This is a genomic window from Pseudomonas versuta (genome assembly GCF_001294575.1).
Taxonomy (GTDB): domain Bacteria; phylum Pseudomonadota; class Gammaproteobacteria; order Pseudomonadales; family Pseudomonadaceae; genus Aquipseudomonas; species Aquipseudomonas versuta.
In genome coordinates, this window is the sequence record NZ_CP012676.1 from 4420001 (window position 1) to 4650686 (window position 230686).

General features: G+C 57.7%; 206 protein-coding genes, 4 rRNA genes and 3 pseudogenes (2 of these 213 cut by a window edge). 94 read left to right on the top strand and 119 right to left on the bottom strand.

The window, feature by feature from the left end:
- From AOC04_RS19775 to AOC04_RS19800, 6 genes are all read right to left on the bottom strand, one after another.
- A 16S ribosomal RNA gene (locus AOC04_RS19775) occupies positions 1-380 on the bottom strand; it reaches 1157 nt to the left of the window's first position.
- Positions 381-858: 478 nt separating this feature from the next.
- Positions 859-974 (bottom strand): 5S ribosomal RNA (gene rrf, locus AOC04_RS19780).
- Between the two features lie 154 nt (positions 975-1128).
- Positions 1129-4022 (bottom strand): 23S ribosomal RNA (locus AOC04_RS19785).
- A gap of 311 nt (positions 4023-4333) precedes the next feature.
- Positions 4334-5870: ribosomal RNA gene (locus tag AOC04_RS19790) — 16S ribosomal RNA — on the bottom strand.
- Together the 16S, 23S and 5S rRNA genes form the textbook arrangement of a ribosomal RNA operon.
- Before the next feature lie 553 nt (positions 5871-6423).
- Positions 6424-7644, bottom strand: a complete 1221-nt coding sequence (locus AOC04_RS19795) for a CaiB/BaiF CoA transferase family protein (RefSeq protein WP_060696274.1) — start codon at positions 7642-7644, stop codon at positions 6424-6426.
- 14 nt (positions 7645-7658) lie between these two features.
- The gene (locus AOC04_RS19800; RefSeq protein WP_060696275.1) at positions 7659-8840 is read right to left on the bottom strand and encodes an acyl-CoA dehydrogenase; all 1182 of its coding nucleotides are present in this window, start codon (positions 8838-8840) and stop codon (positions 7659-7661) included.
- Between the two features lie 157 nt (positions 8841-8997).
- Between AOC04_RS19800 and AOC04_RS19805 the strand changes: the two genes are divergently transcribed.
- From AOC04_RS19805 to AOC04_RS19880, 16 genes are all read left to right on the top strand, one after another.
- Complete coding sequence (locus AOC04_RS19805) at positions 8998-9894, top strand: LysR family transcriptional regulator (protein ID WP_060696276.1); 897 nt, start codon at positions 8998-9000, stop codon at positions 9892-9894.
- A 435-nt stretch (positions 9895-10329) separates the two neighbouring features.
- Positions 10330-11451: a Re/Si-specific NAD(P)(+) transhydrogenase subunit alpha gene (locus AOC04_RS19810; protein WP_060696277.1), complete on the top strand. Its 1122-nt coding sequence runs from the start codon at positions 10330-10332 to the stop codon at positions 11449-11451.
- Positions 11452-11462: 11 nt separating this feature from the next.
- Entirely contained in the window at positions 11463-11786 is a 324-nt protein-coding gene (locus tag AOC04_RS19815) for an NAD(P) transhydrogenase subunit alpha part 2 (protein WP_003438157.1), read from the top strand.
- Positions 11783-13219 carry an NAD(P)(+) transhydrogenase (Re/Si-specific) subunit beta gene (locus AOC04_RS19820; RefSeq protein WP_060696278.1) on the top strand — a complete coding sequence of 479 codons (1437 nt, stop codon included), beginning with the start codon at positions 11783-11785 and terminating at the stop codon, positions 13217-13219. Before AOC04_RS19815 ends, AOC04_RS19820 begins: the two co-directional genes overlap by 4 nt.
- A 180-nt stretch (positions 13220-13399) precedes the next feature.
- Positions 13400-14890: an acetyl-CoA hydrolase/transferase family protein gene (locus AOC04_RS19825; protein ID WP_060696279.1), complete on the top strand. Its 1491-nt coding sequence runs from the start codon at positions 13400-13402 to the stop codon at positions 14888-14890.
- A 318-nt stretch (positions 14891-15208) separates the two neighbouring features.
- Positions 15209-15424 (top strand): DUF1127 domain-containing protein, encoded by a 216-nt coding sequence (locus tag AOC04_RS19830; RefSeq protein WP_060696280.1) that lies wholly within the window; start codon positions 15209-15211, stop codon positions 15422-15424.
- A gap of 301 nt (positions 15425-15725) precedes the next feature.
- Entirely contained in the window at positions 15726-16043 is a 318-nt protein-coding gene (locus tag AOC04_RS19835) for a DUF2388 domain-containing protein (protein WP_060696281.1), read from the top strand.
- A 190-nt stretch (positions 16044-16233) separates the two neighbouring features.
- Positions 16234-16527, top strand: a complete 294-nt coding sequence (locus AOC04_RS23645; protein ID WP_073509866.1) for a DUF2388 domain-containing protein — start codon at positions 16234-16236, stop codon at positions 16525-16527.
- Between the two features lie 26 nt (positions 16528-16553).
- A complete protein-coding gene (locus AOC04_RS19845; protein WP_060696283.1) occupies positions 16554-16874 on the top strand; it encodes a DUF2388 domain-containing protein in 321 nt (106 codons plus the stop codon).
- On the top strand, positions 16871-18829 hold the full coding sequence (locus AOC04_RS19850; protein WP_060696284.1) for a DUF7844 domain-containing protein: 1959 nt from the start codon (positions 16871-16873) through the stop codon (positions 18827-18829). Before AOC04_RS19845 ends, AOC04_RS19850 begins: the two co-directional genes overlap by 4 nt.
- Before the next feature lie 417 nt (positions 18830-19246).
- Positions 19247-20476 (top strand): hypothetical protein, encoded by a 1230-nt coding sequence (locus tag AOC04_RS19855; protein ID WP_125878551.1) that lies wholly within the window; start codon positions 19247-19249, stop codon positions 20474-20476.
- Positions 20464-21939, top strand: a complete 1476-nt coding sequence (locus AOC04_RS19860; protein WP_060696286.1) for a hypothetical protein — start codon at positions 20464-20466, stop codon at positions 21937-21939. Before AOC04_RS19855 ends, AOC04_RS19860 begins: the two co-directional genes overlap by 13 nt.
- A 30-nt stretch (positions 21940-21969) precedes the next feature.
- Positions 21970-22383, top strand: a complete 414-nt coding sequence (locus tag AOC04_RS19865) for a hypothetical protein (protein ID WP_060696287.1) — start codon at positions 21970-21972, stop codon at positions 22381-22383.
- A gap of 107 nt (positions 22384-22490) precedes the next feature.
- Positions 22491-26144, top strand: coding sequence for a tubulin-like doman-containing protein (locus AOC04_RS19870; protein ID WP_060696288.1), 3654 nt, complete (start codon positions 22491-22493; stop codon positions 26142-26144).
- A gap of 322 nt (positions 26145-26466) precedes the next feature.
- A complete protein-coding gene (locus tag AOC04_RS19875; protein ID WP_060696289.1) occupies positions 26467-27048 on the top strand; it encodes an HlyD family secretion protein in 582 nt (193 codons plus the stop codon).
- Between the two features lie 43 nt (positions 27049-27091).
- Positions 27092-27805 carry a hypothetical protein gene (locus tag AOC04_RS19880; protein ID WP_060696290.1) on the top strand — a complete coding sequence of 238 codons (714 nt, stop codon included), beginning with the start codon at positions 27092-27094 and terminating at the stop codon, positions 27803-27805.
- 51 nt (positions 27806-27856) lie between these two features.
- Here AOC04_RS19880 and AOC04_RS19885 read toward each other — a convergent pair whose 3' ends face one another.
- The 7 genes from AOC04_RS19885 to AOC04_RS19915 all read right to left on the bottom strand — a co-directional run bounded on the left by AOC04_RS19885 (position 27857) and on the right by AOC04_RS19915 (position 37390).
- Positions 27857-28735, bottom strand: a complete 879-nt coding sequence (locus AOC04_RS19885; protein ID WP_060696291.1) for a response regulator — start codon at positions 28733-28735, stop codon at positions 27857-27859.
- A 164-nt stretch (positions 28736-28899) separates the two neighbouring features.
- Positions 28900-29661, bottom strand: coding sequence for a phosphate signaling complex protein PhoU (gene phoU, locus AOC04_RS19890; protein WP_060696292.1), 762 nt, complete (start codon positions 29659-29661; stop codon positions 28900-28902).
- A gap of 87 nt (positions 29662-29748) precedes the next feature.
- Entirely contained in the window at positions 29749-30582 is an 834-nt protein-coding gene (gene pstB / locus AOC04_RS19895) for a phosphate ABC transporter ATP-binding protein PstB (protein ID WP_060696293.1), read from the bottom strand.
- A 180-nt stretch (positions 30583-30762) separates the two neighbouring features.
- Complete coding sequence (gene pstA, locus AOC04_RS19900) at positions 30763-32433, bottom strand: phosphate ABC transporter permease PstA (protein ID WP_060696294.1); 1671 nt, start codon at positions 32431-32433, stop codon at positions 30763-30765.
- 15 nt (positions 32434-32448) lie between these two features.
- On the bottom strand, positions 32449-34482 hold the full coding sequence (locus AOC04_RS19905) for an ABC transporter permease subunit (RefSeq protein WP_171970624.1): 2034 nt from the start codon (positions 34480-34482) through the stop codon (positions 32449-32451).
- Positions 34483-34947: 465 nt separating this feature from the next.
- A complete protein-coding gene (locus AOC04_RS19910) occupies positions 34948-35934 on the bottom strand; it encodes a phosphate ABC transporter substrate-binding protein PstS (RefSeq protein WP_060696296.1) in 987 nt (328 codons plus the stop codon).
- A gap of 166 nt (positions 35935-36100) precedes the next feature.
- On the bottom strand, positions 36101-37390 hold the full coding sequence (locus AOC04_RS19915; RefSeq protein WP_060696297.1) for an MFS transporter: 1290 nt from the start codon (positions 37388-37390) through the stop codon (positions 36101-36103).
- A gap of 376 nt (positions 37391-37766) precedes the next feature.
- On the opposite strand from AOC04_RS19915, the gene AOC04_RS19920 reads away from it, so the two are divergent.
- Complete coding sequence (locus AOC04_RS19920; protein ID WP_003438129.1) at positions 37767-38168, top strand: acyl-CoA thioesterase; 402 nt, start codon at positions 37767-37769, stop codon at positions 38166-38168.
- Positions 38169-38226: 58 nt separating this feature from the next.
- The gene (locus AOC04_RS19925) at positions 38227-39126 is read left to right on the top strand and encodes a D-hexose-6-phosphate mutarotase (RefSeq protein ID WP_060696298.1); all 900 of its coding nucleotides are present in this window, start codon (positions 38227-38229) and stop codon (positions 39124-39126) included.
- 67 nt (positions 39127-39193) lie between these two features.
- On the opposite strand, the gene AOC04_RS19930 is transcribed toward AOC04_RS19925, so the two are convergent.
- The 5 genes from AOC04_RS19930 to AOC04_RS19950 form a co-directional block, all read right to left on the bottom strand.
- Complete coding sequence (locus AOC04_RS19930; protein ID WP_060696299.1) at positions 39194-39730, bottom strand: DUF3299 domain-containing protein; 537 nt, start codon at positions 39728-39730, stop codon at positions 39194-39196.
- Positions 39731-39813: 83 nt separating this feature from the next.
- Positions 39814-40062, bottom strand: coding sequence for a GlsB/YeaQ/YmgE family stress response membrane protein (locus AOC04_RS19935; protein WP_060696300.1), 249 nt, complete (start codon positions 40060-40062; stop codon positions 39814-39816).
- Between the two features lie 105 nt (positions 40063-40167).
- The gene (locus AOC04_RS19940; RefSeq protein ID WP_060696301.1) at positions 40168-41253 is read right to left on the bottom strand and encodes a 5-(carboxyamino)imidazole ribonucleotide synthase; all 1086 of its coding nucleotides are present in this window, start codon (positions 41251-41253) and stop codon (positions 40168-40170) included.
- Positions 41254-41264: 11 nt separating this feature from the next.
- Positions 41265-41756, bottom strand: coding sequence for a 5-(carboxyamino)imidazole ribonucleotide mutase (gene purE / locus AOC04_RS19945; RefSeq protein WP_003438120.1), 492 nt, complete (start codon positions 41754-41756; stop codon positions 41265-41267).
- A gap of 240 nt (positions 41757-41996) precedes the next feature.
- A complete protein-coding gene (locus AOC04_RS19950) occupies positions 41997-42914 on the bottom strand; it encodes a LysR substrate-binding domain-containing protein (RefSeq protein WP_060696302.1) in 918 nt (305 codons plus the stop codon).
- Between the two features lie 180 nt (positions 42915-43094).
- On the opposite strand from AOC04_RS19950, the gene aspA reads away from it, so the two are divergent.
- From aspA to AOC04_RS19965, 3 genes are all read left to right on the top strand, one after another.
- On the top strand, positions 43095-44519 hold the full coding sequence (gene aspA / locus AOC04_RS19955) for an aspartate ammonia-lyase (protein ID WP_003438118.1): 1425 nt from the start codon (positions 43095-43097) through the stop codon (positions 44517-44519).
- A 487-nt stretch (positions 44520-45006) separates the two neighbouring features.
- The gene (locus AOC04_RS19960; protein WP_060696303.1) at positions 45007-46428 is read left to right on the top strand and encodes an alanine/glycine:cation symporter family protein; all 1422 of its coding nucleotides are present in this window, start codon (positions 45007-45009) and stop codon (positions 46426-46428) included.
- A gap of 57 nt (positions 46429-46485) precedes the next feature.
- On the top strand, positions 46486-47490 hold the full coding sequence (locus tag AOC04_RS19965; protein ID WP_060696304.1) for an asparaginase: 1005 nt from the start codon (positions 46486-46488) through the stop codon (positions 47488-47490).
- A 69-nt stretch (positions 47491-47559) separates the two neighbouring features.
- Here the strand turns inward: AOC04_RS19965 and AOC04_RS19970 are convergent, their stop codons facing one another.
- Both AOC04_RS19970 and AOC04_RS24285 read right to left on the bottom strand, forming a co-directional pair.
- On the bottom strand, positions 47560-48396 hold the full coding sequence (locus tag AOC04_RS19970; protein WP_060691150.1) for an IS3 family transposase: 837 nt from the start codon (positions 48394-48396) through the stop codon (positions 47560-47562).
- The gene (locus AOC04_RS24285; protein WP_060691151.1) at positions 48393-48698 is read right to left on the bottom strand and encodes an IS3 family transposase; all 306 of its coding nucleotides are present in this window, start codon (positions 48696-48698) and stop codon (positions 48393-48395) included. Before AOC04_RS24285 ends, AOC04_RS19970 begins: the two co-directional genes overlap by 4 nt.
- 210 nt (positions 48699-48908) lie before the next feature.
- Here AOC04_RS24285 and AOC04_RS19980 point away from each other — a divergent pair, with 210 nt between their 5' ends.
- A complete protein-coding gene (locus AOC04_RS19980) occupies positions 48909-49901 on the top strand; it encodes an AraC family transcriptional regulator (RefSeq protein WP_060696305.1) in 993 nt (330 codons plus the stop codon).
- A gap of 216 nt (positions 49902-50117) precedes the next feature.
- Positions 50118-51149: a histone deacetylase family protein gene (locus AOC04_RS19985; RefSeq protein ID WP_060696306.1), complete on the top strand. Its 1032-nt coding sequence runs from the start codon at positions 50118-50120 to the stop codon at positions 51147-51149.
- A gap of 46 nt (positions 51150-51195) precedes the next feature.
- On the opposite strand, the gene pdxR is transcribed toward AOC04_RS19985, so the two are convergent.
- Positions 51196-52743, bottom strand: a complete 1548-nt coding sequence (gene pdxR, locus AOC04_RS19990) for a MocR-like pyridoxine biosynthesis transcription factor PdxR (RefSeq protein ID WP_060696307.1) — start codon at positions 52741-52743, stop codon at positions 51196-51198.
- Between the two features lie 89 nt (positions 52744-52832).
- Between pdxR and AOC04_RS19995 the strand changes: the two genes are divergently transcribed.
- The 3 genes from AOC04_RS19995 to AOC04_RS20005 are packed head-to-tail and all read left to right on the top strand — an operon-like array spanning position 52833 to position 54613.
- Positions 52833-53462 carry an FMN-binding negative transcriptional regulator gene (locus AOC04_RS19995; RefSeq protein ID WP_060696308.1) on the top strand — a complete coding sequence of 210 codons (630 nt, stop codon included), beginning with the start codon at positions 52833-52835 and terminating at the stop codon, positions 53460-53462.
- A 4-nt stretch (positions 53463-53466) separates the two neighbouring features.
- Positions 53467-53919, top strand: a complete 453-nt coding sequence (locus AOC04_RS20000) for a GNAT family N-acetyltransferase (RefSeq protein WP_060696309.1) — start codon at positions 53467-53469, stop codon at positions 53917-53919.
- 13 nt (positions 53920-53932) lie between these two features.
- Positions 53933-54613, top strand: coding sequence for a GNAT family N-acetyltransferase (locus AOC04_RS20005; protein ID WP_060696310.1), 681 nt, complete (start codon positions 53933-53935; stop codon positions 54611-54613).
- A 229-nt stretch (positions 54614-54842) separates the two neighbouring features.
- Here the strand turns inward: AOC04_RS20005 and oadA are convergent, their stop codons facing one another.
- Together oadA and AOC04_RS20015 are read right to left on the bottom strand one after the other, a co-directional pair.
- A complete protein-coding gene (oadA, locus tag AOC04_RS20010) occupies positions 54843-56651 on the bottom strand; it encodes a sodium-extruding oxaloacetate decarboxylase subunit alpha (protein WP_060696311.1) in 1809 nt (602 codons plus the stop codon).
- An 11-nt stretch (positions 56652-56662) separates the two neighbouring features.
- On the bottom strand, positions 56663-58078 hold the full coding sequence (locus AOC04_RS20015; protein WP_060696312.1) for an acetyl-CoA carboxylase biotin carboxylase subunit: 1416 nt from the start codon (positions 58076-58078) through the stop codon (positions 56663-56665).
- A gap of 190 nt (positions 58079-58268) precedes the next feature.
- Here AOC04_RS20015 and AOC04_RS20020 point away from each other — a divergent pair, with 190 nt between their 5' ends.
- On the top strand, positions 58269-59231 hold the full coding sequence (locus AOC04_RS20020) for a LysR family transcriptional regulator (RefSeq protein ID WP_060696313.1): 963 nt from the start codon (positions 58269-58271) through the stop codon (positions 59229-59231).
- Here the strand turns inward: AOC04_RS20020 and AOC04_RS23650 are convergent.
- The 3 genes from AOC04_RS23650 to AOC04_RS20030 all read right to left on the bottom strand — a co-directional run bounded on the left by AOC04_RS23650 (position 59173) and on the right by AOC04_RS20030 (position 62444).
- Complete coding sequence (locus AOC04_RS23650; protein ID WP_073509878.1) at positions 59173-59385, bottom strand: PA3496 family putative envelope integrity protein; 213 nt, start codon at positions 59383-59385, stop codon at positions 59173-59175. The two genes, AOC04_RS20020 and AOC04_RS23650, sit on opposite strands and share 59 nt — an antisense overlap.
- Positions 59386-59567: 182 nt before the next feature.
- Entirely contained in the window at positions 59568-60434 is an 867-nt protein-coding gene (gene hexR / locus AOC04_RS20025) for a transcriptional regulator HexR (RefSeq protein ID WP_060696314.1), read from the bottom strand.
- Between the two features lie 135 nt (positions 60435-60569).
- On the bottom strand, positions 60570-62444 hold the full coding sequence (locus AOC04_RS20030; RefSeq protein WP_073514888.1) for a putative bifunctional diguanylate cyclase/phosphodiesterase: 1875 nt from the start codon (positions 62442-62444) through the stop codon (positions 60570-60572).
- Between the two features lie 220 nt (positions 62445-62664).
- Here AOC04_RS20030 and uvrD point away from each other — a divergent pair, with 220 nt between their 5' ends.
- From uvrD to AOC04_RS20045, 3 genes are all read left to right on the top strand, one after another.
- Positions 62665-64848: a DNA helicase II gene (uvrD, locus tag AOC04_RS20035; RefSeq protein WP_060696315.1), complete on the top strand. Its 2184-nt coding sequence runs from the start codon at positions 62665-62667 to the stop codon at positions 64846-64848.
- Positions 64849-65065: 217 nt separating this feature from the next.
- Complete coding sequence (locus AOC04_RS20040; protein WP_060696316.1) at positions 65066-65920, top strand: Tim44 domain-containing protein; 855 nt, start codon at positions 65066-65068, stop codon at positions 65918-65920.
- Between the two features lie 134 nt (positions 65921-66054).
- A complete protein-coding gene (locus AOC04_RS20045) occupies positions 66055-66462 on the top strand; it encodes an SMI1/KNR4 family protein (RefSeq protein ID WP_060696317.1) in 408 nt (135 codons plus the stop codon).
- Between the two features lie 115 nt (positions 66463-66577).
- On the opposite strand, the gene AOC04_RS20050 is transcribed toward AOC04_RS20045, so the two are convergent.
- Positions 66578-68338 carry a cation:proton antiporter gene (locus tag AOC04_RS20050; protein ID WP_060696318.1) on the bottom strand — a complete coding sequence of 587 codons (1761 nt, stop codon included), beginning with the start codon at positions 68336-68338 and terminating at the stop codon, positions 66578-66580.
- A 287-nt stretch (positions 68339-68625) separates the two neighbouring features.
- Between AOC04_RS20050 and AOC04_RS20055 the strand changes: the two genes are divergently transcribed.
- The gene (locus tag AOC04_RS20055) at positions 68626-69111 is read left to right on the top strand and encodes an acyl-CoA thioesterase (protein WP_060696319.1); all 486 of its coding nucleotides are present in this window, start codon (positions 68626-68628) and stop codon (positions 69109-69111) included.
- Between the two features lie 60 nt (positions 69112-69171).
- On the opposite strand, the gene pdxY is transcribed toward AOC04_RS20055, so the two are convergent.
- Positions 69172-70044: a pyridoxal kinase PdxY gene (gene pdxY / locus AOC04_RS20060; protein WP_060696320.1), complete on the bottom strand. Its 873-nt coding sequence runs from the start codon at positions 70042-70044 to the stop codon at positions 69172-69174.
- A 113-nt stretch (positions 70045-70157) separates the two neighbouring features.
- Between pdxY and AOC04_RS20065 the strand changes: the two genes are divergently transcribed.
- Entirely contained in the window at positions 70158-70565 is a 408-nt protein-coding gene (locus AOC04_RS20065; RefSeq protein WP_060696321.1) for a DUF3301 domain-containing protein, read from the top strand.
- A 265-nt stretch (positions 70566-70830) separates the two neighbouring features.
- Here AOC04_RS20065 and AOC04_RS20070 read toward each other — a convergent pair whose 3' ends face one another.
- From AOC04_RS20070 to zigA, 3 genes are read right to left on the bottom strand one after another with little or no spacing between them, the layout of a single operon-like run.
- Positions 70831-71793 carry a CobW family GTP-binding protein gene (locus AOC04_RS20070; protein WP_060697000.1) on the bottom strand — a complete coding sequence of 321 codons (963 nt, stop codon included), beginning with the start codon at positions 71791-71793 and terminating at the stop codon, positions 70831-70833.
- Positions 71794-71833: 40 nt separating this feature from the next.
- Positions 71834-72484, bottom strand: coding sequence for a DUF1826 domain-containing protein (locus AOC04_RS20075; RefSeq protein WP_060696322.1), 651 nt, complete (start codon positions 72482-72484; stop codon positions 71834-71836).
- On the bottom strand, positions 72484-73692 hold the full coding sequence (zigA, locus tag AOC04_RS20080) for a zinc metallochaperone GTPase ZigA (RefSeq protein ID WP_060696323.1): 1209 nt from the start codon (positions 73690-73692) through the stop codon (positions 72484-72486). The genes AOC04_RS20075 and zigA overlap by 1 nt, the downstream gene beginning before the upstream one ends.
- 145 nt (positions 73693-73837) lie before the next feature.
- Between zigA and folE2 the strand changes: the two genes are divergently transcribed.
- Both folE2 and AOC04_RS20090 read left to right on the top strand, forming a co-directional pair.
- Positions 73838-74731, top strand: coding sequence for a GTP cyclohydrolase FolE2 (gene folE2 / locus AOC04_RS20085; RefSeq protein ID WP_060696324.1), 894 nt, complete (start codon positions 73838-73840; stop codon positions 74729-74731).
- Positions 74731-75291 carry a gamma carbonic anhydrase family protein gene (locus AOC04_RS20090; protein ID WP_060696325.1) on the top strand — a complete coding sequence of 187 codons (561 nt, stop codon included), beginning with the start codon at positions 74731-74733 and terminating at the stop codon, positions 75289-75291. Before folE2 ends, AOC04_RS20090 begins: the two co-directional genes overlap by 1 nt.
- Here the strand turns inward: AOC04_RS20090 and AOC04_RS20095 are convergent, their stop codons facing one another.
- Entirely contained in the window at positions 75292-75813 is a 522-nt protein-coding gene (locus AOC04_RS20095; protein WP_060696326.1) for a DUF3617 domain-containing protein, read from the bottom strand.
- A gap of 138 nt (positions 75814-75951) precedes the next feature.
- Here AOC04_RS20095 and cls point away from each other — a divergent pair, with 138 nt between their 5' ends.
- Positions 75952-77391, top strand: a complete 1440-nt coding sequence (gene cls / locus AOC04_RS20100) for a cardiolipin synthase (protein ID WP_060696327.1) — start codon at positions 75952-75954, stop codon at positions 77389-77391.
- A gap of 52 nt (positions 77392-77443) precedes the next feature.
- Here the strand turns inward: cls and cfaB are convergent, their stop codons facing one another.
- From cfaB to rpmH, 29 genes are all read right to left on the bottom strand, one after another.
- Positions 77444-78625, bottom strand: a complete 1182-nt coding sequence (gene cfaB / locus AOC04_RS20105) for a C17 cyclopropane fatty acid synthase CfaB (RefSeq protein WP_060696328.1) — start codon at positions 78623-78625, stop codon at positions 77444-77446.
- Between the two features lie 105 nt (positions 78626-78730).
- The gene (locus tag AOC04_RS20110; protein ID WP_060696329.1) at positions 78731-80644 is read right to left on the bottom strand and encodes a cation-translocating P-type ATPase; all 1914 of its coding nucleotides are present in this window, start codon (positions 80642-80644) and stop codon (positions 78731-78733) included.
- Entirely contained in the window at positions 80641-81699 is a 1059-nt protein-coding gene (gene hflK / locus AOC04_RS20115; protein ID WP_060696330.1) for a protease modulator HflK, read from the bottom strand. The genes AOC04_RS20110 and hflK (AOC04_RS20115) overlap by 4 nt, the downstream gene beginning before the upstream one ends.
- Positions 81696-82724: a protease modulator HflC gene (hflC, locus tag AOC04_RS20120; protein WP_060696331.1), complete on the bottom strand. Its 1029-nt coding sequence runs from the start codon at positions 82722-82724 to the stop codon at positions 81696-81698. Before hflC ends, hflK (AOC04_RS20115) begins: the two co-directional genes overlap by 4 nt.
- A gap of 11 nt (positions 82725-82735) precedes the next feature.
- Positions 82736-84673, bottom strand: a complete 1938-nt coding sequence (hflK, locus tag AOC04_RS20125; protein WP_060696332.1) for a protease modulator HflK — start codon at positions 84671-84673, stop codon at positions 82736-82738.
- Between the two features lie 104 nt (positions 84674-84777).
- A complete protein-coding gene (locus AOC04_RS20130; protein ID WP_060696333.1) occupies positions 84778-86112 on the bottom strand; it encodes a serine hydrolase domain-containing protein in 1335 nt (444 codons plus the stop codon).
- A gap of 168 nt (positions 86113-86280) precedes the next feature.
- Positions 86281-87195, bottom strand: coding sequence for a LysR substrate-binding domain-containing protein (locus AOC04_RS20135; RefSeq protein WP_060696334.1), 915 nt, complete (start codon positions 87193-87195; stop codon positions 86281-86283).
- 90 nt (positions 87196-87285) lie between these two features.
- Positions 87286-89121: a glutamine--fructose-6-phosphate transaminase (isomerizing) gene (gene glmS / locus AOC04_RS20140; RefSeq protein ID WP_060696335.1), complete on the bottom strand. Its 1836-nt coding sequence runs from the start codon at positions 89119-89121 to the stop codon at positions 87286-87288.
- A 9-nt stretch (positions 89122-89130) separates the two neighbouring features.
- Positions 89131-89898: a DeoR/GlpR family DNA-binding transcription regulator gene (locus AOC04_RS20145; protein ID WP_060696336.1), complete on the bottom strand. Its 768-nt coding sequence runs from the start codon at positions 89896-89898 to the stop codon at positions 89131-89133.
- Positions 89899-90164: 266 nt separating this feature from the next.
- Positions 90165-91532 carry a bifunctional UDP-N-acetylglucosamine diphosphorylase/glucosamine-1-phosphate N-acetyltransferase GlmU gene (gene glmU, locus AOC04_RS20150; RefSeq protein ID WP_060696337.1) on the bottom strand — a complete coding sequence of 456 codons (1368 nt, stop codon included), beginning with the start codon at positions 91530-91532 and terminating at the stop codon, positions 90165-90167.
- Between the two features lie 114 nt (positions 91533-91646).
- Positions 91647-92066, bottom strand: coding sequence for a F0F1 ATP synthase subunit epsilon (locus AOC04_RS20155; RefSeq protein ID WP_060696338.1), 420 nt, complete (start codon positions 92064-92066; stop codon positions 91647-91649).
- A 56-nt stretch (positions 92067-92122) separates the two neighbouring features.
- Positions 92123-93502, bottom strand: coding sequence for a F0F1 ATP synthase subunit beta (gene atpD / locus AOC04_RS20160; protein WP_003438005.1), 1380 nt, complete (start codon positions 93500-93502; stop codon positions 92123-92125).
- Positions 93503-93529: 27 nt separating this feature from the next.
- The gene (gene atpG, locus AOC04_RS20165; protein WP_003438003.1) at positions 93530-94390 is read right to left on the bottom strand and encodes a F0F1 ATP synthase subunit gamma; all 861 of its coding nucleotides are present in this window, start codon (positions 94388-94390) and stop codon (positions 93530-93532) included.
- Positions 94391-94440: 50 nt separating this feature from the next.
- The gene (gene atpA, locus AOC04_RS20170; RefSeq protein WP_003438001.1) at positions 94441-95985 is read right to left on the bottom strand and encodes a F0F1 ATP synthase subunit alpha; all 1545 of its coding nucleotides are present in this window, start codon (positions 95983-95985) and stop codon (positions 94441-94443) included.
- Between the two features lie 21 nt (positions 95986-96006).
- Positions 96007-96543: a F0F1 ATP synthase subunit delta gene (locus tag AOC04_RS20175; protein WP_060696339.1), complete on the bottom strand. Its 537-nt coding sequence runs from the start codon at positions 96541-96543 to the stop codon at positions 96007-96009.
- A gap of 12 nt (positions 96544-96555) precedes the next feature.
- Complete coding sequence (locus tag AOC04_RS20180; protein WP_060696340.1) at positions 96556-97026, bottom strand: F0F1 ATP synthase subunit B; 471 nt, start codon at positions 97024-97026, stop codon at positions 96556-96558.
- Between the two features lie 57 nt (positions 97027-97083).
- On the bottom strand, positions 97084-97341 hold the full coding sequence (gene atpE / locus AOC04_RS20185; RefSeq protein WP_002555987.1) for a F0F1 ATP synthase subunit C: 258 nt from the start codon (positions 97339-97341) through the stop codon (positions 97084-97086).
- 120 nt (positions 97342-97461) lie between these two features.
- Complete coding sequence (atpB, locus tag AOC04_RS20190) at positions 97462-98331, bottom strand: F0F1 ATP synthase subunit A (protein ID WP_060696341.1); 870 nt, start codon at positions 98329-98331, stop codon at positions 97462-97464.
- Positions 98332-98347: 16 nt separating this feature from the next.
- Entirely contained in the window at positions 98348-98755 is a 408-nt protein-coding gene (locus AOC04_RS20195; RefSeq protein ID WP_003437994.1) for a F0F1 ATP synthase subunit I, read from the bottom strand.
- Positions 98756-98902: 147 nt separating this feature from the next.
- Positions 98903-99775: a ParB/RepB/Spo0J family partition protein gene (locus tag AOC04_RS20200; RefSeq protein ID WP_060696342.1), complete on the bottom strand. Its 873-nt coding sequence runs from the start codon at positions 99773-99775 to the stop codon at positions 98903-98905.
- Between the two features lie 9 nt (positions 99776-99784).
- Complete coding sequence (locus AOC04_RS20205; RefSeq protein ID WP_003437990.1) at positions 99785-100576, bottom strand: ParA family protein; 792 nt, start codon at positions 100574-100576, stop codon at positions 99785-99787.
- 18 nt (positions 100577-100594) lie between these two features.
- On the bottom strand, positions 100595-101239 hold the full coding sequence (gene rsmG, locus AOC04_RS20210; protein ID WP_060696343.1) for a 16S rRNA (guanine(527)-N(7))-methyltransferase RsmG: 645 nt from the start codon (positions 101237-101239) through the stop codon (positions 100595-100597).
- Complete coding sequence (mnmG, locus tag AOC04_RS20215) at positions 101236-103128, bottom strand: tRNA uridine-5-carboxymethylaminomethyl(34) synthesis enzyme MnmG (RefSeq protein WP_060697001.1); 1893 nt, start codon at positions 103126-103128, stop codon at positions 101236-101238. Before mnmG ends, rsmG begins: the two co-directional genes overlap by 4 nt.
- Before the next feature lie 501 nt (positions 103129-103629).
- The gene (locus AOC04_RS20220) at positions 103630-105246 is read right to left on the bottom strand and encodes an ABC-F family ATP-binding cassette domain-containing protein (protein ID WP_060696344.1); all 1617 of its coding nucleotides are present in this window, start codon (positions 105244-105246) and stop codon (positions 103630-103632) included.
- A gap of 191 nt (positions 105247-105437) precedes the next feature.
- Positions 105438-106814 carry a tRNA uridine-5-carboxymethylaminomethyl(34) synthesis GTPase MnmE gene (gene mnmE / locus AOC04_RS20225; protein ID WP_060696345.1) on the bottom strand — a complete coding sequence of 459 codons (1377 nt, stop codon included), beginning with the start codon at positions 106812-106814 and terminating at the stop codon, positions 105438-105440.
- Between the two features lie 80 nt (positions 106815-106894).
- Complete coding sequence (gene yidC / locus AOC04_RS20230; RefSeq protein WP_060696346.1) at positions 106895-108580, bottom strand: membrane protein insertase YidC; 1686 nt, start codon at positions 108578-108580, stop codon at positions 106895-106897.
- Positions 108581-108582: 2 nt separating this feature from the next.
- On the bottom strand, positions 108583-108828 hold the full coding sequence (gene yidD / locus AOC04_RS20235; RefSeq protein ID WP_003437980.1) for a membrane protein insertion efficiency factor YidD: 246 nt from the start codon (positions 108826-108828) through the stop codon (positions 108583-108585).
- Positions 108821-109222 (bottom strand): ribonuclease P protein component, encoded by a 402-nt coding sequence (rnpA, locus tag AOC04_RS20240; RefSeq protein WP_029612709.1) that lies wholly within the window; start codon positions 109220-109222, stop codon positions 108821-108823. Before rnpA ends, yidD begins: the two co-directional genes overlap by 8 nt.
- 16 nt (positions 109223-109238) lie before the next feature.
- On the bottom strand, positions 109239-109373 hold the full coding sequence (rpmH, locus tag AOC04_RS20245; protein WP_003213577.1) for a 50S ribosomal protein L34: 135 nt from the start codon (positions 109371-109373) through the stop codon (positions 109239-109241).
- A gap of 563 nt (positions 109374-109936) precedes the next feature.
- On the opposite strand from rpmH, the gene dnaA reads away from it, so the two are divergent.
- The 6 genes from dnaA to AOC04_RS20275 all read left to right on the top strand — a co-directional run bounded on the left by dnaA (position 109937) and on the right by AOC04_RS20275 (position 119846).
- Positions 109937-111445, top strand: a complete 1509-nt coding sequence (gene dnaA, locus AOC04_RS20250; protein WP_060696347.1) for a chromosomal replication initiator protein DnaA — start codon at positions 109937-109939, stop codon at positions 111443-111445.
- Positions 111446-111483: 38 nt separating this feature from the next.
- Complete coding sequence (dnaN, locus tag AOC04_RS20255; RefSeq protein ID WP_060696348.1) at positions 111484-112587, top strand: DNA polymerase III subunit beta; 1104 nt, start codon at positions 111484-111486, stop codon at positions 112585-112587.
- A gap of 21 nt (positions 112588-112608) precedes the next feature.
- A complete protein-coding gene (gene recF / locus AOC04_RS20260) occupies positions 112609-113712 on the top strand; it encodes a DNA replication/repair protein RecF (RefSeq protein ID WP_060696349.1) in 1104 nt (367 codons plus the stop codon).
- A gap of 5 nt (positions 113713-113717) precedes the next feature.
- Positions 113718-116135, top strand: a complete 2418-nt coding sequence (gene gyrB / locus AOC04_RS20265) for a DNA topoisomerase (ATP-hydrolyzing) subunit B (protein ID WP_060696350.1) — start codon at positions 113718-113720, stop codon at positions 116133-116135.
- A 338-nt stretch (positions 116136-116473) separates the two neighbouring features.
- Positions 116474-118129: a GMC family oxidoreductase gene (locus AOC04_RS20270; RefSeq protein WP_060696351.1), complete on the top strand. Its 1656-nt coding sequence runs from the start codon at positions 116474-116476 to the stop codon at positions 118127-118129.
- A gap of 94 nt (positions 118130-118223) precedes the next feature.
- Positions 118224-119846 carry an MFS transporter gene (locus AOC04_RS20275; RefSeq protein WP_060696352.1) on the top strand — a complete coding sequence of 541 codons (1623 nt, stop codon included), beginning with the start codon at positions 118224-118226 and terminating at the stop codon, positions 119844-119846.
- Between the two features lie 217 nt (positions 119847-120063).
- Here the strand turns inward: AOC04_RS20275 and AOC04_RS20280 are convergent, their stop codons facing one another.
- The 4 genes from AOC04_RS20280 to glyQ all read right to left on the bottom strand — a co-directional run bounded on the left by AOC04_RS20280 (position 120064) and on the right by glyQ (position 124475).
- Positions 120064-120849 carry a lysophospholipid acyltransferase family protein gene (locus AOC04_RS20280; RefSeq protein WP_060696353.1) on the bottom strand — a complete coding sequence of 262 codons (786 nt, stop codon included), beginning with the start codon at positions 120847-120849 and terminating at the stop codon, positions 120064-120066.
- A gap of 76 nt (positions 120850-120925) precedes the next feature.
- Positions 120926-121465: a D-glycero-beta-D-manno-heptose 1,7-bisphosphate 7-phosphatase gene (gmhB, locus tag AOC04_RS20285; RefSeq protein WP_162232796.1), complete on the bottom strand. Its 540-nt coding sequence runs from the start codon at positions 121463-121465 to the stop codon at positions 120926-120928.
- Positions 121466-121470: 5 nt separating this feature from the next.
- Complete coding sequence (glyS, locus tag AOC04_RS20290; protein WP_060696355.1) at positions 121471-123525, bottom strand: glycine--tRNA ligase subunit beta; 2055 nt, start codon at positions 123523-123525, stop codon at positions 121471-121473.
- On the bottom strand, positions 123522-124475 hold the full coding sequence (gene glyQ, locus AOC04_RS20295) for a glycine--tRNA ligase subunit alpha (RefSeq protein WP_003437964.1): 954 nt from the start codon (positions 124473-124475) through the stop codon (positions 123522-123524). Before glyQ ends, glyS begins: the two co-directional genes overlap by 4 nt.
- An 81-nt stretch (positions 124476-124556) precedes the next feature.
- Here glyQ and AOC04_RS20300 point away from each other — a divergent pair, with 81 nt between their 5' ends.
- Both AOC04_RS20300 and AOC04_RS20305 read left to right on the top strand, forming a co-directional pair.
- Positions 124557-125114 carry a DNA-3-methyladenine glycosylase I gene (locus AOC04_RS20300; RefSeq protein WP_060696356.1) on the top strand — a complete coding sequence of 186 codons (558 nt, stop codon included), beginning with the start codon at positions 124557-124559 and terminating at the stop codon, positions 125112-125114.
- Positions 125115-125189: 75 nt separating this feature from the next.
- Positions 125190-126077 (top strand): lysophospholipid acyltransferase, encoded by an 888-nt coding sequence (locus AOC04_RS20305; protein ID WP_060696357.1) that lies wholly within the window; start codon positions 125190-125192, stop codon positions 126075-126077.
- A 126-nt stretch (positions 126078-126203) separates the two neighbouring features.
- Here AOC04_RS20305 and AOC04_RS20310 read toward each other — a convergent pair whose 3' ends face one another.
- The 5 genes from AOC04_RS20310 to def form a co-directional block, all read right to left on the bottom strand.
- A complete protein-coding gene (locus AOC04_RS20310) occupies positions 126204-126518 on the bottom strand; it encodes a tetratricopeptide repeat protein (RefSeq protein ID WP_060696358.1) in 315 nt (104 codons plus the stop codon).
- Positions 126519-126528: 10 nt separating this feature from the next.
- On the bottom strand, positions 126529-127905 hold the full coding sequence (trkA, locus tag AOC04_RS20315; protein WP_060696359.1) for a Trk system potassium transporter TrkA: 1377 nt from the start codon (positions 127903-127905) through the stop codon (positions 126529-126531).
- Positions 127906-127924: 19 nt separating this feature from the next.
- Positions 127925-129235, bottom strand: a complete 1311-nt coding sequence (gene rsmB, locus AOC04_RS20320) for a 16S rRNA (cytosine(967)-C(5))-methyltransferase RsmB (protein WP_060696360.1) — start codon at positions 129233-129235, stop codon at positions 127925-127927.
- Positions 129232-130191 carry a methionyl-tRNA formyltransferase gene (gene fmt, locus AOC04_RS20325; RefSeq protein WP_060696361.1) on the bottom strand — a complete coding sequence of 320 codons (960 nt, stop codon included), beginning with the start codon at positions 130189-130191 and terminating at the stop codon, positions 129232-129234. Before fmt ends, rsmB begins: the two co-directional genes overlap by 4 nt.
- 211 nt (positions 130192-130402) lie before the next feature.
- Positions 130403-130909 (bottom strand): peptide deformylase, encoded by a 507-nt coding sequence (def, locus tag AOC04_RS20330; RefSeq protein WP_060696362.1) that lies wholly within the window; start codon positions 130907-130909, stop codon positions 130403-130405.
- A gap of 396 nt (positions 130910-131305) precedes the next feature.
- Here def and dprA point away from each other — a divergent pair, with 396 nt between their 5' ends.
- Together dprA and tsaC are read left to right on the top strand one after the other, a co-directional pair.
- Positions 131306-132403, top strand: coding sequence for a DNA-processing protein DprA (gene dprA, locus AOC04_RS20335; protein ID WP_060696363.1), 1098 nt, complete (start codon positions 131306-131308; stop codon positions 132401-132403).
- 35 nt (positions 132404-132438) lie between these two features.
- A complete protein-coding gene (gene tsaC, locus AOC04_RS20340; RefSeq protein WP_060696364.1) occupies positions 132439-132996 on the top strand; it encodes an L-threonylcarbamoyladenylate synthase type 1 TsaC in 558 nt (185 codons plus the stop codon).
- Between the two features lie 96 nt (positions 132997-133092).
- Here tsaC and AOC04_RS20345 read toward each other — a convergent pair.
- Positions 133093-134069: pseudogene (locus tag AOC04_RS20345) on the bottom strand (NADPH:quinone reductase).
- A gap of 162 nt (positions 134070-134231) precedes the next feature.
- On the opposite strand from AOC04_RS20345, the gene hemF reads away from it, so the two are divergent.
- On the top strand, positions 134232-135158 hold the full coding sequence (gene hemF / locus AOC04_RS20350) for an oxygen-dependent coproporphyrinogen oxidase (RefSeq protein ID WP_060696365.1): 927 nt from the start codon (positions 134232-134234) through the stop codon (positions 135156-135158).
- The gene (gene aroE, locus AOC04_RS20355) at positions 135158-135979 is read left to right on the top strand and encodes a shikimate dehydrogenase (RefSeq protein WP_060696366.1); all 822 of its coding nucleotides are present in this window, start codon (positions 135158-135160) and stop codon (positions 135977-135979) included. Before hemF ends, aroE begins: the two co-directional genes overlap by 1 nt.
- An 83-nt stretch (positions 135980-136062) precedes the next feature.
- On the opposite strand, the gene AOC04_RS20360 is transcribed toward aroE, so the two are convergent.
- Together AOC04_RS20360 and betC are read right to left on the bottom strand one after the other, a co-directional pair.
- On the bottom strand, positions 136063-137631 hold the full coding sequence (locus AOC04_RS20360; protein ID WP_060696367.1) for a SulP family inorganic anion transporter: 1569 nt from the start codon (positions 137629-137631) through the stop codon (positions 136063-136065).
- A gap of 153 nt (positions 137632-137784) precedes the next feature.
- Positions 137785-139293, bottom strand: coding sequence for a choline-sulfatase (gene betC / locus AOC04_RS20365; RefSeq protein ID WP_060696368.1), 1509 nt, complete (start codon positions 139291-139293; stop codon positions 137785-137787).
- Between the two features lie 112 nt (positions 139294-139405).
- Here betC and AOC04_RS20370 point away from each other — a divergent pair, with 112 nt between their 5' ends.
- The 3 genes from AOC04_RS20370 to betT all read left to right on the top strand — a co-directional run bounded on the left by AOC04_RS20370 (position 139406) and on the right by betT (position 142992).
- Complete coding sequence (locus AOC04_RS20370) at positions 139406-140317, top strand: choline sulfate utilization transcriptional regulator (protein WP_060696369.1); 912 nt, start codon at positions 139406-139408, stop codon at positions 140315-140317.
- Between the two features lie 29 nt (positions 140318-140346).
- Complete coding sequence (locus tag AOC04_RS20375) at positions 140347-140673, top strand: DOPA 4,5-dioxygenase family protein (RefSeq protein ID WP_060696370.1); 327 nt, start codon at positions 140347-140349, stop codon at positions 140671-140673.
- A 360-nt stretch (positions 140674-141033) separates the two neighbouring features.
- Positions 141034-142992 (top strand): choline transporter BetT, encoded by a 1959-nt coding sequence (gene betT, locus AOC04_RS20380; RefSeq protein ID WP_237178969.1) that lies wholly within the window; start codon positions 141034-141036, stop codon positions 142990-142992.
- Between the two features lie 90 nt (positions 142993-143082).
- Here betT and AOC04_RS20385 read toward each other — a convergent pair whose 3' ends face one another.
- The 4 genes from AOC04_RS20385 to AOC04_RS20400 all read right to left on the bottom strand — a co-directional run bounded on the left by AOC04_RS20385 (position 143083) and on the right by AOC04_RS20400 (position 149255).
- Positions 143083-143823, bottom strand: coding sequence for an SDR family oxidoreductase (locus tag AOC04_RS20385; RefSeq protein WP_060696372.1), 741 nt, complete (start codon positions 143821-143823; stop codon positions 143083-143085).
- Between the two features lie 202 nt (positions 143824-144025).
- On the bottom strand, positions 144026-147088 hold the full coding sequence (locus tag AOC04_RS20390) for an efflux RND transporter permease subunit (protein ID WP_060696373.1): 3063 nt from the start codon (positions 147086-147088) through the stop codon (positions 144026-144028).
- Complete coding sequence (locus tag AOC04_RS20395) at positions 147085-148167, bottom strand: efflux RND transporter periplasmic adaptor subunit (protein ID WP_060696374.1); 1083 nt, start codon at positions 148165-148167, stop codon at positions 147085-147087. Before AOC04_RS20395 ends, AOC04_RS20390 begins: the two co-directional genes overlap by 4 nt.
- Positions 148164-149255 carry an efflux RND transporter periplasmic adaptor subunit gene (locus AOC04_RS20400; protein WP_060696375.1) on the bottom strand — a complete coding sequence of 364 codons (1092 nt, stop codon included), beginning with the start codon at positions 149253-149255 and terminating at the stop codon, positions 148164-148166. The genes AOC04_RS20395 and AOC04_RS20400 overlap by 4 nt, the downstream gene beginning before the upstream one ends.
- Positions 149256-149394: 139 nt before the next feature.
- Here AOC04_RS20400 and AOC04_RS20405 point away from each other — a divergent pair, with 139 nt between their 5' ends.
- Positions 149395-150558 (top strand): AAA family ATPase, encoded by a 1164-nt coding sequence (locus AOC04_RS20405; RefSeq protein ID WP_060696376.1) that lies wholly within the window; start codon positions 149395-149397, stop codon positions 150556-150558.
- 52 nt (positions 150559-150610) lie between these two features.
- On the opposite strand, the gene AOC04_RS20410 is transcribed toward AOC04_RS20405, so the two are convergent.
- From AOC04_RS20410 to AOC04_RS20425, 3 genes are all read right to left on the bottom strand, one after another.
- A complete protein-coding gene (locus AOC04_RS20410) occupies positions 150611-151393 on the bottom strand; it encodes a MetQ/NlpA family ABC transporter substrate-binding protein (protein ID WP_060696377.1) in 783 nt (260 codons plus the stop codon).
- Between the two features lie 589 nt (positions 151394-151982).
- Complete coding sequence (locus tag AOC04_RS20420; protein WP_060696379.1) at positions 151983-152876, bottom strand: sigma 54-interacting transcriptional regulator; 894 nt, start codon at positions 152874-152876, stop codon at positions 151983-151985.
- A 50-nt stretch (positions 152877-152926) separates the two neighbouring features.
- Positions 152927-153508: an alpha/beta hydrolase gene (locus AOC04_RS20425; RefSeq protein ID WP_060696380.1), complete on the bottom strand. Its 582-nt coding sequence runs from the start codon at positions 153506-153508 to the stop codon at positions 152927-152929.
- A gap of 154 nt (positions 153509-153662) precedes the next feature.
- Here AOC04_RS20425 and AOC04_RS20430 point away from each other — a divergent pair, with 154 nt between their 5' ends.
- Positions 153663-154142, top strand: coding sequence for an Mpo1 family 2-hydroxy fatty acid dioxygenase (locus AOC04_RS20430; protein WP_060696381.1), 480 nt, complete (start codon positions 153663-153665; stop codon positions 154140-154142).
- Between the two features lie 65 nt (positions 154143-154207).
- Here AOC04_RS20430 and AOC04_RS20435 read toward each other — a convergent pair whose 3' ends face one another.
- On the bottom strand, positions 154208-154855 hold the full coding sequence (locus tag AOC04_RS20435) for an HAD family hydrolase (protein ID WP_060696382.1): 648 nt from the start codon (positions 154853-154855) through the stop codon (positions 154208-154210).
- Positions 154856-154877: 22 nt separating this feature from the next.
- The gene (locus AOC04_RS20440) at positions 154878-155426 is read right to left on the bottom strand and encodes a gamma carbonic anhydrase family protein (protein ID WP_060696383.1); all 549 of its coding nucleotides are present in this window, start codon (positions 155424-155426) and stop codon (positions 154878-154880) included.
- Positions 155427-155527: 101 nt separating this feature from the next.
- Between AOC04_RS20440 and prlC the strand changes: the two genes are divergently transcribed.
- Both prlC and AOC04_RS20450 read left to right on the top strand, forming a co-directional pair.
- On the top strand, positions 155528-157579 hold the full coding sequence (gene prlC / locus AOC04_RS20445) for an oligopeptidase A (RefSeq protein WP_060696384.1): 2052 nt from the start codon (positions 155528-155530) through the stop codon (positions 157577-157579).
- Positions 157576-157857: a YheV family putative zinc ribbon protein gene (locus AOC04_RS20450; RefSeq protein WP_060696385.1), complete on the top strand. Its 282-nt coding sequence runs from the start codon at positions 157576-157578 to the stop codon at positions 157855-157857. Before prlC ends, AOC04_RS20450 begins: the two co-directional genes overlap by 4 nt.
- A 45-nt stretch (positions 157858-157902) precedes the next feature.
- On the opposite strand, the gene AOC04_RS20455 is transcribed toward AOC04_RS20450, so the two are convergent.
- The 5 genes from AOC04_RS20455 to oscA form a co-directional block, all read right to left on the bottom strand.
- A complete protein-coding gene (locus tag AOC04_RS20455) occupies positions 157903-158883 on the bottom strand; it encodes a sulfate/molybdate ABC transporter ATP-binding protein (RefSeq protein WP_060696386.1) in 981 nt (326 codons plus the stop codon).
- A 3-nt stretch (positions 158884-158886) separates the two neighbouring features.
- On the bottom strand, positions 158887-159759 hold the full coding sequence (gene cysW / locus AOC04_RS20460) for a sulfate ABC transporter permease subunit CysW (protein ID WP_060696387.1): 873 nt from the start codon (positions 159757-159759) through the stop codon (positions 158887-158889).
- A gap of 13 nt (positions 159760-159772) precedes the next feature.
- On the bottom strand, positions 159773-160591 hold the full coding sequence (cysT, locus tag AOC04_RS20465; protein WP_060696388.1) for a sulfate ABC transporter permease subunit CysT: 819 nt from the start codon (positions 160589-160591) through the stop codon (positions 159773-159775).
- A gap of 91 nt (positions 160592-160682) precedes the next feature.
- Positions 160683-161696: a sulfate ABC transporter substrate-binding protein gene (locus AOC04_RS20470; RefSeq protein WP_060696389.1), complete on the bottom strand. Its 1014-nt coding sequence runs from the start codon at positions 161694-161696 to the stop codon at positions 160683-160685.
- 68 nt (positions 161697-161764) lie between these two features.
- Complete coding sequence (gene oscA, locus AOC04_RS20475) at positions 161765-161947, bottom strand: sulfur starvation response protein OscA (protein WP_055104802.1); 183 nt, start codon at positions 161945-161947, stop codon at positions 161765-161767.
- Between the two features lie 341 nt (positions 161948-162288).
- Between oscA and AOC04_RS20480 the strand changes: the two genes are divergently transcribed.
- Complete coding sequence (locus tag AOC04_RS20480) at positions 162289-162558, top strand: TIGR02647 family protein (protein ID WP_060696390.1); 270 nt, start codon at positions 162289-162291, stop codon at positions 162556-162558.
- 179 nt (positions 162559-162737) lie between these two features.
- Positions 162738-164003, top strand: a pseudogene (locus tag AOC04_RS20485) (class I adenylate cyclase); the annotation flags it as partial.
- Between the two features lie 67 nt (positions 164004-164070).
- Here AOC04_RS20485 and rnk read toward each other — a convergent pair.
- From rnk to cyaY, 3 genes are all read right to left on the bottom strand, one after another.
- On the bottom strand, positions 164071-164484 hold the full coding sequence (gene rnk, locus AOC04_RS20490; RefSeq protein WP_060696391.1) for a nucleoside diphosphate kinase regulator: 414 nt from the start codon (positions 164482-164484) through the stop codon (positions 164071-164073).
- A 142-nt stretch (positions 164485-164626) separates the two neighbouring features.
- Positions 164627-164842 (bottom strand): DUF1289 domain-containing protein, encoded by a 216-nt coding sequence (locus tag AOC04_RS23655; protein ID WP_073514892.1) that lies wholly within the window; start codon positions 164840-164842, stop codon positions 164627-164629.
- A gap of 2 nt (positions 164843-164844) precedes the next feature.
- Positions 164845-165177: an iron donor protein CyaY gene (gene cyaY, locus AOC04_RS20495; protein ID WP_060696392.1), complete on the bottom strand. Its 333-nt coding sequence runs from the start codon at positions 165175-165177 to the stop codon at positions 164845-164847.
- A 203-nt stretch (positions 165178-165380) separates the two neighbouring features.
- On the opposite strand from cyaY, the gene lptM reads away from it, so the two are divergent.
- From lptM to AOC04_RS20520, 6 genes are read left to right on the top strand one after another with little or no spacing between them, the layout of a single operon-like run.
- The gene (gene lptM / locus AOC04_RS23660; RefSeq protein WP_073509938.1) at positions 165381-165536 is read left to right on the top strand and encodes an LPS translocon maturation chaperone LptM; all 156 of its coding nucleotides are present in this window, start codon (positions 165381-165383) and stop codon (positions 165534-165536) included.
- 9 nt (positions 165537-165545) lie between these two features.
- Positions 165546-166793, top strand: a complete 1248-nt coding sequence (gene lysA, locus AOC04_RS20500) for a diaminopimelate decarboxylase (RefSeq protein ID WP_060696393.1) — start codon at positions 165546-165548, stop codon at positions 166791-166793.
- Positions 166794-166797: 4 nt separating this feature from the next.
- On the top strand, positions 166798-167628 hold the full coding sequence (dapF, locus tag AOC04_RS20505; RefSeq protein WP_060696394.1) for a diaminopimelate epimerase: 831 nt from the start codon (positions 166798-166800) through the stop codon (positions 167626-167628).
- A gap of 13 nt (positions 167629-167641) precedes the next feature.
- Positions 167642-168358 (top strand): DUF484 family protein, encoded by a 717-nt coding sequence (locus tag AOC04_RS20510; RefSeq protein ID WP_060696395.1) that lies wholly within the window; start codon positions 167642-167644, stop codon positions 168356-168358.
- A gap of 2 nt (positions 168359-168360) precedes the next feature.
- Positions 168361-169257, top strand: a complete 897-nt coding sequence (gene xerC / locus AOC04_RS20515; protein WP_060696396.1) for a tyrosine recombinase XerC — start codon at positions 168361-168363, stop codon at positions 169255-169257.
- On the top strand, positions 169254-169943 hold the full coding sequence (locus tag AOC04_RS20520) for an HAD family hydrolase (protein WP_060696397.1): 690 nt from the start codon (positions 169254-169256) through the stop codon (positions 169941-169943). The genes xerC and AOC04_RS20520 overlap by 4 nt, the downstream gene beginning before the upstream one ends.
- Before the next feature lie 106 nt (positions 169944-170049).
- Here the strand turns inward: AOC04_RS20520 and sutA are convergent, their stop codons facing one another.
- From sutA to glnK, 3 genes are all read right to left on the bottom strand, one after another.
- Positions 170050-170376, bottom strand: coding sequence for a transcriptional regulator SutA (gene sutA / locus AOC04_RS20525; protein ID WP_060696398.1), 327 nt, complete (start codon positions 170374-170376; stop codon positions 170050-170052).
- A 505-nt stretch (positions 170377-170881) separates the two neighbouring features.
- Complete coding sequence (locus AOC04_RS20530) at positions 170882-172219, bottom strand: ammonium transporter (protein WP_060696399.1); 1338 nt, start codon at positions 172217-172219, stop codon at positions 170882-170884.
- Positions 172220-172253: 34 nt separating this feature from the next.
- Positions 172254-172592, bottom strand: a complete 339-nt coding sequence (gene glnK, locus AOC04_RS20535; protein WP_002555808.1) for a P-II family nitrogen regulator — start codon at positions 172590-172592, stop codon at positions 172254-172256.
- Between the two features lie 416 nt (positions 172593-173008).
- On the opposite strand from glnK, the gene AOC04_RS20540 reads away from it, so the two are divergent.
- From AOC04_RS20540 to AOC04_RS20550, 3 genes are all read left to right on the top strand, one after another.
- The gene (locus AOC04_RS20540; protein WP_060696400.1) at positions 173009-173269 is read left to right on the top strand and encodes an accessory factor UbiK family protein; all 261 of its coding nucleotides are present in this window, start codon (positions 173009-173011) and stop codon (positions 173267-173269) included.
- Between the two features lie 46 nt (positions 173270-173315).
- Positions 173316-173738, top strand: coding sequence for a bleomycin resistance protein (locus AOC04_RS20545; RefSeq protein ID WP_060696401.1), 423 nt, complete (start codon positions 173316-173318; stop codon positions 173736-173738).
- A gap of 146 nt (positions 173739-173884) precedes the next feature.
- Positions 173885-175378 (top strand): YifB family Mg chelatase-like AAA ATPase, encoded by a 1494-nt coding sequence (locus AOC04_RS20550; protein ID WP_060696402.1) that lies wholly within the window; start codon positions 173885-173887, stop codon positions 175376-175378.
- Positions 175379-175384: 6 nt separating this feature from the next.
- On the opposite strand, the gene AOC04_RS20555 is transcribed toward AOC04_RS20550, so the two are convergent.
- Entirely contained in the window at positions 175385-176305 is a 921-nt protein-coding gene (locus tag AOC04_RS20555; RefSeq protein ID WP_060696403.1) for a LysR substrate-binding domain-containing protein, read from the bottom strand.
- A 152-nt stretch (positions 176306-176457) separates the two neighbouring features.
- Between AOC04_RS20555 and AOC04_RS20560 the strand changes: the two genes are divergently transcribed.
- A complete protein-coding gene (locus AOC04_RS20560) occupies positions 176458-177855 on the top strand; it encodes a NorM family multidrug efflux MATE transporter (protein ID WP_060696404.1) in 1398 nt (465 codons plus the stop codon).
- A 70-nt stretch (positions 177856-177925) separates the two neighbouring features.
- Here AOC04_RS20560 and AOC04_RS20565 read toward each other — a convergent pair whose 3' ends face one another.
- Entirely contained in the window at positions 177926-179593 is a 1668-nt protein-coding gene (locus AOC04_RS20565; protein ID WP_060696405.1) for a putative bifunctional diguanylate cyclase/phosphodiesterase, read from the bottom strand.
- A 261-nt stretch (positions 179594-179854) separates the two neighbouring features.
- Between AOC04_RS20565 and rep the strand changes: the two genes are divergently transcribed.
- Together rep and AOC04_RS20575 are read left to right on the top strand one after the other, a co-directional pair.
- Positions 179855-181864 (top strand): DNA helicase Rep, encoded by a 2010-nt coding sequence (gene rep / locus AOC04_RS20570; RefSeq protein WP_060696406.1) that lies wholly within the window; start codon positions 179855-179857, stop codon positions 181862-181864.
- Between the two features lie 56 nt (positions 181865-181920).
- Entirely contained in the window at positions 181921-182493 is a 573-nt protein-coding gene (locus tag AOC04_RS20575) for a xanthine phosphoribosyltransferase (protein WP_060696407.1), read from the top strand.
- 82 nt (positions 182494-182575) lie between these two features.
- On the opposite strand, the gene AOC04_RS20580 is transcribed toward AOC04_RS20575, so the two are convergent.
- The 6 genes from AOC04_RS20580 to dadA all read right to left on the bottom strand — a co-directional run bounded on the left by AOC04_RS20580 (position 182576) and on the right by dadA (position 188731).
- Positions 182576-184513, bottom strand: a complete 1938-nt coding sequence (locus AOC04_RS20580; RefSeq protein WP_060696408.1) for an acetyl-CoA hydrolase/transferase C-terminal domain-containing protein — start codon at positions 184511-184513, stop codon at positions 182576-182578.
- A gap of 147 nt (positions 184514-184660) precedes the next feature.
- The gene (locus AOC04_RS20585) at positions 184661-185074 is read right to left on the bottom strand and encodes a c-type cytochrome (protein WP_060696409.1); all 414 of its coding nucleotides are present in this window, start codon (positions 185072-185074) and stop codon (positions 184661-184663) included.
- A 180-nt stretch (positions 185075-185254) separates the two neighbouring features.
- Positions 185255-185803 carry a cupin domain-containing protein gene (locus AOC04_RS20590; RefSeq protein WP_016782677.1) on the bottom strand — a complete coding sequence of 183 codons (549 nt, stop codon included), beginning with the start codon at positions 185801-185803 and terminating at the stop codon, positions 185255-185257.
- A gap of 127 nt (positions 185804-185930) precedes the next feature.
- On the bottom strand, positions 185931-187004 hold the full coding sequence (alr, locus tag AOC04_RS20595) for an alanine racemase (RefSeq protein ID WP_060696410.1): 1074 nt from the start codon (positions 187002-187004) through the stop codon (positions 185931-185933).
- Between the two features lie 100 nt (positions 187005-187104).
- Positions 187105-187458 carry a RidA family protein gene (locus AOC04_RS20600; protein WP_060696411.1) on the bottom strand — a complete coding sequence of 118 codons (354 nt, stop codon included), beginning with the start codon at positions 187456-187458 and terminating at the stop codon, positions 187105-187107.
- On the bottom strand, positions 187430-188731 hold the full coding sequence (dadA, locus tag AOC04_RS20605; protein WP_060696412.1) for a D-amino acid dehydrogenase: 1302 nt from the start codon (positions 188729-188731) through the stop codon (positions 187430-187432). The genes AOC04_RS20600 and dadA overlap by 29 nt, the downstream gene beginning before the upstream one ends.
- Before the next feature lie 156 nt (positions 188732-188887).
- Between dadA and AOC04_RS20610 the strand changes: the two genes are divergently transcribed.
- Positions 188888-189376, top strand: coding sequence for an Lrp/AsnC ligand binding domain-containing protein (locus AOC04_RS20610; protein ID WP_003437842.1), 489 nt, complete (start codon positions 188888-188890; stop codon positions 189374-189376).
- Between the two features lie 70 nt (positions 189377-189446).
- Here AOC04_RS20610 and AOC04_RS20615 read toward each other — a convergent pair whose 3' ends face one another.
- Entirely contained in the window at positions 189447-189800 is a 354-nt protein-coding gene (locus AOC04_RS20615) for a YkgJ family cysteine cluster protein (RefSeq protein WP_003437837.1), read from the bottom strand.
- A gap of 147 nt (positions 189801-189947) precedes the next feature.
- Between AOC04_RS20615 and AOC04_RS20620 the strand changes: the two genes are divergently transcribed.
- A complete protein-coding gene (locus AOC04_RS20620) occupies positions 189948-191249 on the top strand; it encodes an NAD(P)/FAD-dependent oxidoreductase (RefSeq protein WP_060696413.1) in 1302 nt (433 codons plus the stop codon).
- Between the two features lie 78 nt (positions 191250-191327).
- On the opposite strand, the gene AOC04_RS20625 is transcribed toward AOC04_RS20620, so the two are convergent.
- Complete coding sequence (locus AOC04_RS20625; protein WP_060696414.1) at positions 191328-191561, bottom strand: DUF1127 domain-containing protein; 234 nt, start codon at positions 191559-191561, stop codon at positions 191328-191330.
- Between the two features lie 169 nt (positions 191562-191730).
- Between AOC04_RS20625 and AOC04_RS20630 the strand changes: the two genes are divergently transcribed.
- Positions 191731-193167, top strand: a complete 1437-nt coding sequence (locus AOC04_RS20630) for an aminotransferase-like domain-containing protein (RefSeq protein ID WP_060696415.1) — start codon at positions 191731-191733, stop codon at positions 193165-193167.
- A 29-nt stretch (positions 193168-193196) separates the two neighbouring features.
- Positions 193197-194732 (top strand): phospholipase D-like domain-containing protein, encoded by a 1536-nt coding sequence (locus AOC04_RS20635; protein ID WP_060696416.1) that lies wholly within the window; start codon positions 193197-193199, stop codon positions 194730-194732.
- Between the two features lie 98 nt (positions 194733-194830).
- Here the strand turns inward: AOC04_RS20635 and AOC04_RS20640 are convergent, their stop codons facing one another.
- Together AOC04_RS20640 and AOC04_RS20645 are read right to left on the bottom strand one after the other, a co-directional pair.
- A complete protein-coding gene (locus AOC04_RS20640; protein WP_060696417.1) occupies positions 194831-195976 on the bottom strand; it encodes an MFS transporter in 1146 nt (381 codons plus the stop codon).
- 149 nt (positions 195977-196125) lie between these two features.
- The gene (locus tag AOC04_RS20645; protein WP_060696418.1) at positions 196126-197619 is read right to left on the bottom strand and encodes an aldehyde dehydrogenase; all 1494 of its coding nucleotides are present in this window, start codon (positions 197617-197619) and stop codon (positions 196126-196128) included.
- Positions 197620-197857: 238 nt separating this feature from the next.
- Between AOC04_RS20645 and AOC04_RS20650 the strand changes: the two genes are divergently transcribed.
- Positions 197858-198220, top strand: a complete 363-nt coding sequence (locus AOC04_RS20650) for a cupin domain-containing protein (RefSeq protein WP_060697003.1) — start codon at positions 197858-197860, stop codon at positions 198218-198220.
- Between the two features lie 171 nt (positions 198221-198391).
- Here AOC04_RS20650 and rpmG read toward each other — a convergent pair whose 3' ends face one another.
- On the bottom strand, positions 198392-198547 hold the full coding sequence (gene rpmG, locus AOC04_RS20655) for a 50S ribosomal protein L33 (RefSeq protein ID WP_003437824.1): 156 nt from the start codon (positions 198545-198547) through the stop codon (positions 198392-198394).
- An 11-nt stretch (positions 198548-198558) separates the two neighbouring features.
- Complete coding sequence (gene rpmB / locus AOC04_RS20660; protein WP_003437823.1) at positions 198559-198792, bottom strand: 50S ribosomal protein L28; 234 nt, start codon at positions 198790-198792, stop codon at positions 198559-198561.
- 512 nt (positions 198793-199304) lie between these two features.
- On the opposite strand from rpmB, the gene AOC04_RS20665 reads away from it, so the two are divergent.
- On the top strand, positions 199305-200891 hold the full coding sequence (locus AOC04_RS20665) for an ABC transporter substrate-binding protein (RefSeq protein ID WP_060696419.1): 1587 nt from the start codon (positions 199305-199307) through the stop codon (positions 200889-200891).
- A 3-nt stretch (positions 200892-200894) separates the two neighbouring features.
- Here AOC04_RS20665 and radC read toward each other — a convergent pair whose 3' ends face one another.
- Entirely contained in the window at positions 200895-201569 is a 675-nt protein-coding gene (radC, locus tag AOC04_RS20670) for a RadC family protein (protein ID WP_060696420.1), read from the bottom strand.
- A 122-nt stretch (positions 201570-201691) separates the two neighbouring features.
- Here radC and coaBC point away from each other — a divergent pair, with 122 nt between their 5' ends.
- From coaBC to argB, 4 genes and pseudogenes are all read left to right on the top strand, one after another.
- Positions 201692-202900, top strand: coding sequence for a bifunctional phosphopantothenoylcysteine decarboxylase/phosphopantothenate--cysteine ligase CoaBC (coaBC, locus tag AOC04_RS20675; RefSeq protein WP_003437818.1), 1209 nt, complete (start codon positions 201692-201694; stop codon positions 202898-202900).
- Positions 202901-202905: 5 nt separating this feature from the next.
- On the top strand, positions 202906-203361 hold the full coding sequence (gene dut, locus AOC04_RS20680; RefSeq protein ID WP_060696421.1) for a dUTP diphosphatase: 456 nt from the start codon (positions 202906-202908) through the stop codon (positions 203359-203361).
- Positions 203362-203682: 321 nt separating this feature from the next.
- A pseudogene (locus AOC04_RS20685) lies at positions 203683-205059 on the top strand (phosphomannomutase/phosphoglucomutase); the annotation flags it as partial.
- Between the two features lie 25 nt (positions 205060-205084).
- Positions 205085-205990, top strand: a complete 906-nt coding sequence (gene argB, locus AOC04_RS20690) for an acetylglutamate kinase (RefSeq protein WP_060696423.1) — start codon at positions 205085-205087, stop codon at positions 205988-205990.
- A 64-nt stretch (positions 205991-206054) separates the two neighbouring features.
- Here the strand turns inward: argB and pyrE are convergent, their stop codons facing one another.
- The gene (gene pyrE / locus AOC04_RS20695; protein ID WP_003437809.1) at positions 206055-206696 is read right to left on the bottom strand and encodes an orotate phosphoribosyltransferase; all 642 of its coding nucleotides are present in this window, start codon (positions 206694-206696) and stop codon (positions 206055-206057) included.
- A gap of 81 nt (positions 206697-206777) precedes the next feature.
- Between pyrE and AOC04_RS20700 the strand changes: the two genes are divergently transcribed.
- On the top strand, positions 206778-207557 hold the full coding sequence (locus AOC04_RS20700) for an exodeoxyribonuclease III (protein WP_003437806.1): 780 nt from the start codon (positions 206778-206780) through the stop codon (positions 207555-207557).
- A gap of 60 nt (positions 207558-207617) precedes the next feature.
- Here AOC04_RS20700 and AOC04_RS20705 read toward each other — a convergent pair whose 3' ends face one another.
- Together AOC04_RS20705 and rph are read right to left on the bottom strand one after the other, a co-directional pair.
- Positions 207618-207986, bottom strand: coding sequence for a DUF4870 domain-containing protein (locus AOC04_RS20705; protein WP_060696424.1), 369 nt, complete (start codon positions 207984-207986; stop codon positions 207618-207620).
- Between the two features lie 49 nt (positions 207987-208035).
- Positions 208036-208758, bottom strand: a complete 723-nt coding sequence (gene rph, locus AOC04_RS20710; protein ID WP_003437790.1) for a ribonuclease PH — start codon at positions 208756-208758, stop codon at positions 208036-208038.
- 223 nt (positions 208759-208981) lie between these two features.
- Between rph and AOC04_RS20715 the strand changes: the two genes are divergently transcribed.
- The 6 genes from AOC04_RS20715 to AOC04_RS20740 all read left to right on the top strand — a co-directional run bounded on the left by AOC04_RS20715 (position 208982) and on the right by AOC04_RS20740 (position 214293).
- A complete protein-coding gene (locus tag AOC04_RS20715; protein WP_060696425.1) occupies positions 208982-209845 on the top strand; it encodes a YicC/YloC family endoribonuclease in 864 nt (287 codons plus the stop codon).
- Between the two features lie 13 nt (positions 209846-209858).
- Positions 209859-210479, top strand: a complete 621-nt coding sequence (gene gmk, locus AOC04_RS20720; protein WP_060696426.1) for a guanylate kinase — start codon at positions 209859-209861, stop codon at positions 210477-210479.
- Positions 210480-210646: 167 nt separating this feature from the next.
- On the top strand, positions 210647-210910 hold the full coding sequence (gene rpoZ, locus AOC04_RS20725) for a DNA-directed RNA polymerase subunit omega (RefSeq protein ID WP_003437783.1): 264 nt from the start codon (positions 210647-210649) through the stop codon (positions 210908-210910).
- Positions 210911-210970: 60 nt separating this feature from the next.
- A complete protein-coding gene (spoT, locus tag AOC04_RS20730; protein ID WP_060696427.1) occupies positions 210971-213076 on the top strand; it encodes a bifunctional GTP diphosphokinase/guanosine-3',5'-bis pyrophosphate 3'-pyrophosphohydrolase in 2106 nt (701 codons plus the stop codon).
- Positions 213077-213100: 24 nt separating this feature from the next.
- Entirely contained in the window at positions 213101-213481 is a 381-nt protein-coding gene (locus AOC04_RS20735) for a RidA family protein (RefSeq protein WP_003437778.1), read from the top strand.
- 68 nt (positions 213482-213549) lie between these two features.
- Positions 213550-214293 carry a putative periplasmic lipoprotein gene (locus AOC04_RS20740; RefSeq protein WP_060696428.1) on the top strand — a complete coding sequence of 248 codons (744 nt, stop codon included), beginning with the start codon at positions 213550-213552 and terminating at the stop codon, positions 214291-214293.
- A 57-nt stretch (positions 214294-214350) separates the two neighbouring features.
- Here the strand turns inward: AOC04_RS20740 and AOC04_RS20745 are convergent, their stop codons facing one another.
- Positions 214351-215202: an SDR family oxidoreductase gene (locus AOC04_RS20745; RefSeq protein ID WP_060696429.1), complete on the bottom strand. Its 852-nt coding sequence runs from the start codon at positions 215200-215202 to the stop codon at positions 214351-214353.
- 187 nt (positions 215203-215389) lie between these two features.
- Between AOC04_RS20745 and exbB the strand changes: the two genes are divergently transcribed.
- From exbB to AOC04_RS20775, 6 genes are all read left to right on the top strand, one after another.
- Positions 215390-216367 (top strand): tonB-system energizer ExbB, encoded by a 978-nt coding sequence (gene exbB / locus AOC04_RS20750; RefSeq protein WP_060696430.1) that lies wholly within the window; start codon positions 215390-215392, stop codon positions 216365-216367.
- A gap of 6 nt (positions 216368-216373) precedes the next feature.
- Complete coding sequence (exbD, locus tag AOC04_RS20755; RefSeq protein WP_060696431.1) at positions 216374-216799, top strand: TonB system transport protein ExbD; 426 nt, start codon at positions 216374-216376, stop codon at positions 216797-216799.
- Complete coding sequence (locus AOC04_RS20760) at positions 216796-217542, top strand: TonB family protein (protein ID WP_060696432.1); 747 nt, start codon at positions 216796-216798, stop codon at positions 217540-217542. Before exbD ends, AOC04_RS20760 begins: the two co-directional genes overlap by 4 nt.
- Before the next feature lie 224 nt (positions 217543-217766).
- Positions 217767-218687 (top strand): hydrogen peroxide-inducible genes activator, encoded by a 921-nt coding sequence (locus AOC04_RS20765; RefSeq protein ID WP_003437762.1) that lies wholly within the window; start codon positions 217767-217769, stop codon positions 218685-218687.
- Positions 218688-218695: 8 nt separating this feature from the next.
- Entirely contained in the window at positions 218696-220771 is a 2076-nt protein-coding gene (gene recG, locus AOC04_RS20770) for an ATP-dependent DNA helicase RecG (protein ID WP_060697004.1), read from the top strand.
- 69 nt (positions 220772-220840) lie between these two features.
- Positions 220841-222250 carry an aminoacyl-tRNA deacylase and HDOD domain-containing protein gene (locus AOC04_RS20775; RefSeq protein WP_060696433.1) on the top strand — a complete coding sequence of 470 codons (1410 nt, stop codon included), beginning with the start codon at positions 220841-220843 and terminating at the stop codon, positions 222248-222250.
- Between the two features lie 88 nt (positions 222251-222338).
- Here AOC04_RS20775 and AOC04_RS20780 read toward each other — a convergent pair whose 3' ends face one another.
- The 4 genes from AOC04_RS20780 to AOC04_RS20795 form a co-directional block, all read right to left on the bottom strand.
- Complete coding sequence (locus tag AOC04_RS20780; protein ID WP_060696434.1) at positions 222339-222719, bottom strand: hypothetical protein; 381 nt, start codon at positions 222717-222719, stop codon at positions 222339-222341.
- A gap of 206 nt (positions 222720-222925) precedes the next feature.
- The gene (locus tag AOC04_RS20785; protein WP_019410306.1) at positions 222926-223201 is read right to left on the bottom strand and encodes an HU family DNA-binding protein; all 276 of its coding nucleotides are present in this window, start codon (positions 223199-223201) and stop codon (positions 222926-222928) included.
- A gap of 188 nt (positions 223202-223389) precedes the next feature.
- Entirely contained in the window at positions 223390-224538 is a 1149-nt protein-coding gene (locus tag AOC04_RS20790; protein ID WP_060696435.1) for an NAD(P)/FAD-dependent oxidoreductase, read from the bottom strand.
- A gap of 40 nt (positions 224539-224578) precedes the next feature.
- Positions 224579-224746, bottom strand: coding sequence for a rubredoxin (locus AOC04_RS20795; RefSeq protein ID WP_003437744.1), 168 nt, complete (start codon positions 224744-224746; stop codon positions 224579-224581).
- Positions 224747-224946: 200 nt separating this feature from the next.
- Between AOC04_RS20795 and AOC04_RS20800 the strand changes: the two genes are divergently transcribed.
- Together AOC04_RS20800 and ubiA are read left to right on the top strand one after the other, a co-directional pair.
- On the top strand, positions 224947-225510 hold the full coding sequence (locus tag AOC04_RS20800) for a chorismate--pyruvate lyase family protein (RefSeq protein WP_060696436.1): 564 nt from the start codon (positions 224947-224949) through the stop codon (positions 225508-225510).
- Entirely contained in the window at positions 225511-226401 is an 891-nt protein-coding gene (gene ubiA, locus AOC04_RS20805; protein ID WP_060696437.1) for a 4-hydroxybenzoate octaprenyltransferase, read from the top strand.
- Between the two features lie 75 nt (positions 226402-226476).
- Here the strand turns inward: ubiA and AOC04_RS20810 are convergent, their stop codons facing one another.
- Both AOC04_RS20810 and AOC04_RS20815 read right to left on the bottom strand, forming a co-directional pair.
- Positions 226477-228861: a penicillin acylase family protein gene (locus tag AOC04_RS20810; protein ID WP_060696438.1), complete on the bottom strand. Its 2385-nt coding sequence runs from the start codon at positions 228859-228861 to the stop codon at positions 226477-226479.
- Positions 228862-228897: 36 nt separating this feature from the next.
- Positions 228898-229482 carry a DUF6436 domain-containing protein gene (locus AOC04_RS20815; RefSeq protein WP_060696439.1) on the bottom strand — a complete coding sequence of 195 codons (585 nt, stop codon included), beginning with the start codon at positions 229480-229482 and terminating at the stop codon, positions 228898-228900.
- A gap of 108 nt (positions 229483-229590) precedes the next feature.
- Between AOC04_RS20815 and bipL the strand changes: the two genes are divergently transcribed.
- Positions 229591-230532: a phospholipase BipL gene (bipL, locus tag AOC04_RS20820; RefSeq protein ID WP_060696440.1), complete on the top strand. Its 942-nt coding sequence runs from the start codon at positions 229591-229593 to the stop codon at positions 230530-230532.
- 72 nt (positions 230533-230604) lie between these two features.
- Here the strand turns inward: bipL and AOC04_RS20825 are convergent, their stop codons facing one another.
- Positions 230605-230686: the end of a DUF2059 domain-containing protein gene (locus AOC04_RS20825; protein WP_060696441.1), read on the bottom strand. 671 nt of this gene lie beyond the right edge of the window; the window shows 82 of its 753 coding nt (coding positions 672-753); its start codon lies off the right edge, out of view; its stop codon occupies positions 230605-230607.

A 230686-nucleotide genomic window follows, 5' to 3' on the forward strand; every position in this document is an offset into this window, starting at 1 on the left:
GGCTTTCGCCCATTGTCCAATATTCCCCACTGCTGCCTCCCGTAGGAGTCTGGACCGTGTCTCAGTTCCAGTGTGACTGATCATCCTCTCAGACCAGTTACGGATCGTAGCCTTGGTGAGCCATTACCTCACCAACTAGCTAATCCGACCTAGGCTCATCTGATAGCGCAAGGCCCGAAGGTCCCCTGCTTTCTCCCGTAGGACGTATGCGGTATTAGCGTCCGTTTCCGAACGTTATCCCCCACTACCAGGCAGATTCCTAGGTATTACTCACCCGTCCGCCGCTCTCAAGAGGTGCAAGCACCTCTCTACCGCTCGACTTGCATGTGTTAGGCCTGCCGCCAGCGTTCAATCTGAGCCATGATCAAACTCTTCAGTTCAAACATCTTTGGGTTTTTAAGAAACCCTAAACTTGGCTCAGCAATCGTTGGTTACATCTTTGATTTCTCGCGGAGTAACTTGTGATGCTGATAATCTTGTTGACTATCAGTCTGACTCCACAAGCACCCACACGAATTGCTTGATTCAGTTGTTAAAGAGCGGTTGGTTAAGCTTTCGCTCAACCGAGGCGCGCATTCTACAGCAGCCTCTGTTGCTGTCAAGCGGTTATTTTAGGATGTTTTCAAAGTTTCCTTTGTAACATCAACCACTTGCGCTTTCGATCTCTCGTTAGCGGGAGGCGAATTCTACAGCGTTACACGCTGCTGTCAACACCTTAATTCCTGCTTCTTTCGATTGAGATAATCGACTCACTGACCAGGTAAACCTTGATCAGCGGCACAGACTTTATACAAAGCCTGTACTTATACAAAAACAAAATCCCCGTCTGCGTGAGCAGACAGGGATTTTGGAATTTAATCTTGACGATGACCTACTCTCACATGGGGAAACCCCACACTACCATCGGCGATGCATCGTTTCACTACTGAGTTCGGGATGGGATCAGGTGGTTCCAATGCTCTATGGTCGTCAAGAAATTCGGTAGCCAGCGCGTTTACCTTACGGTCAACGTTCCAGCGAATGGGCATGTAATAGATTTGTGTGTTACGCAAACTTTCGGTTTGTATCGTCTTCACACACCGCAACTTGCAGGCTTTGTATTCAAAGCGCAAATTGCTTGGGTGTTATATGGTCAAGCCTCACGGGCAATTAGTATTGGTTAGCTCAACGCCTCACAGCGCTTACACACCCAACCTATCAACGTCGTAGTCTTCGACGGCCCTTTAGGGAACTCAAGGTTCCAGTGAGATCTCATCTTGAGGCAAGTTTCCCGCTTAGATGCTTTCAGCGGTTATCTTTCCCGAACATAGCTACCCGGCAATGCCACTGGCGTGACAACCGGAACACCAGAGGTTCGTCCACTCCGGTCCTCTCGTACTAGGAGCAGCCCCTCTCAAATCTCAAACGTCCACGGCAGATAGGGACCGAACTGTCTCACGACGTTCTAAACCCAGCTCGCGTACCACTTTAAATGGCGAACAGCCATACCCTTGGGACCGGCTTCAGCCCCAGGATGTGATGAGCCGACATCGAGGTGCCAAACACCGCCGTCGATATGAACTCTTGGGCGGTATCAGCCTGTTATCCCCGGAGTACCTTTTATCCGTTGAGCGATGGCCCTTCCATACAGAACCACCGGATCACTAAGACCTACTTTCGTACCTGCTCGACGTGTCTGTCTCGCAGTCAAGCGCGCTTTTGCCTTTATACTCTACGACCGATTTCCGACCGGTCTGAGCGCACCTTCGTACTCCTCCGTTACTCTTTAGGAGGAGACCGCCCCAGTCAAACTACCCACCATACACTGTCCTCGATCCGGATAACGGACCTGAGTTAGAACCTCAAAGTTGCCAGGGTGGTATTTCAAGGTTGGCTCCATGCAGACTGGCGTCCACACTTCAAAGCCTCCCACCTATCCTACACAAGCAAATTCAAAGTCCAGTGCAAAGCTATAGTAAAGGTTCACGGGGTCTTTCCGTCTAGCCGCGGATACACTGCATCTTCACAGCGATTTCAATTTCACTGAGTCTCGGGTGGAGACAGCGCCGCCATCGTTACGCCATTCGTGCAGGTCGGAACTTACCCGACAAGGAATTTCGCTACCTTAGGACCGTTATAGTTACGGCCGCCGTTTACCGGGGCTTCGATCAAGAGCTTCGCGTTAGCTAACCCCATCAATTAACCTTCCGGCACCGGGCAGGCGTCACACCCTATACGTCCACTTTCGTGTTTGCAGAGTGCTGTGTTTTTAATAAACAGTCGCAGCGGCCTGGTATCTTCGACCGGCGTGGGCTTACGCAGTAAATGCTTCACCCTCACCGGCGCACCTTCTCCCGAAGTTACGGTGCCATTTTGCCTAGTTCCTTCACCCGAGTTCTCTCAAGCGCCTTGGTATTCTCTACCCAACCACCTGTGTCGGTTTGGGGTACGGTTCCTGGTTACCTGAAGCTTAGAAGCTTTTCTTGGAAGCATGGCATCAACCACTTCGTTAACTAAAAGTTAACTCGTCATCAGCTCTCGGCCTTAGAATCCCGGATTTACCTAAGATTCCAGCCTACCACCTTAAACTTGGACAACCAACGCCAAGCTGGCCTAGCCTTCTCCGTCCCTCCATCGCAATAACCAGAAGTACAGGAATATTAACCTGTTTTCCATCGACTACGCTTTTCAGCCTCGCCTTAGGGACCGACTAACCCTGCGTCGATTAACGTTGCGCAGGAAACCTTGGTCTTTCGGCGTGGGTGTTTTTCACACCCATTATCGTTACTCATGTCAGCATTCGCACTTCTGATACCTCCAGCAAGCTTCTCAACTCACCTTCACAGGCTTACAGAACGCTCCTCTACCGCATCATCCTAAGATGATACCCGTAGCTTCGGTGTATGGTTTGAGCCCCGTTAAATCTTCCGCGCAGGCCGACTCGACTAGTGAGCTATTACGCTTTCTTTAAAGGGTGGCTGCTTCTAAGCCAACCTCCTAGCTGTCTAAGCCTTCCCACATCGTTTCCCACTTAACCATAACTTTGGGACCTTAGCTGACGGTCTGGGTTGTTTCCCTTTTCACGACGGACGTTAGCACCCGCCGTGTGTCTCCCATGCTCGGCACTTGTAGGTATTCGGAGTTTGCATCGGTTTGGTAAGTCGGGATGACCCCCTAGCCGAAACAGTGCTCTACCCCCTACAGTGATACATGAGGCGCTACCTAAATAGCTTTCGAGGAGAACCAGCTATCTCCGAGCTTGATTAGCCTTTCACTCCGATCCACAGGTCATCCGCTAACTTTTCAACGGTAGTCGGTTCGGTCCTCCAGTTAGTGTTACCCAACCTTCAACCTGCCCATGGATAGATCGCCCGGTTTCGGGTCTATTCCCAGCGACTAGACGCCCTATTAAGACTCGCTTTCGCTACGCCTCCCCTATTCGGTTAAGCTTGCCACTGAAAATAAGTCGCTGACCCATTATACAAAAGGTACGCAGTCACCCAACAAAGTGGGCTCCCACTGCTTGTACGCATACGGTTTCAGGATCTATTTCACTCCCCTCTCCGGGGTTCTTTTCGCCTTTCCCTCACGGTACTAGTTCACTATCGGTCAGTCAGTAGTATTTAGCCTTGGAGGATGGTCCCCCCATATTCAGACAAAGTTTCTCGTGCTCCGTCCTACTCGATTTCACTGTAAAGATGTTTTCGCGTACAGGGCTATCACCCACTATGGCCGCACTTTCCAGAGCGTTCCGCTAACATCAATACAGCTTAAGGGCTGGTCCCCGTTCGCTCGCCACTACTAAGGGAATCTCGGTTGATTTCTTTTCCTCAGGGTACTTAGATGTTTCAGTTCCCCTGGTTCGCTTCTTAAGCCTATGTATTCAGCTTAAGATACCTAACTTATGTTAGGTGGGTTCCCCCATTCAGACATCTCCGGATCAAAGTCTGTTTGCCGACTCCCCGAAGCTTTTCGCAGGCTACCACGTCTTTCATCGCCTCTGACTGCCAAGGCATCCACCGTATGCGCTTCTTCACTTGACCATATAACCCCAAGCAATCTGGTTATACTATGAAGACGACATTCGCCGAAAATTCGCAATTACTCACAAATTTTACCTTAGCCTGAATAAACACCAGTGAAAGTGTTATTCAGTCTAACTTTCTATTACATACCCAAATTTTTAAAGAACGATCTAATCAAAAGATCAGAAATCAACATTCACCATCATCTGATGGAATGTTCATTTCTAAGCTTTACGATAGAGAAGCTACGTTTACCGTCGCTTCTACCGTCTTCTTCAATGAATCAAGCAATTCGTGTGGGAACTTATGAAGCAGCTGATGTCGTCGATTAAGGAGGTGATCCAGCCGCAGGTTCCCCTACGGCTACCTTGTTACGACTTCACCCCAGTCATGAATCACACCGTGGTAACCGTCCTCCCGAGGGTTAGACTAGCTACTTCTGGTGCAACCCACTCCCATGGTGTGACGGGCGGTGTGTACAAGGCCCGGGAACGTATTCACCGTGACATTCTGATTCACGATTACTAGCGATTCCGACTTCACGCAGTCGAGTTGCAGACTGCGATCCGGACTACGATCGGTTTTATGGGATTAGCTCCACCTCGCGGCTTGGCAACCCTTTGTACCGACCATTGTAGCACGTGTGTAGCCCAGGCCGTAAGGGCCATGATGACTTGACGTCATCCCCACCTTCCTCCGGTTTGTCACCGGCAGTCTCCTTAGAGTGCCCACCATTACGTGCTGGTAACTAAGGACAAGGGTTGCGCTCGTTACGGGACTTAACCCAACATCTCACGACACGAGCTGACGACAGCCATGCAGCACCTGTCTCAATGTTCCCGAAGGCACCAATCTATCTCTAGAAAGTTCATTGGATGTCAAGGCCTGGTAAGGTTCTTCGCGTTGCTTCGAATTAAACCACATGCTCCACCGCTTGTGCGGGCCCCCGTCAATTCATTTGAGTTTTAACCTTGCGGCCGTACTCCCCAGGCGGTCAACTTAATGCGTTAGCTGCGCCACTAAGAGTTCAAGACTCCCAACGGCTAGTTGACATCGTTTACGGCGTGGACTACCAGGGTATCTAATCCTGTTTGCTCCCCACGCTTTCGCACCTCAGTGTCAGTATCAGTCCAGGTGGTCGCCTTCGCCACTGGTGTTCCTTCCTATATCTACGCATTTCACCGCTACACAGGAAATTCCACCACCCTCTACCATACTCTAGCTTGCCAGTTTTGGATGCAGTTCCCAGGTTGAGCCCGGGGATTTCACATTCAACTTAACAAACCACCTACGCGCGCTTTACGCCCAGTAATTCCGATTAACGCTTGCACCCTCTGTATTACCGCGGCTGCTGGCACAGAGTTAGCCGGTGCTTATTCTGTCGGTAACGTCAAAGCACTAACGTATTAGGTTAATGCCCTTCCTCCCAACTTAAAGTGCTTTACAATCCGAAGACCTTCTTCACACACGCGGCATGGCTGGATCAGGCTTTCGCCCATTGTCCAATATTCCCCACTGCTGCCTCCCGTAGGAGTCTGGACCGTGTCTCAGTTCCAGTGTGACTGATCATCCTCTCAGACCAGTTACGGATCGTAGCCTTGGTGAGCCATTACCTCACCAACTAGCTAATCCGACCTAGGCTCATCTGATAGCGCAAGGCCCGAAGGTCCCCTGCTTTCTCCCGTAGGACGTATGCGGTATTAGCGTCCGTTTCCGAACGTTATCCCCCACTACCAGGCAGATTCCTAGGTATTACTCACCCGTCCGCCGCTCTCAAGAGGTGCAAGCACCTCTCTACCGCTCGACTTGCATGTGTTAGGCCTGCCGCCAGCGTTCAATCTGAGCCATGATCAAACTCTTCAGTTCAAACATCTTTGGGTTTTTAAGAAACCCTAAACTTGGCTCAGCAATCGTTGGTTACATCTTTGATTTCTCGCGGAGTAACTTGTGATGCTGATAATCTTGTTGACTATCAGTCTGACTCCACAAGCACCCACACGAATTGCTTGATTCAGTTGTTAAAGAGCGGTTGGTTAAGCTTTCGCTCAACCGAGGCGCGCATTCTACAGCAGCCTCTGTTGCTGTCAAGCGGTTATTTTAGGATGTTTTCAAAGTTTCCTTTGTAACATCAACCACTTGCGCTTTCGATCTCTCGTTAGCGGGAGGCGAATTCTACAGCGTTACACGCTGCTGTCAACACCTCATTTCCTGCTTCGATGACTTGAAGCTGACACTGCCGAAGAACCGTCCAACTCATTGAAAATCAAGGAGTTTTCCGTTTCGACTGCGCCGGAAGTGGGCGAATTATAGGCCGTTAGAATTTTGAGTCAAGGGCTAATTGAGTGACTCTATCAATTAGCCAAAAAACATACCCGAAACGTATATATAGAGGGGTGCTGACGCACCCCTCTATATATAGCTACAACACGCCCGCCTCACGCAGTGCTTCCACCGCCACACTATCGAGCCCCAGCACACGCTCCAGAATCTCTTGCGTATGCTCTCCCAACAAAGGAGGTGCATTGCGGTACTCCACCGGCGTCCCGGACAACCGGATCGGACTCGCTACCTGCGGCACAAGCCCCGCCAACGCATGCGGCAACTGCATCGCAAGCCCTCGCGCCTGGACCTGCGGGTCTGCAAACACCTGCGCCAAATCATTGATTGGCCCACACGGCACACCAACCGCCTCCAATTGCGACACCCACTCAGCCGTAGTCTTGAAGACTGTTGCCTGCCTTATAAGCGGCACCAATACTGCACGATTGGCCACCCGCTGCTTATTACTCACAAAGCGCGGATCATCACCCCACTCAGGCCGACCAGCCACTTCCGCAAATTTTCGAAACTGATTGTCGTTACCCACCGTAAGGATGAAGTCGCCATCAGCCGTAGGAAAATCCTGATAAGGCACGATATTCGGATGAGCATTCCCAAGGCGCTGCGGAGAGACGCCTGTAGTCAGATAATTCATCGCCTGATTCGCCAGACAAGCCACCTGCACATCCAGCAGCGCCATATCAATATGCTGCCCTGCGCCGCCCTCCTGACGATGAGCCAGTGCCGCAAGGATCGCCACAGTCGAGTAAAGACCCGTCAATATATCTGTCAGCGCCACACCGACTTTTACCGGTCCCGCCCCCTCATAACCCTCTGGCAGCCCAGTCAAACTCATCAGGCCACCCAAGCCCTGAATCATAAAGTCATAACCGGCCCGCCTGGCGTATGGCCCGGTCTGACCGAACCCGGTGATCGAGCAGTAGATCAACCGGGGATTCAAAGCCTTAAGCGACGCATAGTCCAGCCCGTAGGCCTCCAAACCACCAACCTTGAAGTTCTCTATCAGGATGTCGGACTTCGCAGCCAGCTCACGCACCAGCCGCTGACCTTCAGGCTTGGTGAAATCAATTGTGACCGACTGCTTGTTGCGGTTCGCCGACAGGTAGTAAGCAGCCTCCCCGGTGCTTTCTCCGTACGCATCCTTAAGGAAGGGCGGCCCCCACGCGCGCGTGTCATCACCATTGCCTGGGCGCTCGACCTTGATCACCTCGGCTCCCAGGTCAGCAAGTATCTGCCCCGCCCACGGCCCGGCGAGAACCCGCGATAAATCCAACACCCGCAAATGCGATAAAGCACCCATGAGCCGAGCTCCTGTTAATAGAACGCCTGAAGACCGGTCTGAGCACGCCCAAGAATCAAGGCATGTACGTCATGCGTCCCCTCATAGGTGTTCACTACTTCCAGGTTGACCAGGTGACGTGCCACCCCGAACTCATCAGAGATACCGTTGCCGCCCAACATGTCGCGCGCCATCCGGGCGATATCCAGCGACTTGCCGCACGAGTTGCGCTTCATGATCGATGTGATCTCGACCGCCGCAGTGCCTTCGTCCTTCATCCGCCCCAGACGCAGGCAACCTTGCAACGCCAACGTAATCTCGGTCTGCATGTCAGCCAGTTTTTTCTGAATCAACTGGGTCGCAGCCAAAGGCCGCCCAAACTGATGGCGATCCAGTGTGTACTGACGCGCGGTGTGCCAGCAGAACTCAGCGGCACCCAACGCCCCCCATGAAATGCCGTAACGCGCCGAGTTTAGGCACGTGAAAGGTCCCTTCAGACCGCGAACATCCGGAAAAATATTCTCTTGAGGCACGAACACGTTGTCCATGACGATTTCGCCCGTGATCGATGCACGCAAACCGACCTTGCCGTGAATCGCAGGCGTGCTCAGACCCTTCCAGCCTTTTTCCAGAACAAAGCCACGGATATCGCCCTCATCATCCTTGGCCCACACCACAAACACATCCGCGATCGGGCTGTTGGTGATCCACATCTTGCTGCCCGTCAGGCTGTAGCCGCCATCCACCGAGCGAGCACGAGTAATCATCGCACCCGGGTCGGAACCATGGTTCGGCTCTGTCAGACCAAAGCAGCCAATCCATTCGCCCGAAGCCAGCTTGGGCAGATACTTCTGCTTCTGCGCCTCAGTACCAAATTCATTGATCGGAACCATCACCAGAGACGACTGCACACTCATCATTGAGCGATAACCCGAGTCGACCCGCTCTACTTCACGTGCAATCAGACCGTAGCTGACATAGTTCAGCCCGCTGCCGCCGTACTGCTCAGGAATCATCGCCCCCAGCAACCCCGTTTCACCCATCTCACGAAAGATCGCCGGGTCGGTCTTCTCATTACGGAAAGCATCAAGCACACGCGGCGCCAGCTTGTCCTGGGCAAATTGCTCAGCGCTGTCGCGCACCATGCGCTCCTCTTCAGTGAGTTGCTGATCCAGCAACAGTGGATCAATCCAGTTGAAGCTTGCTTTACCCGCCATCAGAGAACCCTCGTGAAATAGATCAAATGTCGTGGCCCGATCCTAGGCCGCCCTAGATAGAAGGACAAACGAGGATTACGCACCCTGTTGTGATAATTTCTCACTCTGTAACTAATAAAAAAGCCGTTTTCGACCGTCTTTAGTGAGGAAGCCGTACATGCGCCGCAAAATCCCCAGCACCACAGCCCTGATCAGCTTTGAGGCAGCGGCGCGTCACGAAAGCTTCACCAAGGCCGCACAGGAACTATCCCTCACTCAAGGGGCCATTTGCCGACAGATCGCCAGCCTCGAAGACTTCATAGGCGTGGCGCTGTTCAGACGCTCCAGACGCGGGGTAAAACTGACCGAAGCGGGCCTTTCCTATAGTCGGAGGGTTGCAACCCAACTGGACGCAGTAGAACGGGACACGCTCTCCGTCATGGGCCAACAAGGGGCCAATACCATTGAACTGGCCATCGTACCGACCTTCGGCACCCAATGGCTGTTGCCCCGCCTGAAGGACTTCCAGCAACAACACCCGGACGTCACGGTCAACCTGACCAACCGCACACGCCCCTTTCTGTTCGCCGATACCGACTTTGATGCCGCCATCTACTTCGGAGATGCCGACTGGTCCGGCACATCGTCATTCCGCCTGATGGGCGAAAACCCGGTTCCGGTGTGCAGCCCGTCGTTACTGGGCACAGACCTGCAGCTGAGTGCACAAACCCTCGCAGAACTCCCACTGCTGCAGCAAACCACCCGCCCCTACGCCTGGCGACAGTGGTTTAACGCACAGGACATAAATGTGCCCCGCGACATGACCGGCGCACGCTACGAGCTGTTCTCGATGCTGGCCCAGGCCGCCATGCACGACATGGGGGTCGCCCTGATCCCGCCTTTTCTGATTCAACGCGAGTTGGCCGAAAAGCGCCTGGTGATTGCCAATGAGCGACCACTCTCCAGCACCAAGGCTTACTACCTGATGATCCCGGAGCGCAAAATTGAATCCGCCTCCCTGCAAGCCTTTCGCGACTGGCTGATCAAGCAGGCCGCTACTTACAGCCAGTCCTGACGCCACGCATCGTCCGGATAAATTATGTAGCGACACCTAAGAAAGCACTACATATATAAGCAAATGTCGCTATTTTGCATCCGTTACTTTTGTCTAACTGGACAATGCTGAAGGCAGTAACCACGCGGCCTGCAGGGTATTTCCGAAAGTTATGCACCGATAACCAAAAGAAATCTGAAAAATACTCAAAAAACACCTCAAATCATTACAAGCCATGTATTTAAAGGGCTGTAGCCGACCCTTGCGACATTCGGTCACTGCATGACTTGTAGTTAAAATCTCGTCACCCTCCAGAAGTTCTTGAAGGCCCAAAAAATCGACGGCAGAATGCCCCGCCCCACCTGCATTCAGGTGGGGTCGTGCTGATCGGCCGCCCCAGATGCACCATCCGTAGTGCGCTGGCTTTCTTATAAAAGATCACGCAGGAGATATGACGTGCACATTGGTGTTCCTCTCGAAACCCAAACGGGTGAAACGCGGGTTGCTGCAACCCCGGAAACCATCAAGAAGCTGATCGGCCAAGGCCATAAGGTGACTGTCCAAACTGGCGCGGGTGTTAATGCCAGCGTTATCGACAGTGCCTATGAAGCTGCAGGTGCGACTATTGGCAGCGCCACAGATGCATTCAGCGCCGAGCTGATTCTGAAAGTCGTCGCCCCCAGCGACAGTGAACTGGCCCTGATCAGTAGCGGCACCGTACTGATTGGCATGCTCAACCCGTTCAGCAATGAAACCATTGCCAAACTGGCCGAGCGCGGGATCACCGCTTTCTCCCTTGAAGCCGCCCCGCGTACATCCCGTGCGCAAAGTCTTGATGTGCTGTCATCCCAGGCCAACATTGCCGGTTATAAAGCCGTCCTGGTCGCTGCTCACCACTATCCGCGCTTTATGCCGATGCTCATGACTGCCGCAGGGACTGTGAAAGCCGCCCGCGTACTGATCCTGGGTGCCGGTGTTGCGGGTTTGCAGGCGATTGCTACCGCCAAGCGCCTGGGTGCCGTCATCGAAGCGTCGGATGTGCGCCCTGCCGTTAAAGAGCAGATCGAATCCCTGGGCGCCAAATTTGTTGACGTACCCTACGAAACCGACGAAGAACGCGAATGCGCCGTCGGCGTCGGCGGCTACGCCCGACCAATGCCTGCCAGCTGGATGCAGCGCCAGGCACTGGCCGTTCACGAACGCGCCAAGCAAGCCGACATTGTCATCACCACTGCATTGATTCCGGGCCGCAAGGCACCTGTGTTGCTGGGTGCAGAAACTGTCGCGCAGATGAAGCCCGGCTCGGTGGTTATCGATCTTGCCGCCGCCCAGGGTGGTAACTGCCCGCTGACGGTCGCCGATCAGGTCGTGGTCGAGCATGGTGTAACCATCGTCGGCTACACCAACCTGCCGGCCATGGTTGCTGCAGACGCCTCCGCGCTCTACGCGCGCAACCTGCTGGACTTCCTCAAGCTGGTCTTCACCCCTGAAGGACAGTTCCAGATCAACCTTGAAGACGACATCGTCGCCGCGTGCCTGATGTGCCGCGACGGTCAAGTTGTGCGCAAAAACGGCTGAGGATAAAAACAATGGAAGAGCTCATCTCCCCCGGTATCTACAACCTGATCATCTTCGTGCTGGCTATTTATGTCGGTTATCACGTGGTCTGGAACGTAACCCCGGCACTGCACACCCCGCTGATGGCCGTAACCAACGCCATCTCCGCCATTGTGATCGTGGGCGCCATGCTTGCCGCCGCGCTGACTGTCACGCCACTGGGTAAAACCATGGGCACCCTGGCGGTCGCACTGGCAGCCGTAAACGTATTCGGTGGATTTTTGGTCACCCGGCGCATGCTGGAAATGTTCAAGAAAAAAGCACCTAAAGCCAAAGAAGAGGTGCGCAAGCCATGAGCATGAACCTGGTTACTGTTCTTTATCTGGTTGCATCTATTTGTTTCATTCAGGCACTTAAAGGCCTGTCGCATCCAACCACTTCACGTCGCGGCAACTTCTTCGGCATGCTCGGCATGGGTCTGGCGGTCATTACCACCGTCGGCCTGATCTACAAATTGGGCGCAGAGATTGCGACCGCCGGCATCGGCTATGTGATTGTCGGCCTGCTGGTGGGCGGTACCGCTGGCTCGATCATGGCCAAGCGCGTCGAAATGACCAAAATGCCTGAACTGGTCGCCTTCATGCACAGCATGATCGGCCTCGCAGCCGTATTTATTGCCATCGCTGCCGTGGTAGAGCCGCAATCGCTGGGCATCGTCAAACATCTGGGAGACGCCATCCCTGCCGGTAACCGTCTGGAACTGTTCCTGGGCGCGGCCATTGGTGCAATCACCTTCTCCGGCTCGGTCATCGCCTTCGGCAAGCTCTCGGGCAAATACAAGTTCCGCCTGTTCCAGGGCGCACCGGTGCAGTTCAGCGGTCAACACAAACTGAACCTGGTACTGGGCCTGGCCACGCTGGCACTGGGTATCACCTTTATGCTGACCGGCAACCTCAATGCGTTTGCATTGATGCTGGCTCTGGCATTCGTGCTGGGCGTGCTGATCATCATCCCGATTGGCGGCGCCGACATGCCGGTCGTGGTCTCGATGCTTAACAGCTACTCCGGCTGGGCGGCTGCCGGCATCGGCTTCTCGCTGAACAACTCGATGCTGATCATTGCCGGCTCACTGGTAGGTTCGTCGGGTGCGATCCTGTCGTACATCATGTGCAAGGCGATGAACCGCTCGTTCTTCAACGTGATCCTTGGCGGCTTCGGTGGCGCAGTGGATACGGCAGGTCCGGCGGGCTCGAAAGAAGCGCGCCCGGTGAAGTCCGGTTCGGCTGACGACGCCACGTTCCTGCTGATGAATGCTGACACCGTGATCATCGTCCCGGGTTATGGCCTGGCCGTGGCACGGGCTCAGCATGCACTTAAAGAACTGACCGAGAAGCTGACCCATCGCGGCGTGACCGTGAAGTACGCCATTCACCCGGTAGCGGGTCGCATGCCCGGCCATATGAACGTACTGCTGGCCGAGGCAGAAGTGCCTTACGACCAGGTGTTCGAGATGGAAGACATCAACTCCGAGTTCGGCCAGGCCGATGTGGTGCTGGTACTGGGCGCCAACGACGTGGTCAACCCGGCAGCCAAGAACGATCCAAAATCGCCGATTGCAGGCATGCCGATCCTCGAAGCCTATAAAGCCAAAACCGTCATCGTCAACAAACGCTCCATGGCCAGCGGCTATGCCGGGCTGGATAACGAGTTGTTTTACCTGGATAAAACAATGATGGTCTTCGGCGACGCGAAGAAAGTTATTGAAGATATGGTTAAAGCGGTCGAGTAACATCCCCGCCACTGCAACACCGAGAACCCCGGCGCTGAATTGGCCGGGGTTTTTCTATTTATAAAGAACCCGACCAAAGGCTCTAAATCGGCCGCTGGCATTCGACCATGGTAGCGGGACGTAAGGCTCTGAAAATGAATAGACTGCGCCTCTTGCTTCCGTTGCCCGAGATAACAATCCATGTACCGTGAACGTATTCGCCTAAATTCCCTACACGATAAGGTCATGAGCGCCGCAGAAGCCGCCGCCCTTATCAAAGACGGCATGACCGTCGGCATGAGCGGTTTTACCCGTGCCGGCGAAGCCAAGGCCGTCCCGCAAGCATTGGCCGAACGCGCCAAGCTGTCGCCGTTGAAAATCACCCTGATGACCGGGGCCAGTCTGGGCAACGACCTCGACAAACAATTGACCGAAGCAGGCGTACTGGCCCGGCGCATGCCGTTCCAGGTCGACAGCACCCTGCGCAAGGCCATTAACGCCGGCGAAGTGATGTTCATCGACCAGCATTTGTCCGAGACCGTCGAGCAACTGCGCAACAAGCAACTGCCCCTGCCGGACATCGCCGTTATCGAGGCCGTCGCAATTACCGAGCAAGGCCATATTGTTCCAACGACCTCCGTCGGCAACTCCGCCAGCTTTGCGATTTTCGCCAAACAGGTGATCGTCGAAATCAACATGGCGCACAACCCGAATCTGGAAGGTCTGCACGACATCTATATTCCGACCTACCGCCCGACACGCACACCGATTCCGCTGGTGAAAGTCGACGACCGCATCGGCAGCACCGCGATCCCGATCCCGCCGGAAAAAATCGTCGCCATCGTGATCACCAACAAGCCGGACTCACCGTCCACGGTGTCCGAACCGGACAGCGAAACCGACGGTATCGCCTTCCACCTGATCAACTTCCTCAAGCAGGAAGTTGCAGAAGGCCGCATGTCCAACAACCTTGGTCCGCTGCAAGCAGGCATCGGCAACATCGCCAATGCAGTAATGTGCGGCCTGATCGACTCACCGTTCGAAAACCTGACCATGTACTCCGAAGTACTGCAGGACTCGACCTTCGACCTGATCGACGCCGGCAAGATGAGCTTTGCTTCTGGCAGCTCAATCACCCTGTCCAGCCGTCGCAATGCGGACGTGTTTGGCAACCTTGAGCGTTACAAGGACAAACTGGTACTGCGCCCGCAGGAAATCTCCAACCACCCGGAAATAGTCCGCCGCCTGGGCATCATCGGGATCAATACCGCGCTTGAGTTCGACATCTACGGCAACGTCAACTCCACCCACGTTTGCGGCACGCGGATGATGAACGGCATCGGCGGTTCGGGCGACTTCGCGCGCAACGCACACCTGGCAATCTTCGTTACCAAATCGATTGCCAAAGCCGGTGCGATCTCCAGCGTTGTGCCAATGGTCAGCCACGTCGACCATACCGAGCACGACGTCGACATCCTGGTCACCGAACAGGGTCTGGCTGACCTGCGCGGCCTGGCCCCGCGCGAGCGTGCTCGCGTCATCATCGACAACTGCGTACACCCCGACTTCCGTGAAGCGCTGAATGACTACTTCACCAAGGCCTGCGCAATTGGCGGCCACACGCCGCATATCCTGCGTGAAGCCCTGAGCTGGCATATCAACCTGGAAGAAACCGGGAAAATGCTGCCGTAACACCCGTTCTAGACAGCCGCTGACAAAAACACAGTTTTTTCAGCGGCTTTTTTATGCATGAATTTCATAAAACTGTACTACTGTACCGGTCAATTACCCCTCACTGCCGGCCTTGTCTGTGCCGAAAACGCCAATTTCGCACCACTACAGTGCAGACAGGTACAGTTGTGCTCTTTTCTGGCCGTACAGCCCCCATAAACAGTTAACTGGCCCATCGCAATACAGCTGAACTGTATCTACTGCATCTAGACATGGAAGAGGATCATTGGCATCAGTTAAACCACTAGCCAATGCCGCCACAAGCGGAAGGATGCCGTCATGGAACGTACACTCAGTTCCGATCTGTTCAGCGAAAGCAACACTGTAAACACCCAGGCTTCCATGCCTTTGCGCGTTCTTGCCAACCTGATGTTGTGGCAGCGCCGTATCTCCAGCCGCCATCAACTGGCTCGCCTGGACTCGCGTCTTCTGGCTGATGCCGGGATTAGCGAAGCACAGCGTTACGAAGAGCTGAGCAAGCCGTTCTGGCGCTAATGAGCGCTCGCTGGCCCTGACCACCGGTCCACTGCCAGCACCCAGAATTGAAAAACCAAAACCCGTCGCGGGTCACCGCTGACGGGTTTTGTCGTTTCCGGCACCTGGTTTAGAGCACGACGATGCCAACAGGTACAATTTAATAAAACCAAAATTAATACCAGTACAGTTGCTCTATTGCCTGACCCAGAGCACTTGGCTTGCTCAAATAAGTAAAACGACCTTTGCTCTGCACACGCCTGCGCCTACTATTCGAGCCATAAACGTCTATTTTAATAAGCTCATGTTCTGGAGTATCACCATGTCCACTTTTCGCCTGCTTAGCGCCACCGCCTTGCTGACCCTTGCTGCAAGCGCCAATGCCTCCAGCTTTATCGTCACCACAGATGCTCTGGTTAACGCCCTCAAAGCCACGTCCGACCTGACATCCGATGCCACCGGCTCATTCCGCGACAATAAAATCGTCCGTGCCGCCCGTGACGACGCTGCCAGCTTTGTTGCCAGCGAAGGAACCATTCGTGGCGTAAAACTCGAAAGCGCATTCGAAGCCATCCGCCAGCAAGCACCGCAGTTGCAAGCAACCGATGCCCAACTGGCTCAGGCCATCCTGACCATCTAAGCCAGCAGAAACCTTGTAGTCGCTGCCTCACGCTGCGATAGATTGCGCAGCGCGCCCTGCCTTGAATAAAGAACCAAGGCCCTGCGGTCCTTATCGCAGCCTTCGCCAGCGACTACAAACCCCGCCTCACGCTGGCTCTACCCCGGCCATTACGCTAGCCTTGGGCCTCATTCAAACAGCCTCGAGACCCATGCGTTTTTCCTCTTTAGCTCTGCTTGTACTCTGCTGGACACACACCGCCCATGCCTTTGACCTGACCACGCAGAATGTGGTGCTCAGTGGCTACGTCACCAGTAAAGTGACGTCCGCGCCTTTTGATCACAAACTTATACGTGCCGCCCAGGATGATGCTGGCGTCTTTATTGCCAGTGACGGCCAACTGCGAGGCGCGCAGCTGGAATCTGCCTTGCGCTATCTGCGCCACCATCAGCCAGAATTGAGTGTCAGTGACCTTGAACTGGCAGAGGCAATTCTCGTCCAATAAACACCCGTGTCTTCTGGAGATATTTCATGCGTAGCCCTTTAATTGTCGCCACCCTGGGTCTGTTGCTGCTCGCCGATGTGGCGCAGGCTCAGACCGTTGTACAGACCAGTAACATCATCGTCCGCGCTTTTGGCCGAACCATCGACTTCACGTCGGACACCACCACCTCAATCCGCGACTCCAAAGTTGTGCGCCAGGCACATGACGACGCAGCCACCTTCGTTGCCAGTCAGGGTGACATCCGCGGTGTGCAGCTTGAATCTGCCTTCAACACCCTGCGCGACCGTGTACCCGAAGCACGCAATGCCAGCGACCAGGTCCTTGCCGAAGCCATCCTCGCACTGTGAGCCGGCTAACGCGCTGGCTCGCCGTTTGTGGCCTGCTGCTTACCAGCAGCGCCCAGGCCGCCTTGCATCTGCAACTCAAGACCGAAGGCCTGAGCCCGGCCGAACAACAGGCTAGCCAGGCTCTGCTGGACGAAGCCATGCAGAGCTTGCCACCGCGTTTTATCGAGCAACTGGATCGGCAGATACTGGTGGGCTGGACCGATAACATGCCAAGCAACGCCTACGGCCAGGCGTCGCTGGTGTCAGAACTGGACCTCAATCGCAATCTGCTGACCGCGCTGACCGATGGCTCGGCAGCGACCCAGCAGACCAACCGCCCCCACGGCACCGTGCGCCGGGAAATGCTCGCGACCGTGTTGCACGAACTGACGCACATCTACGACCGCGCCCGCCTCTGGCCCGCCGCAGAGCGCAGCCTGATCCAGCGCTGCGCCCGGCAAAGCAGCAGCTCCGGGATCATTGGTCTGCCCGATCAATGCCGCGGCCAGACCGAACGCCGCTTTACCCTCAGTGATGACCCGCGACTGCTCGACCTGGCCGGCTGGCAGCAATATGTCGGGCGCCGTGGCGAACGCGAACAAGACAACCACCAGATCGTACGCAGCCCGGACCTTTACGAAGTCACCAACCCCAAAGAGTTCGTGGCGGTCAACATGGAGTACTTCCTCCTGGATCCGGCCTACGCCTGCCGTCGCCCGGCGCTCTATCGCTACTACAAGGAACATTTCGGCTGGGCCCCCACGGCCACGGACGAATGCCCCAAAGGCTTCGCCTTCCTCAATGCCGGCAACGACTTTGCCAAACAGCCCCTGGGCACCGTCGACCCGGAGCGGGTCTACGCCGTCGACTACCTGCTGGCCGAAGCCAACCAGGAGTGGGCCAGCCGCTGGGGCCACAGCATGCTGCGCCTGGTGATCTGCGCCCCCGGCCGCCCGCGCGGTCCCGACTGCCGGCTCGACCTGCAAGAACACCTGGTCCTGTCCTACCGGGCATTCGTCAATGACGTACAGCTTTCAAGCTGGGACGGCCTGACCGGCGCCTACCCGTCACGGCTGTTTGTATTGCCACTGGCCCAGGTCATCGACGAATACACCAAGACCGAACTGCGCAGCCTGGCCTCGGTGCCGCTCAAGTTGAGCCGCCCTGAAATCGAAGAAGTGGTTGAGCACGCAGCCGAGATGCACTGGAGCTACGACGGCAACTATTACTTCATTTCCAACAACTGCGCGGTGGAAACCCTGAAACTGCTGCGCAGCGGTAGCGACAATAGCCAGCTCAAGGGCCTGGACAGCATCGTGCCCAATGGCCTGCTTGAAGTGCTCAAGGCGCGCGGGCTGGCCGAGACCAGCGTGCTGGATGATCCGAAAGAGGCCCTGCGCCTGGGCTACCGGTTTGACTCCTACCGCGACCGCTATCAGGCGATGTTCGACGTGCTCAAAAGCCGTATGCCGATCAAACAGACCACAGTCGAAGACTGGCTGGCCCTGAACGCCGACGAACGCCGACCCTGGATCGAACAGGCTGATCTGCGCTCAAGTGCAGCACTGCTATTGCTTGAGCAAGCCAGCTTTCGTCGGCAACTGCTGCTGGCCCAGGACGAGGTCAAGCAAAAGTACCTGGGCGCGCGCGGGCTCAAGGATGGCGGCATGGATAAAGCCAATAAAACCCTGCAGGAAATTCTCGCCAGCAGCGGCTTCCTCAGCCGTCCGGCCGAGTTGCTCGGCAGCAGTGGTTATGGCCTGCCGCAAGCCAGGGAGTGGGAAATGCTCGAATCCGAAAGCAGCCAGCGCCAGCAGCAACTACTGCGCCTGACCACTGACCTGGACCAGGAAGTGCGCAAGCTGCTTGAACCTGCCCGGGCTGCAGAAATTGCGGCTACCGAAGCCAACGTCAAACAGATTGGCGAACACTTGCGGGCTATTCATAAAGCGTCGGGCGGGTTGCAACTGCCTTAAGCTGACCAACGTATGGTTGACAACCCATATCATTCTGCCACTATTCCGCGATACGGTTAGACCTGATAAAAACTGGCCACGCCTTCGTTCAAGAAACACCACCCCTTAGAGAAGTGCTAGTCGCCCTCCCGCCCATTGCAGGCACTCGCATGGACTAGTCGCAGGAAGCAACAGGAATATATGGAGATAGTTAATAACGACCGTACCTACGTGTGGCAGCTCGGTAATCAAGAGTGGCTGCAATCGTGCGACGGCACTTTCTCCCTCAACACTGTTGCTGGCAGAAAACCTGCTGCGGAACTTGTGGACCTGGATTTCCTCGTAGGAGCATCTCCAGTTCCCGATGGTGCACCAGGCAACTATTTGCCCCCTGCTTTCAGCGTCTGCCCAACCTCCGGAAAAACGCTGTCCAAGGTCGTGTACCAACCTGCCCGCCGCTGGCTGCCACCTTATGGCGATGGCAGTGGGTCTCGCGTCATCAATGAACGCAGCAAACTGAACGCCGCAGAAGACATAAGTTCGCGCTTGTACGCTCAGTTGCTCGACACGCGCCAGGGTGACTTGAATAGCCGTAAACAGATCATTGAGCTGCCGCGCAAAAATGGCCTGAATTTCCTGGTCGCCAACCTCGGCGGACATCGAGAAGCACTCTATGCGCTAAGCCGCGAAGGCAGCTTGTTTCTGTGGCAAAGAGGTTCAGGCAAATGGCTTGAACTGCTGCCCACAGGCGAGCCCATTGGCCGCTCACGTCTCGAAAATTGGGCCTGGTCGGTCAGCCTCCACCAAGAAGAAAACGCTCAGCACCTGCTGCTCTCTAGCGATAGCGGCGCCACGTTAGTTACTGTTGACCCCCTGACGCTGCGCTACCAGACCTTGCGCGACGACGGCGGGCCGCTGGGCGGGCCGGGTATGCTGGAAGGCTGTTCGTATTTGCCTCAGCTTAAAAGCGGGCACGTATTTATTGTCTATCCGGCCAGCCTCTACGGTTGGCATCGCTGCCCGGTTGGAGACGCCGACCTTGAGCGCATGACCCGGCTATCAGCGCCCATTCTCGATGCCGCCTCCCGCCGCCTGCTGTGGATTGGCGAACACGGCTACCTCAGCCTGACTCAAGGCAGCGAACTCAAAGCTCAATGGCATCGATGGCCCAACAATGCCACCGCCAAGCCCGAGCAAGGGCCACCGTTCCTGGACGGCAGAGGCCTGTGGCAGTTGATCTTCGAGACCGACGGCCAGCGTTATCTGCAATTGGATCCGGGCGCTACCGACCTGCCGATGCCCATCAAGGGCTATCGCCTGAGCACAGGTCATTTGAGCTTTAAATACAATATTCGGCTCGAGCTGCCTTGGGGCGAACATGACGAAAACATCGAGCCTACCACCCGTGACGTGGTGTACCCCTTTATCGAATTCACCACACAAAAGCGTTTGCTCTCTCTGCGGGTCAAACAGTCCAGCACGCTGGAAGCCTTTTTCGAGAACCGTCAGCCAATGGACGTCGATTATTGCTTCGAGCAAATCGGCGATCAGCAATTCTCGATCAGGGCGCGAGCCAGCGAACCCTGGAATGCCCAGTGGTTCTTTTTTGATAACGCAATGTGGCTGTATATCGATTCATGCGGAGCGCTTTACCGATGGAATGCTTGACCGTGCGGCTGCGCCAATGCCTGATGATCATCCTGACGCTCGCCAGCAGCATGGCCAGCGCAGAACCCCTTCGCCAAGTATTCCTGGTACAAAACTCTGGCTGGATGGAGCCTTTCTACAGCGACCCGGCTTCATCGTTCAAACCTCTGATCACGCAACTGGTGAGTACAGCCGCCGGCGGCTCGCAAGTGGTTATAGGCGGTTTCAACCAGGCTGATAACCAGCACCCCTCGCCCGAGTGGATCTACCGCGGCCCGGCCAACCACGCTTCGATGCCCACCTACATCAATGGCCTGAAGCTGGAACGCAAAGCCAGCGGTGCCTATGCAGACACCGACTTTAAAGAAGCTTTGCTGGCTTCAATCACCACCGCGCTGGAAGGTCGTGAAGGCATCATCTGGATCATCACCAACAACAAAAACAGTCCGAATAACAGCACCGAAACCCAGACTAAAAATCGCGAGTTTTACGATTTATTGCACAACGAAACCGCAATTACCCGGATAGCCGCCTTCCCGCAAAAAATGCAGGTCAAGGGGCCAAACTACGAAGCCAACGGGTTGATGATCTACGCCCTGGCTTACGGTCAAAAAGCCAGTGTTGCCCTGGAGCAGGTGCTTAACCAACCTGCGCTTGCCAGCCTGCTCAACGATGATCGTGTGCGGCTCAAGCCACTGACTCAAGCTGCCGTGCGCTTTATACCCACCGGCGTTCAAGACACCCAGGACGTGAGTGCCGAACTGGCCCCCGACCAACAAACAGTCATCCTCAATATCAACGTCGACAGTTCGCCAAAAACCGCCGTGCTGCTGGGCAATTTCGAAAATCAGTTCAACCCGTACCAGATCCATGACGCCAAGATCGACATGACTCTGGATATGCCGGGTGAAGCCCTGAACTCGAATATCTCACTGGACCGCCTCAAAGACCTTGAGCCCGGTGCCCGCTCCGATGAGCTAAAGATCAGCCTGCAACTGCCGCCCCTGCCTTCACAATGGTCGAGCGACGTGATTTTCTCCAGCGGCTATCAGCGCGCCGGCAGTATTAACATCACCCTCAGCGAGCAGCAGTTGCGCATATCTCAGACATTCATTGCGCGCATGAACGAGCTGTTCCCCGGCGACGCCCTGCCGGACGTGTTTATCCCGTCTGCAGAAGCTACGACCTCCGAAACACGGCTGCCGGTGGTACTGCAAATCAGCTATCCGCTCGGCCCGGTACTAATACTGCTCGGTCTGTTTGTTCTACTTTTGATCGGTGCCGTGCTGGCCGCCCTGCTGATTGCGGGCAAAAAAACCCTCACCGTCATCGTCGAAGGCGTGCCCCAGACCTATCCGCTAAAACCCTTTAGTAGCGCCAACGTGTATGACTCACAACAAAACAAGATCGCGACGCTCAAGCGCGGCCTATTTAGCGCACGCCTGGAAAACATCGAACCCGATACCGCCGTCCGCCTCAAGTAACCCCACACGCATAGCAAGGAAGTTTTAAACATGGCACAGACCAGCGCATTGCCAGCACCGATTGAAAGCGAGAGCCTTGCGCCGACGCCCGCTACCACGACCACCCTGGGCGCGCCACAAACGCTGGGCCTGGACTTGGGGGCGAAGAAAGTCGACAGCCGTGACGCCCTGATTGGGGTAGCCGTGCTGGTGGTACTGGCCATCTTGTTTTTCGTGATCAAAAACGCCTATGCCAACTGGCGCGTGCGTGAGCGTGTGGCGCCAAGCAGGGCCAATGCCTCAGGCTGGTTCCTGTTTTTGGGTCTGTTAATGATTGCCATCATGGCCGTTCTCGCCGTGCTCAACTCGGGACAGTTCCTTGCGCCGCTGTACATCGCACCATTGGGTGGTGTCGCCGCCATCTCCCTGGTGGCTTGGCTAATGACATTCTCGGCCAAACGCTAAACCTTCCCGCCAATGGCACTCCCCTCCCATTGGCCCTGCTGTATCTGATTGTGTGGATCAATACACCGAGATCATCGGTTAGCCCCAAAGGGCTCATGGAGTTTTAGATGGACAAGAGTGCACAACCTTCCGGCCCGGTAACCCCACTGGTCAGTGAAAAAATCCACCCCACCTTGTTTATCGCCCTGGGCGGCACCGGCATGAAGGTCAACATTCGCCTGCGCCGGCGCATCCTCAATGCCATCTGGGGAGGCAACAATCAGGTACAGCACATTTCGGATTTCCCGTTGGTGCAGTTCATCAACTTCGACCTCGATTCCGGCGAAGTGACGCAGGATGGCAAGTCAGTCAAAACTGATGTGCTCGCCGAACAAGTGGCGTTCACCTCCGAAGAAAAAATAATCGAGCCTTTGCACCTGAGCAAATACACGCACTCCATTGATGAGCTCAATCGGCATCGCGAAGTGGCGGAATGGTTCCCCCTGACCCCTGACAAAATCAAATCCCTGGGGATTGACCCGTCCAAGGGCGCAGGGCAGATCCGGGCCTTGTCCCGTCTGTATTTCTTCGACAAATACCCCACCATTCGCGACAAACTACGCGACAAAGTCGCACGTTTGCTCAACAACATCGGGACTCAGGCCGACAAGCTCAAAAAACTAGGACTGGAAATCGATCCAGGCAAGATTCGCATCGTCATCACCGGTTCAGCAGCCGGCGGCACAGGCTCCGGATCGTTCCTGGACATGGGTTATCTGGCCAAAGCGATCCTCAAAGAAAACAACATCTCAGGCAAGGTTGATCTGTTTTTCGTCTTGCCAGGCGGCTTCAATGCCTTCAACACAGAGCGTGTACAGGCAAACGGCTACGCGGCCCTGATGGAGCTTGAAACCTGCATGCGCGGCAATCCTCTGCTCAAGCACTGGGACGCCACCGATAACCTGTTTATCGACACCCGCCCTTACGATGATGTGTTCATCATCGACAATGGCAACGTTGCGCAAGCCCGCACCGAAAACCAGGAAGACATCTACGAGATGGTCTCCGATGTGTTGTTTACCGACTTCACCTCCCAAGACTTCGCCAACAAAAAGCGCTCAGTGGCGGTCAACCAGAACCAGTTCAAGATCCGCAGCTTTGACGTCAGCCTGCCTCAGGACTACGGCAGCGAGACCAAACTTCGCTTCCCTCGCGCGTACTCCTCAGTCGGTCAGGCGGTGCTCGACACCCAGATCGATGCGCGCCAGAACGTACGCCTCAACCAGCAAGTGCAACACATGCTCAAAGCGTTCTTTGGCGTGGCCAATGCCGAGGTCACCGGCAATCGTCCGACCGACAAAGAACGCGACGAGTTTCTCAAGGAACAACTGACCATCACGGCACGCACCTTCACTGACCTGCCCCAGTTTCTGTCCCGCGTTGAGTTGACCCAGGCCACGGGTGAGTTCACTCATTACCAGATTGCCGATGACCTGCTCCAAGTTGAAGGTGACAACAGTGTCATTGCGCAAATCGAGCAAAAAGTCGAAGTGCTGTTTGAGCGCCTGCAAAATGGCGGCGCCGACAAAGATCAATGGTTGACCCTGGTTCGCGAAATTCAACAGCAACTGGAACGCGACACTAAAGGCAGCTCCATCGACAGCGCAGAGCGCAACCATGAGGTGCGCATCAAAGAAAATCGACAGAAGCGTTTTGCCCAGTGGACGCGCGAAGACAACTTGCCGGAGAAGCTGTTCCGCCGCCTCGACGATGACGAACGTGGGGGATTGGATTACACCCTGGCGCTGGTCGAAATGATCAAAGATCGCCTCGAAAACGAAAGCAGCGGCATCATCCCCGCTCTGGAAAAAAACTCCGGCCGCTTCAAGGAGCTGTCTGAGAAGCTCGAATCATCAGAGCTGGCACGAGAATTCGAACGCCTGAAAGAAACCACAGGTAAAGGGCTGCTCGCGCGCCTTAGCGGTAAAGAGAAACAAGCCGATACCGTGATCAGCCAGGTCAAAGACACCCTGCGTGACAGCCTGTTGTTCTATGTGCGCTCGGTGGCCGCCCGCGAGGCGGCGCAACTGTTGCGTGACATCTCTGACTGGCTGGGTCGCAAGGAGTCGGTGGACAACAACGGCCGGCCGCTCTGGAATGGTTTTGTCGGCCGCCTGCAAGATGGACGCAACGCTGTCGATCACCTGCTCAAGGGCATCGACGCCAACATCGCCAAGATCAAGGCCAGCATTCACACTCAGCACGCCACATTGATCCCGCTGACACTGGTGAAGAACGACGACGAACAGTCAGTCGACAGCCAGCAAGTGCGCGAGTGGGCCAAAGATGCCTTTAAGGATTTTGGCGGTTCCAAAACCCTGTTTGGCAAGCTGCAGACCCTGGAAGGCCAGGAAGAACTGCTGCTCAAACTACGTAATAAAGCCGTGCAACAGTTGCCGAAGAACTCACCGGGCGTGGACCCGCTGACGACCGCATTGGCGGCGCTGACCCCCGATGAGCAACGAGAGAAATTCCGTCTGCTGCTGCAACGGGCCATGCCGTGGGTGCCACTGAACCTCAATGGTGATTTCGAGATCCACAAAGACCTTTACACCTGTCTGATTGGCGTGCAAAACGCCAGTGAGTTCAGCCGTACCTATGGCGCCCTGCTGGCTCAGTGTCTGCCGCAAGGCACAGGCATGACCGCCAGCCAAATCCAGTTTGTAGAGTCTGGTATGCCCGGCAAGCTGATTTGCTACACCGAATTAAGCGGCTTCCCGATCCCGGCATTGACCCAGCTGTCGACGTACCTGGCCAGCTATCGCAAAGAAAGCGCGATCATTCCGCTGCATGTACACAAGCGCATCAGCCAATTCGTGCAGCCCATCCAGTTCAACCAAGAGCAATACCGCCAGTTTGCCGAGGACTTCAAACTCTTCCTGCACGCCATTGCGTTGGGCATCCTGGAGCGTTTGAACAACGGCCTGTACGAATTCCTGATCGCCAAGGACAACTTCACCATTGGTGATGAGTTCTCCATCCGTCAAAGCGGCTTCAACAGCATTCATCGCACTGACATTACCGCTCAGGTCAAAGACAAATCGTTGCGCCTGGATAACGCGCAAGTGGCTGCACTGGTCGTCTTGTTTGAAGACTTGAGCACCAACGCCTACAAGGCGCAAAAACGCACTGACGAAAAAGGTGTGTCCCGCAATTTCGCAGCATTCCCGTCCAAAATCGCCGAGCTGTTGAAAAACGAGTACCTGGCTCGATTGAACCGTCAGGCGCCCGGTGATGCGAAAAAACTGGTCGAAACTGCCGAGCACCTCATGGGCCAATGGGGCCATCGCGTCGAAGGCTCGCTGGCAGACGTCTACCACGAAGAAGTAGATGTCAATCACGGCGAAAAACTCACGACGTGCAAAGAGTTCTTCAAAGAAGGCTGGCTTGAAAACCTGTTCAAACAAACCGACGCCGCCCCGGCAGCAGGCATTGCCCCGCCGCCGCCCGGCGCGGCAGGTAACGGCGCACCACCGCCTCCGGGCGCTGCACCGCAACACAGCTACCACCTGAGTGTCAGCGGCACCAATTACGGTCCCTATAACACCCAGCAATTGCAGCAGTACGTACAGTCCGGACAAATCACTCGCGACAGTCTGCTGTGGCGTGAAGGCATGGCTGCCTGGATGACGGCCGGGCAAATCCTGGAGCTGGCGCAGCTGTTCGCGCCAGCCGTGGGAGGCCCACCTCTGACTGCCCCGGCTCCGCCGCCGGCGCCTTGATCTAAACGAGAAGATTATGTCCGTGTCGTCAGCCTCTGCATTCCCCACCACATGCGCCAACAGCGCCTGCGGGCAGGGGCTCTGCGGCCCCGTGAAACACTGTCCGTTCTGCGGCGTCTCGCTTACGCAGGCGCCAGCGGCGGTAAAGCCACCACCGGCACCTGAGCCACCGGTGCAACCCATTGCGCCCACGGCTGAAGCGCCAATCGTACCGGCCCGTGTTCAGCGGCCTGCGGACCAGCCTGCCTCACCGCCTGAGCCACCCGCGGCGCCCCCGCCGTCAGCATCGCCTGCACCTGCTCCCCAAGCTAAAAAACCGGTCATGAAAATCCTTATCGGCGCGCTGGTTCTGGTGGGTGCTGGTTACATCGCAGTGAAGATAACGGCTGGCCCGGACCATCAACAGTTCGATGCCTATTTGCAAGCAGGTCAAACCTGCTTTGACACGCATAACTTTGCTTGCGCGCTGGACAACGCCGGGCTGGCCTTGAAACAGGATCGCAACGAGCCTCGGGCCTTGAGTCTTCTGCAGCGCGCTCAAGCTGCCCAGGAGCGCCAGCAACAAAAGCTGGAGGCAGAGCAAAAACAACAACAGCTTAAAATTCAGGCGGACGAAGCTGCCCGCCAAGACAATGCCCAACGCGAACAGGCTGCCCTCGATCGCCAACGTCAGGAAGCGGCTGACCGCCAGATACGTGAGCAACAGCTACAACAAGCCTCCAGGGCGGTAAATGCCTCCTTGCAACAAGCCCAGAATGCGCTCAATGCCGGGGAATACCAGTCTGCAATCGCCGTAGCCAAGGTCGTCCTGGGCATGGACTCGAACAACGCCCGGGCACGCAGCATCATTCGCCAGGCCGAACAACAACTTAAAGAAGCACTGAACCGAACCCGAATAGAATAATCAGGGTCCGTGAGCTCCCCCCTCTCTTACTTGGAAGTTACTGATGAAATTGCCCTCCCACTCTTTGGATAAACGCTTCTTGGCCTTAGGCCTGGCTTCGGTACTTGGCTTGCAAGGCTGCGCCAATATCGACTCAGCCAGCCTGAACCCGACTAGCTGGAGCGGGGGCGACTGGATGAAATGTGGCTTGGCGATTGCCGCCGGTGCGGCCGCAGGCGCTGCTGTCAGCGGGGGCAACGATAAGGGGGCAGGAATATTGATTGGTAGCGTGGCAGGCATGGCGGCGTGCTTTGCAATCAATGCCAAATCGGTACAAACCAAAACCGCCGAAGAAGTAGAAAAACAATATAAAACCGCGGGTAAAAAGCAGCCCGCCCAACCAGAACTTGTCAGCTACGAAACCAGCATTCAACCGGGCATGACCATCAAACGCGGCCAACCGATTACCGTGGTTTCAAACATCGTTGCGATCAGCGGTTCGGCGCAGCCGGTCAGTGAAATCAAAGAAGATATCCGCTTGTTTGCCCCCAACGAAACCAAGCCGCTGAAAGAAGGTAGCAAGGTCGCGAATACCAAAGGCGGAAGTGGCGGCTACGAAAACACCTTCACCATCACCCTTGATGAACGTGCACCGCAGGGCATTTACCGGATCGAAACATCGGTGGCCGTCAACGGCAAACCGGCCAACACCCGGATCAACAGCGTGCAACTGGTCATGATCGACCGCGAGACCTGGCAACTGGCCTATCTGGACTGATTCCCCCCCTGTAGGAGCGAGCTTGCTCCTACAGGATGTGCACGGTTCATCTTACGCACCCGGCACAAAGTGCTTCTGAGCGGTGCCGTGGGCGATCAGGCGCGAGAGGTAGTTCATCTTTTCGGCATCCTGATCGACAAAGCGGAATGTCAGTTGCAACCAGTCACTGTCTGGCCTGGGCTCGTAAGCCACGATGGCATGCAGATACCCGTTCAGACGCGCAACCTCGGCGTTCTCGCCCTGCTCCAGGTCCAGCACTGCGCTGGCCAATACCTGTGGCAGCACTTCACCCCGTCGCACCACCAGCAGCGCCTCCTTAAGGCTCAGCGCCTTGATCACGCACGCCTGTGTACCACTGGCCAGGCGCAGTTGCCCTTGACCCCGGCCTGTCGGGGTCTGAACCGCAGGCTTTGGTGCCGCCGCCACCGGACGCGCTACGGGAGCCGGCGAGACCACCTGAGCCTTGCCACCGGTCAATGCATTCAGCGAATCATTGCCCAGGGCGCTGCCCAATCGGGCAGGCGTACTGCTCATCGCGGCATCCAGCAAACCTGCCCTGGCAAAAGCCTTCTTCACCTTGGACAGCAATTGCTCGTTGGTAAAGGGCTTGCTGACGAAGTCTGACACCCCGGCCTGAATCGCCTGGATCACGTTCTCCTTGTCACCCCGGCTGGTGACCATGATGAACGGCAGTGTTCTCAGGGGGTCCTGTTCGCGGCACCAGGTCAGCAGCTCCAGACCGGACATCTCCGGCATTTCCCAGTCGCACAGCACCAGATCGAAAGTCTCGCGGGTCAACAAGGCCTGGGCTTTTCGGCCGTTGACGGCGTCTTCGATCCTGATGCCCGGAAAATAGTTACGCAGGCAGTTTTTAACCAGATCGCGAATAAACGACGCGTCATCCACCACCAGCACACGGGCCTTGCTCATCAGCTGCTCCTTTAAAATCCTGACAATCATGCGCGCAATAATGGCCATGCGCCACGATCGAGGGCTATCCCGGCGGCATTATCGTTGGCAAAGCGCCTGGAATATAAATGCCGAAAAGCAAAACGCCCGGCTCTTGGCCGGGCGTTTTTTTATCTCGGGCAATCTTATTTATCGTCAGGCGACTGCACAACATTAGCGTTATCAGCGCCGATGCCTTCAACTTCTTCGCGCATACGCTTGAGGCCCATGTGCCGCACGTCGGTGCCGCGCACCAGATAAATCACCAGCTCGGAGATATTGCGCGCGTGATCGCCAATACGCTCCAGCGAACGCAGGACCCAGATGATGCTCAGCACTCGCGAGATCGAACGCGGGTCTTCCATCATGTAAGTGGCCAACTCACGCAGTGCGGTCTTGTACTCGCGGTCGATGATTTTGTCGTACTGGGCGACCGACAGAGCAAGGTCGGCATCGAAGCGGGCAAACGCGTCCAGCGCATCGCGCACCATGTTGCGCACCTGATCGCCAATATGCCGCACCTCGACATAACCACGCGGTGCCTCGCCTTCTTCGCACAGCTGAATGGCACGGCGAGCGATCTTGGTCGCTTCGTCACCGATGCGTTCCAGGTCGATCACTGACTTGGAGATACTGATGATCAAGCGCAGATCAGATGCGGCCGGCTGACGACGGGCCAGAATGCGCAGGCATTCTTCGTCGATATTGCGCTCCATCTGATTGATCTGATCGTCAATCTCGCGCACCTGCTGCGCCAGGCCCGAGTCGGCTTCGATCAACGCCGTGACGGCATCATTGACCTGTTTCTCGACCAGGCCGCCCATCGCCAGCAAGTGACTGCGTACGTCTTCGAGTTCCGCATTGAACTGCGCGGAAATGTGATGGGTGAGGCCATCCTTTGAAATCATGTTTTGCTCCGCAGAAGCTGTGAGCCGCACGCTAGAAGCGGCTAGCCAAATGTGTCGTGTCGTCGAGCTGCCTTACCGCAGCGCAAACTAGCCATACCGGCCCGTGATGTAGTCTTCGGTCTGTTTCTTGGCCGGGTTGGTGAACAAGGTGTCGGTGTCACCGTACTCAACCATCTTGCCCATGTACATGAACGCGGTGTAGTCCGAAACCCGGGCGGCCTGCTGCATGTTGTGGGTCACGATCACGATGGTGAACTTGGACTTGAGCTCGTAGATCAGCTCTTCGACTTTGAGGGTCGAGATCGGGTCGAGTGCCGAGCACGGCTCATCGAGCAGCAGGACTTCAGGTTCCACTGCGATGGTACGGGCAATCACCAAACGCTGTTGCTGACCGCCGGACAAACCCAGCGCCGACTCGTGCAGACGGTCCTTGACCTCGTCCCACAGCGCCGCGCCCTTGAGCGCCCACTCAACCGCTTCGTCGAGTACGCGTTTTTTATTGATGCCCTGGATCCGCAGGCCGTAGACCACGTTTTCATAGATGGTCTTGGGGAACGGGTTGGGCTTCTGGAACACCATGCCGACGCGGCGACGCAGCTCGGCCACATCCTCGCCCTTGCGGTAAATGTTATTGCCGTACAGGTTGATCTCGCCTTCGACACGGCAACCGTCCACCAGATCGTTCATCCGGTTGAAGGTGCGCAGCAGCGTGGACTTGCCGCAGCCCGACGGGCCGATAAACGCCGTCACCCGTTGCTTGGGGATGTTCAGGCTGACGTCGAACAGCGCCTGTTTTTCACCGTAGTAAAGATTCAGGCCCGGCACTTCAATGGCGACGGCTTCGTCAGCCAGGTTCAGGCTCTGCTTGCTGCGACCCAGGGCTGACATGTTGATGCCGTGGGTAGGGGATTCATGCTGCATGGGTTGCTCCATACGCTAAAAATTCATTTCGCTTACCTCTGGCCGCTTATCAGGGCCAGAGGTTTACATGATTATTGTGGGAGCCGGCTTGCCGGCGATCCGGACAACGCGGTGTACATATGAACCGTCGCGATACCATCGCTGGCAAGCCAGCTCCCACATGACCCTTACGTGTATCAATCAGCTTTCCAGCGCCTTGTACTTCTCGCGCAGGTGGTTACGGATCCACACCGCCGACAGGTTAAGCGTTGCGATCACCAGTACCAGCAGCAGCGCGGTGGCGTACACCAGCGGGCGGGCGGCTTCGACGTTGGGGCTCTGGAAGCCCACGTCATAAATATGGAAGCCCAGGTGCATGATCTTCTGGTCAAGGTGCAGGTACGGGTAGTTGCCGTCCAGCGGCAGCGACGGCGCCAGCTTGACCACGCCCACCAGCATCAGCGGCGCCACTTCACCGGCCGCACGGGCCACGGCGAGGATCATGCCGGTCATCATGGCCGGGCTGGCCATCGGCAACACGATCTTCCACAAGGTTTCGGATTTGGTGGCACCCAGCGCCAGCGATCCTTCGCGAACGGTGCGTGGAATACGCGCCAGCCCTTCTTCAGTGGCCACGATCACCACCGGTACCGCCAGCAGTGCCAGGGTCAGCGAAGCCCACATCAGACCCGGCGTACCGAAGGTCGGCGCAGGCAATGCTTCAGCGAAGAACAACCGGTCAACCGAACCGCCCAGTACATACACAAAGAAACCCAGACCAAACACGCCGTACACAATGGCCGGGACCCCTGCCAGGTTGTTGACCGCGATGCGGATCACCCGGGTCAGGGTGTTTTGCTTGGCATATTCACGCAGATACACCGCCGCCAGCACACCGAACGGCGTCACGATCACGGCCATGATCAAGGTCATCATCACGGTGCCGAAAATCGCCGGGAAGATCCCGCCTTCGGTGTTGGCTTCACGCGGGTCCTGGCTGAGGAACTCCCATATGTTGCTGAAATACATCCCCAGCTTCTGCCAGCTGTTCATCGCGTTCGGCTGGTAAGCCTTTACTACCTTGCCGATGCTGATTTCCAGCTCTTTACCATTGGCGTCGCGGGCCGTGAGGCTGTCGCGGTTGAACTGGGCATGCAAGTCACCCAACCGCTCCTCGATGGCCTTGTAACGGGCGTTCAGCTCGGCACGTTCGGACTCCATGTCCGCTTGCGCTTGAGGCGTGAGCTTGCCGTCCAGTTCCAGCTTGCGACCATGCAGGCGGATACGCTCCAGCCCGTAGTTGATCGCGCCGATGTCTTTCTTTTCCAGCTGGCTGAGTTGCGCCGCCAGCTCGTTGATCCGCTTGACACGGCTTTGCAGCTCTGGCCAGGCCGCCGCACCTTCGGCGACCACCTTGCCGTTTTCCTTCACATTGACCAGGTAACCGTAAAAGTTGCCCCACTCGCGGCGCTCGATGGCCATCAACTCCGGCGGCTTACTCTGGTTGGTCAGCCACTCGCCGACCACCCATGTGAAGTCGTTGCCGTTCAGGTCACGGTTGCCGACCTTGATCAGCTCGCGCGTCATGAATTCAGGGCCTTGATCCGGCACTGGCAGACCGGCGCTTTTCAGCCGTTCGCGAGGCACTTCTTCCTTTTGCACCACTTCGCCGACCAGCACGTGATTGGCATCACCCGGCACGTTGTACTGCGCGTGCACCAGGTCCGCAGGCCAGAAATGACCCAGACCACGTACCGCGATGACCGACAGCAAGCCGATGGTCATGATGACCGCGATGGAAACCGCACCACCGCTGATCCAGACCCCGGGAGCGCCGCTCTTGAACCAACCTTTGAGGGAGTTCTGTTTCACAGACTTCTACCTTCCTTAAAGCGACGAATATTTCTTGCGCAGACGCTGACGAATCAGCTCGGCAACGGTGTTCATGACAAAGGTGAACAGCAGCAGCACCAGCGCCGAGAGGAACAGCACGCGGTAATGACTGCCACCCACTTCCGACTCCGGCATCTCCACCGCCACGTTTGCCGCCAATGTGCGCAAGCCTTCGAACAGGTTCATTTCCATGACCGGGGTGTTGCCGGTGGCCATCAACACAATCATGGTCTCGCCTACCGCACGGCCCATGCCGATCATCAGCGCCGAGAAGATCCCCGGGCTGGCAGTCAGGATGACGACGCGGGTCATGGTCTGCCACGGCGTGGCACCCAGCGCCAGCGAGCCCAGGGTCAGGCCGCGCGGCACGCTGAATACGGCGTCTTCGGCGATCGAGTAGATGTTGGGGATAACTGCGAAGCCCATCGCCAGACCCACCACCAGAGCGTTGCGCTGGTCGTAAGTGATGCCCAGGTCGTGGGAGATCCACAGGCGCATGTCACCGCCGAAGAACCAGGCTTCCATATACGGGCTCATGTACAGCGACAGCCAGCCCACAAACAGAATCACCGGGATCAGGATCATGCTTTCCCAGCCGTCCGGCACCCGCAGGCGGATCGACTCAGGCAAGCGGCTCCAGGTAAAGCCGGCCACCAGAATGCCGATTGGCATCAGCATCAGCAGGCTGAAAATCCCCGGCAAATGGCCCTCTACATAAGGCGCCAGGAACAGACCGGCGAAGAAACCCAGGATCACCGTGGGCATCGCTTCCATCAGCTCGATCACCGGCTTGACCTTGCGGCGCAGGCTCGGAGCCATGAAGTAAGCGGTGTAGATCGCAGCAGCTACAGCCAGCGGTGCGGCCAGTAACATGGCGTAGAACGCCGCCTTCAACGTACCGAAGGTCAATGGCGCAAGGCTCATCTTCGGTTCGAAGTCAGTGTTGGCAGCCGTCGATTGCCACACGTATTTAGGCTCGTCGTAGTTCTCGTACCAGACCTTGCTCCACAACGCGCTCCAGGACACTTCCGGGTGCGGGTTTTTCAGGGCCAGTGGCAGCAGCTTGCCGCCCTCTTCCACGATGATGCGGTTGGCACGTGGCGACAACGCCATGATACCGGGGCCTTCAGCAATTTTTTCGACCAGCAGAGTGCGATGCGCCGTGCTGTGGAACACGCCGATCTCACCGGCAGCGTCCAGGGCCAGGAAGCCTTTGCGACGTTGTTCAGCCGTGATCTCGACAATCGGCGAGGTGCCCATCTGGAAGCTGCGGATGTGCTTGAAGCGTTGCTCGCCATCCGGGTCGCGCGCCATGAACCATTGGCTCAGTCCACCTTTGGAGTCGCCGAAGATCATCGAGATGCCCCCCACCAACTGGGTACTGGCCGTGATCTCGGTCGTTGCATCGTCCGCTAGCTTGTAGCGCCCGTTAAGGCTCTTGTCGCGCAGACTGAATACATCGGCTTGCGCCCTGCCGTTGACCACATACAGCCACTGTTGACGCGGGTCGACGTACAGCGCCTTGACCTGCTCGGTCATTTGCGGGAGGTCGATGCGGGTCTCGGAATTCGTGACCTCGCCGGTCATCATGTTTTCTTCGCGGGCCATCGACAGCACGTTCAACTGCGCACCGCTCGAACCCGCCAGCACCAGCGTCGAATCGTTAACGCTGAGGTTCACGTGATCCAGCGCACGGCCTTGGGGGTCGAGCGTAATTGGCGTTTCGCCATACGGATATTCAATGGCCGGGGTGATGGTCTTTTTGTTGTCCGGGTAGGTGACTCTGTAGCTATGACGGAACACCAGTGCCTGACCGCTGGACAAGCCCAGTACCACCACCGGATTACCCGGCTGGTCTTCACCGATCGACGTCACTTGCGTGCCCGCAGGCAACGGCAAGTTAACCCTCGACAGCTCATCGCCGGTCTTCGCGCTGAAGAACAGCACCAGGCCCTTGTCGGATACACGCATGCCGACCTGATTCTGCTCCTCAACGGAGAGCATCAGCGGCTTGCCGGCATCCTGCATCCACACCGGCGTCAGTGCCTGCCTGGCGTTCAGGTCTGCACCCTGAAACAGCGGGAACACCACATAGCCGAGGAAGAAGAAAATCAGGGTGATTGCGCCGAGAACGGCAAGACCGCCGATAAATACATACCAGCGGGTCAGGTGATCTTTAAGCGCACGGATGCGGCGCTTGCGCTTGAGTTCGGGCGTATTGAAATCAATGCGCTTGGGAGCGGATGTCGTAGTCATTGGGGAATTGGCCAGATCATTCATGCGCACACCCTAGCGGTCCTGTATGACAGAAAGATGACAAAGCAGTGACGCAGAAAATCCGCCGCCCAATGGTGCTGGCAGCGGAGTGGAAATGAGGTGAATCAGGAACGCCTGTAGTCGCTGCCGCAGGCTGCGATGGCTGCGTAGCAGACCCGTTTTTGAAGGCCCTTCGGACCTTATCGCAGCCTTCGTCAGCGACTACAGAGCTCTTGTTTATGCGCCTTCTTTCAAGCCCAGGTCAGCCAATGCTTTGGCAGCGACTTTGGCCGGCAGCGGGATGTAGCCGTCTTTCACGACCACTTCCTGGCCTTGCTTGGACAGAACCAGCTTGATGAACTCGGCTTCCAGCGGGTTCAGCGGCTTGTTCGGCGCCTTGTTCACGTACACGTAGAGGAAACGCGACAGCGGGTATTTGCCGTTCAGTGCGTTTTCTTCGCTGTCTTCAATAAACTCGGTGCTGCCCTTTTTAGCCAGAGGCACGGTCTTCACGCTGGCGGTTTTGTAACCGATGCCCGAGTAACCCACGCCGTTCAAGGAGCTGCTGATGGACTGCACCACCGAGGCCGAGCCCGGTTGTTCGTTCACGTTTGGCTTGTAGTCGCCTTTGCACAGGGCTTCTTCTTTGAAGTAGCCATAAGTGCCGGATACCGAGTTACGACCAAACAGCTGAACCGGCTTGTTCGCCAGGTCGCCAGTCACACCCAGGTCGCCCCAGGTTTTTACGTCAGCTTTGGCGCCGCACAAACGGGTCGACGAGAAAATCGCGTCAACCTGTTCCATGGTCAGGTGCTTGATCGGGTTGTCCTTGTGAACAAATACCGCCAGGGCATCAACAGCGACCGGAATAGCGGTCGGCTTGTAGCCGAACTTCTGCTCGAAGGCAGCCAGTTCGTTGTCCTTCATCTTGCGGCTCATCGGGCCCAGGTTAGCGGTGCCTTCAGTGATCGCAGGCGGTGCGGTCGAAGAACCGGCAGCCTGAATCTGGATGTTCACGTTCGGGTATTCTTTTTTGTAAGCCTCAGCCCACAGGGTCATCAGGTTCGCCAGGGTATCGGAACCAACGCTGGACAGGTTCCCCGACACACCGGTGGTCTTCACGTAGGGCTGAATAGCCGGGTCAACACCAGCGGCAACCGCATTGGCAGTCGCAACGCCAGCGGCAACAAAAGTCAGGGCCGCCATCACACGCTTCAGTTTCATGCCTTACTCCTAGCAAACGGGGTTAGATGAATCGGGGGCCAGTATCTTCAGGCCATGTGACTACTCTATGAACCGATTGTGACAATTGGATGAAAGGCCATCATTGGTTACAAATGATGGCCTTTTAAGGAGAGGCTAAAGATGTGGGGCAACGAGGCCAACTCGATCAGCGGCCTTTCTTCCACAGGTAGGCGCCGACCAGCAGGCCCATGGTGCAGATGATTGCCACGTAGTACGCCGGGCCCATCGGGCTTTCTTTAAGCAGCAGGGTCACCGCCATCGGGGTCAGGCCACCGAAGATGGCGTAAGCCAGGTTGTAAGAAAACGACAGGCCGCTGAAACGCACCACCGCCGGAAAGGCTTTGACCATCACATAGGGCACAGCGCCGATGGTGCCTACAAACAAACCGCTCAAGGCGTACAGAGGGAACAACCAGTCCGGGTGCTGCAACAGGCTGTGGTAGAAGGTCCACGAGGTGATCAGCAATCCGGCGCATCCCAGTACGAATACTCTGCCCGCCCCAAAGCGGTCGGCCAGTGCGCCCGAAGCAATGCAGCCCAGGCTCAAAAACACGATGGCCAGGCTGTTGGCTTGCAACGAAGTCGTTGCAGAGAAGCCGTACACGGTTTGCAGAACGGTAGGCGTCATCAAAATGACCACGATGATCCCGGCAGACAGCAACCAGGTCAGCAGCATCGAAACCACAATCGCGCTGCGATGATCACGCAACACGGTCTTGAGCGGCACCTCTGCAGCCAATGCCTTGCGCAGTTGCAACTCGGCGAACACCGGGGTTTCGTGCAACCAGCGCCGCAGATACACCGAGAACAGTCCGAACACGCCCCCCATGAGGAAAGGAATCCGCCACGCGTAGTCGGCTACCTCAGCCGGGGTGTAGATCGTGTTGATCGCAGTGGCCATCAGCGAACCGAGCAAAATACCCGCCGTCAGGCCACAGGTCAGGGTGCCACAGGCGTAGCCCACATGGCGTGGCGGCACGTGCTCGGCCACAAACACCCAGGCGCCCGGCACCTCACCACCAATCGCCGCGCCCTGAATCACGCGCATCAGCAGCAACAGGATCGGCGCCCACATGCCGATCTGCGCATACGTGGGCAGCAAGCCCATGATCAGGGTCGGCACCGCCATCATGAAGATGCTCAGGGTGAACATCTTCTTGCGCCCCAGCAGGTCGCCGAAGTGCGCCATGACAATGCCACCCAGCGGCCGTGCCAGATAACCGGCAGCAAAGATGCCGAAGGTTTGCATCAGACGTAGCCACTCCGGCATGTCCGCCGGGAAAAACAGCTTGCCGACCACCGTGGCAAAAAATACAAAAATAATGAAATCGTAAAACTCCAGCGCACCGCCCAAGGCAGACAGCGACAAGGTTTTGTAGTCATTACGGGTTAACGGCCGCGATGGCGGTGCAGCACTGGAAGGCTCTGTGATCATGGGGTATTGCTTCTCTTATTAGGCTCGGCAAAATGCTGCAACGAAGCCGGCAGGGGCTGGGCAGGTTTTGAAAGATAACAAATTGTTTACAAAAGCACAGAGCTAGACGCACGCCGTGGTTAAAAAGCAGAAACCGGAGGTCGTCGGCCAAGCCCGTGATCGATATACTCGCTGGCCGCAAGAAACATTTTGAGACTTCTGAGGTTGCTGTGCGAAAACGTCCGCTGGGCATTCACTAGCCGATTTCGCAGAGTTTCCCTTGGCGCGGCTTATGAAGAACGTGACGAACGTAGTATGTTCGGGCTGAATCGTTTTTCTAAAGACGCTTATTCACCCGCAGTACACATGAAGAATCACGGGTCAGAGGCCCTCCGGCATGCTAGAGCTCGAACAGGAAGATCCAATCCCGCAAGGCGACCTGGCCTTGCAAATCACTGCCTTGCCACGTGAAACCAATGGTTTCGGCGATATTTTCGGCGGTTGGCTGGTTTCACAAATGGACCTGGCAGGCACCGCAATGGCCAGCAAGGTCGCCGGTGGCCGCGTGGCCACGGTTGCGATTGATCGCATGGCGTTTCTGGTGCCGGTGGCCGTCGGAGCCCAATTGTCGTTTTACACCCAGGCACTGGAAATCGGCCGTAGCTCGATCCAGATGATGGTTGAGGTGTGGAGCGATGACCCGCTGTCCAGCGAATGGCGCAAAGTGACCGAGGCTGTATTTGTGTTCGTTGCCATTGATGGCAGCGGCCGCACGCGCTCCGTTCCGCCGCGCCGTTAAACCTCGCCGCGCTTTGCCTGTCTACTGCTGCCCTAGCCACTGAAATAGAGAGCCTGCCATGCACCACATAGAGTCAGTCACCCTGGATGAACTGGAGTGCTGGCACTTCCAGCATGGTCAGGCCCAACTGTTGATCGCCAAACAGGGCGCGCAGGTACTCAGTTATCAGATTGGCGATGAGCCTCCGATCATCTGGCTCAACGAAAAAGCACAGTACAAAGCAGGCAAAGGCATCCGCACCGGTGTCCCCGTGTGCTGGCCGTGGTTTGGCAACTTTGAACGCAACCCGCAAAGCGTGAAGGCCATGCGTCAGTCTGACGAGCCGGCAACGGCCCATGGCCTGGTACGTACCCGAGAGTGGGAAGTGCTGGAGATCGATGATGCCGGCGAAGCCTTGCATATTGAGCTTGGCCTGCCCCATATCGAAGGCGGCCTGCCTGGCTGGCCGCATGATGTAGCACTAACCCTGAGCATTCGCCTGGACACGCAACTGCACATCAGCCTCACCAGCCATAACCGCAGTGACATTCCGGTGAGCATCAGCCAGGCGCTGCACAGTTACTTTGCCGTCAGCGACGTGCGCAAGGTGCATGTTGAAGGGCTGGATGCACTGACCTATATCGACACGCTGCAAGACTGGAAACGGATCCGCCAGAACGGCGATTTGACCTTCAGCGGCGAAACCGACCGCATCTACCTCGACGCCCCGCAACAGCTGAGCATTGTCGATCCCGATTGGCACCGCAGCCTCCATCTCACCAGCCGCGGTTCACGCACGGCAGTAATCTGGAACCCGTGGATCGAGCGGGCCAGACAGTTTGACGACATGGCTGATGATGGCTGGCAGCGCATGCTCTGCATCGAAACCGCCAACGTGATGGATGACGTCATTACCCTGGAGCCGGGAGCGAGTCATACGCTGGGTGTGAGCATTGCGAGCAAACGCCTGAAACCCTGAACCTGTAGGAGCGAGCTTTTAAACAGCTCGCGAGCAAGCTCGCTCCTACAGTTAAGTTGCGAACCCCTTACAAATCCGCTTCAACCACTACCCGCACCTTGCTCGCGTCCAGCGCATAGGCTGCATCCGCCAGGTCATTACTGACCGTCTCAACCTTCAGCGTACCCATCACCCATAACGGCGTGTAGATGTCGTCCAGCTTCAAGCCTTTGGGGTAACGCACCAGCACCAGCTGATTGGGCGGCGGTGGCGGTACATGGATGCAGGCGCCCGGGTATGGCACCAGGAAAAACAGGGTGCTGCGCCCCTTGGCATCGGTTTCCAATGGCACGGGATAACCGCCCAGACGGATGTTTTTACCGTTCATGGCATGCACTGTTTTGCTGGAATACATCACCGCCGGCAGGCCTTTGCTCTGCTTCAAACCACCCTTGGCGGTAAACGTACCATTGGCCTCGGGCGAGTCATGGTCGATTTCGGGCATTTGTTCGAGGGCTTTTTGATCCGACTTTGGCATCAGGTCGAGCCAGTCGGTTTCGGGCAGTTCTGCCGCATGTACCAGGCCACAGCCCAGCAAAAGAAAAGTCAGTAGAAAACGGCGCATGAAAGGCTCAATAAAAGAGGGATTAAAACGCCGGGTATTCTAGCCCTCTCTGCGTCTGGCGCAGAGAGAACCCAAGCGTCTTGTCAGCTCTTTTTCGACACCATGCCGTAAATCACCAGCAGGATAACCGCACCGACCACCGCACCAATAAAGCCGGCACCCTCACCTGCCTTATAGATACCCAGTGCCTGGCCGCCGTAAGTTGCTGCCAGCGAACCGCCGATACCCAACAGGATGGTCATGATCCAGCCCATGCTGTCGTCACCCGGTTTCAGGAAACGGGCCAGCAGGCCAACGATCAAGCCGATAAAAATGGTTCCGATGATGCCCATGGACGCTTCCTCTCTGTAGATGGCGTAGACCCAAGCCTAGTCAGCACTTTGGGATCACGCCATCAGAGAGTGGCGGGCACCGAATGGTTCCCGCCAATCAACGATTTACGCCTGATCGATCAACGCTTCAACGCGCTGAATTTGCGCTTTGAGCGTGGCCATGTCTGCACAGCGCAGATTGGCGTGACCCACCTTGCGGCCGACCTTGAAGGCCTTGCCGTAGTGATGCAAATGGCAGTCGGCAATCGCGATAACCTTCTCAACCGGCGGCACGCTGCCAATAAAGTTGAGCATTGCGCTCTCACCGACTTTGGCCGTCGAACCCAACGGCAAACCGGCAATGGCCCGCAAATGGTTTTCGAACTGGCTGCACTCGGCGCCTTCAGTGGTCCAGTGCCCGGAGTTGTGTACACGCGGGGCAATTTCGTTGGCCTTGAGGCCACCGTCGACTTCAAAGAACTCGAACGCCATCACGCCGACGTAATCGAGTTGCTTGAGCACGCGGCTGGAGTAGTCTTCAGCCAGCGCTTGCAACGGGTGATCGGTGCTGGCGACGGACAGCTTGAGAATGCCGCTGTCGTGAGTGTTGTGAACCAGCGGATAGAACCGGGTCTCGCCATCACGACCGCGTACAGCAATCAGCGACACTTCGCCAGTGAAGGGTACAAAGCCTTCCAGCAGGCAGGCGACACTGCCCAGTTCGGCAAACGTACCCTCGACATCGGCCGCAGTGCGCAGCACTTTCTGGCCCTTGCCGTCATAACCCAAGGTGCGGGTCTTGAGCACTGCCGGCAGACCGATACTGGCCACCGCGGCGTCCAGATCCGCCTGGGACTGGATGTCGGCAAAGTCCGGAGTCGGAATCCCCAGATCCTTGAACATGCTCTTTTCGAACCAGCGATCACGGGCGATGCGCAGCGCTTCGGCACTCGGATACACCGGTACGAATTGCGACAGGAATGCCACGGTCTCAGCCGGAACGCTTTCGAATTCAAACGTCACCAGGTCGACTTCATCGGCCAGTTGGCGCAAATGGTCCGGGTCGCTGTAGTCCGCACGCAGGTGTTCACCCAGTGCAGCTGCACAGGCATCAGGGGCCGGGTCGAGGAAAGCGAAGTTCATGCCCAGCGGAGTGCCCGCCAGAGCCAGCATGCGGCCCAGTTGGCCGCCACCGATTACACCGATTTTCATCGTCAAAAACCTCAGGCTTCGCGCGGGTCTGGATTGTCCAGAACGCTGTCTGTCTGCTCAGCACGGAATGCTTTCAATACGGTATGGAACTGCGGGTGCTTGGCGCCCAGGATGCTTGCCGACAATAGCGCCGCGTTGATCGCGCCCGCCTTGCCGATGGCCAGAGTGGCAACCGGAATGCCTGCAGGCATTTGCACGATCGACAGCAGCGAATCAACGCCCGACAGCATCGCCGACTGCACCGGCACACCGAGTACCGGCAAGTGGGTTTTGGCCGCACACATGCCAGGCAGGTGAGCTGCGCCACCGGCACCCGCGATGATGACCTCGATCCCGCGGCCTTCGGCCTCTTCGGCATACTGGAACAGCAAGTCCGGAGTGCGGTGGGCAGAGACCACTTTAACTTCGTAAGGAATGCCGAGTTTTTCCAGCATATCGGCGGTGTGGCTGAGGGTGGACCAATCGGACTTGGAGCCCATGATCACGCCTACCAGTGCACTCATCGTCGCGCCTCTTCTCTTGGGCGCCCGCAGGCGCGTCAAAAAACAACAAGCCACGTGGGGAAACCGACGTGGCTTGTTATAGGAATTAAGGCCGGTCAAGCCAGCCGAAGGCCGCGCAGTATACCCAAAAAGGTAAAGAAAACGCATATTCCCCGACCATATGTCTTTCACGTTGAAATCTGCTTCGACGCCCGGTTTTATTGACTTTAAGGTCAGACAATAAAACTCCTTGGGCACCGGCTAAATCGGCATTGGCGCGGGTGCCGTAGGGTTTTCCAGCTTGCGCCACAACAAGCGCACGTTGGCCTTGCGCACCAGGGCGCAGCGGTACAGGCGGATCTCCAGCGGCACGTGCCACTGCGGGCCACCGCAGATCACCAATTCACCACGCTCAAGCTCCGCCCGAACGCTTAACCGCGGCACCCAGGCTATGCCCAGCCCTTCAAGCGCCATGCTTTTAAGGCTGTCGGCCATGGCGGTCTCATAAATAGTGGTAAATCGCAGGCTGCGCTGGCGCAGCAACAAATTCACCGAACGCCCCAGAAATGCTCCGGCGCTGTAGGCCAGCAACGGCACACTGGCTTCGCCTTCCAGATCAAACAGCGGGTTGCCGTCGGCGTCGGCGGCACACACCGGCAGCATTTCGGTATTACCCAGGTGCAAGGACGGGAAAATCTCCGGATCCATCTGCAAAGCCGCATCGGGGTCGTAAAAAGCCAGCATCAAATCGCAGCCGCCCTCACGCAAAGCATGCACAGCGTCTCCGACGTTAGTCGCAACAAGGCGTGTGGCGATGTTCAACCCTTCGTTACGCAACTGGGCGATCCAGCGCGGGAAAAACCCCAGCGCCAGGGAGTGTGCGGCAGCCACCTGCATGACCTCGCCCTGCCCGCCTTCCAGGTGATGCAAGTGACGCAAGACTTCGCCGAGTTGTTCGACCACGGTGCGCGCCGTGACCAAAAACAGCTGACCGGCCGCGGTCAACTCCACCGGGGTGCGGGAACGATTCACCAAGGTCAGGCCCAGTGCCGCTTCAAGGCTGCGAATACGCCTGCTGAAGGCTGGCTGGGTCACAAAGCGACGCTCCGCCGCCTGGGAAAAACTGCGAGTGGCGGCCAGGGCACTAAAGTCCTCTAACCATTTACTTTCGAGATTCATCGAGTCCTCCCGGACGCGCACCAAATTGGGTCACACGTTCGACGCGGCCGTCGCGTCACGTCGTCATTATGCCGTTTATGCATAGGATAGTGTTTAAAGGCATTGGCCCAATTTTGTCTGCAAGCCTAGCATTCGCAGCGTTCCGGCTCAGACCGGGTCCTTATCGAGATGATTTCTATCATGTCCTCCGCTGCATCTTTCCGCACTGAAAAAGACCTGCTTGGCGTACTCGAAGTACCCGCTCAAGCGTATTACGGCATCCAGACCCTGCGAGCGGTGAACAACTTCCGTCTCTCCGGCGTTCCGATTTCGCACTACCCGAAGCTGGTCGTGGCCCTGGCCATGGTCAAGCAAGCCGCAGCTGACGCGAACCGCGAGCTGGGCCATCTGAGCGACGCCAAGCACGCTGCCATCAGCGAAGCCTGCGCCCGCCTGGTCCGCGGCGATTTCCACGACGAGTTCGTGGTGGACATGATTCAGGGCGGCGCTGGCACTTCAACCAACATGAATGCCAACGAAGTCATCGCCAACATCGCGCTGGAGGCCATGGGCCACCAGAAGGGCGAATACCAGTACCTGCACCCGAACAACGACGTGAACATGGCACAGTCGACCAACGACGCTTACCCGACGGCCATCCGTCTGGGCCTGCTGTTGGGTCACGATGCACTGCTGGCCAGCCTCGACAGCCTGATTCAGGCGTTCGCAGCCAAAGGCGTTGAGTTCAACCACGTATTGAAGATGGGCCGTACCCAGCTGCAAGACGCAGTACCCATGACCCTGGGTCAAGAGTTCCGCGCGTTTGCCACCACCCTGGGTGAAGACTTGGCCCGCCTGAAAACACTGGCGCCAGAGTTGCTGACCGAAGTGAACCTGGGCGGTACTGCGATTGGTACCGGCATTAACGCCGACCCGCGCTACCAGCACCTGGCCGTGACCCGTCTGGCAACCATCAGCGGCCAGCCGCTGGTGCCTGCTGCCGACTTGATCGAAGCCACTTCAGACATGGGCGCCTTCGTCCTGTTCTCCGGCATGCTCAAGCGTACCGCGGTCAAACTGTCGAAGATCTGCAACGACTTGCGCCTGCTGTCCAGCGGACCGCGTACCGGCATCAACGAAATCAACCTGCCGGCGCGTCAGCCGGGCAGCTCGATCATGCCAGGCAAGGTCAACCCGGTAATCCCGGAAGCCGTTAACCAGGTGGCCTTCCAGATCATCGGTAACGACCTGGCACTGACCATCGCGGCTGAAGGCGGCCAGCTGCAACTGAACGTGATGGAGCCGCTGATCGCGTTCAAGATCTTCGACTCGATCCGCCTGCTGCAACGCGCCATGGACATGCTGCGCGAGCATTGCATCGTCGGCATCACCGCCAACGAAGCTCGCTGCCGTGAACTGGTCGAACACTCGATTGGTCTAGTGACTGCGCTGAACCCTTACATCGGCTATGAAAACGCCACCCGCATCGCCCGTATCGCCCTTGAAAGCGGCCGCGGCGTGCTGGAACTGGTGCGCGAAGAAGGCTTGCTCGACGACGCCATGCTCGACGACATCCTGCGCCCGGAAAACATGATTGCTCCGCGTCTGGTGCCTCTCAAGGCCTGATGCCGTAACACGCTCAACGCTCACCAGGTCGAGGGACTAGACACCTCTCACCTTTTGAGGGCTTGCAGATACGTCTGCAGGCCCTTTTTTTTGCACACATTTTGTGGGAGCCGGCTTGCCGGCGATGGCATCACATCGCTGCACCTGATAACTGCGCAACCTGCATCGCCGGCAAGCCGGCTCCCACAAAGGACAAACAAAGAGGGCAAATACGACAGGATATGAGGCCTTTTCAGACGACTCGTACATGAAAAATCAATCACTTATGCAGACGCTTCCAAGACTCCTAGGTATAGTGCCGGCCCTCTTCCCGTGCGTGGGCCCTGCAACAGCGGCCACCGACAGTGCGGAAACAGCATCGTAAACCAAGCAGCAACATGGCCAGGGTCCCCTTGATCGCCTAGTTTTATGCCCTGTCTTGCCGGGCGTAATACGCGATCCCGATCCAGCCGTGTTGCCAACAGATAAAAACAGCGAGGAATAATCCATGCTTGAAGTCATCAATGACTTCCTCTCAGGGAAAGTGCTAATCGTGCTTATGGTCGGGCTCGGTGGTTACTTCACGATCCGCTCGCGTTTCGTTCAGTTTCGCTACTTCCTGCACATGTTTTCGGTCTTCAAAGACAGCCTGCGCAGCAGCGCCGGCGAACTCAGCTCGTTTCAGGCATTGATGCTGAGCCTGGCGGGCCGTGTGGGTGCAGGCAACATCGCCGGCGTCGGCATTGCCGTGACCCTCGGTGGTCCGGGTGCCGTGTTCTGGATGTGGGTGACCGCGCTGGTCGGCATGTCCAGCAGCCTGATCGAATGTTCGCTGGGCCAGTTGTACAAGCGTCGCGACGCGCAAGGCCAACTGCGCGGTGGCCCGTCCTTCTATATGAAGTACGGCCTGGGCAAAATCTGGATGGGCAAGCTGATGGCCGTCCTGCTGCTGATCACCTTCGGTTTTGCCTTCATGGGCCTGCAAGCCCACGCTGTGACTCACTCACTGCAAGATGCCTTCGGCTTTGAAGTCAATTACTCCGGCCTGGCCATCGCCATCCTGCTGGGGCTGGTGTTTATCGGCGGTATCAAACGTATCGCTTCGGTAGCCGACCTGCTGGTACCGGTCAAAACCCTGGCTTACATTGCCGTTACCCTCTATGTGATCGTGCTGCAATTCGATCACGTGCCGGCCATGCTCGGCCACATCGTCAAGAGCGCCTTCGGCCTCGACCCGGTGTTCGGCGGTCTGATCGGCAGTGCGATCGTGATGGGCGTCAAACGTGGCGTATTCGCCAACGAAGCCGGTCTGGGCAGCGCTCCGAACGTAGCCGCCGTGGCCGATGTTGACCACCCGATCGCCCAGGGCGTGGTTCAGGCATTCAGCGTATTCCTCGATACTTTCGTGATCTGCACCTGCACCGCGCTGCTGATCCTGCTGTCCGGTTTCTACACCCCGGGCTTTGAAGGGGACGGCATTGCCCTGACCCAGAACTCCCTGGCTGCCGTTGTCGGCGAATGGGGCCGCGTGTTCATCAGCGTGGCACTGGCGCTGTTCGTCTTCACCTCGATGCTCTACAACTACTATCTGGGTGAAAACAACCTGCGCTTCCTGGTCGGTGAGAGCCGCAAGGCGCTGATCGGTTATCGCGTGCTGGTACTGGTGCTGATTTTTTGGGGTTCGATCGAAAACCTGCAAACCGTCTTTGCCTTCGCCGACATCGCCATGACCATGCTGGCGTTCGTCAACCTGGTTGCTCTGGCGATGCTGTTCAAGATCTGCATGCGCGTGCTCAAGGACTACGACGACCAACGTCGCGCCGGGATCAAGACACCGGTGTTCGATTCCAGTAAATTCCCGGATCTGGATCTGGACCTCAAGGCCTGGCCGCCACGACCGGCCGCCACGAGCGAAGAAACAAAACGCTGACACTCACGCGGCGGTTCTTATCAGAACCGCCGCGTTTTTGCTTATGGAGACTCATAAATGACTGCAGCCACTCATCACATAGCCCAGCGCGTCATGGTGCTCTACACCGGCGGCACCATCGGCATGCAAGCCAGCGCCAACGGCCTGGCCCCGGCATCGGGCTTTGAAGCGCGCATGGCTGAACACCTTGCCAGCCAGCCACAGCTGCACGTACCGCAGTGGCGCTTTCGCGAAATGAGCCCGCTGATCGACAGCGCCAACATGACGCCCGCCTACTGGCTGCGCCTGCGCACCGCGATCATCGAAGCTGTCGAACAGGATGACTGCGATTCAGTATTGGTCCTGCATGGCACCGATACCCTGGCCTACAGCGCTGCGGCGATGTGCTTTCAACTGCTGGGGTTGCCGGCACCGGTATTGTTCACCGGTTCCATGTTGCCAGCGGGCGTGCCCGACAGCGATGCCTGGGAAAACGTCAGCGGTGCCTTGAGCGCACTGGGACGAGGTCAGCCCCATGGCGTGCAGCTGTACTTCCATGGCGCGCTCCTGGCACCGACACGCTGCGCCAAAGTGCGCAGCTTCGGGCGCAACCCGTTTGTCGCGCTCAAGCGTAATGGCGGCGCACCCAAGGCCAATACCTTGCCGGGTGAGCTGCTGTACCGCCATCCACGGCACGAGGCCAGTGTCGGCGTGCTGCCGCTGGTGCCGGGGATTGGCGCGGCGCAACTGGATGCCCTGCTCAATAGCGGGATTGAGGCCCTGATACTCGAATGCTTCGGCAGCGGTACCGGCCCCAGCGACAACCCGGCCTTCCTCTCCAGCCTGCAACGGGCACAGCAAAACGGCATCGTGGTGGTCGCCATTACCCAATGCCATGAAGGTGGTGTGGAACTGGACGTGTACGAAGCAGGCAGCCGCTTGCGTGAAGCCGGCGTGCTCTCGGGCGGCGGCATGACTCGAGAAGCCGCGTTCGGCAAGCTGCACGCATTGCTGGGAGCAGACCTGCCCCTGGCAGAAGTACGCCAGCTGGTTGAACTGGATGTGTGCGGCGAACTGGCATAAACAGCCCCCCTTCCATCTGTAGGAGCGAGCTTGAACTGGTCAAGCAATCCCGGACACCGTTTACGGTGCTTATGCCGCTTTTTGCTCCATAGCTATTGGCGACAGGTAGTTGTTGTAGCTGTGGAGCCTGGTGCGGTTGTAGTACATGAAGAAACGCACCATGTCCGTTTTTGCCTCCTCGATTAGGCTGTAGCCGTTGCGAGGTACCCACTCTGATTTCAGTGTGCCGAAAAAACGCTCTGTTGGAGCATTGTCCCAGCACTGTCCACGATGACTCATGCTTTGCAAAATGCCGTGGAGCACCAGTTCCTCTTGAAACTTGCGGCTGGTGTACTGACATCCCTGGTCTGAGTGAAACATCAGCCCAGGCAGACACGTTCGTACTGCTGTCGCCATGCGTAGCGCTTTGCTGACCAGGTTGGCGTCATTGACCAGAGAAAAAGCCCAACCAATGACCCTGCGAGCATACAAATCGATCACGATGGCCAAATGAATCCAGCGTTTGCCTACCATCAGACTGGTCACGTCGCCACACCAAACCTGATCGATTGCAGTCGGTTTGAAATTGCGTTTTAGCCGATTGGGCGCGACAAATGCTTCCACCCCTTTGGATCTGAAAGGGTGAGGCTGACGCTGTTTGCTGACAATATTGGCCTCCCTCATCAGCGCTCGGACAAGGCTTCTTCCAGCAGTTATTTTCTGAGACTTCAGGCCCTTGCTGATCATTCTGGAGCCCATGGCTTCGCGGCTTTGGCTGTGCAACTCAACCACTTTCGATTTGAGTTCTTCACGCCTGATCCGCGGCTTGGCTCGCCGTTGAATCCACTCATAAAAGCTGCTGCGCTTCACACCAAAAACACGACATACCACAGCCGTCGGAAATGACTCTCTTAGCTCTGCGATCATCGAAAACGATCGGGATCCGACATCAAGAGAGCGGTAGCCTTTTTTAGGATCTCGGCCTCCATCTCCATGCGCTTGATCTTGGCTTTCAGTTCCTGGATCTGGCGCTGATCTTCGGTGATGGCCTTGGTGCCTTTAACCGGTTGACCCTCGCGCTCCTTGCGAACCTGATCAACCCAGCGCCGTAAAGCGGTGGGTCCAATATCCAGTGATGCACAAACGTCCGGCACCGGACAGTTATCGTCGAGTACCATGCTGGCAGCATGCAGCTTGAACTCGCGGGTATAGACCTTTCTATCGTTCATGGAACCTCCAAGTTGGCGAAATCATATCGCCCTTAAGAGGTGTCCGGAATTATTAGGCCAGTTCAGCTTGCCTCGCGATCTTTTAAAAAATCAAAAGATCGCGAGGCAAGCTCGCTCCTACAGAGTCAGGGTACAGAGCTACATCGGGATCAATTTCACACCCCGGCACACAACTTGCTCACTTCCTGCACCCTCATGCAGGAAGCGAACATGCTGCACTCCCATCTCACCACCCTCAACGCTGTATCACTGGTGCTCAGTACCTTCGAGGCCGAAGGCCTGCCGTGCGAAGCATTGTTGGCAGGCAGCGGCATTCGGGCCGCCGATCTGAGCCGCGCCGACACACGTATTACCGCCAGCCAGGAAATGCAGGTGTGCGCCAACGCCGTGGCCTTGCGCCGTGAAATAGGCCTTGAACTGGGGCGACGCATGCACGTGTCGTCTTACGGCATGCTGGGCTATGCCCTGCTCACCAGTGCCACCTTAGGTGACGCTTTACGTCTGGCCCTGCGCTATCCGGCGCTGCTGGGAACACTTTTTGAGCTCAGCCTTAAGGTCGAGGGCGATCAGGTCTGGTTCTGCGCTGACCACTATCATGAAAATCCGCAGCTGGCCGTCTTCAATGCACAACTTTGCCTGGTGTCATTGACCGTTATTTGCCAGGACCTGCTGGGTCAGCCCTTACCGCTACTGGCCGCCCGCTTCGCCCACAGCAAGCCGGACTATCACGCCAGCTACGCCAGCACCTTCGACTGCACGCGCACATTCGAGGCTCAGGACAACGGCTTTGCCTTTGCCAGACACTGGCTTGACCACCCTCTGCCGCTGGCCGATGCCATCACTCACCAAGCAATGGCTGAGCGCTGCCGTAAACAAAACCTGGAGTTCACCGGGCGCCAGTCCTGGCTGACACGCATCCGCCAGTTGCTCGCCACCCAGCTGCATGCAGCACCGGGCCTCGAAGGCCTGGCAGAGCAAGTGAACTGCTCGCCACGCACGTTACGCCGGCACTTGCATGACGCTGGATGCAGCTATCAGGGGCTGCTCGACGAACTGCGTTTTGAGCGCGCCAAGCTGTTACTCCACGAAACCGAATGGCCGATTTATCAGATTGCCGAAACCCTGGGCTTTAGCGAAACCGCGAGTTTTCGCCACGCATTTGTACGCTGGAGCGGGGTCGCCCCCAGCCAGTTTCGCGCGTAAAAAAACCGTAGAAGCGAGCTTGCTCGCGAGCTCCTTATCGCAACATGGAAGAGCTCGCGAGCAAGCTCTCTCCTACAGGTTGTGTGGGGTCAGGGGGCAATTGCGGTCAGTGATTTGGGCCATATCTATCCTCTTTTGGCCGTTCCTGCCGTTCTCTGAAACTTGCGGTGCCGCAAAACTGTAGAACACCGCCCGAGCCTACGGAGAACAAGAACAATGCTGACCATCTACTCAGACGATCATCATCTGCATCATGGCCGCTGTGAATTGATAGACGGGCAATTGATGCCCTGCTTTGAAATGCCCTCCCGCGCCGACCATATTCTGCAGCGTGTTCAAGCCCGCGAGCTGGGGCCGGTGCAAGCCCCGCATGACTTCGGACGCGAGCCGATCCTGCGTGTGCACAGTGCGGCGTATCTGGATTTTTTCGAGGGTGCCTGGGCGCGTTGGGCCGAGCATGGCCGTGACGGCGATTTGATGCCCTACACCTGGCCTGCCCGCACCCTGCGTGCCGTGGTGCCTGTCAGCCTGCATGGCCAGCTCGGCTATTACAGTTTCGACGGCGGCGCCCCGATTACTGCGGGTACCTGGCGCGCAGCCTATAGCGCCGCCCAGGTTGCACTCACCGCACAAGCCGCCATCCAGAACGGTGCTCACGGCGCATTCGCCCTGTGCCGACCACCGGGACACCATGCCGCCAGCGACTTAATGGGCGGTTATTGCTACCTCAACAATGCTGCGATTGCCGCTCAGGCCTTCCTTGACCAGGGTCGTAAAAAGGTGGCGATCCTCGACGTGGACTATCACCACGGCAACGGCACGCAGTCGATTTTCTATGAGCGCAGCGACGTGTTGTTCACTTCAATCCACGGTCATCCCGAAGCCGAGTTTCCGTTCTTTCTGGGGTATGCAGACGAGCTGGGCGAAGGTGCAGGAAAAGGCTTCAACTTCAACTACCCGCTGGCGGCCGGTTCGGCATGGGATCGCTGGAGCGCGGCACTGGAACTGGCCTGCACCGAAATCGAAGGTTACGACGCCGATGTGCTGGTGGTTTCCTTGGGTGTGGACACGTTCAAGAACGACCCCATTTCCCAGTTCAAGCTCGAAAGCCCCGACTATCTGCGCATGGGCGAACGCATTGCACGCCTGGGCAAACCGACGCTGTTCGTGATGGAGGGCGGCTACGCGGTAGAAGAAATCGGGATTAATGCAGTCAATGTGCTTGAGGGTTTCGAAAGCGCCCGATGAGCCCCCGGACCTGTAGGAGCGAGCTTGCTCGCGAGCAAGCTCGCTCCTACATCCAGATCTTGCCCAGGCGGGCCAGCGCTGCCTTGATATCGGCCTCGGGTACCGCGGCAAAACCCAGCACCAGCCCCGCGCGTTTATCCACAGGCTCACTCGAGCCTTGCAACCAGTAACTACTCAAGCCGTTGATTTCCACCTCGGCCTCTTTGGCTTGAGCCAGCAGTTCCTGCTCGCGCTCAAGATTTATGACGGGCACGGCCATATGCAAGCCCGCGGCAATACCCGGCATCGGCCCCACCCCTGCGATTCCCTGAGGCCAGCCAGTCAGCAATGCATTACGCCGACTCAAGGCGGCACGACGCATGCGCCGGATATGTCGCTGAAAGTGCCCGGCAGCCATGAACTCCGCCATCACGGCCTGAGTACTGACTTCCGAATGCCGCATGTCCAGGGAGCGGCGCCGGGCAAATGGCTCAATCAAACCCTTGGGCAAGACCAGATACCCCAGACGCAAGGCCGGGAACACCACCTTGCCGAAGGTGCCGACATAGATCACCCGCCCCTGACGGTCCAGTGCCGCCAACGGCGCCAGCGGGGCCCCGCAATAACGGTACTCGCCGTCGTAATCGTCTTCGATGATCCAGCCCTGATTACGCTCGGCCCAGTCCAGCAGCTCAAGGCGCCGGGCCAGGCTCATGGTCACGCCTGTCGGGTACTGATGGGACGGCGTCACGTAGGCCAGCCGACAGTTGCTCATGTGCGCCAGTGCCGAGCAATCCATACCCTCCTGATCGACCGCGATGCCCTGCATTTTCGCCCCCGCAATCGCAAAGGCATGTGCCGCTGCGCGGTAGCCGGGATTCTCGACGGCCACACCGTCGCCAGGCTCGACCAGCAGCTGTGCACAAAGGCTAATTCCCTGCTGCGCGCCACTGGTGATCAAAATTTGCTCAGATGAGCACGATAAACCGCGGGAGGTGCGCAAATAGGCCGCTATCAACTCGCGCAGGCGCTCATCCCCTGCCGGATCGCCATAACACAGTTGCTGCAAGTCCGGCTTACGCCAAAAAGCCGCCTGTAGCTTGCTCCAGACCTCGAAAGGGAATAAGTCAAAAGCTGGCACCCCCACCCGAAATGCCCGTGGAACACCCCCCGGAGGAAGGTCAAGGGAGTGTTGGCCAACCCTCTCCAAAGCGGTGCTGTGGATAACTTTACTGGACGTAACCACAGGTAAATCACCCTGTTTTGTGGATAACCCTGGGGATAAGCCTGTTGAAAACCCTGTGGACAAGTTGGTGGACAACTTTTTTCGCGGGAGTGCTTTTTCCGGCAGTTGCGCAACATAAGTGCCATCACCGATCCGCCCCTCGATAAAGCCCTCGGCATACAGCTGGTCGTAAGCCCGTACCACGCTGTTTCGCGAAATACCAAGGGCCGCTGCCAGATCGCGACTCGCTGGCAACCGCGAGCCACTGCCCAGGCGGCCATCCAGTACTCGCTGGCGCAATGCCTCATAGAGCTGACGGCTCAGGCCTTTTTTTGGATCAAGCTCGATACCGGCAGGGTTGAAGGCGATGGACAGCGCTGAATCCGACATGAATTGGACCTACGAAATTGACCATTAATGGCTCTTACAACGAGCCATTAGCCTGCCTAGGATGCAGTCATTCGCCAAGGAAAATCTCTATGTACGTGCCCCGCGCCTTCGCAGAAAGTGATATCCGCACACTGCATCAACAGATGCAGGCCACGCCGTTGCCGGTGCTGGTCACCCATGGCAGCCAGGGCCTGCTCGCCAGCCATGTACCGCTGTTGCTAAACCCGGATGAAGGCCCCAACGGCACGCTGTATGGCCACCTTGCCCGCGCCAACCCCCATTGGCAGGCATTGGCAGAAGGTGCCGAGGCGCTGGTTATTTTTGCCGGAGAGCAGGCTTATATCAGCCCGTCCTTCTACCCCAGCAAAGCTGAGGACGGTAAATCCGTACCCACCTGGAACTACCTTGCCGTTCACGCCTACGGCCAGGCCGAGGTATTCGATGATGCCGAGCGCCTGCTGACGCTGGTCAGTCGCCTGAGCAGCAAGCACGAAGCCAGCCGACCCGAGCCGTGGGCCGTCAGCGACGCTCCCCGGGGTTACATCGACAGCATGCTCAAGGCGATTGTGGGTTTCAGCCTGCCAATCTCACGCCTTAACGGTAAACGCAAACTCAGCCAGAACCGCAGCACCGCCGACCAGCTCGGCGTGCGTAATGGACTGCTGGCCACCAACAACCCGCAAGACCACGCCCTCGCTCAATTAATCGCTAAGGAATAGCAACATGGCTCAGCCACTGCAGATCAAACCCGCCACCGCCGCCGATCACGATCAATGGCTGCCGCTCTGGCAGGCGTATTTGAGCTTTTATAAAACCGAACTGCCCGCCGAGGTCAGCCAGTCAACCTGGGAGCGCTTTCTCGACCCGGCCGAGCCGACCCATCTGGCGCTGGCCTGGAAGGACGACGAGGCGGTGGGCATGGTGCAGTTTATTTATCACCGCTCCAACTGGAGCATTGGTAACTCCTGCTACCTTCAAGACCTGTTTGTCAGCCCCCAGGTACGCGGCACCGGTGCCGGGCGCCGGTTGATCGAGCATGTTTACGCTGCGGCCAAAGACAATCAGTGCGCCAAAGTGTACTGGTTGACCCAAGAGACCAACGCGACCGCCATTCGGCTTTATGAGCGAATGGCCGAGCGTCCCGGCTTTATTCTATTTCGCAAAGCCTTGTCATAAAAAGGAACGCGCAATGCCTGAAGATCTACAACATTGGCAGCCAGCCAGAACGCCGGATACACGAACACTCGAAGGGCGCTTCATTCGTCTGGAAAAGCTCGACCCGGCGCGTCATGGCGATGAATTATGGCTAGCCTTACAAGGCCCCGAAGGTGATCCCAAGCTATGGGATTACTTGCCGTACGGACCTTTCAATGAACGCCCGGCATTTGATGCCTGGCTGCAGAACAACGCGGCAAGCCGCGATCCGCACTTCTATACCGTTGTCGACCAGATCAGTGGCCAGGCCCAGGGCACCATCAGCCTGATGTGCATAGTTGCCGAACACGGGCGCATAGAGATCGGCCACGTCACTTTCGGCGCTCCAATGCAGCGCTCGCCGAAAAGTACCGAAGCGGTCTACCTGCTGGCCAAGGAAGCCTTCGCGCTGGGCAATCGACGCCTGGAGTGGAAGTGCAACAATGACAACGCCAGATCAAAACGTACCGCAGTACGACTTGGGTACACATATGAAGGCGTTTTTCGCCAGCATATGGTGGTCAAAGGCAAGAATCGTGATACCACGTGGTACAGCATTATCGGTACGGAATGGCCAGTTATAGCCGCCGGCTTCGAAAAATGGCTGGCACTGGATAACCAACCCGAAAGCGGCCAGATCAAGTCTCTGGAAGAATGCAGGGCAGCAACTGTATAAATTTTGATCAGAACGCCCGACAAGGACTGCCGGGCTTTTTTGTGTCTGGAAGGGATTAAAACTTTGCGGGTTTTTGACCGGGTCATTTCTGCCCCCCTTTTTTTGGCGGTGAGCTGACAAACCTCGCGAGCAAGCTCGCTCCTACAGGGGGGGGGGACCTTAAATCCCGGGCAAAAAAAGGGGAGCACATGCTCCCCCGAGGTTTAAAGCGTTTGGATCAAAGGCAGTATCAGGCTTCGATTTCGATCAGGATTTCGCCCGGGTTAACGCGATCGCCTTTGATCACATGAATGAGGAGGATCTTGCCGGCGATGGCGGCCTGTACTTCGGTCTCCATTTTCATCGCTTCGGTAATCAGTACCGATTGGCCAGCCTTAACGGTGTCGCCCACCTTGACCAGAACATCGACAATGTTGCCCGGCATGGCAGTGCTGACGTGCCCCGGCTCGCTGGCCTGCTTGCGCTTGCTGGAGGCACTGCCGACGAACTGGTTGAGCGGCTCGAACACCACTTCTTCTGGCATGCCGTCGATGGACAGGTAGAAGTGGCGCTTGCCCTCAGCCTTGACGCCCACACCGGTGATGTCGACGCGGTAGCTCTCACCGTGCACGTCGATCACGAACTCGGTAGGTACACCTTCACCGCCGGCACTGCTCACGCCACCCGCCTCAGGGATCGGCAGCAGCACTTCCGGAGCCAGGGTGCCGGCTGCACGTTCTTCAAGGAACTTGCGACCGATATCCGGGAACATCGCATAGGTCAGTACGTCTTCTTCGGACTGGGCCAGCGCACCAATTTCGCCACGCAACTTGACCATTTCCGGCTTGAGCAGATCCGCAGGACGCACGTCGATCAACTCTTCGTTACCGATGGCCTGACGACGCAGTTGCTCGTTGACCACGCCCGGCGCCTTGCCGTAGCCGCCCTGCAGGTAGAGCTTCACTTCGTTGGTGATGGTTTTGTAGCGCTCGCCGGCCAGTACGTTGAAGAACGCCTGGGTGCCGACGATTTGCGAGGTCGGGGTAACCAGCGGCGGAAAGCCCAGGTCTTCACGAACACGCGGGATTTCGGCCAGCACTTCGCTCATGCGATTCAGGGCGCCCTGCTCTTTGAGCTGGTTGGCAAGGTTGGAGATCATCCCGCCCGGCACCTGATTGACTTGAACGCGAGTGTCGACCGCGGTGAATTCGCTTTCAAACTGGTGGTACTTCTTACGGACGGCGTAGAAGTACAGACCGATTTCCTGCAGCAGTGCCAGGTCGAGGCCGGTGTCGTATTCGCTGCCTTTAAGGGCGGCAACCATCGACTCGGTACCCGGATGGCTGGTGCCCCATGCGAAGCTGGAGATCGCGGTGTCGATGTGGCTGGCACCGTTTTCGATGGCCTTGAGCTGGCACATGGCGGCCAGACCCGCGGTGTCGTGGGAGTGGATAAAGATCGGCAGGCCAATTTCAGCCTTCAGTGCCTTGACCAGCTCGCCCGTGGCGTATGGCGTCAGCAGGCCGGCCATGTCCTTGATCGCCACCGAGTCGCAACCCATGGCTTCCATCTGCTTGGCCTGGGCCAAAAACGCTTCAGTGGTATGCACAGGGCTGGTGGTATAGGCGATGGTGCCCTGGGCATGCTTGCCGGCCGCCTTGACCGCCTCGATGGCCACACGCAGGTTACGCACGTCGTTCATGGCATCAAAGATGCGGAATACGTCGATGCCATTAACGGCCGCTTTAGCGACAAAGGCTTTGACCACATCGTCGCTGTAGTGGCGGTAGCCCAGCAGGTTCTGGCCCCGCAACAGCATTTGCAGACGAGTGTTGGGCAAGGCTGCGCGCAGCTGGCGCAGACGCTCCCACGGGTCTTCTTTAAGGAAGCGTACGCAGGCATCAAAGGTAGCGCCGCCCCAGACTTCCAGTGACCAGTAGCCGACTTTGTCGAGCTTGTCGCAAATCGGCAGCATGTCTTCAGTGCGCATGCGGGTGGCCAGCAGCGACTGGTGGGCATCACGCAGGATGGTGTCGGTTACAAAGATCTTATTGGACATGAAAATATTCCTCACAGGCCTGCGTGGGCGGCAATGGCGGCGGCGATGGCCAGGGCCAGCTCTTCGGGTTTGCGCTTGATCGAGTAGTTGGTCAGTTCAGGATGGCTTTCTACGAAGCTGGTGTTGAACTGGCCACTACGGAATTCCGGGTTACGCAGGATTTCCTGGTAGTACGCAGCGGTGGTTTTGACCCCTTGCAGACGCATGTCGTCGAGGGCGCGCAAACCACGGTCCATCGCTTCTTCCCAGGTCAGCGCCCATACCACCAGTTTCAGACACATGGAGTCGTAATACGGTGGAATGGTGTATCCGGTATAAATCGCCGTGTCAGTACGTACGCCAGGCCCGCCGGGTGCGTAGTAACGGGTGATCTTGCCGAAGCTGGGCAGGAAGTTGTTTTTCGGGTCTTCGGCATTGATCCGGAACTGCAGGGCAAAGCCGCGGTGCTGAATGTCTTCCTGCTTGATCGACAGTGCCAGGCCGGAGGCGATGCGAATTTGTTCGCGAACAATGTCGATGCCGGTGATTTCTTCGGTGATGGTGTGTTCCACCTGCACCCGGGTGTTCATTTCCATGAAGTACACCTCGCCCTCAGCGAGCAGGAACTCCACGGTACCGGCGTTCTCGTAACCCACCGCCTTGGCCGCGCGCACGGACAGGTCGCCGATGTAGGCACGCTGTTCCGGGGTCAGTTGAGGACTTGGGGCGATTTCGATCAGCTTCTGGTTGCGGCGCTGGATCGAGCAGTCGCGCTCGAACAGATGCACCACGTTGCCGAAACTGTCGCCAAGAATCTGCGCCTCGATGTGCTTGGGGTTAACGATGCATTTTTCGAGGAACACTTCAGCCGAGCCAAAGGCCTTGGTGGCTTCGGAGATAACCCGGGGGAAAGCCTGTTCTAGCTCTTCGCGGCTGTTGCAGCGACGAATCCCGCGACCGCCACCGCCGGACGTAGCTTTAAGCATCACCGGGTAACCGATGCGCTCGCCTTCGACCAATGCTTCGTGGATATCGGCAACGTTGCCTTCAGTGCCCGGGGTGACCGGTACGCCGGCCTTGATCATGCTACGGCGCGCTTCGGTCTTGTCGCCCATGCGGCGAATGACTTCGGCGGACGGACCGATAAACTTGATTCCGCGCTCGGCGCAAATATCAGCCAGCTCGGCGTTTTCTGACAGAAAACCGTAACCGGGATGCAAGGCATCGCAACCGGTTTCCACGGCCAGGTTCACCAGCTTGCGCGGGTTGAGATAGCCGGCCAGAGGGTCTTCGCCAATGCTGTGCGCTTCATCGGCGCGCTTGACGTGCAAGGCATGCCGGTCAGCTTCGGAATAGACCGCTACAGAGCGAATACCCATTTCGGCACAGGCACGCACGATGCGGACGGCGATTTCTCCGCGATTGGCGATCAGGATCTTTTTTATCACTTGGAGTTTTCCTAAAGCCTATGGAACAAACGACCTGCTAGACCAGGTCGGCACGTGTCCAAATGTGTCTGAACCGTTGTAGGGCCACACTAGACCCACGCAGAGATAAACAAAAATCAATATTTCTTGGGTCATGCATAAGCAAAGACTTATAGTCAGATCACTTGCCGCTCTGGATAACTCATAAAAAATGCGTAAGTCATTGATGCGTATAACTTTTCGACAACTTCAGGTATTTAACGAAGTCTGCGATTTACGCTCTTACAGCCGCGCTGCGGAAGAAATGTCTCTTACCCAGCCTGCTGTCAGCCTGCAAATTCGCCAGCTTGAAGAGCTTGTCGGGCAGCCATTATTCGATTACGTCGGTAAAAAGCTGTACATGACCGAAGCGGCTGAAGCGCTTCAGTTGGCCAGTCGGGATATTTTCGGGCGCCTCGAAAACCTCGATATGCAGCTCTCCGACATGCTGGGGTCACTGCAAGGGCAACTGAAACTGGCGGTCGAATCGAGTGCCAAATATTTCGTCCCGCACTTGTTTGCCGCATTCAAGCGCCAGCACCCGGAAGTCAATTTGCAGCTCACGGTAGTCAATCGCGCGCAGGCGGTGCGCAGGCTGTCGGACAACCGCGACGATTTGGTCATTATGTCGATGGTGCCGCAAGACATGGGCCTGGAGTTTCTGCCGTTTTTGAATAACCCGATTGTTGCCGTGGTCCCGGCGGGCCATCCGCTGTGTGCTCTAGGCCCGTTACGCTTGCAGGATCTGGAGCCCTACACGCTGCTGATGCGCGAGCAGGGGTCTGGTACGCGCATGGCCTGTGAAGAATATTTCAAGGAAAAGCGCGTTCACTTCAATCAGACGCTGGAAGTGGCATCGAACGAATCCCAGCGTGAATGCGCAGTGGCCGGGTTGGGCGTGGCGCTATTGACCCGCCACGCCGTCAGCCTGGAGCTGGCGACCGGCCTGCTGTGCGAGCTGCCGGTCGAAGAGTTGCCGTTGTATCGCAGTTGGTGCGTGGTGCAGGCCAAAGCCAAACGCCTGTCACCGGTAGCCCATGCATTTTTGAGCTTTATCCGCAGTGAGCGCCTGCAAATCAGCGCGCTGGTTGAGCGTTTCGACGGTCAATTGCCGCAGACGCCTGCCAATAATTGAGCGCATTAAGGTCGGGGTAATCGGCGGTTTCCATACTCAGCTGGCGTTGATTGGTCAGGTCTTCGATCGCACGACGGAAGGCCATGCGACGCTGGTCTTCTTGCTGACGGCGGGTTTTGACGGCGCTGTTGCGTTCTTCGTAAGGCTGAGCCATTTCGAGTCTCCCAAGGCGTGTACGGGAGCTTCACGATGGACTTTGTTTATGACGACTTGGCGAAAGCGCGATGACAGGGGGATGAAAGCTGAAAATAGACCTGCAGGAGCGAGCTTGCCTCACGATCTTGAAAGCTCAAAAGATCGCGAGGCAAGCTCGCTCCTACAAAGATTGTTCGACGCTTAGTCGTCGTTACTTTTCAACGATTTGGGCGACAGACGCAAACTGCGAAGGCTGCGTTTTACGCTTTTAAGGTGGTTGACCAGACTCGGGCCACGGGCCATGGCAACCCCCATCGCCAGCACGTCAATCACCACCAGGTGAGCAATACGCGACGTCAGCGGGGTATAGATTTCGGTGTCTTCGTGAACGTCGATCGCCAGGTTGATGGTCGAAAGCTCCGCCAGGGGCGTTTGGCTTGGACACAAAGTGATCAGGCTTGCACCACTTTCACGCACCAGATTGGCAGTGATCAGCAGGTCTTTGGAGCGGCCGGACTGAGAAATGCAAATCGCCACGTCTGTGGGCTTCAGGGTTGCGGCCGACATCGCCTGCATGTGCGGGTCAGAGTAGGCGGCAGCGGTCAGCAGCAGACGGAAAAACTTGTGCTGGGCATCTGCCGCTACAGCGCCGGACGCACCAAAACCATAGAACTCAACCCGCTGCGCTTGCGACATCGCCGTCACGGCTCGCTGCAGCGCCACCGGGTCGAGCTTTTCGCGCACGTCCATCAGGGTGTGCAGCGTGGTGTCGAAAATTTTCAGGCTGTAATCAGCAACCGAGTCGTCTTCATGAATCGCAAACTGACCAAAACTGGCACCGGCGGCCAGGCTTTGCGCCAGCTTGAGCTTCAGATCCTGAAACCCGGAACAGCCAATTGCGCGGCAAAAACGCACGATCGTAGGCTCGCTGATGCCGACGCTGTGAGCCAGGTCAGCCATGGAACTGTGCATTACAGCCGCAGGATCAAGCAGCACGTGATCGGCGACCTTGAGTTCCGATTTACGTAACAGGTGGCGTGACTGGGCGATATGTTGCAGCAGGTTCAAAGGGCAGGACTCGGTCTGTAAGCGGCGGACGCCGGGGATGTAGCAATCTTGTAGTTATACTACAAGAATTCGCTTTCTGCCCAACCAATACATCGCCCTGCTCCAGCACTTGCCGCCATGTAGCTCTTTTGCGCACTACAAAATGACTACACCGCTACGCAGTAAATCGCCTAATGCCGTGGCGTGTACCGGACGGCTGATCAAGTAACCCTGAACCTCGTCACATTGCCGGCTCTTGAGAAACGCAAGCTGCACCTCGTCTTCAACACCTTCAGCGACCACCTTGAGGTCCAGACTGTGGGCCATTGCAATAATCGCGACGGTAATGGCTTCGTCTTCGCTGCAACGCCCTACACCGCGAATAAAAACTTGATCGATCTTCACGTAATCCACCGCAAACCGCTTGAGATAACTGAGCGATGAATAGCCGGTGCCGAAGTCATCAATCGCCAGCTTCACCCCCAATTCGTGTAGCTGCTGGAAGGTCGTGATGACGTGCTCAACATTGTCGAGCAACTGGCTTTCAGTTAATTCAAGCTCCAGGCAATGCGGCGCCAGCCCGGTTTCTTCGAGCACCTGGCGCACCAGACTGACCAACTTGCCCTGACGCAACTGATGGCCCGACAGGTTGACCGAAACACGGATCGGCGCCAGCCCGGCATGCTGCCACTCGCAGGCCTGACGACAGGCTTCACGCAATACAAACTCGCCGATGGCACCAATCAGGCCGGTTTCTTCGGCCAGCGCGATAAAATCGCTGGGCGGCACACTGCCCAGCTGCGGATGATCCCAGCGCACCAGGGCTTCGGCTGCATGCAGGCGCCCCGTGCGCAGGCACAGCTTGGGTTGATAGAAAACATTGAGCTGGCCTTCGGCAATGGCTTTGCGTAGCTGGTTTTCAAGCTGCAAGCGCTCAAGGGTGCTGTGCTGGCGGCTGTGACTAAAAAACTGAAAAGTACCGCCGCCCACGTGCTTCGCCTGCTCCATGGCCTGACTAGCCTGGTTGACCAGGGTCGCGATATCCCGTGCGCTGTCGGGCAGCAGGCTGATCCCCATTGAGGCGCTAATTACCAGTTCATGGCCATCAATCATCAGCGGCCGGCCGAGTTTACTCAATAACCGGGTGGCGACCCGTGCCAGACTGGTCAGGCTGGCATAGGTATCGAACAGGACGGCAAACTCATCGCCCGACAGGCGTGCAATCGTGTCGGCCTCGGGCAAGGCCTTGGTGATGCGCTCGGCCACTTGCTGCAGCACCTGGTCTGCCAGTTCATGCCCCAGACTGTCATTGAGCAGCTTGAAGCGGTCGAGGTCGATGTGCAGCAGTGCCAGGTTGCGTGAACCCTGACGCACCCGCTGACTGGCTTCTTCAAGGCGTTCCTTGAACAAGAGGCGATTGGCCAGCCCGGTGAGCTCATCAAAATGGGTGAGGTGGCGCACCCGCATTTCAGAGATACGCCGTGCCGAAAGGTCGCTGATAAAGGCCACGATATGACTGACGCTTGCGGCCCGGTCGCGCACCACTTTGAGTTGCAGCCACTGCGGGTAAAGTTCGCCGTTTCTGCGGGTTTCAACCAGCTCCCCCTGCCAGCTGTCATGCTGGTTCAGTGAAGTCTGAATAACGGGGAAATGACGATGTGCATCTCGGCTACAGGCCAACTCATCGACCCTGCGCCCGACCAGTTCTTGTACCTCATACCCGCTGATCCGGCTAAAGGCCTGGTTGACCGCCAGCATTTTGTAAGCCGGGTCGAGAATCACGATGCCTTCACCGGCCGCTTCAAATACCGTCGCCGCCAAGCGCCGCTGTTCCACTTCACGAGCCAGCTCCATGTTGAGTTGTTTACTCAGGACGTTGGCTTGCTGCAGGTCCTCAATCAACCCCTGGTGATGCCGACGACGCATCTGTCGACTCTGATTTACTTTCCAGCCGAGCACACTCATCAGCGCCAGAAAAATACCGGAGCCTATGCCGATAGAACTACCCAGCGAGCTAAAACCCTGAATCATCGGCAAAATTCTTATAAGTGGTGGATGAGCCAAAAAGTTGACCGAGCATACACAAGCAACGTCAGCTACCAAATAGAGGAAAACAGTGGCGCGAATTGAGCCGTCCAGCGCGCTCACTCAAGGGGGGCTTTTTCAACACCGCAGGCAAAGCAATGCCCGGCGGTCAAACTGAACGGGATTGGGGTTTGCCCGGTTTGTCTGCGCCCCCTAGAATGGCCCGATGCGCGATGATCTCTCTCTCTTGTTAAATTCCCTCAACGATGCCCAACGTCAGGCCGTCACGGCCAGTGTCGGGCGTCAGTTGGTTCTGGCCGGCGCAGGTTCCGGCAAAACCCGTGTGCTGGTGCACCGTATCGCCTGGTTGATCCAGGTCGAAAACGCGTCCCCTCACTCCGTACTGTCGGTGACGTTCACCAACAAGGCCGCTGCCGAGATGCGTCACCGCATCGAACAGTTGATGGGTATTAACCCGGCCGGCATGTGGGTTGGCACCTTCCACGGCCTGGCTCACCGCCTGTTGCGTGCTCACTGGCAGGAGGCCGGGCTGAGCCAGACCTTCCAGATTCTCGACAGCGATGACCAGCAACGCTTGGTCAAGCGCGTGATTCGTGAACTGGGCCTTGATGAACAACGTTGGCCGGTGCGCCAGGCGCAATGGTTTATCAACGGCCAGAAGGACGAAGGCCTGCGCCCTAAACATATTCAGGCCAGCGGCGATTTGTTCCTGTCCACCATGCGCAATATTTACGAGGCCTATGAGGCCGCGTGCCAGCGCGCGGGAGTCATCGACTTTTCCGAGTTGCTGTTGCGGGCCCTCGATCTGTGGCGCGATAACCCGGGGCTGCTGGCGCATTACCAAAAGCGTTTCCGACACATTCTGGTGGACGAATTCCAGGATACCAACGCCGTTCAATACGCCTGGCTCAGACTGCTGGCCCAAGGCGGCGACAGCCTGATGGTAGTGGGCGATGACGACCAGTCTATTTACGGCTGGCGTGGCGCCAAGATTGAGAACATCTATCAGTACTCAACCGACTTCCCCGACGCTGAAACCATTCGTCTGGAACAAAACTATCGCTCCAGTGCCGGTATCCTCAAAGCGGCCAACGCCCTGATTGCCAACAACACCGGGCGTATGGGCAAAGAGCTGTGGACCGACGGCGGCGAAGGCGAAGCGATCAATTTGTACGCGGCCTTCAATGAGCACGACGAAGCACGCTATGTAGTCGAAACCATCGAAAGCGCTCTGAAAACCGGCCTGTCCCACAGCGATATCGCCATTTTGTACCGCTCCAACGCCCAATCGCGGGTGCTTGAAGAAGCCTTACTGCGCGAGCGTATTCCATACCGTATTTATGGCGGCCAGCGATTTTTCGAACGCGCCGAGATTAAAAACGCGATGGCTTACATGCGCCTGCTTGAAGGCCGTGGCAATGATGCAGCCCTGGAGCGGGTGATTAACGTTCCTGCTCGCGGTATTGGCGAAAAAACCGTCGAGGCCATTCGCGAGCATGCACGCCATAGCGATGTGTCGATGTGGGAAGCCATGCGCCAGCTCATCGCCAACAAAGCTCTGCCCGGACGCGCTTCTGGCGCCATCGCCGGTTTTATCGAGCTGATCGAAAGCCTTTCGACAAAAGTCATGGAGATGCCGCTGCATCTGATGACCCAGACCGTCATCGAGCAAAGCGGGCTGATTGCCTACCATCAGGCGGAAAAAGGCGAAAAAGGCCAGGCCCGGGTAGAGAACCTTGAGGAACTGGTAAGCGCAGCCCGCAACTTCGAAAACAATGACGAAGACGAGGAGCTGTCGCCATTGGCCGCGTTCCTGGGGCATGCATCGCTGGAAGCGGGCGACACCCAGGCCGAAGAGCACGAAGACGGCATTCAGCTGATGACGTTGCACAGTGCCAAAGGTCTGGAGTTCCCGTACGTCTTCCTGGTGGGCATGGAAGAAGGCCTGTTCCCGCACAAGATGAGCCTGGAAGAGCCGGGCCGTCTTGAAGAGGAGCGTCGTCTGGCTTACGTGGGCATTACCCGGGCCATGCATAACCTGGTAATGACCTACGCGGAAACCCGACGCCTCTACGGCGCCGAGACCTACAACAAGGTTTCGCGTTTCGTTCGTGAAGTGCCGAAGGGGCTGATTCAAGAGGTACGGTTATCCAACAGCGTCAGCCGTCCTTTTGGCGGCGGTCAAATGCAAAGCGCCAGCAGCCTGTTTGGAGGTTCGGAGATTCCGGAAACAGAATTCAAACTCGGCCAGCTGGTCAAACATGCGGTGTTCGGTGAAGGCGTCATCCTCAACTTCGAGGGCGCAGGCGCACAGGCGCGGGTGCAGGTGAACTTCTCCGAGGGCAGCAAGTGGCTGATGATGGGCTACGCCAAACTTGAAGCCGTCTGACAGACGTCCTACAGCTATTCAGGAATAAGGTAAGGTTAACCCTATGCTCTTGTGGGATCTGGCTACCAGCTCCCACAAGATATTTGCCATTTTCCTGCACTGATAAAATCCAAGCCTTACAGCCAAACAGGCAAAAGCCCGAAACACTTCACCGCTAGCCAGTCACACCTCACCTGTGCAACATGGCGCGCGTGTTATCCACAAATGGGAACCCCTTATGAAACGTTTTCTTAGCATCGCCATGGCGCTGTGCATCGGTTTGACGATGAGTCTCGACGCGAACGCCAAGCGCTTCGGTGGCGGCAAGAGCTTTGGTTCGGCCCCTAGCCATCAAGCGCGCCAGGCCGCTCCAGCCGCAGCCCCTGCTGCTGCCGGTGCTGCGGGCGCAGCTGCTAAAGCCGGTGGTGCTTCGCGCTGGCTCGGCCCTCTGGCAGGCCTCGCCGCAGGCGGTCTGCTGGCCTCCATGTTCATGGGCGGCGGCTTCCAGGGCATGCAGTTCTTCGACATCCTGATCATGGCGGTCATCGCCTTCCTGATCTTCCGGTTCATTGCCGCCCGTCGCCGCAAGCAACAGGCTGACATGATGGCCCCGGCTGGCCACGCGCCAATGCAACGCGAAGCGTTCGATGCCAAGCCTGCGGCTCCATCGATCTTCGGTGGCGGTTCGGCTGCACCTGCAGCACGCCCGGTAATCAACGCCCCGGCCTGGTTCAACGAACAGAACTTCCTTGAAGCTGCGCGCAACCATTTCCAATCCCTGCAACAGCATTGGGATGCCAACGAAATGGACAAGATTGCCGAGTTCGTAACACCGCAAATGCTCGAATTCCTCAAACGTGAACGCGCGGACCTGGGTGATGGCTTCCAGTCGACTTACATCGATAATCTGACCGTGCAACTGGACGGCCTGGATGATCGTGCAGACAAAACCATCGCGACCCTGACCTTCAGCGGCCTGTCGAAAACTTCGCGTTTTGATCAGGGCGAAGCCTTCAGCGAAAGCTGGAACATGGAACGTCAGCAAGGCGATAACCAGCCTTGGCTGGTTGCCGGTATCCGCCAGAACGGCTGATCCCACAGGCATCACAGGTTGTAACCAAAGCCCCGGACTTGTCCGGGGCTTTGCATTTCACGATTGCACTTATAACGAGCTACTGTATAAAGCGCGTCATATAAACCGCGCCATAGAGTATGAGGATTGAGGTCGTGGAAGAGATCATCGAAGAGCTACGTGAAAAAAATGAGCGGGTCCCGGTTCCGCTGGAACTGCCAGATGAAGACCAGCTGGTGGAAATCGAGGAACAACTGTTCATTGATATCCCGTTTGTGTTCAGAGAGTTTTTGCTGACCGTCAGTGACGTGGTGTATGGCAGCCTGGAGCCGGTCACCGTGACTGATCCGCAGTCCCATACCTACCTTCCTGAAGTGGCAGCAACCGCCTGGGATGCAGGTGTTGATCGCAGCCTGATCCCGATTTGTCAGGATGGCGACGACTACTACTGCGTGGAAGAAGACGGCACTGTAGTGCTGTGGTCCGGCGAAGAAGAACTGGTCACCGAAGAGACCTGGGAATCCGTCTGGCACTGGGCACGGGACGTTTGGCTGGAAAGCTGATACCTGTCCCCCTGGTTATTTGGCAGGAGCGAGCTTGCTCGCGAGGGCATGTGCACGGTTTTTCAGTGCTCCGCCAGCATCGCGAGACAAGCTCACTCCTGCAGAGCCGGATTATCTAGTGGCCGCTCTCCTTGTGATTGTCCAGGGTCTCCAGTAGCGCCACCTGCATGCGCGTATGAATCCGGATAAACCAGCGCCACAATACGGCCGCAACGCCCGCAGCCACCACCGCAATCACTATCAGCAGTTCATTGGTCGGCAGGATGCTCGCCGACAGCGCTGACAGCAGCAGAAAAATGACCAGCAACGACAAAATCGGGATCACTTCAGAAATCACCCGACGCACGCGCTGCGTATGTCGCCCCGCCATTTCGGGTTTGACCCCCATCTCAGCCAACAACATCGAGAGCGCTTTAAGCTTGCGATAGGCCGCGATCAAAAACGGCAGTGACAGCAACAAAGCCGCGCCCCAGATCATGCCTTTTTGCCAGCTCGGCTCCAGAATCCAGCCCTGAAAATAACGCCCGATTCGCGGCGCGAAAAATCCGCCTGTAAAAAAAATAGCGATGACCAATGCCAGGTTCACCCCCACCTGGAGCAATATTTTCCGGATCATGGCCGCCAGTAACGCGCCCTCTCCCTGCGGTTGAATACTGCGCAGCCATTCGCCATACAGTCCGAAAACCCGGGACAGCCGATTGGGCATGACCTGTGCCAGTTTGTGCGAGAGCGGATCTGCTGCCCGAATAAGGTAAGGCGTCATCAGTGTGGTGAGCACCGACACAGCGACCGCTACGGGGTACAAGAAGCTGCTGGTGACCTGCAATGTCATCCCCAGCGCCGCAATGATGAAAGAGAACTCCCCAATTTGCGAAAGCCCCATCCCGACCCGCAATGAGGTACGTCCGTCGTTACCTGCGATAAACGCACCCAGCCCACACGAAAGCATCTTGCCCAGCACCACAGCGATGGTAATCACCACGATCGGCAGTGCGTATTCCAAAAGGATGGCGGGGTCGAGCATCAGCCCGATGGCGACGAAAAAAATAGCGCTGAACAAATCACGTACCGGTTCAATCAAGCGCTCTATTTTTAGCAACTGACGAGATTCGGCCATGATTGCGCCAATCAAAAAGGCGCCGAGCACCATGCTGTATTCCAGCTTGACCACCAGCAGGCAAAAACCAAAACACAGCCCCAGCACGGTGATCAGCAACATCTCATTACTTTCGAACCTGGCGACATAGGCCAGCACACGCGGCACCAACAAAATACCGATCACCAGCGCCACGATCATGAATAACGACAGTTTGCCGACGGTCGAGAACACTTCTTCAGGGCTGACGCTGCCGCTGACGGCAATGCTGGACAGCAGCGCAATAATCCCGATGCCTAAAATATCCTCAACAATCAGCACGCCAAAAATCAGCTGCGCGAAGCGCTCGTTTTTCATCTTCAGGTCGTTAAGGGCTTTAACGATGATAGTGGTCGAGGAAATGGCCAGAATTGCGCCCAGAAACAGCGAGTCCATGGTGTTCCAGTCGAACCAGCGACCAATTTCGTAGCCGATCCAGATCATCAGCGTTATTTCCATAAACGCCGCAATGAAGGCCGTAGCCCCGACCTTGAACAGTTTGCGCAGGCTGAATTCCAGCCCCAGACAGAACATCAAAAAAATCACCCCGAGTTCAGCCAGGGTCTTGATCGTCTGCTCGTCGTGGATCAAGCCAAACGGCGGGGTGTGCGGACCGATAATAAAACCCGCAACGATGTAACCCAGCACTACCGGCTGCTTGAAACGGTGGAAAAGGATGGTCACCACGCCTGCAACCAGCATGATGACTGCCAAATCCTGGATGAAACTGATGGCATGCATGGCTTGACGCTCCCTGTTTAATTTTCACCAAGCAACAAGACGACAGACACAGCTAGTTACGCTGTGAGTGTCGTCCGTTTTAAATGTAGGAATTACCCGATTGACAGGCTTTTGCAGGTTAACACCGCGACTTCAAGCTGAAAGGCGGTGCAATATATGGAAACAGATAGACATAAGCGTGACGGCAGCCAAAACGGCAGCGTCCCGTTATTAACTGTTTCACAATTCGACAAGTATCCGCAGAGATACCCATTTCACTGCTGCAACACTACCGCGAGCCTGCTGCTATGGAACCCGGAAACGCCCAACTGTCGATGACGGTCCTGATGACCCCGGATATGGCCAATTTTTCTGGCAATGTCCACGGCGGAACCCTGCTCAAGTACCTCGATGAAGTCGCTTACGCCTGCGCCAGCCGCTATGCGGGTCGCTATGTAGTCACCTTGTCGGTGGATCAGGTTATTTTTCGTGAACCCATTCACGTCGGCGAGTTAGTCACCTTCCTCGCGTCGGTCAACTACACCGGCAACACCTCGATGGAAGTCGGGATTAAAGTGGTTACCGAAAATATCCGTGAGCGTTCTGTGCGCCACACCAACAGCTGTTTCTTCACCATGGTAGCTGTGGACGACGACCGCAAACCGGCAGCCGTACCGCCTTTGCAGCCAGTCAACAGCGAAGACAAACGCCGCTTTATCCAGGGCAAGCAACGTCGCCAGATCCGCCAGGAACTGGAACAGCGCTATAGAGAGTTGAAACACGAAGGGGTGTAACCCGTGACAGCACTCTGTGGGAGCTGGCTTGCCAGCTGCCACAGATGATCGATGAAGTGCCTACAGACTGATCGGTACAGCCTCAAACCGCACGCGCGGATGGGCTATGCGGTCCTGGGCCCGAATCAGCTGCAGCTCGTAGCTTGTACAGGCCTGGGTCTCGAGCAACACCTCGTGCACCGCCGCCGCCGTGAACTCAAACGCAGCCACCAGGCTGTCACCCAGCAACACTCGCGCCAGGAACAACCCGGACGTCAGGTCGCCAACCCCCACAGGCTGACGCGGGAAGGCCAACAGTGGACGGCGCAAGTGCCAACTGCCCTCAGCAGTCACCAGCAGCATCTCGAAACTCTCAGCCGGTTTGCCGGGATAAGACAAATGCTTGACCAGCACCGCTTTCGGGCCGCGCGCCAGCAGACTGCGGGCCATCGCCAGGCAGTCGAACAGTGATTGCGGCTGACGACCGCAAAAACTGTCCAGCTCCAACTGATTCGGACATAAAAAATCCGCCATCGCTGCAGCTTCTTCGAGCAGGAAATTACTGACTTCCTCAGGCACGATGCAGCCTTTTTCAGGGTGCCCCATTACCGGATCGCAGAGGTACAGCGCATTGGGGTTGACCGCCTTTATGCGCGCCACACCACTAAGAATCGCCCGCCCTTGCGCGGCACTGCCCAGGTAGCCGGACAAGACCGCATCGCAATTGCCCAACTCACCGATTGCGGCAATGCCGTCGACCAGCGCAGGAATTTGTTCGGGAGCCAACACTTCCCCGGCCCACTGACCATACTGTGTGTGATTGGAGAACTGCACCGTGTTCAAAGGCCATACGTTCACCCCGACACGCTGCATGGGAAACACAGCAGCGCTGTTGCCTGCATGGCCGAAAACCACGTGGGATTGGATGGCGAGTAAATGAGGTGTACGTTTCATGCCGGATTCCAGACTGCGGGTGGATTCAAGCCACGCAGTATGCGACTAAACGCAACCTGTACGACAGGCTGAAGACGCAGTTAAGCTGAACCTCATCTGCTGGAGCGCACGTAATGCTGACCCTTGGAAATATGTTTGTGCTGATGCTGCTGGCAACTGGCGCTGCCTGGCTGTGGCACAACCACGGCCTGCGCGAACGGGCACTGGAGCGGGTCAAACAGCACTGCAAAAAGCTTGATATCGACCTGCTGGATGAAAACGTCGCGCTTAAAAAAATCGGCCTGGTACCCGATGCCAACGGCCGCAAACGCCTGGCACGCGTCTATGACTTTGAATTCACGGTAACCGGTGAACAACGTCACACCGGGACCATCACGCAATTCGGTGCCCATAGCGCAAAAATCGAACTGCCACCCTACCCGTTCAAAACTGAGCCTGAAGCTGAACCTCGCGAGGTCAACAGCGCTCAGGTGATCGAACTCAGCCAATGGCGTCAGGAACACAGCAAAACCCGTCACTGACCCTTGATGGCTGACGAAGCACCCGCAGGAGTCGCCAAAAAACACTCCTGCCGTTAGCCACTCCCTTCAAGACATCGCAGGCAACAGGCCTGTGGATAACTTTCCAAAAACCAGCCTAAAACCCTCTGAATAGACACTTCTGGGGAATATAAGCCGGGGATAATTCATGTGCGAAGCGTGGATTGTAGGACAACTTTACCAGCACAAAATGTGCCCGAAATACCCTGTTTTCGGGCGTAACAAAAAAACAGACCTGCGCAAAACACTACTCAAGGCAGTTTTTTAGCCCGAAAAGCAATGAATTCAGATCCTGTTGCTGATCGAAAATCAGTTCAATGCGTGAATCCCTGCGCCATTCACTAGATTTCCAGGCTGCAACGCAGTTATCCACAGAATTGGTTGAGAACCAGCCCCCAGAACCATGAATAACCAGCTTTGCACGGCGCCAATTCAGGCTTTGCAGCCATAGTTGCAGCCGACTCAAGGAAAATTGCCGGGACGGATGCCAGCGCCACCCCACACTCCATCCTTCAGGCTGAAGCTGAGTCATTACAATCGGGGTTTCGGGGCTCGAAAATACCTGTCCAATATGACTAATATCTTTATAAATCAATGACTTATCCACAGCATGAGAATCTCTCATAGTGGCTACAGGCAGCGTATTTAAAGGGATCCGACCCTGCTCGACCCATAGGATCGGGCACTTTGGCAGGCCATATGCAATCCGCTCACGTTGCTCATTTGGCACACTATTAGATTTATTCATGACCACTAATCCAGCAATTTCCAGAGCCGTTTGCTGGGTTTCGGGCAGGGATTTTCCCTGAGCCAGCGCTTGTGCATCGAGCACCATGACACAGGGCTGCAACGCTAAAACACCAAGCCACGGAGCCTGGCTGAGTTGCTTCAGAATTTGTGCTGGATGCCCAAGACCAGAGGGTTCGATAAACAACCGGTCGGGCCGGGCCTTGCGTAAAAGACGACTCAGGCCTATTTGAAAAGGTGCGCCATTGACACAGCACACGCAGCCGCCAGCCACTTCGGCAATAGCGATAGCATCGTCTTCCTGGCTCATTAAAGCCGCATCAAGACCAATCTGACCAAACTCATTAACCAGCACCGCCCAGCGTTCGTGCGCAGGCTTTTGAGTCATCAGGTGCTGAATCAGACTGCTTTTGCCGGCGCCTAGCGGGCCGGCAATCACGTGGGTAGGAATGTTGTGCAACATCATCGCCAGCTTCTGTGTGGATCGAAGCAAACAATATGCCTCAGGCCAGCCAATCGAGGGTCAAAATCAGCCGTCGCTCCCCGGCAACCACTGCCGGTGAGCGATGGATCAGGCCAGTGCCGTCATTGCCCTGCCATTTTTCGCCTTTGAGCAAAGCCACTTCACCCGTATTTATTTGCTCAATCATCGAACCGTCCGCTGGCTCTGCAAGTGCCTGACCCAGATTCCGACGCGCCATCACGCCTTCCTTCAGCCACTGGCTACCTTTCCCCGCGTAGGTGGTAATAAGTCGTACAGGCACATGGTCTACATGAAACCGCGGACACATCGCCTTATCCAGGGCCCTGAGACGCAGCCCAATGCGTTTTGCGCCCAACAGACAGGCGTACGCACTGACCAGCCAGGAAATGTCAGCAATAAAGCTCTCGTAGCCCTCCAGATCGTTAAACCTGGAGGCAAGGCCTGTGAGGTTCGGCCGTGTTTTTTCATCGGCCATTTCAAGTATCAAGGCGTCGGCCAATGGCTCATTCAGCGAGAGCAATAAAGTGGAAAAATCGCCGATATGCACCGGTAACTGACGCTGCCAAATTGTCAGATTGACGTCATCTTCAAGAATTCTCGTCATGACATCCGGGGTCTGGCCCCGCACATCACTGACCAAAGGCTGGGCAATACGAGCGAGCGTTCTCATCACACCGCCACCTCTTCATGCCATTGGCCGAACGGGTCTTTCAGCTGCTTCCATTGCTCGACACCCAAAGACATTTCTTGATCATCAAGCAAACAGGCATCGAGTTCCGCGGTCAGCAGCGCAAAGTCGATGTGCTGGCCGATGAAGACCAGTTCCTGGCGGCAATCTGCGGTCTCCGGAAGCCATTTTTGCAGGATTTCAGCCTTGGTTTGCGCATCCTGTGGCCATTGGTCGCGCGGTACGAAACGCCACCAGCGTCCGGCAAATCCATAACGCATCAAGCCCCCTGCCTGCGACCAGCTGCCCGCCTCCTGAAATTTGCTGGCAAGCCAGAAAAAACCTTTTGAGCGCAGCAATTTACCGTTGGTCCAGGGACGATCAATGAAATTAAAGAATCGTTCAGGGTGAAAGGGTCGCCGCGCTCGATAGGCAGTCGACGCAATCCCGTATTCTTCAGTTTCCGGAACATGCTCACCGCGTAACTCTTCTAACCAGCCCGGGGCCTGGGCTGCCCGTTCAAAGTCGAAACGTCCGGTATCGAGAATTTTTTTCAGCGGCACTTCACCCATCACCATCGGAATGATTTCGGCCTGAGCATTCAGGCGCTCAAGAATGGCGATTAATTCCCGACGGGCGGTACTGCTGATGAGATCAATTTTGCTGATCAAGATAACGTCGGCGAACTCAATCTGCTCAATTAGCAGATCGGTTATTGAGCGCTCATCGTCTTCGCCCAGGGTCTCACCTCGGGAGGCAAGACTCTCTGCTTCCTGATAATCCTGTAAAAAATTCAGACCATCGACCACCGTAACCATGGTGTCCAGACGTGCGATATCGGCCAGGCTTTGACCTGAATCGTCTCGAAAAGTGAAGGTTTCGGCCACAGGTAACGGTTCTGAAATACCCGTCGATTCGATCAATAAATAATCAAACCGCCCTTCTTTGGCCAATTTACTGACTTCCTCAAGAAGGTCTTCGCGAAGCGTGCAACAGATACAGCCATTGCTCATTTCTACCAGTTTTTCTTCGGCACGATTGAGCGTCACATCACGCTGAACCTCGCCAGCATCAATGTTGATTTCACTCATGTCATTGACGATGACGGCCACACGCAAGTTGTCGCGGTTACGCAAAATATAATTTAGCAGGGTGCTTTTTCCTGCTCCGAGAAATCCGGATAGCACAGTCACCGGCAAACGTTCAGGCATAGGAGTTCCTCATCAGGGTTGGCAGGTCAAAGCGCCCGCTTGTTGGCAAGACCGATTCTGGCCGTCGATAATGATACATTATAACAACACAAATCATTAGAATTGTTATCTTGTAACAACACCCTTCCTCTCGACGGAATCCCCTATGAATGCCCTAAGCCTTCCAGACATCGCTTCACAAAACGCTCGACAAGCCCTCCCCCTGGAATGGGTCGGAATGTGCGGGGTTGCACTGCCCGTTCTCATTAAGGGGAAACAGCACGCTGCAACTGCCGATGCAGGGGTTAGCCTGGATGACGGCGAGGCTCGCGGAATCCACATGTCGCGCCTTTATCTAGCGCTAGAAGTTCTCGAGTCGCAGGAGCTGAACCCTCTACTTTTTAAAAAAATTCTGCAGCGATTTCTTGACAGTCACGACGATTTATCAATCTGTGCTTACCTGAAAATTCACAGCCAGGTACTGCTAAAACGACCGGCACTGGTCAGCCCTTTAAGTGGCTGGAAGAGTTACCCGGTCAGCATTGCTGCGTCTCTGAAAACCGGTATGTTCCACGTGGAACTAAAAATTGAGGTGACCTATTCATCCACATGCCCGTGCTCAGCGGCATTGGCACGTCAGTTAATCCAGCAACAATTCGCCAATGACTTTTCCAACAAGCCACTGCAACACACTGAAGTTTTAACCTGGCTAGGCAGTACACAGGGCATCGTTGCGACGCCCCATAGCCAAAGAAGTACCGCCTGCATCCAGGTTCATCTCAACACCGAGCTACAGAACTTTCCGATCGACATGATCATTAATGAAGCCGAACGGGCCTTGGGTACTGCGGTACAAACCGCGGTAAAACGAGCAGACGAACAAGCCTTCGCTCTGGCCAATGGACAAAACCTGATGTTTTGTGAAGATGCTGCTCGGCGTTTGAATGTCGCGCTTAAGACCGCTCCCGGGGTGAAAGGCTTCAAGCTGAAAGTGGTTCACGCCGAAAGTCTGCACAGCCATGACGCAGTCGCTGAAAGCCGCTGGAACTGGAGAGCCTGATGATCCGTAAAAATCCATCCGGCGATTTACCGCAAATAGCAGAGTCCGCATACGTCGACAGAACCGCCATCATCTGCGGCAAAGTGGTGATCGGCGAAAATGTATTTGTCGGACCCTATGCTGTTATCCGCGCCGATGAAGTCGACAAGGATGGCGGGATGCAACCCATCAGCATCGGCGCCAATTCCAATATTCAGGATGGTGTGGTCATTCACTCAAAGTCCGGAGCGGCCGTGACTATTGGTGAAAACACTTCGATAGCGCACCGTTCCATCGTCCACGGACCTTGCCGCGTTGGCGATCGAGTGTTCATCGGATTCAACAGTGTGCTGTTCAATTGTGAACTGGGTGACGGTTGTGTTGTGCGGCATAACTCGGTCGTCGATGGCCGCGACCTGCCGCAAAACTTCTACGTACCGTCCACCACACGTATCGGACCAAACACTGACCTGAGCCAGTTTTCACCCGTCAGTGTCAGTGAGTCGGAATTTTCAGAGGACGTAGCGCGCACCAACGTAGATCTGGTGCGCGGCTATAAAGCGCTGCAAAACGAGTTTTGATCAGGTGCGCGGTTTGACTGTTCCACAGTTTTGTCCGAGCCAGACCGCGCGCGTATCCATGCTGCCCTTTTGCTGAATGCCCGTCGCGTTGAAGGTGCCATTCACCTGGGTGGTGAATTCACGATCGCTGGAGAATGTTGCTATGCCCGCGCCCTGGGCTTTTGGGCAACTAAAGCGGAACTTCCATTTATTTCCACTACGCTCAGTAATCTGCTGATTACATCCTGACTTGGGATCAGTCAGCGGAATCTCATCCGATTTAACCTGATCGGGCGTGAGACAAACCCGAACGCCTTTGCCGCCCATCGTAAGCCCCTGGTTCTCGAGCTGGGCCTTTTGCTCCGGCGTCAGCATGTTCTGTAATTGACCTAACATTACCTGCAGGTCTGGCAGTTGCTGCCCGTCTACCTGCATATTGCTGGAGGTTAGTTCCCACAGACCCGGTTGCAGCATCTGGGCATGGGCCGCCACGGGGATCGACAAACCACAGGCCATAAATAGCCCAAGCAGACGAACATTCATCAAGTAACTCCTACGGAATTGTCCGCATTAGACGTCAAAAATTGAAGGGCGTTGCACGCGCAACTAAATAGGGACATTCATAACAGAACATGGTCTGTTAGTAGTTACAACGTTGGACATTGAGGAGCAAGGATACGCATGGATTATCTAGGCCCACACGTTTTTGGATACCTGATTTTATTGATCCACAGCCTGGGCTTGATTGCCGCAGTGCATGCAGTACTGACTGTCAGAACGGCGCAGGGCTCGATTGCCTGGGCCATGTCCCTATTCTTTATTCCTTACTTCACACTGATCCCGTATCTGATTTTTGGCCGCAGCACGTTCGACGATTACATTCGGGCCCGGCGTGAAGCCAATCAGGAAATGCGTGAAGCCATCTCCGATCTCAACTGGCGCCCCTGGGTTGAGGAAGCCCTTGCCGCACGCAGTTCCAAGGCCTACACCTCGTTGCGGGCCATGCCAAAACTGGGGCGCATGCCGTGCCTGGCGAACAACACCGTACGTTTGCTGATTAATGGCACCGCTACTTTCGATGCAATCTTCAAAGCCATTCGCGAGGCAAAACAGGTCGTACTGGTTCAGTTCTTTATCGTCCATGACGACGACATCGGCATGAAGCTGCACGCACTGCTGCTGGAAAAGGCCGCCCAAGGGGTTGCTGTCTATTTGCTCTATGACAGCATTGGTAGCCATTCCCTGCCCAAAAGCTACGGCGAAAGCCTGCGCGCTGGCGGCGTGCAAACCTATGCGTTCGCCACCCATGGCGGGTGGATCAGCCGCTTCCAGGTGAACTTCCGTAACCATCGTAAAGTCGTGGTGGTCGATGGCGTGAAAGGTTTCGTCGGCGGGCACAACGTAGGCGATGAATATCTGGGCGCCAAACCGCCTCTATCTCCGTGGCGCGATACCCATGTCGAAGTCAGCGGTCCTGTGGTGGCCTGTCTGCAGGAATCATTTGCCGAAGACTGGTTCTGGGCTGCACGCAAATTGCCGCCCTTGATCCTGCCGCCAAGTTATCCGGACGGTGGCGTACTGTGCCAGTTCCTGGCCAGCGGGCCGGCGGACCCCTACGAAACCTGTTCGCTGTTTTTCGTTGAGGCCATACACGCAGCCAATCAACGGGTGTGGATAACAACGCCCTACTTCGTGCCTGATGAAGCGGTGTTCTCGGCCTTGAGACTCGCGGTACTGCGCGGGGTCGATGTGCGTATCCTGATACCGTCACGCCCGGACCACAAAATTGTTTACGCAGCATCCAGCCTGTATGCCTTTGAAGCAGTGCGCGCAGGGGTACGGATCTTTCGTTACCAACCGGGTTTTGTGCATCAAAAGGTGGTGCTGGTGGACAACGAAATCAGCGCCATAGGCAGCGCCAATATGGACAACCGTTCGTTCCGCCTCAACTTTGAAGTCATGCTGTTAACGGTTGACCAGGCGTTCGCCAGTGAAGTGGAGCACATGTTGATTGATGACTTCGCCCTGGCCCGCGAAATTACCGAGGCCGACATCAAGGCTACCCACCGCCTGCAACAACTGGCCATGCGCGTTGCCCGACTGGTATCTCCGGTCCTGTAAAAAAGGCCGTGTCGCTTTGCGCGGCACGGCCTTTTCTAACTGCTGAAAAATCTTAGCTATAAATATCCGCACGAGTAGGTGGCAATTCAAGGGTGCCATCCGCATGGGGTTTAGTCGCCAGTATCTGGTCGATATTGATCCAGCCGTGGGCGAACGCGTAGGCACAGCCCGCTAGATAAAGGCGCCAAATGCGCAGGATTTGTTCAGGAACCATCTTTGCTGCGACGTCGAGATTGTCTTCCAGGCGCTGACTCCAATGCCCAAGCGTGCGCGCGTAATGCAGACGCAAACTTTCAACATCGACCACTTCCAGCCCGGCCTCACTAATCTCGGCAGTCATCATCGACAGATGCGGCAACTCACCGTTGGGAAATACATAGCGCTCGATAAAGTCTCCGGCGCCACGCCCAACAGGACGTCCATCCGTGTGTTTGGCGGTAATACCATGGTTCATCACCAGGCCACCTTCACGCACAGCGTTGGACAATATTTCGCAGTACTCTCGCAGGTTTGCATGCCCCACGTGTTCAAACATCCCCACACTGACGATTTTGTCGAACCGGCCATCCTGTGGCAGATCCCGATAATCCAGCAGCTGCAGGTCAACTTTGTCTTGCAGGCCTTCGGCGTTGACGCGTTCTCGCGCCAGCTTCAATTGCTCTTTGCTCAAGGTAATGCCAAAGACCTTGACCCCGAACTCGCGCGCTGCAAATCGCGCCAGGCCGCCCCAACCGCAACCTACATCAAGTAAGTACTCGCCGGGCTTTAGCCGCAACTTGCGGCACAGAAGCCGGAACTTGGCTTGCTGCGCTTCATCCAGGCTCTCTTCACCGGTTTCGAAATAGCCACAGGAATAGGCCATGTCGCGGTCAAGCCACAGCTGGTAGAAGTCGTTCGACAGATCGTAATGGTAGGAAATGGATGCAGCATCAGTGGCTTTATCGTGATGAATGCGAGATGGCGCAGTGTCTTCTTCCTCGACAAGTGCCTGACTCAATTCATCACATACGCGTATGACTTCGGTAATGGACCCCTCCAGTTCGAGGCGTCCTTCAACAAATGCGCTACCGAGTAGGTCAAGGCTGGGGTGGGTGAACTCAGCAACCAATGCTGGATCCTTGACCACAATCGTAACGCTGGGGGTTGGTCCAAAACTAAACTCGTGACCGTCCCAAAGCCTCAGGCGTAATGGAAGCTGCAGTTTCTGTAAGGCCGGTGGAAGTTGCGCGAGCATCTGTAGTCCTCCTTCATTTCAGACGTAAGATCATAGGGTAGTCCATCCTTGGAATCTGGCTGCCCCATGGCTTTAAAGGTAGATGCCAGAGCCCGGGCGTGCCCATTAATTGTGAGTGTCCGGCCCTATCAATGGTTCATGGAATCTCAACAAACGACCTGCATTACCCAGCACCAACAACGTACTGAGGTTATGCAACAGCGCTGCAATCATCGCCCCGGCCGCGCCCAGCCAGCCAAACGCAGCGGCGGCAACGATGGCCAGGGTCCAGCCCAGACCGATAACCACATTGACCTGCAAGGTATGACGGCATTCGCGGCTCAACCGCACGCATGTGCCCAAGCGCCGCAAATCGCTGCTAATCAGCACGATGTCAGATGAGGCCAGCGCGATGTCAGCACCGCCAGCACCCATTGCTACACCCACCACCCCCGCCTTGAGCGCCAATGAATCGTTGATACCGTCGCCCACCACCATCGGCCGAAAGCCTCTGTCGATTTCGCTCAACACCCGGGTCAGTTTGTCTTCAGGCAACGCCTGAGCCTGGACTTCACTGATGCCCACCGCGTGCGCCAGATGTTCAGCCACACTCTGACGGTCACCGGTCAGCAACACCTGTCGCCCAAGCCCCAACTCGCGCAATTCGCTCAAGGCTTGCCGGGCCTCTGGCTTGACGCTGTCTGCGAGTAACAACCACCCCAGGAACCGTCCGTCCAGCGACAAGCCGGCAATCGGCCCGTCGTGCTCGGGTATCGGGGTCGTGGGGATATCCAATTGGGTGAATAACTCGGGACGCCCCAACGCTGCCTCGCCCTGCTCCGTCTGGGCGACAACGCCCAACCCCTGACGCTCACGAACGTCCGTCAGGGCAAGCATCTGCTCGTGACCCACCAGCCCGGCCAGGGCACGGCTCACCGGATGACTGCTGGCCGCTCCCAGACTGGCGGCCAGTTGCAGGAGAGGCTGGTGCTCTGTGGATTCAGATTCAACGGCTTGCAAGCGCAAGGTGCCATACGTCAGGGTTCCGGTTTTATCCACAACCAGCGACGTGAGATCGGCCAGCTCTTCCAGAAATGCCGAGCTGCGGATCAGGATGCCGTGACGCGCCGCCACCGCAATCCCGGCAATTGCCGTTGCCGGTGCCGACAACACCAAAGCGCAGGGGCAGGCCGCGACCAACACGGCGAGCATCGCTTGCGCATCGTTGGTGATAAACCAGGTGACCGCGGCGATCATCAACACCAGCACCATGTAGCTGCCCGCATAGCGTTCCAGCAACTGGGTGATGGGCGGTTTGGCGCGTTCGGCGTTTTGCATCAGGGCAATCACTTTACCCAGCGTCGACTCATCGCCAGTGCGCGTGACCTCAACCCGCAGCAAACCATCCAGGTTGATCGCGCCACCAAAAATCGGCATGCCGACACTCACCTCCAGCGGGACTGATTCACCGGTAATCGAGGCCGTGTCGAGGCTGGCTTGACCTGACAGGACTACCCCATCGGCGGGTACCCGATCGCCGGCCCGAACTTCAACTTGATCGCCGCGGTTGAGTGTGGCGTTGTCGACTTCCAGCAAACTGCCGTCCGCCTGAAACAGACGCGCCTGGCTGCGGGTCAGTTGGCCCAATGCATGAATCGCTTCTTGCGAGCCGATCACGCTGCGTTCTTCGAGCACATGGCCAAAAATCATGATGATCGGCAACAGCGCCGCGGTCAGCAAATCGCCGGTGGCCCATGCACCGAGCATCGCCAGTGCAATCAGCTGATCGGTGATCCCGTGCAGACTCGGATAGCGCAGGCTGTACCACGCCGAGCGCATGACCGGCACCGCGACCAGCAGCGATGCAAACCCCAGCAGCAACTGGCTGGTGCCCACTTGCAGTGGCATGAACCAGCGCCAGACCAGGCCCAGGCCCAACAAACCCAGCGCCAGCATGGCCAGGGTGAGCTGGCGGGCGGCGCTGCGTTGTTCCGCGCTGGTCAGCATACCGACGGCGGGCTGTGTGGCAGAGGTACTCATTGTCCGGCTCCCTGAATAATCAGACGGGCATCATCTTTCGGGTCAACGCTGGTGACAGAACCCGCCTGCCCCAGAATTTTCGGCAAGCGTTCGCGATACAGGCGTAACAGCAAACCCGGATCACTCCCGGCCTGTTGCACCTTGGCCAGACTGGCAATAGCCGACGTGTCGGCCTGCGCCTTGGCCAAACGCTCACTGGCTTGAGCCTGGGCTTGCTCGACAGTGCGGTCGGCTTGTTGGGTCGCGGCCTGGGTGAGTTTCGCAGCATCGTTGTGTGCATTGGCCACGGCCTTTTCAGCTTGTTGGCTGGCCGTCAGGACTGCGTTAAATGCATTCACCGCGGGGCCCGGCAAACTGGATTGCACATCAACGCGCACCACTTCCAGCCCCAGCCCCTGCCCGGTTGCACTCAATGCCGCGAGCTGTTGATTGATGCCCTGGACCAGATCACCACGCAAACGCTCGCGTCTTTCTGCGGCCTGGCTGTCACTGCCGATCAGCTCGGGACGCGCTACCAGAATGGTGTCCAGATCTCGCGCCGCCGTAAGGGCGACCGCGCTGCGCGTCACCAATCGATCCAGCGCCGGCAAAACGTGTTCGCCCTGCAGCACGAACGCATAGGGTTGCGTGACGTTGTAAAACACCCGCACATCCAGTTGCACAACACCTGCGTCACCGGTCAATAAATAGCCGGAACCGGCCAGTGCATCATTAATCGGCGTGGCAAACGAGGCCACGCGATCGGCCTGCAGCGCCACATCCGAGCGCAGCAGATTTTCAATGCGGCGCTCGCTCACCCGATCAGCCGCAGGCACGATGACTACCTGCTCGAAAGGCCTTGGCCACGCCAGCAGTAACCCGGCATTTTGAATCCGGTCCAGCGCGCCCATGCGTAAGACCACCGCGCGGTTTTGCGGATCAATCTGGCGGATGTTGGAGGTACCCCACGCTATCGCCGCAAAAATGGTCACTGCGTACAGCCCTAAAAAAGCCAGGCGCCCGGCCTGCTGCCACGGGCTACTGACTCCTTTGATCTCATCAGGCATCTGGCTCATGGCGTGGATCCAGCCTTGGCATCCAGGGTTGGCGGGCCATCCACCAGCACCCGGAAGGGAGCGGCGTCGGTACGTAATATTATTTTCGTGCCCGGATTAACCATGGTTCCCAGGGTATCGAGCGAGCGCAGCAGGTTGTAGAGCTGCGGCGAGCTGGCGTAAGCCTGGCCATAAATCTGTGCAGCTTCGACCCGCGACTGCGCCTCGATGTCTGCAGCTTTGACGCTGGCATCCGCTTGCAGAATGCGTGCATCACGCTCGGCGGCGGAACGAATTTGCGCCGCTTCGCGTTTACCGACCGCAGTGCGTTCAGTGGCAATGGTTTCGCGTTCAGCGCGCATCCGGTCAACTGTGGCGGTAAGCGTGACCGAAGGCAGCGTCAGTCGCTCAACGCCCACCTGGAGCACACGAACCCCGTAGGTACTGAGCAATTGCTGTTCAATTTGCTGGCGCAACTGAGCTTCAAAATCAGCGATTTTGACGTTGCCGGCATCGGTATTTACCAGGCTTGAGAGATCAAAACTGGCGGCTGTGGTTTCCAGCGCCGAGCCTACAAACGTGCGGATTTGCCGCGCAGCTTCGTCCGGCTGATTCTGCACCGCACGCATAAAGCGCTGCACGTTCTCGGTGTCGGGTTGCACCTGCCAGGCCACATAGGCTTGCACAATAATGCGCAGGCCATCGCGGGTGCCGACGTCTTGCAAGCCGCTGGAGGTAGTGCGCAGACGCAAATCCACCGGCACGCTGATTTCAAACGGCGCCGGCCAGCGCCAGCCGAGCCCGGGTTCCAGCAGCACTCGCGCCGGGTTACCAAAGCGGGTAATAACGGTCGCCTCGCCGGAACGCACTTGCACCAGGCTCGCCGCAGCAATGGCAAACAGCACCAACAAGGTCGCCCAACCCATGCGCCGCCATGGGAACGGACCCGGCTCATGGGCGTCGCCATGATGGTGATGGCCGTGGTGTGAGCAGCCGTGATGATGGCCGCTGTGATCGTGTTGCTCGGGGGTATGTGACTGACTCAAAAGAGGGCTCCTTACTGAACAGCTTTACGCGGCGCGACGGGATCGGCCGGCAGCGTGAAAGAACGCAGATCGAGGGTCGGCGCGCTGCTGCCCCCAAGGCGATGGTCGAGGATCAGCAACTTGGCGTTGTTCATGCCCATGCTCAGCTGGCTCAAATACTGCTCAAGGACAAATGCATGTCCGGCACGGGCGTAGGCTTTTTGTTCTGCGCCAAAGCGCAGGTCGGCAGTCTGCGCGGCTCCGTTCACTTCCCGGGCGGTGGCATGGGCCTGATCCAGAGCTGCGCTGGCGAGCATTTGCGCCACGTTGCTTTGCTCGCTGGCCGCCCCGCGCTCGCGGGCAATCAGAGCCTGCGCGCTGATCTGCGCTGCCTGCACGGCGTGATAGGCGTTAGCGGCACCGGCCGGGGGGTGAATGGCTTCAACCACGGTGGCAAGAATTTCCACCCCGCTGTCCAGGCTATCCAGGTCCTTTTGCACGGCGTGTCCGATGTCATCGGCCAGCCCTGTACGTTGCTCGCCGAGCACGCCATCCAGGGTGCGCGAGGCAAAGTCATGCACCAGAATTCGACTGGCAGTACTGCGTATCAAGGTCGGCACATCGTTGCTGTGATAGGTCGCAGCAATCGCTGCCTGATCGCTCAAGCCGATGCGATAGACAAAGCGCACATCCATGTTGACGATCTGAAAGCCCTGCTTATCGCCGCTGTCGCTGGCGATGACCTGAGACTTGTCATTGATATGGGTGGCGTCCCACAAGCGGTTGGCCGTGATTGGCGGCGAACCGTCTGCGGGGGTCAGCACAGGCTCGGCACCCGATTCGGTACCGGTGGCCAGTTCATGCACCACCCCGTTTTCCACCGCCAGCACCCGGCCCAGCGGCCAGGGCAGACCGGCATGCAGGCCCGGCCCCAGTACTTCAACCGGCTTACCGAAACGTTCATAGATGCCGCGCCCCTGCAGGGGGATTTCATTAACGCCGCTGAGCACCCAGCCGACGGCAACCACCACAGCCAGCACCGGAAAGAATGCTTTGCGCATGTAGGTAAACGCCCAGATCTGGCGCAGATCGATGCCAAACCGGTTGTGCAATTCATGCTGCAAGGCCAGCAATGGCTGTGGCGGCCAGCGCAGCATGCCCGCAATGAAGCTTTGCGCAATCATGCGTGGTTCAAGCTTGTCGCGTCGTGGGCTGAACAATGCTGCAATTGCCCGCAACATCAGTTCAATCGACACCGCCGCAGGCAGCAGACCGATCAACGCCGCGAGTCGGGCCGGCCACAGGGCATCTGCACTGCTGAACACCAGACACAACGCACTGAGTAACAAAGTGATGATCGGCACACGCACCAGCGGCGCCAAAGACTGGGCTTCGGGCCATTGCGCGGCTTGTTGCTGTGCCAGGTAGCGTTCCAGCACCAACAGTGCAAATGCCAACAGCACCGCACAGCCCGCCGCGATGCTGCCCCAAGTCCCCAACGCAACACCCGGCAAGGCCAGGTTCCAGGTGTGTTGCACGCTCCACCATGCCAACCCGCCAACGCCTGCCAGCCACAGCGCGGGCGCGCCGATGCTGACTATCAAGCGATACGACTCGGTGCTCAGGCGCCGGCAAAAGCGCTCATACGCACTCAACTGTTCGTCGGGTTGAGCCTCAATTGCCACGGGTGGCGATGGGTTTAGCGCTGCATTGCGCCAACTGGCGACCCAGTACGCGGACTGCGCACCTGCCGCCAGTACCAGCAACGCTGCCGCATTGTTATTGAGCAATACCGGCCATATAGACTCGGAAGAGAACAGGCTGATAAAGAAGGCCAAGGCCCACGCCATCAGCGCTAAAGCCGCCAGTGCGACCCCTGATTGGAAAAGCTGGCGGGCCTGAGCACGAGCGCTTTGAAAACGCGACAAAGACTCAAGGCCGCCCTCCTCGGCATCTAAATCGACACGCATGGAAGCTCCATTATTTGAAATATCTAGTTACGATATAACAAAATAAGTGAAACTTCTGTCGGTGGAACGCGATCTTCATCTTTCTATAAAGACCGCGCGTACCTTCACTGCGGGTGTGCGATCAACTGCCTGGCCAGCGCCTCAAACGCGGGGATGGTGACCGGATCGTTCGCCGCATTGCTGGCAACCGGGTTGGAGGCATAGCGCACGATCACCATCTCGGCTTTGGGATCGATATAAATCCGCTGGCCGTAAACGCCACGCGCCATAAAGGCGCCGTCCTGGTTGTGCGTAACCCACCACATGTTGCGATAACTGCCGCCCTTGAGCAGGTCATAACCGCCCTTGGCAAAGGCGGCCTTGTCGCCACCAGCACGGATATCATCGACAACGGCTTTAGGCACAATCTGCTGGCCCAGGTACTGGCCATCATTGCGGATCATCTCGCCAAATCGCGCCAGATCACGCAGGCCGGTGTTCAACCCGCCACCCGCGAAAGGGGTCCCGATGGAGTCAACGGTGAAGTAGGCATCCTGTTCAGCACCTATACGCTGCCAGATTCTTTCAGACAGCAGTTGCGCAACATTACGCCCAGTAACCCGGGCAATCACCCAACCCAACACATCGGTATTCACGGTTTTATAAGCAAAGGCTTCGCCGTGTTCACCCAGTGGTTTGACGGTCAGCAAATACTCCATGTAAGTGCGCGGACCGGTGTAGTCCTTGGGTTTTGGCAACGGGCTGCCCGCTGCCGAGTGTTGCCAGACTTCGGCATTCGGGTCGGCATAGTCTTCGCTGTATTTGAGCCCGGTGGTCATGTCCAGCACCTGGCGCAAAGTGGCGTTGCCAAAGGCAGATGAGGCCAGTTCGGGGACATAGTCGGCGACTTTTTTATTGGCATCCAGAGTGCCCTCGGCCACCAGCATGGCGCCCATGGTCCCGACGACGGACTTGGTGACCGACATTGCACCGTGCTGGCCTTGCGGGTCGAGCACCCCGAAGTAACGCTCATAGACCACTTGCCCACGATGCAGTACCACGATGCCATCGGTGTAATTGGCGGCCAGGGATTGTTCCCAGGTCATCGACTGCTTGCTGCCCAGAGGTACAAAGGTCAGCTGGTCGATATCGCTTCGTAACGCACGCGCCAGCGGCACGGGCGCACCCAGTCCACGGGATACGTTGGTGGTAGGCATCAATTGGCGGAAGTTGGAAACACTCCAGCGCATGGCCGGAAACTTGAAATAACTGCCGTCGGCAAAACGCACAATGCGATCGGGCGGTGGGGGTGCGCCGACCATCCAGCCCATGGTCTTGGGGTCGCTGGCGGCAGCATCGGGGTAGGTCGTTTTATCGGCTGCACAGGCAACGGAAGCTGCCAGGCACGAGAGTAAAAAAACCGCACCGGTGCGGGCAGGTTTCAGAAGATGTTTAAACATACATACGCCTCAGTAAAGGAACGAGACTCGGGCCAACAACAAAATTGAATGTTCCTTTTCAATTCCTGGCCACGCATCACCTTGCGTCATACCGGCTACTTTTCATAGTTTGAATCTACTGCCATCGCTGGCCAACCAGCACCGCTGATCCCGTGCGCCGCGGGCGATTTATATTTTTATTTTCCCGATCAGCGCTTCCAGTTGATGAAAGTCGCTACGAATAGTTCTTTCTTTGCACCAGATCATATCCAGGGTGAACGTCGGAAAACCTGCAGGCGGTGTCAGGACTTTTATCTGTGACGGTATATGCAACGTCGGCAATATTTTTTTCGGAATCGCGATCAGTGACGGGACCGACAATAGAATGTGGGCCCCGGCGTGATAAGAAGTGGCACGGGTAAATATTTTTCTGCTGCGTGACTGCTTATGCAGCCAGTCATCCACCATGTTTTTTTCCGACAACCAAGGGGTTGGGAATACCTGCGGCGTTTCGCAAAATTCATCAATGTTCAGCGTCGTCTTCGGCTGGTGTTTTTGTACACTCGACAGACACACAAAAGAATCTTCACAGATGCTTCGATAGTCCAGAAGCGGATGTCGCCGGTGATACCCCGCACCGAATCCAAAACAAACATCAGTGTCGCCTGCCAGAACATCACTGATCGGTAAATCCTTACCCAACCGGCTCACGCTAAAGGACCAGTTAAGGCCGCACGAACGCACTAACTGCAAGAGCGCTGGCAGCATCAATATCTCGAAATACTCAGGGGCGGTGATGTTCCACTGACGGGTGGCGGTTGTCTGCGAAACGCCCTCCTTTGCGCACTGGTTGATGCACTGCACAATATTCTGCAGGTAAGGCTGCATGGCCAATACCCGTGCTGTGGGTTGCATAGAGCCTTCGCTGCTTTCAAACAACTTATCGTCAAAACAGCTGCGCAGTTTTTTCAGGCTGTAACTGATGCTCGACTGACTGACGTTGAGGATTTGCGAAACACGCTTGGCGCTACGGTTTTCAATCAACAACAAAACAATTGAAATATCCTGCATATCCAATTGTTTCAGTGCGTTGGTAAAAAGCATGTCGACTCCCTGACAGCGTTAACCACGGGCCAAAAACAACTCGACCCGCAATGCGGGTCGAGTGGGTGCTACGTATTGTCGCAGTGAAATTTATTCCACGGTGACCGATTTAGCCAGGTTACGCGGTTGATCCACGTCGGTGCCTTTGAGCACGGCGACATAGTAAGACAGCAATTGCAGCGGAATGGTGTAGAGGATCGGCGCCAGCACATCATGGATATGCGGCATGTTGATCACATGGGTACCTTCGCCGTTGCTCATGCCAGCTTGCTCATCCGCGAACACAATCAGTTCACCGCCACGGGCGCGAACTTCTTGCAGGTTGGACTTCAGTTTTTCCAGCAGTTCGTTGTTGGGCGCAACAGTGACCACTGGCATGTCGTTATCCACAAGCGCCAGGGGGCCGTGTTTCAACTCGCCAGCTGGATAAGCTTCAGCGTGGATGTACGAAATTTCTTTCAGCTTGAGTGCACCTTCCATCGCTACCGGGAACTGAGCGCCACGGCCAAGGAACAGGGTGTGATGCTTGTCGGCGAACAGTTCTGCGACTTTTTCAATGGTCGCGTCCATCGCCAGCGCTTCACCCAAACGCGCAGGCAAGCGGCGCAGTTCTTCAACCAATTGCGCTTCGACACCGGCTTCGAGGGTCCCGCGCACCTGGCCCAAGGACAAGGTCAGCAACAACAAACCAACCAGCTGGGTGGTGAAGGCTTTGGTCGATGCCACGCCAATTTCGCGGCCAGCCTGGGTCAGCAGGGTCAGGTCAGATTCACGTACCAGCGAGCTGATGCCTACGTTACAAATTGCCAGGCTGCCGAGGAAACCCAGTTCTTTGGCATTACGCAGCGCCGCCAGGGTGTCAGCGGTTTCGCCCGATTGCGAGATCGAAACAAACAGGGTGTCCGGCTGGACCACCACTTTGCGATAACGGAACTCGCTGGCCACTTCTACCTGGCATGGAATGCCGGCCAGACTTTCGAGCCAGTAACGGGCAACCATCCCCGCGTGATAGCTGGTACCGCAGGCAACGATCTGAACATTGCGCACTTTGGCGAACAGTTCAGCGGCCTGTGGACCGAATGCCTGAACCAGTACGTGGTCCTGACCCAGACGGTTTTCCAGGGTGCGTTGCACCACCGCTGGTTGCTCGTGAATTTCCTTGAGCATGTAGTGACGGTATTCACCTTTGTCCGCCGCTTCAGCACCATCACGGTACTGTACGGTTTCACGCTGCACGCTTTTACCGTTCACGTCCCAGATATGCACGCTGTCACGACGGATTTCGGCGATATCACCTTCTTCCAAGTACATGAAACGGTCAGTTACCTGACGCAAAGCCAACTGATCGGAAGCCAGGAAGTTCTCGCCCAGGCCCAAACCAATCACCAATGGGCTACCACTGCGTGCGGCAACCAGGCGATCCGGCTGTTTGGCACTGATAACGGCCAGACCGTAGGCACCGTGCAGCTCTTTAACCGTAGCTTTCAAGGCTTCGGTCAGGTCGCTTTGTTCTTTGAGTTTGTGATTGAGCAGGTGGACGATCACTTCGGTGTCGGTGTCTGAGGTGAAGACGTAACCCAAACCTTTAAGTTGTTCGCGCAAGGCCTCGTGGTTTTCGATGATGCCGTTGTGGACAACGGCAAGGTCGGAACCCGAAAAATGCGGGTGAGCGTTACGCTCGCTGGGTGCACCATGGGTGGCCCAACGGGTGTGGGCAATGCCCAGACGCCCTGCCAAGGGCTCACCGGCCAGGGCTTGTTCAAGCTCGGCCACTTTGCCGTTGCGACGCATGCGTTCCAGCGTGCCGTTGTTGGTAAAGACTGCAACACCGGCGCTGTCGTAGCCCCGGTATTCAAGACGTTTCAGGCCTTCAAGCAGAATGGCCGTGATATTGCGTTCAGCGACTGCGCCAACGATTCCACACATAAAATTCTCCTAGCTTAGGGCGGCGCATAACAGGGTTATGCCCCGGGCCTGAATCTGTTCGCGTGCCTCCATGGGCAAGCGATCATCTGTAATAAGGGTATGGACGCTGCTCCAAGGCAGCTCCAGGTTGGGTATCTTGCGGCCAATCTTGTCGGACTCGACCATCACAATCACTTCACGCGCGACCTCAGCCATGACCCGGCTCAAGCCCAACAACTCGTTAAAGGTTGTGGTTCCACGCAACAGGTCGATTCCATCAGCGCCAATAAACAATTGATCGAAATCGTATGAACGCAGCACCTGCTCAGCCACCTGGCCCTGAAAGGACTCGGAGTGAGGGTCCCAGGTACCACCGGTCATCAGCAACACAGGTTCATGTTCGAGTTCGCTCAGGGCTCTGGCGACGTGCAACGAGTTGGTCATTACTACCAGGCCAGGTTGCTGACCCAATTGTGGAATCATCGACGCCGTGGTGGTACCGCTGTCGATGATGATGCGTGCGTGTTCCCGAATCAGGCCAACTGCCGCACGGGCAATGGCTTGCTTATAAAGCGAAACAGGCTGGGCGGGATCACTCACCAACTCTTGCGGCATGGTGATGGCACCACCGTAACGACGCAGCAACAGACCGTTACTTTCGAGTGCAGCCAGATCCTTGCGAATCGTCACTTCGGAAGTTTCGAAGCGCTTGGCTAGCTCATCCACACTGACCTCACCTTGCTGCGTGAGCAAAGCCAGGATGTTGTGTCTGCGTTGAGGCGTATTGCGTTTCGACATGACGGCCTAAGTTTCGTTTCGAAAGATAACGAAAGCAATGAGACCCGATCCCGTAATCATCGTCAACAATTTTTTGCAGCTTGTGGGCAGTGAATAACTCACTGCGCTGGCGCAGGCCGGAGCGATTGACTGACATGGACGCCGATAAAAAAAGCCTTATCCACAGGCAGTGGATAAGGCTTTTGCTAACTTGCTGATTTTAAACAGTTATACGACAACTAGTTTTACCCACAAAACACCTGTTTTGGCTTGTGGATAACTTTAAATCAAGGCTTTGGCAGCTTTGCCGGACGCTTCCACCCATCGATATTGCGCTGGCGGGCCCGGCCAACAGCCAGTTGTTCAGCCGCGACGTTCTGATTAATGGTCGATCCGGCTGCCGTGGTTGCACCGTTCAAGATATCCACAGGTGCAACCAGCGAGTTGTTCGAACCAATAAATACGTCGGCTCCCAACACGGTCTTCCATTTGTTGGCGCCATCGTAATTGCAGGTGATGGTGCCCGCGCCAATGTTGGTGCGTGGGCCGACTTCGGCATCACCCAGGTAAGTCAGGTGACCGCACTTGGCATCTTCGCCGAGGTGGGCGTTTTTCAATTCTACAAAGTTACCCACATGGGCGCGGGCATCGAGCACGCTCCCCGGGCGCAAACGGGCAAAAGGACCGGCATCGCTACCCTCACCCATCACGGCACCGTCGATATGGCTGTTGGCCTTGACCACGACCCCTTTGCGCAGGGTGCTGTCTTTGATCACACAGTTGGGACCAATCACCACGTCATCTTCAATAACAACGCGACCTTCAAGAATCACGTTGATATCAATCATGACATCGCGCCCGACCGTGACTTCGCCACGCACATCAAAGCGCGCCGGATCACGCAGGGTCACACCCAACCCCATCAGGCGACGGGCTTCGCGTAGCTGGTAATGACGCTCAAGCTCCGCAAGTTGTTTACGGTCGTTGGCGCCCTGCACTTCCATCGGATCGTGGGCGTGTTCGGTGGCCACCACCAAACCATCAGTAACTGCCATCGCGATTACATCGGTCAGGTAGTACTCGCCCTGTGCATTGTTATTCGACAGCCGGCTCATCCAGTCAGCCAGACACGCGGTTGGCAATGCCAGGATGCCAGTGTTGCCTTCAGTGATAGCACGTTCAGCCTCGGTGGCGTCCTTGTGCTCGACGATGGCGCAGACCTTGCCTTCGGCGTCACGCACGATGCGGCCATAGCCGGTCGGGTCAGCCAGGTTAACGGTCAGCAGACCCAGTTGCTGCGAGCCAACCTGCGTAAGCAAACGTTCCAGGGTCGGGACTTCGATCAACGGTACATCACCGTACAGAATCAGCACGTTCTGCGCGGTCAGAAATGGCAGCGCCTGGGCTACGGCATGTCCTGTGCCCAGTTGCTTGTCCTGCAATACGAAGTTCAGATCATCAGCCGCCAGACGTTCGCGGACCAGTTCGGCACCGTGCCCGATAACAACGTGGATGCCTGTCGGCTTCAGTTGCCGGGCACTGTGGATAACATGCCCGAGCATTGAGTTGCCGGCTACGGGGTGAAGAACCTTGGGCAGGGCCGAACGCATGCGGGTGCCCTGACCCGCAGCGAGAATAACGATATCGAGAGACATGACTGGCTACCAATCCTGGGTGGTCAGCGGTTGCGACCAAAAGTAATTCGCGGAAAAAGAAAAAGGGTAGCCGAGGCTACCCTTTTTAATCAATCACACAATGAAGCAGGAGGCTTAGCCGCCGAACTTTTTGCGGATTTGCTGGACGGTGCGCAGCTGAGCTGCGGCCTCGGCCAGACGTGCAGCAGCAGATCCGTAATCGAAATCTGCGCCCTTCTCGTTCAGTGCCTTCTCGGCTGCCTTGACGGCTGCCTGAGCGGAGGCTTCATCCAGGTCGGCAGCACGTTGCACGGTGTCGGCAAGAACCTTGACCATGTTCGGCTGAACCTCGAGGTAACCACCAGAGATGTAAAACACCTCGGCTTCTCCACCCAGTTTGATCAGGCGGATCGGACCTGGCTTGAGTTCAGTGATCAGCGGAGCGTGACCCAGAGCGATACCAAGATCACCCAGGCTGCCGTGCGCAATCACCATCTCGACCTGACCGGAAAAGATTTCTCCTTCCGCACTGACGATATCGCAATGGACTGTCATCATATTAGCCATCTGATTGCCTCAACCTGATTAGCGCCCGTTACCGGGCGCCGGAATTACAGTTTCTTGGCTTTCTCGATCGCTTCTTCGATGCCGCCGACCATGTAGAACGCTTGTTCTGGCAGGTGGTCGTAGTCACCGTTGAGGATGCCTTTGAAGCCAGCAATGGTGTCTTTCAGGGAAACGTATTTACCCGAAGCGCCAGTGAAGACTTCTGCCACGAAGAACGGCTGAGACAAGAAACGCTGGATCTTACGAGCGCGGGATACCAACTGCTTGTCGACTTCCGACAGCTCGTCCATACCCAGGATCGCAATGATGTCCTTCAGTTCTTTGTAACGCTGCAACACGTACTGAACGCCGCGAGCGGTGTCGTAGTGTTCCTGGCCGATTACCATCGGGTCCAGCTGGCGCGAAGTCGAGTCGAGTGGATCGACCGCCGGGTAGATACCCAGGGATGCGATGTCACGGGACAGTACGACGGTGGCGTCCAAGTGGGCGAAGGTGGTCGCAGGCGACGGGTCAGTCAAGTCATCCGCAGGTACGTATACCGCCTGGATCGAAGTGATCGAACCGTTCTTGGTCGAAGTGATGCGCTCTTGCAGAGTACCCATCTCTTCAGCCAGAGTCGGCTGGTAACCTACTGCGGAAGGCATACGGCCCAGCAGTGCGGATACTTCAGTACCGGCCAAGGTGTAACGGTAGATGTTGTCAACGAACAACAGTACGTCGTTACCTTCGTCACGGAACTTCTCGGCCATGGTCAGGCCGGTCAGTGCTACGCGCAGACGGTTACCCGGCGGCTCGTTCATCTGACCGTAAACCAGTGCCACTTTGTCCAGAACGTTGGAGTCCTTCATCTCGTGGTAGAAGTCGTTACCCTCACGGGTACGTTCGCCCACACCAGCAAACACAGAGTAACCGCTGTGTTCCATGGCAATGTTACGGATCAGTTCCATCATGTTTACGGTTTTGCCTACACCGGCACCACCGAACAGACCAACCTTACCGCCTTTTGCAAACGGGCAGATCAGGTCGATAACCTTGATGCCGGTTTCCAGAAGGTCGTTGCCGCCGGCTTGATCAGCGAAGGACGGTGCAGGACGGTGAATGCCCCAGCGCTCTTCGGTATCAATCGGACCAGCTTCGTCGATCGGGTTGCCCAGAACGTCCATGATCCGGCCCAGAGTCGCTTTACCGACCGGTACGGAGATGGCTGCGCCAGTGTCGGTGACTTCCAGACCGCGCTTCAAGCCCTCGGTGGAACCCATCGCAATGGTACGAACCACGCCGTCGCCCAGCTGCTGCTGAACTTCCAGAGTGGTTCCGGCCGCGCTTTGTACTTTCAGCGCGTTGTAGATGCTCGGTACGTTTTCGCGTGGAAATTCCACGTCGATCACGGCGCCGATGATTTGAACGATACGTCCGCTACTCATAGCTGGATCCTCTGAATATTTGAACCGTTAAACCGCGGCAGCGCCGCCGACGATTTCCGAGATCTCTTGGGTGATCGCAGCCTGACGCGCCTTGTTGTAGATCAGCTGCAAATCGCTGATCAAATCACCGGCGTTATCAGTGGCGTTCTTCATCGCGATCATCCGCGCAGCTTGTTCAGCTGCACTGTTCTCGACCACCGCCTGGTACACCTGCGACTCCACGTAACGAACCATCAAGCCGTCTAGCAGCTCTTTGGCGTCCGGTTCGTAGAGATAGTCCCAGTGGTGCTTGAGTTCTTGATCCGGGGTCGCCACCAGTGGAATCAATTGCTCCACAGTCGGCTGTTGCGTCATGGTATTGATGAACTTGTTGGACACCACGGACAGGCGATCAATACGGCCTTCCAGGTAAGCATCCAGCATCACCTTAACGCTGCCGATCAAGTCATTGATCGACGGTTCTTCACCCAGATGGCTGATTGCAGCGACGACATTACCGCCGAAGTTACGGAAAAAAGCCGCACCTTTGCTGCCGACCACGCACAGATCAATCTCGACGCCGTTTTCACGGTTTACCGCCATGTCCTTGACCAAAGCCTTGAACAGGTTGGTATTCAAACCACCGCACAAACCACGGTCACTGCTCACAACCACATAACCTACACGCTTAACTTCGCGGTCGATCATGAAAGGGTGGCGGTATTCCGGGTTGGCGTTGGCCAAATGCCCAATAACCTGGCGGATGCGCTCCGCATAAGGACGGCTAGCAGCCATGCGCATTTGTGCCTTGCGCATTTTGCTGACCGCCACTTTTTCCATGGCGCTGGTAATCTTTTGCGTGCTTTTGATGCTCGCAATCTTACTGCGAATCTCTTTTGCGCCTGCCATGTAACACCTATCAGGTTAGCAAGCGGGAGCCTTGCGGCTCCCGCTGCGGCTTACCAGGTTTGGGTGGCCTTGAACTTCTCGATACCGGCTTTGATGCCAGAATCGATTTCGTCATTGAAGTCACCTTTAACGTTGATCTTCGCCATAAGCTCGGCGTGATCGCGGTTGAAGTAAGCAATCAGCGCTTGTTCAAAGCTACCGATCTTGGTGATTTCGACGTCAGTCAGGAACCCACGCTCAGCGGCATACAGCGACAGCGCCATGTCAGCGATCGACATAGGTGCGTATTGCTTCTGCTTCATCAGCTCGGTAACGCGCTGACCATGCTCAAGTTGCTTACGGGTCGCTTCGTCCAGGTCAGATGCGAACTGGGCGAATGCCGCCAGTTCACGGTACTGAGCCAGAGCGGTACGGATACCACCGGACAGCTTCTTGATGATCTTGGTCTGAGCGGCACCACCCACACGGGATACCGAAACACCGGCGTTCACTGCAGGACGGATCCCGGAGTTGAACATGGCCGATTCCAGGAAGATCTGACCGTCAGTGATGGAAATCACGTTGGTCGGAACGAACGCGGAAACGTCGCCAGCCTGAGTTTCGATGATCGGCAGTGCGGTCAGGGAACCGGTTTTGCCGGTCACTGCGCCGTTGGTGAACTTCTCTACGTACTCTTCGGATACGCGGGATGCGCGCTCCAGAAGACGGGAGTGGAGATAGAACACGTCGCCCGGGTAAGCTTCACGGCCTGGTGGACGGCGCAGCAGCAGGGAAATCTGGCGGTAAGCCACTGCTTGCTTGGACAGATCGTCATAAACGATCAGTGCGTCTTCACCGCGGTCGCGGAAGTATTCGCCCATGGTGCAACCGGAGTACGGTGCCAGGAACTGCAGCGCTGCGGATTCGGAAGCACTGGCAGCAACGACGATGGTGTTAGCCAACGCGCCGTTTTCTTCCAGCTTGCGAACCACGTTGGCGATAGTCGATTGTTTCTGACCGATCGCAACGTATACACAGAAAATGCCGCTGTTCTTCTGGTTGATGATCGCGTCGATCGCCAGAGCGGTTTTACCGATCTGACGGTCACCGATGATCAGCTCACGCTGGCCACGGCCGACAGGGATCATGGCATCGACAGCCTTGTAGCCAGTCTGTACAGGCTGGTCTACCGACTTACGCCAGATCACGCCTGGAGCAACTTTCTCGACTGCATCAGTCTCGGTGTTGTTCAGCGGACCTTTGCCATCAACTGGGTTACCCAGTGCGTCGACAACGCGACCCAGCAGTTCCTTACCAACCGGAACTTCCAGGATACGGCCAGTGCACTTGGCGCTCATGCCTTCAGCCAGAGTCGTGTATGCGCCCAATACAACAGCACCTACAGAGTCTTGCTCCAGGTTGAGGGCCATGCCGAAGACGCTGCCCGGAAACTCGATCATCTCGCCATACATTACGTCGGCCAGACCGTGAATCCGCACAATACCGTCAGATACGCTGACGATGGTGCCTTCGTTACGGGCTTGGGAGGTCACATCGAGTTTTTCGATGCGGCCCTTGATAATTTCACTTATTTCGGAAGGATTGAGTTGCTGCATTGCTCTGCTGCCCCTTCAAACTCAAGATTTCAATGCTTCGGCAAGGCTTGCGAGTTTTCCGCGAACCGAGCCATCGATAACCAGGTCGCCGGCGCGGATGATGACACCACCTATAAGGCTGGCATCCTCCGCAACTTGCAGGCGCACTTCCCGGTTGAGTCGTGCACTGAGAACCTTGGCGAGTTTGTCTTGCTGTTCTTGGTCCAATGTAAAAGCACTGGTCACTTCAACGTCTACCGACTTCTCTTGTTCGGCCTTGTACAGGTCAAACAGAGCGGCAATCTCCGGCAATAGCGGGAGACGGTCGTTTTCGGCAACGACGTGGATGAAGTTCTGCATTTTCACATCGAACTTGTCGCCGCACACGTCAATAAACGTGGCGGCCTTTTCTGCGCTCGTCAGTCGCGGGGCCTTGAGCACGCGCTGCATAGTGTCGTCTTGCGACACTGCTGCAGCCAGGCCGAGCATGGCTGACCAAGAGGCCAGTTGCTGGTGGGCCTGGGCGTGCTCGAAGGCTGCCTTAGCGTAAGGTCGGGCCAACGTGGTCAATTCTGCCATGATCGCCCTCGCTTAAATTTCAGCAGCCAGTTTATTAACCAGCTCCGCGTGCGCGTTTTGATCGATTGTGGCACCCAGGATCTTTTCAGCGCCTTCAACGGCCAGGCTACCCAATTGGGCACGCAGCGCGTCTTTGACACTGTTGATTTCCTGTTCGATCTCGGCCTGAGCCTGAGCCTTCACACGGTCAGCTTCAACGCGAGCCTGTTCACGGGCTTCGTCTACGATCTGAGTACCGCGTTTCTTGGCTTGCTCAATGATTTCAGCTGCTTGAGCCTTAGCTTCGCGCAGTTGTTGACCCGCTTTATCTTGGGCCAACTCCAGGTCGCGAGCTGCTCGGTTAGCAGCGTCCAGTCCAGCCGCAATCTTCTTCTGACGTTCTTGCAATGCCGCGATGACCGGAGGCCACACGAACTTCATGCAAAACAGTACAAAAATGAAGAACGCAACGGACTGGCCAATCAGGGTTGCATTAATGTTCACGCCAACACCTCGCTCGTTCGTTGTCCATCACTCTAATCAACTCGAAAATTCGAGTGATTAGCCAGCGAGTTGACCAACGAAGGGGTTCGCGAAGGTGAAGAACAGTGCAATACCAACACCGATCATGGTTACGGCGTCGAGCAGACCGGCAACGATGAACATTTTAACTTGCAGCATTGGAACCATTTCTGGCTGACGCGCTGCGCCTTCCAGGAACTTGCCGCCCAACAGGCCGAAACCAATTGCGGTACCCAGTGCGCCCAGGCCGATCAACAGTGCAACAGCGATAGCGGTTAGACCAACTACAGTTTCCATCTTTCCTCCCGACTTTTACGTCGTATGGTTTAGGTTTTTTAGATTAAAGCGGTAAAACAAAATCATTTTGCGACGCCCACATGCCGGAACAGGAGGGCGCCAGACTCGTCGAGACGGGTCTTAGTGGTTATCTTCGTGTGCCATCGACAAGTAAACGATGGTCAACATCATGAAGATGAACGCTTGCAAGGTGATGATCAGGATGTGGAATACAGCCCACGCCCATTGCAGCACCACGCCCAGACCGCTAAGCCAAAGCAGGCCGCTGCCGAACATTACGGCGATCAGGATAAATACCAGTTCGCCAGCATACATATTGCCGAACAGACGCAGTGCCAGCGAGATTGGCTTGGCAATCAGCGTCACGAATTCGAGCAGGAAGTTCACCGGAATCAGCAGCGCTTGAATAAAGATATTCTTGCTGCCAAAAGGGTGCAGGGTCAGCTCACCGACGAAGCCGCCGATGCCCTTGATTTTGATGCTGTAGAAGATGATCAGCGCGAATACCGACAGGGCCATGCCCATGGTTGCGTTCGGATCAGTCGTCGGTACGGCACGGAACGGGAAGTGCTCATCGCCCGTGATCAAAATCGCCAACTGAGGAATCCAGTCAACCGGGATCAGGTCGATGGCGTTCATCAGGAACACCCAGACGAAAATTGTCAGTGCCAGTGGAGCGATAACTGCACTACGACCGTGGAAACTGTCTTTCACGCTGCCATCAACGAACTCCACCAGTACTTCCACGAAGTTCTGCAGAGCGCCTGGCTGACCGGAAGTTGCCTTCTTGGCCGCCATGCGGAATACGAGGATGAAGATCAGACCGACAAACAGCGACCAGCCGAGAGTATCGACATGGAACGCCCAAAAGCCCATTGATTTAGCTTCTGCAACGGTGTGAGCAAAGCCCCAGCCACCATCAGGTAGCTGCCCGAAGGTCAGGTTCTGTAAGTGGTGCTGGATATAGCCCGAAGCGGTTGTTTCTGCCATGGTTGCCTCAAACGCCCTAAGGTCTCGAAAGTGTTGTTCTCATTAGCAGGGGAGCGAACCAGCTGACCAGTTGGGTCAGCACGAAGACACCGAAAACAGCTAACGGCGCCAATGGCTTCACACCTGCAAACGTCAGCGCGAACAGCACTGCCGTCAAAATTAATTTGCCTGCCTCACCGGCGTAAAACGACCGGACGATGGCTTGCGCTGCTCGAGCGCCGGAAAACCGGAAAGCTCTGTGAGCAAAATACACATTGGGTAGCAAAGCAATCAGGCCTCCGCAGAGTCCTGAATATCCGGCTACGACTCCATGCCATTGCCAGAGCCCCAGAGCAGCCAGCAATAAAACGACAAATTGAGCCAGTAAAACTGGAAATACCGCCAAGCGATGGAACGGCAAGCGGTTTGGCGTGCGGGTTTCCATCACAACTGCTCCTCAAAGGTCGGCTGCCAAAAGAAAAAACTTGGCATAATTTGTGCCGACAAAATGCGCGCAGAGTATAGGGGCGCTTAAGCCCCTATTCAACTGTCAGGTAGTGATTTCCGACTGCGCGCTACATAAGGAAATGTTTCAGCGGATGTGAGCAAGCACCCCTTGAAGCTCGTCAAGAGAGTTGTAACCAATTACTAACTGGCCCTTTCCCTTCTTTCCGTGGCGGATCTGCACCGCAGAGCCTAGGCGCTCGGCCAGACGCTGCTCGAGCCGGGTAATATCCGGATCAGCTTTGACCGGTTCAGCAGGCTCTTGCTTGCCGCTCAACCACTGGCGAACCAGAGCTTCGGTCTGACGCACTGTCAGGCCGCGTGCGACAACGTGTCGCGCCCCTTCAACCTGTTGATTTTCAGGCAAACCGAGCAATGCCCGAGCATGACCCATTTCAAGGTCGCCATGGGACAGCATGGTTTTGATCACTTCCGGCAATGAAATCAACCGTAACAAGTTAGCCACAGACACTCGGGACTTACCCACAGCATCGGCCACTTGTTGCTGAGTCAGCTGGAACTCTTGCTGCAAACGTTGCAAGGCCACAGCTTCCTCAATCGGATTGAGGTCTTCACGCTGGATGTTTTCGATCAATGCCATCGCGATGGCAGTTTCATCCGGCACATCTTTGACCATCGCCGGGATAGTGTCTTTACCCGCTTGCTGGCTTGCGCGCCAGCGGCGCTCACCGGCAATGATCTCAAAACGCCCGCCAGCGATCGGACGCACCACGATCGGCTGCATCACGCCCTGAGACTTGATCGAACTCGCCAGTTCTTCAAGTGCCTGGGGGTCCATGTCTCGACGAGGCTGGTATTTACCGCGCTGGATCAAGTCCAGAGGCAAATGTTGCAGTTCGCTTTGATCGACCTTGACCGCTTGCTCTTCCAGCGAGCTGACCGTAGGACCACTCAGGAGAGCATCCAGTCCGCGTCCGAGACCTCGTTTCTTGACGGCCATGGGATTTCCTTAAGTTGGCTGAGCAGTGCGGGAGGTACGACGTTGACGACGAACCAGCTCGCCCGCCAGGGCAAGGTAAGCAATCGCGCCACGGGAGTTTTTGTCATAGGCCAGAGCAGGCATGCCGTAGCTTGGCGCTTCTGCCAGACGAATATTGCGCGGAATCACGGTGTCATAAAGTTGCTCACCGAAGTGTTCCTTGAGCTGGGCCGAAACATCGTTCATCAGACTCAGACGCGGATCGTACATGGTCCGCAGCAAACCTTCGATTTTCAGGTTCGGGTTCAACAGCTCAGCGATACGCTTGATGTTATCCACAAGATCGCTCAAGCCTTCAAGTGCGAAATACTCGCACTGCATGGGGATAATTACCCCATCGGCAGCAACCAGGGCGTTCAAGGTCAGCATCGACAGCGACGGCGGGCAATCAATCAGGATGTAGTCGTAGCTCTCACGAACCGGCGCTAACGCAGTACGCAGACGGCTTTCTTTCATCTGCATTTCGAGCAGCACGACCTCTGCCGCAGTCAGATCGCGGTTAGCCGGCAACAGCTGGTAACCACCGTGCTCGGAGTAGTGCATGGCTTCGGCCAGATCACACTCACCGATCAACAGGTCGTAAACCGAATTCTCGAGACCATGTTTATCCACACCGCTACCCATGGTGGCGTTGCCCTGTGGATCGAGGTCGATCAGCAGCACGCGGCGCTTGGTCGCGACCAGCGATGCTGCGAGGTTGATACAGGTGGTGGTTTTACCCACACCACCCTTTTGGTTCGCTATTGCGAATACCTTAGCCATTCTTGCTTGCGTTCCCAATCATGCCGTGCGGCGCAGTATCAGCAGATGGCGTTGGCCTTGGCAACCCGGAACGGTCAAGGCGTGTTCGCCATCGAGACGAAAATCAGACGGCAATGCTACCAGCTCATCAGCCGGATGAACGCCCTTCATTGCCAACCAGCGCGTTTCGCTGTCACCCAGGTGACGCGTCCAGTTGCTGAAGTTTTCCATACTGCTGAAAGCCCTGGACACAATTCCAGTGAACGGCTGTGCAGGCTGGAAGTCTTCGACACGACTGTGGATAACTTGCAGGTTATCCAGCTTGAGCTCGAGTTTGACCTGAGTCAGGAAGCGGGTTTTCTTGCCGTTGCTGTCCAGGCAAGTCACTTGAGACCCGGGAAACAGGATTGCCAAGGGAATCCCCGGCATGCCGCCGCCACTACCAACGTCCAGCCAGCGGCCGTCTTCGATGAAAGGCATCACGCTCAGACTGTCGAGCAAATGGCGTGAAACCATTTCGTCCGGGTTACGCACAGCCGTAAGGTTGTAGGCCTTGTTCCATTTGATCAACAGGGCGAGATAAGCCAGCAACTGCTGGTGCTGGCTCTCGGTCAGAGTGACGCCCAGCTGGCGTGCACCTGTGGATAACTCTTCAGCGTGTTGTGCGGTAACCAGCGAACTCAAGCGTTTTGCTCCAACTTGCGGCCAGCGCCGCGTTTTTTCAGGTGAATCATCAACAGGGAAATCGCTGCGGGTGTCACACCGGGAATGCGCGAAGCCTGGCCCAGCGTCTCGGGACGCGTAGCACCCAGCTTGCTCTGGATCTCTTTCGACAGCCCGGAAATGTTCGTGTAATCGATATCCACAGGCAGCTTGGTGTTTTCACTGGCCCGCAGACGGGCAATCTCATCCTGCTGACGATCGATGTAACCGGCGTACTTGGTCTTGATTTCAACCTGCTCGGCGACCAGGGGATCGGTTGCGCCCTGCCCGGTCACTTCGATCAGGCCGACGTAGTCAATTTCAGGACGGGTCAGCAGGTTCAGCAAATTGTATTCATGGGTCAAAGGCGTACCAAACCGGGCTGCAATGGCATCACCCTGTTCAGTACCCGGGCGAACCCAGGTGCTTTTCAAGCGTTGTTCTTCCTGCTCGATGCTTTCGCGCTTGGTGCAAAACGCCGCCCAGCGAGCGTCATCAACCAGTCCAAGCTCGCGCCCTTTTTCGGTCAGACGCATATCGGCGTTGTCTTCGCGCAGGATCAGGCGGTATTCGGCACGGGAGGTAAACATCCGGTACGGTTCTTGAGTTCCCAATGTAATCAGGTCGTCAACCAGCACTCCGATGTAGGCCTCGTCGCGACGCGGGCACCAGCTGTCTTTGCCCTGTGCAAGCAATGCGGCGTTGGCACCAGCGAGCAAACCTTGCGCCCCGGCTTCTTCGTAACCTGTAGTGCCATTGATTTGTCCTGCAAAGAACAAACCGCCGATCACCTTGGTTTCGAGGCTGTATTTCAGGTCGCGCGGATCGAAATAGTCATATTCGATGGCATAGCCCGGACGCACGATGTGGGCGTTTTCCATGCCACGGATCGACTGCACGATCTGGATCTGTACATCGAACGGCAAGGAAGTGGAAATCCCGTTCGGATACAACTCGTGAGTCGTCAAACCTTCCGGTTCGATAAAGACCTGATGGCTTTCCTTGTCGGCAAAGCGATGGATCTTGTCTTCGATGGATGGGCAGTAGCGCGGACCAATGCCTTCAATCACACCCGAATACATGGGTGAGCGATCAAGGTTGGCCGCAATGATTTCGTGGGTGCGGGCGTTGGTATGGGTAATCCAGCAACTGACTTGTGCCGGATGCTGTTGTTTGCTCCCCATGAACGACATCACTGGAATCGGGGTATCACCCGGTTGTTCGGTCATTACCGAAAAATCTACCGAGCGGCCATCGATACGTGGAGGAGTGCCGGTTTTTAGGCGACCTACCCGTAGCGGCAGTTCACGCAGGCGCTGTGCCAGGGCAATCGAAGGTGGATCACCGGCCCGGCCGCCTGAATAGTTCTGCATTCCGATGTGGATAAGTCCACCGAGGAAAGTACCTGTGGTCAAAACCACGGCATCGGCCATGAAACGCAGGCCCATCTGGGTCACTACGCCACGTACCTGATCCTGTTCAACGATCAGGTCATCAGCCGCTTGTTGAAATATCCACAGGTTGGGCTGGTTTTCCAAAATTTCACGTACTGCAGCCTTGTAGAGGATGCGGTCAGCCTGTGCACGGGTTGCGCGCACTGCCGGGCCTTTGCGGCCATTGAGTACGCGGAACTGAATACCGCCTTTATCGGTGGCAATAGCCATCGCGCCGCCCAGGGCATCGATCTCTTTGACCAGATGGCTTTTACCAATCCCGCCAATTGCAGGATTGCAGCTCATTTGCCCGAGGGTTTCCACGTTGTGGGTCAACAGCAGGGTTTTTACGCCCATGCGTGCTGAAGCAAGTGCAGCCTCGGTTCCGGCGTGACCGCCGCCGATGACGATCACTGCAAAACGGGAAGGGAAATTCACCACGCACCTCGTGCCTGTTTCTAGGGGATTTTGGATAGACCGCAAAGTATAGGGACTTCGCCCTTCTTAAAGAACCCTTTGCACAAAATTTAACCAGCTGTGGATAAGGCAAGATAGATAAATAAATAGAGAAGAAATTTATAAAGCTTTGTTTTTATGTTTATTACTACTGAGCGACCTATCTGTGGATAGAATGCTACAGACCTTTAAAACCGTACTGTACAGAGATTCAAAAATCTGTGGCTAGGTGCCAATGAGGGGTTTGGATAAGTGCTTTAAGCTTGTGGATAAAGGTGTGCCTTATCCACAGGGGTAGTTATATCCAGTTTTAAGGCCTACTTACCCACTGAGCTAAGGGGTAGTTATCCACAGGGCTTATTCCGTTGATTCAGCAGTTTTGAACCAATAAACAGGCAGCCGAAAGGCGCTTGAATGACTATTTCAGCAAGCGGCCTGACGATCGGTAGGTATGAAAAGCGAAAAAGACTGAAATCAAAGACATCAGACAGAGGTGTTCAGCCAGCCTGAGGTCGAGGCCTCCAACCTGTGGGTAATTCCAATTGCGTGTAAAAAAGCTTCGTCGTGGGAAGTGACGATTAACGTCCCCCTGTACTGCTTCAGCATCGACTCAAGCGCCTCTATGGAAGGCAGGTCGAGATGATTGGCTGGTTCATCAAGCAATAAAAGCTGTGGGGGCTGTTGTGCATAAAACACGCAGGCCATCGCAGCCTTCAACCGTTCACCGCCGCTGAGTTGTGCACAAGGCTGGTTAACCCGTTCAGCGTTCAGGCCTAATTGCGCCAGCCGGGTGCGTAACTCACCGTCGGTAAGCTCCCGGTTCAGAGCACGCAACTGTTCAAGCACTGACACCCCTGGCTGTAAAAATGTCAGATGCTGGTCGAGATAAGCCGCCGGCACGCAGGTACGAGCCACGCCTGATATCACAGGAAGCTGACTGGCCAATACTTTGAGCAAGGTTGACTTGCCGCAACCGTTTGGCCCCACAAGTGCGATTCGCTGGCCACGCATCAGGGTGAGATTGACCAACCGCAGCTGCTTAGCACCTTGTGGCAAGCGAGCATCGACCAACTCTGCTATTTGCACCGGAGCGCTCAGGCTGGCCGCAGGTGGATACACAAAGACGGCTTGCTGTTGCTCCACCTGACGCGCAGCCAAGCGCACCTGCGTTGACAATGCCTGGCCTGCAGCGTCTTGCTGTAGTCGTAACTTGCCACTGCTGCTCTGGCTGCGTTCCTTTTGCCGACCCAGCAGGATCTTCGCCTGGTTGCTGCCACTGGCCTGTTGCTTGCCCCGGGCTTGCCTGCGCTCAAGGCGCTCCCTTTGCTCACGCAGGGCATGCTCTTCACGCTTGCGCTCAACCTTGGCCGATGTCAGTTGCTGCAGCGCAGACTGTTGTTGCTGGTCTTTGGCCTGTGCATAAAACGAAAAATTGCCGCCATAACTGGTCAGTCCCAGGGAGGACAGTTCAACGATGCGCTCCATATGCTCCAGCAATTCGCGGTCATGGCTGATCACCAGCAACCCGTTGGGCCACTGCTGCAGTTGTTCATGTAATACAAGGCGGTGCTGGCGGTCCAGGTGATTGGAGGGCTCGTCCAGTATCAGCAAATCGGCTGCGGACAAAAAAGCGCCCATCAAGGCAACGCGCATGGCTTCGCCACCACTGAGCGCCGAAGCGGGTGTTGAAGGGGTTAGATTCGCGAGGTCGTTTTGGGCCAGTTGGTCGAGCAATTGCTGACGGATATTCCACTGATCGCCTACACAGTCGAAGTCCGATTGCGTAGTACTGCCCTGCTCGATCCGCTCAAGCGCGCAAAGAATGGGTCGCACGCCTGCCAGGTCGGCAACTGTCAGGTCAGGCTCAAGACTGATTTGCTGCGCCAGGTAATACACGGATCTATTGCGCTGACAGCGACCTGAGGAAGGCAGTTTGTTCCCGGCGATCAGACGCGCCAGAACACTTTTGCCTGTCCCATTGCGCCCGATCAGGCCTGTGCGGCGCTGGTCGAGAAGCAAGTCAAGGTCAGAAAACAGCGGGCTACCGTCGGGTAGCTGATAAGAAACGCTTTCAAGCGTCACATAGGTAACGTGAGTCATATGCACTCCAAAGATGCCCAGAACTGCCCCTGCTGTGAGGGGAATAAGAACTGGCCGCAAGAATCGCGGCGGCATCAATGACGCATTGGACTAATACCTCTGTGGGAATGTGGTGGGTGAAACTATGCCGAAGACTGTAGGAGCGAGCTCTTAACTGCTCGTGAGCAAGCTCGATCCTACAGGAATCTGGGCTATTTGCCGATGCAGAAACTGGAGAATATCCGCCCCAGCAAGTCATCCGAGCTGAATGCCCCGGTAATCTCACCGAGCGAATGCTGAGCCTGACGCAAATCTTCCGCAAGCAATTCCCCGGCCCCCGCCAGGGTCAGCTGTGCCCTGCCGTGCTCAAGGGCATCACTTGCATGGCGTAACGCTTCCAGGTGACGACGGCGCGCGCTGAAGCTGCTCTCAGAGGTCTGCTCGTAGCCCATGCAGGCCTTGAGATGATCGCGCAGCAACTCAAGACCATCACCTGCATCCGTGGATCGTGCGCTCAAGCTGATGGTCACGTGGCCATCTGCACTGACCTCCAGGCGAATATCTTCTCCGGTGAGGTCTGCCTTGTTGCGGATCAAGGTCACTTTGGCCGGGTCCGGACGCTGCTCCAAAAACTCGGGCCATAAAGCAAACGGGTCATCGGCCTCAGGCGCAGTCGCATCCACAACCAGCAAAACCCGGTCAGCTTCGCCAATGGCCTTCAGCGCTCGTTGTACGCCGATTTTTTCGACCTGATCGTCGGTGTCGCGCAGACCTGCAGTGTCTACCACGTGCAACGGCATGCCATCGATGTGGATATGTTCACGCAATACGTCACGGGTGGTGCCGGCGATTTCGGTCACAATGGCGGCTTCGCGTCCGGCGAGCGCGTTGAGCAAGCTTGATTTTCCCGCATTGGGCCGGCCGGCAATTACCACGGTCATGCCATCACGCAGCAATGCGCCCTGACCTGCTTCACGCATCACGGTGGATAACTCTTCGCGAACCTTGTCCAGCATCCCCAGGACGTGGCCATCGGCCAGAAAGTCGATTTCCTCTTCCGGAAAATCGATGGCTGCTTCGACGTAGATACGCAAACCGATCAGTTGTTCGGTCAAGTTATGCACACGTTGCGAGAAAGCGCCCTGCAAAGAACGCAAAGCATTGCGCGCAGCCTGTGCAGAACTGGCTTCGATCAGGTCGGCAATGGCTTCGGCCTGGGCCAGATCGAGCTTGTCATTCAAAAATGCGCGCTCGCTGAACTCGCCCGGGCGTGCCAGGCGGCATCCCAGTTGAATACAGCGTTGCAGCAACATATCGAGAACGATGGGCCCGCCGTGACCTTGCAGTTCCAGTACGTCTTCGCCGGTAAAGGAGTTAGGCCCCGGGAAGTACAGGGCGATGCCTTCATCGAGCACCTCACGGTTTTCCCCGTAAAACGGGCCGTAGTGGGCGTAGCGCGGCTTCAATTCGCGCTCGCTGAATGCTTTGGCTGCGAGGCTTGCGAGCGGGCCGGAGATACGCACGATCCCCACACCACCTCGGCCTTGGGCTGTTGCCACAGCGGCAATGGTTTCAGCAGGAATACTCATAAAACTGGCCTCAAAACAAAAGTGATGGATAGCAAAACGCCCCACTAGGGGGCGTTTTGAGTGGTGCTCACCAGAGTAAGTTACTCGGCTGCTTTTTTGGTAGCAGCTTCAACCTTACGCGTGATGTACCACTGCTGAGCGATGGACAGGCAGTTGTTCACAACCCAGTACAGCACCAGACCAGCCGGGAACCACAGGAAGAAGAAGGTGAAGATGATTGGCATCAGCTTCATCACCTTGGCCTGCATCGGATCCGGAGGCGTCGGGTTCAGACGCTGCTGGATGAACATGGTTGCGCCCATGATGATCGGCAGAATAAAGAACGGGTCCTTGATGGAGAGGTCGGTAATCCAGAGCATGAACGGCGCCTGGCGCATTTCAACACTTTCCAGAAGCACCCAGTACAAGGACAGGAAGACCGGCATCTGCACCAGGATCGGCAAGCAGCCGCCCAGTGGATTGATCTTCTCTTTCTTGTACAGCTCCATCATGGCTTGCGACATTTTCTGGCGATCATCACCGAACTGCTCTTTCAGAGCGGCCAGTTTTGGTGCCACAGCGCGCATGCGAGCCATCGACTTGTAGCTGGCGGCCGACAGAGGGAAGAAGATCCCTTTGATCAGCATGGTCAGGAAAATGATTGACCAGCCCCAGTTACCTACCAGGCTGTGGATATGTTGCAGCAGCCAGAAGATAGGCTGGGCAATGAACCACAGGATGCCGTAGTCGACAGTCAGTTCCAGGCCTGGGGATAACTCTTTGAGTACACCCTGGCTTTTCGGACCGGCGTACAACGTAGCGCTGGTTTCAGCAGTTTTGCCCGGCTCAACGGTCAACGTTGGGCCAGTGAAACCGATGATGTAGTTGCCCTGGCTGTCTTTGCGGGTTTGAACAACGTTGGAATCGCCTTTCTGAGGGATCCACGCAGTTACAAAGTAGTGTTGCAGCCATGCAACCCAGCCACCTTGAACGGTTTCTTTCAGCTGGCCCTTGTCGATATCTTTCATCGACACTTTTTTGTACGGCTCAGAACTTGTCCACAGGGCGGCGCCCAGGTAAGTCGCAGTGCCGGTGGCGGTGCTGGAAGAAGGATCGGAGCTGTTGTCGCGTTTCAATTGCGCGAACAGGTTGCCGTTCCACGGCTTGGCGCTCTCGTTATCAATCAAATAGCTGACTTGAACATCGTACAGGCCACGCTTGAGCGTGAAGCGTTTGATGTAGTTGATCCCGTTTTCGCTGAATTTCAGGTCAACGACCAACTGATCCTGGCCTGGAGCCAGTTCATAAGTCTTTTTATCTGTGCTGAAAACCGGGCGACCAGCAGCGCGGGCATCCGGTCCATCAACACCAGTCAGGCCGCTTTGGGCCAAATAGGTGCGTTCGTTGCCGTTATCGAACAGCTGGAACGGAACATCCGGGTGGTCCTGGCGACGTGGATAAAGCGGCAGACGCAACTGGGCAATGTCGCCACCCTGCGGATCAATCGCAATGTCCAGAACATCCGTTTTTATGTGGATGAGGTCTTTGCTTGCAGCCACCGGTGTTTCAGCCACAGTGCTGGTTTCGCCATTGGCGGTTGGTACATCGGCACTATTGGAAGCGTTGTTACCTGAAGCCGTGTCGGGCAAAGCCGGCGCGGTTGTGCTGCTGGCGGCAACATTCTGAGTCGGCAGTGCAGCTTGACCGTAGTCCTGGTTCCATTTCAGGACCATAACGTAGGACACGACTGCTAGAGCGACGATCAGGATCGTGCGTTTAATATCCATGATTACTCGGCCATCGAAGAAGAACGGGAGGTAGGGATAGGTGGAACCGGGTCGTAACCACCGGGATTCCACGGGTGACAGCGACCTAAACGACGAAAGGTCAGCCAGCCGCCGCGAAGAACGCCATGATTTTCGATGGCTTCCAACGCGTAGCAGGAACAACTGGGGTAGAAACGGCAGTGGCTGGCCATCAAAGGACTAATGGCATAACGATAAAACTGGATCGGAACGAGCACCAGTTTACGCATCAGGACTGCCTACCCCTACAGTTTCGGTTTTAACTGCTGGAACTGGCGCGTTACGGGCCAGACGCTTCCAGAGTTTGCCGAAATGCTGAATCAATTCGGGGTTCTCTACGTCACCCAAACCTTTGCGCGCGACGATAACGATATCCCAACCAACCAGTAAATCCTGGTGGAGACGAAACGATTCACGCATCAAACGCTTAAGGCGATTGCGCTCAACGGAGAGCTTTACGCTCTTTTTACCGATCACTAACCCCAAACGGGGGTGATCGAGATCGTTGCTACGCGCAAGGAGCAGGAGATTTTTCCCCGGAACCTTGCCGGTGGGGGAGTCAAAGACTGCCTTGAAATGTCGGGGAGTGAGTAACCGCTTTTCCCGACTGAAGTCCTGACTCACCACCATTGTCTGATTATCAAACTGCCAGACGTGCACGGCCTTTGGCGCGGCGACGCGACAGGACTGCACGGCCGTTTTTGGTTGCCATGCGAGCACGGAAACCGTGAGTGCGGGCGCGTTTGATAGTGCTTGGTTGGAAAGTACGTTTCATGTCGTGCTACCTGGTTCGTCCACAACGGGCCGGAATGGCCCCCGTTTTAAGAGACCGGCGATTCTAGAGAAAGCAAGCCGATAGGTCAATTTCCAACCAACGTTTACTGCTAAATAGATGTTTGCCCTTTTGCACAGCCGTTTCATCAACCAACTATAAAAATAAAGAAACGAAGTATTTAAAGCTCTTTTATAAAGCTTATTAAACTTAGGGAAGCCATCTTCTGTGGATAACTCATTACAGCCCAGATAGATCAATGCTTTCAGAGGATGACAACACTGTCGAGAAGCCGTGCTCTGCCTGTGCTGCACCCTCGGATAAGCTGTGTACCAAAGGGCTATTTATCCACAGGCCAGTTATGCACAGAGCTTAGCCCCCACTTGTGCAACGAGCTTAGGCCCGCTTATCCACAGAGCTTATGCACATACCATTTGTCGCTTTGTTCACAGCAAAAAGACGAATCTCTCCTTATAGGCAGGCAACCTACATGTGGATAAGTGGACGAGTGCTCGCTACAATGGCGCCTGTTTTTGCCTCACCGGCTTTCAACTTAGGGGATATCCGTGTCAGTGGAACTTTGGCAGCAGTGCGTAGAACTTTTGCGCGATGAGCTGCCTGCCCAGCAATTCAACACCTGGATCCGTCCACTACAGGTCGAAGCCGAAGGCGACGAGTTGCGCGTGTATGCACCCAACCGCTTTGTTCTCGACTGGGTCAACGAGAAGTATCTGAGCCGTTTGCTCGAACTGTTGAATGAGCACAGCAATGGCATGGCGCCAGCGCTGTCCTTATTAATAGGCAGCAAGCGCAGTTCAGCACCTCGTGCTGCACCCAATGCGCCACTGGCGGCTTCGGCTTCGCAACAAGCCTCGGCCCCGGCAAGCGCACCGGCTGCTACTGCTCCTGTACAGGCGCCCAACCCCAAGCAGGCGGCTCAAGCAAGCGAAGAACCTTCGCGTGCCAGTTTCGACCCGATGGCAGGCGCGAGTTCACAACAGGCACCTGTACGAGCCGAGCAGCGTACGGTTCAGGTTGAAGGCGCGCTCAAGCACACCAGCTACCTGAACCGCACCTTTACCTTCGAAAACTTCGTAGAAGGCAAGTCCAACCAACTGGCCCGCGCTGCTGCGTGGCAGGTAGCGGATAATCCCAAGCACGGTTACAACCCGCTCTTCCTTTATGGCGGTGTTGGTCTGGGTAAGACTCACTTGATGCACGCGGTGGGTAACCACCTATTAAAGAAGAACCCGAATGCCAAGGTCGTGTACCTGCATTCCGAGCGTTTTGTAGCCGACATGGTCAAGGCCTTGCAGCTCAACGCAATCAACGAGTTCAAGCGCTTCTACCGTTCGGTAGACGCCTTGCTGATCGATGATATTCAGTTCTTCGCGCGCAAAGAGCGATCTCAGGAAGAGTTCTTCCACACCTTCAACGCCCTGCTTGAAGGCGGTCAGCAAGTCATCCTGACCAGTGACCGTTATCCGAAAGAAATTGAAGGTCTTGAAGAGCGTCTCAAATCACGCTTCGGCTGGGGCCTGACCGTTGCTGTCGAACCGCCGGAGCTTGAGACCCGGGTCGCGATCCTGATGAAGAAGGCTGATCAGGCCAAGGTCGATCTGCCTCACGATGCTGCGTTCTTCATTGCCCAGCGTATCCGCTCCAACGTGCGTGAGCTCGAAGGTGCGCTCAAGCGTGTCATCGCTCACTCGCACTTTATGGGACGTGACATCACCATCGAGCTGATTCGCGAATCCCTTAAAGACTTGCTGGCGCTACAGGACAAACTCGTCTCTGTGGATAACATCCAGCGCACAGTGGCCGAGTACTACAAGATCAAAATTTCGGACCTGCTGTCCAAGCGCCGTTCGCGCTCGGTGGCACGACCACGCCAGGTCGCCATGGCACTGTCCAAAGAACTGACCAACCACAGCCTGCCGGAAATCGGCGACGTGTTTGGTGGTCGCGACCACACCACGGTCTTGCACGCATGCCGCAAGATCAACGAACTCAAGGAATCCGACGCGGACATCCGCGAGGACTACAAGAACCTGCTGCGAACTCTGACAACCTGATGACACCAGCGCAGCTTATTAAGGCAAGGGACTAGACCATGCATTTCACCATTCAACGCGAAGCCCTGTTGAAACCCCTGCAACTGGTCGCAGGCGTTGTTGAACGCCGCCAGACCTTGCCGGTATTGTCCAACGTGCTGTTGGTTGTCGATGGCCAGCAACTGTCGCTGACCGGTACCGACCTTGAAGTCGAACTGGTAGGTCGGGTACAGCTTGAAGAGCCGGCTGAGCCAGGCGAAATCACCGTACCTGCGCGCAAGCTGATGGATATCTGCAAAAGCTTGCCTAACGATGCCCTGATCGACATCAAGCTTGACGATAACAAGCTGGTGGTCAAGGCCGGACGCAGCCGCTTTACCCTGTCCACCTTGCCTGCCAACGACTTCCCGACAGTGGAAGAAGGCCCGGGTTCGCTGACCTGCAACTTGCAGCAAAGCAAACTTCGCCGCCTGATCGAGCGCACCAGCTTCGCCATGGCCCAGCAGGACGTGCGTTACTACCTCAATGGCATGCTGCTGGAAGTATCGGCCGGAATCATCCGTGCCGTGGCTACTGACGGTCACCGTCTGGCCATGTGCTCGATGAAAGCCGATATCGGCCAGCCGGACCGCCACCAGGTCATCGTACCGCGCAAGGGTATTCTTGAACTGGCGCGTCTGCTGACTGAGCCAGAGGGTGAAGTCAGCATCGTTCTGGGTGCTCACCACATTCGTGCCACCACCGGCGAATTCACCTTCACTTCCAAACTGGTAGACGGCAAGTTCCCGGACTACGAGCGTGTTCTGCCTAAAGGCGGCGACAAGATCGTGATTGGTGATCGTCAGGCCTTGCGTGAAGCGTTCAGCCGTACTGCGATCCTGTCCAACGAGAAGTACCGTGGTATCCGTCTGCAACTGGCCAATGGCCAGCTTAAAATCCAGGCCAACAACCCGGAGCAGGAAGAAGCGGAAGAAGAAGTGGGTGTTGAATACAACGGCGGCTCGCTCGAAATCGGCTTTAACGTGAGCTATCTGCTGGACGTGCTGGGTGTGATGACCACTGAACAAGTGCGTCTGATCCTCTCCGACTCCAACAGCAGCGCGCTGGTGCAAGAGTCGGACAACGATGACTCTGCCTACGTTGTTATGCCGATGCGTCTGTAACTTATGCACAGCCCAAGCTAGATGTCCCTCAGTCGTGTCACAGTCACCGCGGTGCGTAACCTGCATCCGGTGACCTTCTCCCCTTCCCCCCGCATCAATATCCTGTACGGCGCCAACGGCAGCGGAAAAACCAGCGTGCTTGAAGCCATCCACTTGTTGGGGCTGGCGCGTTCGTTTCGAAGCGTGCGGCTCAACCCGGTGATTGCGCATGAGCAGCAGAGCTGTACAGTTTTTGGCCAGGTCGAACTGGCTGAGGGCGGACACAGTGCGCTGGGCATCTCGCGGGACCGGCAAGGGGAGTTCCAAATTCGGATCGACGGCCAGAATGCGCGCAGTGCCGCGCAGCTGGCTGAAATCCTGCCGTTGCAATTGATCAACCCGGATAGCTTCCGCTTGCTGGAAGGCGCCCCAAAGATCCGCAGGCAGTTCCTCGATTGGGGCGTGTTCCATGTGGAACCGCGCTTCATGTCGACCTGGCAGCGGCTACAGAAGGCCCTGCGGCAGCGGAACTCATGGCTGCGGCATGGTACACTCGACGCCGTTTCACAAGCGGCCTGGGACCGGGAGCTGTGCCTGGCCAGTGCCGAAATTGATGAATACCGCCGCGCCTATATCAAAGCCTTGAAACCAGTCTTTGAGCAGACCTTGAGCGAGTTGCTGCAACTCGAAGGGTTAACGCTGAGCTATTACCGTGGTTGGGACAAAGACCGTGAGCTGAGTAGCGTACTCGCCGCATCTGTCCACCGGGACCAGCAAATGGGTCATACCCAGGCCGGACCACAACGTGCTGACTTGCGCCTTAAGCTGGGCTCAAACAACGCGGCAGAGATCCTGTCGCGGGGGCAGCAGAAGTTAGTGGTCTGCGCATTGCGCATTGCTCAGGGGCACTTGGTTAGTCAGGCCCGACGCGGCCAATGTATTTATCTGGTGGATGATTTGCCGTCCGAGCTGGACGAGCAGCATCGCAACGCACTGTGTCGCTTGCTGGAAGACTTACGCTGCCAGGTGTTTATTACCTGTGTAGATCACGAATTATTGAGGGAAGGCTGGCAGACGGAAACGCCAGTTGCCCTGTTCCACGTGGAACAGGGCTGTATCACCCAGACCCACGACCATCGGGAGTGAAGGCATTGAGCGAAGAAAACACGTACGACTCAACGAGCATTAAAGTGCTGAAAGGCCTTGATGCCGTACGCAAACGTCCCGGTATGTACATTGGTGACACCGACGATGGCAGCGGTCTGCACCACATGGTGTTCGAAGTAGTCGACAACTCCATCGACGAAGCGCTGGCTGGCCATTGCGACGACATCACCATCACTATCCACCCGGATGAATCGATCACCGTGCGCGATAACGGCCGCGGCATTCCGGTGGACGTGCATAAAGAAGAAGGCGTTTCCGCAGCAGAGGTCATCATGACCGTGCTGCACGCTGGTGGTAAGTTCGATGACAACTCCTACAAAGTATCCGGCGGACTGCACGGTGTAGGTGTTTCTGTTGTGAACGCCCTTTCCGAGTTGCTGGTGCTGACGGTACGTCGCAGCGGCAAAATCTGGGAACAGACCTACGTTCACGGCGTTCCTCAAGCTCCGATGGCTATCGTCGGCGAGAGCGAAACCACCGGTACCCAGATCCATTTCAAACCGTCTGATCAAACCTTCAAGAATATCCACTTCAGCTGGGACATCCTGGCCAAGCGGATTCGTGAGCTGTCCTTCCTGAACTCCGGTGTCGGCATCGTCCTCAAGGATGAGCGCAGCGGTAAAGAAGAGCTGTTCAAATATGAAGGCGGTCTGCGTGCATTCGTTGACTACCTGAACACCAACAAGACCCCGGTCAACCAGGTGTTCCACTTCAATGTTCAACGTGAAGACGGCATCGGCGTAGAAATTGCCCTGCAGTGGAACGACAGCTTCAACGAGAACCTGTTGTGCTTCACCAACAACATTCCGCAGCGTGATGGCGGTACGCACCTGGTGGGCTTCCGCTCTGCTCTGACGCGTAACCTCAACACCTACATCGAAGCTGAAGGCCTGGCCAAAAAGCACAAAGTCGCCACCACCGGTGATGACGCACGTGAAGGCCTGACCGCGATCATCTCGGTGAAGGTGCCGGATCCGAAGTTCAGCTCCCAGACCAAAGACAAGCTGGTTTCTTCTGAAGTGAAGACCGCTGTTGAACAGGAAATGGGCCGCTTCTTCTCTGACTTCCTGCTGGAAAACCCGAACGAAGCCAAGTTGATTGTCGGCAAGATGATCGACGCGGCACGTGCTCGTGAAGCGGCGCGTAAAGCCCGTGAAATGACCCGCCGTAAAGGCGCGCTGGATATCGCAGGCTTGCCGGGCAAACTGGCCGACTGCCAGGAAAAAGACCCGGCGCTGTCCGAACTGTACCTCGTGGAAGGTGACTCTGCTGGCGGCTCCGCCAAGCAGGGACGTAACCGCCGTACCCAAGCGATCCTGCCGTTGAAGGGCAAGATCCTTAACGTTGAGAAAGCGCGCTTTGACAAGATGATCTCTTCGCAAGAAGTGGGCACCTTGATCACTGCTCTGGGTTGCGGCATTGGTCGCGACGAGTACAACATCGAAAAGCTGCGTTATCACAACATCATCATCATGACCGATGCTGACGTCGACGGTTCTCACATCCGCACCCTGCTGCTGACCTTCTTCTTCCGTCAGCTGCCTGAACTGATCGAACGTGGCTATATCTATATCGCTCAGCCGCCTTTGTACAAAGTGAAAAAGGGCAAGCAAGAGCAATACATCAAAGACGACGATGCCATGGAAGAGTACATGACACAGTCGGCTCTTGAAGACGCAAGCCTGCACTTGAACGAAGAGGCCCCGGGGATCTCCGGGGAGGCGCTGGAGCGTCTGGTACACGACTTCCGTATGGTAATGAAGACGCTCAAGCGTTTGTCGCGCCTGTACCCACAGGAGCTGACCGAACACTTCATCTACCTGCCGGCCGTTACCCTTGAGCAGTTGGGCGACCACGCTGCCATGCAAGAGTGGATGGCCAAATACGAAGCCCGCCTGCGTCTGGTAGAGAAGTCGGGTCTGGTCTACAAGGCCAGCCTGCGCGAAGACCGTGAACGTAATGTCTGGTTGCCGGAGATCGAACTGATCTCCCACGGCCACTCGACCTTCATCACCTTCAACCGTGACTTCTTCGGCAGCAACGATTACAAAACCGTTGTGACCCTGGGCGCTCAATTGAGCACCTTGCTGGACGAAGGTGCGTACATCCAGCGTGGCGAGCGCAAAAAAGCCGTGACCGAGTTCAAGGAAGCACTGGACTGGTTGATGGCTGAAAGCACCAAGCGTCACACCATCCAGCGCTACAAAGGTCTGGGTGAAATGAACCCGGATCAGCTCTGGGAAACCACGATGGACCCAAGCGTGCGCCGCATGCTGAAAGTCACCATCGAAGACGCGGTCGGCGCCGACCAGATCTTCAATACCTTGATGGGCGACGCCGTTGAACCGCGCCGTGAATTCATCGAGAGCAACGCACTGGCAGTGTCCAACCTGGACTTCTGATGGTGTAGTGAGCAGCACAAAAAAAGCCAACGCTTAGCGTTGGCTTTTTTTATGGGCAAAACATCCTGTGGCGCCAATAACAGTCCATGCTCAGTTACACACAATTGCAGCAAACATCCCCATTACCCGCTTCCTTACAAAGTTGTGCACCGGATGCTGATCCAGTAGCTGCGTTGCACCGATTTTTACAGGTCATGCAGTTGGGAGAGCGCAATACCCGTCCCGGCACTTTTGAGGGGACTGTGCAAAAACGCACAAGCCATGGGCGAAATCACGCGTTTCAAACTCGGCATTAATCAATACGATGGGGCAGGACAAGAACAATAAAAAGGTGATGCATGACATCAGCCAGCAAGGTGTACGACTTTATCGTTGTGGGCGCCGGACCTGCGGGTTCAGTGCTGGCGAATAGGCTGTCTGCCGACCCCCGTCACAGCGTGCTCCTGCTCGAAGCGGGTGGACAAGATAACTATCCATGGATCCACATCCCCGTGGGCTACCTCTATTGCATTGGTAACCCGCGTACCGACTGGTGCTTCAAAACAGAGGCTCAGGCCGGTTTGCAAGGCCGCAGCCTGAGTTATCCCCGGGGCAAGGTACTGGGGGGCAGTTCATCGATCAACGGCATGATCTATATGCGTGGCCAGGCCGGTGATTACGACAGCTGGGCCGAGCTGGGTAATCCGGGCTGGGCCTGGAAAGACGTATTGCCTCTGTTCAAACGCAGTGAAAAACACTTTGCCGGCAACTCGGATTTGCACGGTGCTGACGGAGAGTGGCGGGTCGAACAACAGCGTTATTCATGGCCGATTCTGGATGCGTTCCGTGAAGCGGCAGCCCAAAGCGGTATTGCCACGGTTGGCGATTTCAACAGCGGCGATAATCAGGGCTGTGGATACTTTCAGGTCAACCAGCGGGCCGGTGTGCGCTGGAATGCTTCCAAGGCTTTTTTACGTCCAGTGCTCAAACGCCCTAATTTGACGGTATTGACCGATGTGCAGGTCGACAAGGTACTGCTCGATAATGGCCGCGCCACCCAGGTCATCACCCGCAGGCAAGGAATCGAACAGGTCTTTGCCGCGCGCCGCGAGATTATCCTGTGTGCTGGCTCCATTGGCTCTCCAGGCATCTTGCAGCGCTCGGGCATCGGCCCTCGCCCGCTGCTGGACAGCCTGGGAATAACTGTGCAGCACGAGCTGCCCGGGGTGGGCGGTAACCTGCAAGATCACCTGCAACTGCGCCTGATCTTCAAACTAACCAAGGCACGCACCCTAAACCAGGTGGCCAATAGCCTCTGGGGCAAGCTCGGGATGGGCCTGCGATACGCTTACGACCGCAGTGGTCCATTGGCCATGGCGCCGAGCCAGTTGGGGGCTTTCGTCAAATCCGATCCGGCTCAACCTTCGGCCAACCTGCAATACCACGTGCAGCCGCTCTCCCTGGAGCGCTTTGGCGAGCCATTGCACACCTTCCCTGCTTTCACCGCCTCGGTCTGCAATCTGCGCCCCAAAAGCCGTGGCCGGGTCGATATTCGCTCGGCTAACCCGGACGACGCGCCGCTGATCGACCCCAACTATCTGAGCCACCCCGATGATTTAAAAGTCGCGGCAGATGCCATTCGCATGACCCGCAGCATCGTGGCCAGCCCTGCCCTGCAGGCTTTTTCACCAGAGGAATACCTCCCGGGCAAGGCGTTGCAAACTGAGCAAGAGCTGTATGAGGCTGCCGCGCGCATCGGTACCACGATCTTTCACCCGGTAGGCACCTGCCGTATGGGGCAGGACTCAGACGCTGTGGTCGATGCCCAATTGCGAGTACATGGGGTGTCTGGATTAAGGGTGGCAGATGCGTCGATCATGCCTCGTATCGTTTCAGGTAATACCTGCTCGCCAACCTTGATGATTGGTGAAAAGGCCGCGCAGTTGATTCTTGCAGGGCCTGTTCACACACGAGAAACAGAAAACAACCGCACACAAGCAGCACCGGTCGCCTGAATGCGATCGTGGTTTCGGACGCAGTCATCCGTAACCGACAGTGGACAACAACAATAATCACTGTGGCCCACCCATAGGGCCGAGGACATTGCACATGTCAGACTCAATTGCACAACAGGCTGTTTCTGCCAAGGGAACAACCGGCCGTGAAGAACGAAAGATCATTTTTGCGTCATCCCTCGGGACGGTTTTCGAGTGGTATGACTTTTTCTTGTATGGCGCTTTGGCGACCGTTCTCAGCAAGCAGTTCTTTGCCGGAGTCAACGACACCACCGCGTTCATCTTTGCCTTGATGGCCTTCGCCGCCGGTTTTTTGGTGAGACCATTCGGAGCACTGGTATTTGGCCGGTTGGGCGACATGATCGGGCGTAAATACACCTTCCTCATGACCATTATTCTGATGGGTTTATCAACCTTTGCCGTGGGGCTGCTACCCACTTACACCAGCATCGGGATTGCGGCGCCGATCATGCTCGTGCTGTTACGCATGCTCCAGGGGCTGGCGCTGGGCGGTGAATACGGTGGCGCGGCGACGTATGTGGCGGAGCACGCCGCGCCCGGCAAGCGCGGTTTCAACACCAGCTGGATTCAATCCACGGCCACGTTGGGGTTGTTGCTGTCGTTGGTGGTGGTACTGAGCTGCCGCTATCTGACCGGTGACCAGTTTGAAGTCTGGGGCTGGCGCTTGCCGTTCCTGCTGTCCATCGTGCTGCTGGGCATCTCGACCTGGATTCGCATGAGCATGCATGAGTCCCCGGCGTTCGTGAAAATGAAGGCCGAAGGCAAAACCAGTAAATCGCCGATCCGTGAGTCGTTCGGTAAGTGGGAAAACCTCAAGATCGTGCTGATTGCGCTGTTCGGTATCAACGCCGGCCAGGCCGTGACCTTCTATACAGCGCAGTTCTATGTCCTGTTCTTCCTGACCCAGATGCTCAAGATGGACCCGGCCCAGGCCAACATGTTGCTCATCATCAGTGTGGTGATTGGCGCTCCGTTCTTTATCTTCTTCGGCTGGCTCTCGGACCGTGTAGGCCGCAAGCCGATCCTTATGCTCGGGTTGTTGCTGGCTACGGTGCTGTACTTCCCGCTGTTCAAGGGCCTGAGCCACTATGCCAACCCGCAAATTGATGCCGCCAGCCGTCAGTCGCCAATTGTGGTAATGGCTGACCCTGCGACCTGTACCTTCCAGTTCGACCCTGTGGGCAAAGCGCGGTTCGACAGCCCGTGTGACAAGGTCAAGACCTTCCTGGTCAAGCAAGGCTTGCCTTACAGCTCGCAGGCCGCTGCGCCCGGCACTGATGTGCAGGTGTCGGTAGGTGACAAACAGATCAAAGGCTTTGATGAAGCGGCCATGCGCGGCGCTATCAGCGAAGCGGGTTACCCCGCCAAGGCTGACCCGAGTGCGGTCAACCAGCCGATGGTGGTGCTGATGATGGTCCTGCTGACACTCATCGCGACCATGACCTATGGCCCACTGGCTGCGGTGATGGTTGAACTGTTCCCGACCCGGATCCGCTACACCTCCATGTCCCTGCCGTATCACATTGGCAATGGCTGGTTCGGCGGGTTTTTGCCCACCGTATCCTTTGCGCTGGTGGTCTACACCGGGGATATCTTCTATGGGCTGTGGTACCCGGTCGTGATCACCGGGGTCAGCCTGGTGGTAGGCATGCTCTGCCTGAAGGAAACCCGAAACGTCGATATCGACAAGATATAAACGGCGATTACCTTGTAGGAGCAGCCGGTCGACGCTCGATTGCTCCTACACAGGACAGGTATTTTCCAGGCACAAAAAAACCGGCTAATCAGCCGGTTTTTTTAGTGCCTTGAAAAACTTATGCACGTTTTTCATCAAAAAGTCATACCTTGAAATAAGCATATAAATCATTAAGTTACGGCTGTTTTATGAAAGAAATACAAAACTTGTGCACAAGTTATCCACAATTTGACTGGTCTGCTGCGGCTTCAATCGGCACTGCCACAGGTGGCAGTGAACCCATTTCACGCTGAGTCTTCTCGTTCCAGGCCTGTACCCGGTCATTGAGCTCTGCAATCGCCCGTGGACCCGTGCCATTGGCGTACATCGGTTCGCCAATCACCAGCTCAATGGTGCCGGCTTTTTTCGCCCAGCCCGTCTTGGGCCAGTATTTGCCGGCATTGTGGGCAATCGGTAATACCGGCAAATCGGCGTTTACGGCCAGCGCGGTACCGCCTCGGGAAAACTTGCCCACCTGGCCGAATGGCACGCGGGTGCCTTCCGGAAAGATCAGCACCCAAATGTTGTCCTTGAGCAGCTCATCACCCTTCTTGGCGATGTGCTTGAGCGCAGCCTTGGGGTTGTCGCGGTCAATGGCGATCGGGCGCAGCATGGCCATGGCCCAGCCAAAGAACGGTACATACAGCAGCTCGCGCTTGAGTACCTGACTCAACGGCTGAAAGTAGGCCGAGAGAAAAAACGTTTCCCAGGTACTTTGATGGTTGGCCAGGATCACACAAGGTCGTTGCGGGATGTTTTCAGCACCCTTCACGTCCACGTGGATGTTAAGAAACACCCGGGTCAGCCACAGAGCACAGCGGCACCAGTACACGTTAATGAACCGGTAGCGCGCGCGGAACGGCAAGAACGGGGCGACAAAAAAGCTCAGTGAGCACCACAGCAGAGCGCTGGTGCCCAGCAGCAGGTAAAAGAAGAAGGTTCTGATGGCCTGCAGTATCGACATAGCGACTTTTACCATTGCGGATAAAGCACCGCTTAACCGGCCTGCACGCAAGTGCAGACGAATGTTTGAGGGGGCTTTATTTGTGGATAAGTTCTGCGGCAACTGCCGCCAGATCGTCAAATATTAGGGTATTGACCGGTAACTGTTTGGCCAAAGTAAGCAGGCCTTTTCCGGTCTTTACCAAAACTGGCTGAGAATCGACGGCTTGCGCGGCCTGCAAGTCACCCAAACTGTCGCCGACAAACCAACAATCGGCCAAATCAGCACCGTAATGCTCGGCAATGGTGTGCAACATGCCCGGTTTTGGCTTGCGGCAAGCGCAACCTTCGTCGGGGCCGTGAGGGCAATAAACAATGATGCCGACCTCACCACCCTGCTCGGCCACAAGCGCCCGTAAACGCTCATGCATGGCCTCCAGAGTAGCCACATCGTAGTAGCCGCGGGCAATGCCGGACTGGTTGGTCGCGACTGCGACGGTCCAGCCGGCCTTGCTCAACTGCGCAATGGCCTCGATCGCGCCAGGGAGCGGGATCCACTCCTCGACAGACTTGATGTAAGCGTCGGAGTCGTAATTGATCACTCCGTCCCGATCGAGAATCAGCAGTTTCAACAGCAAACCCCTTAGCCCAGCAGCGAAATATCGGCAACGCCGAGGAACAGACCGCGCAAGCGCGCCAGCAGTGCATAGCGGTTAGCCCGCACGCTCGGGTCTTCAGCGTTGACCATGACCGCTTCAAAGAACGCATCCACAGGCTCACGCAACGATGCCAGACGTGTCAGCGCTTCGTTGTATTGGCGAGCCGCAGCCATTGGCTGAACGGCTTCGTCTGCCTTCTGGATGGCCGAGAACAGCGAGAACTCATTGGCATTATCGAAATAACGGGCTTCGACATGGGTCGACACCGTGCCTTCGATTTTGCTCAGCAGGTTGGATACGCGCTTGTTCACTGCGGCGAGGGCGGCGGCTTCCGGCAATTGACGGAAGGCCTGAACGGCTTGCACCCGCTGATCGAAGTCCAGTGCCGAGGTCGGGTTCAACGCACGCACCGACAGGTACGTGGCGACATCCACACCTTCGTCTTCATAACGCGCACGCAGGCGGTCGAAGATGAATTCCAGCACTTGATCTGCCAGACCGGCCGGCTTGATCTTGGCGCCGAAGGCGCTGACAGCGAAGCTCACGGCTTCGGTCAGGTCGAGGTCGAGTTTCTTGTCGATCAGGATCCGCAAGATACCCAGCGCTGCGCGACGCAGTGCATACGGGTCTTTGCTGCCGGTAGGGAGCATGCCGATGCCGAAAATACCCACCAGGGTGTCTAGCTTGTCAGCGATGGCCACTGCCGCGCCGGTCAGGGTACCCGGCAACTCTGCGCCAGCACCGCGTGGCATGTACTGTTCGTTCAATGCCAGGGCGACATCTTGCGGCTCGCCATCGTTAAGGGCGTAGTAGTAACCGGCAATGCCTTGCATCTCCGGGAACTCGCCGACCATTTCAGTGGCCAGGTCGCACTTGGACAGCAGACCGGCACGGGCGGCACGCTGGGCATCGCCACCAATGCGTGGAGCAATGAACGCTGCCAGCTTGGAAACCCGTACAGCTTTGTCGTAAACGCTGCCCAGTTGCGCCTGGAACACCACGTTTTGCAGACGCAGGTTGAAGCTTTCCAGGGTCTGCTTCTTGTCTTGCTTGAAGAAAAACTCAGCGTCGGTCAGGCGTGGGCGAACCACTTTCTCGTTACCCGAGACGATCTGCTGTGGGTCTTTGCTCTCGATGTTGGCCACAGTAATGAAGCGTGGCAGCAACTTGCCATCAACGTCCAGCAGGCAGAAATACTTCTGGTTGTCCTGCATGGTGGTGATCAGGGCTTCTTGCGGTACATCCAGGAAGCGCTCTTCGAAAGAGCACACCAGCGGCACCGGCCATTCAACCAGCGCGGTCACTTCGTCAAGCAGGGCTGGCGGCACGATTGCAGTGCCTTCCTGCAGGGTTGCCAGCTCGGCCACACGCTTGGAAATCAGCTCGCGACGCTCGTTGAAGTCTGCCAGCACGTAGGCTTTGCGCAAGTCTTCGAGGTAGTTGGCCGGAGCGCTGATACGCACATTTTCCGGGTGGTGGAAGCGGTGACCACGGGAGTCGCGACCGGATTTCTGAGCCAGGATGGTGCAGTCGATGACTTCATCGCCCAGCAACATCACCAGCCATTGGGTCGGACGCACGAACTCGACCTTGCGGGCACCCCAACGCATGCGCTTGGGGATTGGCAGGTCGTTCAGCGAGTCTTCAACGATGGTCGGCAGCAGGCTGGCAGTCGGTTTGCCGACGATCACCTGGCTGAAACGCAGTTTTGGACCGCTCTGATCGATTTCGCTCAGCTCAACGCCACATTTCTTGGCAAAACCAAGGGCTGCCTGAGTCGGGTTGCCTTCAGCATCGAAGGCGGCCTGGCGTGGCGGGCCATCGATGTTGATGCTGCGATCCGGTTGCTGGGTTTCGAGCTGAGTCAGCAGCACGGCCAGACGACGGGGCGCGGCGTAAACTTTTTTCGCGCTGAATTTCAAACCTGCGGTTTGCAGGCCTTTTTCAATCCCGGCCAGAAATGCTTCGGCCAGGGTATTCAGGGCTTTTGGCGGCAGTTCTTCAGTGCCCAGTTCAACCAGAAAATCTTGAGCACTCATTGTGCAGCCTCCAACTTAGCCAACACTTCATCACGCAAATCAGGGGGTGCCATCGGGAAGCCCAGCTTGGCGCGAGCTTCGAGATACGCCTGAGCCACCGAGCGGGCCAGGGTCCGCACACGCAAGATGTACTGCTGACGTGCAGTCACCGAAATGGCCCGGCGCGCATCCAGCAGGTTGAACGTGTGGGATGCCTTGAGCACCATCTCGTAGCTTGGCAGCGGCAGCGGTTGATCGAGTTCGATCAGGCGTTTGGCTTCGCTTTCATAGAAATCGAACAGCTCGAACAGTTTGTCGACGTTGGCATGTTCGAAGTTGTAAGTCGATTGCTCGACTTCGTTCTGGTGGAATACGTCGCCGTAGGTCACCTTGCCGAACGGACCGTCAGTCCATACCAGGTCGTAGACCGAATCCACGCCCTGCAGGTACATCGCCAGACGCTCAAGGCCGTAGGTGATTTCGCCGGTTACCGGGTAGCACTCAATGCCGCCTACTTGCTGGAAGTAGGTGAACTGCGTGACTTCCATACCGTTGAGCCAGATTTCCCAGCCCAGACCCCAGGCGCCCAGTGTCGGCGATTCCCAGTTGTCTTCCACGAAACGGATGTCGTGCACCAGAGGATCCAGGCCGATGTGCTTCAGCGAGCCCAGGTACAGCTCCTGAAAGTTAGGCGGATTGGGCTTGAGAACTACCTGGAACTGGTAGTAATGCTGCAGACGGTTCGGGTTTTCGCCGTAGCGGCCGTCAGTCGGGCGACGACTGGGCTGCACATAAGCGGCGTTCCAGGTTTCCGGGCCCAGAGAGCGCAGAAACGTGGCGGTATGGAATGTGCCGGCGCCCACTTCCATATCGTAGGGCTGAAGCACCACACAACCTTGCTCGGCCCAGTATTGCTGGAGGGCGAGGATCAAGTCTTGGAAGGTACGCACTGCTGGCGTAGGCTGGCTCACAAATTCACCTGTTTCTTGGGCTGCGATTTAAAGAGCGGGAGTATACCCGATTCGGTCGCGCCTCCACCCCTTGGAGCCTATATGCCACGTTGTTTCTGGTGTCCAGAAGACCCGCTGTATGCGGCGTACCACGATCAAGAGTGGGGCGTGCCGTTGCGCGATGCGCATGGGCTGTTCGAGTTGTTATTGCTCGAAGGGTTCCAGGCCGGTTTGTCCTGGATCACTGTTCTGCGTAAACGCGAGCATTATCGCAAGGTCATGTTCGGCTTTGATGTGCAGCGACTGGCAGCCATGACTGACGCCGAAATCGAGACGTTGATGCTCGATCCGGGGATCATCCGCAACCGCCTGAAAATCACCGGGGCAAGGCGTAATGCCCGGGCCTGGCTGGCGCTGGATAACCCGGTCGAGTATTTGTGGTCGTTTGTGGGGGGCCAACCCAGGATCAACCACTTCACTGAACGCCATGAGTTTCCGGCCGTTACGCCGCAGGCAGAAGCCATGAGCAAAGGCTTGAAAAAAGCCGGCTTCACGTTCGTCGGACCGACCATTTGTTATGCCTTCATGCAGGCCAGTGGCATGGTTATGGATCACGCCACCCATTGCGACCGCTACGCTGAGCTGGCGAACGCCGGTTAGAATGCTGCCCAATACAGACCTGTAGGAGCGAGCAAGCTCGCTCCTACAGAAAACGTTTTTTAAAGAGAAAACCCTGTGGAAAAGTTTAAAGGCGCCTTGCTGGTCGGGGCTCTACGGTTATTCGCCATGCTCCCGTGGAGCGCGGTTCAACGTGTCGGTTCCGCCATCGGCTGGCTGATGTGGAAACTGCCCAATCGCTCGCGCGACGTGGTGCGCATCAATCTGGCCAAATGCTTCCCCGAGATGGACCCGATGGCCCGGGAGCAACTGGTGGGCCAAAGCCTCAAGGATATCGGTAAAAGCCTGACTGAGAGTGCCTGTGCATGGATATGGCCGGCCCAGCGCTCAATTGATCTGGTGCGTGAAGTCGAGGGTCTGGACGTGCTCAAGGAGGCCCTTGCCTCAGGTAAAGGCGTGGTCGGCATCACCAGTCACCTGGGCAACTGGGAAGTGCTCAACCACTTCTATTGCAGCCAGTGCAAACCGATCATTTTTTACCGTCCGCCCAAGCTCAAGGCGGTTGACGAACTGTTGCGCAAACAGCGCGTGCAGCTGGGCAACCGCGTGGCGGCGTCGACCAAAGAAGGCATTTTGAGTGTCATCAAGGAAGTGCGCAAAGGTGGCCAGGTAGGCATTCCGGCCGACCCGGAGCCAGCCGAGTCGGCGGGTATTTTTGTGCCGTTTCTGGGCACCATGGCCCTGACCAGCAAGTTCGTACCGAACATGCTGGCGGGTGGCAAGGCGGTGGGCGTATTCCTGCATGCATTGCGTCTGCCGGACGGTTCGGGCTTCAAGGTGATTCTGGAAGCGGCTCCCGAGGCCATGTACAGCACCGACACTGAAACGTCATGCGCGGCCATGAGCAAGGTAGTGGAAAAGTATGTGCGGGCTTATCCGAGCCAGTACATGTGGAGCATGAAACGCTTCAAAAAGCGTCCGCCAGGCGAGGCGCGCTGGTACTAGAAAGCCTTGTAGGAGCGAGCGAAACTTTGTAGTCGCTGCCGCAGGCTGCGATAAGGTCCGCAGGACCTTCAAAAAGCAGGGTCGCTGCGCAACCCATCGCAGCCTGCGGCAGCGACTACAGGCTTTTTAGCCAAGCTGTTTATCCAGCTTCTTCACAAACACGGTCATTTCTTTCTCGGCCTGTTTGTCACCATGGGCCCGGGCTGCCGCAAGCCCCTGTTCCCACGCCGTGCGCGCAGCATCGCGATCCCCCGCCGCCAGATGCGCCTTGCCCAGTAACTTCCAGGCTGCGGAATACTTGGGGTCGAACGCTACACAGCGCTGCAAATGCTCCGCAGCCCTGAGGTTATCCCCAAGGTCCAGATACCCCTTGCCCAGGCCGAAACGCAGCAGAGAGTTATCCACACCCTTGGCCAGCATTTTTTCCAGTGATTCGAGCATCTCTGACTCCTTAGAAAAAACTCAGGCCCACGTGGAACAGTTTCTCCACGTCGCGGATATGCTTTTTATCCACAAGGAACAAAATCACGTGGTCCCCGGCGTTGATCACAGTGGCGTCGTGGGCAATCAGCACTTCTTCGTCGCGAATGATCGCGCCAATGGTGGTGCCCGGCGGCAGATGGATTTCTCCTATCCGGCGACCGATCACTTTGCTCGACTTCGAATCGCCGTGGGCAATCGCTTCGATGGCTTCCGCCGCACCCCGGCGCAATGAGTGCACGCTGACAATGTCACCCCGACGCACGTGGGCCAGCAAGGTACCGATGGTCGCCAACTGCGGGCTGATGGCGATGTCGATTTCGCCCCCCTGGATCAAGTCCACATAGGCCGGGTTGTTGATGATGGTCATCACCTTCTTCGCGCCCAGGCGCTTGGCCAACAGCGAGGACATGATGTTGGCCTCGTCATCGTTGGTCAGGGCCAGGAACAGGTCGGCATCCGCGATGTTCTCTTCGAGCATCAAGTCGCGGTCCGAGGCACTGCCCTGCAGGACCACGGTGCTGTCCAGGTTGTCCGACAGATAGCGGCAGCGTGCCGGATTCATTTCGATGATCTTGACCTGATAACGGCTTTCAATGGCCTCGGCCAGGCGCTCGCCGATCTGCCCGCCACCGGCGATGACAATGCGTTTATAGCTTTCATCGAGGCGGCGCATTTCGCTCATCACTGCCCGAATGTTGGCCTTGGCGGCGATGAAAAACACTTCATCGTCAGCTTCAATCACCGTATCGCCACGCGGAGTAATGGGCCTGTCACGTCGGAAAATGGCTGCTACCCGCGTATCCACATTCGGCATGTGCTCGCGTAGCTGGCGCAACTGCTGACCGATCAGAGGGCCGCCGTAGTAAGCCTTGACGGCTACCAGCTGGGCTTTGCCTTCGGCAAAATCGATAACCTGCAAAGCGCCGGGGTGTTCGATCAGACGCTTGATGTAGTTGGTGACCACTTGCTCGGGGCTGATCAACACGTCCACCGGGATCGCATCGTTGTCGAACAGCTCGCCGCCGCGTGTCAGATAAGCTGCTTCACGCACGCGGGCTATTTTGGTCGGGGTGTGAAACAGGGTGTAGGCCACCTGGCACGCCACCATGTTGGTTTCGTCACTGTTGGTCACCGCCACCAGCATGTCAGCATCATCGGCACCGGCCTGACGTAGCACATTGGGCAGCGAGGCTCGGCCTTGCACAGTGCGAATGTCGAGACGATCGCCCAGGTCGCGCAGGCGGTCGCCGTCGGTGTCGACCACGGTAATGTCGTTGGCTTCGCTGGCCAGGTGCTCGGCCAGCGAGCCGCCGACCTGACCAGCGCCGAGGATGATGATTTTCATGCCGTCAGTCCCTTGTCGATTAGCCGCGGGCGGCTGCGATCTTGATCAATTTGGCGTAATAGAAGCCATCGTGTCCGCCTTCCTGGGCCAGTAACTGGCGCCCGTGGGGCTGCTTGATGCCGAACTGGCCGGCGATATCCAGCTCGCGGGCACCCGGTGTACGGGCGAGGAACGCCTCGATCACTTCGGTATTCTCGGTCGGCAACGTCGAGCAGGTGGCGTAGAGCAAGATGCCACCGACTTCCAGGGTTGGCCACATCGCGTCCAGCAATTCGCCTTGCAGCGTGGCGAGTGCGCCAATATCGTCCGGCTGGCGGGTCAGCTTGATGTCCGGGTGACGACGAATCACCCCGGTCGCCGAGCACGGCGCATCGAGCAGAATGCGCTGGAAAGGCTTGCCGTCCCACCACGTGGCGGTGTCACGGCCATCGGCTGCAATCAGTTCGGCGCTCAGGCCCAGGCGCTCAAGGTTTTCCCGTACCCGTACCAGGCGTTTGGCTTCCAGATCGACCGCCACCACGCCGGCCAGTTTCGGCTCGACCTCAAGAATGTGGCAGGTCTTGCCGCCCGGGGCGCAACAGGCATCGAGCACCCGTTGGCCCGGCGCCAGATCCAGCAGGTCGGCGGCCAGTTGCGCGGCTTCGTCCTGAACGCTGATCCAGCCTTCGGCAAAGCCCGGCAGATTGCGCACATCGCAGGGTTCAGCCAGCACGATGCCGTCCTGGCTGAATACGCAGGGCCGGGCTTCGATACCGGCCTCGACCAGCAGTTGCAGGTAGGCATCGCGGGTTTTATGGCGACGGTTGACCCGCAGAATCATCGGCGGATGAGCATTGTTGGCGGCGCAGATGGCTTCCCATTGTTCTGGCCAGAACGCTTTCAGGGATTTTTGCAGCCAGCGCGGGTGCGCGGTGCGCACTACCGGGTCGTGTTCCAGCTCGACCAGCAAGGCTTCGCTCTCGCGCTGTGCATTACGCAGCACCGCGTTGAGCAGGGCTTTGGCCCAGGGTTTTTTCAGCTTATCAGCGCAGCCCACGGTTTCGCCAATGGCGGCATGGGCCGGAATGCGGGTGTATAGCAGCTGATACAGACCCACCAGCAGCAACGCCTCGACATCAGCGTCGGCGGCCTTGAACGGTTTTTGCAGCAGTTTGTTGGCCAGCGCCGACAAACGTGGTTGCCAACGGGCGGTACCGAATGCCAGATCCTGGGTCAGGCCGCGATCACGTGCCTCAACCTTGTCCAGTTGCAGAGGCAACGAGCTGTTGAGCGATGCTTTGCCGTTCAGGACTGCAGTCAGTGCCTTGGCGGCGGCCAGGCGAGGATTCATTGCGCGTTTTCCGTTTGACCGAGGGTGATGCCGACGGCGAATTTCTCACGGCGACTGTTGAAAAAATCGCTGAAGTTCAGCGCTTTTCCGCCGGGCAATTGCAAACGTGTCAGACACAACGAGCCCTCCCCGCAACCGACAATCAGACCGTCTTTGCTGGCCGCAAGGATCTGCCCAGGGGCGCCTTGTGCGTCAGCAACAGTAGCGGCCAGCACTTTGAGTGCTTCGCCATTGAGGGTGCTGTGGCAAATTGGCCAGGGGTTGAAGGCACGAACCAGACGCTCAAGCTCAATTGCCGGGCGGTTCCAGTGGATGCGCGCTTCATCTTTATTCAGCTTGTGGGCGTAGGTGGCCAGGCTGTCGTCCTGCACTTCACCTTGTAGCGTGCCTGCCGCCAGGCCTGCGATCGCTTCAATTACCGCTGGCGGGCCGAGCTCGGCCAGACGGTCATGCAGGCTGCCACCGGTGTCTTCGCCGGTGATTGGAGTCACGGCCTTGAGCAGCATCGGGCCGGTATCCAGACCCGCCTCCATGCGCATCACGGTCACGCCGCTTTCGCTATCGCCCGCCTCGATGGCGCGTTGAATCGGCGCGGCGCCGCGCCAGCGTGGCAACAAGGAAGCATGGCTGTTGATGCAACCCAGACGAGGAATATCCAGCACCACTTGCGGCAGGATCAGGCCGTATGCAACCACCACCAGCAAGTCGGGCTTGAGTGCAGCGAGATCGGCTTGTGCCTCGGGAGCACGCAGTGTGGGCGGCTGCATGACGACGATATTGTGTTCCAGCGCCAGTTGCTTGACCGGGCTTGGCATCAGCTTCTGCCCGCGCCCGGCCGGGCGATCCGGCTGGGTGTAGACCGCGACGATCTCGTAAGGGCTGTCGAGCAGCGCCTTGAGGTGTTCCGCGGCGAATTCCGGGGTGCCGGCAAAGACGATGCGCAGTGGCTCAGTCATGAATTACTCACTTGGAATGGGGGGGCGGGAGTAATCCCGATAGATGCCTGTAGTCGCTGTCGAGGTACGAGGCTGCGATCAGGTTCGATGCAGCTCTCGTCAATCACTCAACCTCGGTATGCCAGGCACTTGGGAATAGCTGGCTTAACGGGCTCTGCCCGATCGCAGCCTTCGTGCCTCGGCAGCGACTTCAGAATTGAGATACGGACTATCAAGCGTTCTGGCGGTGCAGTTTTTCCAGCTTCTTCTTGATCCGGTCACGCTTGAGCGTAGACAGATAATCGACGAACAGCTTGCCATTGAGGTGGTCGCATTCGTGCTGGATACACACGGCCAACAGGCCTTCGGCGATCATTTCGAAAGGTTTGCCGTCACGGTCCAGCGCCTTGATTTTTACGCGCTGGGGACGGTCAACGTTTTCATAGTAGCCCGGTACCGAGAGGCAGCCTTCCTGATACTGGCCCATCTCATCGGTGAGCATTTCAATCTCGGGGTTGATCAACACCAGAGGTTCGCTGCGGTCTTCGCTCAGGTCCATGACGACGATGCGTTTATGCACGTTGACCTGAGTCGCGGCCAGGCCAATGCCCGGCGCCTCGTACATGGTTTCAAACATGTCATCGATCAACTGACGGACTTCGTCGTCCACAACCGCCACGGGTTTGGCGATGGTGCGCAGACGCGAGTCTGGGAATTCGAGGATGTTTAAAATAGCCATAAGTTTGATTGATGCACTGTGTGAAAGATTCAAAAACGGTTGTCAGGTGGTCCTGAGGACTTCGGGCAACCTGTGCAAAACGTCTCCTTCAGAGAGAGCCCGCTCGGGCTCTGGCGTTTCACGCGAACGCACATAATAAAGGGATTCAGCAACGGATGAAACGACTAGCTGCCGGGCTGCCCGTGACAAGTCAGGGTCGCGGGGTGTCGCAGTTTGAAACCTATGTCCGCAGCCTCGGCCAGGCACTTGGCTAAGATTGGGTTTGTACGCGTCATTTCAAGGACCAAGCAGCCGCTCAGTCCGGCCTTTTGCAGGATTCTCCCAACAACTTGTCAACAGACTTATCCACAGGTTGTGCCTTTCTTGAAAGCGCTGAAACAGATCAAGGATGATCCCATGCCGCTGTCTGAAATATCCCCTGCAGAACTGGAAGCCCGCCTGCGTCTGCATCTATTGCCCGAGGTCGGGCCCCGGCGTTATTACACCCTGCTCAGTGCGTTCGGTTCGGCCAGCTCGGCGCTTGCTGCTCCCGCCAGTGCATGGTGCGCACTGGGGCTGCCGGCAGCCTGCGCCCAGGCCAGGCGCAGCCCGCCAGTCCGTGAGGGTGCCAGCGCTGCATTGCGCTGGCTTGAGGGCTCCAGCCACCATGTGTTGCTACATGGCCAACCGGATTACCCGGCGTTATTGGCTGAGCTGGGCGATGCCCCGCCCTTGCTATTCGTGGCAGGAGACCCTTCCATTCTGGAAAAGCCGCAGTTGGCGATGGTCGGCAGCCGACGGGCCTCAAGGCCGGCTCTGGACACCGCCGCTGCCTTTTCCCGTTGCCTGGCCGGGGCCGGATTTGTGATAACCAGCGGGCTGGCAGTGGGTATCGATGGCGCGGCACATGAGGCGGCGCTGGGCATTGGCGGGCAGACCGTGGGTGTGCTTGGCACCGGTCTGCAAAAACTTTATCCACAGCGCCATCGCGCTCTGGCCGAGGCAATGATCGCCAGCGGCAGTGCAGTGGTTTCGGAGTTTCCTCTGGACGCCGGGCCGCAACCGGCCAACTTCCCGCGGCGCAACAGAATCATCAGCGGTTTGTCACTGGGCGTCCTGGTGGTCGAGGCCAGCGTTGCCAGCGGTTCGCTGATCACCGCCCGGCTGGCTGCCGAACAGGGGCGCGAGGTCTACGCGATACCGGGCTCCATTCACCATCCGGGCGCACGAGGGTGTCATCAACTGATTCGTGATGGCGCCACGCTGGTTGAAACCGTCGAGCACATTCTTGAAGGGCTGCGTGGCTGGCGCTCGATGCCTGTATCCACAGCAGGACTGTTTACGCCAAGTTGTCATCCGTTAGTGCAATTGTTGCAGGCAGCGCCTCATACCAGCGAAGCCCTGGTCAGCGCCAGCGGTTGGGACCTGCCCCGACTATTGGCCGCGCTGACCGAACTGGAGCTGGAGGGGCATGTGGTGCTGGAGGGGGGGCGTTGGTTTGCTCGCGCCAGCTAAGTACACTGCGCACAGCACATATACGGAGACATTCAATGATCAGCACCTGGCGCGTCCAGCAAGCGGCAAGAGCCATTCGCGCAGGCGCGGTGATTGCCTATCCAACCGAAGCTGTATGGGGTTTGGGGTGTGACCCGTGGGACGAAGAAGCGGTAGAGCGTTTGCTGGCGATCAAGTCGCGGCCTGTGGATAAAGGCCTGATTCTGGTGGCCGACAATATTCATCAGTTCGACTTTCTGTTCGAAGACTTCCCGCAGACATGGCTCGACCGCATGGCAAGTACCTGGCCGGGGCCCAATACCTGGCTGGTACCGCATCAAGGCTTGTTGCCGCAATGGATCACCGGTGTTCACGACACCGTGGCCCTGCGTGTGAGCGATCATCCGCAGGTGCGCGAATTGTGTTCGCTGGTGGGCCCGATTGTTTCGACATCGGCCAACCCGGCAGGATTGCCTGCAGCGCGCACGCGGCTGAAGGTTGAACAGTACTTTCGCGGGCAGATCGACTACGTACTGGGCGGCAATCTGGGCGGGCGGAAAAATCCGAGCCTGATCCGTGATTTGGCGACCGGCAAGGTAGTACGCCCGTCCTGATAAACCTTTACCTGTAGGAGCGAGCTTGCTCGCGAGCTCTGGGCGATTTCAAGGATAAGCTCGCGAGCAAGCTCGCTCCTACAGGAGTAGGGGGTATCAAGGCACCAGAATCGTTGATCCGGTCGTGCGGCGTGCCGACAACTCGGTCTGCGCCCTGGCCGCGTCACTCAGCGCAATACGCTGGCTAATGTCGATCCTGATTTTGCCGCTGCGGATCATCCCGAACAGCTCATCGGCCATCGCTTGCAGTTTTTCAGGGCTGTTGGCGTAGCTCGCCAGGGTTGGACGGGTCACGTAGAGCGAGCCCTTCTGCGACAAGATCCCCAGGTTCACCCCGGTCACCGCGCCCGACGCATTGCCAAAACTGACCATCAGGCCGCGTGGCGCCAAGCAATCGAGTGAGGTAAGCCAGGTGTCTTTGCCTACACCGTCGTATACCACGGGGCATTTTTTGCCGTCGGTCAGTTCCAGTACCCGGCTGGCCACGTCTTCATGGCTGTAGTCGATGGTTTCCCATGCGCCCAGTGCTTTGGCGTGAGCGGCCTTTTGCGCCGAGCTGACCGTGCCGATCAGCTTCACACCCAGGGCGTTTGCCCATTGGCAGGCAATTGAGCCAACGCCACCGGCGGCTGCGTGGAACAAAATGGTTTCACCGCCTTTGAGTTCGTACGTCTGGCGCAGCAAGTACTGGGTCGTCAGCCCTTTGAGCATTACCCCGAGGCTTGCTCAAACGAAATATCGTCGGGCAGCTTGACCACATTCGCGGCAGGCAATACGTGCAAGTCGCTGTACGCGCCCAACGGGCCGGTGCCGTATGCCACGCGATCGCCGACTTTAACGTTGCGCACTTCACTGCCGACCGCATCGACAATGCCTGCACCTTCATTGCCCAGCCCGGATGGCAGTTCAGGCAGCGGGTACAAGCCGCTTCTGTAGTAGGTATCAATGAAGTTCAGGCCGATGGCATGGTTGTGCACGCGCACTTGCTGCGGGCCCGGCTCGGCGGGCTGGTAGTCGACATACTCAAGTACTTCCGGTCCGCCGTGGTTCCGAAACTGGATACGCTTAGCCATCTGCACTGTCCTTGCTCAATTGACGAGGCCACTATCCAACGCTTAAGCGTGACCTTCGTCAACTGCGGTGAAGCAGGGTGCGGTGTTATGCTAGCGGCCCTTTGCCGCCGGCCCCGCTCTGAACGAAGTGCCGCGTCGCTTTGCCCGATTTAAGGTGATGTCATGACTACTCGCACCGAGGCTGTAAAAGCCTACCTGCTCGACCTTCAAGACCGCATTTGCAACGCACTGCAAACTGAAGACGGCGCCAGCCAGTTCGTCGAAGACGCCTGGGAGCGCCCGGCAGGCGGCGGTGGTCGCACCCGTGTGATAGAAAACGGCAACCTGATTGAAAAAGGCGGGGTTAACTTTTCCCACGTGTTCGGCAGCGGCTTGCCACCGTCTGCCAGCGCCCATCGCCCAGAGCTGGCAGGGCGAGGTTTTGAAGCGCTTGGCGTGTCGCTGGTGATCCATCCGCACAATCCGCATGTGCCGACCTCCCACGCCAACGTGCGCTTTTTTATTGCGGAAAAAGAAGGCGAAGAGCCGGTGTGGTGGTTTGGCGGCGGCTTCGACCTCACCCCTTACTACGCCGTAGAAGAAGACTGCGTGCACTGGCACCGGGTGGCGGAGCAAGCGTGCGCACCGTTTGGCGCAGACGTGTACCCGCGCTATAAAGCCTGGTGCGACACCTACTTTCACATCAAGCATCGCAACGAGCCCCGGGGTATCGGCGGCCTGTTTTTTGATGACCTGAACCAGTGGGATTTCGACACCTGCTTCGCCTTTATCCGTGCCATCGGCGACGCCTACATCGATGCCTACCTGCCGATTGTCCAGCGCCGTAAAGCCGACGAATACACCGCTAAACAGCGTGAATTTCAGGAATTTCGCCGTGGTCGCTACGTCGAGTTCAACCTGGTCTATGACCGTGGCACGCTGTTCGGCCTGCAATCAGGCGGCCGTACCGAGTCGATCCTGATGTCGCTGCCGCCGCAAGTGCGCTGGGGTTACGACTGGAAAGCCGAACCGGGCAGCGAAGAAGCACGCCTGACAGAGTACTTTCTGCAAGATCGTGACTGGCTGGCACTACCCGAGGAACGTATCTGATGGACCGTTATGTCGTTATCGGTAACCCGATCGCCCACAGCAAATCTCCGGTGTTGCACCGTCTGTTTGCCGAGCAGACTGCCCAGTCCATGCAGTACGACACCCTGCTGGCGCCGCTGGATGATTTTGCTGGCTGCGCTTCGGCGTTTTTCCAGCAGGGACGCGGTGCCAACGTCACAGTGCCCTTCAAGGAAGACGCCTATCGCCTGGCCAACAGCCTTACGCCGCGAGCGCAAAGGGCTGGCGCGGTAAACACCTTGAGCAAACTGGCTGACGGTACGTTGCTGGGTGACAACACTGACGGCGCGGGCCTGGTCCGTGATTTGACCGTAAATGCGGGTTTCAGCCTCAAGGGCAAACGCATTCTGGTGCTGGGTGCGGGCGGCGCAGTACGCGGTGCCCTGGAACCGTTACTGGCCGAGAAGCCGGCATCGGTCACCATTGCCAATCGCACGGTAGAAAAAGCCGAAGTACTGGCCGAACTGTTCAGCGATCTGGGGCCGGTGGCCGCCAGCGGTTTTGACTGGTTGCGCGAGCCTGTCGACCTGATCATCAACGCCACCTCGGCCAGTCTGGCCGGTGAGTTGCCGCCCATTGCCAGCAGCCTGATCGAGCCGGGCAAAACCCTGTGTTACGACATGATGTACGGCAAGCAGCAGACGCCGTTTTGCGCGTGGGCGGTCGAACACGGTGCGGGTCAGGTCATGGACGGTCTGGGGATGCTGGCCGAGCAGGCCGGCGAAGCGTTCTTCCTGTGGCGCGGCGTGCGCCCGGATACGGCGCCGGCACTGGCTGAACTGCGCCGGTTACTGGCGCTGTAACCGGCGCCCAATCCAGTAGGAGCGAGCTTGCTCGCGAGCTCTTGGCTGCTGGTTCAATAGCTCGCTCCTACAGGGGTACAGGTTTATCCCTCAAAAGAAATCGGGCAGTGGTCCGGCCCTTCGAGTTTTTTCAGTTCCTCCACCACCTGCGGCCTCGCCCGGCGCAAGGTCAGGCTGCGGCCCAGGCCGCGCAAGCGCCGCGCTTCCTGGTGGAGCATTTCCACCCCCGAGTAATCGATGAAGTTGATGTGCTGCGCATCGATCACCACCCGCGTGCCCTGGGTGCATTGCAGGCGCACTTGCAGGTAATGGCTGGCGCCGAAAAAAATCGAGCCGCCGACCCGCAAGATCTCCTCGTCGCCATCGCGCCACTGCTGAATGCGCGGACGTGAGGTGCGTTTGAGGTAGAAAAACAGTGAGGCCAGGACCCCGGCATAAATTGCCGTTTGCAGCTCCAGCAGCAGGGTTGCGACGCATGTCAGCGCCATCACCACGAACTCGGCACGACTGACCCGCCACAGCGCGCGAATGCCTCGCGTGTCTACCAGCCCCCAGCAGATCAGCAAAATGCTGCCGGCCATCGCCGGGATCGGAATGTGCGCGATCAGCCTGGAACCCGCTACCGCAAACAACGTCACCCACAGCGCCGAAAACACCCCGGCCAGTGGCGAACTGGCGCCGCCTTCATAGCTCAGGCCCGAGCGGGTGAAGGACCCTGACGACAGGTACCCCGAGAACAACGAGCCCACCACGTTGGACAAACCTTGTGCCCGGCTTTCCTGATTGGCGTCGAGCATTTGCTGCGAACGTGTCGCCAGCGAACGGGCGATCGACAAGCTGGTGACCAGCCCCAGCATGCCTACCGCCACGGCACTCGGCAGCAGGCGCAGAATCGTATCGACATCCAGGGGCAATGGGCTCAAAGGCGGTAGACGGCCGACGAACGATTGCACCAGTTCGACGTGACCAAACACCTGCGGCAGTAGCCAGACCGCCAGGCTGGCGATCACCAGCGTCAGCAGCAAGGTCGGCCAGCGTGGCACCCACAGCTTGAGCACGATGCCCAGCACCAGGGTGGCCAAACCCAGCCCCAGTGAAGCGGGATCAAATTGGCGAACATGGGCGATCAGGGTTAACAGGCTATCCAGGGCCGTGGCCTTGCTCGATAAATGCAGGCCCAGCACGTTTGGCAGCTGGCCCAGTGCAATCACGATGGCCGCACCCAGGGTGAAGCCCACCACCACTGAGTGCGAGACAAAATTGGCCAGCGCGCCAAATTTCAACATTCCCAGCAGCCACTGAAAAATCCCGGCCAGAAACGTCAGCAACAGAATCAGGCTGATGTAGTCCTGCGTGCCGGGTACCGCCAGCGGGCTGACGCTGGCATACAGCACAATGGAAATAGCCGCCGTCGGGCCGCAGATCAAATGCCACGATGAGCCCCACAGGCACGCGATGATCACCGGCACAATCGCGGCATAGAGCCCGTATTCCGGCGGCAGGCCTGCGATCAGTGCGTAGGCGATGGATTGCGGTAACGCGAGAATGGCCCCGCTCAGACCTACCAGTGCATCGCGGCTGACGCTGGCGCGGGTTTGCTTGGGCAGCCAGCTTAGAAATGGCAGCAGGTGGGTGTACTTTGGCCAGGCCATGGGGCTCTCGTCGGGTTAAACAGATTCTCTGCAGGAGCGAGCTTGCCTCGCGATGGTTGTTAACGATAACGCATTGTTTGATAACGAGGCGTCCTCAAGGCTATCGCGAGGCAAGCTCGCTCCTGCGGATCAAGGTTCGGATCGCGCGTCGTTTTAACCGCCGACCTGTGGATAACGCGCCTTGCGCTCAAGGTCATCGAGGTCGATGTGGTTGCGCATGTATTGCTGGCTGGCGTCGACCCAGGGCTGATGATCCCAGCTGGTCAGCTTGCCCGTGGCCAGCGACTGAGTCACCAGGCGACGGCGGCGCTGGCTGGCGAGCACTTGCCGGTGAATCGCCGGAATATCCCATTTGGCCCGGGCCTCGGCCAAAAAGTCGTTGAACAGTGACTGATGATCGGGGGACTGGCTCAGCTCTTCGCGTTCACGCGGGTCGTTGTGCAAATCAAACAGCAGGCACGGGTCGTCTTCGCTGTAGATAAATTTGTAGACGCCCCGGCGAATCATCATCAGCGGGCTGATCGTGCCTTCGGCCATGTACTCGCCAAACACTTCGTCATGCCCCCCTTCGCCCCGCAGGTGCGAGACCAGCGAGCGTCCGTCCAGGTCCAGCCCGGCCTCTAACGTGCCGCCCGCCAGCTCGACAAACGTCGGCAGCAGATCGGCAGTGGAGACCGCCGCGCCAACCCGGGCCGGTTCGAACTGCCCCGGTGCGTACACCAGCAACGGCACCCGGGCGGCCATGTCGAACCAGTGCATTTTGTACCAAAGCCCGCGCTCGCCCAGCATGTCGCCGTGATCGCCGGAAAACACGATAACAGTGTTATCGGCCAGCCCCGTGTCTTCAAGGGTTTGCAGCAGCTTGCCGATATTGTCGTCGATGTAGCTGCAGGCGCCGAAGTACGCACGGCGGGCGTCGCGAATCTTATCCACAGGCAGCGGTTTGTCCCACAGGTCATAAGCCTTGAGCAGACGTTGCGAATGCGGGTCTAGGCTGGCCTGGGGCGGGGTCTCGGGCAGCGGGATATCCTCGTCGCAGTACATGTCCCAATACGGTTTGGGGATGGTGTACGGGTCGTGCGGGTGGGTCATGGAGACTGTCAGGCAAAACGGCCGGTCACCGTCTTCGCGAATATGGTCGAACAAGTATTGTTGGGCCTTGAACACCACCTCTTCGTCGAAATCCAGTTGATTGGTGCGCACGCAGGGCCCGGCTTGCAGCACCGAGGCCATGTTGTGATACCAGGTGGGGCGAGCGTCGGGCTCATCCCAATTGACCGACCAGCCGTAGTCGGCGGGGTAAATATCACTGGTCAGGCGTTCTTCAAAGCCATGCAGCTGGTCGGGCCCGCAAAAGTGCATCTTGCCTGCCAGCGCGGTGCGATACCCCATGCGGCGCAGGTAGTGCGCATAAGTCGGCACATCACCGGGCAAATCAGCCGCATTGTCGTAGGCGCCGATCTTGCTCGGGAGCTGGCCGCTAACCAGGGTAAAGCGCGATGGCGCACACAGCGGGCTATTGCAGTACGCGGCGTCAAACACGACGCCCTGCGCTGCCAGGCGGCTCAGGTTCGGCAGTTTTATCGGGGACGGGCCGTAGATCGGCAACAGCGGGGCGGCCATTTGATCGGCCATGATGAACAGAATATTTTTACGTGACATGAGGGCGGCCTTTCATGATGAAAATTTATGCGAAAGTGCTGGCTGTCAGCATGATGACCTTGAAACACGTGGTAAAACCCATGCACCGCAATGACTAGGATAAGCACAGCTAATGTATAAAGCCTTGGGCGATATATCCCTGGACCTGTTGCGCACCTTTGAGGCAGCCGCCCGCCACCGCAGTTTCACCGCGGCGGCGCTGGAGCTGGGGACGACCCAGCCTGCCATCAGCCAGCAACTTAAACGGCTTGAGTCGCGCCTGGGGATACGCCTGTTTGACCGTATTTATCGCGGCATCGCACTGACCGAGGCCGGGCTTGGCCTGTTCTTGCAAGTACAAGCGGGTTTGCAGCAAATAGACGCCGGCTTGCAGGCGTTAAGCGCACAACCGGCCCGTGAAGTGCTGCAAGTTGCCACCGATTTTGCCTTTGCCGCCTATTGGTTGATGCCTCGCCTGCCGCGATTTCATGCGGCGTATCCGCAAATCGATGTAAGCCTGCTAACCCGTGAGCGCAGCCACGGTGCCCTGCAGGGCGATATCGATGTGGGGGTCCTGTTTGGTCAGGGGCGTTTCAGCCAGGGTGAATCCCAATGGCTATTCAACGAAGAAGTGTTCCCGGTGTGTAGCCCGCGCTTGCTGGCCGGGCAGACGTTGCCTTTATCGGCCCGGGCCCTGGGTGACTTTGCGTTGCTGCAGTTACGTGGCGAACATGCCCGCCAGTGGTTTGACTGGTACCGACTGTTTGACGCTCTCAAGCTAGGCCCGCCCCCGGCGCCCGGCCAGCTGCGATTCGACAACTACACCTTGCTGATCCAGGCCGCGATTGCCGGGCAAGGCATGGCCATAGGCTGGAAGCACCTTGTGGATAACTTGCTGGAGCAAGGGGTGCTGTGCCGGCCTTTTGCCGAATCGGCGCAATCGACCTGCGGCTATTACGCAGTCATGCCTCAGCGCAAACGCCGTAACCGACTGGCCCGGGTCTTCGTCGACTGGATGCTGGCCGAGCAGAATGCAGAGCAATAACCCTATTCATTTCCTGCAGGAGAATCTTTATGCAACGCATCAAGGGTTATCACGCCCACGTATATTTCGACGCTACGACCCTCGTGCAGGCGCGGGCTCTGTGCGAAGAGGCTGCGCAGCTGTTTGGCGTCACCATGGGCCGGGTTCACGAGCGCCCCGTCGGCCCGCACCCGGACTGGAGTTGCCAGCTGGCGTTCGGGCCCGAGCTGATCGGTGTAGTGCTGCCCTGGTTGGCATTGAACCGGCATGGCCTGGTGGTTTTTTTGCATCCCGATACCGGTCATGACTTGCTGGACCACACCGATCATGCGATCTGGATGGGGGCGATAAGGCCACTGAATCTGGCTGTTTTTTGATCAATTGCAAGGCTGTGAAAAAAAACTTCGGTTTTTTTTCACTCCGGCCAATACCTGCAATTCCTGATGACTGGCAAACCCCTGATAGCCCCACGCTATAACGGCTGAACGATGGTCATGGCCATGTGTCATACCTGTGCATGAGCTAACGTATGACACGTAAAGCCGAGGGTAGCGATTAGTTCTAAAAGGCCATCCATGTTTAACTTGAACGGTTATTCAAGTTAAACCGGTGGTCCGCTGCCCGCTCACAACAGGAGGCTTACCTTTGCCGAACGCGCTCTTTTTGCTCTCGTTTTACCTCTACAAGGTGCACATCCAATGAGTGCTCCAGTGACGTCAGAGACGTCTCAAATCCGCATGAACCCGCCGGTGTTTTACTTCGCTGCCGCGTTTATTCTGATCTTCGGTCTAGTAGTCATTGCCATGCCCCAGGCCGCCGGTGAATGGCTGCTGGCGGCGCAAAACTGGGCGGCCAATACGGTCGGCTGGTACTACATGCTCGCCATGACCCTGTACCTGATCTTTGTGGTCACCACCGCGCTGTCCGGCTACGGCAAGATCAAGCTCGGTGCCGATCATGACGAGCCCGAGTTCAGTTACCTGTCCTGGGCGGGCATGCTCTTCGCCGCCGGGATCAGCATCACGCTATTTTTCTTCTGTGTGTCCGAACCCCTGACCCATATGCTGGCTCCGCCCCAAGGCCCGGCCGGTGGTGAAGAGGCTGCGCGTCAGGCCATGCAGTTACTGTTTTTGCACTGGGGCCTGCATGGCTGGGGTGTTTTCGCCTTTGTCGGCATGGCGCTGGCGTACTTTGCCTATCGTCACAACCTGCCGCTGGCGCTGCGTTCGGCGCTGTACCCGCTGATCGGTAAACGTATCAACGGGCCCATCGGCTACGCCGTGGATGGCTTCGGCATTATCGCCACCGTGTTTGGCCTGGGGGCCGACATGGGGTTTGGGGTGTTGCACCTCAACAGTGGCCTCGACTACCTGTTTGGCTTGCCGCACACCCAGTGGGTGCAGGTAGGCTTGATCACCCTGATGATGGGGGCCGCGATTCTGGTGGCCATTGCCGGCGTCGACAAGGGTGTGCGGGTGATGTCCGACATCAACATGCTGCTGGCCTGTGCGCTGCTGCTGTTTGTATTGTTCGCCGGCCCTACCCAGCATTTGCTCAACACTCTGGTGCAGAACATCGGTGACTATCTGGGGGCTCTGCCGACCAAGAGTTTCGACGTATATGCCTATGACAAGCCGAGCGACTGGCTGGGCGGCTGGACTGTGTTCTATTGGGCCTGGTGGATCGCATGGTCGCCTTTTGTGGGCCTGTTCATTGCGCGTATTTCCCGTGGCCGCACCATCCGCGAGTTCGTGTTCGGCGTGCTGCTGATCCCGTTGGGCTTTACCCTGGCGTGGATGTCGATCTTCGGTAACAGCGCCATCGACCAGGTGCTCAATCACGGCATGGTTGCCCTTGGCCAGTCGGCCATCGACGATCCGTCGCGCACGCTGTACCTGCTGCTTGAGACTTACCCCTGGAGCAAAACCGTGATCGCCGTGACGGTGTTCATCAGTTTTGTGTTCTTCGTGACCTCGGCCGACTCCGGCACCGTGGTGCTCTCTACCCTGTCGGCGCGTGGCAACAACGCCGACGAAGACGGCCCGAAATGGCTGCGGGTGTTCTGGGGTGCGATGACGGCCCTGGTGACCAGCGCGCTGTTGTTCTCGGGCAGTATCGATGCGCTGAAGTCTGCGGTGGTGCTCACCTCGTTACCGTTCTCGCTGATTCTGCTGCTGATGATGTGGGGCCTGCACAAGGCGTTCTACCTCGAGTCGCAGAAGCAAATCGCGCAGATGCATTCCCTGGCGCCGGTGTCGCACGCGCGTCGTGGCGGCTGGCGTCAACGCCTGAGCCAGGCTGTGCACTTCCCGTCCCGTGACGAGGTGTACCGCTTTATGGACACCACCGTGCGCCCGGCGATTGAAGAAGTGAGTGCGGTGTTCCGGGAAAAAGGCCTTAACGTCGTGACCCAGCCGGACCCGGCCAATGACAACGTGAGCCTTGAAATCGGCCATGGTGAGGAACATCCATTCATCTACCAGGTGCAGATGCGTGGCTACTTCACACCGTCATTCGCCCGGGGTGGTTTTGGCAAGAAAGAGCAGCTGCGCAACCGCCGCTACTACCGTGCCGAAGTGCACCTGAGTGAAGGCAGCCAGGACTATGACCTGACCGGCTACACCAAGGAGCAAATCATCAACGACATCCTCGACCAGTACGAGCGCCATATGCAGTTCTTGCACCTGGTGCGCTGATTCGGGCAACGGTTTGATGCCATCGCGAACAAGCTCGCTCCTGCAGAGTTGCACAATCCCTGCAGGAGCGAGCTTGTTCGCAATGGGCCTTTAAACCAGGCCGCCATTGGCCCGCAGTACTTGCCCGTTTACCCACTCCGCCGCCGGACTCACCAGAAACGAGATGATTCTGGCGATGTCTTCGGGTTGCCCCAATCGTTCCAGGGGCGGCATTTTGGCGAAGCTCTGGATCTGCTCTTCAGTCTTGCCCTGCATGAACAATTGCGTCGCCACCGGCCCCGGTGCCACGGCGTTCACGGTGATTTGCCGACCCCGCAACTCTTTGGCAAACACTTGGGTCAGCGATTCAACTGCTGCCTTGCTGGCGATATAGATCGCATACCCCGGCAAATTCATGCCCACCGTGCTGCTGGAAAAATTGATGATGCGCCCGCCGCTGTTCAGCCGGGTGGCCGCTTCGCGCAGGGTGTTGAAGGTGCCCCGGGTGTTGATGTTGAAGGTCTGCTCGTACAGCTCATCGCTGTGTTGCGCCAGCGGCAATACCTTGAGCACGCCAGCGTTGTTGATCAGTACGTCGATTTTGCCCAGCTGTTCTTCAGCTTCATCGAACAGCCGCGCAACGTCCGCGGCACTGGCCACATCGGCCTGTACGGCAATCGCCTGATGCCCCGCTCTGTGCAGTTCATCAACCAGCGCTGAGGCTTCATCGGCACTGTTGGCGTAATTGATCACGACAGCAAATCCTTCGCCGGCCAGTTGTCTGGCAATCACGGCTCCGATGCCCCGGGATGCGCCCGTGATCAGGGCGACTTTTGGCAGAGAAGTACTCATGGCAACACTCCATATGGCTAGCTGCACATCTGTGTTTATGCAGATAAAGGGGGGTGAATTCGATACCGGTATTCGGAAATTCCCGACAATCCTCCAGGCCTCTTGTAGGAGCGAGCTTGCTCCTACAGGGGGCGTGCGATCCCCACATCAACAGGCGAAGCAGCCGATGCCTGTCCACAAGGGACATCGCCCTCAGAGGGCATCAGGCATGGGCTGGCGGCGCGTCCTTGCTTTCCTTGATCTTGTACCAGGCCACGTACAGCGCGGGCAGGAACAACAGCGTGAGCAAGGTGGCGGAGATGATGCCGCCGATCATGGCGTAGGCCATGGGGCCCCAGAACACATCACGTGCAATCGGAATCATGCCCAGGCTGGCCGCTGCCGCCGTCAGCAGAATCGGCCGTCGCCGGTGTTGAGTGGCTTGCATGACCGCGTGCCAGGGGTCGAAGCCATCGCGTTCGTACTGGTCGATCTGGGTCACCAGAATCACCGAGTTACGCACGATGATGCCCACCAGGGCGAGAATCCCCAGGATCGCCACAAAGCCCATTGGTGTGCCGGTCGGCACCAGCGCCAGCACCACACCGATCAGCCCCAGTGGCGCCACACTCACCACCAGGAACATCTTCTGCACGCTTTGCAGCTGGATCATCAGGAAGGTGGCCATCAAAAACAGCATCAACGGCACCACCTTGGCGATCGGGCCCTGGGCCTTGGCGCTCTGTTCCACCGTGCCGCCGGTTTGCAGGGTGTAGCCCTGCGGCAGGCTGTCAGCGAACTTGTCGACCTCGGGCTTGAGCTTGGCCACCAGATCGGTCGGCTGCATCGAACCGCGCACCGAGGCTTTGAGGGTCAGGGTGGGGATCCGGTCGCGGCTCCAGATCAGCGGTTGTTCCAGCTCGTAGCGCACAGTGGCAAAGGCCAGTAACGGAATCGAGGTGCCGCTGGGGGTGGTGATTTGCAGGTTCAGCAGGGTCTCCGGGCTGCCACGCTCGCTGCCGACGGCACGGCCGACGATGTTGATCAGGTAGATGTCGTCCTTGACCTGGCTGACGGCTGCACCGCTGACGATGCTGTTCATCACCTTGGCCACGTCTTCGGATGACAGCCCGAACTGGCGGGCCTTGTCCTGGGCGATGTCGATGCGCAGCACCTTGCCCGGTTCGTTCCAGTTGAAGATGGTTTCGCCGACGTTGGGGTTGGCATCCAGTACCGAGGCCAGATCCAGTGAGTATTTGCGCACCAGATCGATGTTTTTGCCACTGACCCTATATTGCAGCGGCTGGCCCACCGGCGGCCCCAGTTCCAGGGTGTGCACAAAGCTGCCGACCCCTACGTACTCTTCACGCAGACGTTTGTTGAGGCGTTCCATCAAGGCATCCCGGCTCTCAAGCCCGGTGCTGACGATCACCAGCTGGGCGTAGAACGGGTTTTGCAGTTGCTGGTCCAGCGGGAGGTAGAAACGAATTGCGCCTTCGCCGATGTACGAACTCCAGCGCACGATATCCGGGTCGCCCTTGAGCGACTCTTCAAAGCGTTGGGTGACCTTGAGGGTTTCCTGAATCGAAGCGTTTTGCGGCAGGTTCAGGTCCACCAGAATTTCGGGGCGGTCGGATGCCGGGAAGAACTGGTTCTGCACCAGCCCCATGCCGAAAATCGCCAGCACAAACATCAGCACGGTGACGCCGATGGTCATCCAGCGATGGCGCATGCACCACAGCAGGCCGTTATCGAAGGTCCGGGCCAGACGTCCGGGTTCCTCGGACTTGGGTTTGACCTTGGCGCTGAGGATATGCACCCCCAGCACCGGCGCAAACAGCACCGCCACCACCCACGACACCAGCATCGCCACGGCAATCACCGCGAACAGGGTGAAGGTGTATTCCCCTGCCGAGCTGTTGTTGAGGCCGATGGGCACGAAGCCTGCCACCGTCACCAGCGTACCGGTGAGCATCGGGAAGGCCGTGGAGTGGTAGGCAAAGGTCGCGGCCTGCTCCTTGGTCTCCCCCAGCTCGAGCCGCGTGATCATCATTTCCACCGTGATCATCGCGTCGTCCACCAGCAGGCCCAGGGCGATAATAAGCGCACCCAGGGATACCCGCTGCATGGCAATGCCGGTGAATTCCATGAACACAAAGACCAGCGCCAGCACCAGCGGGATCGAGATCGCCACCACCAGGCCCGCACGCAGCCCCAGGCTGAGGAAACTCACCGCCAGCACGATCACCACCGCCTCAAACAGCGCGCTGGTGAAACCCCCCACGGCCACCTCGACCACCTGTGCCTGGTCGGACACCATGTGTACGCCCACCCCCACCGGCAGTTCGGCCGTGAGGTCGTCGATGCGTTGCTGCAGCTGTTTGCCGAATTCTTGAATGTTGCCGCCGTCGATCATGGCAATCGCCAGGCCGATGGCAGGCTTGCCGTTGTAATGGAACATGGGCGCGGACGGGTCGACGTAACCGCGGCTGATTTCGGCGATATCGGCCAGCCGGTAGAAGCGGTCGTTGACCCGCAGGTTCACCGCTTCCAGGTCTTCGACACTGTGGAACTGCCCCGAAGTACGAACCGACATGCGCTCGGGCCCGGCCTCAATGACCCCGGCCGGGGTCACGGCGTTTTGCGCCTGCAGGCTTTCCAGCACGTGCTGTTGGTCGAGGCCCAGGGCCGCCAGTTTGCGGGTCGAAAAGTTCAGGTAGAAGGTTTCATCCTGCTCGCCGATGGTCATGACCTTGCCGCGGTTGGGCACATCGCGAATCCCGGTGCGGACCTGCTCCACGTAGTCGCGCAGCTGGCGCATGGTGAAGCCGTCGCCGGTAAAGGCGAAAATGGTGCCGTACACATCCCCGAACTCGTCGTCGAACCCGGGGCCTTGAATGCCCTGGGGGAAATCGCCGCGAATGTCGCCGATCTTTTTGCGCACCTCATACCAGATTTGGGGGATGGCATCGGCCTTGGTGGTGTCCTTGAGGAACACAAAGACCGTGGACTCGCCGGGTCGGGTATAGCTTTGCACGTAGTCCAGCGAGTCCAGCTCTTCGAGCTTTTTCTCGATGCGGTCAGTGATTTGCAGCCGGGTTTCATCGACGGTGGCGCCGGGCCACCGGGTCTGGATGACCATGGTTTTGATCGCGAAGGACGGATCTTCCGCGCGGCCCAGGTTCATGTACGAAAAGATCCCGGCGACCACCGCCATAAACATTAAATACCAGACAAATGACTGATGCTTCAGAGCCCACTCGGACAGGTTGAACTTCCCATTCATTGCGAGCTTTCCTTATCAAGTCTGACTTTTTGCCCGGAGGTGAGGCTGTTGACGCCGGCGCTGACCACGTAATCGCCGCCCTTCAACCCGCCGGCGAGTAACACCGTTTGCCCATCACGGCGCAGCACGTTGACGTCGTGCGGGCTTACGGTTTTGGCGTGCGGGTCGATGATCCAGACGCGGCTGTGGCCGTCGGTTTCCTGCAAGGCGGTGAGCGGTAATTCGAAGTGCTCGGCGATCGGGCTGCTGACGGTCACGCTGACAGAGCTGCCGAGGCGAAAGGCTGGCGGGGTCTGGTCCAGGGTCAGCCGGGTGCGCCGGGTACGGGTGGCACTGTCGGCCTGGGGCGCGATTTCGCGAATGTGGGCTGTGGTGTTGACGTTCGGGTCGAGCTGTCCGGCGACGAGAAACTCAATGCCTTTGGGTAGCGCCTCGGCCAGAGGCCCGGGCAGATCGATCACCGCCTCTTTGATTTCAGGACGCGCCAGGGTAACCACCTCCTCGCCGATGCTCACCACTTGCCCGGCCTCGGCCTTCCACTGGGTGATCACGGCGTCATGATCGGCACGCAGGTCGCAGTAGCTGAGCTGATCCCGGGCCTGATTCACCGCGGCCACGGCTTGTTGCATCGAGGCCGCGGTGGTTTTGAGGTTGGCCTGTGCCGTGTCCAGTTGCGCCTGGGCTCCGACGCCCCGGTTGAACAGTTCTTGCTGGCGACGGGCGGTGGCCTGGGCATTGATCAGTTGCGCCTGCACCTTGGCCAGATCGCCCTGGGCCGAGCGCAGCTGGTTTTGCTGATCGGTGGGGTCGAGGTTGGCCAGGATGTCTCCCTTCCTGACGACTGCGCCCACGTCGTAATAGCGGCGCACGATACGGCCCGGCACGCGAAAGCCAAGAGTGCTTTCGTAGCGGGCTTCGATGTTGCCGGCAAAGCGTCCCAACTGGTCTGCAAGCTGGGGCTGGACCACGATGTACAAGGCCGGGCGAACGGGCTCGGGCGGTTTTTTTTCAGAGCAGCCCAGCAACAGGGCGGCGGTCAACGGCAGGATCCCCAGCCGGTACAGGCTTGGCCGGTTCATAGTTGGGTCCCCTGAGCCGGGGTGGGTGCAACTTCAACCTTCATCCCGGGGTGCAGCAATTGTCCGCCTGCGACCACGACTTTCTCTCCATCTTTGAGGCCTTTGCTGACGATCACGCTGCCGGTCAGGTAGCGCCCGACCTGGACCCGTTGCAAGCGCACATTATTTTGCTCGTCGGCGATCCACACCGCGGGCTCGCTGACGTCCTTGGTCAGGGCTGACCAGGGCAGTTCGATGCTGGGGCTGGCAGGCGGGGTCAGGTTAACGCTGACAATCGAACCCAGATCCATGCCTTTTGGCAACGCATCCAGTTGCACCTTGATCTGCAGGGTGCCGCTTTGTGCCGACACGGTGGGGGTGATTTCGCGGATCTGGCCGTTAACCTTGATCGCCGGATTGCTCAGCAGCGTGACTTGCACGGTGGGGTCTTTGGGCGGCTCGATGAACAGAGACTCATACACGTTGAAGACCGCGTCGCGTGCACCGTCGCGGGCCAGGGTGAAAATCGGCATGGTGGCCTGCACCACTTGCCCGACTTCGGCCTGGCGCGCGGTAATGATCCCCGGTGCCTCGGCGTGCAGCTGGCTGTAGCTCAGTTGCTCGCGGGCGTTGGCCAACTGCGCCTGTGCGGCCGCCAGGGCACTTTGCGCGCTGAGCTGCGCGGCATTGGCAGAATCGTATTCACTTTGGCTGGTATAGCCTTTTGGCAGCAGCTTTTGCTGACGAACAAACGCGGCTCGGGTTTGCACCACCTGGGCCTGTTGTGCGTTGACGCTGGCCTGCGCCGTTTCAACCTGGATTTTCAGGTCTTTGGGGTCGAGGCTGGCCAGCACCTGACTGGGCAGAATGTGATCACCGACATCGACCTTGCGCTCGATGATCTTGCCGCCGACCCGGAATGAAAGCTGGGTTTCGACGCGGGCCTGGATATCACCGCTGAGCTGGATCGGCGGGGCAAACTCGCGGGTGCTGACCTGCTGTACATATACCCGTGGGGCCAGAGGCTCTTTGGGCCCCTCTTTGCCGCAAGCGGTCAGAAGTACCAAAAGGCTCAAGCCCAAAACAGCTTTGTTTCGTGGACCAGCCATGCAAGCTCCTTTGCGTGATGCTGTTTTACATCCGGATACGACAGACAGCGTAGAACAGGGTTCAGGGTCTGTGGGACTCTATGTGCCGCCTGCTTGCCCATTGTGGGAGCCGACTGCAGCCATTTCATCGAGGTCACCCATGCTCACCACCCTGGCGGTGGCCAACTACCGCTCCATCAACCATTTGGTGGTGCCCCTGGCCAGACTTAATCTGATTACCGGCCCCAATGGTAGTGGCAAATCGAATCTTTACCGGGCCTTGCGTTTATTGGCCGAAACCGCACGGGGCGGGGTGATCAATGCCGTAGCCCGTGAGGGTGGTCTGGAATCAACGTTCTGGGCCGGGCCAGAGGTGATTTCACCGAGTATGAAGCGAGGGGAGGTGGCTATCTCGCGCTGCGCGCGTCAGGAGGTCAAGCGCTTGCGCCTGGGATTTGCCGGAGAAGATTTCAGTTATTCCATAGCGCTGGGCCTGACAATACCTGAATTGTCGGCCTTTTCCCTCGACCCGCAGATCAAGCATGAAAGCATTTGGGTAGGGCCTTTTTACCGGCCCGCCAGTGAATTGGTCCAACGTAAAGGTCCGATGATTCGCGCCCGTGCTGGCCGCAGCTGGCAGATACTGGCGCAATATGCCCCGATGTACGACAGCTTGTTCGATCAGGTCGGCAGTTTGCATGCCTCGCCGGAAGTCTTGCAGCTGCGTGAGTCCATTCGTGGCTGGCGGTTTTATGATCACTTTCGCACCGACCCCGAGTCGCCGGTGCGCCAGCCCCAACTGGGCACCCGCACCCCGGTGCTGCATCACGACGGGCGTGACCTTGCTGCGGCATTGCAAACCATCATTGAGATCGGCGACCCCCAAGCGCTGCATTCGGCAATCAGCGATGCCTTTCCCGGTGCGCGGTTGAACATAAAATTTGTGCCCGGCGGGCGGTTTGCCATCGAGTTCTTCCAAGAGGGCCTGTTACGGCCGCTGTCGGCCGCCGAGCTGTCAGACGGAACCTTGCGCTACCTGCTGCTGATCGCCGCCCTGCTCACCCCGCGTCCGCCCACCATGATGGTGCTGAACGAGCCCGAGACCAGCCTGCACCCCGATCTGCTGCCGGCCCTGGCGCGATTGATCATTGGTGCTTCGCAACAGTCGCAAGTCTGGGTGGTGTCCCACGCCCGGCGACTGATCGCAGCGTTGCAGCAGGACCTGGAATGCAACTGCATCGTGCTGGAAAAAAACCTCGGCCAGACGGCGGTGGTTGGCCAGCGAATACTGGATCAGCCTGCCTGGTATTGGGCGGACAAATAAAAAACGCCGACGCTTTAAAAGCCGTCGGCGTTTTCAGTGGGGCGGGCGCTGGTTAGAACGCAGGGACTACCGCACCTTTGTATTTCTGTTCAATGAACGCTTTGACCTCAGGGCTGGTCAGGGCTTTGGCCAGCTTCTGGATGGCGTCGCTGTTCTTGTTGTCAGGACGGGCCACCAGGAAGTTCACGTACGGTGAATCGGAGCCTTCAATGACCAGTGCGTCGGTAGCCGGGTTCAGGCCCGCTTCCAGCGCGTAGTTGGTGTTGATCATGTCCAGGTCAACCTGGTCCAGCACCCGTGGCAGCAGCGCCGATTCAAGCTCTTTGAACTTGAAGTTGTGCGGGTTCTTGGCGATGTCTTTGGGGGTGGACACAGCATTGGTCGGGTCTTTGAGTTCGATCAGACCGGCCTTCTGCAGCAGGATCAACGCACGGCCACTGTTGCTGCCTTCGTTCGGGATGGCGATGGTTGCGCCGTCTTTGAGCTCGGACAGGTTTTTGATTTTTTTCGAGTAGCCGCCGAACGGTTCAACGTGAACACCGATTACGGTTACCAGATTGGTGCCTTTACCTTTGTTGAAGCTTTCAAGGTACGGCAGGGTCTGGAAGTAGTTGGCATCCAGGTGCTTCTCGGCGACCTGCACGTTCGGTTGCACATAATCGGTGAACACTTTGATTTCCAGATCCACGCCTTCTTTGGCCAGGGTCGGTTTGATCAGCTCAAGGATTTCGGCGTGGGGTACCGGGGTCGCGGCAACCACCAGTTTCTCGCCAGCCTGTGCCAGGCCTGCAGTCAAAGCAGCCGCCAATGCGGTAAACAACAGAACCTTTTTCATGCAATGCCCTTAAGTGTGGGACCGTTCGGATGACGGTTTTTATGTGAAGACGCAACGGACAATACCGAGTTTCTTTATTCCCGAACAATAATATTTATTCAGCTTCTTATGCTATTTAGTTCGCTTGAGCGTATTGTGGCAAACCTGTAATCGCTGACGAGCAGCGCGAGGCTGCGATCGGTGGTGCAGCCAGCGCAAAATCAGGTGTCGCGGTGCTTCAGGTAAACCGGGAGCGCGGGGTTTACGATCGCTTCGCAATCGATCGCAGCGCACATGTAGTCGCTGACGAGCAGCGCGAGGCTGTGATCGTTGGCGCAGCCAGCGCAAAATCAGGTGTCGCGGTGCTTCAGGTAAATCGGGAGCGCGGGGTTTACGATCGCTTCGCAATCGATCGCAGCCTCGCTGCGCTCCTCAGCGACTACTGATCGCGGCGCACCTGTAGTCGCTGACGAGCAGCGCGAGGCTGCGATCGGTGGCGCAGCCAGCGCAAAATCAGGTATCGCGGTGTGTCAGTTAAACCGGGAGCGCCGGATTTACGATCGCTTCGCAATCGATCGCAGCCTCGCTGCGCTCCTCAGCGACTGCGCAATCACAGTAACTGCTTGAGGGCTGTCAGCTCCTGGGCCGTTGCGCCTTTGATAAACCGCTCAATCTGGCTCAGCGTGTCGGGCAGGTTCAAATGCTCGGGCTGGATCTCTTCCCCGGTACTGACCAGCAGCGCAAAGTGGATCACGTTCTCCAGCTCCCGGGTGTTGCCCGGCCAGCTGTGGCGCTCCAGCACACGTTGCGCACTGTCGCTGATAAATGGCACGGGCAGGTTCAAACGCTGGCTGTATATGCCCAAAAAATATTCGGCCAGCGACAAGATATCCCCGGGCCGTTCGCGCAAGGCCGGCAAATCCAGGCGCCCTTCGCTGAGGTAGTGATACAGCCGTTCGTGGAACTTGCCGGCACTCACCGCCTGCGCCAGATCAATGCTGGTGGCCGCCACCAGCCGCACGTCGACCGGGCTCGGTTGGTGGGCGCCCACGCGAGTGACTTCGTGGGTTTCCAGGGCTGCCAGCAGCTTGACTTGAATGGCCAGCGGCAAGTCGCCGATTTCGTCCAGATACAACGTACCGCCATTGGCCGAGCCGAACCATCCGGCACGGCTGCTGGCCGAGCTGTTGTGCGCACCCGGGGCGTAACCGAACAACTCTGCGTCGGCATAGGTGGGGCTGATTGCCCCGCAGTTCACCGACACGAACAGCCCGGTGCGATCACTGGCGCGGTGGATGTGGCGGGCGAGCAACTCTTTGCCGCTGCCGGTTTCGCCACGAATCAGTACCGGCAACGCGCGCGGTGCCAGCTGTTCAAGGTCGTTGCGAAGCTGACGCGAGCGCGGATCAACGAATACCAGCGCTTTGGCGCGAATGCTCAGTGGGCTTTTTTCAGCGTCGGGAAAGGTCAGCAGCGGCTGACCAAAGGTTTCATGCAGGCTCATGGCTGGCTCCCGCCCGCCGCCGATGGGTGGGCGCGGGCGTTACAAAAAATTCATGCGCGGCGCAGGGCGCCTTGCTCGATGCGGGTTTGCAGGCGATACAAAAAGGCGAACCCCTGTTCCCAGCGCTGGTGACCGGATTTGACGTTGATATGCCCGGCTCCGCTGATGATCCCGATCTTGGCACCCCACTGGCGGGCGAACTCCATGGCCCGGGGCGCGCTGACTGCAGAATCGTTATCGGAGCTGACAATCTGGCTTGGAAACGGCAACGGCTGGTCTGGAATCGGTGCAAAGTTACGTAAGGCCGGGGCGCAAGCCGGGCGTTCGACATCGGCCGGGGCCACCATCAAGGCGCCTCGCACCTGGTTCAGCAAGCTGGACGGGGCGCGCTCGGCCCAGTGCGCAACCGTGATGCATCCCAGGCTATGGGCAATCAGAATCACCGGGGTGCTGTCGGCGGCAATTGCTTCGGCCAGGGCTGCGATCCAGTCTTCACGACGCGGTGTCAGCCAGTCGTCCTGCTCCACCCGGGTACTGTTCGGTAAGCTGTTTTGCCAGTGGGTTTGCCAATGATCGTCGGACGAACCTTGCCAGCCCGGCACTATCAAATAGCGTATCGATTCGTTGCCCATGGGTGTGCGTCTCCAGCGGTATGTGTGTTACCGAGTCAGTATAGGGACGGTTTTTAGATTCGCTAAGGAATAAGAAGCTATTTATTAATAACCAAAAAATCATTTCTGGCGGTGCGCTAAACTCAGCGCATCGTCCACTCCAAGAGCTGCCGCCATGAAAAGCCTGGTCGACCACCTAAGCCAATACGCCGCCTACCACCGTGACCCGCGCAATATCGTCAGCCATTTCATCGGTATCCCGTTGATCGTGATGGCTGTTGCGGTGTTGTTGTCGAGGCCGCAGTGGGCAGGCGTTTCGCCCGCCCTGCTGGTGATGCTGGCCAGCGCTGTGTTTTATCTGCGCCTTGAGCGGCGACTGGGGCTGTTGATGACACTGTTATTGGGCCTGGCCGTGTGGTTCGGGCACACCCTGGCGGCGCTGAGTACGGGGGCGTGGCTGGGCTGGGGAGTCGGCTTGTTTGTTGTCGGCTGGGCGATTCAGTTTGTCGGGCATTACTACGAAGGGCGCAAACCGGCGTTTATCGATGACGTGACCGGGCTGATCGTGGGGCCGCTGTTTGTGGTGGTGGAGCTGGCCTTTTTGCTGGGCTGGCGCGGGGATTTGCAGCGCGAGATCGAGGCGCGGCAGGTCTGATTTTGTGAGAGCCAGCTTGCTGGCGATGGCTGCATCGCTGGCAAGCCAGCTCCCACAGACTTTAGTCAGCCTTTGAACGCCTGATGTAGCTGTGCCAGCGTCTCAAAGTGGTATTTGGGCGCGAACGAGTTCAACTCTTCAAAACTGCCAAAGCCATAGCCCACGGCTGCCGCGTCCATCCCGTTGTCGCGGGCACCGATCAGGTCGTGCTTGCGGTCGCCGATCATCAGGGTCTGGGCCGGGTCCAGCCCTTGCTCCTGCATCAAATGGGCAATCAGCTCGACCTTGTTGGTGCGGGTGCCGTCCAGTTCGCTGCCGTAGATCACCTTGAAGTGTTTGGCGAAATCAAAATGCCGGGCGATTTCCCGCGCATAGACGTGGGGCTTGGACGTCGCGATAAACAGCTGGCGCCCCTGCCCTTGCAGCTCTTCCAGCAGCTGTGGCACGCCGTCGAAGATGTGATTTTCATACAGGCCGGTTACCGCAAAACGCTCGCGGTAGAAGCCCATTGCTTCCCACGCCTGCGCCTCGTCAAAGCCATAGGTGGCCATGAACTGTTGCAGCAAGGGCGGGCCGATAAAGTGTTCGAGGCTGGTCAGGTCGGGTTCATCAATCCCCATTTTGCTCAGGCCAAACTGGATCGAGCGGGTGATGCCCTCACGCGGGTCCGTCAGGGTGCCGTCGAGGTCGAACAAAACGTTTTGGTAGTGCATGCAGGGCTCCAAAATAGTGAGCTTAAACTGGCAGGTCGTAGCCTTCGGCCAAGTGCTGGTCTTTGAGTTTTACGTAGTTGCCGGCGCTGTAGGTGAAGAAGGCCTGCTCTTTTTCAGTCAGCGCGCGCACTTGTCTGACCGGGCTGCCGACATACAGAAAGCCGCTGGCAAGACGCTTGCCGGGGGGGACCAGACTGCCTGCGCCGACAATCACCTGGTCTTCAATGACGGCGCCGTCCATGACGATGCTGCCCATGCCGATCAAAATGCGGCTGCCCACGGTACAGCCATGCAGCATGACTTTGTGGGCGATGGTGACGTCATCGCCGATCAACAGCGGGAAACCGTCCGGATTAAAGGGCCCGGCGTGGGTGATGTGCAGCACGCAGCCGTCCTGCACGCTGGTGCGCGCGCCGATGCGGATGCGGTGCATGTCACCGCGGATGACGGTCAGCGGCCAGACAGAACTGTCGGCGCCAATCTCGACATCGCCGATCACTACCGCCGAACGATCGACAAAGGCGCGCTCGCCCAAAGTCGGTGTGTGCTGCTGGAACGGACGAATGGACACAAATAGCTTCCTTCTTTAGCAGTGATAGCGGGGCTGATTGCTGCGCCGTGCGGCGATTGTAATTAAGATGGCTCGATGTTTCCCCAGCTAAGGTGCTTAACGTGAGCGAGAACAACCCTCTTTTGCAGCCCTACGACCTGCCGCCGTTCTCGGCGATCCGTCCTGAGCACGTACAGCCGGCCATCGAGCAGATCCTCGCCGACAACCGCGCCGGCATTAAAAAAATCCTCGCCGACCAGGGGCAGAAGCCTACCTGGGCCGGCCTGGTATTGGCGATGGATGAGTTGAACGACAGGCTGGGCGCCGCCTGGAGCCCGGTCAGCCACCTGAATGCGGTGTGCAACAGTGCCGAGCTGCGCGAAGCCTACGAGGCCTGCTTGCCTGCATTGAGCGCCTATTCGACCGAGATGGGCCAGAACCGCGAGCTGTTCCAAGCCTTCGAAGCCCTGGCCCATAGCCCGCAAGTCGCCGATTTTGATCAGGCACAAAAAACCATTCTCGAGCACTCGCTGCGTGATTTCCGTCTGTCGGGCATTGATCTGCCGCCAGCCGAGCAAAAGCGCTACGCCGAAGTGCAGAGCAAGCTGTCGGAACTTGGCAGCAAGTTTTCCAACCAGCTGCTGGATGCGACCCAGGCCTGGACCAAACACATCACCGACGAAGCTGCACTGGCGGGCCTGACTGAGTCGGCCAAGGCGCAAATGGCGGCAGCCGCACAGGCCAAAGGCCTTGATGGCTGGCTGATCAGCCTGGAGTTCCCGAGCTACTTCCCGGTCATGACCTACGCCGAAGACCGCGCCCTGCGCGAAGAAGTTTACGCCGCGTACTGCACCCGCGCCTCGGACCAGGGCCCGAATGCCGGCAAGTTCGACAACGGTCCGGTGATGGAAGAAATCCTCGACCTGCGTCAGGAACTGGCCGGGCTCCTGGGTTTTGCCAGCTTTGCCGAACTGAGCCTGGCCACCAAAATGGCTGAAACCCCGGATCAGGTACTGACCTTCCTGCGCGACCTTGCCAAGCGCAGCAAACCTTTTGCTGCCCGCGATCTGGAGCAGCTGCAAGCCTACGCTGCCGAGCAGGGCTGCCCGGAGCTGAAAAGCTGGGACAGCGGGTTCTTTGGCGAGAAGTTGCGTGAGCAACGTTACAGCGTGTCCCAGGAAGCGCTGCGGGTTTACTTCCCGATCGACAAGGTACTGGGCGGCCTGTTTGCCATTGTGCAGAAGCTGTACGGCATCGAAATCGCTGAAATCAAGGGTTTTGACACCTGGCACCCGGACGTTCGCCTGTTCGAAATCAAGGAAAACGGCCAGCACATCGGGCGTTTCTTCTTTGACCTCTATGCCCGCGCCAACAAGCGTGGCGGCGCATGGATGGACGGCGCCCGTGATCGTCGCCGCACCGCTGCCGGCACCCTGCAAAACCCGGTAGCCAATCTGGTGTGCAACTTCACCCCGGCAGTTGCGGGCAAGCCTGCGCTGCTGACCCACGATGAAGTCACCACCCTGTTCCACGAGTTCGGCCACGGCCTGCACCACATGCTGACCGAGATCGAACATGCGGGCGTATCCGGCATCAACGGCGTGGCATGGGATGCGGTCGAGCTGCCGAGCCAGTTCATGGAGAACTGGTGCTGGGAGCCTGAAGGCCTGGCGCTGATTTCCGGTCACTACGAAACCGGTGAAGCCCTGCCCAAGGACCTGCTGGACAAGATGCTCGCGGCCAAGAACTTCCAGTCCGGGCTGATGATGGTTCGCCAGCTGGAATTCTCGCTGTTCGACTTCGAACTGCACGCCACCCACGGCGATGGCCGCAGCGTGGCGCAGGTGCTGGACGGCATCCGCGACGAGGTCTCGGTCATGCGTCCACCGGCCTACAACCGCTTCCCGAACAGCTTCGCGCATATCTTTGCCGGCGGTTACGCGGCGGGTTATTACAGCTACAAATGGGCTGAAGTGTTGTCGGCGGATGCGTTCTCGCGCTTTGAAGAAGAAGGCGTGTTCAACCCGCACACCGGCAAGGCTTTCCGTCAGGCCATTCTGGCCCGGGGCGGTTCGCTGGCACCGATGGAGTTGTTCAAGGACTTCCGTGGCCGTGAGCCTTCGATTGACGCGTTGCTGCGTCACAGCGGTCTGACCGAGGACGCGGCAGCATGAGTGATGCACCGGTGAACGTGACCAAAAAACGCTTTATCGCCGGGGCTGTCTGCCCGGCGTGCAGCGAGCCTGACAAGTTGATGATGTGGAACGAAGATGAAGTGCCGCACCGCGAATGCGTGGCCTGCGGTTACTCGGACACGTTGAATGAACAAGGCCTGTCGGTGCCCAAGGAATTGGGTACGCGGGTGAATGTTTCAGCCCTGAAAAAAGCCCCGGACCCCAAGGTTCAGGCGGTACAGTTTTTTCCGAATCCTAAGCTGAAAAAACCGCAATAAAAAACCCGCAGGAGCGAGCAAGCTCGCTCCTGCGGGTGTTGGTGGTTAGCCCTTCTGCCATACTTTGGGCTTGAAGAACAACGTCTGGCCACGGGCCAGATCGGTCAGGCTGTCGTGGTCCTTGACCACTTCAACTTCGATCAGCTCGCTTTGCCCCTCAACCTTCAACGTCACCCGGGTGGTCGCACCCAACGGGCGAATGTCGCGTACCTCGGCGCCATGATGGTCTTCGAGTTCGTGACGCGACAGCGACACTTCGTGCGGACGGAACAGCAGGTGCTGGTCTTCACCGATGTGCAGACGGTTGGAGTCGCCCAGGAAGTGGTAAACGAAGTCGCTGGCCGGGTTTTCGTAAACTTCGCCCGGTGAGCCGATCTGTTCGATCACGCCCTTGTTCATGACCACGATACGGTCGGCGACTTCCATCGCTTCTTCCTGGTCGTGGGTCACGAATACCGAAGTCAGGTTGATGTCTTCGTGCAGGCGCGCCAACCAGCGGCGCAGCTCTTTACGGACCTTGGCATCAAGCGCGCCGAACGGTTCGTCCAGCAACAGTACCTTGGGTTCCACCGCCAGGGCGCGGGCCAGGGCGATACGCTGGCGCTGACCGCCGGACAACTGCTCCGGGTAACGGTCGGACAACCAGTCCAGTTGCACCATGTTCAGCAGTTCGTGGACTTTTTCGGCGATGCGGGTTTCGCTCGGGCGTTCTTTTTTCGGCTTCATGCGCAGGCCGAAGGCGACGTTGTCGAACACCGTCATGTGGCGGAACAAGGCGTAATGCTGGAACACGAAACCGACGTTGCGATCGCGGACATCGTGGCCGGAGACATCTTCACCGTGGAACACGATGCTGCCTTCGTCCGGGGTTTCCAGGCCGGCGATGATGCGCAGCAAGGTGGTTTTGCCGCAGCCGGAAGGGCCGAGCAAGGCCACCAGTTCGCCGCTGTGGATGTCCAGATTGATGCTGTTCAGGGCCTTGAAGGCATTGAAGTTCTTGCTGACGTTACGGACTTCGATCGACATGGTTTATTCCTCCGCGGCGCTGGCGCGCAGGCGGTTAATACGGGATTCGCTCCACTGCTTGAGCAGCAGGATGAAGAGCGCCAGGATCAGCAACAGGGTGGCCACAGCGAAGGCGGCAACGTGGTTGTACTCGTTGTAGAGGATCTCGACGTGCAGCGGCAGGGTGTTGGTCACCCCGCGAATGTGCCCGGATACCACCGACACCGCGCCAAACTCGCCCATCGCCCGTGCAGTACACAGCACCACACCGTAGATCAGGCCCCATTTGATATTGGGCACGGTCACGTGCCAGAACATCTGCCAGCCATTGGCGCCCAGCAGGCGTGCGGCTTCTTCCTCTTGAGTGCCCTGCTCCTGCATCAGCGGGATCAGCTCACGGGCCACGAAGGGCACGGTGACGAAGATGGTCGCCAGCACGATACCGGGCAGCGCGAAGACGATCTGGATGTCGTGGTCTTGCAGCCATGGGCCGAAGAAGCCCTGGGCGCCGAACATCAGCACGTAGACCAGACCGGCGATGACCGGCGATACCGAGAACGGCAGGTCAATCAGGGTGACCAGAATGCTTTTGCCGCGGAAGCTGTATTTGCTCACGCACCAGGCCGCGCTGACGCCGAATACCACGTTCAGCGGTACCGAAATCACCACGGCAATGATGGTCAGCTTGAGGGCTGACAGGGCGTCGGGTTCGAGGATGGCGTCGAGGAACGTGCCGACTCCCATTTTCAAACCCTGGGACACCACGATCAGCAGTGGCAGCAACAGGAACAGGGTGAAAAACAGCCATCCGAAGCCGATCAGCAGGCGTCGCGACAGCGGGCTGCCACGGCGGGCGGCGTTGGCTACGGATGAGGCGCTCAGTGTTGAGTTGGACATGGTCAGGCCTCCTTCACGGTTTTTCGATGCGCCGCTGGATCAAGTTGATCACCAGCAGCAAAACGAAGGAAACCACCAGCATCATCACGCCAATGGCAGTGGCGCCGGTGTAGTCGTATTGGTCCAGCTTGACCATGATCAGCAACGGCAGGATTTCAGTTTTGAACGGCATGTTGCCGGCGATGAAAATCACCGAGCCGTACTCACCGACGCCGCGGGCGAAGGCCAGGGCGAAACCGGTCAACCAGGCGGGCAACAAGGCCGGCACCAGAATGTAGCGGAACACTTGCAGCGGCTTGGCGCCCAGGCAGGCGGCGGCTTCTTCGATTTCACGCGGGATGTCCGCCAGCACGGGCTGCACGGTGCGGACCACAAACGGCAGGGTGACGAAGGTCAGTGCCAGGGTGATACCCATCGGGGTGTAGGCGATTTTGAAGCCCAGGTCAGCGGCGAACTGGCCGATCCAGCCGTTGGGGGCATATAGCGCGGTCAGCGCAATGCCCGCCACTGCGGTCGGCAAGGCAAATGGCAGGTCGATCATGGCATCGATGATCTTGCGTCCGGGGAAGGTATAACGCACCAGCACCCAGGCCAGTACGGTACCGATCACGCCGTTGATAATGGCGGCAAAAAAGGCGGTTCCAAAGCTCAGCTGCAGTGCAGCCAGTACTCTTGGGGCAGTGATGATGGCCCAGAACTGGTCCCAGGTCAGTTGTGCGGCATGTACAAACATCGCCGCCAGAGGAATAAGCACGATGAGGCTGAGGTACACCAAGGTGTAACCCAGCGTCAGCCCGAAGCCGGGTATGACGGGGGAGATACGACGTGACATAAAAGTCCTTGGTTAACGCACGAAGCCCGCAACCAATTGCGGGCTTGATGTTCTAGCTTTCCAGCGAGGCTAAATGCCCCGCTCCCACAGGTTATTGCGCCTGGTAGATCTGGTCGAACACGCCACCGTCATTGAAAAATTTCGGCTGCGCAGTTTTCCAGCCGCCGAAGTCTTTGTCGATAGTCACAAGTTCCAGTTTCGGAAACTGCGCTGCGTATTTGGCCGCGACTTTTTCGTCACGGGGACGGTAGAAGTTCTTCGCGGCTATTTCTTGACCCGCCGGGCTGTACAGGTGCTCGAGGTACGCTTTGGCGATCTCGGCGTTGCCTTTTTTGTCTGCGTTTTTGTCGACTACGGCCACTGGCGGTTCGGCCAGAATCGACAATGACGGTACGACGATATCGAATTTGTCGGCGCCGCCGTCTTCTTTCAGGGCCAGGAAGGCTTCGTTTTCCCACGCCAACAGCACGTCACCCTGACCGTTGTTGACGAACGTGATGGTCGAGCCGCGTGCGCCGGTATCCAGAACCGGTACGTGCTTGAACAGTGTTTTGAGGTATTGCTTGGCTTTTTCCTCGTCGCCACCGTTGGCTTTAAGGCCATACGCGTAGGCAGCCAGGAAGTTCCAGCGTGCGCCGCCGCTGGTTTTAGGGTTTGGGGTAATCACTGAAACACCGTCTTTGGTCAGGTCGTTCCAGTCCTTGATCCCTTTAGGGTTGCCCTTGCGCACCAGAAACACGATGGTCGAGGTGTACGGGGTGCTGGCGTCCGGCAGGCGGGTTTGCCAGTTTTCCGGCAGCGAGCCCTTGTTGAGTTTGGCTATTTCGTCGATGTCACCGGCCAGGGCCAGGGTTACGACGTCAGCGCGCAGGCCGTCGATTACGCCACGTGCCTGTTTGCCCGAGCCACCGTGGGATTGTTGGATTTTGACGTTGTCGCCAGGATGTGCGGCTTTCCAGAAATTGGTGAATTCAGCGTTGTAATCCTGGTACAGCTCACGGGTCGGATCGTAGGAAACGTTGAGCAGTTCGTAATCTTTGGCTACAGCGGAGCCAGCAAAAATGGCACTGGCCAGCGCGGCCAAAGCGTAACGGCGTAGGGACATAGGTGAGGCTCCAAAGCTTACATTTTTAGTTTTTATAAACGCACTCAGGCGAGTGCGCGTCTAACGATTCAGTTGTTTTTCTGACCGGGGTTCTGCAAACGGAATTTCTCTTTACGTTCGATTTGAACCACTTGAGCGTTATGCACCGTGATTTCCACAGCACCAAAGCGCAGGTCTCGAAGCGCGCTCTGGATTTCCCGCAGAATGGTGGCTTCGTCCTGACCGTCAACGCTACGCAGAGATGCGCTCATGGTGTGCTCCTGAAAGATGGAATGGCTGGCGTGAGGGCAATAGTAGTGAGGCGGGGATATTCTTAAAAATACTATTTAAGAATGCTTATATAACTGAAAAGTCATTTCCCTCGGAATGCCCCAAATAATTGCAGGCGCGAGCAGGTGGGTTCTTGCAGAGACTGGATTTGCCCGGGCGCAAATGGCGACCCGGACTACACTCCCAGAGCCTCGCCTGCGCGTCGACGCGGGGCAGGTGCGACACGCTGCTTTATAAAGGTGGGAACTATCACTGGACAGCCAGCGAGAGTGCGATCACCTTAGAGCCGAAGTCGTCTTTTCCTGCATAGTCTGGAGTCCTTATGTCGTTTACCCCTGAGTTGGTTGCCGAACTGGAAGTCCTCGCACAATTTAGTCTGGACAGTTCCCAGGAGGGTTTGAAAGTCCATCAAACCGCGGATAAAACGCTGGTTGCCGCTGCCAAGCGTCTTCATGAAAAAGATCTGATTACTCAGCCTGATGGTGGCTACCTCACGAGCCTGGGACGTGATGCAGTTGAAAATGTGCAAACACTGTTGACGATTCTGACCACCAAGCCTTTTGTAGCCGTACCCATAGCAGAGCTTGCCTGACGCCACGCCGCGCCCTCGGGATCAGGAAAATTCATGATTCCGCGGGCACACTGCTAACCCGCGTAAAAAATCTGACGTCAATAAACGTATTCGCCTAAGCCTTTCTTCTGGCTGGCTGTAAACTCCCTTCTTGTGCTCCCCCTCCTCTTTCTCACCTGGCGAGCCGGTTCGAGTGTGAAATGACGCGCCATCCTGAAATGCATTACGCCGTCTATGAGGGAGTCGACCGACAGACTCTCAATCGATTGCATGGGCGATTCATGGCCGTCAATCAAGGACGGCTGGCACGTGCGATGGAGGGGCTGGCACCTCGTCAGCAGTCTTTATTAAGCCTGTTGCCACTGTTCTTTCACGTGAACCATCCCTTGATGCCCGGCTATGTGACGGATTGCACCCCCGCCGGAGTGTCAGGCTATGAGCCCGATGCATCCACGCTCGTCATTGCACGGCATCTGGTTGGCGATTTCTCTTTCAAGCCCTGTTCACAACAGCCACAGTCCATTCACGGGCTATTTTTGATGGGCAGCCTGGGCACACTGGCCCAAACCGATCAAAGCGATATGGATGTCTGGATTTGTCATGATCCGTATCTGGGCGAGCCTGCGTTGCAGGCATTGCGCATTAAATGCCGCCGCCTGGAGTTGTGGGCGGCGAGCCAGGGCAGCGAAGCGCACTTCTATTTGATCGACGCGCAACGATTTGTCCGGGGTGAACGTGATGTTCAGCTGTACCCGGGCAATAGCTGCACGACGCAGCACAATTTGTTGCTCGATGAGTTTTATCGCACCGCCATCTGGCTAGCAGGGCGCACGCCGTTGTGGTGGTGGGTGCCGGTCAATGAAGAAGCCCGGCACGACGAATTTGCCCGTACGTTGTTAAATAAAGGCTTGATAGGTGCCGGCGAGGTCATTGATCTGGGGCACCTGGCGCACATTCCGTCCGGCGAATTTCTGGGCGCGGGGCTATGGCAATTGTTCAAGGGTATTGATTCGCCCTACAAGTCGCTGCTCAAACTGTTGCTGATTGAGGTGTATGCCAGCGAGCACCCGCAAGTGCACTGCCTGAGCCTGGGGTTCAAGCAAGCGGTGTACGCCGACCAGTTGAATCTCGATGAGCTGGACCCTTATGTCGTGGTGTATCGGCGCATCGAACATTACCTGAAAGCCTGTGGTGACCTGCGCCGCCTGGAGCTGGTGCGGCGCAGTCTGTACCTGAAGGTTAATTGCAACCTTACTGGTAGCGCCGCTCAGCGGGGTGTGCCGTGGCAGCGCCAGTTGCTTGAGCGCCTGACTAAAGAGTGGGGCTGGGATGAGTGCCTGTTGGCGTCGCTCGACAATCGCTCGCAGTGGCAGGTCGAGCAGGCCTGCCATGAGCGTCTGGCGCTGGCTCGAGAACTGAGTGTCAGTTATCGGTTTCTGAGCCGCTTCGCCTGTATTGAGCAAGCAGCCGTGATGTAACGCAGCAGGGGTAGCGCCGCCAGGCCTAGCGCCACCCAACGTTGTATCAGGATGCTTAAGCGTTAAAGTCGGCAGGGGCTTTTGGCTGGTATTCCACTTCGAGCAGTTCGAGCTTGAGGGTTTTGCCACCCGGCGCCGGCCAGTTTATGTGCTGACCCACTTGTAGTCCCAGCAGAGCGCTGCCGACGGGGGCCAGAATCGAGATCTTGCCTTCATCAGCGTTGGCGTCCTTGGGGTAAACCAGGGTCAGTCGGTAGTCCTTGCCACTGCTTTCTTCGCGGCAATGGACACGCGAGTTCATGGTCACAACACCAGCAGGCACTTCTTCGTGGCCGACGATGGTTTCGGCGCGATCGAGTTCAGCTTGCAAAGCAGCTATGCCGGGAGTTGTTTCCGGCAGGCTGTCGATAAGTTGCTCAAGACGCTGAACGTCCAGGCGGGTGAGGATGAGTGGGGTTGGGGTGCTCATGACCTGGCAGACTCCTTTTTTCTGCACAAAAAAGCAAAACCCCGCCGGAAAATGGCGGGGTTTTGACGAACCTCGTTAGTGCGAGGCGAACCCCGACACTACCACAGCAAAATAAATACACAAGCCAGCGACAACTATGCGATCAGTGGCCTGGCATGCGACGTTGCCGGGCCTGTTCGCAAATTACCCTGCGCCGCTGGTCGTCTGCCGAGCGCCACTCGCGAATATCTTCAACGTGACGAAAGCAGCCCAGACAAACTTTGTGTTCATCCAGCCGGCAAGTGCTGATACATGGCGACGCCACTGCCGGACTGATATTGCTGTACAGGGGTTTGGCGGGTTTAGCAGCAGCGGTCACGATCAGATCTCATCAAATTCCAGTTCAACACCAGCGTGTTCCTTGGTCAGGTTTTCAACCATCTCGCTGAGCAATTCGTCGTTTTTATCGCATTTCCACATGCTGAGTTTTTCATCGTAATCGAAGTGAAAGCCGCCATCGGGAGCGGCGAGCCAGAGTTGAAGCAGGGGTGCCTGGCGGCTGAAAATCAGCGCTTTGCCATTCTCGAACTTGACCGTAAGAACCCCGGCCGAGTTCTCCAGATCAACATCCAGATCGCAGTTGTCGAAGATCTCTTCCAGATTTTCCTGGGTTGCATCGACCAGATCGTGAAAACGGGCTTCAGTCAAACTCATGGTGGAACCTCGTAGTGTCTAGTCATGCTCGGAACTCGCAAGATACGGGCGCTCCAGGCCGATTGCAAACCCTAAGACAGTGCCCGGCCAGCGACCACTGATTATCCGCACAGGCGCCTCTTCTCGAGCTGTCTGCTGCATAGGCAAGCTGGTAGGTGCTCGGTATACTCGGGCGCAATTAATGCTTTTCAAAGGATTTCGCCATGAAGCGCCTGATCTCTTCTATTGCTGCGCTCGTCGCGGTCGCCTGCCTTGTTTCTGCCTGTGGTCAAAAAGGTCCGCTGTATCTGCCCGATGACAGTCAAAACCCCGCCGACCAGGCGAAATCGTCGCAATCGCAAGCGCACAAGCACCAATAAGGGAACACCATGGACGCTTTTAACTATCGGGACGGCGAGCTGTTCGCCGAAGGTGTTGCGCTGACGGCCATTGCCGAGCGCTTTGGCACTCCGACCTACGTTTATTCCCGGGCGCACATCGAGGCGCAATACAACGCTTTTGCCGATGCACTGGACGGCATGCCGCACCTGGTGTGCTTCGCGGTCAAGGCCAACTCCAACCTGGGTGTGCTCAATGTCCTGGCGCGTCTGGGCGCCGGTTTCGACATCGTGTCCCGTGGTGAGCTTGAGCGTGTACTGGCCGCTGGCGGCTCGGCAGACAAGATCGTGTTTTCCGGTGTCGGCAAGACCCGCGACGACATGCGTCGCGCCCTGGAAGTGGGCGTTCACTGTTTCAACGTCGAATCCACCGACGAGCTGGAGCGCCTGCAAGTGGTGGCCGCCGAGCTGGGCGTTCGTGCGCCGATTTCGCTGCGGGTCAACCCGGACGTCGATGCGGGCACCCACCCGTATATCTCCACGGGCCTCAAGGAAAACAAGTTCGGCATCGCCATTGCCGATGCCGAAGATGTGTACATCCGTGCCGCCCAGTTGCCGAACCTCGAAGTGGTGGGTGTCGATTGCCATATCGGTTCGCAACTGACCACCCTCGAACCTTTCATCGATGCCCTCGACCGCCTGCTGGCGCTGGTTGATCGCCTGGGCGATTGCGGCATCTATCTGCGTCACATCGACCTCGGTGGTGGCCTGGGCGTGCGTTACCGCGATGAAGAGCCGCCGCTGGCCGGTGATTACATCAAGGCCGTGCGCGAGCGCATCGACGGTCGTGATCTGGCGCTGGTATTTGAGCCGGGCCGGTTCATTGTGGCCAACGCGGGCGTGCTCTTGACTCAGGTTGAGTACCTCAAGCACACCGAGCACAAAGACTTTGCCATCGTCGATGCGGCCATGAACGACCTGATTCGCCCGGCGCTGTACCAGGCCTGGATGGACGTGACAGCGGTTCGCCCGCGTGACACTCAGGCCCGTGCTTACGACATCGTGGGGCCGATCTGCGAAACCGGCGACTTCCTGGCCAAAGATCGCCAGCTGGCGTTGGCCGAGGGTGATTTGCTGGCGGTGCATTCAGCCGGCGCATATGGTTTTGTAATGAGCTCGAACTACAACACCCGTGGTCGCGCCGCCGAGATTCTGGTGGATGGTGATCAGGCGTTTGAAGTTCGCCGCCGCGAGACTGTAGCCGAGTTGTTTGCCGGCGAAAGCCTGCTGCCGGAGTAATCCCATGTTGCTGCGTTTTACTAAAATGCACGGCCTGGGCAATGACTTCATGGTTCTCGACCTGGTCAGCCAGCACGCGCATATTTTGCCCAAACATGCCAAGCAATGGGGTGACCGGCACACGGGGGTCGGTTTCGATCAACTGTTGCTGGTTGAAGCACCCAGCAATCCGGAGGTGGACTTCCGCTATCGGATCTTCAACGCCGACGGCTCCGAAGTTGAGCAGTGCGGCAACGGTGCGCGCTGCTTCGCGCGCTTTGTGCTCGACAAGCGTTTGACCACCAAGCGCCAGTTCAAGGTTGAAACCAAAGGCGGCATCATCGAACTGAATGTGCGCAGCGATGGGCAGATCAGTGTCGACATGGGCCCGCCGCGGCTGGTCCCGGAAGAGATTCCGTTCATTGCTGACGCCCAGGCGTTGAGCTACGAACTGGATGTCGACGGCCAGCGTGTTGACGTGGCAGCCGTCTCGATGGGCAACCCGCATGCGGTGCTGCGCGTCGACGATATCAATGCTGCACCGGTGCATGAACTGGGGCCAAAAATTGAACATCACCCGCGCTTTCCGGCGCGGGTCAATGTCGGCTTTTTGCACGTGATAGATCGCCAGCGCGGGCAACTGCGGGTCTGGGAGCGTGGTGCCGGGGAAACCCAGGCCTGCGGTACCGGTGCCTGTGCCGCGGCCGTAGCGGCGATCAGTCAGGGCTGGATGGACTCGCCGTTGATTCTGGATTTGCCCGGCGGACGCCTGTCCATCGAGTGGGCAGGACCAGGCCATTCGGTGATCATGACCGGCCCGGCGATGCGTGTTTACGAAGGACAAGTCCGTTTATGAGTGAGCGCAAACGATGACCGACAAGCCACAGACTTCAGATCTCGAACTGCCTGCTCAAACCCCGGAGGCGGCGACGGTTGCAGCCTATCTGCAAGCCCACCCGGACTTCTTCAGCCAGCGTGAGGAGTTGCTGCTCTCGCTGCGTATTCCTCACCAGCGCGGCGATACGATTTCGCTGGTAGAGCGTCAGTTGGAGCTGTTGCGTGGCCGTAATATCGAGATGCGTCATCGTTTGTCGCAGTTAATGGACGTCGCCCGCGACAATGACCGGCTGTTCGAAAAAACCCGTCGGCTGAACCTTGCGTTGATGGATGCCACCAGCCTTGAAGAGCTGGTGATTGCAGTCGAAGACAGCTTGCGTCAGGACTTTCAGGTGCCCTTCGTCAGCCTGGTGCTGTTTGGCGACAACCCCATGCCCGTTGGCCGTTGGGTCAGCAGCGCAGATGCTCAGCGTGCCCTGGGCGGCCTGCTGACTGAAGGCAAAGCTGTCAGTGGCAGCTTGCGCGAACACGAGCTGGACTTCTTGTTTGGCGAAGAACAGCGCAAACAGATTGGTTCGACCGCCCTGGTGGCGCTCAATCATCTGGGGTTGCATGGCGTGCTGGCTATCGCCAGCCGCGATCCGCAGCACTACAAAAGTTCGGTAGGCACGCTATTTCTGAGCTATATCGCTGAAGTATTGGGCCGGGTATTGCCGCGCTTTACCAACGCCCTGCGTTCGGTACGTTAGTCATGGAGCGACAACTGGATGCTTACTGCACTCACCTGCGCAGTGAGCGTCAGGTGTCGCCCCATACACTTGAAGCCTACCGCCGTGACCTGAACAAGGTGCTGGCGTTTTGCAGCAAAGAATCAATTGCCACCTGGACCGCGCTGGATATCCAGCGCCTGCGCCAGTTGGTGTCGCGCCTGCATCAGCAAGGCCAGTCTTCACGCAGCATTGCCCGCTTGTTGTCGGCCGTGCGCGGGCTGTATCACTATCTGAATCGCGAAGGCCTGTGCGATCACGACCCGGCCAATGGCCTGGCGCCACCTAAAGGTGAGCGTCGCCTGCCCAAAACCCTCGACACCGACCGCGCTCTGCAATTACTTGAGGGCGCGGTTGAAGAGGATTTTTTGGCACTGCGCGATCAGGCCATCCTGGAGCTTTTTTATTCGTCGGGGCTGCGCCTGTCAGAACTGACCGGGCTCAACCTGGATCAGCTCGACCTGGCAGACGGTCTGGTAGAAGTACTCGGCAAGGGCAGCAAGACCCGCGTGCTGCCGGTGGGCAAAAAGGCCCGTGAAGCGTTGCAGGCGTGGCTGGCGCTACGGGCGCTGGCCAACCCGGAGGATGATGCGGTGTTCGTCAGTCAGCGCGGCAGACGTCTTGGACCGCGTGCCATCCAGTTGCGGGTCAAGGCCGCCGGCGAGCGCGAATTGGGACAAAACCTGCATCCGCACATGTTGCGTCACTCATTTGCCAGCCATTTGCTGGAGTCCTCTCAGGACTTGCGCGCCGTGCAAGAGTTGCTCGGGCATGCCGACATCAAAACTACTCAAATCTATACCCATCTGGATTTTCAGCATCTGGCAACGGTCTATGACAGCGCCCATCCCCGGGCCAAACGCAGTAAGGGCAGTGAATGACGATTGAGTTGATTACCTTCGACCTCGACGACACCCTGTGGGATACCGCGCCGGTGATTGTGAGTGCTGAAACCGTGTTGCGCGAATGGCTGATTGCCAATGCACCAAAAGTGGGCGCGCTGGATGCTTCGGCATTTCAGGCGCTACGCCAGCAGGTGTTGACCGACGAGCCGCAATTGCGCCACCGGATCAGTGCACTGCGCCGGCGGGTGTTATTTCATGCCCTGCAGGGCGCCGGTTACATGAATGCTGCAACGCTGGCTGACGAGGCATTTGAGGTCTTCATCGACGCTCGGCATGCGCTGCAGCTCTTCCCGCAGGCAGAGCCGGCACTGATCGCACTGGCCCTGGATTACGACTTGGGCGTGGTGACCAATGGCAACGCCGATGTGCGGCGCATCGGCCTGGGGCATCACTTCAAGTTTGTGCTTTGCGCCGAAGATATCGGTATTGCCAAGCCGGATGCGCGCCTGTTCCACGAGGCATTGGTGCGTGGAGGCAATATCTCGCCTGCGGCGGCTGTGCATGTGGGCGATCACCCGGGTGATGATATTGCCGGAGCCCAGCAGGCGGGCATGCGCGCGATCTGGTTCAACCCGGGTGGCAAGCATTGGGAGGGCGGCAAGGCGCCGGATGCCGAGATCGGCTGCTTGAGCGAGTTGCCGGCCGTGTTGAAACACTTATAACCCTGCGTGTCGTAACTCTTTTTGTAGCCGCTGACGAGGCCCGGATGCCACCCACAAAAAAACCCGCAGCGACGGCGGGTTTTTTCTTCAAGTCGAGAACCAATCCTTAGATAGGACGGCTGCCGTACTTGTTGTCAGGCTTCTTGGGTGGGTCTGCCACCACGTTGGCCTCGACTTCCTGCACCTTGCCACCTTTGGACAAAAACTCTTCCATGGCGCGGGCCAGAGCATCACGCTCTTTGTTTTTGGCTTCTACACTCGGCAGGTCATCAACCGACACTGCAGCCTTGGATTTGCCTTTGGCTGCAGGAACCGGGACATCATCGCCACCATCGTCGTCTGCAACGTCTTCGGCTGCCGCTTCCAGGCCTTCCTCGGTTTCGTCCTCGTCACCTACTTCGAGGTCATCATTTTCCAGATCGTCGTCGCTCATGTTCTACCCCATGACTTACTTAAAGCAGATTAGTTATATAGACCAGATGCGACAAATGTCGACCGCCGCCGGTGAAAAAGTAGCCTTGGGTAAACCTCAGCTCACGCCTCGTCACTGATTAAAATGATGAGGACTTTACGAGCACAGCAACAATTGCGGCACTCGCCCAAATAAACACCTTGCCGTATGCCCGGTGCCAGTTGATCCGCGGTGTTGGCTGGATTAACCGGCAGCCCGGCCCTGGGGCCTTGAAAGCGTCTGGAGGTCATCCTCGCCTTCGTCTTGCCAGGACACAGTTTTGTGCCCTTCGGCGCGCATTCTAGCGCGATGGAAAAAAAAGCAAAGCAGCTAATAGTCGAGTTTTGATGTAAGTGATCATCCTACAAATAATTGCCGAACTGATCTCAGGACATGGGAGCAGAAAAAGTCACCCGGTTGCTGTGAGTCGCGCCACACTCCAGACAAAAAAATACCCGGCAAGCCGGGTATTTTTTCTAACCGCTGGTTACAGGTTGTAGCCCCGCTCGTTGTGCTGTGCCAGGTCCAGGCCAACAGCCTCTTCCTCATCAGCCACTCGCAGGCCCATCACGGCATCCAGCACTTTGAGAATGACGAAGGTCACAATCGCGGTGTAGATCACGGTAAAGGCAACGCCTTTGCACTGAATCCAGACTTGAGCGGCGATATCTGTCACGGTGCCGAAACCACCCAGTGCCGGAGCCGCGAACACACCGGTAAGAATGGCGCCGACGATGCCGCCGATACCGTGTACGCCGAACGCATCCAGCGAATCGTCATAGCCCAGTTTGCGCTTGAGGCTGGTGGCGCAGAAGAAACAGATCACGCCCGCAGACAAGCCAATCACGATCGAGCCCATCGGGCCAACGGTACCAGCAGCCGGGGTGATGGCAACCAGACCGGCTACCACGCCCGAGGCGATCCCCAGTGCGCTTGGCTTGCCATGGGTGACCCACTCGGCAAACATCCAGCCCAGCGCTGCTGCAGCGGTTGCAATCTGAGTGACCAGCATCGCCATGCCGGCGGTGCCGTTGGCGGCTGCTGCCGAGCCTGCGTTAAAGCCGAACCAGCCGATCCACAGCATCGCGGCGCCCACCAGGGTGTAACCCAGGTTGTGCGGAGCCATCGGGGTGCTAGGGTAGCCTTTGCGTTTGCCGAGCACGATGCACGCAACCAAGCCTGCAATACCGGCGTTGATATGCACCACGGTACCGCCTGCGAAATCGAGCACGCCCCAGTCCCACAGCAGGCCGCCGTTACCGCTCCACACCATGTGGGCAATGGGTGCATAGACCAGGGTGAACCACACGCCCATGAAAATCAGCATGGCCGAGAACTTCATGCGCTCAGCAAAGGCGCCGACGATCAGAGCCGGAGTGATGATGGCAAAGGTCATCTGGAAGGTGATGAACACCGCTTCCGGGAACAGTGCGGTCGATGACGTCAGGCTGGCCGGTGTCACGCCCGCCAGGAACGCTTTGGAAAACCCGCCGATGAACGAGTTGAAGTTAGTGACGCCCTGCTCCATGCCAGTGGTATCGAACGTGATGCTGTAGCCATAAATGACCCACAGAATGCTGATCAGACCGGTGATGGCGAAGCACTGCATCATGACTGAAAGAATATTTTTGGAGCGCACCATACCGCCGTAGAACAGCGCCAGGCCGGGGATGGTCATAAACAGCACCAAAGCCGTTGCAGTCAGCATCCAGGCGGTGTCGCCGGAATTGAGGACTGGAGCAGCTACTTCGTCTGCCGCCATGGCCAGGCCAGGCATTACGACGGACAGCAGGGCTCCGAGCCCTGCGATTTTACGCAGAGTCATAGTGTTTTCTCCTGGGGCGTTGGGGTATGGCGGCTTAGATTGCGTCGGTATCGGTTTCGCCGGTACGGATGCGAATAGCCTGTTCCAGATTGACCACAAAAATCTTGCCGTCACCGATCTTGCCGGTGTTGGCAGCCTTGGTTATCGCCTCGATAACCCGGTCAAGATCTTTGTCGTCGATGGCGACATCAATCTTCACCTTTGGCAGAAAATCGACCACATATTCCGCGCCGCGATACAGCTCGGTGTGACCTTTCTGCCGGCCGAAGCCTTTGACTTCAGTAACGGTAATGCCCTGCACGCCGATCTCAGACAGCGATTCGCGCACGTCGTCTAACTTGAACGGCTTGATAATGGCGGTGACTAGCTTCATGAAACTTCTCCCGAAATGGTGGACTTGCCCCAGGAAAACAAACCCGGCTCAAGTCTAAGCGCAGTGTCTGGCTTTGTAACGCATCGTCAGCCTTCTTCAGGTTGCTCAACGTGTATCAGTCGTCGGTGACGAAAGCTTCCCCTGAACCACCTGCCGCACTGCCTTAGTGATAGCTACTGCATCAGTGCCTGAGTCACAGGCAACTAAGCAGAAACCTTGCCATGTCTGGAAATGCCAGTAATTACAGGTGCTTATTGATAGCTGATGGCTTTTTGCCGGATGGAGTAGAGATTTTATGCACGTAAACGGTGCGTGCCCTGAGAGCGGGATGCCCGAAAGCGTGCGCAGGGCGTTGCAGAGGGAGCCCCGGCCCTGCGTGATACACTCGCCACCACCCGTTTTTCAGGACCTTACCCATGCTCGCGCCCAAAGACCTCCTCGATGCCCTGAGTGGCCAGGCTTCCCGTTTGTTCAGCGGCGAGACCGCGCTGCCGCGCACTGAAATCGAAAGCCAGTTCAAAGCCTTGCTGCAGAGTGGCTTCAGCAAGCTGGATCTGGTGAGCCGCGAGGAATTCGACAGTCAAATGGTCGTTCTGGCCCGTACCCGCGCCCGTCTCGAAAGCCTCGAAGCCAAAGTGGCCGAACTGGAAGCCAAATTGCTGCCGCCCACCGAGTAACGCTCAAAGGCGGTGCGTTTACCCTTATGCACAAGGACGTTTTTGCATGTTGGTGATGAATCGGCTGGTTCCCGAGATGATTGTCTCGGACCTTGCCTGCAGCTTGCGTTTTTACTGCGAGGTGCTTGGCTTTCGGATCGAGTATCAACGGCCTGAACATCACTTTGCGTTTTTGTCATTTCACGGCAGTCAGCTGATGCTGGAGCAGGACGACCTTGAAGAGTCGTCCTGGCGCGTCGGGCCACTGCAGGCGCCGTTTGGAAGAGGCATGAACCTGTCGATCAAATGCCCCGACGTCCAGGGGCTGGTCGCCCGTTTCGAAACCGCAGGGCACACATTGCGCAAACCCCTTGAAGAGCGCTGGTACCGCAGCAACGACGTGCTGTTCGGTGAGCGCAACTGTTTGCTGCTCGACCCCGACGGTTACCTGCTGCGCTTTGCCGAAGACCTGGGAACAAAAGCACTGTAACCGGGCGGATCGCTGAGCAATTCTCTAGCGCCTCGTGCCCCGTCAGCGGCTTCTGACTGCGCCAACACATCCGGTATCCATTCGCACCCTGACGCTAACGCCCTATTCCCGCAGGATGCGATTTTTGCGAGCTCAAGGAGTGAGTCATGTCGCTGGCCATCGTTTACAGCCGTGCTCAAACAGGCGTCGAGGCGCCGGCCGTCACGGTCGAAGCGCATCTGGCCAATGGATTGCCGGCCCTGACGCTGGTCGGGCTGCCCGAAACCGCGGTCAGGGAAAGCAAGGACCGGGTACGCAGCGCGATTCTTAATTCCGGGTTTGATTTCCCGGCGAGGCGTATCACGCTCAATCTGGCGCCCGCCGACCTGCCCAAGGACGGCGGGCGCTTTGACCTGGCCATTGCCCTGGGCATCCTGGCCGCCAGCGGGCAAATTCCCGCTGCGGTGCTGACGCACGTTGAGTGTCTGGGGGAGCTGGCCTTGTCGGGCGCCATCAGGTCGGTTCAGGGCGTGTTGCCTGCTGCCCTGGCAGCACGGGCGGCGGGCCGGGCGCTGGTGGTGCCACTGGCCAATGCAGAGGAAGCCTGTCTGGCCTCCGGGCTGACGGTAATCGCGGTCGAGCACTTGTTACAGGCAGTGGCACATTTCGCAGGTCGTACGGTGATTGAGCCTTATGCTGCCAGCGGCTTGTTGCGGGTAAACATGCCTTATCCGGACTTGAGCGATGTACAAGGCCAGCTCTCGGCTAAACGGGCGTTATTGATCGCCGCCGCAGGCAGCCACAATTTATTGTTCACCGGGCCGCCCGGCACCGGCAAAACCCTGCTGGCCAGTCGTCTCCCGGGTTTATTGCCGCCACTCAACGAGCAAGAGGCGCTGGAGGTGGCGGCCATCCAGTCGGTAGCCAGCCATGTGCCCTTGAGTTGTTGGCCGCAGCGCCCGTTTCGTCAGCCGCACCATTCGGCGTCTGGCCCGGCACTGGTGGGCGGTGGCTCTAAACCGCAGCCAGGGGAGATTACTCTGGCGCACCACGGGGTACTGTTTCTCGATGAGCTGCCCGAGTTCGACCGCAAAGTGCTGGAGGTGCTCAGAGAGCCGATGGAGTCGGGTTTTATCGTGATCGCCCGGGCCCGTGATCGAATGCGGTTTCCGGCGCGCTTCCAGCTGGTTGCCGCGATGAACCCCTGCCCCTGTGGATATCTGGGCGAGGCCACGGGCCATTGTCGCTGTACCCCGGAGCAAATTCAGCGGTACCGCAACAAACTCTCCGGCCCCTTGCTTGATCGCATCGACCTGCATCTGACAGTGGCCCGGGAAACCACCTCACTCAACCCCGCGCTTGCCTGTGGCGCCAGCACTGCCAGCGCCGCTGCTTCAGTGGCGGGTGCCCGTGAACGGCAGTTGCAACGCCAGGGGTGTGCCAATGCCTTTCTGGATCTTCCCGGTGTGCGTACTCAGTGCAGGTTGAGTGACGTGGATAGCACCTGGCTGGAGACCGCCTGTGAGCGCATGACCTTGTCCCTGCGGGCCGCCCACCGGTTGCTGAAAGTGGCGCGCACCCTGGCGGATCTGGAGCAAGCGCAATGCATAGAACGCAAGCACCTGGCAGAGGCGTTGCAGTATCGGCCGGTCAGTGGGTAGCGGGCTTCACACCATTCGCTTGACCACTGGCAGTTCCATGGCAGCCACTTCGTGTTGCAGAAAGTCGCTGAGGCGCTTCAACCGTTCGCCGCCGGGTCGGGTTTTTGGCCAGACCAGGTAGTAGTTTTCGCCACTGGCCACAGCGGTCCGAAAGGGCAGGCTTAAACGGTTTTGAGCGACGTCTTCGGCGACCATCAGCAGGTCGCCCATCGAGATGCCGTAGCCGCGGGCGGCGGCGATCATGCCCAGCTCCAGGGTGTCGAAGACTTGCCCGCCCTTGAGTGACACTTGCCCGCTCAGGCCCATGCAGTCGAGCCAGCGGCGCCAGTCGCGACGGTCGGGCGTCGGGTGCAGCAGTTCGGTGCCTGCCAGCCGCCTGGCATCCCATGGCTGGTCGTCCTGCAAATTGGGGGCGCCGACCGGAATCAGCATCTCCGGGAACAGCAGCGTGGCCTCCCAATCGGGTGGAAAGTGGCCATTGCCCAGAAGTACTGCGCAGTCGAACGGTTCCTGATTGAAGTCAACGTGATCGATGTCCATCCACGCACTGGTCAGTTGCACTTCGTTGCCCGGCTGCAACTGGCGAAAACGACTCAGTCGGGCCAGCAGCCAGCGCATGGTCAGGGTCGAGGGTGCCTTCATGCGCAAGATGTCATCTTCGGCCCGCAAGGTAATACAGGCCCGCTCCAGTGCACTGAAACCTTCGCGAACACCGGGCAACAGCAGGCGCGCGGATTCAGTGAGTTGCAGGTTGCGACCGCTGCGCTGGAACAAGCGGCAGGCAAAATGCTCTTCGAGGGTTTTGATATGCCGGCTCACCGCACTCTGGGTAATCGACAGCTCTTCGCCCGCCCGGGTGAACGAACTATGACGGGCTGCGGCTTCAAAGGCGCGCAAGGCATAAAGCGGAGGAAGACTACGAGACATGGGCGCATATTCCGGGGCTGGAGTGGAGCAAGTCCTGATATCAGGCAGCTGCATGAGTTTTAATCATGCCATTGATCGTTTTTATCCCTTTGCTTAAAACACTCAGCGCACCGAGAATCAAGCCTTTCAATGCACCTTAAGAAATCCAGACGATGATCAAAAAGCATCCTGCACGTATCGAACTCCGGGCCATCTTGCGGCTGGCAGGGCCGCTGATTGCCTCGCAGTTGGCTCACATGCTGATGGTGCTTACCGACACGCTGATGATGGCCCGCCTGAGCCCGGAGGCTCTGGCGGGCGGGAGCCTGGGGGCGGCGAGCTATTCCTTTGTGTCGATTTTCTGCATTGGCGTGATTGCCGCCGTGGGTACCTTGGTATCGATTCGCCAGGGGGGTGGCGACATTGAAGGCGCGACCCGCCTGACCCAGGCCGGATTGTGGCTGGCCTGGGCGCTGGCGCTGGGCGGCGCGTTGATGCTGTGGAATATCAAGCCGTTGCTGTTGCTGTTTGGGCAGACGCCGACCAACGTTGAAGCCGCCGGCCAGTTTTTGCTGCTGTTGCCGTTTGCCCTGCCGGGCTATATGACGTTTATGGCATTGCGCGGATTTACCAGCGCCATGGGGCGCGCGACGCCGGTAATGGTGATCAGCCTGATCGGCACCGTCGCCAATTTCCTGCTCAATTACGCGCTGATTACCGGCATGTTCGGCCTGCCCCGGTTGGGCCTGACGGGCATCGGTCTGGTTACTGCGATCGTGGCGACCTGCATGGCCGCGGGTCTGGCCTGGCATATCCATCGGCATCCGGCCTACGACGCGTATCCGATTCGCAATGGTCTGTCGCGGATTAATCTGACTTACCTGCGGGAACTGTGGCGCCTGGGCCTGCCGATTGGCGGGACCTACGCTGTGGAGGTCGGGTTGTTTGCCTTTGCAGCCCTGTGCATGGGCACCATGGGCAGCACTCAACTGGCAGCCCACCAGATTGCCCTGCAAATTGTGTCCGCAGCGTTCATGGTCCCGGCCGGGTTGTCTTATGCAATTACCATGCGTATCGGTCAGCACTATGGCGGTGGCGATTTGCTCCGGGCGCGCTTGGCGGGCCGGGTCGGGATTGGTTGCGGCGCGGTGATTATGCTCGGTTTTTCAGTGGTGTTCTGGTTCTGGCCGAGCCAGTTGATTGGTCTGTTTCTGGATTACAACGATCCGGCGTTCCGCCCGGTGTTCGAGCTGGCGATCAGCCTGCTGGCGGTCGCGGCATGGTTTGAGCTGTTCGATGGGGTGCAAACCATTGCGATGGGCGCTATCCGCGGGCTCAAGGATGCCAGGACCACCTTCCTTGTCGGCCTGTTTTGCTATTGGGCCATTGGTGCGCCGATGGCCTGGCTGCTGGCATTCACGTTTGGCTGGGGCCCGACTGGCGTGTGGTGGGGCCTGGCATTGGGCCTGGCTTGTTCGTCGGTAAGCCTGACGCTGGCGTTCGAGTGGAAGATGCGGCGCATGTTAAAGCGTGAGAGCAAGGTGTCGAAAATGGCCGAGATGGCATGTTGAACCTGTAGGAGCGAGCCTGCTCGCGAGCTCCTGGCTAGCGTGTTGAACAGCTCGCTCCTACAGGTGCCGGCTAGATAACCTGCGGCATCTTTTGCTGCTCGCCCAGGGTCAAAAATTCCACCAGATCTGCCAGCGGCAGCGGCCTGCTGATGAAGTAGCCCTGTACCTGATCACAGCCAAAATCGCGCAGTAATGACAGTTGCTCAGGGGTTTCGACGCCTTCGGCAACCACTTCCAGTTTCAGGTTGTGGGCCAGGTTGATCATCGCGTGGACCAGCTTGCGGTTCTCTTCACGGTCTTCCATACCGCCAACAAAGCTTTTGTCGATTTTCAGCAGCGCAATCGGCAGGCTGTTCAGGTGCACGAACGATGAGAACCCGGTGCCGAAGTCGTCCAGCGAGAAGCGTACCCCCAGCCTTCCCAGGGCATCCATGGTTTGTTTTACCAGGTCACTGCGGCGCATGACCGCCGTTTCGGTCAGTTCGAATTCCAGCCACTGGGCTTCAACCCCGCGCTCGGTGATCAGCCGACTGAGCGTCGACAGCAGCTGGCTGTCCTGGAACTGCCGGAACGACAGGTTGACCGCCATGTGCAGCGCCTGCAGGCCGCGTTCGCGCAGGGCCTGCATATCGCGCAGGGCCCGGGAAATCACCCAGTAACCCAGCGGCACGATCAGTCCGCTTTGCTCGGCCAATGGCACGAATTCGTTGGGTGCGAGCAAGCCGCGCTCGGTGTGGCGCCAGCGTACCAGTGCTTCGAGCCCGACAATGTTGCCCGTACCCAAATCCAGGCGCGGCTGGTAGTGCAGTTCCAGTTCGTCACGGCGCAAGGCCCGACGCAGCTCGCTTTCGAGGTCGGCCAGGCTGCGGGCATTACGATTGATGCGCTCGTCGAACACGTGGAAGGTGCAGCCCTGGGTGCTTTTGGCCTGCTGCATGGCGATGTGTGCGTGCCACATTAATGGATCGGCCCCGGCGTTGGCCCGCGCATGGGCAATGCCAAGGCTGCAACCGATCAGCAAGCTTTCACCGTCGATCCAGTAGGGCTCGCCCATGACTTCGGTGATACGTTCGGCGATCCATTCGGCCCGCTCGGGTGCGCGGCGGGTGTCGATCAGCAGGGCAAATTCATCGCTGCCCAACCTGGCGATCTGATCGCCGGCTTCGAGCTGGCTTTTGAGGCGTGCCACGACTTGCAGGATCAGACGGTCACCGGCCTGATGCCCGAGGGCATCGTTAGCGTGACGAAAATTGTCGAGGTCCAGGTGCCCGAGGGCAATGCCGCGCCCGTCACTTTCGGCCAGTCGCACTGCCAGCAGGGTCTGGAACCCCTGTCGGTTGGCGATGCCGGTTAGCGGGTCTTCTTCGGCCAGCCGCAACAAGGTGTGCTCAAGCACACCGCGTTCGCGCACATGGCGCAAACAGCGTCGCAGAACATCGGTGTTCAGGCTTGCACCGATCAACCAGTCGCTGACCCCTTGGGGCGCAACCTCTGGCTCGCTGTCCAGCAACAAAATGGTGGACAGGCGGCATCGACCCGGCGCGGGCTGCAGCGCCGGGGTGGTCAGCAGCAGCGCATTGCGGTCGTTTTCGAACAGGTAGCTGATCGACTCCCAGCCCGGCGCGCATATCAGTACGACCGTATTTCCCATGGGCGCCAGACACTCGCGTACTAGCGCAGCCCAAGAGGGCTCCTCGGCCAGTAACAGCAAACGCAAGGGTTCAACATGCTTGGACAAGCTAGCTCCCTAGACTCTGCATAAATTCAGGCGATGGGCATTATGACGTGCCATTGGCACATGGCAAATGATACCGGTTCTCAAATGCGCGAGGTCAGTACATACCAAACGGTAGACCAAAACACTTGGGTATCCTGCGGCAAAGTAACAAAAGCGGCAAATTTAGATAGAGTGCCACGTCACACTGTCGCACAGGGGCAGCAATATCTGCTCAGCCTGTTAAAATGCCTGCCCTTTTTGCACACGACCCCTATTTTCGTCATGTCCCGACTCAATCCCCGGCAGCAAGAAGCCGTGAGCTACGTCGGCGGCCCTCTTTTGGTGCTCGCCGGCGCAGGCTCCGGCAAAACCAGCGTGATTACCCGCAAAATCGCGCACCTGATTCAGAACTGCGGCATCCGTGCCCAGTACATCGTCGCCATGACTTTTACCAATAAAGCCGCGCGCGAGATGAAAGAGCGGGTCGGCACCTTGCTCAAGAAGGGCGAGGGCCGTGGCCTGACGGTGTGTACGTTCCATAATCTGGGGCTCAACATCATCCGCAAGGAGCATGCGCGGCTGGGCTACAAGCCGGGTTTCTCGATCTTTGACGAGGCCGATGTCAAAGCGTTGATGACCGACATCATGCAAAAGGAATACTCGGGCGACGACGGGGTCGACGAGATCAAGAACATGATCGGCTCGTGGAAAAACGATCTGATCCTGCCGCCCCAGGCGCTGGAAAACGCCCGCAACCCCAAGGAGCAGACGGCGGCCATTGTCTACACCCACTACCAGCGAACGCTTAAAGCCTACAACGCAGTGGACTTTGACGACCTGATTCTGCTGCCGGTAAAGCTCTTCGAAGAGCACGCCGACATTCGGGAAAAGTGGCAGAACAAAGTCCGCTACCTGCTGGTGGACGAATATCAGGACACCAACGCCAGCCAGTATTTGTTGGTGAAGTACCTGATCGGTACCCGTAATCAGTTCACTGTGGTGGGTGACGATGACCAGTCGATCTACGCCTGGCGCGGTGCCCGCCCGGAAAACCTGATGTTGCTCAAGGACGACTATCCGTCCCTGAAAGTGGTGATGCTGGAGCAAAACTATCGCTCCACCAGCCGCATTCTGCGCTGCGCCAACGTGCTGATCTCCAACAACCCCCATGCGTTCGAGAAGCAACTGTGGAGTGAGATGGGCCACGGCGACGAAGTCCGGGTCATCCGCTGCCGCAATGAAGACGCCGAAGCCGAGCGCGTGGCTGTTGAAATCCTGACCCTGCATTTGCGCACCGATCGGCCTTACAGTGACTTTGCGATCCTGTATCGCGGCAACTATCAGGCAAAACTGATCGAGCTGAAGCTGCAGCATCATCAGATCCCATACCGCTTGTCGGGCGGTAACAGCTTCTTCGGGCGTCAGGAAGTGAAAGACCTGATGGCCTACTTTCGCCTGATCGTGAACCCGGATGACGACAACGCCTTCCTGCGGGTGATCAACGTTCCACGTCGCGAAATCGGCTCGACCACCCTCGAAAAGCTGGGCAACTACGCCACCGAGCGCAAAATCTCGATGTATGCGGCCACCGACGAGATAGGTCTGGGTGAGCATCTGGATGCCCGTTTTACCGACCGTCTGGCGCGGTTCAAGCGCTTTATGGACCGTGTTCGCCAGCAATGTTCGGGAGAAGACCCGATTGCGGCGCTGCGCAGCATGATCATGGACATCGACTACGAGAACTGGCTGCGCACAAACAGCTCAAGCGATAAAGCCGCTGACTATCGTATGTCTAACGTCTGGTTCCTGGTCGAGGCGTTGAAAAACACCCTCGAGAAAGACGAAGACGGTGCCATGACTATCGAGGAAGCCATCGGCAAGCTGGTGTTGCGCGACATGCTCGAACGCCAGCAAGAAGAGGAAGACGGTGCCGAGGGCGTGCAAATGATGACGCTGCACGCCTCCAAAGGTCTGGAGTTCCCTTACGTGTTCATCATGGGCATGGAAGAAGAGATTCTGCCGCACCGCTCCAGCATCGAAGCCGACACCATTGAAGAAGAGCGCCGGCTGGCCTACGTGGGCATTACCCGTGCCCGTGAGACCCTGGCGTTTACCTTTGCGGCAAAGCGCAAGCAGTACGGCGAAATCATCGATTGTGCGCCTAGTCGCTTCCTTGATGAGTTGCCGCCGGACGACCTGGCCTGGGAAGGCAACGACGACACCCCCACCGAAGTCAAAGCGGTTCGCGGAAATACGGCATTGGCCGATATACGCGCCATGCTAAAACGCTAAAATCGACTATTTTTTACTCTACCTTCAGCGCATAAGCGCTATTTGAGGACGTTACGTTGGAAGCACTGCACAAGAAAATTCGCGAAGAAGGCATCGTGCTTTCCGATCAGGTTTTGAAGGTCGACGCCTTCTTGAACCATCAGATTGATCCGTACCTGATGAAGCAGATTGGCGATGAGTTCGCGCGTTTGTTCAAGGATGCGGGCATCACCAAGATCGTTACCATCGAAGCTTCGGGCATTGCCCCGGCGGTGATGACGGGCCTGAACCTGGGTGTGCCGGTGATCTTCGCACGCAAGCACCAGTCACTGACCCTGACGGAAAACCTGCTGTCGGCCACGGTGTATTCGTTCACCAAGCAAACCGAAAGCACCGTGGCGATTTCCCCGCGTCACTTGACCAGCAGCGACCGCGTACTGGTTATCGATGATTTCCTGGCCAACGGCAAAGCCTCGCAGGCGCTGATTTCGATCATCAAACAAGCGGGCGCAACTGTTGCCGGTCTGGGTATCGTGATCGAGAAGTCGTTCCAGGGCGGCCGTGCCGAACTGGATGCGCAAGGCTATCGCGTTGAGTCATTGGCACGGGTCAAATCCCTGGCTGACGGCAAAGTCACCTTTATCGACTGACACCGCCTCCCTGCAGGAGCGAGCTCTTCCAACGCAGCAACGAAGATCTCGCGAGCAAGCTCGCTGCTACAGGTGACAGGTATCAGTTGTTGGTCTTTGCGGTTGCCTGCAACCCCGCCAGCAGCAGACGTTGATACAGCTCTTCGCGCAGTCCCTCGGGCTTTTCAAGCCCCATGCGCGCGAGGTGTTCGGGGAAGGCTTGTGCAGAAGGTGCGTCCAGCGTGGCTTTGCCCAGTTCATAGATCTGCGTGAGTTTGAATTTGCTCTTGAGCCAGTTCAGTGCCCGCAGCAGGTCTTGCTCCTGGGCACTGAAATCGCTGCCCAGCGGGTACTCCGGGAATAAGTGCGGATGGCGCGCGGCAATCGCTTGCAAGCGCTCGGGGCTGTTGTCGGCAAATCGCGGGTCGAGGCAAAAGTCCTTGGGCAATTTGCCGACTTGCTGCGCCTGCTCGATCAGTTCGGCCTGGAAGCGCGAGTCGGTGATGCAAAGCATCGCCTCGATGACGTGGCGATCGGTCTTGCCGCGCAGATCAGCGATGCCATATTCAGTTATCACGATGTCGCGTAAATGGCGCGGTATGGTGCAGTGGCCGTATTCCCAGACGATGTTGGAACTCACGTCGCCACCCGATTCGCGCCAGCTGCGCAGGATGATCACCGAGCGTGCATCATGCAGCGCATGGCCCTGGGCAACAAAGTTGTACTGGCCGCCGACCCCGCTGAGCACTCGTCCGTCTTCCAGCTGATCGGCGACGGCAGAGCCGAGCAAGGTAGCGGTGAAGGCGCTGTTCACAAAGCGCGCATCGCGCCGCTGCAGACGCTTCAGGTCTTCATGACCATACAGCTCGTTAATGTAGCTGATGGCCGTCATGTTGAATTCAGAGCGTTTGCTTAGCGTCAGCTCCCGCAGGCGCTGGTAAAAGCTCGCCGGGCCCAGGATGAAGCCACCGTGAACGCTGATGCCATCGGTGTTCAGGCTTTCGTCGAGGGTGCCTGCATTGGCCTGCGTCTGACGCTCGACATCCGGGTACACCTTGCGCCGCACAATACCTGCGTCCGCCAACACCATCAGCCCGTGCACAAACATCTCGCTACAGCCATACAGACCCCGGGCGAACGGCTCGACTCCGCCTTCGCGTTCAATCAGCGAGCGCCATGGGGTTACATCGATATCGCCGAGCAAGGCCCGGTAGCCGTCGTTGTCGCCCTGACGCGCGAGCAATGCAGCGCTCAGCGCATCGCCCATCGAGCCAATGCCAATCTGTAGCGTGCCGCCATCACGGACCAGGGTGCTGGCGTGCAGGCCGATAAAATGGTCTTGCAGGCTCACCGGCATATTGGGGGTAGAAAACAGCGTGGTGCGCTCATCTTCGTCGATCAGCAGGTCAAAATCTTCGATATCTAGTACAGAGTCGCCTGGCATGTAGGGCAAGTCGCTGTGCACGTGGCCCAATATCAGAACGGTTTCGCCTGCAGCCCGGCGCCTGGCGATCATGGGCAGTAAATCGAGGGTGACATCCGGGTTGCAGCTCAGGCTCAGGCTCAGGCGACGGGCATCCTGCGGGTCGCGGGCGACCAGTTGCGCCACCAGATTCAAGCCATTGGCGTTGATATCGCGGGCGGCGTGGCTGTAGTTGCTACTGACGTAATCCTGTTGTGCCGCCGGGCTATTGAGCAGACTGCCCGGCTGCATAAAGAACTGCTCGACGTGAATGTTGCCCGGCAAAGTGTTGCGATGCAGGTCGGCCAGGTAATCGAGCTCGATATAGTCGCCAAACACCCGTTCAACAAAGGGTTCGAGAAAGCGGCGCTGCAACCCGTCGCCCAGTGGCGGACGGCCAAGGCTCAGTGCGGTGTAGATCGTCAGGCGCCGTTCGGGCAGCAGTTTGATCCGCTGATACAGTGCGTTGACGAAACGATTGGCCTTGCCCAGACCCAGCGGTAAACCGAGGTGAATATGCATCGGTAAACGTGCGAGCACATCATCGACTGCGCGCTCGATCGAACAGGACTGCACCATCTGACCCTCCTAGACCATCCGTGTATAGAGATGTGACAGAGAGTGACCGGTGTTGGTTGCAAAGAGCAAGGAGCGGCAAAGGGCTGGTGCTTTAAATGCCAGGCATAAAAAAGCCGCCCATCAGCGGCTTTTTTTCTGAAGATCGGCTTATTTCAAACCGGACATCTTCTCGATGGCGCCTTTCAATTCTTCGTCGGAACATGTCATGCACGTGCCTTTGGGCGGCATGGCATTGATCCCGGTAATGGCCTTGGCCAGGATGCCGTCAAGGCCGCCCTGGTGATCGGCACGTTCTTTCCAGGCTGCGGTGTCACCGATTTTCGGTGCACCCAACAAACCTGTGCCGTGGCACGCGTTGCAGTGCTTGGCGATGATGTCGTCGGGGCTCTGGGCTGCGCCACCACCAGTGGAAGCAACGACATCCATCCCTTTGCATTCTTGGCCCTGAACACAGACTTTGCCTACAGGCTCAAGACGTTTTGCGATGTCATCGTTGGTCGACGCTTGAGCGTTGACTGCCCAAAGGGCCAATACAGTTGCTGGTACGGCCAGCATTTTCATAATTAGGTTCACGCGTACACCCTCAATGGTGGCTATTCACGCCCACAACCACGGTTTCGCGGGCGGCAAAAGTATAACGGTTAGCCCGCCACTCTGAAACAACCCTAAAGTCAAAGGGGGATTAGAGGTGGCGAAATGCTGCTTCGGATGCCTCTGCCCGTAAGCAGGGCGCCTCTTTTCTTAGAAATTCGCCGGGGTGGCTGCGCTGATTAGTCGCGCTGCAACGTCGAACGGATTACGGAAACGGTGCGGCTTGGAGCTTTCGAAATAGTAGCTGTCCCCTGCTTCAAGCACGAAGGTCTCAAGACCTACGGTCAATTCCAGGCGCCCTTCAACCAGGATTCCGGTTTCTTCGCCTTCATGGGTCAGCATTTCGTCCCCGGTATCGGCGCCCGGTGGATAGATTTCGTTAAGGAAGGCGATGGCCCGGCTCGGATGCGCCTTGCCCACCAGTTTCATGGTCACGGCACCATCTGAGATGTCGATCAGTTCATTGGCTTTGTAGACAATTTGCGTCGGATTTTCCTGAAGAATCTCTTCGGAAAAGAATTCGACCATGGACATTGGAATGCCACTCAGCACTTTTCTCAGGGAGCTTATTGAAGGGCTCACACTGTTTTTTTCGATCATCGAAATAGTGCTGTTAGTGACGCCCGCACGCTTGGCGAGTTCACGCTGTGACAAGCCTTTAAGTTTGCGGATGGATTGCAGTCGTTCACCGACGTCCAATGCGGGAGCCTCCTAGGGGTCAGGTTCAGGTCGAGAAGCCGCCATCATGGCGATAGCGTTCAGTATTTACAACACTTCGGCTTCAAACCTTTACGCCCAATTGTCCCCGCATATTGGATACAACCCATCAGCTCCCGGAATAGAGGCGTGGTACTCGTTTCAGGTTGCAAAAAATCTGGTAAGGAATGGTCTCGGCTTTGGCCGCCACCTCGCTGGCCAGAATGTTTTTGCCCCACAACTCGACGGGCGAACCGAGGCCGGCTTGCGGCACATCGGTGAGGTCAATGCACAGCATGTCCATCGACACTCGCCCCAGTAACTGGGTGCGTACGCCGGCCACCAGGACCGGAGTGCCGGTGGGTGCCTGACGCGGGTAGCCATCGGCATAACCCATGGCCACTACGCCGATGCGCATCGGTCTGGTTGTGATGAACCTGGCGCCGTAGCCCACAGGTTCGCCTGCCGGCAACTCGCGTACGCAAATGACCTTGGACTCCAGGGTCATCACCGGCTGCAGGCGTGAGGCGTGGGGGTGGGCTTCTTCAAACGGGGTTGCCCCGTACAGCATGAGCCCCGGGCGTACCCAGTCGCTTGGGGTTGTCGGCCAGCCAAGGATCGACGGCGAGTTGCGCAGGCTGACCTCGGCAGACAAGTCCGCGCGGGCAGACTGGAACACGGCCAACTGCTCTTCACTGCGGATGCAGTCCAGTTCATCGGCGCGGGCGAAGTGGCTCATCAGCACGATTTTCGCCACTTTGCCGCTGGCTTGAAGGCGCTGGTAGGCCGCTTTGTAATCACTTGGGTGCAGACCGACGCGGTGCATGCCGCTGTCGAGTTTTAACCACACCTGAATCGGTTTGGCGAATGCGGTCTGCTCGATCGCGTCGAGTTGCCACAGCGAATGCACCACACACCAGAAGTCGTTCTCGACGATCAGCGGCAGTTCATCGGCTTCAAAAAAACCTTCAAGCAGCAGGACCGGGGCGCGAATACCGGCGGCCCGCAGTTCCAGTGCTTCTTCGATGCAGGCAACCGCAAAGCCATCGGCTTCAGCCTCCAGGGCCCGGGCGCAGCGAACGGCACCGTGGCCGTAGGCGTCGGCCTTGATCACGGCGAGGGCTTTGGCCCCCGTTACTTCACGGGCCAGTTGGTAGTTATGACGCAGGGCTTGAAGGTCGATCAGGGCACGGGCTGGACGCATGGCGGCGGGCTTCTAACGGCTGTTGAATAAAAAACCGGCGCCAACCTGTGGCTTGACCACACGCGGCACCGGAAGAGGGACTTTTATGACATCAAGGGTGTTATGGCAGGGCCGCGATAACGGACAGTTCCACCAGAATTTCCGGTTCGCACAGCTTGGCTTCGACCGTTGCGCGTGCAGGCTGTACGCCTTTAGGCAGCCACTCGTCCCAAGCACTGTTCATGCCGGCAAAGTCGGCGTCGATGTCTTTGAGATAGATGGTGACCGACAGGATGTGGCTTTTGTCGGTGCCGGCCAGGTCCAGCAGGTGCTCGATATTCTTCAGGGTTTCGCGAGTTTGTTGCTCAACCCCGGCGTTCATGTCATTGCCGACTTGCCCGGACAGGTAAACAGTACCGTTGTGAGCCACGATCTGGCTCATGCGTTCATTGGTGAGCTGGCGCTGGATTGCCATGTTTAGCAGTCTCCTGGTGGTTTCCGTAACGGGAAATATCAAGGCCTTCGGCGCTGATCTGTGGGGTCTTTTTGGCCATCACGTCAGCGAGGAAGCGACCGGAGCCGCAGGCCATGGTCCAGCCGAGTGTGCCATGACCGGTATTCAGGAACAGGTTTTTAAATGGCGTTGCGCCCACGATCGGCGTGCCGTCCGGGGTGGTCGGGCGCAGGCCGGTCCAGAAACTTGCCTGGCTCAAATCGCCGCCACGAGGATAAAGATCATTGACGATCATCTCCAGGGTTTCGCGTCGACGAGGATTGAGCGACAGGTCAAAACCGGCAATCTCGGCCATGCCGCCGACGCGGATACGGTTGTCGAAACGGGTGATGGCAACCTTGTAGGTCTCATCAAGAATGGTCGAGGTTGGCGCCATGGCCGGATCGGTGATCGGGATGGTCAGCGAGTAGCCTTTGAGCGGGTAAACCGGGGCCTTGATGCCCAGCGGTTTGAGCATTTGTGGTGAGTAGCTGCCCAGGGCCAGTACGTAGCGGTCGGCGGTTTCGAGCTTGCCGTCGATCATCACGCCATTGATGCGATCGCCCGCGTAGTCCAGGTGCTGTATATCCTGACCGAAGCGGAATTCAACACCCAGGTTTTTGGCCATTTCAGCCAGGCGGGTGGTGAACATCTGACAGTCACCAGTCTGGTCATTGGGCAGGCGCAGGGCGCCGGCCAGAATGTCAGTGACGCCGGCCAGTGCCGGCTCAACCCGGGCGATACCCGCGCGGTCGAGCAGCTCGTAAGGCACACCGGACTCCTTGAGTACGGCGATATCTTTGGCTGCGCCGTCCAGTTGAGCCTGGGTACGGAACAATTGAGTGGTACCGAGGTTGCGGGCCTCGTAGGCAATACCGGTTTCGGCGCGCAGTTCATCGAGGCAGTCGCGGCTGTACTCGGACAGGCGCACCATGCGCTCCTTGTTCACCGCGTAGCGGCTGGCGGTGCAGTTGCGCAGCATCTGCGCCATCCACAGGTACTGGTCGATATTGGTGGTGGCCTTGATCGCCAGGGGCGCGTGGCGCTCCAGCAACCATTTGATCGCCTTGAGCGGGACGCCCGGCGCGGCCCATGGCGAGGCATAGCCCGGGGAGACCTGGCCGGCGTTGGCAAAGCTGGTTTCCATCGCAACGGCTGGCTGACGGTCTACGACAACCACATCGAAACCGGCTCGGGCCAGATAATAGGCGCTGGCAGTACCAATAACGCCGCCACCCAATACCATAACTCGCATATTTATTTCCCTCATCGCGGCCAGCCGCAGACGTTTATTGTTCAAAGCGAAGATGAGCGCAGTATAAGAAGCATTTGCCAGTGGATTTCACTGTATAAAAAGCTATATTTGGCGACAATTCTCGGCCAAAACGCTTTTTACAAAGGAGAATCTCCTATGCGTACAAATCATCAGACAAAGCGTGAACTGGACAAGATCGATCGCAACATTTTGCGCATCCTGCAGGCCGATGGCCGGATCTCGTTTACCGAGCTTGGAGAGAAGGTAGGGCTGTCGACCACACCCTGTACCGAGCGGGTACGCAGGCTGGAACGCGAAGGGATCATCATGGGCTACAACGCCCGGCTCAACCCGCAGCATTTGCAGGGCAGTTTGCTGGTGTTTGTCGAAATCAGCCTCGACTACAAGTCAGGGGATACTTTTGAAGAATTCCGCCGTGCAGTGCTGAAACTGCCTCATGTACTGGAGTGCCATCTGGTCTCGGGGGACTTCGACTATCTGGTCAAGGCGCGGATCAGCGAGATGGCCTCTTACCGCAAACTGCTGGGCGATATCTTGCTCAAACTGCCCCACGTACGTGAGTCCAAGAGCTATATCGTGATGGAAGAAGTGAAAGAGAGCCTGAATTTGCCGATCCCGGATTGACCCCGTGACCTGTAGGAGCGAGCTTTTAACCGCTCGCGAGCAAGCTCGTTCCTACAGAGGCCGGGAGGTTCTAGACCAGCACCTGGCGCGTACTGGCGATGTATTCATGTACCAGCTTCTCGGCCGAGGGATGGATCATTTCCACAGGGCGGCGGCCATTGGGGCACGGCAAGGTCGGGGTAGTGCCGAACAGACGGCAGATCAGCGGGCGCTCTTCATACACGGTGCAGCCATTGGGGCCCAGGTGTACGCAGTTCAGCTCGTCCATGGCCGCCTCTTGCTCGGCCGCGGTCTTGCGCGGCAGGCGGGCCATTTCTTCAGATGAGGTGGTCACAGGCCCGCAGCAGTCATGGCAGCCCGGAACGCATTCGAACGAGGGGATTTGCTGCCTGAGAAAGCGAATTTTGTGACTGTTGCAGCTCATCTAAGGCTTACCGGATTTGAAAAGGCCACTGAGTCTGCCCGAAAAGCCTCAGTCTAGACAGGGCCGTCGGGCTGTTCTTGCCCCGCGGGAATGGCCGGGCTTATGCTCCGTCAAATTTTTCTAACATGAATAATCAGGATTAAGCACATGAGCGCCCCGGATCAGCGCAGCCAGCACACCGCTTCTTATTACGCCGCCAGCAGTCTGCCGCAGCCCGATCATCCGGTGCTGCAAGGTGAGCATGTGGCTGATGTGTGCGTGGTGGGCGGTGGTTTTTCCGGCCTGAACACAGCGCTGGAGCTGTTCGAGCGCGGCATGAGCGTGATTGTGCTCGAAGCGCACAAGATCGGCTGGGGCGCCAGCGGGCGCAATGGCGGGCAACTGATTCGCGGCGTCGGCCACGGGCTTGAGCAGTTTGAAGGGATCATCGGCAAAGACGGTGTGCGGCAAATGAAGTTGATGGGCCTTGAGGCGGTGGAAATCGTCCGCCAGCGGGTCGAGCGCTACAACATTGCCTGCGACCTGACCTGGGGTTATTGCGACCTGGCCAACAAGCCTCGCGACCTGGAAGGTTTTGCCGAAGAAGCCGAAGAATTGCGGGGCTTGGGATATCGCCACGAAACCCGTTTGCTGCAAGCCAATGAAGTGCGCAGTGTGGTCGGCTCGGACCGATATGTGGGCGGCCTGGTCGACATGGGCTCGGGTCATTTGCACCCGCTTAACCTGGCGCTGGGTGAAGCCGCTGCCGCGGCGCAATTGGGCGTGAAACTGTTCGAAAACAGCGCGGTAAGCCGGATCGATTACGGCCCTGAAGTGCGGGTGCATACGGCTCAGGGATCGGTGCGGGCCAAGAGTCTGGTGCTGGGCTGTAATGCCTATCTCAAGGATCTCAACCCGCAACTCAGTGGCAAAGTCCTGCCTGCGGGCAGTTACATCATTGCGACCGAGCCCTTGAGTGAAGCCCAGGCCCACGCTTTACTGCCGCAAAACATGGCGGTATGCGATCAGCGTGTGGCGCTGGATTACTACCGGCTTTCGGCGGACCGGCGTTTGCTGTTTGGTGGGGCCTGCCATTACTCAGGTCGCGACCCGCAGGACATTGGCGCTTACATGCGGCCGAAGATGCTCGACGTGTTCCCGCATCTGGCCGATGTAAAAATCGATTACCAGTGGGGCGGGATGATTGGCATAGGCGCCAACCGCTTGCCGCAGATCGGTCGTCTGCCGGACCAGCCCAACGTGTATTTCGCCCAGGCGTATTCGGGTCATGGGGTGAATGCCACACACCTGGCCGGCAAGCTGCTGGCCGAGGCTATTAGCGGCCAGCAAAGCCACGGTTTTGACCTGTTCGCCAAAGTCCCGCACATCACCTTTCCGGGCGGCAAGTACCTGCGTTCGCCGTTGCTGGCGCTGGGCATGTTGTGGCATCGGCTCAAAGAGCTGGGTTAACCCATCCCCCTGCAGGAACGAGCTTGCTCGCGAGCTGTTCGCAAAAGATCGCGAGCAAGCTCGCTCCTGCAGGTTCGGTCAAGAGCGCCAGAACGGTTTACAGCCTTCGCGCCGGGCCAGCTCCGGGCTCAAACCCACGTCCAGTAACTGCTGTGCATCCAGCCTGAGCAGGGCCCGGCGGGTACGTGAACGGTGAAAGAACAGGCCCCAGCGGCTTAATGCGGCAGGTGAGCTGGCGACCTGGAAAGATTCGTGCTCTGCCTGTAATTGCGGGCCGTGTAACGTCAGACGCACATCGCTCAAACCATTCATCAGGCAGCTCCTTTTGACTCAATTGCTATGAGTCAGCATGATGGGCTTGCGCTTAAAACCATGACAGATTCAGCAAACTGTTTTTATATGCATACAGATTCGCCTTTTTAGACGCTGAATCCCCGGTTTATGCCTCATCTGTACTGGTCACTCTTTCGAGAATCCTGCCATGACCCTTTATCTCAATCTTGCCGAGCTGCTCGGTACGCGCATCGAACAGGGCTTTTATCGCCCCGGTGACCGCTTGCCTTCGGTGCGGGCATTAAGCGCCGAACACGGTGTGAGCCTGAGCACGGTGCAGCAGGCGTACAGGTTGCTGGAGGATAACGGCCTGGCGTCGCCCCGCCCCAAGTCCGGGTACTTTGTGCCCATGGAGCGCGAATTGCCGGCCTTGCCGGGCATGGGCAAACCCGCCCAGCGGCCTGTGGAAATTTCCCAGTGGGAGCAGGTGCTGGAACTGGTGCGTTCGGTGCCGCAAAAGGATGTGATACAGCTGGGGCGCGGGATGCCGGACGTTACGACGCCGACCATCAAGCCGCTGTTGCGCAGCCTGGCACAAATCAGCCGCCGCCTGGACTTGCCCGGCCTGTATTACGACAACGTTTACGGCGTGCTGGCCCTGCGCGAGCAACTGGCGCGCCTGCTGCTCGATTCGGGCTGTCAGTTGAGCCCCGACGAGCTGGTGATCACCACCGGCTGCCATGAAGCCCTGTCGTGCAGCATTCGGGCGGTGTGCGAGCCGGGCGACATTGTGGCGGTCGACTCACCGAGTTTTCACGGCGCGATGCAAACCCTCAAGGGGCTGGGCATGAAGGCGCTGGAGATCCCCACCGACCCGCTGACCGGCATCAGTCTGGATGCGCTGGAGCTGGCGCTGGAGCAGTGGCCGATCAAGGCGATACAGATCACCCCCAGTTGCAACAATCCGCTGGGCTACATCATGCCCGAGGCGCGAAAACGGGCATTGGTGTCACTGGCACAGCGCTTTGATGTGGCCATTATCGAAGATGATGTCTATGGCGAGCTGGCCTACACCTACCCTCGCCCGCGCACGATCAAGTCGTTTGACGATGATGGTCGGGTTTTGTTGTGCAGCTCGTTTTCCAAGACGCTGGCACCCGGCCTGCGGGTCGGCTGGGTCGCGCCGGGGCGATATCTGGAGCGGGTGCTGCACATGAAGTACATCTCCACCGGCTCCACCGCGCCGCAGCCGCAACTGGCCGTTGCCGACTTTTTGAAAAACGGCCATTTCGAGCCGCATCTGCGCAGAATGCGCATGCAATATCAGCGTAACCGCGATTTGATGCTGGGTTGGATCAGCCGCTACTTTCCGCCCGGCACCCGCGCCAGCCGGCCCCAGGGCAGCTTTATGCTGTGGCTTGAACTGCCGGAGGGGTTTGATAGCTTGCGTCTCAATCGCGCGTTGCTTGAGCAGGGGGTGCAGATCGCGGTGGGCAGTATTTTTTCGGCTTCGGGCAAATACCGTAATTGCTTGCGCATGAACTACGCTGCCAAACCAACGCTGCAGGTTGAAGAGGCCGTGCGCAAGGTCGGTGAAGCAGCCAGCAAATTGTTGGCCAGTGCAGCCGCTCACGCGGTCAGTTGAACGGGGCGCCCACGTTGAAATCACTCTGCATGTTGTTTTTCGCGCTGTTGCTGGGAGGCTGTAGCACTTTGGACGCACCTCGAGAGCCGAGTCAGGCTACACCAGCCATTGAGTCATCCTTTGGCCGTTCGATCATGGCTCAGGCCGCGCCCTACCAGGGGCGCTCGGGGTTTCGTTTATTGCCCAACAGCGGCGAAGCGTTCCGGGCCCGGGCAGAGCTGATCCGCAATGCGCAAAGCAGCCTGGACCTGCAGTACTACATCGTTCACGACGGGCTGAGCACGCGGATGCTGGTCGATGAGTTGCTCAAGGCTGCCGATCGCGGGGTGCGGGTAAGAATCCTGCTCGACGACACGGCCAGCGATGGCCTGGACGATATTCTGGCCACCCTGGCAGCCCATCCCAATATTCAGATCCGCTTGTTCAACCCGCTGCAATTGGGGCGGGGTACGGGTGTGACCCGGGCGGTGGGACGGCTATTCAATCTTTCGCGCCAGCACCGGCGTATGCACAACAAGCTGTGGGTGGCCGATAACAGCGTGGCAATTGTCGGCGGGCGTAATTTGGGCGATGAGTATTTCGATGCCCAGCCGGACCTGAATTTCACTGACATCGACCTGCTCTGCGTGGGGCCGGTGGCGCAGCAGCTGGGGTACAGCTTCGATCAATACTGGAACAGCGCCCTGAGCCAGCCCATTGGTGATTTTGTCTCTGCGCGCCTGTCCAGGGGGGAGCTGGCCAGGGCGCGTCAAAAGCTCGAGGCGTCTCTCAAACTGGCGCAACAACGTAATAACACGCTGTACCAGCAACTGGCGTCGTATGAAACCAGCCCGCAGCTGGATACCTGGCGCAAAGAGCTGATCTGGGCCTGGGGTCAGGCATTGTGGGATGCCCCCAGTAAGGTGCTGGCCAAGGACGAACCGGATTCGCATTTGCTGTTGACCACCCAACTGGCGCCGGAGCTGGCTGGCGTGAACAAAGAGCTGATCCTGGTCTCAGCCTACTTTGTGCCGGGTGAAACCGGGTTGGTGTACCTCACGGGCCGCGCGGATGCCGGGGTCGATGTACGTTTATTGACCAACTCCCTGGAGGCCACGGACGTGCCGGCGGTGCACGGCGGCTATGCCCCGTATCGCAAGGCGTTGCTGGAGCACGGGGTCAAGCTCTTTGAGCTGCGCCGCCAGCCCGGCAGTAACCCGGGCAGCGGTCCGCACCTGTTCAAACACGGGATGAGCAGCGATTCGAGCCTGCACAGCAAGGCGATGATTTTTGACGGGCAAAAGTCGTTCATCGGCTCGTTCAATTTTGACCCGCGTTCCGGCTTGTGGAACACCGAGGTCGGGGTGCTGGTGGACAGCCCGCAACTGGCGGCCGAGGCTCGCAGGCTGGCGTTGCAAGGCATGTCCCCGGCACTGAGTTACGAGCCGAAACTGGACCAGGGCAAGATCGTCTGGGTGACCGAGGACAATGGCCGTTTGCATACTCTGAGCCACGAGCCGGGCAATTGGTGGCGCCGGTTAAATGCATGGTTCAGCAAAAGCGTGGGGCTGGAGAAGATGTTGTAGCCACCCTGCCCCTTTGCTCTTTAGGAGCGAGCTTGCCTCGCGATGATCAGGTTTGAGCGACTATCGCGAGGCAAGCTCGCTCCTGCAGTTTTATAGTTTTATGCGGCTGTTTGCTCTGCGCCAAAGGCGCCCTGACGCAACACGAGAATGACCAGCACCAACGCTCCGGCCGCCATAAACAGCGGCAGGGCATGCCCGCTGACCCACTGGCTGCCAGCGCCTGCGGCCAGCGGTCCGATGAGGCATCCAATGCCCCATAGCTGGGCTATATGGGCGTTGGCCCGTACCAGCGCGTCGTCGCGGTAGCGCTCGCCGATCAAAATCAACGACAAGGTGAACAGGCCGCCTGCGCTGGCGCCGAAAATCACCCACAGCGGCCAGATCAACAGGGTATTGAGCAAGAGCGGGACTGCCAGACTCGACAGCATCAGCAGCACCGCGCAACCGGTAAACAATGAGCGGCGCGACAGACGGTCGGCCAGCGCGCCAATTGGCAGTTGCAGCAGGGCATCGCCGACCACCACGGTGCTGACCATTGCCAGGGCGATGTCGGCGGTAAACCCCTGGCGCAGGCAATAGACGGGCAGCAGGGTCAGAATCATGGCCTCGAAGGCTGCAAAGAGCCCTACCGCCCAGGCAATGGCTGGCAAGCCCCGACAGAATCCCAGCAGATCCTTGAAAGTCACGCTGTACGCTTCGGTGACGGGGGCACCCTCGCGGCCCATCAGCAGCAAGGGCGCCAAGGTCAACAACGCCACGCCGATCCAGAATCCGTAGTCGCCTTCAGAGCCGACCAGGCCCAATAGCAGGGGCCCGGACAGTTGGCTCAAGGCATAGGCCGAGCCATACAGCGCCACCAGGCGGCCGCGCCATTGTTCGACCACCAGTTGGTTGATCCAGCTTTCACCGAGAATAAAAATGATCGTGAGCACCACACCGATCAGCAGTCGCAACGCCAGCCACACCGGGTAGCTGGGCAGTAACGCCAGCAGCCCGATGGACATCGCGCCACACCACAAACACAGACGCATCAGGGCTGGCGTGCCAAAGCGCGAGGCCAGTTTGCTGGCCAGGCTGGCACCTACCAGAACGCCGATTGCCGGCATGGCTGCCATCACGCCAATCGCGAACCCGCCATACCCCCAGCTTTCGAGCCGGAACGACACCAGCGGCATGCTCACACCCAGCGCCAGGCCGACGCTGAGTACCGATGCCAGTACAGCGAAGTAGGTCGCCCAACGCATCTGTGTGCTCCTGTGGATAACTAAAAATAAAGGTTTAAAGCAAATGTGGGAGCGGGCTGCCCGCGATCAAAGCACCAGAGTCCATCAAGCAGACCGGGGTGCAATTATCGCGGGCAAGCCCGCTCCCACAGAGTGTTGCGTGTGCGCTGTTACAGCTTGATCCAGGTGGACTTCAGCTCGGTGTATTTATCGAACGCGTGCAGCGACTTGTCACGGCCGTTACCCGACTGTTTGAAACCACCAAACGGCGCCGTCATGTCGCCGCCATCGTATTGGTTGACCCACACGCTGCCGGCGCGCAGGGCCTTGGCTGTCAGGTGAGCCTTGGAGATATCGGCGGTCCAGACCGCAGCCGCCAGGCCGTATGGCGTGTCGTTGGCAATCTGGATCGCCTCTGCGGCGGTGTCGAAGGAAATAACCGACAAGACCGGGCCAAAGATTTCTTCCTGGGCGATTTTCATCGCGTTGCTCACGCCGTCGAAAATAGTCGGTTCGACGTAGGTGCCGCCGGTTTCCTGCAGGATTCGATTACCACCGGCAACCAGTTTTGCGCCTTCGCTATGGCCGGACTCGATGTACGACAGCACGGTGTTCATTTGCTGAGTGTCGACCAGCGCGCCAACGGTAGTGGCCGGATCCAGCGGGTTGCCCGGCTTCCAGGCCTTGAGGGCTTCGATGACCAGTGGCAGGAACTTGTCCTTGATCGAGCGCTCGACCAGCAGGCGCGAACCTGCGGTACAGACTTCGCCCTGGTTGAAGGCGATGGCGCTGGCAGCGGATTCGGCAGCGGCTTGCAGGTCGGGAGCATCGGCGAAGACGATGTTCGGGCTCTTGCCGCCGGCTTCGAGCCAGATGCGTTTCATGTTGGATTCGCCGGAATAGATCATCAGCTGCTTGGCGATTTTGGTCGAGCCGGTAAATACCAGGGTGTCGACATCCATGTGCAAGGCCAGGGCTTTGCCGACAGTGTGACCGTAACCTGGCAGGACGTTCAGGACGCCAGCCGGAATGCCGGCTTCAACGGCCAGTGCAGCAATGCGGATGGCAGTCAGCGGCGATTTTTCGGACGGCTTGAGGATCACCGAGTTGCCGGTCGACAGCGCAGGGCCGAGCTTCCAGCAGGCCATCATCAACGGGAAGTTCCACGGCACGATGGCGGCGACTACGCCGACCGCTTCGCGGGTAACCAGGCCCAACTGGTCGTGCGGGGTGGCTGCAACCTCGTCGTAAATCTTGTCGATGGCTTCACCGCTCCAGCTCAGCGCACCGGCTGCACCGGGTACGTCGATGTGCAGTGAATCGCTGATCGGCTTGCCCATGTCCAGGGTTTCAAGCAGGGCCAGTTCTTCGGCGTTTTGCTTGAGCAGACCGGCAAAGCGGATCATGGCGGCTTTGCGCTTGGCCGGTGCCAGACGCGACCAGACGCCTGATTCAAAGGTCTTGCGTGCCACTTCTACGGCGCGTTGGGCGTCTGCTGCATCGCAGCTGGCAACTTTGCCCAGCAAGCGGCCGTCGACCGGGCTGAGACACTCGAACGTTTCATTGGAGACCGCGTCGGTGTATTCACCGTTGATGTAGGCGCGACCTTCGATTTTCAGCTGTTTGGCCCGTTGTTCCCAATCAGCACGCGTCAGGGTGGTCATTCGAGTGTCCTCCTCTTATTAAAAATAGAAGCGCTCAGGCTTTAGCATGGCGCGTCATGGATGCTGTCCGATCCACTAAAGTGATCGGTACGAGACTTGCGCCACCCTAAACCAGTGGCCCTGGAACTTTCAATATATTTGACACATGTGTCGCAAACGGCAAGGCTTGTTCGTTTTAATAAACATCGCCTTTTGCCTTTCTGACCACACACGCAGCAATTTCGGGGGTACAAAAAAAATGAGCATTGCCACTATTGTCGACTTCAGCACTGCCAAAACCCAGGCTGATCGCTTCAGCCCTGCACCGGAAAAAGTGCTCAAGGGGAACCCCGAGCAAGTTATCCACAACCATTACGACAGCCCTTGTGGGCAGATGAGCGCGGGGGTGTGGGAAGGCGCTGTGGGTCAGTGGACGGTCAATTACACCGAGCATGAATATTGCGAAATCCTGCAGGGCGTTTCAGTTCTGCGTGACAAGGAAGGTAATGCCAAGACTCTGCGGGCCGGTGACCGTTTTGTCATCCCTGCCGGCTTCAGTGGCACGTGGGAAGTGCTGGAGCCATGTCGCAAGGTGTACGTGGTGTTTGAGCAAAAGCCCTGAGCCGATAGTTGGCGGCCGGGCGATCGTGGCGCAGGCGGGGGGTGTGACCATGACGCTGGGTCAGATCGGGAAGTGGATGTGAGAGCGGTTTCACGTGCGACAGTCAGCACGCGGCAACAAAAAAGGCCCGTATCGTGAGATGCGGGCCTTTTTTGTAAGAAGTAAAACCAATTACTTGATTTTGGCTTCTTTGTAGATCACGTGCTTGCGAACCCGCGGATCGAATTTTTTGATTTCGATTTTGTCCGGAGTGGTGCGCTTGTTCTTATCTGTGGTGTAGAAATGGCCTGTACCAGCGCTCGACACCAAACGGATCAATTCACGCATGATTAGCTCCCTTAGATCTTGCCATCGCGGCGGATTTCGGCCAGCACGACAGTGATGCCACGCTTGTCGATGATGCGCATGCCTTTAGCAGATACGCGCAGACGAACAAAACGTTTCTCTTCTTCAACCCAGAAGCGGTGATGCTGCAGGTTCGGCAGGAAACGACGACGGGTTTTGTTATTTGCGTGGGAAATGTTATTCCCAGTCACCGGACCCTTACCGGTAACTTGACAGACTCTCGACATGCCTCAGCCCTCTAAAACCACATGCCCAACCCGGCATGGGTTGGCCGCTTAATCTCTCAGTCATGGCGCCAGGCGCCGCGTTTCTTTAAGGGTCTTACCGGCTACACCTACAAACGAAGGAACCGGGCCCCTAGAAAAGAGCGCTGCTTTATACCAGAAAGACTAAAGAGCAACAACACGAACTGTGGTTTGCTGTAATTAATTAAGCTGGCAGTCTAACGACAATTCACGCTAAAGCCCATGCCTGCTTGAGTTTTACCGCTCGTCGCGAGGTGAAAGGTTTCAGTGCGAATTTTGTGCTTTGACGCTGCTGTCGAAGGCCGCGATGAGGTCGGGCGGGTCTTGATATGGCCGAAAAAACGCCCGTTTCGTGCTCTGCAGGAGCCTTCGGCAGCCGCTACAGGGAACGGAGCGTATTAAAAAGTAGTCATTTGTCTATCAGGTCACTAGGGTGAGTCTTTTCCAGACTGCGCCTGCAGATGGGCCACATCGACTTGCAAAGGAAACAGATCATGCGTCTCGCTGCCGCCCCCTTATTGCTCACCTTTTGCCTGAGCCCGCTGGCTCAGGCGGCCACCTTGAGTGTTTGCACCGAGGCCAGTCCCGAAGGGTTCGATGTGGTGCAGTACAACTCGCTCACGACCACCAATGCCTCGGCAGACGTGCTGATGAATCGCCTGGTGGATTTTGATGTCCGGGCGGCCAGGTTGGTGCCCAGCCTGGCGCAAAGCTGGTCAGTGTCTCCTGACGGCCTTGTGTACGACTTCAAATTACGGCCAGGCGTCAAATTTCACAGCACGCCCTATTTCACCCCGAGCCGTGAATTGAATGCCGATGACGTGCGTTTCAGCTTCGAGCGCATGCTTGACCCGAACAATCCTTGGCACAAAGTGGCGCAAAGCGGTTTCCCCCATGCGCAGTCCTTGCAGTTGCCGGATCTGATCAAAAAAATCGAAACCCCTGACCCGTTGACCGTGCGCTTTACCCTCAGCCGTCCTGATTCAACGTTCCTGCCGGCGTTGAGCATGGGCTTTGCGTCGATCTATTCGGCCGAATATGCCGACAAACTGCTCAAGGCCGGTACGCCGCAGCTGATGAACAGTCAGCCGATCGGTACCGGGCCTTTTGTGTTCACGCGTTTTCAGAAAGATGCAGTGGTGCGTTACAAGGCCAACCCGGACTATTTCGCGGGCAAGCCGGCCATCGACGGGCTGATTTTTGCCATCACTCCGGACGCTAACGTGCGTCTGCAGAAATTACGCCGCAATGAATGCCAGATTGCGCTCTCCCCCAAGCCGCTGGATGTAGATGCCGCGACCAAGGACCCGGCACTGAGCGTTGCGCAAACCCCGGCCTTCATGACGGCCTTTGTGGCCATCAACAGTCAGCACCCGCCGCTGGACAAGCCCGAAGTGCGTCAGGCGATCAATCTGGCATTCGATAAAGACACTTACCTGAAGGCGGTGTTCGAGAACAGTGCGCAGACTGCCAATGGCATTTATCCACCCACGACCTGGGGTTACGCCAAGGATTTGCCGGGTTATGCCCATGATCCGCAAAAAGCCAAAGAGCTATTGGCCAAGGCTGGTCTCAAGGACGGCTTCAAAACCACCATCTGGACCCGCCCTACCGGTAGCGTGCTGAACCCGAATCCGAGCCTGGGGGCGCAGTTGCTGCAGGCGGACCTGGACAAGGTAGGCATCAAGGCGGACATCCGGGTGATCGAGTGGGGCGAATTGATACGCCGCGCCAAAGCAGGAGAGCATGACCTGCTGTTTATGGGCTGGGCCGGCGATAACGGTGACCCGGACAACTTCCTGACCCCGCAGTTTTCATGTGCGGCAGTTAAGTCAGGGACTAACTTTGCGCGCTATTGCGACAAGACTCTGGATAGCCTGATCAGCGAGGGCAAAACCCTCACCGATCAGGACAAGCGCAGTGCGCTGTATCAAAAGGCCCAGGCATTGATTCAGCAGCAAGCGCTCTGGCTGCCACTGGCACATCCAACTGCCTACGCGCTTACCCGTAAAGACGTACAGGGCTATCAGGTGAGTCCATTCGGGCGTCAGGACTTTTCGACGGTCAGCATCAAACCCTGAGGGCTACATCCAGCCATGTTCGACCATTGAGAGGGGCTCACCGTCTCCGACGATAAAGTGATCCAGCACTCGCACTTCGATCAAGTCCAGGGCCTCGGTCAGGCGTTTGGTCAGAGTGCGGTCGGCTTGGCTGGGCTCAGTGATGCCAGAGGGGTGGTTGTGGCAAAGAATGACCGCCGCAGCGTTATGGGCAAGGGCGCGTTTGACCACTTGGCGCGGATATACGCTGGCGCTGTCGATGGAGCCCCTGAACAGCACCTCAAAGGCCAGCATCCGGTGTTTGGAGTCCATAAACAGGCAACCGAACACTTCGTGGAGTTCGTGGCGCAGCAACGACTTGAGATAGTCCCGAACGGCCTGCGGGCTCTCCAGTGCCGAGTCGCGGCGCAGGCGTTCTGCCAGGTGGCGGCGACCCATTTCCAGCACCGCCTGCAACTGGCTGAACTTGGCTGGCCCCAGCCCCAGCTGACAACAGAACGCAGCGACATCTGCTTCCAGCAAGGCCCTCAGGCTGCCGAATTCAGCGAGTAAATGCCGCGCCAGGTCGACCGCGCTTTTGCCTGAAACGCCGGTTCGCAGGAAGATTGCCAGCAGTTCGGCGTCCGAAAGACTGGATGATCCGTGTTCTAAAAGTTTCTCGCGCGGTCGCTCTGCCGCCGGCCAATCTCTAATGCTCATAACACCTCCATGTAAGTGGGCGCCGCTGTTCCCTGGCAGGCGCTGTGTTATCTTAGCCCATCATTTTTGCGTGGCATTTGGCCATTTACCGCGCAGTCATCATCGAACTAAAAGGCAGGCCTATGCAGCGGCTGTATCGAAAACGCATTGTTTTGGGCGTCGGCGGCGGCATCGCGGCTTACAAGAGTGCAGAGCTGGTTCGTCGTCTGCTGGATCAAGGCGCCGAAGTGCGGGTTGTCATGACGCGCGGCGGTAGCGAGTTCATCACCCCGCTGACCATGCAGGCCCTGTCCGGGCACCCCGTTCATCTGGACTTGCTCGACCCGGCGGCTGAAGCCGCAATGGGCCATATCGAGCTGGCCAAGTGGGCCGATCTGGTATTGATCGCGCCAGCGACGGCGGACTTGATCGCCCGTCTTGCTCAAGGTCTGGCCAATGATCTGCTGACCACGCTGGTACTGGCCACTGACGCAACGGTCGCCATTGCGCCAGCGATGAATCAGGCCATGTGGCGTGACCCGGCCACCCAGGCCAACACCCGATTGCTTGAAACCCGCGGCCTGCGTGTGTTTGGCCCGGCCTCCGGGAGCCAGGCCTGTGGTGACGTGGGCTTTGGCCGCATGCTTGAAGCTGATGACCTGGTGCACTGCGCCGCCGAGTGTTTTCAGCGTCAGGTCTTGACCGGCAAGCATGTACTGATCACGGCGGGTCCGACTCAGGAAAACATCGATCCGGTGCGCTACATCACTAACCACAGCTCCGGGAAAATGGGCTTTGCCCTGGCAGAAGCCGCGGTTGAAGCCGGTGCCCGGGTGACCCTGATTACCGGTCCGGTGCACTTGCCGACCCCGGATCGGGTAAGCCGAATCGACGTGGTCAGTGCCCGCGACATGCTGGCGGCCTGTGAAGCAGCGATCCCCTGTGATGTATTTATTGCGTCTGCTGCGGTTGCGGATTACCGCCCTGAAGTCGTTGCCCCGCAGAAACTCAAGAAAGACCCTACCAAGGGTGACGGCCTGTTGCTGCAGATGGTGCGCAATCCAGACATTCTGGCCACCATCGCTTCGCGCCCTGACCGCCCTTTTAGTGTCGGCTTTGCCGCAGAGACCGAGCACTTGCTCGATTACGCCGCGCGCAAGCTCAAAGACAAAAACCTCGACCTGATTGTGGCCAACGATGTGGCTAACCCCAGCATCGGTTTCAACAGCGAAGAAAACGCGTGCAGCGTGATTGACCGTCAACTGCATGCCACTGTGTTTGCCCAGACCAGCAAGGGCAAGATTGCCCGCCAGCTGATCACTTTTATCGCCGAACGTCTGAACCAGGTTTAACTCGTATGCACGCTTTGCAAGCCAAAATCCTCGATCCACGCATTGGTAACGAATTCCCGCTGCCGCAGTACGCCACGCCTGGCTCCGCCGGCCTCGACCTGCGCGCCATGCTTAAACAGGACACCGTTCTTGAACCGGGCCAGACCCTGTTGATCCCGACCGGTCTGTCGGTCTACATCGGTGATCCGGGCTTGGCTGCCTTGATTCTGCCGCGCTCCGGGCTTGGTCATAAACACGGCATCGTGCTGGGTAATCTGGTAGGCCTGATCGACTCTGATTATCAGGGCGAACTGATGGTTTCGTGTTGGAACCGTGGCCAGACCGCCTTCAACATCACTATTGGTGAGCGGATTGCTCAACTGGTGCTGGTACCGGTGGTACAGGCTCACTTTGAGCTGGTCGAAGAATTCGACGAAAGCCAGCGTGGCGCTGGCGGCTTCGGTCATTCCGGCAGCCTCTGATCGTACTCAGGTCAGGCGCCCTGCCTGACCTGGCCCGTTAGCGTGGTAATTCAGGATGAAGCTCGCGCCAATGTCGTCACTCTTTTTATCGCCGAAATCGATGGCAGCCTTGTGCCATACGCCCCGTAATGCCAATTGGCCTCACGAACTCTCGCGTCAAAATGCCGTCCAAACCTGCAGCTTGCGCTCGACCGCACTCCGTATACCGGGGATTGCCTGCCGTAGGGCAAGGTCGAACTTCGTGTGTCTGACAGCTTCAGTACACACTCCGAATTCTCTGAAAATGGAGTACCCCTAGTAATGAGCAGTCCGGCATCGGTCGCACCGCAATTCCCTGACAGCATTTTTCGCGCCTATGACATTCGTGGTGTGGTGCCTGAAACGTTGACAGCTGAAACCGCCTACTGGATTGGCCGCGCCATTGGCGCTGAAAGCCTGGCCCAGGGCGAGCCCCATGTGTCTGTAGGTCGTGACGGGCGTTTGTCGGGTCCGGAACTGGTGGAGCGTTTGATTCAGGGTGTGGCTGACAGCGGTTGTCATGTCAGCGATGTAGGCCTGGTGCCGACGCCTGCCCTGTATTACGCGGCCAGCGTGCTGGCAGGCAAATCGGGGGTGATGCTCACGGGCAGCCATAACCCGTCCAACTACAACGGCTTCAAGATTGTGATCGCGGGCGACACTCTGGCCAATGAGCAAATTCAGGCGCTGCATACCCGTCTCAAGAGCAATGATCTGACCTGGGGTGAAGGCAGCATCACGCGGGTTGATATTCTGCCGCGCTACTTCGATGAAATTACCCGTGATATCAAGCTGGCCAGACGTCTCAAAGTGGTCGTTGATTGTGGTAACGGTGCGGCAGGCGTGATTGCTCCGCAATTGATCGAAGCGTTGAATTGCGAAGTGATCCCGTTGTTCTGCGACGTGGACGGTAACTTCCCCAACCACCACCCGGATCCGGGCAAGCCCGAGAATCTGGTGGATCTGATCGCCAAAGTTAAAGAAACCAATGCCGACCTCGGCCTGGCCTTTGATGGCGACGGCGACCGTGTCGGTGTCGTAACCAATACGGGCACCATGGTGTTCCCCGATCGTTTGCTGATGCTGTTCGCTCAGGATGTGCTGGAGCGTAACCCGGCTGCCGAGATCATTTTCGATGTGAAATGCAGCCGTCGTCTGGCGCCATGGATCGAGGAATGTGGCGGTCGGCCACTGATGTGGAAGACCGGTCATTCGTTAATCAAGAAGAAGATGAAGGAAACCAGTGCCTTGCTGGCTGGGGAAATGAGCGGGCATATCTTTTTCAAAGAGCGCTGGTTCGGTTTTGATGACGGTATTTACAGTGCTGCACGCCTGCTGGAGATCCTCAGCAAGCGCCAGGCGACAGCCGAAGAGCTGTTTGAGACCTTCCCGAACGATATTTCTACGCCAGAGATCAATATCGATGTGACGGATGAGAGCAAATTCAGCATCATTGACGCCCTGCACGATGCCCAATGGGGTGAAGCCGCCGAGCTGACGACCATTGATGGCGTGCGGGTCGACTATCCACACGGCTGGGGCCTGGTTCGCGCCTCCAACACCACTCCGGTGCTGGTGCTGCGATTCGAGGCAGAGACCGAGGCCGAACTGCAACGTATCAAGGATGTCTTTCACGCCCAATTGAAGCGTGTGGCGCCTGATCTCCAACTACCGTTTTGATCGATTTGTTCTACCGGAGCCCTGAATGACCCTCGAACGTGATGCCGCCTCCAACGTCGCCAAGGTTTTGTCCGAAGCGCTGCCCTACATTCGCCGTTACGTCGGCAAGACGCTGGTGATCAAGTACGGCGGCAACGCTATGGAAAATGATGAGCTGAAAACCGGTTTTGCCCGTGACATCGTGTTGATGAAGGCCGTGGGTATCAATCCGGTCGTGGTACATGGTGGCGGTCCGCAAATCGGTGATTTGCTCAAGCGCCTGTCCATCGAGAGTCATTTCATCGACGGTATGCGCGTCACCGACTCGCAAACCATGGATGTGGTTGAGATGGTGCTCGGCGGTCATGTGAACAAGGAGATCGTCAACCTGATCAACCGCCATGGCGGTAGTGCCATCGGCCTGACCGGCAAGGATGCGACGCTGATCCGGGCCAAGAAAATGGTGGTTACCCGTCAGACGCCAGAAATGACCAGCCCGGAAATCATCGATTTCGGGCATGTGGGTGAAGTGGTCGGGATCAACACGGACTTGCTGAACATGCTGACCAAGGGTGATTTCATCCCTGTGATCGCGCCGATTGGCGTGGGTGAAAACGGCGAGTCCTACAACATCAACGCGGATCTGGTGGCGGGTAAAGTTGCCGAAGCGCTGAAAGCTGAAAAGCTGATGTTGCTGACCAATATCGCGGGCCTGATGGACAAGCAGGGCAAGGTGTTGACCGGGCTGACCACGGCCCAGGTAGATGACCTGATTGCCGATGGCACCATCTACGGCGGCATGCTGCCCAAGATCCGTTGCGCGCTGGAAGCGGTGCAGGGCGGCGTGACCACGGCGCACATCGTCGACGGTCGTGTACCGAACGCGGTGCTGCTGGAAATCTTCACCGATACGGGTGTGGGTACGCTGATTACCAACAGCAAGCCGGCCTAAGCAGAACTGAAAAAGCCCCGCCCGGCGATTGCCGGGCGGGGCTTTTTTTTGCGCGGTGAGGGGGTTAGATCCCGTACTGCGCCCGGTAGGCCTCAACGGCCGGCAGGTATTGCTTGAGCGTTTCGTCTTCGGCCAGGTACTGCAGCACCTGGTTCAGCGAAACGATGCTGACTACCGGAATACCGAAGTCGCGCTCGACTTCCTGGATGGCCGACAGCTCGCCATTGCCACGTTCCTGGCGGTTCAGGGCGATCAGCACGCCTGCGGCTTTGGCGCCCTGGGCCTGGATGATTTGCATGACTTCACGGATGGCGGTGCCGGCGGTGATCACGTCGTCGATGATCAGGATATTGCCTTCAAGTGGCGAGCCCACCAGGCTGCCGCCTTCGCCGTGGGCCTTGGCTTCCTTGCGGTTGAAGCACCATGGCAGGTCGCGGTCGTGGTGTTCAGCCAGCGCCACTGCGGTAGTTGCCGCCAGCGGAATACCTTTGTAGGCCGGGCCAAACAGCACGTCGAAGGAGATACCGCTGTCAACGATGGCGGCGGCATAGAAGCGCCCCAGTTGAGCCAGTGCGGAACCGGTGTTGAACAGGCCGGCGTTGAAGAAGTAAGGACTGGTGCGCCCGGACTTCAGGGTGAACTCACCGAAGCGCAAAACGCCGCGATCGATGGCAAAACGGATGAAGTCGCGCTGATACGCTTGCATGTAAAGGCCCCAGATGCCACGGATTTAGCTAATTAGTTAGACGGCGTGTATCATACACGCACGTGATTTTTGGGGCCATTTATGCGGATCATCAGTGTGAACGTCAATGGTATTCAGACGGCAGTCGAGCGCGGTTTGCTCAGTTGGCTGCAAGCTCAGAATGCCGACGTTATCTGCCTGCAGGACACCCGCGCCTCCGCCTTTGAACTGGACGATCCAGCCTACCAGCTGGATGGCTATTTTCTTTATGCCTGCGAAGCTGAAGTCCCTGCCCAAGGTGGTGTGGCTTTGTATTCGCGGTTGCAACCGAAAGCAGTCATCACTGGGCTTGGCTTCGAGACGGCCGATCGCTACGGGCGCTACCTGCAAGCCGATTTCGATAAGGTCAGCATCGCGACCTTGCTGCTCCCTTCGGGGCAGAACGGCGATGAAGACTTGAATCAAAAATTCAAGCTAATGGACGACTTTGCACGCTATCTGGATAAACAGCGTCGCAAGCGTCGTGAGTACATCTACTGCGGCTCGCTGTATGTGGCGCAGCAGAAACTCGACATTAAAAACTGGCGTGACAGCCAGCAATCTCCTGGTTTCCTGGCGCCTGAGCGGGCCTGGATGGACGAGATTGTAGGCAACATGGGTTATGTCGATGCCCTGCGTGAAGTCAGTCGTGAAGGCGATCAGTACAGCTGGTGGCCAGATAACGAACAGGCCGAAATGCTTAATCTGGGCTGGCGTTTCGACTACCAGTTGTTGACGCCGGGCCTGCGCCGCTTCGTACGAAGCGCTCGCTTGCCGCGTCAACCACGCTTCTCGCAACATGCGCCATTGATCGTGGACTACGACTGGACACTGACTATCTAAGTGTTTTTTCGAAGCAACAAAAAAGCCGACATCGCTGTCGGCTTTTTTGTGGACGCCGGTTTACTTGATCGCACGCCAGGTGAACGGATAGCGGTATACCACTCCGTCATTGGCCTTGACGCCAGCAATGACGACCAGCACTACCGCGCCGATCAGCACCAGGCCGAGCAAGGCGAAACCTATCAGAACGAACATCAGCACGTAGCAAATGGCAGAAGCAATCGCCACAGTGATCTGAAAGTTAAGGGCTTCCTTGCCCTGGTCATCAATGAACGGATCGCTTTCGCGTTTTACCTGCCACAGGATTAGCGGGCCGATCAGGCTGCCAAACGGAAACCACATCCCGAGGAAGGCCGAGAAGTGACAAAACATGGCCCATTTACGAGCGTCACGGCTCGGCTCGGGTTTTGAAAGGTCTAGCTCGCTCATGGCGTTCTCCAGATGATCGGGGACGGCCTGGCTATAAAACCAGACGGTTTTAGTCGGCCAGTGCTGCTTGCTGCAGGGCGAAAATTTCGGTCATGCCCTTCTGTGCCAATGCGAGCATGGCATTCAGCTCTTCAGGCTGGAATGGCGCGCCTTCGGCAGTGCCCTGAACTTCGATGAAGCCGCCGGTGCTGGTCATAACGACGTTCAGGTCGGTTTCGGCTGCCGAATCTTCAGGATAGTCGAGGTCGAGCACTGGCTCGCCTTGATACATGCCAACCGAGACCGCCGCGATCATTTGCTTGAGTGGATCGCCGCCCTTCAGGCCGCCGCGTTTCTTGATCAGTTTCAGCGCGTCGACCAGTGCAACCATGGCGCCGGTGATCGAGGCTGTGCGAGTGCCGCCGTCGGCCTGGATCACGTCGCAGTCGACGTACAGGGTGATGTCGCCCAGCTTGGACATGTCCAGTGCGGCGCGCAGCGAACGGCCGATCAGGCGCTGGATTTCAAGTGTGCGACCGCCTTGCTTGCCACGGCTGGCTTCGCGCTGGTTGCGGTCGCCGGTGGCGCGGGGCAGCATGCCGTATTCTGCGGTCAGCCAGCCCTGGCCTTGGCCTTTAAGGAAGCGCGGCACGCCGTTCTCGACGCTGACGGTGCAGATGACTTTGGTGTCACCGAACTCGACCAGTACAGAACCCTCTGCGTGTTTGGTGTAGTTGCGGGTGATGCGGATCGGGCGGAGCTGATCGGCAACGCGACCACTTGGACGTTTCATGTGGGATACCTGTACGAGACGGAAAACTGCCGAGCATTATAAAGGCCATGGACCAACAGGACACGCCTAATAATTACTCGCCTGGCTCGTCGCTCCCGAGGGCGCGCCATGACACCGGGTACTTTTACGACAGACGTCATTTGGGGCCGCCAGCTGCACTGCGTTACAATCCGCCGCCTTAATAGCCTTCAGGCTTAATTCATTGAATCGCGAGGTACCGTCCATGGTGCATAGCATGACCGCCTTTGCCCGTGTCGAAAGTGCCGGCACTCAGGGCACCCTGAGCTGGGAGCTGCGCTCGGTCAATAGCCGTTACCTGGAGCCGCACCTGCGTCTGCCCGAGTCTTTCCGTGACCTCGAAGGTGCTGTGCGCGAAGCGCTGCGCCAGGGTATTTCACGCGGCAAGCTGGAATGCACTTTGCGTTTCACTGAAGAGTCCACGGGTAAACCGCTGCAGGTTGACCGTGAGCGCGCCGCGCAACTGGTGGCCGCTGCCGAGACCATCGCCAGCCTGATCAAGCAGCCGGCTGCGCTCGATCCGCTTAAAGTGTTGGCCTGGCCCGGTGTTCTGGTGGCTGATGCGAGCGATCCGCAAGCCCTGAACAGTCAGGCTCTGGAGCTGTTCAAACAAGCCCTGCAAGAGCTGAAAAGCGGCCGTGAGCGTGAGGGGGCCGAGCTGGCTCGCCTGATCAGTGAGCGATTGACCGCGATTGTGGGTGATGTCGAGACTTTGCGTGAACTCGTACCGCAGATGCTGGCCACTCAGCGGCAAAAGGTGCTCGATCGCTTTGCAGACATGAAAGCCGAGCTCGATCCGCAGCGCCTTGAGCAGGAAATGGTCATGCTGGCGCAAAAAAGCGATGTTGCCGAAGAGCTCGACCGTCTCAGCACCCACATTCTTGAGGTGCGTCGCGTGCTCAAGTCTGGTGGTGCCGCCGGTCGGCGCCTCGACTTCCTGATGCAAGAACTTAACCGTGAGGCCAATACCCTCGGTTCCAAGGCATTCGATCCGCGCAGCACACAAGCAGCGGTCAACCTCAAAGTGTTGATCGAGCAAATGCGCGAACAAGTACAGAATATTGAGTAAGGCTCTCCCTGACATGACCCATAGCACCGGCACCCTTTATATCGTTTCCGCCCCTTCGGGCGCAGGCAAGACCAGCTTGGTCAAGGCATTGATCGACCTCGAGCCGCAGATTCGCGTTTCGGTTTCGCACACCACCCGCGCCATGCGTCCGGGCGAGGTCAACGGGGTGAACTATCACTTCGTCGAGCGCGAAGAGTTCGTGAAAATGATCGAGCACGGTGATTTCCTGGAGCGCGCCGAGGTCTTCGGCAACCTTTATGGCACTTCACAGAGCCATTTGCAGCAAACGCTGGATGAAGGTCACGACCTGATTCTGGAAATCGACTGGCAAGGCGCCGAGCAAGTTCGCCAACTGATGCCGCAGGCGCGTTCGATCTTCATCCTGCCGCCGAGCCAGCAAGCGCTGCGTGAGCGTCTGGACAATCGCGGGCAGGACAGCGACGAAATCATTGACGGGCGCATGCGTGAAGCCGTGAGTGAAATGAGCCACTACGTCGACTATGACTACCTGATCATCAATGACGATTTTGCGCTGGCGCTTGAGGACTTGAAGGCGATTTTTCGCGCCAATCGCCTCCAGCAAAAACGTCAGCAGCAGCGTTTTGGCAAGTTATTGGCCGAATTGCTTGGTTAAAGAACTCTTCCCAAAACCCCTGTAAGGGCTTTACATTGGCGCTTACAGAGGATTTCGGGCAGTGCTTGAAAAATCAGCGCTTCCCTAATGGCTGGTGATTTTTTAAACTGTTGAGTCCGCTCGCCCATCCGGGCAGCGCGCATATTGCATTTGCTACGAGGAAGACCATGGCCCGCGTAACCGTTGAAGACTGTCTAGAACACGTGGATAACCGCTTTGAGCTGGTCATGCTCTCTACCAAGCGTGCCCGTCAACTGGCCACCGGCGGTAAAGAGCCTTTGGTTGAGTGGGAAAATGACAAGCCTACTGTTGTTGCCTTGCGTGAAATCGCTGCAGGCCTGATGAGCTACGAGTTTATCGCCAACGCTGAAATCGTCGAAGACGAACCGCTGTTCGCAGCGTTCGAGGACGAGTCCAACGAGGCGAACTAAGCCTATGCCCGGTCGACGTAGCACGGCGAAGGGTAAAAAGTTTTGGCAGGGGGTTCCCTCATGCCGAGCATAGACGCCCTCGCCGATCGCTTGTCGACTTACCTCAGTGCGGACCAGGTCAATCTGGTCCGACGAGCGTACTTCTACGCCGAACAAGCCCACGATGGCCAACGCCGACGTAGTGGCGAGCCTTATGTCACGCATCCGCTGGCAGTGGCCAATATTCTTGCCGACATGCATATGGACCATCAAAGTCTGATGGCAGCCATGCTGCATGACGTGATCGAAGACACCGGTATTGCCAAGGAAGCGCTTGTTGCGCAGTTCGGTGAAACCGTGGCCGAACTGGTCGATGGAGTCAGCAAGCTGACCCAGATGAACTTCGAGACCAAGGCCGAAGCCCAGGCTGAAAACTTCCAGAAGATGGCCATGGCCATGGCGCGGGATATCCGCGTGATTCTGGTCAAGCTGGCTGATCGTCTGCACAACATGCGAACCCTCGAAGTACTGTCCGGCGAAAAGCGCCGGCGGATTGCCAAGGAAACCCTGGAAATCTACGCACCCATTGCCAACCGGCTGGGTATGCACAGTATTCGTATCGAATTCGAAGATCTCGGTTTCAAGGCGATGTACCCGATGCGCTCTGCGCGCATCTATCAGGCGGTCAAGCGCGCCCGGGGCAATCGCAAGGAAATCGTCAACAAAATTGAAGAGTCGCTCAGCCACTGTTTAGCCGTAGACGGCATTCAGGGTGAAGTCAGCGGCCGTCAAAAGCACATTTACGGCATTTATAAAAAAATGCGCGGCAAGCGCCGGGCTTTCAACGAGATCATGGACGTTTATGCGTTCCGGATCATCGTTGACAAGGTCGACACCTGCTACCGGGTATTGGGTGCTGTACATAATTTGTACAAACCCCTGCCGGGTCGTTTTAAAGACTACATCGCCATTCCCAAAGCCAACGGCTATCAGTCGTTGCACACCACGCTGTTTGGCATGCATGGCGTACCGATCGAAATTCAGATCCGTACCCGTGAAATGGAAGAGATGGCCAACAACGGCATCGCCGCTCACTGGTTGTATAAGTCCAGTGGCGACGAACAGCATACGGGTACTCATGCCCGGGCGCGGCAATGGGTCAAGGGCGTGCTGGAGATGCAGCAGCGCGCAGGCAACTCCCTCGAATTTATCGAAAGCGTGAAGATCGACCTGTTTCCGGACGAGGTCTATGTGTTCACGCCTAAAGGCCGGATCATGGAGCTGCCCAAAGGCTCCACGGCAGTCGATTTCGCCTACGCGGTGCACACCGACGTCGGCAACAGCTGTATTGCCTGTCGCATCAACCGGCGTCTCGCTCCGCTGTCCGAGCCGCTGCAAAGTGGTTCCACGGTCGAGATTGTCAGCGCGCCAGGTGCCCGGCCAAACCCGGCGTGGCTGAATTTTGTCGTCACCGGCAAGGCCCGTACGCACATTCGTCATGCTCTCAAGTTGCAACGCCGTTCCGAGTCCGTGAATTTGGGCGAGCGCTTGCTGAACAAGGTGCTTAACGGTTTCAACAGTGCACTGGACAAGATTCCGGCCGATCGCGTGCAGGCAATGCTTCAGGAATACCGCCTGGAACAGGTTGAAGACTTGCTCGAAGACATTGGCCTGGGCAATCGCATGGCTTACGTGGTTGCCCGGCGCCTGATGGGTGAAGGTGAACAGCTGCCGAGCCCTGAAGGGCCGCTGGCGATTCGCGGCACCGAAGGTTTGGTACTCAGTTACGCCAAATGCTGTACGCCGATCCCGGGCGACCCGATTGTGGGCCATTTGTCTGCCGGTAAAGGTATGGTCGTGCACCTGGATAACTGCCGCAATATCAGCGAAATCCGGCATAACCCCGAAAAATGCGTCCAGCTTTCGTGGGCCAAGGACGTTACCGGCGAATTCAACGTCGAGTTGCGCGTCGAGCTGGAGCACCAGCGTGGCCTGATTGCATTGCTGGCCAGCAGCGTTAACGCCGCCGACGGCAACATCGAAAAAATCAGCATGGACGAACGCGATGGTCGTATCAGCGTGGTCCAACTGGTGGTCAGTGTGCACGACCGTGTGCATCTGGCCCGCGTAATCAAAAAACTGCGCGCCCTTAACGGGGTCATCCGCATTACTCGTATGCGTGCGTAGCCATCCAATTACAAGGAGTCACCCATGACCAAGACTGTTATCACCAGCGATAAGGCACCTGCTGCTATCGGTACTTATTCTCAGGCGATCAAAGCTGGCAATACTGTCTACATGTCCGGTCAGATCCCCCTGGACCCAAAAACCATGGAACTGGTTGAAGGCTTTGAAGCCCAGACCATTCAGGTATTCGAAAACCTGAAGTCGGTAGCTGAAGCGGCAGGCGGTTCGTTCAAGGACATCGTCAAGCTGAACATCTTCCTGACTGACCTGAGCCATTTCGCCAAGGTCAACGAAATCATGGGCAAATACTTCGAGCAGCCATACCCGGCTCGTGCTGCCATTGGTGTTGCCGCCCTGCCAAAGGGTTCGCAGGTTGAGATGGACGCTATTCTGGTAATTGAGTAACACCCCTCGGCGCAGCGCCTTCATGCTGCGCCAACCCCTCGCTTGCCCCGCTTTAAAAGGATTCCGCTATGCGCAAAGCGCTCGCATTCTCACTGCTCACCATTTTTCTGGGTGGCTGTGCCAGCGGCCCCGCCCATCGCGATATCAGTGGTGTCTGGATCAACCAGGCCGCAATAAATGAAGCCGCCAAAGGTGGCAATTTGCGTGAAGCCCTGCTTGCCAACGGTCCAAATCTTGAGTGGCAAATTGATGCCAGGCACGCCAAAGCCAATTACACCAATGGTTTTGAGTGGGTTGAAGGCAAGCTGATGCCGGAAAACGACGGCGTTTGGCAGGTCAATATCTATGGCAGCGTTGCCACAGACTTGAGCCTCAATGGCGACGAGCTGATTCAGGCCGCAGGAGAGTCCGATCCGCAACAGTCCTTCGTACGCTCATCCATAAACCTGGCAAGTGATGCGCCTTTGGGTACCAACTTCGAGCACGCGCTCAAGTCTGCCTACCTAGGCGGTCAGTGGCATGTGGTCAGCGGAAAAGGGCAAGGCAATCAAGTGATCTTCTTTGCAGACGGCCGGATTACCGGCTTGCCCGATGCCAACGCCTATGCCCTGTGCCTGGCGGGCGACTGTGCATCGATGAGCGGCGAGTACGACAGCCTCTGGCTGGAGCAGGATGAGTCCGGTGCGGCGCACATTTTTGTACGTAATGGCCGCCAGCTGGAAATCTTCCAGGCGCTGGATTCCGCCAAGCCTGACGAAATGCCCCAACTTTACCCGGGCAAGCGTGAATGGTTGCTGGAGAAGCAGCTTTAAGTGCAAGCCAGGCATCGCTTACCGCAGGAACGAGCAAGCTCGCTCCTGCGGTAGGTGTCAGTTCGCTAGCATCTCGCCGTAACCTTCGCGATAACTCGGGTAACGCGGTTCCCAGCCCAAAGCTTTGGCCCGTGCGTTGCTGCAACGCTTGCTGCCAGCCCGGCGAACGCTGGCTTCGGCGGCCCATTCGGTTATACCCAGGCGTTCACGCAACCAGTCCACGACTTCAGCCAGGGGTACCGGTGCGTTATCTACGCCGATATAGCAATCGTCCAGAGATTTGCCCTGCAGGTCGGCCTGGAGCAGGAAGGCTATAAGGCCGCCCGCGTCATCGGCGTGAATACGGTTGCCATACAACGGTGGATCTACAGCAACGCGGTAGCCCTTGCGTACTTGCCCCAGCATCCACTCGCGTCCTGGTCCGTAGATCCCTGTCAGGCGCACCACGCTTGCAGGAATGCCGCTGCGCAGTGCTACCTGCTCAGCCTCAAGCATGATTCGCCCCGAGTAACTCGAGGCTTGGGCGGGTGACGTCTCATCCACCCATTCACCGCCTTTTTGCCCATAGACCCCACTACTGGATATAAATATCAGGCGCTTTGGCTGCTGGTTGTGTTGCTTGAGCCAGTGGAGCGTGTGTTTGAGCCCGTCAACATAAGCCGCCTGATAGCCTGCTTCGTCGTGTTCTGTGGCAGCAGCGCTATACACCAGATAATCAATATTGCCCTTGGGCCATTGGTCTGGGCATTGCTCGCTGAACAGGTCGCCTGCTACACCAATGACACCAGCAGGCAGCCGGTCGGTGGAGCGCCGCAGCCCATAGACCTGCCAGTCATTGGCCAGTAATTGAGTCGCGAGACGACTTCCGACATCACCGCAACCGGCGATCAGAACCGAGGCTTTGGGCATCTCAAAACTCCTAATATAAAGTTACAAAATTGCATGTTCAGACCCGACCAAGGTCGTGACTTTTTAAAAAACAGATGCAATTGCTTTTGTTAACAAGAATTACTTGCAATAATAACCCATCATTTGCCCTGGGTCTCAAGACGCGTTGTAGGGCATAACCTTATTACTTTTCTCAGGTCCGGCTAGCATGACACGCAATCATCCCACCGCTTCGCCAACCCCGCTTTTGAGCCCCGCACGTGTATGGCGTGGGCTTGCGGCGCTGATGTTCAGCCTGTTGCTGGCGCCTGCTGCAGCGTTTGCCGACGAGCCTGCTGCGCCGGCCGTGCATTCTGCCACTGAGGTTGCAGCACCGGCACCTGTAGCTACGCCAGGGGCAACCGACCCGTCATTGGTCGAGGGTGCTGTTGCTCCGGCCGACGACGCTCCGCAAGTGCTTGAAGAAGACAACACTCTGGGCATGGCACACGACCTGTCGCCTTGGGGCATGTACAAAAACGCGGACATCATCGTCAAGATCGTAATGATCGGCCTGGCTATTGCCTCGATCATCACCTGGACCATCTGGATTGCCAAAGGCTTTGAAGTCCTGGGCGCCAAGCGTCGTCTGCGGGTTGAAATCGCCAATCTGAAAAAAGCCGGCACCCTCAAGGAAGCCAGCGAGTCTGCTACCAAAAAAGGCACCCTGGCACACCTGCTGGTGCAGGACGCACTTGAAGAAATGCGTCTGTCGGCCAATAGCCGTGAAAAAGAAGGCATCAAAGAGCGCGTCAGCTTCCGCCTCGAGCGTCTGGTTGCCGCGTGCGGCCGCAACATGAGCAGCGGCACCGGCATTCTCGCCACCATTGGTTCAACCGCGCCGTTCGTAGGTCTGTTCGGTACCGTATGGGGGATCATGAACAGCTTTATCGGTATCGCCAAAACCCAGACCACCAACCTGGCCGTTGTAGCGCCCGGTATTGCCGAGGCCCTGCTGGCCACTGCACTGGGTCTGGTTGCTGCGATCCCTGCGGTAGTGATTTACAACGTCTTCGCCCGCTCTATCACTGGCTACAAGGCGCAAGTGGCAGACGCATCTGCAGAAGTGTTGCTGTTGGTTAGCCGTGACCTCGATCACCTGCCGCCCGAGCGCAGCTCGCAACCGCATATGGTGAAAGTGGGGTAATCGGCCATGGGCCTGCATTTAAAAGAAGGCGATGACGATCTCGCCGAGAACCACGAAATCAACGTCACCCCTTTTATTGACGTGATGCTGGTACTGCTGATCATCTTCATGGTGGCAGCACCGCTGGCCACTGTAGATATCAAGGTTGACCTGCCCGCTTCGACCGCCAAACCGGCGCCGCGCCCTGAGAAGCCTGTGTTCCTCAGCGTCAAGGCTGACCAGCGCCTGTATCTGGGTGAAGAGCCGGTCACCGTTGAAGCCCTGGGCCCGACCCTGGATGCCAGGACTCACAACAAAAAAGACACGACGATCTTCTTCCAGGCCGATAAAGGTGTGGACTACGGTGACTTGATGAGCGTGATGGATGCACTGCGCGCAGCCGGTTACTTGAAGGTGGGTCTGGTCGGACTAGAGACGGCAGCCAAGAAATGACCATAGCGCGCCAAAAGATGACGCGTTACGCAATCAGCCTGGTCGCGGTGTTGGCCATCCATGCAGTGGCAGTCATTCTTGCCATGCAATGGTCCAGCCCGCGGAACGTCGAACTTCCTCCGCAGGCGATGATGGTTGATCTGGCTCCGATGCCAGCACCGCCACCGCCAGCACCGCCGAAAGTGGTGACACCACCACAACCGCCGGCCCCTGTGGAAGAGTTGCCGATACCCAAGCTGGCCGAAGCGCCCAAGCCGAAGATTGCTGTCCCCAAGCCGGTCAAGCCCAAGCAGAAGCCACAACCGCCCAAGCCTGTGGAAAAACCTGACCCGGTTAAAGAGAAGCCTTCAGAAGAGAAACCGAGCGACGCCACACCGACCAAGGCGCCGAGCGAGAAGTCTGCTGCCCCGGCCCCTGGCCCGTCGGCACAACAGCTGGCCGCCAAAGCCAGTTGGGAAGGTACTTTGCTGGCCCACCTGGGCAAGTACAAAAAGTACCCGGCTTCTGCACAGTCGCGCGGCAAAGAGGGTCTGAACCGTCTGCGCTTCGTGGTGGATGCTGAGGGCAAGGTACTGTCCTATGAGTTGGTAGGACGTTCAGGCAACGCGGATCTGGACCGGGCTACCCTGGAAATGATTCGTCGGGCCCAGCCATTGCCCAAGCCACCGCCTGAAATGCTGACCAATGGCACCATCGAGATCGTGGCACCCTTCGTTTATTCCATCGATAAACGTCGGCGATAAAACGTTGGCTCGGATAAAAGCCCTGCAGGTGCTGGTTTGCCATCGATAGCAGCAGTGCAGTCTCCCGCAATACAGGGGCGGCTGCATCGCTGCTAAACCCGCTCTCGCAGTATTAAACCTCCTTTGCCTTGATTAGCGACTGTAGCTCTGAGGGTAATGTCTGATAACGTGCGTCTATCGATTGCAGCCGCTATGCTTGGCCCGCAACCACAGGGACGCCCGCTATGACGCTTACAGAATTACGCTACATCGTTACGCTCGCCCAAGAACAACACTTCGGCCACGCGGCTGAACGTTGCCACGTCAGCCAGCCGACCTTGTCGGTGGGTGTGAAAAAACTGGAAGACGAACTCGGTGTGCTGATTTTTGAGCGCAGCAAAAGTGCCGTGCGCCTTACCCCGGTAGGTGAAGGCATCGTCGCCCAGGCGCAAAAGGTACTGGAGCAGGCCCAGGGCATTCGCGAACTGGCCCAGGCCGGCAAGAACCAGCTGACCGCCCCGCTCAAGGTCGGTGCCATTTACACCGTCGGCCCGTATCTGTTTCCGCACCTGATTCCGCAACTGCACCGGGTCGCCCCGCAAATGCCGTTGTACATCGAAGAAAACTTCACCCATGTGCTGCGCGACAAGCTGCGCAATGGCGAACTGGACGCGATCATCATCGCTCTGCCGTTCAACGAAGCCGATGTACTGACCCTGCCGCTCTACGACGAGCCGTTCTATGTGTTGATGCCGAGCGAGCATCCATGGACGCAAAAAGAAACCATCGACGCCAGCCTGCTCAACGACAAGAGCCTGCTGTTGCTGGGCGAAGGTCACTGCTTCCGCGACCAGGTGCTGGAAGCCTGCCCGACCCTGGCCAAAGGCAAGGACGGATCGCAACACACCACGGTTGAATCCAGCTCGCTGGAAACTATCCGTCACATGGTGGCTTCAGGTCTGGGCATTTCGATCCTGCCATTGTCGGCCGTCGACAGTCATCACTATGCCCCGGGCATATTGGCTGTGCGTCCGCTGACTCCGCCGGTACCTTTTCGTACAGTCGCCATCGCCTGGCGTGCCAGCTTTCCTCGGCCCAAGGCGATTGAAATCCTCGCCGACTCTATCCGTCTGTGCTCGGTGGCCAAGCCGCCTGCCGCGAAGTAAGCCTGCCGATGACCGAGTTGTCGAAAGTGTCGGTCACCGCGCTCAAGGGCGTTGGCGAGGCCATGGCCGAGAAACTGGCCAAGGTGGGTCTGGAAAACCTGCAGGATGTGCTCTTCCATTTGCCGCTGCGCTATCAGGACCGCACTCGCGTGGTGCCCATCGGCGCCCTGCGCCCTGGTCAGGATGCAGTGGTCGAAGGCCGGGTCATCGGCGCGGACGTGGTCATGGGCAAGCGCCGCAGTTTGCTGGTGCGGATCAATGACGGTACCGGGGGCCTGAGCCTGCGGTTCTATCATTTCAGCAATGCGCAAAAAGAGAGCCTCAAGCGTGGCACAGAAGTGCGCTGCTATGGTGAGGCACGTCCCGGCGCGTCGGGGCTGGAGATCTACCATCCCGAATACCGTGCAATCACCGGTGATGAGCCACCTCCCGTCGATACCACGCTGACACCGATTTACCCTACAACCGAAGGTCTGACCCAGCAGCGTCTGCGCCAGCTCAGCCAGCAAAGCCTTGCCCTGCTTGGCCCGCGCAGCTTGCCTGACTGGTTACCCCCGGAGTTGGCCAAAGAGCACCAGCTAGCGCCGCTGGACGCAGCCATTCGCTATTTGCATCAGCCACCGGCCGATGCTGATGTCGAGGAGCTCGCCTTGGGCCATCACTGGGCACAACACCGCCTGGCGTTTGAGGAACTGCTCACCCATCAGCTCTCGCAGCAGCGATTGCGCGAGAGCCTGCGCTCCCAGCAGGCGCCGGCCTTGCCCAAAGCGCAAAAGCTGCCGGCGCAGTTTCTGGCCAACCTGGGCTTCCCGCCAACCGGCGCCCAGGTCAGAGTCGGCAACGAAGTGGCCTACGACCTCAGTCAGCCTGAACCCATGTTGCGTCTGATTCAGGGCGACGTAGGGGCAGGCAAGACCGTGGTGGCGGCGATGGCCGCTTTGCAGGCGCTTGAGGCTGGCTATCAGGTGGCACTGATGGCACCGACGGAAATCCTTGCCGAGCAGCACTACATCAACTTCAAGCGTTGGCTGGAGCCGCTGGGGCTTGAAGTTGCGTGGCTGGCCGGCAAGCTCAAAGGCAAGGCCCGGGCCAGTGCGATGGAACAAATTGCCAATGGCGCACCGATGGTCGTCGGTACCCATGCCTTGTTTCAGGATCAGGTGCAGTTCAAGAACCTGGCCCTGGTCATCATCGATGAGCAACACCGTTTTGGCGTGCAGCAACGTCTGGCCCTGCGCAACAAGGGGGTTGGCGGGGTGATGTGCCCACACCAGTTGATCATGACAGCCACCCCGATTCCGCGGACCCTGGCCATGAGTGCTTACGCCGATCTTGACACCTCGATTCTCGATGAGCTGCCGCCCGGCCGAACGCCGGTCAATACCGTACTGGTGGTCGACACACGGCGTATCGAAGTGATCGAGCGGGTGCGTGCCGCCTGTGCCGAAGGCCGGCAGGCCTACTGGGTATGCACCCTGATTGAAGAATCCGAAGAGATGACCTGTCAGGCCGCCGAGACCACCTTTGAGGACCTCTCAAGCGCTTTGGGTGAGTTGCGGGTAGGTCTGATTCACGGCCGTATGAAGGCGGCAGAAAAAGCCGCGGTCATGGCGCAGTTCAAGGCCGGTGAGTTGCAACTGCTGGTCGCAACCACGGTGATCGAGGTCGGCGTCGACGTACCCAATGCCAGTCTGATGATTATCGAAAACCCGGAGCGCCTGGGCCTGTCCCAGCTCCACCAGTTGCGTGGCCGTGTGGGTCGGGGCAGCGCCGCGAGTCATTGCGTGCTGCTGTATCACCCGCCGCTGTCGCAAATCGGGCGTCAGCGCTTGGGCATCATGCGTGAGACCAATGATGGTTTTGTGATCGCCGAAAAAGACCTCGAGCTGCGCGGCCCCGGCGAAATGCTGGGCACCCGGCAAACCGGCCTGCTGCAATTCAAGGTCGCCGACCTGATGCGCGATGCCGACCTCCTGCCTGCTGTGCGCGATGCTGCCCTGACACTGATTGAGCGCTGGCCGGGCCACGTCAGTCCGCTTCTGGATCGCTGGCTACGCCACGGTCAGCAATATGGGCAGGTGTAAAAATTCGTTCAGTAATCAGATTTGCGGCCGATTAATAGACGCTTACCAAATTTGAGTTGCAGGAATCGAATGCAGATCTTCAATGAAGTCGCCAGCGCTCCAACCGTTTTGAGCACACCGCTTGCAGTCCGGCGGCTGCTTGAAGATTTGGCCGTTACCTGGCGCGAAGTCCACGACCATCCGGGGCTCAACCCGGGCTGCAAGGTGCAGGCGGTGTTGCTCGATGACTCGGTTGGCGCCCTGATGGTGCTGTTTGCGCAGAGCCACCTGCTCGATCTCAATCGTCTCGCTGACTTGGTCGGGCGTCGCATGACGGCAATCGCGCCTGATCGCCTGCAGCAGATACTCGGCAGGCACAACTTGAGCGTGTTGCCGGGCTTGCCTGCATTCACCAATTCACCTTGCCTGTACGAAGAGCAATTACTCCAGCAACCCCTGCTGTTGATCGGTGCGGGTGAGCCCGGTTTGTGGCTGGAGATTAGCCTGGAAGATTTCAGGCGCCTGCTGATCAACGCCAGCGGGGGCCGCTTTGGCGAGTCCCTGAGCGCTATCAGGCTTAACCTTGATCAAGCACAAGATGATGGCGAGGCGATCAACCGGGCAGTCCAGGCATTCACGGCGCGCCGTATCCAGCAACGGCTGGAAGGCACTATCGAGCTGCCGCCGCTGGCAGAAAGCGTGCGTAAAATCATGCGGTTGCGGGTCGATCCAAACGTCACCATCGATGAAATCACCAGTGTTGTCGAAACCGACCCGGCACTGGCGGCACAAGTCATGAGCTGGGCATCGTCGTCGTACTACGCTTCACAAAGCAAAATCCGCTCGGTTGAAGACGCTATTGTCCGGGTGCTGGGGGTTGATCTGGTGATTAACCTCGCCCTGAGTCTGGCGCTGGGCAAAAGCCTGAGCGTGCCCAAGGACTACCCGCACTCGAGTGCCCCTTACTGGCAGCAGTCGATCTACACCGCAGCGGTCATTGAGGGGTTGACCCGGGCCATGCCTCGGGCCGAGCGCCCGGAAGTCGGCCTCACCTACCTGGCCGGGCTGTTACACAACTTCGGGTATTTGCTGCTGGCTCATGTGTTCCCGCCGCACTTCTCGTTGATCTGCCGTCATCTTGAAGTCAATCCGCATGTCAGTCATAGCGTCATCGAACAGCATTTGCTGGGTATCAGCCGCGAGCAAATGGGAGCCTGGGTGCTGCGGTACTGGAGCATGCCGCCAGAGCTGGTGACGGCATTGCGTTTTCAGCACGATCCGCACTATAGCGGCGCCGATGCACAGTTCCCGAACCTGGTCTGTGTGGCACTGGGGTTGTTGCGTAGCCGGGCAATCGGCACCGGATCATGTGCGCCACTTCCAGACGCGGTGTTCGAACGTCTGGGGATCTCCCGCGAAAAGGCGGAAGACGTTGTCAGCAAAGTGCTGGAGGCGGAAGTGCTGCTTCGCGAAATGGCAGCGCAGTTTAGCCGGGCGTAGCCCGCCGTTACCTGTAGGAGCGAGCTTGCTCGCGAGCTCTTCTAAGCGTAAACAGCTCGCGAGCAAGCTCGCTCCTACAGTTGAAGTATCAGGCCGTGGGCTTTTTACGTGGCTTGAGGTACTTGGTCAGGCCCTGGAACCAGATCACCAGGGCCGGATTGCCTTTGATCTGAATCGATTTGTCCTGAATCCCGGTCATGAATGCCAGTTGCTTGTTTTTCGCTTGCAGCGTGGCAAAGCCGTAGGCTGCATCTTTGAAGGCGATCGAAAAGGCAGGCTCGGGGTACAGGCCCGAGTGGCTGGTGATGCGCTGATTTTTGACTTTGAAGTGACGGGCCACTTTGCCATCGAGGGTTTGCAGCTGGAAAACCAGGTCCTTGTCGACCAGTTGCTGCTGAAAAGCAGGGTTTTTACGGCTGGCTTTGCTCATCAAAAAGCCCAGCATCCAGAGCAGGAAACGAAATTTCATGTAGGCGGCCTCGGGAGAAATTAAATGGCCGGCGCAGTTTAACGATTTGAACGAAGAACGCCATATATGAGCATGGATTGGCGTAGATGGTGGGGGTTTTGCCGCTTATGGCCGCACGATTGTGTGGTCGGGTGTCAAGAACGGGCCGCTAGCCGAGCCAGCCTGCCCATTCTTAAGGCCGTTGCGAGCAGCGGCCCATTCCAGACTTATGGATTGACGCTGTCTTTCAAGAATTTGCCCGGCTTGAAGGCTACGGTGTTGCTGGCCTTGATTTTTACCGGCTCGCCGGTTTGCGGGTTCTGTCCGGTGCGAGCACCACGATGGCGCTGAATAAAGGTGCCGAAGCCGACCAGCGTTACGCTGTCTTTGCGATGCAGGGCATTGGTGATTTCTTCAAGCACTGCGTTTAGGACGCGGCTGGCTTGCTCTTTGGTGAGGTCAGCCTTTTCAGCGATAGCGTTGGCGAGATCTGGTTTACGCATGATGAAGCCTCTTTGACGGTTTTTTGTTGTTATGTCCGTGCTGCTCTCTCTGGAGCAGCGCCAAGGCGCCGCAGGCTCTACTCTGCGGCAGACCGATGTGAGGATGGCACGCGGCCAAGGCCGACGCCAGCCTCTGCGCCGGCTTTGTTGTCTCAAGGTGGTGGTATAAGCGACAGAGTGGGCTGCATTTACGCCAAAAGTGCAGGCAGCTCTTTGTTCAGCGCCAGTTTTTCGCGAACCGCCTCACCTGTCAGGGCATAACCGAGCAATTTGCCTTCACTGTCCCTGCACAATGCCTTGATATCGGCGCCTTGACCCTCCACGGTCCACACGCCTTCATGCCCACGCGGCACGGGGGACACTACAAGCGGGCAAACCGGGGTTTTGACGGTAATCGGCATCGCACCGTAGCTGACGGCCGTGGGGTTGCCTGCCAGGGTTTGCGCCAGGGCCCGGGCACAGCTCATCAGCGGCATGACATACAACAGGCTCAAGCCATCGACCTCGGCACAGTCGCCCAGGGCATAGATGTTGTCATGGGAGGTTTTGAGCTGGCGATTGACCTCGATTCCCCGATTGACCCGAATCCCCGCGGCAGCGGCCATATCGATGCGCGGGCGCAAACCAATGGCTGACACTACGACATCGCAGTCGATCACGCTGGCATCCGACAAATGCGCCTGGAGCCCATCTTCAGTGCGTTGCAGGCGGGTCAGTACCGGGCCCAGGTGCAAGCGCGCGCCCAGGCTCTCAAGGCCGGCCTTGACCGCTGCAGCGGCGGCGGGATGCAACAGGGTTGGCATGACCTGCTCGCAGGGTGCGACCAGATCAACTTCATAACCGCCTGCGATCAAGTCATTGGCAAACTCACAGCCGATCAGGCCTGCGCCCAGAATCAATACCCGGCGCTTGCCTGCGGCGGCGGCGCGAAAGCGGGCGTAGTCTTCAAGGTCGTTGATCGGGTAGATCGCGTCCTGGGCATCACCTTCTACCGGCACCTGCACCGTTTGCGCGCCCCACGCCAGAATCAGGTCGCGATAGGGAACGGCTTCTTCGCCGATCCACAGCTGCTTGTGACCCGGATCGATCCCGCTGATGCGGGTGTGGGTCCGTATCTGGGCGTTGAGCTGTTGCGCCATGGCGCCGGGCATCGCCATGCTCAGGCCGTCAGCTTCTTTATTCTTGCCAAAGCCGGTGGACAGCATCGGCTTGGAGTAGGAGCGGCCGTCATCAGCCGTGATCAGCAGCAGCGGGGTTTCGCTGTCCAGCTTGCGAAATTCCCGGGCCAGATTGTAGCCGGCCAGGCCGGTACCAACGATCACGACAGGTGCGTTCATTCCAATCTCCATGGGTGTGAGTCAGTTTTAAGGGGGTAGATCAGTTGATTTCGATCATCTCGAAATCCATCTTGCCAACGCCGCAGTCCGGGCACAGCCAGTCTTCAGGTACGTCTTGCCACAGCGTACCGGGGGCAATGCCGTCATCCGGCCAGCCGTCGGCTTCGTTATAAATCAGTCCACATACGATGCATTGCCACTTTTTCATGGGGTATTTCCTCAAGTTCAGGCTAATAGGAGGCCACAGGCTTTTTCAGATCAGCCAGGTCACTCGTCAATTCAGGGCGTTTTGTACTGATGCCTATCGATAGATGCAAGCACGATTACTGCCAAAAAATCCCCGGCCGCTCAATCAAAGATCCGCGTGATAAGCTCGCCGGCCTCAATGGCTGCCAATTATGACCCACTGTGCCGCACTTAACTTACCCGCTGATCTCCCCTGTCTGGCTTGAAAAAGACCAGCTTCCTGCATTGCCTGATGAACAAGTCCTCGACTGGCTGTTCGATCAAGGCTCCTTGACCCGTCGCCTGACTGCGCTTTCCCGTGGAGCCTTTAGCGTGCTGCCGCTTTTTGAGGGCTGGCAGGCCTTGCGCCCGGATGAGTGTGCGGCCCTGAGCCTGCCCGAAGGCAGCGAGGGCTGGGTGCGTGAAGTGTATTTGCACGGTCAGCAGCAGCCGTGGGTGTTTGCCCGCAGCGTGGCGGCTAAAAGCGCTCTGGAAGATGGTGCATTGAATATGGACGAGCTGGGCACCCGGTCACTGGGTGAACTGCTGTTTTGTGATCAGGCTTTTGAGCGCGGTGCTTTGCAAGTGTGCCACTACCCGCGTGCCTGGTTGCCTGCTGCCGATCAGGCAGATCTGCTGTGGGGCCGCCGTTCGCGCTTTGTACGCGGAGCATTGAGCGTGCTGGTGGCCGAGGTGTTTTTACCAAAACTGTGGGCCGCCCTGAGTGCCCGGCCGGAGAACAACTGAATGTACGTGCGCCTGCTCAAGTCACTCAATCGCCTGAACCCTCGCGCCTGGGACTTCATCCAGCTGACCCGCATGGACAAGCCCATCGGCATTTACCTGCTGCTTTGGCCCACGCTGTGGGCGCTGTGGGTTGCCGCCAAGGGCGTGCCTTCGCTGAGCAACCTGCTGATCTTTGTCTTCGGGGTAATCCTGACCCGTGCCGGCGGTTGTGTCATTAACGACTTTGCCGATCGCAAAGTTGATGGCCACGTCAAACGTACAGAACAGCGGCCATTGGTCAGTGGAAAAATCAGCAGCAAAGAGGCATTGGTGTTTTTTGCGCTGCTGATGGGGATCAGTTTCCTGCTGGTGCTGTGCACTAATGCGCCGACCATCTGGCTGTCATTCGGCGGCCTGGCGCTGGCTGCAAGCTACCCGTTCATGAAGCGCTACACCTACTACCCGCAAGTGGTACTGGGGGCGGCGTTCTCATGGGGCATGCCCATGGCATTCACCGCCGAGACCGGCAGCCTGCCTGCCGCTGCCTGGTTGCTGTACATCGCCAACCTGCTGTGGACCGTGGGCTACGACACCTACTACGCCATGACCGACCGCGAAGATGATTTGAAAATCGGAGTCAAATCCACCGCCATTCTGTTTGGCGATGCTGACCGCATGATCATCCTTACCCTGCAAGGCCTGGCGCTTGGCTGCCTGCTGCTGGCAGGTACGCACTTCGAACTGGGCGGCTGGTTCCACCTCGGCCTGCTAGTCGCGGCCGGGTGCTTCGTGTGGGAGTTCTGGTATACCCGCGACCGCGACCCGCAGCGCTGTTTCAAAGCCTTCCTGCACAACCACTGGGCCGGGTTGGCAATCTTTGTAGGCATCGTCCTGAATTACGCATTGGGATGAATAAACGGCCCCTGTAGGAGCGAGCTTGCTCGCGAGCTTTTCAATTCAACAGACAGCTCGCGAGCAAGCCCGCTCCTACGGTTGGTTGGGCACCAGGCGCAAGAGGCTGCGGGTATTGAGCTGGATTTCCGTCTCGTCGAGATGCGGGATGCTGTAGTCGCCTTCGATGTAGGACTGGGCCTGGTCGCTGTAGTGTCTGTCGAAGGGCACGCCGCTTTGGCCCACCGGGTTGATGGTCAGGCTGTGGGACGGATCGGCAAAGTCGATCAGGCGTCTGGTCGACGGACCGTAGGTCACTGCCCAGGGGGCGGGGCCGAGTTTGGCGCTGAGATTGTTTGGCACTTCATGGCTGCCGGGGGCCTCGAAGGGGCCGACGTTAAACAGCCAGTCCAGCGGTTTCTGTCGTCCCAGCGGGTGGTCGTGAGTCAGGGTATGCGCCTTGCCCCAGCGCCATTGCGCCGGGTCATCACCCAGGGTGGCTTTCAACTGCGCGATGCTGGTTTGCCAGGCGACTTTGACCGTGTCGGCCCGGGTCTCTTTTTGCGCCGTATTGCGGTTGTCCCACCACGGCGAGTCCGGGCTTGCAGCGAGGCGTGGCAAGGCGTCGTCGATCACCCGGGTGGTCAGCAAGGTGTCAAAAAAAGCATCGCCCAATTCATCATGCATCGCGGCGTCAGCCAGGCTGAACAGGAACTGGCTGAACAACGTGGCGGCCGTTGAATCCAGCGGGTAATCGCCCTGCCATTGCGCCAGTTGTTCTATCAGCTGGCGTTCGGCCGGATCGCTGACCACTTCACGCAACACCGGTAATAGCGGCTTGAGCACACGCTGGGCGTAGTCGGTGCGTGTACCCAGTTGCAGCGCCTGGCTGTTTTTCAGGTTCCACTTCACGCCGGGGTCACTGAGCTGGCGATTGAGCTGCTGGCCGCGATCCGCCAGGTTGTAGTAACCGGGTATCTCAATGCCGGCAGGCGACACCGGCTGGAAGTTGGCCGACACGATATAGCCCCGCGCCGGGTTCTCTTCCTGGGGGTTTGCGCTGAACGGGTAGAAACCGTCTTTGTCAGCCTGACGGGTACTGCCATCCAGAATAAAAGCCGGATTGACCCCGGCCGGGCGTTTGGGCAATTGCGCCGCGGCCCACCAGCCGATGTCGCCCTTGGCGTTTGCCCACACCAGATTCAGGCCCGGCGCGTGAATGTAGGTGGCGGCCGTGCGTGCCTTGCTCAACGTGTCGGCGCGGTTGAGTTGGTAAAAGCCTTCGAGGATCGGATCCCGGGTTTCCAGAAAGCCCCACCACATCGCGACCGGCGTGCTGCCGGCCGCAGACCCGAGTACATCGTTGATGATCGGGCCATGGGGTGACTGGCGCAGGGTGAGCGTCACCGGTGGCTGGCCTTTGACCGCTATTTGCTGTTCGCTGCTGCTCATGTCGACCCACTGACCGTGGTACCACACCTGATTCGGGTTGTCGGGATTGGTCTTCTCGGCAATCAGGTCCAGATCATCGTTCTGGAACATGGTCAGGCTCCAGCCAAAGTCGCGGTTGTTGCCCAGGAAGGCGAACGGTACCAGCGCCTGATGGTAGCCGTAGAGCTCAAAATCGGGTGCCGAGAGTTGCGCCTCGTACCACACCGATGGGGTCGAGAAGCGAATGTGCGGGTCGCCTGCCAGCAGCGGCTTGCCACTTTCGGTGCGCTTGCCCGACACGACCCAGGCATTGCTGCCCTCAAACTGTGGCAGGCCGGCCTGACTCAAGGCCTGATCGCTCAGTTGGGCGAGGGAGCCGAGGTTTTTCCAGTCGTTGTTCGAGAGTGCCGGGGCCAATACGCCCCGGGGCTGCCAGTCGAGATCGAAGACTTGCAGGTAGCCGCTGCCCAACTGGTCACGGACGTAGGTCAGCAATGGCTCTGTGCGAAAGGCGGCTGCAAAGCTGTAGGCCATGTAACCGGCGACGCTGATCGTGTCTTCAGCGGTGAATGGCCTCGGGGTGATGCCCAGCACGTCAAACTCCACCGGTCTGGCATGGGTGGCCTGGTACTGGTTGATCCCGTCCAGATAGGCTTGCAGCGCCAGCCAGGAAGGCGACTGATGATCCAGTTCGGCGACATAGCTGGCGGCACGTTCGCGAATGCGCAGGCTGCGGAACAACTTGTCGGTATCGACCAGTTTGGGCCCGAGTACCTCGGCCAGTTCCCCACGGGCCAGGCGGCGCATTATTTCCATCTGAAACAGACGGTCTTGCGCCTGCACATAGCCGAGGGCGCGGTACATGTCGGTCTGGTTGCCTGCGCGGATATGCGGCACCCCGCGCTCGTCATAACGCACCGTGACCGGGCCTTGCAGTGTGTTCAGCCCGACCTGCCCCTGGCGCATGGGCAACTTGCTTTGCACATACCAGATACCCCCGCCCGCGATGGCGGCAATAACGAGGGCGGTTACGGTCAGGCTGCGTTTCATGGTGCAACTCCTTGTAATTTTTCTGCACCGAAGCGCTTAGTGTGAAGCGCCAGCATCCTGCCATGGGCAATAGCAGCCAACGGCCATGGTGTGGGTGGCTTTTACCGGGCGGCCTTCGCTCAATGCCTGCAGGATGGGCTCGATAAAACTGTTGCTGGCATTACAAGTGGCGCCTTCACTGTAGGGGCCAAAGTAGGCCAGCTGGCCGCTGCGGTCCCAGATGGCCACAGCCGGGCTGGCGCTCAGGTGCTCGGCGCCTGGCAGGTTGGGCAATGGCTTTATCGCGCCAAGGGTGGCGGGCAACTGGCCGTGGGTGCCGGGCTTTTGCACGGAGTAGAACGCAACGCCCAGCGGTACATAATGCGCCAGCAGTTCGCGCAGGTGCTGCTGGTTGCCGACATTGCACGGGCAGGCCGGGTCCCAAAAATGCACCACGCGAATCGGTCCCGGGCCTGAAAGCTCGGCCGGCAGGCTCAGCACGTCCCCGGCGAACAGTGCGGTGCGGTCGCTGAAGGCGCGAATGTAGCGACCCTGAAACCAGTCGTAGGCCAGCCATAAACCCACGGCACATATCAGCGTCAGCAGGCAGGCAAGCAGGGTTTTTAAAGTGGGCACAGGCATGCAAATAGGTCCTCGAAGGCCGCGTAGCTTGCCATGCTTGAACTGACAGATGAATATTCCGGTCTATAAAGCCTGTTTTGCGCACATGCGCCCTGTCTGGAAACTCTTATGCCTGCCCCGTTTGCTCCCGATTCCTTGCGCGCCAGCTTGCAGCCTCTGCACGACGGCCAGCCATTGTCGCGGGAGGGGCTGGCGTACCAACATTTCTACGGGCTGGATTTCCCGCAGCGGGAAGTGCCGGTGCGCCGACAATTGGGGCGCTTCAGTGCCGGCGGCTACGACCTGGTCAGCCAGGTCTGGTGGCCAGAGTCCACCCCGGTGGCGACGCTCTTCGTCATCCATGGTTTTTACGATCACATGGGCTTGTATCGGCACGTCATTGAGTGGGGGTTGAATCGAGGTTTCGTGGTCATTGCCTGCGACTTGCCCGGGCACGGGCTTTCGAGTGGCGCGCGGGCCAGCATTGACGATTTCGCGCAGTACCAGGCGGTGCTGCAAGGGCTGTTTATCGAGGCCCAATCCCTGGCACTGCCGCAACCCTGGCACCTGTGCGGGCAAAGTACCGGAGGCGCGATTGTGCTTGATCATGCGCTGCGTCAGGGCGATCAAAGCCCGGCACAAGGACGGGTAATTCTGCTTGCGCCATTGATCAGGCCCAAGGACTGGCGTTGGTCGAAGTTCAGCTATTACCTGCTCAGGGGGTTCGTCAAAGGCATCGCCCGGCGTTTCAGCGAGAACTCCAACGATCCGCAATTCTTACCGTTCCTGCAGGCCGATCCGCTGCAGCCGGTGCGTCTGCCAACAGCATGGGTGGGTGCGCTGGCGCGCTGGATCCCGCGTATTGAGCGTGCAACACCCTGCTCGCGCCGGCCTCTGGTGATTCAGGGCGAAGCCGACAAGACGGTGGATTGGCAATACAACCTTGAGGTACTGAAGACTAAATTCGATCAGCCAAAGGTGTTGTTGCTGCCAGAAGCCCGGCACCATCTGGCGAATGAAACGGCCGAGATTCGCGAGCGCTATTTCGCGTTTCTGAATAAACATCTGTAGGAGCGAGCAGTTTTCTATCCGGTACACCGTATTTAAGAGCTCGCCAGCAAGCTCGCTCCTGCGGGGCGTTGGTTATTGCGCCAGGCTGGAGGTGCTTTGGCCTACTGCCAGCCCGGCGCGGATCGCCGCCAGTGCCGCCAGGTAATAGGCTTTG

Excerpts from the sequence above, each read along its gene's own strand:
- AOC04_RS20390 (WP_060696373.1), bottom strand. The coding sequence starts at position 147,088 with ATGAATGGGAAGTTCAACCTGTCCGAGTGGGCTCTGAAGCATCAGTCA.
- gmk (WP_060696426.1), top strand. The coding sequence starts at position 209,859 with ATGACCCATAGCACCGGCACCCTTTATATCGTTTCCGCCCCTTCGGGC.
- AOC04_RS20705 (WP_060696424.1), bottom strand. The coding sequence starts at position 207,986 with ATGAGCGAGCTAGACCTTTCAAAACCCGAGCCGAGCCGTGACGCTCGT.
- cls (WP_060696327.1), top strand. The coding sequence starts at position 75,952 with ATGGATTATCTAGGCCCACACGTTTTTGGATACCTGATTTTATTGATC.
- AOC04_RS19875 (WP_060696289.1), top strand. The coding sequence starts at position 26,467 with ATGAAAATCCTTATCGGCGCGCTGGTTCTGGTGGGTGCTGGTTACATC.
- rph (WP_003437790.1), bottom strand. The coding sequence starts at position 208,758 with ATGAAACGTCCAAGTGGTCGCGTTGCCGATCAGCTCCGCCCGATCCGC.
- pdxR (WP_060696307.1), bottom strand. The coding sequence starts at position 52,743 with ATGTCGGATTCAGCGCTGTCCATCGCCTTCAACCCTGCCGGTATCGAG.
- hflK (WP_060696332.1), bottom strand. The coding sequence starts at position 84,673 with ATGCGTGTCGATTTAGATGCCGAGGAGGGCGGCCTTGAGTCTTTGTCG.
- atpB (WP_060696341.1), bottom strand. The coding sequence starts at position 98,331 with ATGGCAGAAACAACCGCTTCGGGCTATATCCAGCACCACTTACAGAAC.
- AOC04_RS20815 (WP_060696439.1), bottom strand. The coding sequence starts at position 229,482 with ATGCCTGTGCCCACTTTAAAAACCCTGCTTGCCTGCCTGCTGACGCTG.
- fmt (WP_060696361.1), bottom strand. The coding sequence starts at position 130,191 with ATGACTGAGCCACTGCGCATCGTCTTTGCCGGCACCCCGGAATTCGCC.
- AOC04_RS20135 (WP_060696334.1), bottom strand. The coding sequence starts at position 87,195 with ATGCTTTTTACCAACGCACTGAAACAATTGGATATGCAGGATATTTCA.
- AOC04_RS20620 (WP_060696413.1), top strand. The coding sequence starts at position 189,948 with ATGAGCGCCCCGGATCAGCGCAGCCAGCACACCGCTTCTTATTACGCC.
- pyrE (WP_003437809.1), bottom strand. The coding sequence starts at position 206,696 with ATGCAAGCGTATCAGCGCGACTTCATCCGTTTTGCCATCGATCGCGGC.
- AOC04_RS23645 (WP_073509866.1), top strand. The coding sequence starts at position 16,234 with ATGCGTTTTTCCTCTTTAGCTCTGCTTGTACTCTGCTGGACACACACC.
- AOC04_RS20020 (WP_060696313.1), top strand. The coding sequence starts at position 58,269 with ATGCGTAAGTCATTGATGCGTATAACTTTTCGACAACTTCAGGTATTT.
- AOC04_RS20585 (WP_060696409.1), bottom strand. The coding sequence starts at position 185,074 with ATGAAAATGCTGGCCGTACCAGCAACTGTATTGGCCCTTTGGGCAGTC.
- AOC04_RS20470 (WP_060696389.1), bottom strand. The coding sequence starts at position 161,696 with ATGTCCCTACGCCGTTACGCTTTGGCCGCGCTGGCCAGTGCCATTTTT.
- tsaC (WP_060696364.1), top strand. The coding sequence starts at position 132,439 with ATGATCAGCACCTGGCGCGTCCAGCAAGCGGCAAGAGCCATTCGCGCA.
- betC (WP_060696368.1), bottom strand. The coding sequence starts at position 139,293 with ATGTCACGTAAAAATATTCTGTTCATCATGGCCGATCAAATGGCCGCC.
- AOC04_RS20395 (WP_060696374.1), bottom strand. The coding sequence starts at position 148,167 with ATGAACCGGCCAAGCCTGTACCGGCTGGGGATCCTGCCGTTGACCGCC.
- AOC04_RS23650 (WP_073509878.1), bottom strand. The coding sequence starts at position 59,385 with ATGGCTCAGCCTTACGAAGAACGCAACAGCGCCGTCAAAACCCGCCGT.
- AOC04_RS19820 (WP_060696278.1), top strand. The coding sequence starts at position 11,783 with ATGAGCATGAACCTGGTTACTGTTCTTTATCTGGTTGCATCTATTTGT.
- AOC04_RS20040 (WP_060696316.1), top strand. The coding sequence starts at position 65,066 with ATGAAACGTTTTCTTAGCATCGCCATGGCGCTGTGCATCGGTTTGACG.
- oscA (WP_055104802.1), bottom strand. The coding sequence starts at position 161,947 with ATGAGCGCATCTCTGCGTAGCGTTGACGGTCAGGACGAAGCCACCATT.
- AOC04_RS20405 (WP_060696376.1), top strand. The coding sequence starts at position 149,395 with ATGCTCACCACCCTGGCGGTGGCCAACTACCGCTCCATCAACCATTTG.
- AOC04_RS19805 (WP_060696276.1), top strand. The coding sequence starts at position 8,998 with ATGCGCCGCAAAATCCCCAGCACCACAGCCCTGATCAGCTTTGAGGCA.
- AOC04_RS20450 (WP_060696385.1), top strand. The coding sequence starts at position 157,576 with ATGAGTGATGCACCGGTGAACGTGACCAAAAAACGCTTTATCGCCGGG.
- glyS (WP_060696355.1), bottom strand. The coding sequence starts at position 123,525 with ATGAGTGCTCAAGATTTTCTGGTTGAACTGGGCACTGAAGAACTGCCG.
- AOC04_RS20435 (WP_060696382.1), bottom strand. The coding sequence starts at position 154,855 with ATGCACTACCAAAACGTTTTGTTCGACCTCGACGGCACCCTGACGGAC.
- rnk (WP_060696391.1), bottom strand. The coding sequence starts at position 164,484 with ATGAGCACCCCAACCCCACTCATCCTCACCCGCCTGGACGTTCAGCGT.
- AOC04_RS20275 (WP_060696352.1), top strand. The coding sequence starts at position 118,224 with ATGTCAGACTCAATTGCACAACAGGCTGTTTCTGCCAAGGGAACAACC.
- AOC04_RS20145 (WP_060696336.1), bottom strand. The coding sequence starts at position 89,898 with ATGTCGAAACGCAATACGCCTCAACGCAGACACAACATCCTGGCTTTG.
- yidD (WP_003437980.1), bottom strand. The coding sequence starts at position 108,828 with ATGCGTAAACTGGTGCTCGTTCCGATCCAGTTTTATCGTTATGCCATT.
- purE (WP_003438120.1), bottom strand. The coding sequence starts at position 41,756 with ATGAGTGCACTGGTAGGCGTGATCATGGGCTCCAAGTCCGATTGGTCC.
- pstB (WP_060696293.1), bottom strand. The coding sequence starts at position 30,582 with ATGCAGCATGAATCCCCTACCCACGGCATCAACATGTCAGCCCTGGGT.
- AOC04_RS20270 (WP_060696351.1), top strand. The coding sequence starts at position 116,474 with ATGACATCAGCCAGCAAGGTGTACGACTTTATCGTTGTGGGCGCCGGA.
- lysA (WP_060696393.1), top strand. The coding sequence starts at position 165,546 with ATGGACGCTTTTAACTATCGGGACGGCGAGCTGTTCGCCGAAGGTGTT.
- AOC04_RS20130 (WP_060696333.1), bottom strand. The coding sequence starts at position 86,112 with ATGTTTAAACATCTTCTGAAACCTGCCCGCACCGGTGCGGTTTTTTTA.
- spoT (WP_060696427.1), top strand. The coding sequence starts at position 210,971 with ATGCCGAGCATAGACGCCCTCGCCGATCGCTTGTCGACTTACCTCAGT.
- AOC04_RS20665 (WP_060696419.1), top strand. The coding sequence starts at position 199,305 with ATGCGTCTCGCTGCCGCCCCCTTATTGCTCACCTTTTGCCTGAGCCCG.
- cysT (WP_060696388.1), bottom strand. The coding sequence starts at position 160,591 with ATGTCACGTCGTATCTCCCCCGTCATACCCGGCTTCGGGCTGACGCTG.
- rpmG (WP_003437824.1), bottom strand. The coding sequence starts at position 198,547 with ATGCGTGAATTGATCCGTTTGGTGTCGAGCGCTGGTACAGGCCATTTC.
- AOC04_RS20745 (WP_060696429.1), bottom strand. The coding sequence starts at position 215,202 with ATGCCCAAAGCCTCGGTTCTGATCGCCGGTTGCGGTGATGTCGGAAGT.
- AOC04_RS19940 (WP_060696301.1), bottom strand. The coding sequence starts at position 41,253 with ATGAAAATCGGTGTAATCGGTGGCGGCCAACTGGGCCGCATGCTGGCT.
- AOC04_RS20030 (WP_073514888.1), bottom strand. The coding sequence starts at position 62,444 with ATGATTCAGGGTTTTAGCTCGCTGGGTAGTTCTATCGGCATAGGCTCC.
- dut (WP_060696421.1), top strand. The coding sequence starts at position 202,906 with ATGCACGCTTTGCAAGCCAAAATCCTCGATCCACGCATTGGTAACGAA.
- mnmE (WP_060696345.1), bottom strand. The coding sequence starts at position 106,814 with ATGAGTATTCCTGCTGAAACCATTGCCGCTGTGGCAACAGCCCAAGGC.
- exbD (WP_060696431.1), top strand. The coding sequence starts at position 216,374 with ATGGGCCTGCATTTAAAAGAAGGCGATGACGATCTCGCCGAGAACCAC.
- xerC (WP_060696396.1), top strand. The coding sequence starts at position 168,361 with ATGGAGCGACAACTGGATGCTTACTGCACTCACCTGCGCAGTGAGCGT.
- AOC04_RS20360 (WP_060696367.1), bottom strand. The coding sequence starts at position 137,631 with ATGGCCTGGCCAAAGTACACCCACCTGCTGCCATTTCTAAGCTGGCTG.
- AOC04_RS20780 (WP_060696434.1), bottom strand. The coding sequence starts at position 222,719 with ATGAAATTTCGTTTCCTGCTCTGGATGCTGGGCTTTTTGATGAGCAAA.
- AOC04_RS20700 (WP_003437806.1), top strand. The coding sequence starts at position 206,778 with ATGCGGATCATCAGTGTGAACGTCAATGGTATTCAGACGGCAGTCGAG.
- AOC04_RS20070 (WP_060697000.1), bottom strand. The coding sequence starts at position 71,793 with ATGTTGCACAACATTCCTACCCACGTGATTGCCGGCCCGCTAGGCGCC.
- cyaY (WP_060696392.1), bottom strand. The coding sequence starts at position 165,177 with ATGAGTTTGACTGAAGCCCGTTTTCACGATCTGGTCGATGCAACCCAG.
- AOC04_RS19970 (WP_060691150.1), bottom strand. The coding sequence starts at position 48,396 with ATGATCGCAGAGCTAAGAGAGTCATTTCCGACGGCTGTGGTATGTCGT.
- AOC04_RS20055 (WP_060696319.1), top strand. The coding sequence starts at position 68,626 with ATGGAACCCGGAAACGCCCAACTGTCGATGACGGTCCTGATGACCCCG.
- aroE (WP_060696366.1), top strand. The coding sequence starts at position 135,158 with ATGGACCGTTATGTCGTTATCGGTAACCCGATCGCCCACAGCAAATCT.
- AOC04_RS19830 (WP_060696280.1), top strand. The coding sequence starts at position 15,209 with ATGGAACGTACACTCAGTTCCGATCTGTTCAGCGAAAGCAACACTGTA.
- pdxY (WP_060696320.1), bottom strand. The coding sequence starts at position 70,044 with ATGAAACGTACACCTCATTTACTCGCCATCCAATCCCACGTGGTTTTC.
- AOC04_RS20430 (WP_060696381.1), top strand. The coding sequence starts at position 153,663 with ATGAAAAGCCTGGTCGACCACCTAAGCCAATACGCCGCCTACCACCGT.
- AOC04_RS20370 (WP_060696369.1), top strand. The coding sequence starts at position 139,406 with ATGTATAAAGCCTTGGGCGATATATCCCTGGACCTGTTGCGCACCTTT.
- cfaB (WP_060696328.1), bottom strand. The coding sequence starts at position 78,625 with ATGCTCGCGCAACTTCCACCGGCCTTACAGAAACTGCAGCTTCCATTA.
- AOC04_RS19960 (WP_060696303.1), top strand. The coding sequence starts at position 45,007 with ATGCTTGAAGTCATCAATGACTTCCTCTCAGGGAAAGTGCTAATCGTG.
- coaBC (WP_003437818.1), top strand. The coding sequence starts at position 201,692 with ATGCAGCGGCTGTATCGAAAACGCATTGTTTTGGGCGTCGGCGGCGGC.
- AOC04_RS19795 (WP_060696274.1), bottom strand. The coding sequence starts at position 7,644 with ATGGGTGCTTTATCGCATTTGCGGGTGTTGGATTTATCGCGGGTTCTC.
- AOC04_RS20220 (WP_060696344.1), bottom strand. The coding sequence starts at position 105,246 with ATGACTCACGTTACCTATGTGACGCTTGAAAGCGTTTCTTATCAGCTA.
- AOC04_RS20065 (WP_060696321.1), top strand. The coding sequence starts at position 70,158 with ATGCTGACCCTTGGAAATATGTTTGTGCTGATGCTGCTGGCAACTGGC.
- betT (WP_237178969.1), top strand. The coding sequence starts at position 141,034 with ATGAACCCGCCGGTGTTTTACTTCGCTGCCGCGTTTATTCTGATCTTC.
- AOC04_RS20560 (WP_060696404.1), top strand. The coding sequence starts at position 176,458 with ATGATCAAAAAGCATCCTGCACGTATCGAACTCCGGGCCATCTTGCGG.
- dadA (WP_060696412.1), bottom strand. The coding sequence starts at position 188,731 with ATGCGAGTTATGGTATTGGGTGGCGGCGTTATTGGTACTGCCAGCGCC.
- dnaN (WP_060696348.1), top strand. The coding sequence starts at position 111,484 with ATGCATTTCACCATTCAACGCGAAGCCCTGTTGAAACCCCTGCAACTG.
- alr (WP_060696410.1), bottom strand. The coding sequence starts at position 187,004 with ATGCGTCCAGCCCGTGCCCTGATCGACCTTCAAGCCCTGCGTCATAAC.
- recG (WP_060697004.1), top strand. The coding sequence starts at position 218,696 with ATGACCGAGTTGTCGAAAGTGTCGGTCACCGCGCTCAAGGGCGTTGGC.
- AOC04_RS20410 (WP_060696377.1), bottom strand. The coding sequence starts at position 151,393 with ATGAAAAAGGTTCTGTTGTTTACCGCATTGGCGGCTGCTTTGACTGCA.
- AOC04_RS20375 (WP_060696370.1), top strand. The coding sequence starts at position 140,347 with ATGCAACGCATCAAGGGTTATCACGCCCACGTATATTTCGACGCTACG.
- AOC04_RS20810 (WP_060696438.1), bottom strand. The coding sequence starts at position 228,861 with ATGAAACGCAGCCTGACCGTAACCGCCCTCGTTATTGCCGCCATCGCG.
- AOC04_RS20740 (WP_060696428.1), top strand. The coding sequence starts at position 213,550 with ATGCGCAAAGCGCTCGCATTCTCACTGCTCACCATTTTTCTGGGTGGC.
- AOC04_RS20735 (WP_003437778.1), top strand. The coding sequence starts at position 213,101 with ATGACCAAGACTGTTATCACCAGCGATAAGGCACCTGCTGCTATCGGT.
- AOC04_RS20155 (WP_060696338.1), bottom strand. The coding sequence starts at position 92,066 with ATGACAGTCCATTGCGATATCGTCAGTGCGGAAGGAGAAATCTTTTCC.
- AOC04_RS20000 (WP_060696309.1), top strand. The coding sequence starts at position 53,467 with ATGGCTCAGCCACTGCAGATCAAACCCGCCACCGCCGCCGATCACGAT.
- AOC04_RS19825 (WP_060696279.1), top strand. The coding sequence starts at position 13,400 with ATGTACCGTGAACGTATTCGCCTAAATTCCCTACACGATAAGGTCATG.
- AOC04_RS20545 (WP_060696401.1), top strand. The coding sequence starts at position 173,316 with ATGTTGGTGATGAATCGGCTGGTTCCCGAGATGATTGTCTCGGACCTT.
- AOC04_RS20555 (WP_060696403.1), bottom strand. The coding sequence starts at position 176,305 with ATGTCTCGTAGTCTTCCTCCGCTTTATGCCTTGCGCGCCTTTGAAGCC.
- AOC04_RS19860 (WP_060696286.1), top strand. The coding sequence starts at position 20,464 with ATGGAATGCTTGACCGTGCGGCTGCGCCAATGCCTGATGATCATCCTG.
- AOC04_RS20200 (WP_060696342.1), bottom strand. The coding sequence starts at position 99,775 with ATGGCCGTCAAGAAACGAGGTCTCGGACGCGGACTGGATGCTCTCCTG.
- AOC04_RS19980 (WP_060696305.1), top strand. The coding sequence starts at position 48,909 with ATGCTGCACTCCCATCTCACCACCCTCAACGCTGTATCACTGGTGCTC.
- rpmH (WP_003213577.1), bottom strand. The coding sequence starts at position 109,373 with ATGAAACGTACTTTCCAACCAAGCACTATCAAACGCGCCCGCACTCAC.
- hemF (WP_060696365.1), top strand. The coding sequence starts at position 134,232 with ATGACTACTCGCACCGAGGCTGTAAAAGCCTACCTGCTCGACCTTCAA.
- AOC04_RS20760 (WP_060696432.1), top strand. The coding sequence starts at position 216,796 with ATGACCATAGCGCGCCAAAAGATGACGCGTTACGCAATCAGCCTGGTC.
- AOC04_RS20625 (WP_060696414.1), bottom strand. The coding sequence starts at position 191,561 with ATGAATGGTTTGAGCGATGTGCGTCTGACGTTACACGGCCCGCAATTA.
- yidC (WP_060696346.1), bottom strand. The coding sequence starts at position 108,580 with ATGGATATTAAACGCACGATCCTGATCGTCGCTCTAGCAGTCGTGTCC.
- cysW (WP_060696387.1), bottom strand. The coding sequence starts at position 159,759 with ATGTCCAACTCAACACTGAGCGCCTCATCCGTAGCCAACGCCGCCCGC.
- AOC04_RS19905 (WP_171970624.1), bottom strand. The coding sequence starts at position 34,482 with ATGCAGGATGCCGGCAAGCCGCTGATGCTCTCCGTTGAGGAGCAGAAT.
- recF (WP_060696349.1), top strand. The coding sequence starts at position 112,609 with ATGTCCCTCAGTCGTGTCACAGTCACCGCGGTGCGTAACCTGCATCCG.
- AOC04_RS20600 (WP_060696411.1), bottom strand. The coding sequence starts at position 187,458 with ATGGCAATCCAGCGCCAGCTCACCAATGAACGCATGAGCCAGATCGTG.
- AOC04_RS20650 (WP_060697003.1), top strand. The coding sequence starts at position 197,858 with ATGAGCATTGCCACTATTGTCGACTTCAGCACTGCCAAAACCCAGGCT.
- rpoZ (WP_003437783.1), top strand. The coding sequence starts at position 210,647 with ATGGCCCGCGTAACCGTTGAAGACTGTCTAGAACACGTGGATAACCGC.
- AOC04_RS20785 (WP_019410306.1), bottom strand. The coding sequence starts at position 223,201 with ATGCGTAAACCAGATCTCGCCAACGCTATCGCTGAAAAGGCTGACCTC.
- AOC04_RS20635 (WP_060696416.1), top strand. The coding sequence starts at position 193,197 with ATGTTGTTTTTCGCGCTGTTGCTGGGAGGCTGTAGCACTTTGGACGCA.
- AOC04_RS19835 (WP_060696281.1), top strand. The coding sequence starts at position 15,726 with ATGTCCACTTTTCGCCTGCTTAGCGCCACCGCCTTGCTGACCCTTGCT.
- AOC04_RS19910 (WP_060696296.1), bottom strand. The coding sequence starts at position 35,934 with ATGAAACTGAAGCGTGTGATGGCGGCCCTGACTTTTGTTGCCGCTGGC.
- AOC04_RS19935 (WP_060696300.1), bottom strand. The coding sequence starts at position 40,062 with ATGGGCATCATCGGAACCATTTTTATCGGCTTGATCGTTGGCCTGCTG.
- AOC04_RS20455 (WP_060696386.1), bottom strand. The coding sequence starts at position 158,883 with ATGTCGATCGAAGTCCGTAACGTCAGCAAGAACTTCAATGCCTTCAAG.
- AOC04_RS19930 (WP_060696299.1), bottom strand. The coding sequence starts at position 39,730 with ATGCGCCGTTTTCTACTGACTTTTCTTTTGCTGGGCTGTGGCCTGGTA.
- AOC04_RS19800 (WP_060696275.1), bottom strand. The coding sequence starts at position 8,840 with ATGGCGGGTAAAGCAAGCTTCAACTGGATTGATCCACTGTTGCTGGAT.
- AOC04_RS20195 (WP_003437994.1), bottom strand. The coding sequence starts at position 98,755 with ATGGAAACCCGCACGCCAAACCGCTTGCCGTTCCATCGCTTGGCGGTA.
- AOC04_RS20615 (WP_003437837.1), bottom strand. The coding sequence starts at position 189,800 with ATGAGCTGCAACAGTCACAAAATTCGCTTTCTCAGGCAGCAAATCCCC.
- dprA (WP_060696363.1), top strand. The coding sequence starts at position 131,306 with ATGCCGCTGTCTGAAATATCCCCTGCAGAACTGGAAGCCCGCCTGCGT.
- AOC04_RS20385 (WP_060696372.1), bottom strand. The coding sequence starts at position 143,823 with ATGAGTACTTCTCTGCCAAAAGTCGCCCTGATCACGGGCGCATCCCGG.
- AOC04_RS20645 (WP_060696418.1), bottom strand. The coding sequence starts at position 197,619 with ATGACCACCCTGACGCGTGCTGATTGGGAACAACGGGCCAAACAGCTG.
- atpG (WP_003438003.1), bottom strand. The coding sequence starts at position 94,390 with ATGGCAGGCGCAAAAGAGATTCGCAGTAAGATTGCGAGCATCAAAAGC.
- AOC04_RS20630 (WP_060696415.1), top strand. The coding sequence starts at position 191,731 with ATGACCCTTTATCTCAATCTTGCCGAGCTGCTCGGTACGCGCATCGAA.
- atpA (WP_003438001.1), bottom strand. The coding sequence starts at position 95,985 with ATGCAGCAACTCAATCCTTCCGAAATAAGTGAAATTATCAAGGGCCGC.
- AOC04_RS19985 (WP_060696306.1), top strand. The coding sequence starts at position 50,118 with ATGCTGACCATCTACTCAGACGATCATCATCTGCATCATGGCCGCTGT.
- exbB (WP_060696430.1), top strand. The coding sequence starts at position 215,390 with ATGACACGCAATCATCCCACCGCTTCGCCAACCCCGCTTTTGAGCCCC.
- AOC04_RS20520 (WP_060696397.1), top strand. The coding sequence starts at position 169,254 with ATGACGATTGAGTTGATTACCTTCGACCTCGACGACACCCTGTGGGAT.
- AOC04_RS20640 (WP_060696417.1), bottom strand. The coding sequence starts at position 195,976 with ATGCGTTGGGCGACCTACTTCGCTGTACTGGCATCGGTACTCAGCGTC.
- dapF (WP_060696394.1), top strand. The coding sequence starts at position 166,798 with ATGTTGCTGCGTTTTACTAAAATGCACGGCCTGGGCAATGACTTCATG.
- AOC04_RS20550 (WP_060696402.1), top strand. The coding sequence starts at position 173,885 with ATGTCGCTGGCCATCGTTTACAGCCGTGCTCAAACAGGCGTCGAGGCG.
- AOC04_RS20530 (WP_060696399.1), bottom strand. The coding sequence starts at position 172,219 with ATGACTCTGCGTAAAATCGCAGGGCTCGGAGCCCTGCTGTCCGTCGTA.
- AOC04_RS20005 (WP_060696310.1), top strand. The coding sequence starts at position 53,933 with ATGCCTGAAGATCTACAACATTGGCAGCCAGCCAGAACGCCGGATACA.
- AOC04_RS20310 (WP_060696358.1), bottom strand. The coding sequence starts at position 126,518 with ATGCTCGAATCACTGGAAAAAATGCTGGCCAAGGGTGTGGATAACTCT.
- AOC04_RS20715 (WP_060696425.1), top strand. The coding sequence starts at position 208,982 with ATGGTGCATAGCATGACCGCCTTTGCCCGTGTCGAAAGTGCCGGCACT.
- AOC04_RS20510 (WP_060696395.1), top strand. The coding sequence starts at position 167,642 with ATGACCGACAAGCCACAGACTTCAGATCTCGAACTGCCTGCTCAAACC.
- AOC04_RS20795 (WP_003437744.1), bottom strand. The coding sequence starts at position 224,746 with ATGAAAAAGTGGCAATGCATCGTATGTGGACTGATTTATAACGAAGCC.
- AOC04_RS24285 (WP_060691151.1), bottom strand. The coding sequence starts at position 48,698 with ATGAACGATAGAAAGGTCTATACCCGCGAGTTCAAGCTGCATGCTGCC.
- def (WP_060696362.1), bottom strand. The coding sequence starts at position 130,909 with ATGGCTATTTTAAACATCCTCGAATTCCCAGACTCGCGTCTGCGCACC.
- rsmB (WP_060696360.1), bottom strand. The coding sequence starts at position 129,235 with ATGAATCCTCGCCTGGCCGCCGCCAAGGCACTGACTGCAGTCCTGAAC.
- AOC04_RS19915 (WP_060696297.1), bottom strand. The coding sequence starts at position 37,390 with ATGATCACAGAGCCTTCCAGTGCTGCACCGCCATCGCGGCCGTTAACC.
- rep (WP_060696406.1), top strand. The coding sequence starts at position 179,855 with ATGTCCCGACTCAATCCCCGGCAGCAAGAAGCCGTGAGCTACGTCGGC.
- ubiA (WP_060696437.1), top strand. The coding sequence starts at position 225,511 with ATGTACGTGCGCCTGCTCAAGTCACTCAATCGCCTGAACCCTCGCGCC.
- AOC04_RS20095 (WP_060696326.1), bottom strand. The coding sequence starts at position 75,813 with ATGAATGTTCGTCTGCTTGGGCTATTTATGGCCTGTGGTTTGTCGATC.
- AOC04_RS19995 (WP_060696308.1), top strand. The coding sequence starts at position 52,833 with ATGTACGTGCCCCGCGCCTTCGCAGAAAGTGATATCCGCACACTGCAT.
- AOC04_RS20090 (WP_060696325.1), top strand. The coding sequence starts at position 74,731 with ATGATCCGTAAAAATCCATCCGGCGATTTACCGCAAATAGCAGAGTCC.
- atpE (WP_002555987.1), bottom strand. The coding sequence starts at position 97,341 with ATGGAAACTGTAGTTGGTCTAACCGCTATCGCTGTTGCACTGTTGATC.
- rpmB (WP_003437823.1), bottom strand. The coding sequence starts at position 198,792 with ATGTCGAGAGTCTGTCAAGTTACCGGTAAGGGTCCGGTGACTGGGAAT.
- AOC04_RS19920 (WP_003438129.1), top strand. The coding sequence starts at position 37,767 with ATGCTAGAGCTCGAACAGGAAGATCCAATCCCGCAAGGCGACCTGGCC.
- AOC04_RS20300 (WP_060696356.1), top strand. The coding sequence starts at position 124,557 with ATGCCACGTTGTTTCTGGTGTCCAGAAGACCCGCTGTATGCGGCGTAC.
- AOC04_RS20420 (WP_060696379.1), bottom strand. The coding sequence starts at position 152,876 with ATGAGCCTGCATGAAACCTTTGGTCAGCCGCTGCTGACCTTTCCCGAC.
- glmS (WP_060696335.1), bottom strand. The coding sequence starts at position 89,121 with ATGTGTGGAATCGTTGGCGCAGTCGCTGAACGCAATATCACGGCCATT.
- folE2 (WP_060696324.1), top strand. The coding sequence starts at position 73,838 with ATGAATGCCCTAAGCCTTCCAGACATCGCTTCACAAAACGCTCGACAA.
- bipL (WP_060696440.1), top strand. The coding sequence starts at position 229,591 with ATGCCTGCCCCGTTTGCTCCCGATTCCTTGCGCGCCAGCTTGCAGCCT.
- radC (WP_060696420.1), bottom strand. The coding sequence starts at position 201,569 with ATGAGCATTAGAGATTGGCCGGCGGCAGAGCGACCGCGCGAGAAACTT.
- hflK (WP_060696330.1), bottom strand. The coding sequence starts at position 81,699 with ATGAGCCAGATGCCTGATGAGATCAAAGGAGTCAGTAGCCCGTGGCAG.
- AOC04_RS19865 (WP_060696287.1), top strand. The coding sequence starts at position 21,970 with ATGGCACAGACCAGCGCATTGCCAGCACCGATTGAAAGCGAGAGCCTT.
- uvrD (WP_060696315.1), top strand. The coding sequence starts at position 62,665 with ATGCGCGATGATCTCTCTCTCTTGTTAAATTCCCTCAACGATGCCCAA.
- AOC04_RS20480 (WP_060696390.1), top strand. The coding sequence starts at position 162,289 with ATGTCGTTTACCCCTGAGTTGGTTGCCGAACTGGAAGTCCTCGCACAA.
- glmU (WP_060696337.1), bottom strand. The coding sequence starts at position 91,532 with ATGTCTCTCGATATCGTTATTCTCGCTGCGGGTCAGGGCACCCGCATG.
- zigA (WP_060696323.1), bottom strand. The coding sequence starts at position 73,692 with ATGCCTGAACGTTTGCCGGTGACTGTGCTATCCGGATTTCTCGGAGCA.
- glnK (WP_002555808.1), bottom strand. The coding sequence starts at position 172,592 with ATGAAGCTAGTCACCGCCATTATCAAGCCGTTCAAGTTAGACGACGTG.
- trkA (WP_060696359.1), bottom strand. The coding sequence starts at position 127,905 with ATGAAAATCATCATCCTCGGCGCTGGTCAGGTCGGCGGCTCGCTGGCC.
- AOC04_RS19925 (WP_060696298.1), top strand. The coding sequence starts at position 38,227 with ATGCACCACATAGAGTCAGTCACCCTGGATGAACTGGAGTGCTGGCAC.
- phoU (WP_060696292.1), bottom strand. The coding sequence starts at position 29,661 with ATGATTTCAAAGGATGGCCTCACCCATCACATTTCCGCGCAGTTCAAT.
- AOC04_RS20050 (WP_060696318.1), bottom strand. The coding sequence starts at position 68,338 with ATGCATGCCATCAGTTTCATCCAGGATTTGGCAGTCATCATGCTGGTT.
- AOC04_RS20790 (WP_060696435.1), bottom strand. The coding sequence starts at position 224,538 with ATGAACGCACCTGTCGTGATCGTTGGTACCGGCCTGGCCGGCTACAAT.
- AOC04_RS19815 (WP_003438157.1), top strand. The coding sequence starts at position 11,463 with ATGGAAGAGCTCATCTCCCCCGGTATCTACAACCTGATCATCTTCGTG.
- AOC04_RS19950 (WP_060696302.1), bottom strand. The coding sequence starts at position 42,914 with ATGAATCTCGAAAGTAAATGGTTAGAGGACTTTAGTGCCCTGGCCGCC.
- AOC04_RS20110 (WP_060696329.1), bottom strand. The coding sequence starts at position 80,644 with ATGAGTACCTCTGCCACACAGCCCGCCGTCGGTATGCTGACCAGCGCG.
- AOC04_RS20175 (WP_060696339.1), bottom strand. The coding sequence starts at position 96,543 with ATGGCAGAATTGACCACGTTGGCCCGACCTTACGCTAAGGCAGCCTTC.
- AOC04_RS19965 (WP_060696304.1), top strand. The coding sequence starts at position 46,486 with ATGACTGCAGCCACTCATCACATAGCCCAGCGCGTCATGGTGCTCTAC.
- AOC04_RS19880 (WP_060696290.1), top strand. The coding sequence starts at position 27,092 with ATGAAATTGCCCTCCCACTCTTTGGATAAACGCTTCTTGGCCTTAGGC.
- AOC04_RS20400 (WP_060696375.1), bottom strand. The coding sequence starts at position 149,255 with ATGGCTGGTCCACGAAACAAAGCTGTTTTGGGCTTGAGCCTTTTGGTA.
- AOC04_RS20610 (WP_003437842.1), top strand. The coding sequence starts at position 188,888 with ATGCGTACAAATCATCAGACAAAGCGTGAACTGGACAAGATCGATCGC.
- AOC04_RS20280 (WP_060696353.1), bottom strand. The coding sequence starts at position 120,849 with ATGTCGATACTGCAGGCCATCAGAACCTTCTTCTTTTACCTGCTGCTG.
- atpD (WP_003438005.1), bottom strand. The coding sequence starts at position 93,502 with ATGAGTAGCGGACGTATCGTTCAAATCATCGGCGCCGTGATCGACGTG.
- AOC04_RS20425 (WP_060696380.1), bottom strand. The coding sequence starts at position 153,508 with ATGGGCAACGAATCGATACGCTATTTGATAGTGCCGGGCTGGCAAGGT.
- AOC04_RS19845 (WP_060696283.1), top strand. The coding sequence starts at position 16,554 with ATGCGTAGCCCTTTAATTGTCGCCACCCTGGGTCTGTTGCTGCTCGCC.
- AOC04_RS19885 (WP_060696291.1), bottom strand. The coding sequence starts at position 28,735 with ATGAGCAAGGCCCGTGTGCTGGTGGTGGATGACGCGTCGTTTATTCGC.
- oadA (WP_060696311.1), bottom strand. The coding sequence starts at position 56,651 with ATGTCCAATAAGATCTTTGTAACCGACACCATCCTGCGTGATGCCCAC.
- AOC04_RS20205 (WP_003437990.1), bottom strand. The coding sequence starts at position 100,576 with ATGGCTAAGGTATTCGCAATAGCGAACCAAAAGGGTGGTGTGGGTAAA.
- AOC04_RS20075 (WP_060696322.1), bottom strand. The coding sequence starts at position 72,484 with ATGAGAACGCTCGCTCGTATTGCCCAGCCTTTGGTCAGTGATGTGCGG.
- AOC04_RS19870 (WP_060696288.1), top strand. The coding sequence starts at position 22,491 with ATGGACAAGAGTGCACAACCTTCCGGCCCGGTAACCCCACTGGTCAGT.
- lptM (WP_073509938.1), top strand. The coding sequence starts at position 165,381 with ATGAAGCGCCTGATCTCTTCTATTGCTGCGCTCGTCGCGGTCGCCTGC.
- argB (WP_060696423.1), top strand. The coding sequence starts at position 205,085 with ATGACCCTCGAACGTGATGCCGCCTCCAACGTCGCCAAGGTTTTGTCC.
- AOC04_RS20580 (WP_060696408.1), bottom strand. The coding sequence starts at position 184,513 with ATGGTGCAGTCCTGTTCGATCGAGCGCGCAGTCGATGATGTGCTCGCA.
- AOC04_RS20540 (WP_060696400.1), top strand. The coding sequence starts at position 173,009 with ATGCTCGCGCCCAAAGACCTCCTCGATGCCCTGAGTGGCCAGGCTTCC.
- sutA (WP_060696398.1), bottom strand. The coding sequence starts at position 170,376 with ATGAGCGACGACGATCTGGAAAATGATGACCTCGAAGTAGGTGACGAG.
- AOC04_RS20775 (WP_060696433.1), top strand. The coding sequence starts at position 220,841 with ATGCAGATCTTCAATGAAGTCGCCAGCGCTCCAACCGTTTTGAGCACA.
- AOC04_RS20765 (WP_003437762.1), top strand. The coding sequence starts at position 217,767 with ATGACGCTTACAGAATTACGCTACATCGTTACGCTCGCCCAAGAACAA.
- aspA (WP_003438118.1), top strand. The coding sequence starts at position 43,095 with ATGTCCTCCGCTGCATCTTTCCGCACTGAAAAAGACCTGCTTGGCGTA.